Raw genomic sequence first — 166,750 nt, 5'->3', positions numbered from 1 at the left:
TCATGCTGCTTCAGAATCGCCAGTATCTGGCTTTCGGTGAATCGAGACTTTTTCATCTATCGCTCCTTCTGCGATCATTGTAGAAGTCTCTACTCAAAACCTCGATTATTTTTTGGGGGGATTACAGGCAAACCTCGTGTGCAATTAAGGTATTTCGACGTTCAGCTGTAAACGCCGCGCTTCGACAGTCGAATTGTTATCTAATACCGTACACTTGAAAAGAGGTGAGTGAGATGGGCAGAGCATTACAACAGATCCTAGCAACCGAAAAGCCGGACGTGGTAGCAACAGCAACTGAGCCAGCTTCTCTTGTGCTGCTGGATATCCATCTAGCCGAAATTCGTGCTCTCATGGATAAAATGCAGTCGGAAATCGCTGTGCCCCCTGGTGTAACGCAGCCAACAGATACTGGCCTGGAGCAGGACGGCAAAGATCTAACGCTCTATAACTTGAAGCAGTACATTGAGGCTGCTGGCGGTAAGATGCGGCTTGATGAGGGTGTAAATAATTCTGTGTAACCGCCGGGGTTAAACGTAATCGCTGATGCGATCCTCGAACTCGATCATAAACCGGTTCAGCGCAGCCTTCCAATTCCGGATCGGCATCGTCCATTTCTTCGACGCATCCATGATCGCCAGGTACACGACCTTACGGGCGGAGTCGTCAGTCGGGAACAGCTTCCGTTTCTTGATGGCTTTGCGGATGACGCTGTTCAGCGATTCGATGGCGTTGGTGGTGTAGATCGCCTTGCGGATGTCCTCGGGGTATCGGAACAGGGTGTTCAGGTTCGGCCAGTGGCTGCGCCAGGAGCGGCCAATATGGGGGTACTTCTCACCCCAGCGATTCTCGAACTCGTCCAGCGCCTGCAGAGCTTCTTCCTCGGTGGCTGACTGGTAGATGCGCTTGAGATCGGCCGTCACGGCCTTGTAATCCTTCCACGGCACGTACTTCATCGAGTTGCGCACCATGTGGACGATGCAGAGCTGGATTTGCGCCTGCGGGTAAGCTGCGCTGATGGCGTCAGGGAAGCCTTTGAGCCCATCCACGCAAGCGATGAGAATGTCCTTCACACCGCGATTCTGGAGCTCTGTCAGGACGCCCAGCCAGAATTTGGCGCCCTCGTTCTCGGAGAGCCACATGCCCAGCAGCTCCTTGTGGCCTTCGAGGTTGACGCCCAGGGCCAGGTAGATCGCCTTGTTGATGACCTGCTTGTCCTGCCGGATTTTGACCACGATGCAGTCCAGGTAGACGATCGGATATACCGGGTCCAGGGGGCGCGACTGCCATTCCACGACCTGGTCGATGACAGCCTCTGTCACCTTGGAAATCAGGGTAGGCGAGATGTCGGCATGGTACATCTCCTTGAAGGTGGAGACGATCTCCCGGGTCGTCATGCCCTTGGCGTACAGGCTCAGGATCTTGTCGTCCATTGAGGTGAAGCGGGTCTGCCCCTTCTTCACCAGCTGCGGCTGGAAGCTGCCTTCGCGGTCGCGAGGCGTGTTCAGCTCGAACTGACCGTCCTCGGTCTTCAGGGTCTTGCTGGTGTAGCCGTTGCGGCTGTTGGCGTTGTCAGAGGCCTGGTGGCGGTCATAGCCCAGATGCTCGTCGAGTTCGGCATTCAGCGCCGCCTCGACGGTGATCTTGGTCAGCATCTGGCTGAACTCGTTGAGGTCCTTCTCGGTCTTGAGGGTTTTGGCTGCCTCCCGTGCGAAGGCTTCCAGTTCTTTCTTGTTCATGTGGCCTATCCTTACCCTGTCAGGGTGCAATGATAGGCGGTTTACACAGTTTTATTTACAGGCTCGGCTTGATATTGAATTGCCAAATGGCAAGCATCATCAAATTGACTTGTAGGCTCTCAAAAGCTTACTCAGTTCCGAAGAATCAGTCCCCACTCCATTCATCCTTTACGCCTCAGAAAAATTTGTACGCGGCCAGCAGCGACTATGGTGGATTGTGGATCTAGATCGTCAACGCCAAGAGGCCACGCTGCCGAAAATGCCGAAAAATTAACCTAAAGCAATTATGACTCTTCTTTGCCTCAAATTTCTTCCGCCAGAAGCTTCACCTCTTGTACCGGCAATCCGCGAGAAAGCCATTCGACAATACTTAGTTTCTCTCCCTCAAACACCAGATCAATCGAAGGTGTCTCGAACAATACCGCAACATGCACCGGGCTGGCACTTTCGCGTATGTGCGGCGATACCTCTTCAAATCCAGGAAGTAATCCACCACCTTCGCGAAACTGGAATACAGGAAACCATCTTTGGGAACCCACTCCAAAGCAAATGATCTTTCGGGTAGCGAGCAGCTGCTGGAATTCTTTCTGAGTCAGGCAAAGCTGATCACGAACCTGATCAAAATTGAGGCTCTCATCTTGCAGCTTAGCCAACTCAAGATCATGCCGAATACGACTTCGCCGAAATGCCTCTTCAACCTTTGTCGGCGGGTAGTCAAGATTGGCTCCGATGGAAGCGAGTACCCTGCGCTCCTCCGTATCGAGAACTCTACTTTCAACTCGCTCACTTTCGGCCATAGCCTTCCGAACTGCTGCCGTCGCAGAAGCAACGATATCCAACACACGACGCTCGCCTAGTATGACTACGTAGGGCTGCCATTCCAATGGGATTTGACTAGCTGGATTGTCCATAAAGACCTTGCGCCATGACTTTGATAACGTTATGCACCTCCAGGATGGTCGCAGAGGTCAATCGCAATCTCTCATCCAGGAACAGATTCGCCTCATCGGGCATACTAGCTTGGCAATATGCCCCCATGGTATCTATATTGTGAAATGCTCATTCCCCGCCACGTCATATTCGATGGGAGTTTTATTGGCGTCCTGCCCACTCGAACCAATACGTCTTACTCTATTCTGAAGTTCATTGAACTTTATATTGTCCGCTTCCATCGCAGCGTCGGATTTGTCCACGAGCTCTAGAGAATCCACTTCAATAGCGACTATTTTTCCGTCTTTCACCTGAGGTCGGCCCGACATAATTACTTCACGCCGATTATAACTCGCATACTCGCGCACCTCATTGCAATCTGAATCACGCGTAACAATCGAATACTTTACATTGGTTGCGAAGTCTTGAAATTGAGACGATCCAACTTCACTTTGAAAGTCAAATCGTATGATCCCCCGTCGCTTCATCGTATCGCCTTCTCGCACCCTTCTCGTTTTCGCAGGAACTTCCATAGAAACAGGGTCGCGCTGCTCTCCGATCATGACTTCTAGCTTATGATGTCGCAGTTTACTCAGATCATTGGCGACAAATCCTTTGAATTTCGTAAATTCACTTTCTCCATACAGTGCCCGAAACTCTTCACATGCTTTCCCGTCAGCACCGGAGTCAACCAAGGTTTCTAGAGCCTGCATGGCGATGCCGACTTTTTTGCAAGCAGCATCAAGTGATCCGTCTCGTATGTCTAGCTCGCTCGCAGTTTCGTCCAGCGCAGCCCGAATCTCAAACCAGACCTCGCCATCCGACCCGATAATGTGATCACTTTCCAGTTTGAATTTCCCTCGCTGAGACATTTCGCTACTCAGTACGGATCTAGCGAGCTTTTCTAGACCTCTTTCCCGCGCCTTTCTGCTTATGGACTCTGTAGGAAACGACGGAACGTCTTCTCCGTTAATAAAACGAATATTGGCCTCTGGACACCGCTGGGACAGCAGCAGAATAGAGCTATTAGTCGACATGGTTCTCTCCTTCTACTATCAAGTAAATCGATCGGGAGAGACCTCAAAACAAAGGATGCCACCGGCCTATGCCATGTCAATCGGAATGTGCGCTTTCGCGATGGTTTTAGCACATTTCTCGGAAAATGCTGCCTTTACAAGACATTGAGAGGAGTTCTGTTACTCGGTATCTAGGGCTTTTATGTGCAAGGAACGTGGCAATGACAAACATATATCGCCGAAAATCCCCTCTATCAAGCGCCCGACCAATTGGGTTTTTGAGCCGAAGCCCAAGACGTGCCGCCTGATACACAGGGGATGCTCCGGGCAACTGACGAACCACATGATCCCGACGGATGTAATAGTTAAAAACGTCCGGACAGACGTCGGACCAGTCCTCGCGCAGACTTTCACACCCTTTCGGCACGAGCACCTCCCATGTGTAGTGTGGCACGCCAAAGATACTTAGCCCGTGCAGAAAGGCACCAAGCGAATGCGAGTCCTCAAATAGCAGGTAAGCCGCTCGGGGCTGATTGGCCTTAGTCCACTCACGGATGGTGACCTGAGCAATTTCTCGTTCCGCTTCTGACCAAATCTGCCACCGTTCTCCAAACACTGAGAGCATCCTTCGAACGCGCTCGCACTCGTTTTGATTCGGCGCTTTAAGCAGATCCTGTCTAGGCAAGGGTACAACTCGCTTGCCTTCTGTAAGCACATATAGATTGAAACCTGTGTATCCGGACTGCCTTTCTATTGACTGAGCCAGCTGGCACAGCTCAAACATCGGCCTGCTGATCAATCCAGCTTCGCCCGCAAGCAAACTTGATGTTTCTCGCGCAAACCCCTGCAAAAGGTCAAAGACTTCATGAATTGTATAAGTTCTGCTATCACCGGGTGGCACTTTCGCCAATCTGTCATTAACCGGTGGCTTTTTCTCATCAATCTGATCAAAGCCATTGGCCTTCTTAAAGTATGTTTTGATCGGGTCGAATGGGCGACCTTCTTGTGCCGCCCGGGATCGGGCCTGGCGGATTGCTGCACGTTTGACACCTAACATATAGCTCAGGGCTGTCGCTTCAACTTCAGCGCTCCCTCGCCGGCTACGATGGACATTTCTTAGAATGAGATCATGAACATGGACATAGCTCCCAACCGTGGTGGGTACAATACCCTTGTGGCCGATGACCTCAGCAATGCAGTTCAGCTTCTGCGTCAACGAGGCTTCCTGATGCCACAGGTTTTCCAGCGCCGTTTCACCGTAGTAATGATTGGGAGCCAGATGGTGCAGTACAGATACATACTCCTCTGAAGTTCGCTCAATCAATGCAACAGTCATCAGCCGCGAAGCAAAGGTGTGGCGGCCATGATGGTAGCGAAGGGTTCTATCGCCGCTGACACGTTTGAGTGTCGTGTTGATAACCTGCGCCGCCTCTCCTTCATCGATACGATCATCACAACCGCCTGAGCGTTGCATCAATAACGCAAGCGGATTCTCCTGGCGCCAGGTTTCAGCGTGTCCAAGTACTGTGCTGATACTCGAGGTCTCTCGATCAGACAGTGCTCCCACCAACGGAACCCGCCGTGTGGCGCTCAAGCTTTTCAGTTCTCGGAACCGGTTCTTTCTGATCTGTACAAACAACTCTACGAATTTTCGCGAGTACTGGAGATCCCTTACCTCAAGGAAAAATGCCTCTGACCACCTGAGACCAAATCTAAAGCCCAGGATTAGTAGAAAGCTGATCTGCGCACTATGTAGTTCACTACACTCTGGCAACCGAGCAATCGCATCGAGCGCAGCGGTGTATTCAGCTTCCGTAATGATGTTGGCGTCTATTCGCTGTTCGAGGCGGTCAGGATCGTTGGCGGTATTTGATATGATCGATGACCAATCCAGCCCCTCCTCCCGGCCCAGAAGCGCACCGATCTCCACATCAAAATCCATCAAGCGGCCCGCCAATTTCTGCCCGGCCTGCTGATGCCGCTCAACAGTATCCAGATAGAAATCTTCGAAGTCATTCGGCTGCCAGTGCTGTATGTCATCTATCTCCTGCGCTCTTCGCAGTACTCGAATGACCTGCTTCTGATAGGACACCACGGTGCTGAATTTAACGCTGGAGCCGAAAAGCGTCTTACCCTCACATAACCTGAGCCCCCAGTTTATCAATGCCGCAACGACCAATCCCTCGTCCGTCGCTGGATATTGTTTAAGGCGGTACGACAGCGAGGCTTTCTGCGCTTCACTTAGTTTATTGGCGCGATCAGTTTCACACCTAATAGACGCCACCTGTTCGCCCAACCATTTCCGATACTGCTCTAGTGCTTGCTTTTCCCCCTGTCTTATCGCCGGTGCCACTTGCTGTCGGGCAGTTATCAGTGGTGGAGGAGCGACAACCTCCGATTCCGCTATCGACATCGTCGTTTGAAGAATTAGTTGCCGAAAGCGCTTTTCCGGTAATGTACGACTAGGTACGGCTCTCGCTACAATCTCTCGATACACCCCTGGCAGTTCCAACAAGGCTGCTTCTCTGCTGAGCGCAGCCCAGCTTTCCCATATCTCATCAGGTTTTGCCAAATCTCCATGAAGTGTCTCCCAAAGTTCTTCAAGGTACTTTTTGATCGCCTCTATGCCGGGATACTCATTCCCGCTGTGAAGCCGGACCAGACCCGATACGAGCATGTGCGCCTTGCCATCCAGAAATACGCGATGGGGCACCAACGCTTGCTCCCCAAGGCTTTTGTTGGATAGGTGTAAATAGGGCAATCCGCCGACCTGAAATCGGTCACTAAACAGAGCCGCAGTAACAGCACACAGACGTCCCGCATGCCCACAGAGCCCCTCCAAGGCGATATGAACAACCAACTCGGCCGCACGCTTCGCAGCTGTTGGCAGACTATCTTTCTGGCCAGCTTGTTTCAGGTATGTATCAAATGCTGCACGTAATCGTGTAATCCGGAGGTATTTCTGCAGGCTATCCTGATGGAATGGACTGGGCTCAGGTTCTATCGGCATTCGAGCGCGAATGCCTCCAAAGTATCCTTGCTTTCTTCGTTGCTGCGCAGCGAAGGTGTAAAGAATTCGCAGCCCCCACGAGATGTTAACCCCTGCGCTCTCACAATCCCGGGAAATGCGATCTCTCAACGCGCCAACAGTCTTTGCGTCCCACTGGGTGCGACCAGATTTTACTTCGTGTTCCTCAAAGTAAGCCTGAAAACACTGCCGAACAATCCTGTTTACATGTCGCTTGGTTCGTGTACGCCTTGCCGCCCTGGCCTCATATCCGAAGGGCACTGTATCGTGCGGGCTGTTAGTGGGAGGAAGAAGGTCTAGCTTCCTACGACGCCTACCACCCTGCCGAATCAATGGGCTTTCGACCGATTGCCAACCCGGCCCTGGAAGATAGTTTCCTAATCGTGAGGCGAGTCGAGGCAGGTCCATCACGGGCGTTCGGAACGAGCGAGCCCCAAAGTCATCTTCAAGACCATTGGCATCATTGTGTCCGAGGCAAATGCTAATTACGGTACCGGAGACGCCTCGCTCACTAACTTCAGTCGAGAATATCGACCTGGCACAGTTGGAGGCCAGCCCGAATGCCTCGGCGTAATGGTCGTCCAGGTTACCTTTCTTGATCTCCAGCGTACTTTTCAGATCCTTCTGAAGGTAGAAGCAGAATGGAACCATCGGGTTTTCGTTCCCGCGGATATGATGGATGATCGATCTTCCGACCAGACTCTCTCGATCATGGGACAGTATTTTGGTTGCCAGTGCCTCCAGATGACGTATGTAATGGTGCCACTGCTGTACAGAAAAGCCGGGCATTGCCACCAGCCGAAAAGGGCGAACTTCAATCGTCACTTTGTCCTGAAGAAGGATCAATCCATTCTCAAGATCCAGGTCAGTGATATGGGGAAACATACCGTTTACCGGCCTTGCGAGTGTCGCAAATTGCTGAAGCACTAGGGTATAGGTGACATAGGCGTTGTGAATCTCCGCAAGACAACCATCCGCCAGCGCGCAGGCTTTCTCGTAGTGGGACAAAGCTATTACGGGGATTTCAGCGAGGAAATCACTTGTGGGATAGTTTTCCGAAAGCGGCTTATCCATTTATTCCGCTAACAAACGATCCACGGCATCGGCGTACAGTGTTTTCAGTGTTTGCTCAGAGGCTCGCCAATAGTGGAAAAGGACGGGATAAAGTTCATTGGATCGGCCTGCCAACGTATACGTCGCTGCCGTGTTGTCGCCTACTTGCTGCAGCGCGAACTGGAGCTGCTTATTTAGATTTGCGGGTTTGAACGGATAGCGGCCACCATCACTTAGATGCCTGAAGAATGTCTTCTTCGCCAGCACATAGCTGGCCTCATCTAGTGCAAAGCCCTCCGCAAAGCTGTTGATCGGTAATGCCTTCAGCCGCCCAATGATCGCGGTATATTGTTCCGGCATCGCCAGCACAACCATTTCGAGCAGCCCCCGCACCGGGCCGTTTGCATTCAGAGAATGTACTGCTTTCCGCTCCACCTGCACCGTATTGACACGGAATCTCCCATCATCGTCAAACACTCTCTTATAGATATCTGGGTCGAATAGGAAAGCCTTGGCGCTAACCGGCGTCAAATAAGCCACCAGATGTGCCAAAGCGCAGCCCTTCAGGCGGTCATTATCTCCGGCAAGATAGTCATGGATGAAGGCAAGGAATCTTTGACGCTCCAACCGGTTCCTGACAAGCCGGTTGCTGGGAGCAGAATGGGAAAGTGTACGCAACCAGTAGCGGGAAGCGGCGGATCGCGCAGCCAGTTCCGACAAATCCGAAGTGGAAGCGGCCTCCCGGTCAGATTCAGCCACATAGAAGGTCCAGCGGGGCTCTCCGTAACGATCTTCTTGAGGAAGGGCGATGACTTGATGGGCTGCGCCCTCCTCTAGTTCATTCTGGACAGCCACTCTTGAAGGAGGTCGTACCGGCCTGGTGTCTGTTGCGCCTCCCGCCCCCGATGCTCGCCCGGGAGATTCTCCCCGGGATTGCCTAGAGAGAGGAGCGGGCGGCGTACCCAAACCTTCGGTTAACTGCCGGGTTGGGTCGCCTGCATCATGAGCTCCTGACGCATCAATCCCCCCTTCAGATCGAACGATCTCGATCAACCGCTCTGTGAGTTTCGTCAACCCTTTTTTGACTGATTCGTCTACGCCTCGGAGACTTGGTGTTTCCAAGAGCTGTGAATGAAGCGTAATCAAAAATGCGGGATCACTAATCTCTCGCCTGATCAGCTCAAAAAGCGGCCTGTTGTTCTGCTTGGGGAAACTGAGCCGCAGCTCCCTCAGCAAGTTAGTGGACAACACCTCAGAGCTGTCCTTTGCCCGCACGACATAGACTAGAACCATGACGCGAACTGCTTTAATCACCTCACTCCATTCGGAATTGTCATGGCAGACAAGTGCGGCAAGCGGTTCCTCGGAGATATATCCGTGAACCGGGTTCCCCCGCATCGACGCCGGCAATATCGGTAACCGATTTTCAGAGCGGAGGTACTCGTTGATTGTTTCAAGCTCATTTGAGAGCTGACCAAAAAGGGCCGCGGGTACCCAGTGGTAGCGGTAGCGGTCGCGCTCGCTAAGGGATTTCAGAAGGCAGGAAATGACGTTGGGAATGAATGGCAGGTCAGAGCGCTGAATACGCAAAAGCGATACATATTGAGTGAGCAGATCCTGCGGCGATGTCCAATCGATCGGCCGCCCGGGTGAGACGCTATGGCGATCGGTCATGGGATAATCCCGAGGTAAGTGTCAATGTGCCTCCAGAAAGTTTAGACTACAAATGTGTGACATCTTCATGGAAGAAGCTTCTAATCTATACAGGATGCAAAGGCTTGTCACACCAAAACCACATAAATGCACACATAATTACATATTTAAAATCAATAGGTTACCACTTATCATGCACTTTACGGTAGGTTTATCGGTGATTTCGTGACAACTAGGATATTCAGATTTGATGTCCTCCGGAGGCAAGTCAGAGGTTCGAATCCTCTCGGGCGGGCCAATAAAATCAATAAGTTACAATAAAATCCCGCCTTGCTTTAACACCGGCTTTCACCAGTAAGTCCAGATTAAGTCCAAGAACCCTATCTAACATGCAGGCTTGTCTTGCCGTATACACAATTGGAATGGAAAATGCCGTATCAGAGGTCGGCATGCCGAGGCCTTTGTCGACATATTGATGCGCCAAGGAACGGACTCAGTCAGTTGGGAAATCAAGCGAGAAACTACACAGCGAAGACATTGAAACGTCTCTTCGCCTTATCTGGAAATCAGTGTGCGTTTCCTGGTTGCACCAAGGTCATGGTCAACCCGGCGAATGCAAAAGACTCCAACATCTGCCACATCGAAGCAGCCAACGAGGATGGAGAACGGTACAACCCAAACATGTCAGACCGAGAGCGGGCTGACTATGGGAACCTAATCCTACTTTGTGTGCAGCATCACGACGAAACCAATGACGTCGACAGGTTTCCTGTAGAGAAGCTGCTGGAGATGAAGCGCCAGCATGAATCTAATCAGATGACGCGCAGGTTAAATCAAAACCCATCCATGCTCGCCAACACAATTAGTGCTATTGCTGGAATAGATACGAATTCAAAGTTCGAGCAAGAGAGTCTCAATTCGTTCAGCGTCAGAGACAAGATAAAGCATAACTCCATCAAGCGAAACGTTTCGATGATCGATGAGTACAAGGTTTACCATCAAAGGCTCAATACACTCTATGACGAGCTCGAATCACAGGGGTCGATAAAGAAAGAGTCGCTATTGAACAATGTTAGAGGGACCTACACTCAAGTTATTGGAAACATTGTCATGGACTCACCGAACCGCCTAGAAATTATCCAGGAAAATTCAGACAAAATTATTGATGAGGTATTTGAAATACTCTACAGCAAGCTTGCCGAGTCAGAGTTCTGGGAGGAGGACATTATTTTCGGTCTCCGGCTAATACTCGTTGACGCATTTATGCGCTGCAAGATTCTGGAGGAACCCAGCTGAGATGATAGTAAGCAAGGATGTAAATCCAGAAAGGGATCTGTATTTTCTAGGTGCAAGGGTAATTGAGCTACTTGATCACTCAGGGAACGGTTCTGACTCATTTTTAGACATCTTTCAGCAATTAAATGCTGATAATGATATTTCCATGAATCTGTATGTGCTAACTCTCGACTGGCTATACCTACTTGGCGCGGTGAAAGAGATCAACGATGGGATAATTAAAAAGTGTTTCTAAGATCTCTAACGATCAAGAATGGCGAATCTCTAATCAGAGAAATTCGATTCAAGATGGGAATCAATCTGATTGTCGATGAGACCACAACTGATCAAAAAACTGCTTCTGGAAACAGTGTCGGAAAAACAACTGTTCTGCGGCTAATAGATTTCTGCCTTGATGGTGATGGAAAAAATATTTACGTCGATCCAGAATTCAAAACCACGAACACTCGAATCGAAAAATTCCTAACCGAAAACAATATTTTGATCTCTCTCGCACTGGCAGAAAGCCTGAAAGCAGATCAGACAAAGGACCTCGTAATAACTCGAAACTTCCTAAAATATGGCAAGAAGGTTCAGATGATAAATGGGGAGAATTATAGCAATAGCGAATTCTCAGAAACCCTAAAGAGCATCATATTCAAGTCCACAACAAAGCATCCGACCTTCAAACAGTTGAAGTCAAAGAACATCCGTGATGAGAAGTACAAGCTCATGAACACGATCCGTGTACTCTCACCCAACGTAGTAACAGATGCCGTTTATGAGGCACTACATCTGTTTTGGTTTGGAATAGATATCGGTGCTTCCAAGGATCAGCTTATTCGAGATAAGAATCTCGAAGAAAAACTTCAGACTAGACTTAGGAAGGAAAGCAACCTCTCCCAAGTTAACCAGGCACTAATAGTAGTAGGCAATGAAATCGACCGACTTGCAATGCTCAAGGACAATTTTAATCTTAATGAAGAATATGAAGATCAGTTCCTTAGGCTTAATAGTGTTAAATCGCAAATAAATCAGTTTTCGAGCGAGCTATCGAGAATGCAAATTCGACGAGAATTGATTATTGAGAGTACGGCGAGCCTTGATGACGCTTTGTCAAATATAGATGCAGCTCAGATTAGAAGATTGTATGAATCGGCCAATGCTCTAATCCCGAACTTACAACGGACCTTCGAAGAAACTCTGGAATTCCATAACTCTATGGTTAGACAGAAGATCGCATTCATTGAAGAAGAGCTCCCTTCACTTGAAAACACCATGCAACTGGCACGGCATGAGTTAGATTCGCTGCTAGTAACAGAGAGAGAACTCACTGAAGCCCTCAACAAATCCGGAGCGATTGAAGAGCTACAGGAAATCATAGCTTCACTTACAACTTTCCACGAAAGGAAAGGCGCGCTGGAGGAGCAGAAAGATCTGTGGGAAAGAACCAACAAAACTCTCGCAGAAATTGAGAGTAAATTGGAGATCGCAAACAAGGAAGTAGAATCCAGAGACGAACTTATCCAAGAAAGAATTGCACAGTTCAACGCTTACTTTTCGAGCATTTCAAGCAAGCTGGATGGCGTACACTCACTCCTAAGTGCGGACAATCCAGATGGCATTTACAAGTTTACTATTGGCAATATTGAAGGAAATCCTGGCACAGGAACAAAGAAGAGCCAAATGGCATCTTTCGATTTGGCGTATATAAAGTTCGCCGACAGCTTAGAAATCCCGTGCTTGCACTTTGTTCTACAAGATCAAATTGAGAATGTGCACTCGAATCAAATAACAAATTTACTCAAAGACATAGTAACTGATGTAAATTGTCAGTACGTACTTCCAGTACTGCGGGACAAACTGCCCGCCGAATTAGATATAGAATCACTTGAAGTGCTAACCTTGTCACAGGATGACAAGCTTTTCCGTATATAGCTCTTTCCGCATTTTCTTCAATACACCCGAAAAGTCCTTCAATGGAATCATGCCTTTTTAGCTCACACGAAATTCGTCATTACTTGAATGCTACCAGGCGAGGATGCCCGGGGCTCGGAGCGAGCGAGCCTGGTGTTCATGTCATAGGACAGTATCGATATTGGATTCACTAATTAATATATCCGGATTCAGATTTTGTACTAGTTTCTTTACTAAGCCCTTAGTTCGTCCTTTCATTTTTGAACCGAGCAGAATCGACTTTATAGACACATCGATGTAGCTTGAATCAGTCACAAATACTCGCTCTTCTTCTTCGTAAAACCACGGCTCTAGTTTACAAGACAGAATATTCTTGGCAGTTTCGTGACTGCCGTAATTGGTCGCGTTCTGAACGTAAGAGAGCCCCTCATATCTGACGGGTCTTATTTCATACGTCTCATTAACCACCAATCCAATAGCGACCCCCTTATGGCCATCTGCGTAATGAGACCACATTAGGGTACTGTCGGAACGACGCGAGAGCGAACATATTCTTAGTTTCGTCTTTTCTCCCTTAATTTTTTTTACCATCTCCAAGTTAATTGATCCTTCGTCGTAGGTGTAAAGCCCCTCCATAGGGTCATTTAGATCAAAATAGGAGGAAGCATAAACTCTGCTGTTCAAAATTATATCGACGAAATTCTGAAAATTATCTAATGATCTATACTTGAATAGCATAAAAAATATTTCTCTAAATAACCTTAGAGTAACTTAGTGGGTCAGAAGCCTTTATACTCTCCAGTCCCTTATCGACGCTGCCTTTTCTACCAGTCACAGTCAAGCGCGCATTCCTGAAATGGGTCACTTTTAATGATATCAGCGGCAGAAAAACATCCACCATTCTAGCCTCTGCTATACATTTCCAACTTAAGGCAACTTAAGGGGTCAGAGCCCTTTTTCTTTCTAGTAACAACAAATTGCCGAAAACATATGGAGCGTGATGTAACTTTCGGTTAAAAATTCGAGTTAAAGGGGTCAGAGCCCTTTTATAAGGCGAAGGAATCGCAGCCCTTTGATAGCGCGTCTAACTGCTCCGCTGGCTTCCGCTTTCACCTTACAGCAAAATGGGTCAGAGTCCTGTTTACCAACCACTTACAAACAGAACGCGCGGCGGCGCAGCGGCGGCTCGCCGCGGGAGCACCGCACCGACAGGCTGAGTGCCGCCTTCAACAACAACCTGCACGAGCAGGAGGCGCTGACCGCTCGTTACCCTGGGCTATGCCGCTATTCAATTCCTTTTTTTAAAAGGTGCTGGACTTATCTCGTCTTTCCTCAAATACAATTGCGCCGCCTTCTGATTTACGGAATATATCGTTATTTCATTATCTGAAATACTCTCAATAGAGATCTCATCACCCCATGGATCTCTAATAATACTAGCGTCTCCCCTGCGTACGCCGCACCGAGAATACAAGCTTGATAATTTCCGGATAAAATCACGATCCTCTGCATTAATAGAAAAACTTCCAGTTTCAATATATTTTTGGTTATAAATATCTGCAATGCCATTAACCTGACATACAACATCCTGAAAATTTTTAGATTTTCCTTCCACATATAGAGCATAGAAAATTACACTGACTACTGATAATAATAGTAATCCGGCAATCGCTACAGATACTTTCATACCAAGCCACCCATTATTCCTCGGACCTCCATGGTGCGTGATCGATATTTGGCTTTGGAAACCTATCGCCCCATCTTTCGCCGCGATTTAAAAAGCCAATATATTGCTGTTGGGCTGCTTCAATCCATGGATCATGATCGCTCCCATGTCGGTAAATTTGGGTAAAGGGGTCAGAGCCCTTTTTAGGGTGAAGGAATGGAGCAGCGTCTATTCTGGTGCATTGACATAAACCTTGCTATGGAGACCGTGTACCAAAAAATTCTCCGTGCAAAAAATTTATCACTTGCCCTGAGACCCACTACTCTCACCCCTCCAGCAAAATTTCCGTGCTTTAATGTCATATATTCTTATACTGTTTGTCAAAACGTAAGTAACTTCTATTTTTTCAACAGTTGCTTCAACCCTTACATATTTATTATTGCACGAATTTGACATCTCACCTTCAGAGCTTAGATCCACAAGCGATATTGCGGACGTCCAATCAGACATCTCTCTATGCTCTCTGGTCAGAAATAACTTTCCACCGCTATAGTAACCTTTAACAGACACCAGCTTGTGTAAATATGAATCCGTGTCTGATATTAACTTTATCATTGACACATGCTCTTGGCCCATTGTGTCGGCATATGTACTTGACACCGACGTAACTGCAAATAGGAATAAAAGTGCCGAGCACTTATTAGAGAGAAAATTAGCTGCCAATGCCATTCTATCGGCTCCTCTTCACCATCAATAAATATCCACAAACCTCCGCTCTTCGTTTATTCAGAGACAATTACAGGAATCCCAAAAGATGGGGTCATACAAATAAAAATTAGCTTTCTGATAAAGCTGAATTTAATCACGATACATGTCCAGGAGTTCATTCAGTCTATCGCCCCGCTCTTCATACAGAACAGGCACATTACCACGCGGTCTGTTCCGGTCGCATAGGTTACAGATCACGCCTTCCGCATTACGCCCCGTCTCTCGACTGCTGGCAGTACGCCTCATTTTCAGCCGGGTGTACGAACCCAGATCCAGCCTTCCTTGCGGGCGAGCTCAGTGTCCACTGGTGACTGGCATGCTCCGGCCATGAAATCGAATCCAGCCAGCACACACACCGCGGCATCGAGCGCATCCGCACTGGCCAGCATCGGCGCCACGTCTTCTGGCATCCCCAACACCGTTGCAAGTTGCCCCAGGATGCCTTGACGCTCGGCGACCTGCTCCCGTTTCTTGTAACCGGAAGCGGTGAAGCAGTGGGCTATGAGGGTAGCGGCCGGATAGACTTCAATCACACCTGCAGCCGCCAGAGGCAGGGCCGGTGACCACGCCATCGGCAGCTTTACCCCGCTAGCTGTTTGTACCTGGTCAAGGAACCCCAGAGCCGCGTGGGCGGTGCGGGCAATGCGGTCTGCACCAACGTCCAGCGACTGTTTGTTCAGCCGTCGCTTTACCTCCCGGTCGGTCTCCCGCCGGAACAGCTGGTTGGGCACCGTGGGAACGGGAGCACCAGCGGTGTGGGCCGCAAGATTCGGCCCGAGGGGCACAGGCCATCCCAGCGGGGCGTCCACACAGATCAACGATGGAATGCCATCTTCAAGCCACTGGGCTACCAGCCTGACATTGGCCGCGTGGTTCGTTCCTGGCGCCGCCGTCTCCAGCTGACAATTGCCACCGACCAGATGCCCACGGGCAAAACCCATGCCCCTCGGGTCGGTCGAGCAATCAATACCAATTATTTGCAAGGTCATTTGTACCAAGCTAACAGAAGCAATTCCGATCCACACGACCAGGCTGAATTTCAGTACCAGAAAGCCTGCCGGCAAGTCGTGACAACCTGATGCCGAACGCTTGTGCAAGTTGCGGGTTACACTCAAGGCATACCAATACCCAGCGACCAATAACAAGAGCCCTGCTGCAATGACAACCTGCCCCTTCCACCAACCCCTGCTCGACCTCGACAACTTCACCCACGGCACGCCCCGCGAGGCCATCGCCGACCTGCGCCGGCAGCACCGCATGCTGTGGCAGGACGACGCGCTGAACGGTGGCCACTGGCTGGTTCTGCACAAGGCGGATATCGAAACGCTGCTGCGCGACCCGGCGACGTTTTCCAGCAGCTTCGGCCCACTGCTGGAGGACTTCCCGCCCGAGTTGCTGGAAATGCAGCGCCAGGCGATGACCTTTATGGACCCGCCCCGGCACCGCTCGCGCCGCGCCCTGGTGGACTACGCCTTTCGCAAGGACGTGCTGGACGCGCGCAAGCCGATGATGCAGGCGAAGGTGGCGGAGATCATCGACGGCATTATCGACCGCGGTGAATGCGAGTTTGTCAGCGAGGTCGCCATGCACCTGCCGGTGCACGTGATATTTACCCTGCTGGGCATTCAGAAAAGCGACTACGACTTCCTGGTGCGGGCCATCAATACCATGACCCTGGCCAATGACCCGGACTACGCCGGCGACCGCGCGGAAGGATTCGCCGCCTCGGCCTCGCTGGTCGCCTGGGCGGCACAGTTTGCCGCCAAGCGCCGCAAGGCGCCCGGTGACGACCTGACCAGCGAATTACTGCGCGCAGAGGTCGATGGCCGCCAGCTCAGTGATGAGGAGTTCGCCGTGGTGTTCCAGGGCATTATCATCGGCGGCACGGAGACCACCCGCAACACCCTGAGCTGGCTGATCTACGAACTGATACAACACCCCGGGCAACTGGCCAGGCTGCAGGCCGACCCGGCCCTGGTACCCGCCGCGGTGGAGGAAATCCTGCGCTACCGTAACACTGTGGTGTACACGCGCCGCACCGCCATGCGGGATGTGGCGTTCGCCGGCGAGAACATCCGCCAGGGCGACAAAATGATTTGCCTGCTGGCCTCCGTCAACCGCGACCCGGAGGTGTTTGAACGCCCCGACGAGTTCGACATCAGCCGCGACCCGGACCTCACGCGACGCAACATGCGCACCTTTGGTTTTGGTGTGCACGCCTGCCTGGGCCAGCACCAGGCGCGACTGAACCTGGAGATGATGATGCAGGAGATCCTGTCCCGCATGGACAGCTTCCGGCTGCTGGCGGAGCCCGTTCACTTCCGCTCCAATTTCATGGACGGCTTCAAGCAGTTGCGCATTGGATTCGAACGGCGTTGACGGCTTGCAGTATCTATTCGTTGAAGGAGCCGTGCCGCCCGAAACCGCTGGCAAACCGCCCTGCGCCCTCGATCGCCTCGGCAAACACGATGGGGTAACCACCGGCGCCCTCGTCGATCAAGGCCTGTTCCAGGGTCTTGTCCCACTGCAGGTAGGCTGAACGGCGGTCGGCCCGCAGGCACTGCTGGGGAAAGGCGGCGATCTCCGCCGCCAGTGCCTGGGCTGTCGCCAGCGCTTCGCCGTCGGGTACAACGCGGTTGGCCAGCCCCATGTCCAGGGCCTCACTGGCCGCTACCGGGCGGCCGGTGAGTATCATGTCCATGGCGCGCCCCTGGCCGACAATGCGCGACAGGCGCACAGTGCCACCATCGATCAGCGGCACGCCCCAGCGCCGGCAGAACACCCCAAACACGGCAGACTCCTCCGCCACGCGCATATCGCACATCAAGGCCAGTTCCAGCCCGCCGGCCACGGCGTAGCCGGATACCGCGGCGATCACCGGTTTGGACAGCAGCATACGGCTGGGGCCCATCGGGCCCGGACCCGAGCCGCTCGGCTCTACCTCGTTGCGCAGTTCCGGGTCCGACATGGCGGTGAGGTCTGCGCCCGCGCAAAAGTTACCGCCGCTGCCGGCCAGCACCGCCACCTTCAACTGGTCGTCGCGCTCGAAGGCGACAAAGGCCTCGCACAGGGCGCTGGCGGTGGGCCGGTCCACCGCATTCCGCTTCTCGGGCCGGTTGATGGTAATGGTAAGAATCGGGCCGTTGGTTTCGCTTGTCACAGGGGAAGCAGGCATGGCGGCACCTCGCAGTTTATTAGAAAAATTGGGTGATTCCGGCACTGATGGACATGTTACATCGACTCCCACCCCGGCGGCACAGCAAAGTGCAAACCCCGAACCAGAACCCGAATCTTCAAAAAGTTTTATTTTTTTCTAAAGTTCGCATCGATCCGGCCGATGCGATTTATGTGCAGACAGACTAATTAAGCTAGTCATCGTAATAATTAAGTTCTGCTGGAGCCGGGTAAAACGGTCAGGAACAAAGATCGCCGGCAAGGTGCGTATCGACTCGGGGGAGTCATATGGGTATGTTCCGGAAGTTGGGTATTCCTGCGAAAGCGGGAGAGATCCAGGCGCTACACAAAGTGCAGGCCATCATCGAATTCGAGCCGGACGGCACCATTGTTCAGGCCAACGATAACTTTCTCAAGGTCATGGGCTATGACCTCGGCGATATCGTCGGGCGGCACCACAGCATCTTCGTCGACAGCGCCATCAGCGCCACCTCCCAGTACAGGGACTTCTGGAAACAGCTCGGTACCGGCCAGGCCCAGTCGGGCCTCTACCGTCGTGTCGCCAACGGCGGGCGGGAAGTCTGGATTCAGGGCAGCTACAGCCCGATCATGAACCGCCGAGGGCGCCCATACCGGGTGATCAAACACGCGATGGATGTCACCAGCGATCGCCTGAATATCGCCGACATGGAGGGGCGCCTGAAGGCGATCGATCGCGCCCAGGCGGTGATCAGCTTTGACCTGAACGGCACCATCCTCGATGCCAACGACAATTTTCTCTCAGCCCTGGGTTACAAACGGGAAGAGGTCATCGGCAAGCACCACCGCATTTTCGTGGACCGGGCGGAACGCGAATCCCCGGCCTATCGCCAGTTCTGGGACCGGCTGCAGTCCGGCGAGTACCATTCAGGGCAGTTCCGACGACTGCGCAAAAACGGGGACGACATCTGGATTCAGGCCACCTACAACCCGATCTTCGATATGGCCGGTCGCCCCTTCAAGATTGTCAAGTACGCCACGGATATCACCCGGCAGACACGCGCCAGCCAGGAACTGCAGCAATCGCTGGGTTCACTGGCCGAAACGGTCCCGCAGATCGCCAGCAAGGCCCAGAACGCGAATCAACTTGCCCTCGATGCAACACAATGCGCCGATCAGGGCGGAGCGGTGGTGCAAACACTGGTAGGCACCATCAACCAGCTGAACGACCGCGCGAAGAGCATGTCCGACATTATCAGCCTGATCGACTCGATCGCACTGCAAACCAAACTGCTCGCACTGAATGCCGCGGTGGAGGCAGCGCAGGCCGGTGAACAGGGCCGGGGTTTTGCCATCGTGGCCCATGAGGTTCGCGCGCTGGCCCAGCGCACGGCTGACTCGTCGAGGGACATTAATGAACTGGTGAAATCGACGATCGACAAGCTGTCCGAAAGCAGCGGCTGTGCACGGCAGGCCGGAGACGCGATGAAAACCATTGTGGGATCGATCACCGAGGTGACGGACCGCATCCGCGATATTGTCGATGTCGCTGATTCGCAGTCCCGGGATGTCGGCGAGGTGACCGAGGCAATTTCCAGGCTGCAGGCGTAATCCATCTCCGCTACCGTCACTGTGCTATAAAACACGGACACAGCCAGAGACCTCTGCTATGACCCACCACCTGGAAACACCCCGACTTCTATTGCGGCCACCACTGCCGGAGGACTTTCCCCGTTTCGCCGAATTCTGCGCCGACCCGGTCACCATGGAGCACCTGGGCGGCGTACAGGCGGAAGCGGACGCCTGGCGCTCCTTCGCCGGGCTGCTGGGCGCCTGGCAATTGCTGCCCGCCGCCATGTTCTCGGTAATTGAAAAATCCAGCAACCAGTGGATTGGCCGCATCGGGCCGTGGACGCCGCTGCACTGGCCGGTCCGTGAGGTGGGCTGGGGTCTGCTGCGTTCGGCCGAGGGCCAGGGCTATGCCTACGAAGCGGCAGTCGCCAGCGTGGACTACGCCTTCGATGTTCTGGGCTGGGACCGGGTGGACCACCTGATCGCCGATGCCAACACCCGCTCCCAGGCACTGGCCGAACGGCTCGGGTCAGAACCCGGCGAGGAAGTGCGCATGCCCGGGTCGCTGGCCAAGCACCAGGTGCGCGCCTGGGGGCAGGATCGCGCCAGCTGGAAAGCCAGAGCGTAGAGGGAAACGAGAGCGGCCGGGAACCGGCGTACCGGCCCCGGCGCCAGTTCAACGGGACTGGGCCTTACCCAGGAAAGCGGTTACCTCATTCGCATTCACCGGCCGCGAATAGAAAAAACCCTGCACTTCTGAACAGCCGCTGCTCAGCAGGAATTCAGCCTGAGCAGCAGACTCCACCCCCTCTGCCAGCACCTTGAGTCCCAGTTTGTGCGCCATGGAGATCACGGCCGCGGTGATCGCCACGTCGTTCTCATCCTCGGGGATGTCCTGGATAAAGGATTTGTCGATCTTCAGGCGGTGCACCGGCAGGCGTTTCAGGTAGCTGAGGGAGGAATATCCTGTACCGAAATCATCGATCGCAATGGACACACCGCTGCCAAACAGCCGGTCGAGTTGCCGGATGGCCAGGCTCTCCTTGGCCATGATGAAGCTTTCGGTCACCTCCAGTTCCAGGCGCTGCGCCGGCAGGCCAGTGCTCGCCAGTACCTGCTCTATCTCCTCGAACAGGCGCCCCCGCTGCAACTGGGCGCGGGACACATTCACCCCCATCCGGCCAAATTCCAGCCCCATGTCCAGCCACTGGCGGGCCTGGCGGCAGGCCTCATGCAGCACCCACTCGCCAATGTCATGTATCAGCCCGGTTTCCTCGGCCAGCGGAATGAATTTGCCGGGCAGCATCAAACCCTGCTCGGGGTGGTTCCAGCGCACCAGAGCCTCCACACCAACCACATCGCCGGAGACCAGGTCGATCTGCGGCTGGTAGTGCAGAACCAGTTCATCCTCCGCCAGCGCCCGCCTCAGGTTGCTTTCCATCAGCACGCGCTCAAAGGCATTGTGTGTCAGCTCTTCGGTGTAGAACTCGAAGGTGTTTCGGCCCCGCTCCTTGGCCCGGAACAACGCGGCATCGGCGTTGCGCAATAGCGTCTGGCTATCGTCACCGTCACCGGGGTAAAGGCAGATACCCATGCTTCCCAGAACGTGGATGTCACGGCCTTGAATCCTGAAAGGCTCGGCCAGCGCCTTCAACAGTTTTTCCACCAGGCGCGCCGCCACATTGGAATCGGGAATTTCTTCCAGGATCAGTACAAACTCGTCGCCCCCCATGCGGGCCACGGTATCCTCCTCACGCAGCGAACTCACCAGGCGCTTCGCCACAGCCTGCAGCAGTTCGTCCCCCGCCGGGTGCCCCATGCTGTCATTGACGTGCTTGAAGTGGTCGAGGTCGATAAACACTAGGGCGAAGGCGTGCTGGTTGCGACGGGCGTGCTGCATCGACCACTCCAGCCGCTCCACCAGCAGGGCGCGGTTGGCGAGCCCGGTCAGCGGGTCATGATGGGCGAGAAAATCGAGCCGTTCCTGGGACTGCTTTATCTGGCTGATATCAGTGGCGGCGCAGGCGTAGTGGGTCAGCTCCAGGTCTTCGTTCTTCACCGCGCTGACCGTCAGCAACACCGGGAATATTTCGCCGTCCTTGCGCCGGTACCAGACTTCACCACGCCACGAACCCTGTTCCCCCAGGGTGTTCTGCAATTCCAGGAAGAATGCATCGTCATGCCGGCCGGACTGCAAAAGACGCGTATCCTTGCCGATCACCTCGGCCTTTTCGTAGCCGGTGATATCCACAAAGGCCTGGTTGACATCGATGATGGTGTAATCCGCACTGGTAATAAAGATGCCGTCAGCGATGTTCTCGAAAACGCTCGCGGACAGGCGCAATCGCTGCTCGGCGGATTTCCGCTCGGTAATGTCAACCTGCGCGCCCCAGCCCCGCACCAGGCAGCCGTTCTCGATAATGCCCACGCAGTTGTTGGAAAACCACTTGGCGTTACCGTCGACATCGAACTCCATGGATTCCGCATTGATGATGCGGTAGTCGTTTTCTATCCACGCCTTGAGAAAGGCGATGTTCTGCGGCCGGTCGTCTCCACCGTGCAAATCCCTGACCCGAATGCCCACCATTTCCGCCGCATTGGCATAGCCATACATATGCGCCATGGCGTCATTGCAGGCGATGATGCGGCCGGCATAGACCTGCTGTATCTGTTCGCTCACAGGCATATCGCGGGGCACCGGCTGCCCCACTTCAAAGGAGTACACCCCTTCTGCCGTGTGTTCGATGAAACTGCGGTAGCGCGCTTCGCTGTCGTGGAGAATGTCTTCAATCCGCTGGCGATCGGATACATCAACCCCCAGGCCCGCCACGCACTGCCGACCGTCAATCTCCACACGCTGGGATGTGAAGCGAACCAGGACCGTCTCGCCGCCCTTGCACAACAGGCTGGCTTCCATTTCACTGACGCCGTCCGCGAACACTTCTTTACTGCGTTCGGCCATGTATTCCCGTTGTTCGAACAGGTCGAGGGGGTGCAGTCGCTCAATCTCTTGCGATGAGTAGCCGGTCAGATCGCAAAATCGCTGGTTCCACAGCAGCATCCGGCCAGCGGCGTCATAGACATAGAACATGCCGGGAAGGCCTTCGATAATCACCGAAAGCAGGGGATCTTCCCGCAGGGAGGCCAGATCAGGTATGCGGTCCGTACTGCTTCTCATGCCAGGTTTGCCCCTCCCCGGTCCAGACAGGCTCTTATCATTAAACTGGACGTCGGCCAATCTCAGCACAGTCAGGTTAACAATGGCAACCTGTGGGGAGTAGGGATTTACCCGGGCGCAGCAGCCCCGCCGGCAGGATTGACCCGGTGAGGCCGGCTCAGCGCCGGAAACAGATCAGGCCAGCAGCGGCATCAGGCCGGTAGCGAACTGCTCCATCGCCCGCAATTTGTCCGCCAGGGGCAGGGTGTAATCGGTCACGCCAAACACCGCCGAGGTCATCCCCAGTTCCTCCAGACGCTTCATGCGGTCGATGTCCTGCGGCTGGTTGACCGCGATTACAGTCTCGAAAGGTTCGCTAATGCGGCCATATTCAGCGCGGTATTCCGCCAGTTGCCCGAGTATGGCCGGCACCTCGTCGATATCGTTGCCGGCGCCAATCCAGCCCTGGCCCAGTCGCGCCGCGCGCCTGAGAGCAGCCTTGCTGGTGCCGCCGATGTAGACCGGTACCGGACGCTGCAGGGCCGGTGTGATCTGCAGCGGGGGGAAGGGGTACAGGGGGCCATCGTGGGCGACATAACCGCCCCGCCACAGCTTGCGCATCACTTCGATGGACTCATCCAGCAACTTGCCGCGCTGGTGGAAGTCCACGCCGTACACGTCAAACTCCTCCTTCATCCAGCCAGCGCCTGCCCCCAACACCACCCGGTCGTTGCTGATCTGCGCCAGGTTGGCCAGGGCCTTCGCCACTTCGATGGGATTGCGCAGCGGCAGGACATACACTGCGGTCGAAAACTTCAATCGCTCGGTGGCGCAGGCCATGGCGGCGATAGTGGTCCACACGTCCGGGTAGGGCATATCCCCGTCGATGGGCGGGCGGCCGTCGTCCGAATACAGGTAGCCCGGCGCCATCGACCGCGGCACAAAGGCGTGATCCGCCCCCATGATGCCCTCGAACCCCAGTGCTTCGGCATGGCGGGCCAGTTCGATCATGTCCTGCACCTCTGTCCAGGGCGCGATCAACCACACTTTCATCTCATCCCCTCCATTTCAAACCCACACCGCGGGCCGTGCATCGATCACTCCACCTGAGCTGCCGGCACCTGGTTCAGGGCCGGGTCATTCGGCGGATTTTGCACACACCAGGTTCCTGCCGGGTGGTAGATGTAGGCAACGCAACCGTTGCAGTTATCGCAGCCGGACTGGCTCACTTCACCGCTGCGGAATTTGTTCACCAGCGCCGGGTCGTGAATCAGGGCGCGGGCCATGACGATGCAATCGAAGCCCTCGGCCACCAGTTGCTCGGCATTGGCCAGCGACTTGCTGCCCCCCACATAGGCCAGCGGCAAAGTAACCGCTTCGCGAATGCGGCGGGAATTTTCCAGGAAGTAGAGCTCCCGGAAGGTCACCTTCGGTTCGCTGGAGGCGGCGGCCTTCATCATCAGCGATGTCATCCACTCGCCCTGCTGCTTGAGTACTTTGCTGATTTCCTCGCGGTGCATGTTACTGCCGAACATGTACCAGGTGGACTCCACGTTGCGGCCGCCCGACAGCACCAGCATGTCGGCCCCGGCCGCTTCCAGCGCCCGCGCGGTTACCACGGTGTCCTCCACCTGGGTGCCCCGGCGCACGCCGTCCGCCACGCTGAGCTTGGCGATCACCGCCACCTGTTCACCCACTGCCTGCTTGACTGCCGCCAGTACCCGGGCCGGGAAGCGCACCCGGTTCTCGGCACTGCCGCCGTATTCATCCTCACGCGTGTTGCTGAGGGGCGATATAAACTGGTTCAGCAGGTAGCCGTGGCCCATGTGCAGTTCCACCGCGTCAAAGCCGGCCTCGCGACACAATTGGGCGGCGCGCACAAACTCGCCGGTTACCCGCTGCATGTCACTCTCGTCCATCGCCCGGCTGAAGAAGTTGCCCTTCAGCATACCGGCCGGGTTGAAGCCCGACACCGAGCTGATGGTGCGCCCCTTCACTTTCATGCCGGTGACAAACGAGCCGCCGTGGGTCAGCTGGGCGGAGATGGCCGCGCCTTCATCGTGCACGGCGGCGGTCAGCACCTGCAGGTCCGGCAATACCGCTTCGCGCAGCCAGATCTGGTTCGGCAAGGTGCGCCCTTCCGGCGCTACCGCCATATAGGCCACCGTGGTCATGCCCACGCCACCCGCCGCCAGGTCGCGGTGGTGCTTTACCAGCGCCTTCGTGGGCTTGCCGTCGATGCACATGGCTTCATTGGCGCCGGATTTTACAAAGCGGTTGCGCAGGCTGAGGGGGCCGATGGTGACCGGGTCAAAGGGGGAGCGGGCTGTCGTCATGGCGGGCCTCTATCGGTATTTTGCAGGAGCAGCGTGCGCCAATCATATCAACGCCGCCGACACCCGCCGCCGCCTGCCCGGTCGCCGGTACGCAACGGTTTAACAATGCAGGCGGCCAGCGGGCAAAACAGGAGGACGCGACTTCCCCGGCGCGAGCGGTTCAGGCGGCGGACCGCTCCCGCCGCCGGAAGCGGTACAGGGACAGGAACAGACTCGACCCCACCACCAGGGCAGCGCCCAGCAGCTTCTGCGGGGTCAGTGCTTCGCCCAGGAACAGCACACTGCCGAGCATCGCCAGCGGCAGGTAGAGGTAGTAGATCACGCTGGAGTAAATCGCCGGCAGCTCGGTACTGCTCTTCACCCACAGTCCGTGGGAAACCACCGTACACAGCAGGCCGAGCACCAGCAGCTGGGAATAGTCGCTGGTCTCCAGCGCCCAATCGGAGCGCGGCCACAGCGGCAGGAAGAACAGCAGGGCGAAGAAGAACTGCCCCCAGGTGCGATCGAGGGTGCGTATGCTGCTGGCGCGCTGGTGCAGCAGCGGCAGCGCCGCGTACAGCAGGGCGCTGAACAGCCCCACCGCAATCCCCCGGCTGGTGGTGTCCTGCAGCGACAGCACCGGTGACACCACCACGCAACCGGCGAAACAGCAGGCGACAGCCAGGCACTCCACCGGACTGACCCGCTCGCCGTTGAACAACCAGGCCAGGAAGAGGTACTGCACGCCGTAGGTGGTGATGGTCAGCGCCGCCACCGAGGGCCCGGCGAGCTTGATGCTGATGAAATAGCTGAGCCAGTGCACGGCAAACACCATGCCGATCAACACCAGTCGCAACCACTGGCGAGGGCTCAAGCGCCACAAGCGTTGCTGCCAGAACACCAGGGGGCTGAACACCAGCACGGCAATACCCAGACGCACGAAGCCGATGGTGACCTCGTTGGCACTGGTGGCGCTCACCAGCACCGGCGCCGCCGACATGGTGGTAACGGCAACCAGTGCAATGAGGATCAAACGTGTAGCGACCATGGTGGCCCCCTGGACAGGTGAGGCGGGGAGGATAGTCAGGCGGCGCAGCGGTGGCAAACTACTCGATGGCGTCCACCAGCCGGTTCAGCTCGAAGACGTGTTCATCCCGCGCGCCCAGCCCCTGCAGCGCCCGGGCAAGCTGATTGAGGTAATCGCGATTGCTGCCACTGGGGCCGGCGCTGGCGGCGATATGGCGCGCCATGTCGGGCAGGGGTGCCTCCCCCAGGAAAGCCGGATTGCCCGGCGCGGCGTAGTACACAACCCCCTCAACCGTCGCGCCGCTGGCGGCCAGGGTAATGCTCACCGGAGCGCGCTGGTAGCCATTCTTCTCCCGGTGATCGAGGTGTGCGAAGACGCTGTTTTCCACCCGGTAGGCAACGCCCTGGCACAGCGCGCCGCGAGCCGGCGTAAGGGTGACCACCCGGCCCGGGCTGTCGGGCGTGCCGCGGTGATCGTGGGAACCCTGCCAGAAGCGCCGCTGCCAGCCGTCGATGCTGGCCACTTCTCGCTGCAGAAAGGGAAAATCCACCTTGTAGATCAGCGAGCCATAGCCAAATACCCAGGTCGCCTCGGGGGCTGTACAGTCTTTCACGGTGATAGTAACGATTAAGCGGTGACGAATGATGGGCCCAGACTGCCTCCGCCGGTGGCCTGAAGCAAGTCCGGCGGGAGTGGCTTTTTCCCGCCTGCCCTTACCAGCGCCGGGCACACTGGGTATGCTAGGCCGCTTTGATCCCGGCGGAACCCAAGTATGAAAAGCAGCCTGTTTTATGCACGCAGCACCGCACTCGTCCTGGCGATGCTTGTTCTCGGCGCCTGTGCCAGCAAGCCCAGCTACGATGTCGACCACAGCGACAGCTTCGACTTCGCCAGCCTGAAGAGCTACCACTGGTACGATGATGTGCATCCCTCCCAGGAGGCGGACTACCGCCAGTACAACAGCTCCGACAAGCGGGTGCGCACCTACGTCGACCGCGAGCTGAAAAGCAAAGGGTTCCGCGAGAGCGCGTCGTCACAGGCCGATTTCTGGGTGAACTACCACATCTCCAAGCAGGACCAGATGCGTATCGACAGCTTCAGCGGCTATCCGCAGGGCGTGCACGGCGGTGCCGGCGTAGGCACCTACGGTGCCGGGGTCAGTATCGGCTACAGCAGCGGCCCCAACGTGAAGCACTACCAGGATGGCACCGTGGTGCTGGACGTCATCGACACCCGCAGCCAGAAAATCGTCTGGCGCGGCATTGCCGAAGGCCGTCTGAAGGACTCTCTGGAGCAGAAGGACAAGAACCGCATCGCCGCGGAAGTGTCCCGGGAACTGCTGGGGCAGTTCCCGCCGGCGCCCGCTGCAACCCCGAATTAGGGCAGGTTGAGATAGACCGGGTTGGAGATCAGCAGCGGCTGCCCGTCGGCCGAGGTGATCTCCACCCGCAGCCAGCCGGGCTGGCCGTCACTCTCCACATTGTACCGGGCCTCCAGCTTTTCCCCGCGGCGCCGCTGGCGCCCGTCAACCTGCAGGCGCTGGCCCCGGTACCAGGCTTTTACCGCCGCATCAGGCATGCCGCCCACCACCACCCTGAATTCCACCTCTTCACCCGCAGCGACGGTCAATACCTGACCCATCTGCGCGCTCTGGCTGGCGGCGGATGCCGTCAATTCAAGGCTCGCCTGCGGGTAGCTCCCGTGCACATCGATAAACACCCTGCCACTGCGCAAGCCGTCGATGATGCCCCGCTGTGACAGCTCGTCGGCATAGACCACCGTGGTTGGCGTGGCCACGGCGCCGGGGCTCCCGGGGGCATCGTGCGGGTTGTGGTTGTCACTGCCGGCAATCCCGGTGATCCGCTGCCCCGCCGCCAGTTGCTTCTCCCACAGCGGAATGCCGGACACCGGGCTGTGTACCCAGCCCTTGGTCGCCCGCAGCGTACCGCCATTGACCACCTCCATGGCCGAAATGGCACTGTAGTCGGTCGCGGCCGTCCAGCCACAGCCCATGCAGTCCCGGTTGGAGGGCAGCCCGGGATGATTGATCGACAGGATGCCGCCACTCTGCGCCAGCTGCTCCAGCAGGGGTTGGGCATTCGCGTCGGCCAGCCGGAAATCGACAAAACCGGTGCTGCCGAACAGGTTGGCATGCCCGTAGAAGGTGGTGATTTCCTGTGCCGGCAACAGCAGCAAATCATCCAGGAAGGGCTGCAACTCGCGCTGCGACTGGAAGTGCGAGCGCGTGTTGTGTTCACTGATGGCGATAAAGTCCAGGCCATTGTTACGGGCCGCCCGGACGGTTTCCACTAACGGGCAGGCCACCTTCACCGCCGCATCGTTCACACAGCTGCCATCGCTGTGGCCGGTGTGGGCGTGGAGGTCACCGCGATACCAGCCCGCCTCGCGCTTCAGGGGCGCTTCGGCAAAGGCCTGGGTGTTTGCCGCAGCGCCGCTGAGCAGTTCGATACGGGCCTGGTATGCAACCCGGGCTCCGGCCTCCGCGTTGGGTACTCCCAGCAGCAGGCGCCATTCCCCCGGCACGATAGCACCCGCCAGATAGGAAGGCGTGGCGTCGACTTCTCCCAGGGTAAAGTGCGCCTTGTTGCCGCCGCTCCAGCCGCGCAACCCCGTAGGGCTCAACAGGCCGAGGTCGATGGTAACGCCCTGCCCGCGCGGATAATCGAACTCGACATTGATGCGCGACGTGCCCGCCGGCACGCTGAAGGGCAGCTCGACGTAGGAGGTGTGGTGGCTATCGTCGATCACGCCGCTCAGGCTGATCTCCCCGGCTTTGGCGGAGAGTGATGCGCCGAGCCAGAGGGCAAGACAGCAACGAAACAGTACAACTGGGTTCACTTGAGTTTCCTTTTGCGGTTGTCATCAAGCAAAAAAGCCGGGCGGGGCTGGGCCCACCCGGCAACACGCAACAAGCATTTGTCGTTAGAAGGCGTAGTAGATAGACGCGGTATAGGAGCGGCCGAGGATGGGCCGGGCCAGGTAGAACTCGCTGCCGGCGTCGCCGCTGATGAACTGACCGGCGCGGGGATTGCCCTCGGTGAGGCCGATTTCATTGGTGAGGTTCTTACCGTTGACCTGCAGCGACAGGTTGTCCGTCACCTGGTAGCGCAGCACCGCGCCCACGGTCAGGTAGTCGGGCAGCACCACACTGTTGGCCACATCCGCATAGCGGTCGTCGAAGTACTCCAGCTCCAGCTCGGCACGCAGGCGGCCCTGGATCAGGTTGACGCCCGGTACCGCGCGAATCGACAGCTCGGGCACGCGAATCAGCTGGTTGCCGCCAAAGTCGACCGTTACCGGTTCGCCATCCTGCAACTCGGTAAAGGCGAAGGTGTTGTAATCGGCATCCTGCCAGGTCACCACCAGGCTCATGTCCACGTAGTCATTAAAGTAACTGTAGGTTTCCAGTTCCAGGCCCACGGTCTGGGTGTCGCCGTAAGCGGTGCGGCTGGTGTACTGGTTGGTAGTGTTGTCGAACACGTTGTCGGTGAAGCGGATATTGTCGAACTCGGTGTAGAAGGCGGTCGCGTAGATCTCCACCATATCGGAGGCGAACTTGATGCCGGTCTCCGCCATGCTGATCGGCTCGACCTTGAGATCGGTGCGGGTAGCGTCGCCGTTGTAGTCCGAGGCATTGGGCGTGCGGAAGGAGTCGGTGTAGCGCGCAAAGGCGCCGAAGCTGTCGCTGAACTGATAGTTCAGGCCGATGGTCCAGGCCAGTTCGTCGTACTCCTCATCGATCGGCGTGTACACACCGTTGCCGGTGATGAACTGATCGTCCGCCAGCGCAGCCGTCTGCTCCAGGTCGACCACGGTTTTGCCTTCTACGGAGCCGCCGAGGTCAATCATCTCGTAGCGCAAACCGGCGTCCACGCGCAGGGCATCGGTAATCTGCCACTCGTCGGAAGCATACAGGGCGATGGTTTCGCCGGTGCCTTCCACGTTGTCGTACAGGGAGCCGTAGCGCAGGATGCCGTTCTCGGTGATGTCGAGCACATCCTGGCCGTTGTTCACCGCTACCACATCCAGCAGGCGCGCCTGGTCGTGCACCTCGAACATGGCGGTCGCCATATAGCGCACATACTCGTAGTCGTAGTCGGCATAATACAAACCGAAGGACACGTCGTGGGTCTGTGAGCCAAGCTCAAAGGCGCGACTCAGGCGGAAGTCGTTGATCACCTCGTCCAGCGGCACCTGCACCGACAGCAGGTTGCCGTTCAGCACCAGCCCGTTGCCGGCATTGTTGGCGACGTCAAAGGCCTGGTCGGGGTGGTTGGTAAAGCGTATCTCGAGATCGGAGCCGGCGGGCAGCTGGCCGGCCAGGGCCTGGCGGTAGCTGTCCAGGCGATCGGCGGCGCTCTCGATGCCGCCGGTGGGAAACAGTCCGTTGCGCAGGATGTCGCTCTGGCGATAGCGGAAGCTGTTGTGCACGTTCCAGTCGCCCAGGGCAAAATCCAGGCTGGCGGTGAACTGGGTCAGCTCGGTGTGAGTACCGTCGGACAGGTCGAAGTCGTAGCCATTGCCGAGGTTGCGGTAGGTGTTGTGCTCCACTTCGGGCCCCGCCAGGGTGCCGTAGTTGGGGTCGAAGCCGGGCACGCCGGCCACGTCGCCATCACCGTCGAAGGTCAGGGGAATCGGCAGCAGGAAGGCCACCTTGTCATCGATATGTTTCAGGTCCAGGAACAGTTCACCGTTGTCCCACTGCTTGCCAAAGCTGAAGCGAATCTGGCCGCCGTCGTTGGCGGTAAAGCCGGGATCGCGAATGCCGTCGTTCTTGCGGTAGAAGCCACCGACGCCGACGAACATATCCTCACCGAGCGGCAGGCCGTAGTAACCGTCGATACGGTTGTGGCCGTAGTCACCGGCTTCGTACTTCAACACGGCTTCCGGCGCATCGTAGGAGCGGCGGGTAATGAAGTTGGCGACACCGCCGGGGGCATTGGAGGCGAAAATGGCCGACGGTCCGCCGCGCACCACTTCCACCCGGGCGATGGTTTCGTCGAGGCGGAAACTCTGGTCGGCGTTCAGGTAGCCGAGGCCGCCGTCGTGCTGTATCGCCAGGCCGTTCTCCTGCAGGGAGATAGAGGAGTAACCGTCGCGCGGAATACCGCGGGTGCGGATGTTGTTACTACCCTCACCACCGGAGGACTCCACCCAGAAGCCGGGCACGGCCTTGAACACATCCGCCACACTCAGGGGGTTGTTCTTGCTCAGGTCATCCGCCGACAGGGAGGACACCGCGAAACTGGCCTCGGCGCGATTGAGCTGCCCTGCCCCGGCCCGACCGGTGACAATCACTTCCTCCAGGCGCGCGGACGTTGCACCGCCCTGCGCCAGCGCGGCGTCCGGCAGGAGCGCGCCAGCACAGAGAGCAGCACCGATGGCGATAGCGGGTGGATGGCGTCGCAGAGTGGCGTCGATCACGGAAATTCCCCTTGAAGTAATAGCTATAAAATGGCCGCGCAGCGCCAGCGCACTGCGCGAGGGGCAATCTACGCAGACGGCGTTACAGGAACATGACGGGGATCTGACACTTCGATGAACAGGCGCTGCCAGCGGTCATCGCCACGGGTGCCGCCTGCCGGACTTCTCCGGTGGCGCGCTCCCGCACGGTGCCGGTCACTGCCCATGGCGCAGACAGATGTGTATCCTTGCAGGCCATTAACCAAGCAACACAGGTAAGACCGTCTTGTCCCTACTACCCGCCTGGGCACGTCAGCGTGCCGCACACGCCGTCGCTGCACTTGCCCTGAGCCTGGCACCGCTGCCGGCCCTGGCCGACGCCAGCGCCGACTTCCAGCAGCTGCTGGAAGATCACTGGGCCCGCGCACAGCAGGAGAAGATTTTCTTCCGCACCGACCCCGACGCCTTCCGGCCCGACGGCACCCTGCCGGAGATGAGCGCCGCGGCGCGAGCCCGTCGCGAAGCCTTCAACGCACAGATACTGTCGCGACTCGAAGCAATCGATGGCACCCGGCTGAGCGGGCAGGAACGCATCAGCTACCAGCTGTTCCGCTACGAGCGGGAGACGGAGCGGGAGAGCTACCGCCAGTACGACCACCTGTTCCCGATTACCGCCCTGTTCGGCTTCCACATGTATTTCGCCGACGCCCCGGCCAATATGGCCTTCACCTCGGTGGCGGACTACGAGCAGCTGATCGTCAGCTTCCACGACTACCCGCGCTACAACAGCGAACAGATCGCCGCCCTGCGCGAAGGCATCGCCAGCGGCTTTACCCAGCCCTGCGTCTCCTTTCAGGACTACGGCGATACCATTAGCCGCTACATTGTGAGCAACCCCGCCGAGTCCGCCTTCTACGAGCCCTTCACCCGCTTCCCCGGCAATATTCCGGACGACGAGCGCCAGCGCCTCAGCGCCGAGGCCCGCGAAGCGATCGCCGAAGATGTCCTGCCGGCCTACGAGAGCTTCGCCAGCTTCTTCCGCAACGAATACCTGCCCGCCTGCCGCAAGCGGGAGGGCATCACCAGCGTGGCCGGAGGCGAAGCGTACTATCGCTACCTGATTCGCTACTTCACCACCACCGATCTCAGCCCGCGCGAAATCCACGATCTCGGCCTGCAGGAAAGCAAACGCATCCGCGGCGAGATGCAGGCCATCATCGAACAGCTGGAATTCGACGGCAGCTTCCGGGACTTTCTGGACTCACTGCGCGGCGACCCCAGGTTCTATGCCGAGGACAACCAGGACCTGCTGGAAAAGGTGTCCTATATCGCCAAGAAGATGGATGGCCTGATGCCGCTCTACTTCGGCACACTGCCGCGCATGCCCTATACCGTGCGACAGTCACAGGGACGCGGCGCCTACTACGCCAGCGGCACCGCCGATGGTCGTACTCCCGGCGTGTACTTCATCAACGCCGATGCCTTCCAGAACCAGCCGCTGTACAACCTGGAGGCCCTGACCCTGCACGAGGCCGTGCCGGGCCATCACCACCAGACTGCGCTGGCCATGGAACTCGACCTGCCGCCCTTCCGCCGCACGCTCTACCACTCGGCCTACGGCGAGGGCTGGGGCCTGTACAGCGAGAGCCTGGGCAAGGAAATGGGCTTCTACCAGGACCCCTACAGCGACTTTGGCCGCCTGACCTACGAAATGTGGCGCGCCAACCGGCTGGTGGTGGACACCGGCCTGCACGCCTTCGGCTGGACGCGACAGCAGGCCATCGACTACATGCTGGCCAACACCGCCCTCAGCGAGGCGGAAGTGATCGCCGAAGTGGATCGCTACATCACCTGGCCGGCCCAGGCTTTGTCCTACAAGGTTGGGGAACTTCGCATACAAGCCCTGCGCGACAAGGCGGAAGATGCCCTCGGTGACGACTTCGACCTGCGCGCCTTCCACGACGTGGTGGTGGGCAATGGCTCGCTGGCCATCGCCATTCTGGAACAGGTGGTGGACGCGTGGATTGAAAGCCGGCGGTAAGGTGATGCCCAGCTTGTGTAAAATGCGGGAGAGTACCGATATCGCACCGGAGAAGAACCGGGTATGAAAGAACACTTCATCGAAACGCGCCAGCTTCGCCATGTCATCATGCTGGCCAAGCACCGCAATTTCCGCAAGGCTGCGGACGCACTCTTCATAACGCAACCGGCACTCACCAAGAGCATCCGCAACCTGGAATCGCAGCTGGACCAGGCACTGTTTGACCGCAAGAGCCAGAGCGTCGACCCGACGCCCCACTGCGAAGTCCTGCTGCAACACGCACACAGGGTGCTGCAGGAACTGGAGGCAGCACGACACAGCCTGGACAGCATGTCGACAGTGCTGCAGGGCGTGCTGCATGTGGGGAGTGGTCCGGTTATCGCCGACGGTCCGGTCGCACTGGCGATTTCCGGGCTGATGGTCGAACACCCCCGGGTCAGCGTTAAAATCACTATAGAAAGCTGGTGGGAACTGGCCTCGCTGCTGCGACAGGGGCGCATACAGCTATTCGTTGCTGACGTTGCCGAGTTGCGCAATCAGGCCGATCTGGAAATAATCACTCTGAGGTCAGTGTCTTCCGTATTTGCATGCCGGATCGGGCACCCCCTGGCAAAGCGAGGCTACATCCTGCCGGAAGATCTGCTGCAATACCCGCTGGCCACACCGCGCCTGCCGGAGCGCTACCAGAAGTGGCTGTACGACCACGCGCCACAGGGAATGAACCCGGAAAGCTATGTCGAGCAGGTCTGCCGACTGACCTGTGAAAGCTTTCCCCTGCTGAAAACCCTGGTACATGCGACGGACCTGATCACCAGCGGGCACCACGGCATGTTTGCTGCCGAGTTCGCCAGCGGCGAACTGATAGAACTGACCTTCGAAGGCTTCTCTGATATCAAGATCGACGCCGGGGTGGTTTACCTCAAGGACACCACCCTGCCCCCAGTAGCGCGCGCACTAATCAGCCAGCTGGTGCCCGGTAAAGTGCCCTAGTCCCTCCCCTCAGCGGCATCTTCGGCACGCTTTTCCAGATAGTTGTAAATCGCCATGGCCTGCTCCATATCCAGGGAGTCGGCAAAACCCACCATGCCTTTCTGGTGGCGAAGGCCGCCCAGCACGATGGGCAGGAACTGCTCGCGCGTTTCAGCACTCATAAAGCGCAAATCGGGAATTACACTGGCCGAGACTGCGCGGTCACCGTGGCACATGTGGCAGCTGCTCATATACAAAGCGTGACCGCGTTCCACCAGGCTCTTTTCGTATTGGAACTCGCGCTGATCCGGGGCTTTGACTACCGGTGCAACCATTGCCGGCAACTCAGCGCCACCGTCTAGCCGGTAGACCAGCACCCGGGGGCTGGATACCACGCCTTTACTGCGCGAAGCGGTTTCGCCAGCACTCAGCGGAAAAGCGCCGCCCCAGCCGGCCGCGACAGCGACATACTGTACACCGTCCACCGCGTAGCTGATCGGTGCGGCCACCACTCCGGTCTGGGTCGGTGCCGACCACAACTCCTCCCCGGTATCCGCCCGGTAGGCTGCGAACTCCGCTTCAGCATTGCCCTGGAACAACAGGTTGCCAGCGGTGCTGAGCAGGCCGCCATTCCATATGTTGCTGTGTTGAATGCGCCAGCGTTCTTTGCCCGCGACCGGGTCCCAGGCGCTGACATGGCCTTTCACCAATTGCCCCATCTGCTCCCTGACAGCCTGATCATCGGGCATACCGGCCCTGGCCATTTCGATGCCGGTATTCCAGCCCTTGCGCTGATAACTGAACTGTTCGTCCGCGGAGTAAAGAAGCGGAATTTCCTGCGCCGGCACATAAACCAGGCCGGTCAGCGGACTGAAGCTCATGGGATGCCAGTTGTGACCACCCAGGGCATGGGGCCAGACCAGGGCAGGCTGCCCGGTGCTTTCATAGCGCGCCTCAGGGTTTTCTACAGGCCTGCCAGTGGCGAGATCGATCTTGCTGGCCCAGGTTACCCGGGTGTAAGGGTCGGCAGACAGCAGCTCACCGGTGGAGCGATCCAGCACATAGAAAAAGCCGTTCTTGGGCGCCTGCATGATGACTTTGCGCGCCTTGCCGCCAATTTCCAGCTCGGCCAAGATCATGTGCTGTGTTGCGGTGTAGTCCCAGCTTTCGCCCGGCGTTGTCTGGTAATGCCAGACATATTCGCCGGTATCCGGTTTCAATGCGACGATAGAGGACAGGTAGAGATTGTCGCCGCCCCCTGGGCTGCGAATAGCCCGATTCCAGGGTGAACCGTTGCCTACGCCGATATAGAGAATGTCGAGTTCCGGGTCATAGGCCATGGAATCCCAAACCGTGCCGCCGCCGCCAACTTCCCACCACTTGCCGCCCTTCCAGGTGGGCAGGGCCTGTTTCAGCGCGGTGTTTTCCAGCGGCCTGGACGGGTCACCTGGAACGGTATAGAAGCGCCACGCCATCTCGCCGTCGTCAGCGTCATAGGCAGACACATAACCGCGTACACCCAGTTCGGCTCCACCGTTGCCGATCATCACCTTGCCTTTGACAATACGGGGCGCACCGGTAATGGAATAGGGCCGGTCTTTCGGCGTAGTCTGCACCTCCCACACCAGGGAACCGTCCGTAGCATCCAGCGCCAGCAGGCGTCCATCGAGCGTACCGGCGTAGATCTTCCCCTCCCAGACAGCCACACCGCGATTCACGACATCGCAGCACAGGTTGACCGCCCACTGCGGCGGTACCTGCGGGTCATAGGACCACAACAGTTTTCCGTTGCTGGCATCCAGGGCAAAGATCTTGCTCCACGCCCCGGTCACATACATTACCCCGTCCACCACGATCGGCGTGGCCTCAATACCGCGCGGATCCGGCAGATCGAAATACCAGTCAAGGCCCAGCCTGGCCACATTCCCGTCGTTGACACTGTCCAGCGGGCTGAAACGCTGTTCACTGTAGGTGCGGCCATGGGTCAGCCAGTTCTGCGGTTCGCTGTCTGCGGCCTCGATGCGCGCTGCATTGACGGCGGGACCAGAGGCAGCGCTGGCGCCGAGTGACAGCGATGCCCCCAGCAACAGGCCGGTCAGGGAGACACGTGCAAGGCGGGTACTGCGGAGAATGGAAGCATCAGGCATGATAAATCCTCAAGGCGTCGCAGCCGGGCCCGTCAGGCCCGGCATTAATTATTATTCACCAACCCTCAGAATCGGTATTGAGCCTGCAGGGCAACCGTTGCCGGGCGCTCCACAAACGCAAAGTAGCTGGTCGCCGCACCGCTCAGGGGCACATCGTTGGCAAAGGTCAGGATTTCCTCGTCGGTAAGGTTCCGCCCTACCAGTGCCACTTCCCAGGTACCGTCCTGACTACCCAGCCCAAGGCGGGCGTTGACCTTGATATAATCATCCTGCACCGCATTTGGATCAAGGTCCGGTGCGGCGAAGTACTCGCCAGAATACATCAGGTCAAGCGCGGCCCGCAGCTCCAGGTTGCCACCCAGGGGAAAGTAGAATTCCGCGCCCAGGTTACCGCTCCACTCGGGCGTAAACTGGTTGGTATTCCCGTCCCAGTTGCAGAAGGGTACACCGTCGATGACCTGGCTGGGAACCTGTCCCTTGTAACAGGCGCCATTGGCATAATCGTCGAAGGCAAAGTCAGTGTAGGCCAGGGCGGCTGACAGCGTCAGATACTCCGTGGCCTGCCAACGACCGTCCAATTCAACGCCCTGGGTAGTCGCGCTGGCCGCATTCTGTACATCGAAGCCCAAAACACCGTCAAATACGCTCACCTGCAGATCGTCATACTCTGTATAAAACGCTGCGATGTTCAGTTCTGCGGCGCCATCCAGCAGACCCAGCTTGCCACCGACCTCAAAGGCCAGGGCCTGTTCTTCCTCAAACTCCAGGGCATCGCTGCCGTCGGGCAGCACACCACGGTTACTGCGAGCATCGAAACCACCCGCCTTGTAGCCCGTAGAGGCACTGGCATACAGCATGGTTTGGTCGCTCACATCCCACTGCAGGTTAAGCATGGGGGTCACGACTTCCTCGTCCCGCTCGCCATCCAGGTCGTGGGGATACAGCCCCAGCGGCGGTAGCGGCATGCCCAGTTCAGAAAATGCCGGCAAACCGAGCGGATTGAAGACGGTGCCATCCGGGTTGCGCAGCACCAGCTGCCGCCCCCCTTCCTTGGACTCTTCGGTGTACCGCAGGCCAACCGTTGCGCGCAGGCTGGCGCTCAAATTCCAGGTCAGCTGGCCAAAGGCCGCCCAGACATCGCTGTCTGAATAGTAGTCGCGATCCAGCATGACGTTGACCGTGGGCAGATCCAGGCGCACTGGCTCAACATATTCTGTTTCGCTGCCCTGGTAGAAAACGCCCACAATGTATTCAAAGGTCTCACCGACAGGGGAAGCCAGGCGGATCTCCTGGCTGATCTGTTCAAAATCTTCGCTTGCCGGTGACTGCAGGAAGCTGGCCATGCCAAAGTCAGTATCGATCTGCTCGTCGTAGTCATAGCCGGAATAGCCAGTAATGGCGGTCAGCTCGTAGTCGCCCAGTGCATAGCCGGCTGTCAGGGTGTAGGTTTCGTACTCGTTGTTGCTGTACTCCGGATCGATCGACCCTTTCTTCGTGTAGTCGTTGACCACCGGCGTCACCGCGGGTGATACCGCATCGCCAATAATGACCGAGTTGCGGCCGATGGAATCGAAGGTGCCGAGCTCGCCCTTCAGGGTCAGGGTCAGGTCCGCGGTCGGGTTCCACTCCAGAACAGCGCGACCAACCCATTCATCGGTTTCCATCTCGTCGCGATTTTCGCCGATGTTCTCGATGTAGCCGCCCATTTCACGCTTGCGCAATGCAAGGCGACCGGCGAGGGTGTCTGTCAGGGGGCCGGAAACGATAAGCGACGTATCAATTTCATCATGTCGCGGTTCATACAGTCCCGAGAGCTGGAGCTCGAACTCATCACTTGGGCGGTTGGTTACCAGGTTCAGGGCGCCGGCAATGGAGTTCTTGCCAAACAGGATGCCCTGCGGGCCGCGCAGCACCTCGATCCTGGCCAGGTCAAAGAAAGGCTGGCGCAGCTGGCGCGGGCGACCGTAGTAGATACCGTCGACATAAGTGCCGACAGATTGCTCAAAGCCCTGGTTCACCTGGGAGCCGACGCCGCGAATGTAGACATTACTGCCGATGCCCGCCTCACTCATGGTCAGGTTCGGCACCATTGTCTGCAGGTCCGCCATGCGGGTAATACCGGCGTCGTTGAGCTTTTCTCCACCGACCGCGCTAATTGAAATGGGAACATCCTGCAGACCTTCCACACGCTTCTGCGCGGTCACCACGACCTCTTCCAGCACCTGGGCGCTGGCGGTGCCTGAAAGAGCGGCCAGTAACGCTGCCGGGAGGGCTAGCGGCTTGAACTTAACGATTGCGGACATGAATGTCTCCGTTATATTAATTATGCTGATAAGGTTTCGAGCGGCTGCCGATGCTAGGCAAGTGTCAGCCGCCTGGGAAATGAGAAATTGTCATTGCAGCGATAACTGCGAGGCACGCATCAGCTCCAGTAACGCGCTCTCAACTGCTTCTTGTAAAGCTTGCCGTTGGGCAATCGGGGAAGGGCGTCGTCGAAATCGATGCTGCGTGGGCATTTAATGCCCGACAGTCGCTCGCGGCAAAAGGCCATCAGCGTGTCGCGCAACTCAGCCTCACTGGCGCAGCCCGGCGCAGGCTCTACAACCGCCTTCACCTCTTCGCCAAACTGTTCGCTGGGCACACCAAATACCGCGACATCGCTGACGCCCGGGTGGGTAATCAATACACTCTCGATTTCCTGGGGATAGATGTTCACACCACCGGAAATAATCATGAAAGATTGGCGGTCGGTGAGGTAGAGAAAACCCTCTTCATCCGTGTAGCCGATATCGCCAACGGTATACCAGCCCTCGGCATTGGTCGCCTCCGCTGTTTTTTCCTCGTCACCGAAATAGTGAAAGGCTGGGCCGCCGGCAAAGAATACCTGCCCGGGTTCGCCTACCGGCAGCGCGCCACCATCCTCGCCCACAATGCGTATTTCGCCCACTACGGCCCTTCCCACCGAGCCGGGATGCTGCAGCCACTGCCGGGAATCAATAGCAGTGAAGCCGATCCCTTCGGTCGAGCTGTAGTACTCGTTGAGTATCGGTCCCCACCAGTCGATCATCGCCTGCTTCACATCGGGCGGACAGGGGGCTGCCGCGTGTATCGCCACCCGGTGGCTTGCCAAATTGCAGGTGTTGCTTTCCCTCAACCCTGCTTTCAGCATCCGGCTGAACATGATCGGTACCCACTGACTGTGAGTAATGCGATGCTGCTCGATCAATGACAGCGCAGTCTCGCCATCAAAGCGGTCCATAATCACGCAGGTGCCGCCCATGGACATCACCAGCATATTGAAGCGCAGTGGAGCCGCGTGATACAGGGGAGCGGTGGATAAATAAACCGTGTCGCCGTCTATGCCATAAAGCTGGGCCAGCCCTTTCATGACCGGCAGCATTTCCTCGATACCTGCACCATCCAGCTGTACCGCCACCCCTTTGGGGCGGCCTGTAGTACCGGAGGAATACAACATATCAACGCCAGCCTGTTCGTCGGCAATCGGCTCTGCTGGATGCTGGTCCATGAGATAGCGCAGATCACTGCTACCCTGGTCATCAGCGTCGACCAGCAAGATCGTCGCCGATGTGTCACCCAGCCGCTTGGCGTAGGTGCTGGATGTTACCAGTGCACTGGCTTTGCAGTCATTGAGGATGTACTGAGCGTCATCGTCATTGAGATGGGTACTGATGCAGGTGAAGACAAGCCCGCTGCGCTGGGCGGCCCATACCACGGGCAGGTAGAGTGCTTCATTCGCCAGCATAACCGCAATATGGTCACCATTCTTCAGCCCCAGCGTCCGGTAAAGCTGGGCAATACGATTGGCCTGATCCTCAAGCTCTGCGTAGGTTACGACGTGACCGCTCGCAGCCATGATAAAGGCGGGCTTGTCGGGTTGCTGCTGCGCGTGATGTCTCGGATGCATTGCTATTTACTCTCGATGTCTGGGCGGATTCATTCCTGGAAGTAGCGTTCGACCAGCTGGTCAATAGAGAACGACGCCGGTCGCTGGCGTGGCGGGAATGTCTCCAGCGTCTTCAGGAACTTGCCAAGCTCCATTTTCGAGAGGCCAATGTAAGGGCCAACCCGCCGCGCCCACCACTCGTTGTAGGCATTGGAGTCGGTATCGGCACGTTCGAAAGGGTCACGCCGCAGGTTAAAGAGCTTGGGGATTCGCTGTTCAACGAAGGGATCGCGCCATACGTCAAAGCGCGAAGCGCGCTGCTCGTTGAACACCAGTTTCCAGTCCCCGACACGAATCGCCGTCAGCAACCCGTCGTCACTCCAGTAAGTGAACGCGTTTCTCGGCGCCTCCCCGTACTGGCCTGTGAGGTACGGCAAAAAGTTATAGCCATCCAAATGAACTTTAAAATTTTTGCCGTTAACGGTTTTTCCATTTTTCAGTTCAGTGGCCACATCGGGATTGCCCACCGCCGCCATCAGGGTAGGCACCCAGTCCATATGCGACATAATGTCATTGGAAACTCGACCCGCAGTGATACGCCCGGGCCACTTGACCATGGCCGGGACCCGATAGCCGCCTTCCCAGTTGGTGTTTTTTTCGCCCCGGAAAGGGGTGATTGCGGCATCCGGCCAGGCATTGAAGTGAGGGCCGTTATCGGTGGTGTAGAGGACGATGGTATTGTCGTCGACATTCAGTGCCTTGAGCTTCTGCAGCAACCTGCCGACCTGCTGATCGTGGGCCACCATGGCATCGTTGTAGAATCCCTGCCCCGACAACCCGCTTTCCTCATCCGTGATGTGGGTGTAGAAGTGCATGCGAGTTGCGTTGAACCACACGAAGAACGGTGCGTCCTGCTTCACGGATCGTTCCATAAAGTCCACCGCCGCCGCTTCGAACTCACTGTCTACGGTTTCCATGCGCTTCCCGGTGAGAGGACCACTGTCTTCCACCCGCCCGTCAGCGAAACTGCGAATCACGCCACGGGGAGAGTAGAGACGGCGAAATTCCGGGTCGGTAGGATAGTCGGGGTTTTCCGGCTCCTCTTCCGCGTTCAGGTGGTACAGGTTGCCAAAGAACTCATCGAAGCCATGTGCGGTGGGCAGGAATTCGTCGCGATCACCCAGATGGTTCTTGCCGAACTGGCCCGTTCGATAGCCCTTGTCCTTCAGCAGTTCCGCCAGTGTCACATCTTCTTTCTGCAAGCCGATGTCGGCCCCCGGCATCCCCACTTTGGTGAGTCCGGTGCGGATGGGACTCTGCCCGGTAATAAAGGCGGAGCGGCCGGCGGTACAGCTTTGCTCACCGTAGTAGTCGGTGAAGCGTGTACCGTCCCGGGCAATACTATCGATATTCGGCGTGCGGTAGCCCATCATACCGTCGTTGTGGACACTGAGATTCCAGTAGCCGATATCATCGCCAAAGATCACCAGAATATTGGGCCGCTCAACCCCGTGAGCGGCCATCGTCAGCAGTAGCAGGTTGAAAGCACACGCAAGACGGATTGTGGCGCGCGACAGTTGCAATCGGTTAAACATGGATATCTCCGGCGTGACGCTGGCTTATTATCGGGAGGCCGGAGTATATCGATGGGGTTTCTCGACTAGCAGTGGTTTATTTTCATCAAAGTAATAACCCCGGGTCATGCCCCTCCGACGCAGACACACATTGTCATTCGGGTCACGGGTTTGGCTATACAGACCACCAGCCTGGCGGACATGAATCGAGCGTCTATGCTGACTGGACGATTAAAATAACAAGGAGTAGCCAATGCCACGCCTCCCACGATTGACCTGCCTGGCAGTACTGCTTGGCAGCCTCACGCTAGCCGGCTGCAGTGACAGCAGCGATTCCGACCGCGACGGTGGCGGCGGCGAGCCCGGCCCCAGCGGCGAATTGATTCTGACGGTACTGTCCGGCGATCCGGCGCAGGTCAGCAATGGCGAGGCGCGCATCGCCATCGACATGCCGGAAGGGCTGGCCGCGGACGAGGTCAGTGTTGAGGTCGAGGGGCGCGATGTCAGCGACGCCTTCACCAGCGCCGGTGACAATCGACTCGAAGGCCGGGTGGATGGACTGGCGGAAGGCGACAACCAGGTCACCGCTACCAGCAGCAGCGACAACATTGAGCCTGCCACCCTCACCCTGACCAACCACCCCGCCAGCGGCCCCATCTTTTCCGGCCCCCAGCAGACGCCGTTCTTTTGCGCGGTGGACGACGACCTCGCCAACCTGGAACTGGGCCCGATCCTGGATGAGCAGTGCAGCGTGGAAACCGTGGTCAGCTACAAGTACCGCACCACGGGCGGCGCCTGGGCCGACTACAGCCCCGGCCAGGAGCGGCCCGAGGACATGGCCACCACAACCACCATCGATGGCGATGAAGTGGACTTTATCGTGCGCTGGGAGCGCGGCAGCCTGAACCGCTTCCTCTATTCGCTGGCGGTGCTGGTACCGGCCCCTGCCAGTACCGACGACGAACCGGATCTCGACGTGTGGAACGAACGCCTGATCTACTACTTCCAGGGCGGGGTGGCCATCGGCCACTACCAGGGCGACCCCAGCCTCAGCCGCGCCCTGTATGTCGACGGGCTGGCCGCCGGCTACGCCGTGGCCTACTCCACCGGCACCAAGACCGGCACCCACTACAACCTGGAACTGGGCGGGGAAACGGCGCTGATGGTGAAGTCCCGCTTTGTCGCCGGCTACGGCGTGCCTGACTACACCGTCGGCGTCGGCGGTTCCGGCGGCGGTATCCAGCAATACGTCTACGCCCAGAACCATCCCGGCCTGATCGACGCCGGCGTACCCCAGTACTCCTACCCCGACATGGTGACCCAGACCATCCACATCGGCGACTGTGAACTGCTCGAACGCTGGATGGATTTGCAGGTGCTGGACGACCCGGCCTCAAAGTGGGCCACCTGGGAGAACCGCACCTGGCTGATCGGCCTGAACGCCAACAGCGCGGTACCCAACGATGTGGTCGACTTCGGCCTCACCCCCTGGCTGCTGCCCGGCTCAACCGAGTGCACTGCCTCCTGGCGCGGTCTGTCACCGCTGGCCCTGAACCCCCACTTTGGCGAGGCCCCCGGCATCACAGCCGAGCAGCAGGCCGAGGTGGAGTGGACCCACTTCGCGGACCTGATCAATATCTACGGCCGCGCCGAAGACGGCTTCGCCACCACCACCTGGGATAACGTCGGCGTACAGTACGGCCTGCAGGCCCTGCGCGATGGCAACATCAGCCCGGAGGAATTTCTCGATTTGAACTGGGAAGTGGGCAGCTGGAAAAACGAACCGGAGATGGTGCAGGAGGGCTGCCCCTTCATCATCGACCTGTGCTTTGCCCTGGATGACAGCCAGCCGCTCTACCCCGACCAGATCGACCCCTGGAGCTGGCGCAACGCCACCACCGCAACGGACAGCGAACCGGCGCCACGCAAAGCCGCGGACCCGGGCGCTATCGCCGCGGCCTTCGACTCCGGCATGGTCAACCACGGCAATGTGGAGATTCCTCTGATCGACCTGCGTCACTACCTGGAGGAAGAACTGGACATGCACAACACCCACCAGTCCTTCGCCGCCCGCCAGCGCCTGCTGGACTTTGACGACGACGCCTCCAACCAGGTGATCTGGTTTGTCGACCGCAACCCCGACGGCGTCAACTTCGACAACACCATGGCGGCCTTCGCGGTACTGGATGAGTGGATTGCCAACATCCGCGCCGATCCGGAAGCCAGTGTCGGCGAGAACCGGCCAGAGGGCGCGGTGGACAGTTGCTTCGCCAGCGACGGCAGCCTGATCGCCAGCGGCGACGCTGTGTGGGACGGCATCCTCGACGACAATCCGCCCGGCGCCTGCACCCAGCGCTTCCCGCTCTACAGCACCTCGCGCATTGTGGCCGGGGCGCCGATTACCGGGGATGTGTTCAAGTGCCAGCTGCAGTCTGTGACGGAGGCCTTCCAGAAGGATCTCTACGGCAACTGGAACCCGACCAGGGAGCAGCTGGAACGGCTGGAGACGATTTTCCCGAACGGGGTGTGTGATTACAGTTTGCCGGGGGTAGTGGAGTAGCAATCCAGCGACAACGCAGGTAGCCAGTTCAACCTGCCATTGGAGCGTGTATGGAGCCTGACGTCCTTCCGGGACCGTCAGCGGCATGGATGCCGCTGAAGAGACTACATGGATGTATTCACGGCGTGTCCCGGAAGGACGTCAGGCACCATGCGCGCGGCGGTAGTGCACTAATGAGAACTCAGCGTTTTATGACTTCGGCAGGTTATCCCTCAGGAAACGCAGCATATTCCCACCCATCACCTTGCGTATTTCTTCCTCGCTGAATCCCGCGCGCAGCATCTCCTCGGTCAGCACCGCCAGCTCCGAGGTATCAAACATCGTGGTGACACTGCCGTCGAAGTCGGAGCCCAGGGCGATGTGGTCGACACCCACCAGATCGATGCCGTAGCGCATGGCGGCAACGATGCTGCGGGGGGTGATTTCGCAGACGGCGCCGTCCCAGTAGCCCACGCCGATGATGCCGCCGGCCGCGGCGATGCGTTGCATCAGGGCATCGGAAATATTGCGCGGGCCCGGGCAGTGGCCGTGGAACCCGGTGTGGCTGACCACCAGCGGCGCGGTGGAACGGTCCAGCACGTCTTCCACCACCTGCGGTGAGGAGTGGGCCACATCGACCATGATGCCCAGGCGCTGCATGGTATCCACCGCCTGCTCGCCGAAGGCCGTCAGGCCGGCGCCGCTCTGGCCGTGCAGGGAGCCGCCCAGTTTGTTGTCGAAGAAATGCTGCAGGCCCATCATGCGGAAGCCGGCGTCGTAGAGGCGCTGGATATTGGCCAGGTCGCCATCCAGCGCGTGCGAGCCTTCTGTGCCGAGCAGACCGCCCACCACCGGCTCGCCGGCCTGGCGGCGCTGCATGAGTTTGTCCAGGTCGGCGCGGTTCTGTACCAGCTGGAATGCCTCCGGTACGCGCTGCGCCAGGCTGTGCAGTTTCTGCCCCTGGTACAGGGCGCGCTCGGCGAGACTGCTCCAGGTGGCGGGCGGCCAGGCCTGGGCCAGTGCCAGGCGAGTGATGTTATCGGCGGCGTCGGTGGCATTCTCTTCGTAGTTCTGCCCGGCCGGCGACCTGGTTACCGAGGTGAACATCTGCAGCGCTACATTGCCGGCCTGCAGACGCGGCACATCCACCTGGCCGCGCTCGGCCCGCTCTGCGAGATCCCGCTTCCACAGGGTGCTGTCGGCGTGCCAGTCGCCAATCACCAGGGTTTTGTGCAGCGCCCGGGCTTCTTCAGAGATGGCGTAGGGCTCGTGCTCGAGCACGATGTTCATCGAGCGCTCCAGATAACCCGGCAGCCAGGCCAATCCGGCCAGGACGATACCAGTGACAAGACTGAGTGCCAGCAGTGTGCGACGCATGATTACGACCCTTCCGGGGCGGCCGCTGATGCCTGGCCACCCGCTGCATTGTGTGGCTGGCCACAGGGCACAGCACAGTGAATATTGTCCACCACTTTACCAGCGGTGAGATCGCGAACCCAGTCCAGGGCGCGTACGCCGCCGGTCTGGCGGCTGACCCGGGCGATACTGCCACCGGCTGGGCAAGCCCGGCAAAGAGTGCCATTATCAGGACAGATTCCGGTGAGGAGAGCGCGCCCATGACACAACAAACCGGCATTGCGGATCTTATTGGCAACACCCCGCTGCTGTACCTGCGGGAGGCCTCGGAACTCACCGGCTGCCAGATTTACGGCAAGGCCGAGTTCATGAACCCCGGCGGCTCGATCAAGGACCGCACCGCGCTCGGCATCGTCCGCGCCGCCCAGGCCTCCGGCGAGTTGCGCCCGGGCGGCGTGATCGTGGAGGGCACCGCGGGCAATACCGGCATCGGGCTGACGCTGGTGGCCAACGCCCTCGGCTACCAGTCCGTCATCGTCATGCCCCAGACCGCCAGCCCGGAGAAAATCAACCAGCTGGAGATGCTCGGGGCGGACCTGATTCTGGTGCCCAACGCCCCCTACAGCAGCAGCCAGCACTACATTCACACCGCGTGCAAGGTGGCCGAGGGGCGGGCTCACTCCGAACCCAACGGTGCCATCTGGGCACAGCAATTCGACAACCCCGCCAACCGGCAGGTCCACCGCGACACCACCGGCCAGGAAATCTGGCGCCAGACCAGCGGCGATGTCGATGGCTTTATCTGCGCCGTCGGCACCGGCGGCACACTGGCCGGCGTGGCGGACGCCCTGCGCGCCCATAAGCCCTCCGTAAAAATCGGCCTGGTGGACCCCGCCGGCTCCGCCCTGTTCAGCCATTTCAATGGCGGCCCTCTGCAAGGAGAGGGCCAGTCCATCGCGGAGGGCATCGGTGTGTCCTTCGTGCCGGGCAACCTCGAGGGCCTGGCCCTCGACTTCAGCTGCCAGATCGATGATGACACCGCCCTGCCCTTCGCCTTCAACCTGCTCAAGCGCGAGGGTATTTCCGTGGGCGGTTCCTCCGGCATCAACATCGCCGGCGCGGTCGCCCTGGCGCGAGAGCTCGGCCCCGGCCACACCATCGTGACCATCCTTTGCGATGCCGGCAGCCGCTACCACAGCAAGCTGTTCAACCCGGAGTTCCTGATGCGCCACAAACTGCCTTTCCCCGAATGGATGGCGAGCTAGGGACGATGACGTCACCCCCGCGCAGGCGGGGGTCCATTCTGTCCGGATAAAACAATGGATTCTGCGGTGGTTGAACATTGCAACACGCGGCTGGTCTTAACCGATTGAATACCCGAGACAATGCAGGATGCACAGTTATGACAATCCGGACCCTGGCGAGACGGGCGGGAAGCGCCCGCCTGACATTGACCTCTCTCGCGCTGATACCCGCTCTGACCCTGGCGGGCGAGAGCCTGAACAAGCGCGAACAGCAGGCGGTCGCCCCCTTCCTCGGGTTCTACCAGGGCGCCTTTGATACCGCCCTCAGCGCCAGCCCGCTGGACGACCTCAACATCAATCCCTGCCGCGACTGCGATACCCACGGCGACCCGCTCAAGGACATCTACCTGCAGGTGGCAACCGTGGATCACAGCCTGCATATCAGCTTTCACCGCAGCCCGGACAGCCCCGCCTTCGACCTGCTGGGCAAGTACTGCCGCAGCGGGGTGGGCAAGCTGAAGCAACTGGAAAGCCGCGACGGCAAGGGCAAGGACAGCGGCGAGGACTACCGTGTGACCACCGCCACCTTCGCTTTCGATCCCGGCCGCTGCCCGCGCAATATCGCCGAGAACAAGGCCCCCGAGCTGACCCTGTCCCTGCTGGAAAATCGCAGCCGTGGCATGCACTTCGCGAAGGTGGAGATCGACAAGGATCTGCGCCGCGTCACCACCCTGACCGCAGAGAACCGCGAGGGCGAGCGGGTCGCGGTCAAATCCAACCCCGCCGACTACGGCAAGGATCGCCGCGAGACCCGTTCCTACGTCTACGAAGATGAAATGGCCGAAAGCAGCTACCTGCGCAGCGACACCACCGAAACCCGCTACTTCGCCATTCCGGTGGCCCTGAACGGCTACGTGGGCGCCAACCTGACCTGGTGGCCGCATAAAATACTGGATGTGGAAGCGAACACCGAGGAAGTGCTGACCCGCCACACCGGCGTGTTCATGCCGGTCGAGCAGTAAATTTCGCCAGCGGGCCAAGGAAATGGCACGCCGCTCCGTCCAAGATAGAAACAGCCACAGGCCGGCCATGAGCAGCGAGCTGGAAGACAGGATCAGACGCGCCCAGCGCGGTGACCGGGAAGCGTTCTCGCGCCTGGTGGAGGATCACTATGCCTCGATGTACCGCTTTGCCCTGAAATACTGTGGCCAGCGCGCCGACGCCGAAGACATCACCCAGCAGGCCTGCATCAAACTCGCCCGCTCACTGGGGCAATTCCGCTTCCAGGCCGCCTTCACCACCTGGCTGTACCGGCTGGTGGTGAACTGCGCCCTGGACTGGCAGCGCGCCCGCAGGCCCGCGGAACCCATCGACAGCGCCGAGCCCGTCTACGAAGAAAGTCCCGACAGCGCACTGTTGCTGCGCCAGGTAATGGCCCGGGTGCAGGCCATGGGCGAGGGCTACTGCGAAACCCTGGTACTGGTTCTGGGAGAAGGCTTCAGCCATGCCGAGGCCGCGGCAGTGCTGGAGGTGAAGGAATCCACCGTGTCCTGGCGCCTGCATGAAATCCGCAAACGGCTGCAGCGCGAGCATCAGCCGGGAGTTGAGGTATGAACGACGAGGAACTCAAGCAACTGTTGTCCCGCCGCGAAGGCGCGCCGGCAGAAGAGGCACGGCAGCGCGCCGTCGCCGCGGCCATGGCGGCCTTCGACGAAGAACACGCACACGAAAAGACAGCCAGCCAGACCCAAGGAAATGCCGACAGCGAACGTCTTACTCCCGACCGAACATCCCAAGGGAGCAAGATCATGAACCTTTTCACCGCAAGCTCGTCCCCCCTCCAGCGCTGGGTCTACAGCGGCCTGGCCAGTGCCGCCGTGCTGGTGCTGGGTGTTTTTATCACCACGCAGGTGCCTTGGCAGGGCGGTATGGACACGCCGCCCGTCAACGAAACCGCTCTCAAGGGCGGCGACGCAACCAGGGCCGCAAGAGACAGCGCGCTGGAGGAGGCTGTCGCCAGCGCCGCGCCCCGCATTGAGCTGCAGGTTGAGGAGTCGTCACGCGCGTTTTCCGGATCGAGGGCCAATGTGGTCACCCCCGAATCCAGTGCGCCCCGTCCCAAGCTGAACAGCCGGGCTGCGGCGGATGCAGCCACCAGCCGGGCGGAGGAGGTTATCGTTACCGGAATGAAGCGCGCACCGGCGCCCGCGATGGCCGCTGCCGCTTCGCCACTGGAAGGCATCGTGGCCCCCGGCTACCAAGACAGCGGCCGCGACCGCTTCACCACTGCGGACGCCAACCCGGTCAAGCGGGTAGCCGATGAACCGGTCTCCACCTTCTCCATCGACGTGGATACCGCGGCCTACAGCTTCGTGCGGCGCATGCTGAATCAGGGCGTGCTGCCGCAAAAAGCGGCGGTGCGGGTGGAGGAGATGATCAACTACTTCCCCTACGACTACCCGCTGCCCACGGGGCGCGAGGCGCCCTTCAGCACTACGGTGTCGGTGCTGGACTCCCCGTGGAAGACGGGCAACAAGCTGGTGCATATCGGCATCCAGGGCTTTGAGTTGCAGGGCGCCCAGCCGCGCTCCAACCTGGTGTTCCTGCTGGATGTCTCCGGCTCCATGAACAGCCCGGACAAACTGCCGCTGGTGAAGCAGTCCATGGCCCTGCTGTTGTCCCGGCTGCAAGCGGAAGACACGGTGTCCATCGTGGTCTACGCCGGCGCCGCAGGCACGGTACTGGAACCCACGCCGGTGAAGGAGAAGCAGAAAATTCTCGACGCCCTGAACCGGCTGCAGGCCGGCGGTTCGACCGCGGGCGCCGCGGGCATCCAGCTCGCCTACCAGGTGGCCGAATCACAGTTTGTCGAGGACGGTGTGAACCGGGTGGTGCTGGCCACCGACGGCGACTTCAACGTCGGCATCCATAACCCCGAGGAACTCAAGGGCTTTGTCGAGCGCAAGCGCGATGCCGGGGTGTACCTCTCGGTGCTCGGCTTCGGCCAGGGCAACTACCACGATGCGCTGATGCAGCAACTGGCCCAGAACGGCAACGGCGTGGCCGCCTACATCGACACCCTCGGCGAAGCCCAGAAAGTGCTGGTGCACGAAGCCACCTCCGCCCTCTTCCCCATCGCCAACGACGTCAAAATCCAGGTGGAATTCAACCCGCAAACGGTGAGCGAATATCGCCTGCTGGGCTATGAAACCCGGCAATTGGCAGAAGAGGACTTCAACAACGATGCGGTGGATGCCGGCGATATCGGCGCCGGCCACAGCGTTACCGCTATCTATGAGATCACCCCGGCGGGCAGCGACAGCGCTGTCTACGAGCCCTCTCGCTACCGCGAGCAGGCCGCAGCAGGCAGTGGCAAAGGCAGTGAGTACGGCTTTCTGAAACTGCGCTACAAACTGCCCGGGGAACAGGACTCAAAGTTGATCAGTCGCCCCATTCGCATCGATGCAGACCCAGCAGACGCCGCGCAACTGCGGGAAGCCCGCTTTGCCAGCGCAGTCGCCGGCTTTGGAGAACTGTTGAGGGGCGGCAAGTACACGGCCGACTGGAATTACAGCGATGCGCTGCAACTGGCCCAGGCGAACCGGGGAGACGATCCCTACGGTTACCGGGCAGAGCTGGTGCAGTTGATTCGCAAGGCGGAAGTGGCGCAGGCGATGTGAGTCGCCATCTGTGCTGGCCGGACGCTTGCGCCCATCAGCTATACAACATTCCGGGATTCGCGAACATTTGCCCTAGCGGGAGGCTTTCAGTTCCTCGGCAAGCCCCAGCAGTGCGAGTACGGGTCCTTCCAGCTTGTCCACTGCACCTTCGGCAAGCGTCAGCGATTGCACCAGGCCCAGGCGCGAAGGCGACAGCCCCTCGCGCGCCTGGGCCACGTCCCAGCGCATCTGCGCGAGCAACCAGAACTCCGCCGGATAGGCGCCAGCGGTCACCCTTTCCAGCAACAGCGCCATTTTCGGGGTGATATTGCGCTTGCCCTTGATCAGCTCGTTGACTGGTTGCGGCTGATTGAAACCCAGCATCCGGGCCAGCTGCGACTGGGAGCACGCTCCCGGCTGCAGCACCAGGGCATCCAGCAGGGCGCCGGGATGGCCGCTGGAATTACTCACGGCCGCCCTCGACAGGGGGCGCGATGCCCGGCTTGCCATTCTCCAGCAGGTGTCGGTAGCCACCGATGAAGGAGGCAAGGTCGGTAGCGCTGTGCGGCATCCACACGACATTCTCGTTCTTGGCCATCTGGTCGAGGGTTTCCATGTAGCGCAGGCCAATCAGGTAGTCGGCAAAATCCGCCTGCATCACATCCTTGACCAGTTGCAGCTTGCGCTGCTCCGCCAGCGCCAGGCGCTCGATCGCGGCGGCCTCACCCTCGGCCTCCAGCACGAAGGCGCGCTGTTCGCCTTCCGCGGTGGCGATGCGCGCATCGCGCTCACCCTCCGCTCGCAGCACTTCCGCGCGCTTGAAGCCCTCGGCCTCTGTCACCCGGGCGCGGCGCTCGCGCTCGGCCTTCATCTGCTGCTCCATGGCGGAGAGCACATCGGCCGGCGGAATGATGTCCTGCACTTCCACCCGGTTGACCTTTATGCCCCAGGACTGGGCGGCGGAACCAATGGTTTCCACCAGGCTGGCGTTGATTTTTTCCCGCGACGTGAGGGTGTCATCCAGGTCCATCTCGCCGATCACGTTACGCAGGGTGGTCTGGGTCAGGGTTTCCAGCGCAATCGGCAGGTTCTCGATTTCGTACACCGCATCGCGGGCGACGGTGATCTGGAAATAGACCACCGCGTCCACCTGGATGCCCACGTTGTCCCGGGTAATCACCGACTGCGACGGAAAGTCATAGACCTGCTCGCGCAAATCGAGGTTGGTGATCGTGGTGACTTCGAAGAACTTGTGGCCCTCCACCTTCACCGTACGGCGCCAGGGGATCTGGCGCGGCTGGTCCACCACCGGGATGATAATGTTCAGGCCGGCCTCCAGCGTCTTGTGGTAACGCCCCAGGCGCTCGATCATCATCACCGACTGCTCCGGCACGATGCGAATGCCCTTCACCAGCAGAGTGACTACAAAAACGGCGATAAAGCCCAGAATTACCATTGCTGCAACAGTCATGTGCCCTCCTTAGCGCGGCAACCGCTTTACAATCAGGGTAGAGGTGCGCACACCGACCACTTCGGCGGTGTCCCCTTCCATTAAATCGTCCTCGCTTTCCAGCGCCCAGCGCGAGTCGCGAAAGACCGTGTAGTACTCGCCACCCACGTCGGGGCTGTCGAGCACCGTAACCTGCTTGCCGACCATGCCGTGAATACCGAAGCGTGGCCTGTCGTCAGGCTTCATGAAAGTACGCTGGGCCAGGGGCCGGATACCGACAAAAAACACCAGCGCGCCCAGCACATAGGCCGCCAGCGCCCAGCCAAGTTCGCCGCTGAGGAAATGACCCAGCGCCGCACACAGGGCAGCAAAACCAAGACCCGCCAGCACAAACCCCGGCACGAAGATTTCCGCGGTCAACAGCAGGACGCCAGCGATAATCCAGAGGTGCCAGGGACTGAAACCCAGTATGGTCATGCAGATATAATCCTTACATACGTAATATGCAAACAAAGAATAGTGGAACTTTCAGAAATGTCAAACTGTCCGCCTTTCAGACTGGCTGCATCCAGATCTAAGCTGCGCGCTAACCTTCGCGAAGCCGTCAAGAAGACGCTGCCAAAAGGACCTAACGTAGTTCCAGCCGCGTAAAGGGCCGCAGCAAGTAGCTGATAATATTGCGCTCGCCCGTTCGGATATCCACCACAGCAATCATGCCAGGCTTGATCGGTAGAGCCTCGTTCTTGCGGCGCAGGTAATTGGCCGTTGTCTTCACCAATACCCTGTAATACGTCTCTTCGCCGCGGGGCGTCTGCTCTTCCAGAGTATCTGAACTGATCTGTGCCACTTCACCCTCAAGTGCGCCGTAGATTGAATAGTCGTAAGCGCTAATACGCACGGTTGCCGGCATTCCCGGGGCTATAAAGGCAACATCCTGGGGCAAGATACGTGTTTCAATCAGGAGCTGGTCGTCCAGCGGCGTAATCTGCATGATCTCCTCGCCGGGCGGAACGACACCGCCGCGGGTGGTAATGCTGATATTGTTGACCACCCCCCTCACCGGCGACACCAGGCGAGTCCGCCGCAACTGGTCATTGCGCTGTACCATCACCTGTTCCAGCGCCGCCAGCTCGGCTCGCTTGTCGGCCAGCTCGGTGTAGGCATCCTGTACAAAGGCGTTGCCAAGCTCTGCAAGACGCCCTTCCAGCCCGGCCACTTCCCGCTGCAAGCGCAGGAGTTCCATTTCTCCCACCGCGGCCTTCGCCACCAGTGGCTGGACAACAGCTGCCTGGCGCCGGGCAGCGTTCAGTTCCCTGTGAATGGCGGCGGTCGCCTCTTCCTGGCGCTGGCGTCGGGCGGCAAAGAGACGCTGCTCCGTTTCCATTTCCGGCCATCCGGCCATCTCTGGCTCCCCCAGGGCGATCTGTTCGGCACCAAACACTTCCGCCTCCAGCCGTGCAATGGCTGCGCGCAGCCCCTGGGCCTTGCTGCGGCTTTCCAGGTAGGCGCTGCGAAACCGGGTTTGATCGAGTACGACCAGCACCTGGCCCGCTTCCACTACCTGCCCTTCCGTCACCGGAATTTCACTGACGATGCCACCTTCCAGGCTCTGGATCGATTGCTGCTGGGTACTGGGCACGACCCTTCCCTGCCCTCGCGTCACCTCGTCGACCGTCGCCCAGGTAGCCCACGCCACAAATGCCAGCAGCGCTGCCATACAGGCCCAGAGGAGGGGGCGCGTCCAGCGACCGGCGAGATCAGCCGTTGGATCGCCGAGTTCCAGCTTCAACTGATGTGCAGAGATGTTCAGCCCCATACTGACTTGCTCCGGCCGGGCACTGCGGCCCCGTTGCCAGTGATTTCCCGCGCGCTCAACGTGAAACACCGCGCACCGTAGTCGGTGCTGCAGATGCCCGGTGCGCTTGCTCCAGCCGTTCGTTAACGCTGTCGATGGTGCCCTGCAGCAAGGCTCCCCCCTGCCCTAGAACCAGCGCGTGGCTGACAAGCTCGAGCAGTGCCCGCTTGTGCGTGGCAATCACCAGAGTGCGATCCGCCAGCCAATCCTTCAGCTGCCCTATCACTGCGGCTTCGGCCTGCTGGTCAAGTGCGGCCGTGGGTTCGTCCATCAACACGATGGGCGCGTCCTGCAGGAAAAGACGGGCGAGCCCCACACACTGGCGCTGACCACCTGAAAGACTCTGGTTACCCGGCAGGAACAGGTCGAGGCCCAGCGGATGGGCTCGCACAAATCCCCCGAGCCCGGCCCGATCCAGAGCCTCCAGCAATTGATGGTCGTCGTAGGCCCCGCCATCGAGTGTCAGGTTGTCGCGCAGCGTACCGTGGAAAAGGGCGACATCCTGCGGCAGATAGCTGATCAACCGCCGCTTGTCAGCGGAATCGACCTGTGCCAGCTCCAGATTATCGAGCCGTACACTGCCAGCTGTAGGGTCGTAAAGGCCGGCGAGCAGACGCAGCAAGGTACTCTTGCCCGCCCCGTTGCTCCCCAGCAAGGCCCAGCGCTCGCCGCTGCCGATATCCCATTTTTCCAGCGTCAGCGCCGGTGACATGTCCGGCTGGTACTGCCAGCGCACCGCGCGCAGCATGAAGGCACCGCGGGTAGTGGACAGCGCGACGTACTGGCGCTGCGGCTCGCGCTCGATCGGCCGCTGCATCAGGTCCTCCAATCCCTCGAGAGCAACCCGGACCTGCTGCCAACGCCCCAGGAGGCGGCTCACCTGGGTCGCCGGCGACAGCGCGCGAGATGACAGGATGGAGCAGGCAATGAGCCCGCCGACGGTCAGGGTACCGTCAAATATCAGGTAGACCCCGGCAATGATGGTGCCCGCGTAGGCGCATTGCTGCATGGCCGCGGCCCATCCAGCCAGCCAGGTGTCGAGGTGGCGCCCGGAAACGGCACGGCCAGCCTGCTCTGCCGATATCTGCTGCCAAAGGCGCAGGCTACGGCCTTCCGCCCGGGTCGATTTAACCGTTTCCAGATGATCCACCGCCTCCAGCAGTACCGCATTGCGCACCGCCGCCTCGCGCATACCTTCGCGTGCGCGCCGTGCCACCACCGGCTGGGCGAGGATACTCGGGACGATGATCGCCACCATTGCCGCCACCGGCACCCAGACTACCGGCCCGCCGATCAGTGCGATCAGCCCCAGGAACAGCAGCGTAAACGGCAGGTCGCCAAAGGCGCCCAGGGTACCCGCGGTAAAAAACTCGCGCACGCTGTCAAAGTCACGCACCTGGCTGGCAAACGCCCCCGCAGATCCGGGCCTGGCAGACAGCTTCAGACTGACAGCCTGCTCAAACAGCTGCCGCGACAAAGCCAGATCCAGCCGCTTGCCGCTGGTTTCGATCAACTGCGCCCGCAAACCGCGCAAAATACACTCCAGCCCGATGGCCAGGAATACACCAATGGCCAGCGCCCACAGTGTTTCCTCCGCCTGGGTGGGCACCACCCGGTCATAGACCTGCATGGCGAACAGCGCCGTGCCCACCGCCAGCACCGCGGCAAACAGGGATGCCAATGCCACCTCGGCAAACTGCTTCCAGTGCGAGCGCACCCGGCTCCAGAACCAGTGACCGTGACTCTCCCTGCCGTAGCCATCGACCCGGCTCTGCTGCAGGGACCGGGCGTGGGCAAACAGCGAGCGGCCAGCGTAGAGCGCTGCCAGTTTTTCCGGCGCCAGGGTCTGGGTGCCGCCAGTCAATGGACAGACCACATCGTACTGCCCGTCGAGTTTGCCAATGAGCACAAAGGTATGGCCGTCATTGAGGAGCAATAGACAGGGCAGCAGCGAGGGACAGATATCCTCGAGCGACAGTTCGACCAGGCGTGCGGCAACATCCAGCCTGGCAAGCAGTTCCGGCAAACTTTCCGGCGCCAGCCGGCCATGGTCCAGCGGCGCACGGTAACGCAGCCCCTCCACCGTCAACTCCCTGCCCTGGCGGGCCAGCAGGCATTGCACGCCCTGCAGCAGGGGCTCCAGGGGGACGCCGCCCGCGGACAGCGCCGCGGCAATATCAGGCTCGCGACCCACGGCCACTCTCCTGCAGTAACAGACGAGTCAAAACTCCGAGATCGGCTGCCGTCTGGTACTGCAACTGCAGCAGATCCAGCTTCAGCTCCATACGCTGCCGGCGCGCGCTGAAATGTTCCCGCGTAACCGACAGTAACTCCTCGAAGTCGCGCAGCCCCGCCAGAAACTGTTCCTCGTAGGTTTCCACGATACTGGCAGAGCGGGCGATCTGGTCATCGAGCGCCACGATACGCGCCAGCAGACTCGGCTCCTGGGCCATCAGCTGTTGCATCCCACGGCGCAGGTCGCGCTTGCTGGCGTCGAGCTGAAAGCGGCTGGCGCTCACCCGGTTGCGCGCGGCCCGGGGCTGTCGCAACTGGCGGGCACCGAACAGCGAGTCGGAGCGCAGTCGCAGCGCCACACTGGTATCGGTGTCCACCAGACCGTTGAAGTCGCGGCGAAACCAGTCCGCCTCGAGATTGATCTGCGGCCAGCGGCGCGCTTCCGCCAGTTCAAGCTCTGCCTCCGCGCGTTCCAGCTCGGCCAGGTCGGCACCCACCAGGGGCGCGGCAAGAATCGCCGATTCAAGTGCCTGCGGATCGCCGTAGTCACGCAGTACGGGCAGCGTATGCGGTGTTTCCAAATCCAGCTGCTCCGGGTCTTCGCCGGCCAACACGAGAAAATCCCGCCTGGCGCTCCAGGCAAGTCCCTGGTAACGGGCCTGCTCTTCTATCGCCCGGGCGCGCTCAACACGGGCCCGGTCCACTTCAACAACACCACTGAACCGGCCCTGATGTCGCGCCTCGGCGATGCGCTCGAAACGCGCCAGGACTTCAGCGTACTCACGGTAGATGTCATCGCCGCTCTGTCCTCGCAAATAGCTGAGGTAGGTAACAGCGGCATCCAGTGAAGTGTCGCTTTCTGCAATTCGCAGTTCGGCCCGGCTAAGCTGCCCGGCGGCTTCGGAGCTTTGAACCTCCGACGATACTCGCCCCCAGTCGTACAGCATCTGCCTCACGTTGAGCTGGTACTGGGAGTGCGCCTCTGTACCGACAACCCCCACATCGGCAGTGACCTGTGGCAGGTAGCCACCGCGAGCCACCTCCACTTGATCCCATGCTGCAGTGACACTCATCATGGCGGCCTGCACCCGGGGATCGCGGGACAGCGTGTCCAGAACAGCGTCACTCACGGAATATGCTCCTGCCGTCGCAGGCGCGAGCGCGGTGGCGCAAAGACACCACAGAGCAAGGCGCCTGCACCTGCCATTGGCCGCGGTTGCCACCACCGCCCTCAGGCCACGTCTACCGCCAGGTCGTCTTCGATCAGCAGGCTACTGCCGGTAGCAAACTGCAGCGCCACATAGTCCTCATAGATCGCTACGCCGCTCAGCGACGCCCCGAGGTCGATATCCAGCTCGATTCGATCCCCTGCGTCGCCTTCCAGTCGCAGACTGCCGTCAGCACCGGCAAACCTGGCAATAGCATCCAGATCGAGAGTGAGAGTGTTGTTGCCATTGCCACTGAGGTCGATGCTCGCCAGCTCGCGCAAGTCCGGTTCAGCAGCGTTCGAATCGCCATCTGGCGACATGCCCGCGCCGGCCATGGCCAGCGCCTCTTCATCCACCAGCACACCGCCGTCGTCCAGCGCGCGGCCGGCGGCCTCCTCCGCGGCAAAGATGGTGACTTCGGAATCACTCAGCGCTGAAGGATCCTGATCGCTGGCAATGAATTCGGTGCGATCGACGGGCACTGCGGTGTCCTCACCCAGCAATGCCCCGAGTTCATCGCCCAGCGCCTGCAGCGGGTTCTCGAGAAGGTTGGCCGCATTGCCCAGGTGAACAAAAGCGGTATCACTCACCTCACCGCTGCTATCCACACCCCGCAGGGCCAATTCCACGCCGACATTTGAAAGTGTATCGACAACGCCATCCAGCACCTCGAGGAAATCGTTGAGGGGAATGGTGAAGCTGCCATCCGCAGATACGTTGACCACGATATCGGTAGCGCTGGTGAGAAAGTCATCCTGCACCACGAAGACCTGCATCTGACTGGCTCCGGGCAGGCTGCCGGTCAGGGTGGTGCCTTCGAGCAATTGCTCGATCAAACCGCCCAGTCCAAGGGGAGCCAGCAAGCCGTTGTCCAGGGCATCTGCCAGTCCGGTAATGGTAAGGTCGATGCCCGCGAGGCTCAGCACCGTTTCCACCGTATTGTCCAGCGGGGGAGTATGCAGGATCAGCCCACCCGCCGTGGGCAACACCGCGCCGATATCGAAGTCGTCGCTGTCGCTGGCCGGCAATCCGTCCGCGTCAACGCCGGTGGCCGTCACGGTATAGTCGCCCTCCGCCAGCGCTATCGGCCATTCGGTACTCCAGCTGCCATCGGCGCCGGGGGCCACATTGACCGTCTCGCCGTCGATTTCAACCACGATTGGCCCTGCCACATTGCTGCTGGTACCACTCAGAAGCGGGGTCGAATCACTGGTAGTTCCAATTCCGTCCACAGTCACAACGGCGTCGGTGATGGTGTCGAGGGTTACCGTGGCAGTGTCGCTGCCCGCGTTACCGACGATATCGGTTGCGGTTACGGTAACCTGGGTATCGCCTTCCACCAGCGCGGCGATAGCGTCGTCCGCCAGTGACCATGTACCATCGCCGTTATTCCGGGCCGCGTAATCCAGCCCGTCAATCGTCACCACCACGGAGGCTCCCGGATCATCCACCGAGCCCGCCAGGCCCGGAGTGCTGTCCTGGGTTTCAAAGTCCGCCAGCGATACCACTGGTGCGACCGTATCCACCGTTACATTGGCGGTCGCCGTGTCCGTGGTTCCCACCGTGTTCTCAGCCGTCACAGTGACTTCGGTAACTCCCTCGGGCAGCGCCGCCAGGGTGTTATCCGGCAGGCTCCAGGTTCCATCGCCGTTGTTGATTGCGCTGTAGTCCACTCCCGCCACCGTCACCACAATGCTTGCATCCGGACTGTCGATACTCCCCTGCAGCGGCGGTGTGGCGTCATTGGTTTGCAGGTTGTTCAGCATCACTGAGACCGCAGAGGCATCAATCGTAACCACGGCGCTACCGGAGCCGCTGTTACCCGCCGCATCCGTGGCCGTGACGGTCACGGTATTGTCGCCATCCGCCAGCGCGGCCAGCGTGTTGTCCGCCAGACTCCAGGTACCGTCGCCGTTATTGGTCGCGTTGTAGCTCACACCACCGACGCGAACCGTGACGGCCGCCGTGGGGTCATCAACCGTACCGTTCAGCGGCGGTGTGGCGTCCGCGGTGCTGAAGTCCGAGAGAGCAACTACGGGGGCCACAGAGTCCACTGTCACCGTCCCACTGGCGAAGGACGTATTGCCCTGTGCGTCAACGGCGGTGACGCCAATCGTGTTTGCACCCTCTGACAGCGGAGGCAGGGTGTTGTCGGCCAGTGTCCAGCTGCCATCGCCGTTATTGGTGGCGGAGTAGGTGGTGCCATCAACGGTAACCAGAACTTCGGCATCGGCCTCATCCACCGTACCGCTGAGCGCCGGAGTGGTATCGGTGGTACTCAAGTCATCCACCGTGACAAGCGGCCCCGTACTGTCAACGACCGTCGACGCCGGTTCACTGACGTTGCCGGCCGCATCGGTGGCGACGCCGACGATGACATCACCGTCCTCGAGGTCCGGCTCCAGGTCGACAGTCCAGGCACCGACGGCATCAGCCATCACCTGGCCCACCTGTTGACCGTCCACCGTCAACGTCACCATGCTTCCCGCCTCAGCCGAACCGCTGACGACGGTACCGTCGGTGGCCTCCAGTACCGGCGGGGGAGGCGGCGTGGTATCGACCAAGCTGATGTCGACGACTTCCGTGTCCGGCGGGCTCTGGTTGCCGGCAGCGTCCACTGCGACAGCGGTAATTTCGGTGCCATCGGCCAGGTCCGGAGACGGGTCAAAAGACCAGTTGCCGGCACTGTTCACCGGCACCTCTGCGCTGCTCTCCCCATCGAAGCTCAGCAGCACAGTAGTGCCCGGCTCTGCGCTACCGGTGACCACGGTGCCATTGGTCGCGTCGATTGACGGGGCATCTGGCGGCACTGTGTCCACTACCAGGCTCCCGGTATCCTCGGACTGGTTGCCCGCCTGATCGGTCGCCGTGACCACAATGTCATAACTGCCATCTTCCAGAGCCGGCAAGGTATTGTCCGGCAACGTCCAGGTGCCGTCCCCATTGTTGATCGCCGCGTAGCTTGCGCCATTCACGGTCACCTCTACCACGGATTCCGGATCGTCCACCTGACCGGAAAGTGCCGGCGTGGCGTCGTTGGTTAACAAGTCATCCAGGCTGACTTGGGGCGCCAGCGCATCGACCTCGACCTCAGTGGGGTCACTGACGTTGCCCGCGTCGTCTGTCGCTGTGACCGAGACGACAACGCCGTGCTCAAGATCGGGTTCGACATCGACCTGCCAGTTGCCATCTGCATCCGCCTGGGTCTCACCTATAACCTCCCCCTCTGCGACCAGGGTCACTGTCGAGCCTGATTCAGCCGAACCACTGACAACCGTGCCGTTGGTGGGAGCAACAACGGGTGCATCGGGCGCAGTATCGTCCGCTCCACCACTGCCAGTGCCGCCGTCACCATCGCCAGAGCGGCCTTCGCCTACACCGGTGCCGCCATCAGTCCCCGAGTTTGAACCGCCACCACCACCACCGCCCGCTGCGGCGGCGATACCGGCCAGTGCGAGTGCACCCAGGGCGATGCCCGTGCCGCCGGCGAAGAGTCCGGCACCGCCATCGTCATCGTCCTCTTTCGTGTCGGCGACCTGCTGTGCATTCAGCGCCAACGCTCCCTCTGGCGGGTCTGCTGGTAAATCGGCGAGAAATACAGCACCTGCGAATTCATCATCCTGAAAGTAAAGATGCGAACGCCCCTCTGCCGAGAAAAAGTCGTTGATCACCACCTGCTCTCCGCTGATCAGCTCGATCACCAGGGCATTCCCGCTGCGACTCACCGCCAGCACTTCATCCGGACTGACATCCAGCGAGACATCGCTGGGTTGCACAAGTGCGGCTGGTACGGATGAATCGACCACCGTACCGAGTTCAGCCAATTCACCGTGGGGGGCAATTTTTATTGAAACAGACATAGGTGGTTCTCCTTGCTAGGACAGGCCGTTATGAGAATTCTCGCTGGAACCAAACGGTCGACTGGAAAGACGCAGAACGGAAAGCTCTGCGTCGATAATAGAGGGAGAGGGGGCTGGTCGGACTGCACCTGCTCAGTACGCGGCGACGCGGTCAGCCACATTGCATCTAAAGGTAAAGACTTGATACTCCACCTCCGTAGCGCCCGTAGCAGCAAACCTCGATGCGGCGCTATCTGCCAGTTTTTATCCGCCGAATTACTAGATATTCCGCGCGGTATTTATAATTACAGTGCAGTCGAGTACTAAACAAGATATTAGCTATGATTATGAAGTTAGACGCTCGGCATATCCTGTTCAACTATTATTTTGCGTTTTTGTGAGGTTTCTGTGATTCGTTGACCACTTTTCGCTTGCATAAAAAGTCCGAGGCGAAAAAACCACGCAGCAGGACCAGGCGGCGCAGTATTCGCAGCGCCAGTCAGGCCACGTGGTCCGGGAAGATTCAGAATTGAGTCGTCACCGCGAGAACCGCGGTGACGGAAGGAAGAAATATCAACCGCAACTCACTGACCGCAACGATACACCCCGAACACCTGCTCGCCCTTGTCATTGATCCCGCTTTCCGCGGTGATCGTGTCTCCACCCATACGGGCGGCGGCATTGCGGGCAAGCGTGCTGAGTTCGACGCCAACCTTTTCTGAATCGCGCTCAATACTGGCCAGCGTTGAGCGGGTTGCCGAGGTAGTACTGCCCAGGCGCTTGCAGGAGGTGGGCACTTTGGAAACCTGGGTGACGGTTTTTCCCTCTTTGGTGAGGTCGACCCAGCTGCAGGCGGCCAGGGGTAGTAGAAGCAGTGCAATGTACAGTGAACGCATGGTATGACTCCTGATGGTATGGGTGCTTATGGACGGCCAGACCCGGCCCGCCATTCCCGGGGTGGCACAGGATTTCTGTCCACCCACAGTCCGCGGCGGGCATTGCGGGCGCCCTGTTCAATGCGGCCGAGCTCCATATCGTAGGGAGCCGTCTGCTGGTCCCACCAGGCACAGCCGCGCTGGATGAGCAGTTTACTGACCGGGGCGGTATCCAGGTAGACTTCGCTGACAAGTAGATGCTCGCGAGGACGCATATCCGCGCTCAGGCGCACACTGCGGCCACCCACCAGTTCCTCCAGGCAGCGGCGGGCGCCCTCGCCAAAGGGTTGATCCGGTTCCGGGGCATCGACCCCGCGCAGGCGCACGGTATGCGGCCTGCCCTCGCTGTCCACCACCTGCAGGGTGTCGCCCTCCACGACCCGGCTCACTCCCACCTGCAGCACTTTGGGCGGTTCCGGCACCGATACGTCCGGGCTGGAAGCACAGGCCGCCAGCAATCCAAGTGCGCCGGCGAGCAGCATTCGCTGTCGATTCATCCCTGAGCATTCCCCCGGATTCTTGCCGCCCCCATGACAGGGCCGCCCTGTTGCGTCAGTATCCAGTATTCCAAACGCCCTGCACAGGATACCCCCATGCCGCTGACTTCACGCTCGCTCGCCACGGTGCTCGCCATGCTGTTTTGCTACTGCGCGATGGGCCTGAGCCCGACTGTCGCCAGTGCAGGACAGGCGTCAAGGCCAACGCCGGTGGAAGGCGACTTCACGATACACGACTTCAATTACGACGACGGCAGCGTCGGCGACCTCAGCCAGCACTACACCACCCTCGGCCAGCCCCGGCGCAATGCCGATGGCAGAGTGACCAACGCCGTATTGATCATGCACGGCACCACCGGCAGCGGCTCTGGCTTTCTCGGCGACCGCTACGCCGGCGTACTGTTCGGCGAGGGCGCACTGCTGGACGCCTCCCGCTACTACATCATTCTCACCGACGCCATTGGCCACGGCCAGTCCAGCCGACCCAGCGCAGGCCAGGCGGCCGACTTCCCCAACTACACCTACGACGACATGGTGCGGGCCCAGTACCGCCTGCTGAATGAACACCTCCAGGTCGATCACCTGCGGCTGGTGACCGGCACTTCGATGGGCGGCATGTTGAGCTGGGTGTGGGGCTATACCTATCCGGACTTCATGGACGCCCTGCTGCCGCTGGCGAGCCTGCCGGTGGAAATCGCCGGCCGCAACCGCATGCAGCGCAAGATGATTATCGACGCGGTGAAGAACGACCCCGGCTACAAGGGAGGCTTCTATGACGAACAGCCCGCCGGCCTGCGCGAGGCCATGTACCCGCTGATCTTCATGGTCTCCAGCCCCTTGCAATACCAGCTGGAAGCACCGACCCGAGAGGAATCCGAAGCGATGCTGGAGGCGCTGGTGGAACGCTACAGCGCGCGCATGGACGCCAACGACCTGACCTACGCCTTCGACGCCTCGCGTTTCTACAATCCGGCGCCTCACCTCGACAACATCAGGGCGCCCCTGCTGGCCATCAACTCCGCCGACGACCAGGTCAATCCACCCGAGCTGGGTCTGCTGGAAACGTACATCGGGAATGTACCCAATGGCGAGGCGGTCACCCTGGATATCACGCCGCTGACCCGCGGCCACGGCACCCACTCCCTGCCGAGTATCTGGGGGCCCTACCTGGCGCGCTTCCTGGCCGCGACCGCCAGCGCCGAAGACCGAAGCAGCCGCGATTACAGCGCCCTGACCGACCTGGATTCACCAATATGGCAGGAGCAGGCGCCGGCGCAGTTCGTCGCCCGCTTCGAGACCACCGAGGGCCTGTTCCGCATCAAGGTGGAAAGGGCGCTGGCGCCGCGTGGCGCGGACCGCTTCTACCAGCTGGTGAAAAGCGGCTACTACGACGGCGTACATATCAACCGCGTGGTGCCGGGTTTCATCGCCCAGTTCGGCCTGCACGGCAATACGGAAGTGCAGGCACTGTGGAAGCACAACGCCATCGACGATGACCCGGTCAGCGCCAGCAACTCCCGTGGCACCGTGGCTTTTGCCATGACCGGCCCCGACACCCGCAGCACCCAGGTCTATATCAGCACCGGCGACAACACCCGCCTCGACAAAGACGGCTTCGCCCCCTTCGGACAGGTCATCGAGGGCATGGATGTGGTTGACCGACTCTACGGGCTGTACGGCGAAGAGGCCGGAGGCGGTTTGCGCGGTGGCCGGCAGGGCCCGCTGGAAGCCGGCGGCAGCGACTACATCAACCGCGAGTATCCGCTGCTGGACTTTATTGTGAGTGCCAGGCCTGAATAACCTGCTGGTTGTCGAAAATCAGCGACGTGGATCGACCAGGAAGTGAAATCACTGTCGATTTCAACTTTCTGCCTCTTCAAGGAGCCACATCTATGTCCAGAATGATCTTTGTAAACCTGCCCGTCGCCGATCTCAGTGCGTCCATGGATTTCTACTCGGCCCTCGGCTTTGTGAACAACCCACAGTTCACTGACGATACGGCCGCCTGTATGGTGTGGAGCGAAGCGATCAACGTGATGCTGCTTACTCACGCCAAATGGCGAACCTTTACTGACCGCCCCATTCCCCCGACCACCGCTAGCGAGGTCATGCTCGCTATTTCGTGTGACAATCGTGAAGCGGTCGACAGCATGAATGAGGCCGCCGCAGCCAATGGTGGAACGGCCGACATCAACCCGATCCAGGATCTTGGGTTTATGTACAACCGCAACCTGGCTGATCCTGACGGGCATGTCTGGGAGGCCATGTGGATGGATATGTCCGCGCTTTCCTCCGACACACAGCCGGGATGAGGAAGTGTCCATGCGGGCACTGATGTTGTAGGCCACAATTCACCGGCCACAGCAGCAGAAGGGCAGTAATGCAATCCGGCCCTGGTTCAACTTTTCAGTGGTATACACTTTGCTAATGGCGGCGTATTCCCGAAGATAGGACCATGGCCTAAAACCCTAATTCAACGAGGGCCGCCGAGCATGCTGATTCCCGATCTGGACTTCGATGTCGATACCCTCGCGCTGGAGAACTGCGCGCTGATGGCAACCAACCCCGCCCTGGAAATGGTGTACTGGAGCCCGGGCGCGGAGCAGCTGCTGGGCTTCACGCGGGCGGATGTCCTCGGGCGACTGCCCTTCGAGGTATTTATGTCGCCGGAGGATTTCGCGGTGGCCGCGGACTACTGCTCGCAGTTGATGAGTGCAGCGCCCGCAGACGTCGAATTGCAGGCCCGCTACAACGCGCACACCGCAGCGGGCGGGCGGCTGTCCTGCGACTGGTATCACCAGCGTGTTTACAGCGGCGAAAACGGCGCCCTGATGCTGGTATTGTGCCTGGTGGTGCCGGCGGCGGGTGATGGCTTTCAGGTGGCCTGCCAGGCCGCCGTCGACCGCTATGCCGAAACAGTGCAGTGCTGGCTCGAGGATCGCGAGCAACGCTGGCAGGGCTGGAGCCGCCTGTTCAATGAGCGCTGCAACGCCATGCGCTTTGAACACGGACCCTATGCCGAGCTCACGCCCCGTGAACGCGAGCTGGTGGAAGAGCTGGCACGCTCCACGCGCCTCAAGCTGGTAGCGCGGAATCTGGGCATCTCCCTCAACACCGCCCGCAACCATCTGAAATCCGTGTTCACCAAGCTGGAGATTCACTCCCAGGAACAATTGATCCGCGAAGTGCGCGCCATGGCACCGCCACAGCGCGGGAGCTACTAAGCCCGGAGATTGACTGCCGCAAGGCGGCAGTGTTGCCAGCGCGTCACCAGCGGCGCCATCAACGCGAAGTTGCGATGGGCCACTCCCCAGCAATGTGCAATCAACGTTTCCTCGTCGAGGGTTTCGGGCCTGGAATTCAGACAATCCAGCAGAGCCTGGCGCGCTTCGGGTAGCTGGCGCATGCCGGTCCCCAGCAGTGCATTGATGCCGGACAACTCCCGCTCATCCACCCCCGGGCCGTCCCTGTGGCGCCGCGCCAGGTAGTGCACGATGTCCGTCGCCCCCGCCGTCATCGCCGCGGCGAAATCGCCCTGCACCGCCGGCGCGACACCCCGCGCCAGTTGTTTCGCCAGCACCTCGTAGAGCTCGTCATCGGCCGTTACAGCAGCACCCGGAAGATCCTCCAGTTCCGGCGCCAGGTCGTGGTACAGGCCAAAGGCCTCGCACAGCAACAGGTCGCAAACCGCCTGGTAGCCCAGGTTCATCGCCACCGGGGTGTTCCAGGCGGGGCGGCGCACCAGCCCCGGCAGGGAGATGACCGACCGACCCAGCTGGTGGGCGAGGTAATAGACGATCTTGCGCCAGTCGAGCGACACGCCGGCCTGCTCGGCATAGCGGCGGAAATAGGGCGTCAGGTCGCCCCCGGCCGAGGGCGTGAAGAAATCCCGCAGCCAGACATTGCCCAGGTCCTCCAGCGGATCGCCGTAGTGGGCCCACTCCCAGTCGACAATGGCCGTGATCCGGCCGCGTTCGAACATGAAGTTGCCGGCGCCGGTATCGCCCTGCAGCAGGCAGGTGCGCTGCACGCTGTCCGGCACATGCCGGCGCAGCCAGTAGCGGCTGAAGGCGCCGAGTACCGTGGAACTGTCCGGCGGGCCGGGCAGATCACCAATCTGGTCCACCGCCTCCAGTTCCATCAGGGAGTGGGCCTGGGGCGTGGGGGGCAACTCGAAGTCGGGCAGCGCCAGCTGATCGACCTCGATGCGGTGCAGGTCCGCCAGGTACCCCATGAACTCGCTCAATACCGCCTCCTGTTCGCCGGCATCGGCGGCATCCAGGTCGGCGCGCCCCGGCTCGAAGGTCTGGAGGGCGATGCAGAATTCATCGTTCCAGTCGACGATGCCCTGGGTGGGAATCGACGTGTGCTCGCAGAGATAGCGAATGAGTCCGGTTTCGCGCTTGAGGCCGCGGCGACCGGGAGCATTCGCCAGCGCGGCGCGATCGATGCGCAGAAAGTAGCGCTCCGCGGCCCCCGCCCGGGTCACCACATCCACCTGCCAGGCCTCGCGCCGCACCACCAGGCGTTTCAGTTGCAGTTCGCGCGCATCCAGGCGCTGTCGCAACCAGTCTTCCGCCCCGGCGGGCAGGGCTGTGCCAGTCGAACTCATACCTGATTCCTCTCGCGGTAGGTGGTGGCTGCGGCTTCAGTATTCATAGATCACATCCACTCCCCAGGTCGCCAGGTCACCGTAGACATTGGTGGTGAAGCCGAGGGTACCGAAGTCGGTGCCGAACTCGCGATAGGGCTCGTTGGTGATGTTGCGGCCCCATACCGCCAGTGCCAGCGCGCCGCCGCCCAGGGGAATATCGGACCAGGCCAGGCGGGCATCCGCCAGGGTGCGCTCGTCCGCGGTACCGTTGCTGTACAGCGTCGGGCTGAAGTTGTACTCATCGGTGTAGGTCACATCCACCCGCAGGCGCAACTCGCCCGCGCTATGCAGTGGCCAGCGCCACTGGGCCCAGGTGTGGGCGGTGTGCTCCGGTGCAAAGGGCGCCCGCGCACTGTCTGCGATATCCTGGCCGCCCACCACAAACTCGTCGTAATCAAAGTCCAGGTAGCCGTAATCGAGCCCCAGCACCAGCGTATCGGTGACCTGCAGGGTGGATTCAAACTCCAGCCCCTGGATGGTCGCCTGGCCGGCATTCAGCAGCACCGTGGCGCCGGAGACAAAGTCATTGACCTGCAGATCGTCGTAGTCGTAGTGAAAGGCAGCCAGGTTGATGCGCAGGCGGCGATCCAGCAGCTCGCTCTTCAGGCCGATCTCGTAGTCTGTGAGAGTCTCCTCATCGGCGGTCAGGGCAAAGGCCTCTTCATTGCCGGCGCGCACCGGGTGGCTGCCGGCGTTGTAACCGGTGGCCACCTTGGCGTAGCCGTTGATGTCATCACTGAAGCGATAGGTCACCGTCGCGGTGGGATTCCAGTTGCTCCAGTCGGCCGTTTGCTCCCAGTTGGGCGTGGCGTCCAGGATGACCGCCTGCTTCTCATCCTCGGTGTAACGCAGCCCCAGCGTCAGGTCCAGGCGGTCACCCAGTACCGGTGGCGTCCAGGTTACCTGGGAATAGGCGGCCCAGGAGGTGTTGTCCACGCTGTATTCCTCCCCGAGGCCGGTGGGCGGTGGGCCCAGCAGCGCGTTCTGGTTCACCAGCACGCCGCTGTCAAAGCCCGGCAGTACGCCGCCGGGCAGGTAGATCAGCAGGTCCCAGCGGTTGTGCAACTCCTCGGCTTCTTCTTCGAAGTAGTAGAGGCCGCTGACATAGGACCAGCGCTCGTCGGCACTGCTGCCGATCAGCTGCAACTCCTGGGACCAGGCCGTGTGGGCCTTGCGGTTGCCCTGGTATTCGGCCAGCGCAAAGTGACCGAAGGGCACGCTCCAGCTGCCGCCATCCTGGTCATTGCCCACCAGCCCGCCATCGAGATCGTGATAGCCGGTGATGGAGCGCAGCTCCAGCGCGCCCAGCTGCCAGCTCAGGTGCAGTGCCGCGTCGACGATGTCATAGCGCTCGTAGCCCTGGTTGTCCAGGGCCAGCTTGCCCAGCCGGTCCTCGCTCACGGCACCGGACTCCAGCGCTTCCCGGAAGGGGTTGTCGGCCGGTGAAACAACGGTGAACGGCGAGAAAGAGGTCACCGTGGGCAGGTCGAGGTAGCTTGGCTCGATCGCCGTCAGCTGGCCGGCCGGCGGCACCGCCTCGGTGCTGGTCTCCTGGTAACTCAGGTCGGCGGTAAAGTCGTCGCTGGCCTGCCAGCGCAATGCCAGGCGCCAGGCGTCATTGTCGACCGCACCCAGGCGGTCGGGCCGGCTGCTGCCGGTATTCTCGATAAAGCCGTCATGCTGGATCACAACGTAACCCAGTTTGGCGGACAGCCCGTTCCACTCGGGCACATCCAGGGTTGTGGAACTGCGGAAGCGACCGCGGTCACCGCCGGTCAGCTGCTGCTTGAAGCCGAGTTCGCCGGAGGGCTTTTTGCTGATCAGGTTGATGGCACCGCCGGTGGTGTTTTTGCCGTACAGGGTACCCTGGGGACCGCGCAGCACCTCGACCCGCTCCAGGTCGACCACGTCAAACACCGAGCCGGTGTTTTTCGACAGGTAGACACCGTCCAGGTAGAAGCCCACCTTCGGGTCCTGGGCGAGGGAGGGCTCGGCGGACGCCATGCCGCGAATAGTCGCCGCCGCGGAAACCGCCGTGGAGTTCAGCGCCACCACGCGCACGTTCGGCACAATGTCGCCCACCCCCTTGAGATCGTGAATACCCAGGTCGAGCAGGGTCTGTTCATTGAAGGCGGTCACGGCGATAGGCGTTTCCTGCAGGTTCTCCTCGCGCCGTTCGGCGGTGACCACCACCTCTTCCAGCACCGCGGCGGCCACCGGCAGTGCAGGGCTGGCCGCCAGCAGGGCGGCCAGCGGCAGGGAAACAGCCTGGCGGGCGGCAAGACGTCGTTCGGACTTCATGGGCAGAGCTCCAGCGCGTTGTTATTGTCGCCGTATTCTGGGTCCGGCCGCCGGCGCCCCTCAATGGCCCAATTTGCACTATAGGGCCGCCGCAACCTGCTGACAGCGCGCGCCGGGAGTTCTAGTATTCGCGCCATGCACCAGGAACCCGGCGACAGAACCTCCCCGCGCAAGATCATCCACATCGATATGGATGCCTTCTTTGCCAGCGTGGAACAGCGCGACAACCCCGAGCTGCGCGGCAGGCCCGTGGCCGTGGGCGGCTCATCGGCCCGCGGGGTGGTGGCGGCGGCCAGCTACGAGGCGCGCCAGTTTGGGGTGCGTTCGGCCATGCCCTCGGTCACCGCCAAACGACGCTGCCCGGCGCTGGTCTTTGTCAAACCGCGCTTTGAGGTCTACCGCGCGGTGTCACAGCAGATACACGCCATCTTTCGCCGCTATACCGACCTGATCGAGCCGTTGTCGCTGGACGAGGCCTACCTGGACGTCAGTGAAGATCGCCTCAAGGTCGGCAGTGCCACCGGCATTGCGCTGCAAATCCGGCGCCAGATTCTCGAGGACACCGGGCTCACCGCCAGCGCCGGTATCAGCTACAACAAGTTCCTGGCCAAGATCGCCTCGGACCAGAACAAGCCCAACGGCCAGTGCGTGGTGCGCCCGGAGCAGGGAGAGGCCTTCGTCGCCGCCCTGCCCGCGCGCCGCTTCTACGGCGTTGGCCCGAAAACCGCGGAAAAAATGGCGGGGCTGGACATTCACTCCGGCGCCGACCTGCGCGCCTGCGAGATGGACTTCCTGCAGCAGCACTTCGGCAAATCCGCGGAGTATCTGTACCGCGCCAGCCGCGGCATCGATCACCGCCCGGTGAAACCGGACCGGGTGCGCAAATCCATCGGTGCCGAGCGCACTTACAGTGAAGATCTGGAAGAAGAGGCGAAACTGCGGGAGGCCCTGGAGGCCATCGCCAGCACGGTGTGGGAACGGGCGGAAAAGCACGGCAGCCGGGGGCGTACGGTCACCCTGAAACTGAAGTTCAATGACTTCCGCCAGATCACCCGGGCGCGCTCGCTGGAGCAGCCGGTGGCCAGCTGCAATGTCCTGGCAGAGGTCGGCCAGGCCCTGCTGGCTGCGCAGCTGCCGCTGCCGCGGGGAGCCCGCCTGCTGGGCCTGACCCTGTCCGGGCTGGAATCGGTAAAAGCGGAGAAGGCCCCCGCCGCCGGTATCGCCGAAGCGCACCCACGGCAGGGGCAGTTTGCGTTCTAGCCGGGAGTTAATCCAGCGTAAGCACAACCTTGACGCTGCCATCGACCGCCGCCGCATCGATGTAACCGATGGCTTTGGCATCACCGGCAACAGCCTGTTTGACACTGGCCGCGTCCGGCAGCTCTTCCGGGGGCTGGGCCTTGCCGGAGAACATCAGGCGCGACCACGTTGCCTTGACCTGTGACAGGCTGCGACCGGTCGCCTTCTGGTAAAAGTCCGCCCGGATTGCATCAGAGGCCGGCAGATCCAGAGGGCTGAAGCTCTTGTCCTTGCCGAGATAGATCGCCGCAACCTGGTCGCTGGTCAGGTCAGCCGCCGCCGGGTTCACCACCACGGCAATCCCGGCATGCGCGTTCGCCGCCAGCAGTGCGCTGGCAATCAACAGCATTATGCGTTTCATGGTTACCTCCTAGAATACAAAGTCGATGGCGACGCTGGCGACCACCACGTCGTCGAGCACAGGCGCCTTGTCCAGTACCGACAGCGGCTGTGCCAGCGGCGGCGTTGCGAAGCTGATGCCGGGCGTACCGTGCGTGTCCACGTAGTCGAGCTGGAACTTGATGGCCACGGCACTGAACGCGTCCCAGCGCAGGCCCGCTGCAATAGTGGACTGCTCGCCGGACATCTGGCCCGCGGGGCTTTTTTCCTCCGGCTCGGTGCGCGAGTAAATGGCGTAGGGAAGGACATCACCAATGCGGTAGCCACCCATCACGTACCAGCCATCGGCATCGGCAAACTGGCCGTAGTCCTCAGCGCGTCGCTGCACGTACTCGGCCTGTGCGACGAGATTGTCGCGATCGAAAATGACACCGACATTGCTGAAGCTGTAGTCATCCGTGGCGCCGCCGGGAATGCCGAAAGGCTCAAGCTCCACTTCGCTTTCCACGTGGCCGGCACGCAGGGTCAGTACCTGGCCTTCCCAGCGGGCGGTCAGTCCGCGCACGTCTTTGGCCTCGGCTTCGATACCAGAGGTGTTCATTTCACTTTCACCGGCAAGCGCGGTCAGGGTCAGCGATCCCGCACCCAGCGACCAGCGGTAGCTGAGGTCGATGCCATCGAGGCGGTGGAGCAGGGCCATGCCGTACACCTCGTCCGGGGGACGCACCCAGTTGTTGGCGTAACCGACATTGCGGGTGTCGGAAATCATGAACATCGGCAGCGCAGTCCGGCCCGCCCGCAGGCGCAGTCCGTCCAGCGGCTCCACCGCGAGGAAGGCCCATTCAACTTCGGTGTCCAGATTCATTTCGCTGCGCTGCTGGGTCAGCAGCTGTACGGTGCCGGACAGCCAGTCAGTCGCGTTCACATTGAGCTGTACGCCGAGGTTGGTATCGACCTTGAATTCAGGGTCGGTGGTCGCCCCGCTGGGCTGTCCATCGCGCACGTACTCGACATCGTCGTTATCGGTTACGACCAGCCCGGTGGTGCCAAAGGCACTCAGCATGGCGTGCTCGCCCAGTTCTACCGCGGCAAATGCCGGGGTCGCAGTGTGTATCAGTGCCGACGCAGCCAGCACCGCTTTAACGCAGTGGTTCATAAAGACTCCAGTTAAGTCCAGTCGCTAGAAAATTTGCTTGGGGATTTTTTGGGGGTGGAGGAAAGAGCCGCTCAGGCGGCCCTCCCCAGGGGTTCGTTGCCAGCGGACCTGTTCGCCGGCGCGCGCCGCATCTGGTCGACAACCGGTTGCGCTTCTGCGCTGGCCGCAGCTTCGATGCGGAAGGCGCTGACGGTACCGGCCAGGTCCCGCGACTCGCTGGTCAGGCGACTGGCCAGTTCGGTGACCTGCTCGACCATGGCCGCATTCTGCTGGGTCATCCGGTCCATCTGGGTCACCGCGTGGTTGACCTGTTCCAGGCCGGCGGCCTGCTCCTGGCTGGCCGTCGATATCTCGCCGATGATGTCCGTCACTTTCTTCACCGAGGCCACGATGGCGTTGAGGTAGTTGCCCGATTCGTTCACCAGGCCCCTGCCATCGCGGATTTTGCCGACACTGTCCTGAATCAGCGCCTTGATCTCGCCCGCCGCCGAACTGCTGCGCTGGGCGAGGCTGCCGACTTCGCTGGCAACCACGGCAAATCCACGCCCCTGCTCGCCGGCCCGCGCCGCTTCCACCGCGGCATTCAGGGCCAGCAGGTTGGTCTGGAAGGCGATCTCGTCGATCACACCGATGATGTCTGCGATCTTCTTGCTAGAGCTGTCGATTTCCGACATCGCATCGACGGCGCGATTGACGACTTCCAGGCCACCCTCCGCCTCAGTGCGCGCGGCCTGGGCCAGGTCATTGGCGTGGCGTGAGTGCTCGGCACTGTTGCGCAGGGTCGAGGTCATCTCCTCCATGCTCGCAGCGGTTTCCTGCAGGTTGGCAGCCTGCCCCGATGTGCGCTCACTCAACAGCCCCACCGCAGAACTCACTTCCGCGGCGGCGGAATCCACCGCATCGGAAGAACTGTGGACACCCTGCATCAACTCGCCCAGCTTCGCCTTGAGCACGGCAATGCCATACAGCAGGCTGCTCTGGTCGCCGGGGCGCGTCTGCACCTCGGTGGTGAAGTCGCCATCGGCGATACGGCGCACCACGGCGACAGCTGCCTCCGGCTCACCACCGAGTGCCGCCAGCACGCGATTGATCTGCAGCCAGGATCCGAGCCATATTACGATCAGCATGACCAGCGAGCTGAGCATGAACACCTGCAGCGTGCGCTGCAGGTCATCGGATGAACCGGCCAACAGAGCGCTGAACTGCACGAGTGCGGCTTCACTGCTGTCCTGAAGCAGGCTGTCAAAGGCCTGCAGGGTCTGCTGCATCTGTTCAATGGCAGCGCCCGGGTCGCCGTCGGCATTGCCCAGCAGGATGGTCGTGGCCTCGGTGGCAGCGCTGTAGTACTGCTCAAAGCGGCCGGATAACTCAGCGGCAAGCTGGGCCGTCACCTCATCCAGCGCGCCGAGGCGGGCCAGCGCTTCACGCGCCTCAGCGGCAGACTCGTCGGCCTGTGTCAGGCCGCCGGTATCACCTTCGGTGACCGTGCGGCTGAGGGCTTCCTGCACATTGGCGAAGTCCTCCTGCACCGTGCGCAGCGCCTCTACCGCAGGGAACTGTACGGCCTGAACCCGGGTGAGGGCATCCGAGGCACGCGCGGTAATGCGTGAATTGACCGTGATTCCCGCCGCGAGAATCACCATCATCAGAAGTGGAAGTAACCACATTCGGTGTTTGAATCGCATAGCTACCCATTACTCTCTCGTTACATTCCCGCCGGCGCCAGTGCAGGCACAGCGGAAAGCCCGACAGAATTATCAGGCGGGGTAACTATCGGCAGAGTTAAGGAAGAGTTTAGGCAGCAGCCACCGGTTGCGACTGCGCGAAGCGGACAGCCTAACGGTGGCGTCCGTCCTCCGGGCGCTGCCACAGCCAGATGGCGACCAGCAGCATGGCGCAGGGCGCCACCACCTGCACCCAGGGCATCAGTGGCAGGTAAAGAATCAGGCCGCTGCTCAGGGCCATCATCACCGTCGCCGACCATTTCGCCCGGCGCGGCACCGCACCCCGTTCGCGCCAGGCGCGGATACTGACGCCGTGACGCGGGTGTTCCAGCAGCCAGCGCTCCACCGCCGGCCAGCCCCTGCTGGCGCACCAGGCGGCCAGCAACCAGAAGGGCACAGTGGGTAGCCCCGGCACAACAATGCCAATCCCGCCCAGCAACAGGGTCAGCAGGGCCGCCGCCCGCCACAGAAGAGCGGCCAGCGGGCCCGGGGAAGGGGGCTCCGGAGGCCCGCACTGAGTAGTAGTATTCTTCACGGGGAGTCAGTATCCTTCGCTGCTCCTGAATTGCAACCGGCCGTCCGGCCCGCTTCCATCGATGACCTACTGCCTGGCCATTGCCCTCGACGAGGGCCTGGTGTTCTGCTCCGACTCCCGCACCAACGCCGGTGCCGACCGCGTCAGCACCTACAGCAAGATGCACCGCTTCTCGGTACCCTACGACCGCTCTCTGGTCCTGTTGAGCGCCGGCAACCTGGCCACCAGCCAGGCGGTGGTGTCCCAGATCCAGCGCGACCTGGAGGAAGACAACGGATTCAATATCCTGGAGGCGCGCTACGTTTCGGAAATCGCCGACTATGTCGGCAAGCTGAGCGTGCGCGAACAGGCCAAGCACAGTGGCGACAACGCCCCCCTGGCGGGCTTTGACGCCGGCGCCACCTTCATTCTCGGCGGCCAGATCAAGGGCCACGCGCCGGAACTGTACATGATCTACCCCGAGGGCAACCACATCACCGCCTCGGAGCAGCACCCCTACCTGCAGATTGGCGAGACCAAGTACGGCAAGCCCATCCTGGATCGCATTATCCGCCGCAACACCCCCTACGCCACGGCCATGCGCTGCGCCCTGGTGTCGATGGACTCCACCATCCGCTCCAATGCCACCGTGGGGCCGCCGCTGGAATGCCTGTTCTACAAGACCGACAGCCTGCAGCCCCAGGCCCAGTACTTCAAACTGGACGAGCACCACCCCTACCTGGCCCTGCTGCGCCAGTCCTGGGACGACAACATTCGCCAGGCCTTCGACAACCTGCCGTCCCTCAACGAGGTGTTTGCAAAAGAGCAATAACCCGGTCGACGAAGCTCAGCTTCATCTCCACCGCCGTGTTCAGGACAAAGGGATAGGCGTCCGCCAGCCCGGCACTGCGGTTCAGTTCATTCAGGGACACACTCAGCTCGCGCCAGCACTCGATGCGCCGCGGCATGCTCATCTGCGCCGGCGATTGATCAATCAGGTCATAGGCGGCGGCGGTTTCCAGGGCGTCGTAGATATGCAGGTAATGCCCCCAGCTCTCGGCCCAGTCCTCGCTGGGATGGGCACTTGCGTAGGCGCTGATATAGCGACTGCTCCAGTCCGGGGGCGGCCCCTGTTCATAGTGGGCCTGTAGTGCCCCGGCGTAATCCACCGATTCTTCCCCGAACAGCTCGCGAAATGCCCCCCGGATATCCCCGCCGGCCTGCAGGTACTGCCAGAAATAGTGCCCGCTCTCGTGGCGCAGGTGGCCGAGCACGGTGCGGTAATCCTCCTGCAGGGACTGGCGCTGGGCCTCCCGCGCGACATCGTCCGCTTCCAGCAGGTTGATGGTAATCACACCGGCGGCATAGCCGGTGTGGGCAAGGCCCTCGGTAAAACCGTGGCCACTGCGTTCATCTTCCACAAAATCGAAAGCCAGCCCCCGCTGCGGCGACTGCGCCAGGGTTTCCAGGGGCAGGCCCAGTTCCAGCAGGGTGAAAAGAAGCCGCTTCTTGGCCTGCTCCATGCGCGCCCAGCGCGCGGCGTTGTCCGCCACCCCGGTGTTGGGCACGGTGCGATTGAACTGGCAGGCCAGGCAGCGCGACTCTTCCCCGGCGGCAGCGACCAGCCAGTTGCACACGGCAAAGTCGCGGCCATTGCTGCACAGGCGCCAGCTTGCGCCGTCTTCTGACAACCACTGCTCGCCATCCAGTTGCAGGGCCAGCATGTCCATACTGCCGGGGTCAAAGCCCAGGGTTGCACCACAGGCCGAGCACAGGGCGTTGTCGAAGAACACCGCCTGGCCACAGCGACAGCGAAAGCGCTTCATCCGGGCTGGCCTTCCAGGCGGGTGACATCCACTTCCACCTCCAGGGTGTGGCCGGCGCCACCACCGAGAATGGTGCCCTTGAAGGGTGTGACATCGGCGTAGTCCCGGCCCCAGGCGGTGGTGATGTGCTGCTGGCTGGCCAGCAGGTTGTTGGTGGGATCGAAATCGCACCAGCCCTCCGCCGGCGAGAACACCGAGAACCAGGCGTGACTGGCATCCGAGCCCTGCAGCTTGGGCTGGCCGGGCGGCGGCAGGGTTTCCAGATAGCCGCTGACATAGCGCGCCGGGTAGCCGAGCGAGCGCAGGCAGCCGATGGCAAAGTGGGCGAAGTCCTGGCACACGCCGCGGCGGTGTTCAATCACCTCGGACAGGGGGGTGGCCACATCGGTGTGGTGGGGGTCGTAGGCGAAGTCGCTGAAAATACGCTCGGTCAGTTCCCGCACACAGGACAGGAAGGGGCGCTCATCGTCGAAACTCGGCGCCGCGTAGTCGGCCAGCTCCGGGCCGGCCTGCACCAGGGGCGAGTCGAGCTGGAACTCGCGCGCCAGCAGGGCACCCGGAGTCGCGTTCGGCACTTCGCTCGCTTGCTCGTCTTGGCTGTTAGTGCCGGCCAGTTGCCGGCGCACGTCGGCGCAGGTGGCGCCAAAATCCAGCGACAGGCTGGCCCGCTCGCGGGTGACCTCCACTTCGCTGGTGGCCGTAATTTCCAGCACCTCGTGGGGGAACTGTACGCTGAAGTGGTAACTGCGATTGCCGAAATAGTCGCGCCGGTCGCTGGCCAGGGCCGGCCGCGGCTGCAGGCTGATCTGCGCCTTGCGGCACAGCTGGTAGGGCGTGTCCCGGGGCAGCAGGTGGGCCACGCTGTGGCACTGGTTGACTGTCCCCTGGTAGCGATAGCGCGTGGTGTGGCGAATGCGGTATTTCACGGCTCAACCTCGCGCCTGTCCGGCCCCGGGCCCAGCGGACGCGGCCCGCCGGTGTGATCGAAGCAGTGGTCGCTGATCGCCGTGGCAATGCCACCCAGCAGGTGGTGGCTGCGGGCCAGCAACTGGTCCAGCCCGCTGCGCAGGACATCGCCGCCACCGCTGGCCAGTGCCTCCAGGTCGGCCAGCTGCAACTGGGTTCCCGCCTCCAGCAACAGGCGCTGGGGCCGCGGCAGGCGTCCATTCCCGGCGCTGACCGGAATCTGTTCCAGGTGGCCCTTCAGTTCCTCCAGCTGGAACAACACAGAACGCGGGTTGGCGGCGTTGAGCAGGAGGTGATCGAGGCCGCTGGCGACATCAAGCTGGCGCTGGTAGCGATGGCGGTAGGTGCTCAGGGAGTCCAGGCTCAGCAGCGCCGTCTCCAGCATCAGGTCCTGGTCCTCGCCGGCCGTCTTGCGCACCCAGAGCGAGCGCAGCAGGGACAGGATTTGCAGGCTCCGCTCAATGCGCCGCCCGGCCTGCAGAAAGTGCCAGCCCTGGCCGCGCACCATGGACTCCTGCACCAGTCCGGCCAGAGCCAGCAGGGCGGTGACCAGTGCGTTCAGCTCCTCCTGCTGGGCCGGGCCCACGCCGTGCTGCAGGCGCCGGGGTAACTGCTGCATGCGACCGCTGACATCGTTGAGGATGCGCTGGGTATCGGTGGACATGAAGTCTTTCACCTGCCCCACCGTACTCAGCATGGCGGCCAGAGAGTGGGCCACGCTGCCTGGGCGCTGGCTCTCCAGCACCACCGCCAGCAACTCCGGTTGCGGGTCCTTCTGCACCCCGGATTCCACCATAAAGCCCGGGTAGGTGCAGGTGAGCTGGGTGACCGCCCGCAACAGCAAACTGCGACTGTCGGCGCTGGGCGGATTGGCGCCGTCGAGACTGGCGAAGACGATGCGCAGCAGCCGCAGTGCCGACTCGGCGCGCTCGGTGTAGCGTCCCAGCCAGAACAGGTTCTCCACCACCCTGCTGGGTAACTCGGCACTGGCGCCGGGTTCGCGGGCGATTGCCTGGCTCGCGGCGGGCTCGAGCTTCTCCGGCTCCGAGGCCAGCACCCAGGTGTCCTTGCTGGGCGAACCGGCGCGATTGGAAATCTCGAAATTGCCGTCGGCGCGGGCCACCCGGGTCAGGCCGCCGGACATGACGATATAGGAGGACTCGCCCGCCACCGCAAAGGTGCGCAGGATGGCCGGTCGACCCGCCGCGCTGCCCGCTCCCGGCCCGTCCCACTCGCCGTCCCATACCGGCGTCAGCGACGGCTGCAGGAAGGGCTGGGCGGAGAAACTGCCCGGACGCTGCAGGATGCGCTGGCGCAGCGTCTCGCGCCCGGCCCGGGCGAGGCTCCCGGCATGGACGGTGCGACCATCGCTGCCGCTGTGGATGCTCTTGATCACCATGTCTTCGAACCGGTCCAGCACCAGGGCACGGTCTTCGGGGTCGCCGCACCAGTAGGTGGGGGCAGCTTCCAGGGCCGGTTCCCGCCCCAGCAGGTGGCGCGCGGCCGCGGGGAGGTATTTCAGCAAGGCGGTATTTTCCAGCACCCCGCAGCCGAGGGGGTTGGCCACCGCAACACGCCCTGCGCGCACGACTTCCAGCAGGCCGGGCACTCCCAGCTGGGAATCGGGGCGCAGCTCGACCGGGTCGCAGTAGTCATCATCGACACGGCGCAGGATGACGTCGATGCGGCTCAGGCCGCCCAGGGTTTTCAGCCACACATAGCCGTCGCGCACCGTCAGGTCGCTGCCCTGTACCAGGGAGTAGCCGAGGTAGTTGGCCAGGAACAGGTGCTCGAAGTAGGTCTCGTTGTAGGCCCCGGGTGTCAGCATCACCACCCGCGGCAGGCCGCCGTTGGGCGCCAGGGTGTTGAGTCGGGTACGCAGGCTGTTGAAGTAGTGGGACAGGCGGTGCACGTGGCTGTCCCGGAACAGGCTGGGAAAGACGCGCGCCATCACTCTGCGGTTTTCCAGCGCGTAGCCCGCGCCACTGGGTACCTGGGTGCGGTCTGCGATCACCCGCATGCGGCCGTCGGGCCCGCGCAGCATGTCCACCGCGTACTGGATGATGTGCTGCTCACCGGGCAGGGCGATGCCGTCGCAGGCGCGCAGGAACCCGGGGTGCCCGAACACCAGCTCGGCGGGAATGATGCCGAGCTTGATCAGGCTGCGCGGGCCGTAGATATCCCGCAGCACCAGGTTCAGCAACTCGGCCCGCTCGCGCACGCCGGATTCAATACGCTGCCACTCGCGGCTGTCCAGCAGCAGGGGCAGTGGGTCCAGGGACCACTCCCGGGCACCGCCGCTGCTGTAGTCGTTGTAGCTGGCGCCGTCGTCCTGCAGCAGGCGCTCCACCATCTGCAGCCGGTCGCTGCGCTCCTCGGCACTGAAGCCTGAGAGGCTGCCGAGCAGGTACTCCCAGTGCTGGCGCAGGTCGCCGTCTGGCGCATAGGCTTCGCTGAAGGCGGTGCCGGAGGCTGCCACACTCGCGCTGTCGGAGGGTTTCAACATTTGCGCGATGCACCGGTCCGCGACATGGCGAATCTATACATCAGCATGGCCAGACCGGGCGCCTCAGGTCCAGGGTATGGGGGTACTCGCCGGCGGGTTCTTCCGGCGGCGGCGCCATCGGCCGCGGCGGCTGCTGGTGGGGGAAGAACTCGCGGATACTGTCCAGCCCCCCCACCGGCGGCAGGATGCTCTGGCTGTGCCCGGCCTGCCAGAAGCGGCTGACCCGGCGCGACTCCGCCTCGAAGGCATTCACCGGCAAGGTGTCGTAGCTGCGCCCGCCCGGGTGGGAGACGTGATAGGTGCAGCCGCCGATGGAGCGGCCGTTCCAGGTATCGATGACATCGAACACCAGCGGCGCGTGAATGCCGATGCGCGGGTGCAGGGCCGAGGGCGGTTGCCAGGCGCGGTAGCGCACCGCCGCGACATATTCGCCCTGGCGACCGGTGCTGCGCAGGGGCACCCGGCGCCCGTTGCAGGCCAGCAGGTGGCGGCCCGGCGTCAGGCCGGAGAGCTTCACCTGCAGGCGCTCCACCGAGGAATCGACATAGCGCGAGGTGCCAAAGCTGCTGACCTCCTCGCCCAGTACATGCCAGGGTTCGATGGCCCAGCGCAGCTCCAGGTTGATATCGTCGATATCGAGGTTGCCGTAATGGGGGAAGCGAAATTCCTCGAAGGGCGCCAGCCAATCCAGCTGGAACGGGATGCCGTGATCGTTGAGATCCGCCACCACATCCTTCACATCCGCCCACACATAGTGGGGCATCATGAAGCGGTCGTGCAGCAGGGTGCCCCAGCGCACCAGCGGCGCGCGATAGGGCTGATCCCAGAATCGCGCCACCAGGCTGCGCAACAGCAGCATCTGCACCAGCGCCATCTGCGGGTGGGGCGGCATTTCAAAGCCGCGAAATTCCAGAATACCCTGGCGGCCACTGGCAGTGCCGGGGGAATAGAGCTTGTCAATACAGAACTCGGAGCGGTGGGTGTTGCCGGTAATGTCGATGAGCAGGTTGCGCATCACCCGGTCCACAATCCAGGGCGCGGTGGCCTCCCCCTCGGGCAGCTGGCTGAAGGCGATCTCCAGCTCGTAGAGCATTTCGTCGCGGCCCTCGTCCACCCGCGGCGCCTGGCTGGTGGGGCCGAGAAACAAGCCGGAAAACAGGTAGGACAGGCCCGGGTGGTGCTGCCAGTAGGTCACCAGGCTCTGCAAGAGGTGCGGGCGCCGCAGCAGGGGGCTGTCTTCCGGACGCTGGCCGCCCAGGGTGACGTGATTGCCGCCGCCGGTACCCGAGTGGCGCCCGTCGAGCATGAACTTCTCGGTGCCCAGTCGCGCCTTGCGCGCTTCCTCGTAGAGGATGTGGGTATTGTCGACCAGCGCCTGCCAGCTCGGGGCAGGGTGGATATTGACTTCAATAACGCCGGGGTCGGGAGTCACCAGCAGGCGGGTCAGGCGCGGGTCCCGGGGCGGCTCGTAGCCCTCGATGACCACCGGCAGTTGCAGCGCTGTCGCCACCGATTCAACCGCCTGCAGCAGGTCGACATAGTGTTCAAGGTACTCCAGCGGCGGCAGGAACACATGTATTTTGCCGTCGCGCGGCTCGACGCAGAGCGTGGTACGAATCACCCAGGGCACCGCTGCAGAGGCCGGTGGCGTCTCGTTTTCCGGCGCTTCCCCCGCGCCTTGCAGCCGCGTGATCGGCGCCAGCGGCTGGCGCGGCGCGAAGGGGTCGCGCTCCGGTACCAGCAGTTCGGCCTCGTCCTCGGGCAGGTCCAGCGAATCCAGTGGCAGGCGCAGCCCCATCGGGGAGTCGCCCGGAATCAGGTTGATGCGATCAGCTCGCAGCTTCCAGCGACCGGACAGCCAGGGGCCACCCTCCTGGCGCTCGACCGGCAGGATGAAACCGCTGGCTTCATTGAGGCCGCGGCTCAGCAGGCGCGCCAGGCGCCTCCGCTCCTGGCCGTCCTTGAGGTCGGCACTGGCGGGATCGAGATTGTCCGGCGTTTGCTGCTCACGCCACAGGTAGTAGAGGCTGTCTTCGTAGGCGGGCTGCACACAGTCGGCGGGAAGCGCCAGGCGCTTCGCCAGGGCGTGGATGAAGGCTTCCGCCTCGGGCAATTCGTGGCCGTACTTGCGGTCCACCCGCGCCAGCAGCTCCGGTTGCTGCCACAGGGGCTCGCCATCGGCGCGCCAGAAACAACCCAGCGCCCAGCGCGGGGTGGGCTCACCGGGATACCACTTGCCCTGGCCGTAGTGCAGCAGGCCGCCGGGCGCAAAGCGTTCGCGCAGGCGGATCAGCAGATCCTTGGCCAGCTTCAGTTTGTGCTCACCCAGCGCCGCCACATTCCACTGCGCCGAATCCATGTCATCGATGGAAACAAAAGTCGGCTCGCCGCCCATGGTCAGGCGCACATCGCCGGCCTCCAGTTGCGCGTCCACCGCCTGCCCCAGCGCCTGTATCGCCTGCCACTGACCCTCGCTGTAGGGCTTGGTGACCCGCGGGTCCTCGTGGATGCGCTCCACCACATTCTCGTAACTGAATTCCACTTCGCACTTGGAGGTGGCGCCGGTAATCGGCGCCGCGGAGATCGGCGATGGGGTACATGCCAGGGGAATATGGCTCTCGCCGGCGAACAGGCCGGAGGTGGGATCAAGGCCGACCCAGCCCGCCCCCGGCAGGAACACTTCGCACCAGGCGTGCAGATCGGTGAAATCCGCGGTCGGGCCGGAGGGACCGTCGAGGGATTTCATATCCGGCGCCAGCTGCACCAGGTAACCCGAGCAGAAGCGCGCCGCCAGGCCCAGGTGGCGCAGGACCTGTACCAGCAGCCAGCCGGTATCGCGGCAGGAGCCGCGGCCCAGTTCCAGGGTCTCCTCGCAGGTCTGCACCCCCGGTTCCATGCGCACGTTGTACTCGATGTCGCGCTCCAGGCGCTGGTTGAGCGCCACCAGGAAGTCATTGATGGGAGTTTTGTCCCGCGACACCTGCTGTAGCCAGGCCTTGAGCAGCGGGCCGTCGTCGGTGATTTCCAGGTAGGGAGCCAGTTCCTTGCGGCTGGCCGCGTCGTAACTGAAAGGATAGTGCCCGGCGTAATCCTCCACGAAGAAGTCGAAGGGGTTGATCACCGTCATGTCGGTGATCACCTCCACTTCCACACTGAGATGGTTCACCTTTTCCGGGAACACCAGGCGGGCCAGGAAGTTGCCGAAGGGGTCCTGCTGCCAGTTGATGAAGTGCGGCTGTGGCTGCACCTTCAGTGAATAGCTGTAGATGCGGTTGCGACAGTGAGGGGCGGGGCGCAGACGCAGAATATGCGGCGACAGCGATACCTGGCGATCGAAGCGGTAGTAGGTGTTGTGCCGCACGGCAACGCGAATACTCATGGTTGGCTTCCTGGGTTGCTGTCGTTCATATCACTTGTCGCTGGCGGACACTGCCGCTAGACGCTCCCGACTGCTCAATCGGCTGGCGGGCCAGGATTGTCGCCTCAGGTCTCCGGGTGGAACCAGGTATCGCCGATCAACACATGCAACTGGTTGATCAGCAACTGGAAATCATCGATGTAACGGTGAAACTCGGTCGGTTCGAGCTGCTCTGCCCGCAGCCGGCCCAGTTTGCGGCGCATGCGTTCGATATGCCGCATGACGTCGTCGTTGTTGCTCAGCGCCTTGACCGCGTCGCGCATGCCGCGCAGACAGTACAACACAGAACGGGGATGATCGCCCTGCTTGAGTACGAATTCCGCCACCGAGGTACCGTCCAGCAGCGGACCGACCGTGCGCCGGTAGGCACCAAGCGCCGACAGTGACTGCAGCAGCGAACTCCAGACCAGGGGGTCGATGGCCGCGAAGCGGCTGTCCCTCTCCAGCAGCTCCATCACTCCCACATCCACTACCCGCGTGGTCATGTCGCAGCGCTCGATCAGGTGCCCGAGGCGGGTGAAACGGTAGGCGTGATCGCGGCTGAGGGTGGTCTGCAGCATACCGTTGATCATCTGGCAGCGGCTCACCACTTCGTCGAGAAAGGCCTGGCGATTGCGGCGGCCAATGGACCTGTCCGCCGCTTCCTTCACAAACAGGTGGAGTTCGTTGACCTGCTCCCAGGTTTCTTCCGGCAGCACTTCCCGGGTGGTGCGCACGTTCTCCCGCGCACTGCGCACGGAGGAGACCACGCTGCCGGGATTGTCCGTATCCGACACAAGAAATTTGACAATGTTCTGCTCGCTCGCCGTGCGGTAGCGACTGTAGAACTGCGGCTCGGCATCGAGGATACGCAGCAGTACATCCCAGCCCAGTTCGGCGCCGCGGGGGATATCCATGATCAACAGGTGGTAGCTGCCCACCAGGCGGGCGATGTCCTCGGCCCGCTCCAGATAGCGCGCCTTCCAGTACAGGCGCTCTGCAACCCGGGACAGCATGGTCATGCCTTGCCCTCCACGATCCAGGTGTCCTTGCTGCCACCGCCCTGGGAGGAGTTCACCACCAGTGAGCCTTTCACCAGTGCCACCCGGGTCAGCCCCCCGGGCGTCACCCAGCTGTCCTTGCCCTGCAGGATAAACGGGCGCAGATCGAGGTGGCGGGGCTCGATGCCGCCGTCGCAGTAGGTGGGGGCGGTGGACAGGGACAGGGTCGGCTGGGCGATGTAATTGCGCGGGTTTTTCTCGATCAGCCCGGCAAACCGGCGACGGGTGGCGGCGCTGGCGTGGGGGCCCACCATGATGCCGTAACCGCCGGACTCATTGGCCGGCTTGACCACCAGCTTGTCGAGGTTGTTGAGAACGTAGGTGCGATCCTTCGGGTCCATGCACAGGTAAGTCGGCACACTGTCGATCAGCGGCTTCTCGCCCAGGTAGTAGCGGATCATCTCCGGCACATAGGCGTAGACCACCTTGTCGTCGGCCACGCCGCTGCCGGGGGCATTGGCGATGGCCACCTTGCCCGCCTTCCAGGCGCGCATCAGGCCAGGTACTCCCAGCACCGAATCCTCGCGGAACGCTTCCGGATCCATGAAATCCTCGTCGATGCGGCGGTAGACCACATCCACCCGCATGGGGCCGTCGACGGTGCGCATGTACACGCAGTCGTCGTCGCCCACAATAAGGTCCGGCCCCTCCACCAGTTCCGCGCCCATGCCGTGGGCCAGGAAGGCGTGCTCGAAATAGGCGGAGTTGTAGATGCCCGGCGTCAGCACCACGATGCAGGGCCGCTTGCGGTCCCGCGGCGAGAGCGAGGCGAGGGTGCGGTACAACTGGGACGGATAATCATCCACCGGCAGGATGCTGTAGTTTTCAAACAGTTCGGGCAGTACCCGCTTGGTGATCTCGCGGTTTTCCACCATGTAGGAGACGCCTGACGGCACCCGCAGGTTGTCCTCCAGTACGTAGAACCTGCCGTCGGCGTTGCGCACCAGGTCGGAACCGCAAATGTGGGCCCAGACGCCGTAGCGCGGTGACATGCCCTGGCACTGGGGTTTGTAATTGCTGGATTCGAGCACGATATCCGCCGGCACGATGCCCTCGGCGAGGATGCGCTGCTTGTTGTAGATGTCGTCGATAAAGCAATTCAGGGCGCGACTGCGTTGCATCAGGCCGCGGCTGACCTTCTTCCACTGCTTGGCGGAGATAACCCGGGGGATGATGTCGAAGGGCCAGGCGCGGTCGATGTTGCCGCCCTCGGTGTACACCGTGAAGGAAATGCCCATCTCGCGGATGGCCAGTTCCGCCGCCTCGCGCCGGGCGGCCATCTCGTCTGCGTCAAGCTGCTGAAACAGGTTGATGGCACCGCGCGCCGCGGTGCGGGGAGATCCACGGCCGGTAATCAGTTCGTCGTAAAACGACCCCGGCTGATACGAAGACCAGTGATTGTTCATCGCTTCTGCTTCGCCCCTCATTCCAATAAAGCGGAGGGGTGACCGCGGGCCACCGGAAACCGCAACTGTGGGAAGTTACTTTGAGAGTAGCGCAAAGCCGCAGGCATCGCTATAGAGCCAGACAAGATAGCGCCCTTCAAGACCGGCCGGGCAGGCGCTACACTGTGGCAAACGATAATCTCACTGACGGACTGCCGCCATGCCACTGAACAATGACGCTCCGGACACCGGCGAAAGCCGCCTGCACCACCGCGCCTGCCACCTCTGCGAAGCCATCTGTGGACTGCTGATTGAAACCCGTGGCGAGGAGATCATCAGCATCAAGGGCGACCCCGACGATCCTCTCAGTCGCGGCCACATCTGCCCCAAGGCCGTTGCCCTCAAGGACATCCATGAAGACCCGGACCGCCTGCGCGGCCCGGTAAAAAAAGTGGTTGGCGACGATGGCGGCCTGTCCTGGCAGGCCATCAGCTGGGAGGAAGCGCTCGATAGTGCAGCGCAGGGTCTGGTGCGCACCACCCGGGAACACGGGGTCAATGCCCTCGGCATCTACATGGGTAATCCCACCGTGCACAACTACGGCATGATGACCCACCAGGGTCAGCTGTTTCGCCACTTCCGCACCGACAACCGTTTCTCCGCCACCTCGGTAGACCAGCTTCCGCACCATCTCGTAGCCCTGTGGCTGTTCGGTCACAAGCTGATGTTCCCGATTCCCGACATCGACCGCAGCGACTACTTCCTGATGCTGGGCGCCAACCCGGTGGCCTCCAACGGCAGTATCTGGACAGTGCCGGACATCCGCCGCCGCATCACCGGGTTCAAAAAGCGCGGCGGCAAGCTGGTGGTAATCGACCCGCGCCGCACCGAGACGGCAGCGCTGGCCAGTGAACATCTTTTTATTACACCCGGCACGGATGCACTGTTTCTGGCCGCCCTCCTGCATACCCTGCTTGGCGAAGGGCTCGCGGACCCCGGCCACCTAAGCCCCTATACAAAGGGCCTGGATACGGTAGCGGAGGCGCTGGAAAACTTCACCCCCGAATTCGCCGCCGCCCACTGCGGCATCGACGCGGACACCATCAGAAGCATTGCCCGCGATTTCGCCGCCGCCGGCGCCGCCATCTGTTACGGCCGCATGGGCGTGTCCACCCAGCGTTTCGGCACCCTCTGCCAGTGGCTCATCCAGCTCATCAACATCGCCACCGGCAACCTCGACAAACCGGGCGGCTCCCTGTTCACCCTGCCGGCAGTGGACCAGATGCAGAGCGTCAGCCCCGGCGGCTTCGGGCGTCACAGCAGCCGGGTGCGCGGCCTGCCGGAATTCGACCGGGAACTGCCCGCCTCCACCCTGGCCGAGGAAATCACCACGCCTGGTGAGGGACAGATTCGCGCCCTATTTACCGGGGCCGGCAACCCGGTGCTGTCCACCCCCAACGGTCGCCAGCTCGACAGCGCACTGGAACAACTGGACTTCATGGTGTCGCTGGACCCCTACATCAACGAGACCACCCGCCACGCCGACATCATCCTGCCCCCTACCTCGCCGCTGGAACACGATCACTACGACCTCGCTTTCCACGTCAACGCCATGCGCAACACCGCGCGCTTCAGCGAGGCGGTGTTCGAGAAGCCTGAGGGCAGCCTGCACGACTGGGAGATTTTCAACGCCCTGGCCGGGCGCGTGGCAGCAGCTCTGGAGCAGGAGCACAAGGACGCTCCGCCGCCGCACCAGATCATCGACTTCGGCCTCAAGCTCGGGCCCTACGGCGATCAGCACGAACTGAAACTGGATATCGAGCGACTGCGCCAGCAACCCTCGGGCGTCGACCTGGGGCCACTGCAACCACAACTCCCGGAGCGCCTGCGCAGCGCGGAAAAAACCATCGACTGCGCGACACCACAGGCGCTCGCGGACCTGGCGCGACTGCGGTCGGATTTTGCCGGCGACAGCGGGGGCGAGCTGCGCCTGATCGGACGCCGGCACCTGCGTTCCAACAATTCCTGGATGCACAACTACCACCGCCTGGTGAAAGGGCCGGGACGCTGCACCCTGCTGATGCATCCCGCGGACATGGCTGAACGGGCGTTGAGCAACGGCATGGAGGTGACCCTGCGCTCCCGCGCCGGGGCAGTGCGAGTCGCGCTGGAGGAGAGCGAGGACATCATGCCCGGCGTGGTCAGCCTGCCCCACGGTTTCGGCCATCACCGGCCGCACACCCGCCTCGGCACCGCCAGCCAGCACGCCGGTGTCAGTTGCAACGATGTCACCGATGAACTGGCGCTGGACGAACTGTCCGGCAACGCCGCCGTGAACGGCGTCCCGGTTTCGGTCAGCGCCGCCTGACGCGCGCTTTGTAGCGACACCGGTCTCGGCTACACTCGGGGAAAACCCGGGGAGAGAACAACATGGAAATAGGCACAATCCTGTTCTGGCTGGTCCTGTTGGGGCTGGTGATCTACATCATCAGCATCTACAACCGGCTGGTCACGCTGAAGAACCGCTACCTCAACGCGTTCTCCCAGATCGAGGTGCAACTCAAGCGGCGCTACGACCTGATTCCCAACCTGGTGGAGACGGCAAAAGCCTACCTCGGTCACGAGCGCGAAACCCTGGAGGCCGTCACCACCGCGCGCAACGATGCCGCCGCCATACTCAAAGCCGTTAGCGACGGCAATGTGGGCGGCGAGGCCATGCACAAACTGGCCAGTGCGGAAAACGCCCTGCAGGGCGCGCTGGGCAAACTCAATGTGACCATGGAAGCCTACCCGGATCTCAAGGCCTCGGAGAACATGCAGCAGCTGTCCGAGGAACTGACCAACACGGAAAATCGCGTGTCCTTCGCCCGCCAGGGCTACAACGATGCCGTGATGGCCTACAACACCTATCGCCAGAGCTTCCCACCGGTGTTCTTCGCCGGCAAGTTCGGCCACCCCGCGGACGCCCAGTTGCTGGAATTCGACGACTCCGCCCAGATCCAGGCCGCGCCCAAAGTCAGCTTCTGAGCCCGCTCCGTCGGGCTCAGCACCCATAGACGCCAGGCATGGATTTCTTCCAGCAACAGGATAACGCCCGCCGCAATGCACGCCTGTTGCTGCTGCTGTTCCTGTTCGCCGTACTGCTGCTGGTGATGCTGACCAACGCCGTGGTCGCCGCATTCCTGTGGTTTTCCCAGGACTACAATGTCTACGCCGGCAGCCGCGGCGGCCTGGCGGGCTTCTGGTCCTATTTCAGCTGGGCCCGCTTTGGCGCTATCGGGCTCGCCATCACCGCCACCGTGGCCTTTGTGGTGATGCTGAAGTGGCTGCAGTTGTCCACCGGCGGCAAGGTGGTGGCTGAGGCCATGGGCGGCAGCCGCCTGCTGCCACAGACCCGCGACCGCCTGGAGCGACGCTGCCTCAACGTGGTGGAGGAGATGGCGCTGGCGGCCAATATGCCGGTGCCTGCGGTCTATGTGCTCAACGGCGAGCGCGGAATCAATGCCTTCGCCGCCGGCATTACACCGGCCGACGCGGTGATCGCGGTTACCCGCGGCACTCTCGAACACCTGAAACGCAACGAACTGCAAGGCGTCATCGCCCATGAATTCAGCCATATACTGAATGGCGACATGCGCCTCAATATCCGCCTGGCCGCCATGCTCAAGGGGATTACCTTCGTCGGCGATGTCGGCCACATGCTGCTGCGCTCCTCCAATCGTGTCCGCACCGGCCTCGGCGCCCGCCGCGGCGAGGGTGGCGCGGCACTGCCGGTGCTGGGGCTGGCCCTGCTGGTACTGGGCTGGATCGGGGGTCTGGCGGCCGGCTTTATCAAGGCCGCCATCAGCCGCCAGAAGGAATTTCTGGCGGACGCCTGCGCGGTGCAGTACACCCGCCACCCCGAGGGCATCGGCGACGCCCTCAAGGTGATCGGCGGCTACCTGCCCGGCACGCTGGTGCACGCCGCGCGAGCGGCGGAGATGTCGCATATTTTCTTCGGCCAGATCGAGCACTCCCTGTGGCAGCTGTTCGCCACGCATCCGCCACTGGAGCAGCGCATCCGCAGAATCGATCCGCACTGGGACGGGCGCTACATCGAGCGCCCTATCCAGCACTACCAGGGTGAACCCAGCCGCCCGGGCAGCGGCGAAGCCGGTGTCGGGCGCGCGGCACTGGTCGCCGCCGCGCTGGCCGGCGCCACCCTCGACGAGTCTGCCAGCGAAAGCGGCAGCGATGCCGACTTCGAACCCACACCGGAACAACAGGAGCAGTCGACCGCAGACCGCCACCAGTTACCGGTGGCCTTTTTACAGCAGGCCCACAACCCGGTGGGCGCCCAGGCCCTGACCCTGGCCCTGCTGGTGAGTGATGAAGCATCGATACGCCAGGCCCAGATGCAACAGGTGGCCGACACCGGCATCCAGGGCCTGCCGGAACTGGTGAACACCCTGGCACCCGGCGTGGCCGCCCTCGCCCCCTGCCAACGCCTGCCGCTGGTGGAATTGTGCCTGCCGGCCCTGAAAAGCATTTCTGCCGGCCAGTACCGGGCCTACAAACGCTGCCTGTTGGCGCTGATCCGGGCCGACCGCAGCACCGAGTTGTTTGAGTGGTGCCTGTTCCAGTTGTTGCGACACTACCTCGATCCGGAGTTCTTCCGCGTCAAACCGAGCCGGCCGCGCCACGCCCGCCTGTCGCGGGTGAAACGGGAACTGGCCATTGTACTTTCGGTGCTGGCCCGGGAGGCCGGCGGCGACCCGCAGCAGGCGGTGACAGACGCCGCCCGGGAGCTTGCCCTGCCCGGCCTGCGACTGCTACCACCGGCGCAGAGCACGGTTGCAGACTTCAGCCGGGCGGTCACCACCCTGGCGGACTGCTACCCGCTGCTGAAACCGCGGGTTCTCAAGGCCATGGCCAGGGTGGCCGGGGCTGACGGCGAGGTGAGTGGCGCCGAGCGGGAGATCGTCCACAGCGTGGCGGCGGTCATGGATTGCCCGGTGCCCGATGCCGGCGTCTGGCAAGTGACAACACGCTGAACAATCCACCAAATGCGGCCAGCGCCAGCGCCCCGGGTGGCGGCCCCGCCAGCCCCTGCTATGCTGACATCAGGCGCGCGGCCAGGGACGGTCGCCCGCCGGAACCATCGACTCTATAACCCGAACAAGGACGTTTGGCTATGGAACTCAAAACCGCAGATCACCGCGGCTGCCGGGATGTGGGGCCGGCCGCGGACAAACTCCCCTATTTCCCCCTGTCACGTACCACCGACCGGGTGCTGGATATTCTGCTGGATGGCGACCTGTCGCGCCTGCGGGCGGAGAGTGTCGCCCGGCAACTTGGCATGAGCTGTACCACCCTGCGACGGCGCCTGCGGGCGGATCACACCCACTACCAGTTCCTGCTGGACAGGGCGCGCCAGTACCGCTGTGAGCAGCGCCTGAAAACGATGTGGCTTCCGGGCAAGTGCCTGGCTGACGAACTGGGATACCTGGAAGTGAACTCTTTCTACCGCGCCTTCCGGCGCTGGACCGGCTTCAGCTACAGCGAGTACAAGTTGCGTCGCGAGCAGGGCCGGCACTGGCTGCACTGATCCGCGCCGGGTCAGGCTACCCCGGTTGCAAGGCCAAGCACTACCCGGTCGCGCCCCTCTCCCTTGCCCCGGTAGAGGGCGGCATCAGCCCGGGCAATACAGGATTCCAGGCTCTCGCCGCGCCGGAACTCGGACACGCCGAAGGTCATGGTGACTCCGAGGCGCTGGCCGTCGTATTCGAACAGGTTGCCGGCAATTCGCTCGCGCAGTTTGCCGGCCAGCACCGCCGCCCCCTCGGGCTCGGTTTCCGGCAGCAGCAGGATGAACTCCTCGCCGCCCCAGCGCGCCAGCTTGTCGACATCGCGAATCTCGTCACTCAGCAGTGACGCAACGCGCGACAGCACGTGATCACCAGTGGCATGGCCATAGCGGTCATTGACGGATTTGAAGTGGTCGATATCCGTGAGAACGACGGAAAAACTGCGGCGGGTGCGAAACACCCGGCGAATTTCGCTGCCGGCCTCGGCGATGAATCCGCGCCGATTGAGCAGCCCCGTCAGTGGGTCGATGCGCGCCGCCTCGGTCAGCAGGCGATTGGCGGCTTCCAGCTCGTCAGTGCGCTCCGCCACCCTCGCCTCGAGTCCCTGCAGTATGGCGGTAAACCGGTTGGCCAGCGATACCGCCATCGACATCAGAAAGGCAAAGAAACCCAGAGGGATCAGGCGGCCGGTGCCTTCGGTCTTGAGGTCGAGCAGAATATCGTGCAGGCAGGCGCCAATGAAAATGATCGCGCCCACCAGAATGGTGCGCGCCTCACGGTGCCCCCGCCGGGCGCGGGAAATGACCAGCCAACCGGTCAGTGCCAGGGCGGGCAGCAGCCACAGCTGCCAGAGAAGCAGGGTCTGCAGATGAATTTCCAGCCCGGGTATCACCAGCCAGATAAAGCCCATTACCAGGAAGCTAAGCTGATACAGGCGCAGACCCAGCCCCATCTCCTCGTCCAGCAGGCGCCAGACTGTCTGCAGCGACAGAGGGGGCACCAGATAGATGGCGCCGAACTCGAGTTTTTTGTAGACGAGAAATTCCCAGCCCAGATAGGTCCGCCACTGGTTCAGCATCAGGCTGTAGACACTGATGGCCAATGCCAGCAGGCCAAACCAGAGCAGGCTGTCCAGATGACGATTGCGCCAGTACAGGTAGAGGTGGTACAGCCCGAAGGCGGCGCAGAGTGTACTGAGCAGCAGGCCCGGCATTTCCGAGACCACCAGGCCAATCAATAGCCGGTCGTAGCGCCCCAACTGGAAATCGCCGTTGTAGGGGCCGACGCCCCAGTGCTCCCCGAGGACCTCGCTACCCGCCCACACCCTGATCGCCAGTACCAGCTCGCCCTCTTCTGAGAGCGCGCTGCGAGGCACCGGGAAAATCTGCTTGCGATCATAGTTGATGCCGGTAGCGGTAGAGGGTGGCAGCCGGCCCACACCGCCAATCCGCTTGCCGCCCAGGTACAACTCATAGGCATTGAGCACCTGACCCAGTTGCACCCCGAGTCCGGCCAGCCGGCCTTCGTTGGTTTCTCTGTCCCCGGTCAGTTGCAGGCGAAGTCGGTACCAGCCAAACAGCGAAGCGTTCTCCTGTGACGGGTACCAGCGGTGGGAAAGATCGACACGCTGCCACTGGCTGTCGTCGAAACCGGGATCGGCCCAGGCGGGATCGTCGCCCACATGAAAGCGCCAGCCGTCGTACAGCTTCCACCCCGCCAGCGCCTGATCGATGCTGACCAGGGGTATCGACTGCGCATCACGACTCTCCGCCGCCGGGGCCGGGAGTGCCAACAGCAGGAGCAGCAGTGCAGCCAGGCCAATGACGGCGCGGATCGGGGCGGCCTTGTTGAGAGGGATAAGATCGGGCATCGCGCGCATTATAGAGGCGGCGCTATAAACAACAGCCCGGCGATGACTAAAACTTGACCGGGTTCACAGGTCGGGATGCCGGCCGCAACGCAGGCCGGCATCTGCGAGGGGAAAGGCCGCCGGTCAGGCGTCGAAAGGGTGGCGCAGGACAATGGTTTCCACCCGGTCGGGGCCGGTGGAAATGATGTCGATGGGAGCGCCGACCACTTCCTCGATCTTGTGGATGTAATCCACCGCGGCCTGGGGCAGTTCATCCAGGGATTTGGCGCCGAGGGTCGACTCCTGCCAGCCGGGTACTACCTCATACACCGGCACCAGGCCTTCGTAGTCATCGGAATCGACGGGATTGGGTACCGGGTTGCCGTCCACGTCGGCGTAACCGACACAGATCTGGATGCTCTCCAGACCGTCCAGCACATCGAGCTTGGTCAGGCACAGGCCGGATACGGAATTGATGTTGACCGCGTTGCGCAGGGCCACGGCGTCGAACCAGCCGCAGCGGCGCGGGCGACCGGTAGTGGCGCCGAACTCGTGGCCGCGCTCGGCCAGGCGGGCACCGGTGGCGTCGAACAGCTCGGTGGGGAAGGGACCGGAACCCACCCGGGTGGTGTAGGCCTTGGTGATGCCCAGCACGTAGTCCAGGTAGAGCGGGCCGAAGCCAGAGCCGGTTGCGGTGCCGCCCGCGGTGGTGTTGGAGCTGGTCACGAAGGGATAGGTGCCGTGGTCGATGTCCAGCAGGGAGCCCTGGGCGCCCTCGAACATGATGCGCGCGCTGGTTTTGCGGTACTCGTGCAGGATGGCAGTGACATCGGCCATCATCGGCAGCAACTGGCCGCCCATGGCAAGGGTATCGGCCAGCACCTTGTCGACGTCCAGCGGTTCTACCTTGTAGTAGTGCTCCAGCTGGAAATTATGGAAATCCATCACCTCTCGCAGTTTGCGGGCGAAGCGCGCTTCGTCCTGCAAGTCGCCCAGGCGCAGGCCGCGGCGAGCGGCCTTGTCTTCGTAGGCGGGGCCGATGCCGCGACCGGTGGTGCCGATTTTCTCCTCGCCGCGCCGCGCCTCGCGGGCCTGGTCCAGGGCCACGTGGTAAGGCAGGATCAGGGGGCAGGCGGGGGAAATGCGCAGGCGCTCGCGTACCGGTACGCCGTTGGCCTCCAGTTCGCCGATTTCCTTCAGCAGCGCTTCCGGCGACAGCACCACACCGTTGCCGATCAGGCACTGCACGTGGTCGCGCAGGATGCCCGAAGGAATCAGGTGGAGGACGGTTTTCTTGCCGTCGATGACCAGGGTATGGCCGGCGTTATGGCCGCCCTGGAAGCGGACTACGGCGCTGGCCTGGTCGGTCAGCAGGTCGACGATCTTGCCCTTGCCCTCGTCACCCCACTGGGTGCCGAGAACCACTACGTTCTTGCTCATGCGGTATTAACTCGCTGCTTGGTCGGTATTCAGAGCCTGCACCTGCCACTGCCCGTCGCGCTCCGCCAGTTCGCGGTCGCAGCGGGGGTCGGGCACGCCGGCGAGGCAGTTGATCACCACCTCGCCCGCGCTGCGCAGAGCCGCCACCCGGTCCAGCAGGGCCGGGTCGTCACTGTCAGGCATACTGATGGCGCCCCGCCCGGTCTCCTCGGCGGGCAACAGCGCCATCAGCGCCTTCAAATCGGTGGCAAAACCGGTGGCCGGGCGGGCGCGCCCGAACACCTTGCCTACATCATTGTAGCGCCCGCCGTTGGCCAGCGCCTGGCCGTGGCCGGGCACATAGGCGGCGAACACCATGCCGGTGTGGTAGTGGTAACCGCGCAGTTCCGCCAGGTCGAAATAGATAGCGACATCGGGACGGTTGCGACAGATATCGGTGGCCACATCCTGCAGGGCATCGATGGCGGCCAGGGCCTGCGGCGCACGCGCGCTGAACAGCTCCCTGGCACGGGCCAGGACCGAGTCGTCGCCGTGCAGTTCCACCAGGCTGACGATCAGTTCGCGGGTGTCGGCATCGGCATCCACCAGCGCCAGTTCCAGATCCGGCAGCGACTTGCGCTGCAGGGCGTCGAACACCGCCTCTTCCTGCTCAGGTTCCAGCCCGGCAGCTTCCAGCACCGCGCCGTAGACACCGACGTGGCCGAGGTCGAGGGTAATCTCGGAAAGCCCCGCCGAGGCCAGGGTCGCCAGCATCAGGCGAATGATCTCCACATCCGCGGCCAGGCTGTCATCGCCGTAGAGCTCTGCGCCCAGCTGGATAGGCGAGCGCGAACCGGTCGGGGTGCGGGCGCGGGTGTGCAGGGTGGAACCGGCGTAGCACAGGCGCGTTACCCCGCTCTGGGCCAGGCTGTGGGCGTCGATACGGGCCACCTGGGGTGTCATGTCGGCGCGCACCCCGAGGGTGCGACCGCTGAGCTGGTCGGTCATCTTGAAGGTGAGCAGGTCCAGATCGGCGCCGAGGCCGATCAGCAGGGATTCGGTAAATTCCACCAGTGGCGGTATCACCAGCTGGTAGCCCCAGCTGCGGAAGAGGTCCAGCAACTGGCGGCGCAGGCGCTCGGCGGCGGCGGCCTGTTGCGGCAGCACCTCCTCCACGCCGTCGGGCAATTGCCAGCGATCCACGCTTGTCATCCGTTCACCCAATACAGTAACAGCAGCCCCGCCAGCATACTGCCGAGGCCGATCTTGCGAATTGTACGGTCTTCCAGGCGTCCCACCGCCGCCAGCATCTCACGCCAGCTGGCCGGGCTCAGGAAGGGCAATAACCCTTCGATGATCAGCACCAGCGCCAGGGCGACCGGAAATACTTGCCAGAAATCCATGGGGGGTGTCCTGGTCATAAAAAAACCGCGAGGTCCGGGGATTGGAAGAATCACCAGAACTCACGGTTGCGAGATGGTATCACAGGCGCCGGCAGGGGCACCCGTGATTATTTGGGATTTACTTCCCGCCCATCGGATCTTTCAGGTAACGGAAGAACTCACTGTCAGGCTGCAAAAGCAGCATATCGCCGCCGCCCTGGAAGGCTTCTCCGTAGGCCCGCAGGCTGCGGGTGAAGGCGTAGAACTCCGGGTCCTCGTTAAAGGCCTCGGCGTAGATCGCAGTGGCCAGGGCGTCGCCCTCACCGCGGATCAGCTCGGCATCGCGGTAGGCATTGGCCTCCAGCACCGTCACCTCGCGGTCGGCGGCGGCGCGGATACCCTCGGCCAGCTCCTGGCCCAGGGAGCGGTGCTCGCGTGCTTCCTTCTCACGCTCGGCGTTCATCCGCCGGTACACCGACTCCGACACATCCGGCGGCAGGTCGATCTGCTTGACCCGCACGTCGACGATCTCCACGCCCAGCTCGGTCAGGGCGACCTCGTTGAGCTTGTCGGTGATGTTGTCCATCAGCTGGTCGCGCTCGCCGGACACCACTTCCTGGATGGTGCGCACGGCCACCTGGTTGCGCAGGCCGTCGTTGATGCGCTGGGACAGCAGGCTCATCGCCCGCGCCTCCTCGCCGTTGGTGGCGGTGTAGAACTTGGCGGTATCCGCCACCCGGAATTTGGCGTAGGAATCCACGATCAGCGCTTTCTTCTCCTGGGTGAAGAAACGCTCCGGCTGGGAGTCCACCGTCAGTACCCGACCGTCGAACTTGCGTACATTGTTGACGAAGGGAATCTTCCAGTGCAGGCCGGGCTGGATGTCCGGGTTGACCACCTCGCCGAACTGCAGCATTACCGCGCGCTCGGTCTCGCGAATCACGAACACCGCGTTACTGACCACGAACAGCACGATCACGGCCAGCAGGATCAAGGTCATATTGCGTCCAGACATATCAGCGTCCTCCCCGACGGCTGGCGGTACTGGCCTCGTCCCGGGCCATCTGTTCAGCCACGGCATTGACCAGCTCGCGCATCGTATTGCTGTCTACCTGCAGGCGGCGCGCGGCGCCGCTCGCGGCGGATTTCTCCGTCATTTTGTCGAGGGGCAGGTACATGACGTTATTGCCGCCCTCCACGTCCACCATCACCTTGCTGGAATTGGCGTAGACACCCTGTACTGCATCCAGGTAAAGGCGCTCGCGCGTGACCTGTGGCGCTTTCTTGTACTCGGTCAGCAGCTTGCTGAAGCGCTGGGCTTCACCTTCGGCATTGGCAATTACCTGCTCCTTGTAGGCGCTGGCTTCCTCGATCTGGCGCTGGGCGCGACCGCGCGCCTCCGGCACGATGCCGTTGGCGTAGGCCTGGGCCTCGTTCTTCAGGCGCTCCTCGTCCTCGCGAGCCTTGATCACGTCGTCAAAGGCCGCCTGCACCTGGCTCGGCGGCTTGGATTCGTCCACGTTGACCTTGGACAGGCGAATGCCGGTCTCGTAGAGATCCAGGTAGCTCTGCAGGCGATCGCGCACATCGATGGCAACCTTGGCCCGGCCCTCGGTAAGCACCAGATCCATCTGGGTATCACCCACCACGTGGCGCACCGCGCTCTGGGCGGCGTGCTGCAGGGAATTCTCCGGCGCCCGGACCTTAAGTACAAATTTGTTGGGGTCGTCGATCACATACTGCACCGACATTTGCAATTCGACGATGTTCTCGTCCTTGGTCAGCATGATTTCGCGGAAGCTCACAGAGCGAACCTTGGTGGTATTGACCCTGACGACTTCGTCGATCAGCGGCGGATTCCAGCGCAAACCGGGCTGTGCCGTGACATGGTATTTCCCGAAGCGCAGCACCACGGCGCGCTCCTGCTCGTCCACCTGGTAAAAGCCCATCAGGGCCCACACCAGCAGCGCGCCGGCCGCCAGCACCAGCAGCAGGGAGCCGGACAGGCCGCCACCTGAACCGCCACCGGTATTGCCGCCGCGGCGACCACCAAAGATGCCGCCCAGCTTGTCCTGCAGCTTCTTCAGCGCCTCGTCCAGATCGGGAGGCCCCTGATCGCCCCCTCCCCAGGGGTCCCTGGGCTTGTTGTTGCCACCGCCCGGCTCGTTCCAGGACATACCTGTCTCCTAGTGTGAAAGTGCTCGCAGTCTAACATCATTCGCGGGGACAGGCAGTGGCCCGCCGCCATTGTATACAGCTCAAAACAGCGGCTCCGGCCCCTTCTTCATCAGCCGGTTCCAGTCCGCCCGGGGCAGGCGCACCTGCAGGTGTGCTACCCCGTCCTCACCGTAATCTTCCGACTGCACCGCACCCATGCGGTACAGGGCGGCACGCAGGCCACCCTGGTCCGGCGACAAATCCAGCGCTTCCTGCACCATGTCCTGGCCTACCAGCTCCGCCACCGCCTGCAGCAGCAGGTCGCAACCGGCACCGGTAACGGCGCTCAGCCAGACACGCTCCGGACGGCCGGTCTCGTCACGATCGATACGCGGAGGCTGTTCCAGCAGATCAAGTTTGTTGAATACCTGCAGGCGCGGAATATCGCCGGCGTCAATTTCGTCCAGCACTTCCAGCACCTGGTGAATATTGTCCTCGCGCTCTTCCGACGCGGCGTCGATCACATGCAGCAGCAGGTCGGCGCTGCGGGTCTCTTCCAGCGTGGCCTTGAATGCCTCCACCAGGTTGTGGGGCAGGTGGGAGATAAAACCCACCGTATCTGCCAGCACTACAGGCCCGACGTTCTCCAGTTGCAATCGGCGCAGGGTCGGGTCGAGCGTGGCGAAGAGCTGGTCGGCGGCGTAGACCTCGGACTCGGTCAGGCGATTGAACAGGGTGGACTTGCCGGCGTTGGTGTAGCCCACCAGCGACACCGTGGGGATCTCTGCCCGGCGCCGGGAACGGCGCCCCTGGTCGCGCTGGCGCTGCACTTTTTCCAGGCGGGCGGTGATGGACTTGATGCGTGCGCGCAGCAGACGGCGGTCGGTCTCGAGCTGGGTTTCACCCGGGCCGCGCAGGCCGATACCGCCCTTCTGCCGCTCCAGGTGGGTCCAGCCCCGCACCAGGCGGGTACTCATGTGCCGCAGCTGGGCGAGCTCCACCTGCAACTTGCCCTCGTGGGTGCGGGCCCGCTGGGCGAAGATGTCGAGAATCAGCCCGGTGCGATCGAGCACCCGGCATTTGAGTTCGCGCTCGAGGTTGCGCTCCTGGCTGGGACTCAGGGCGTGATTGAACATCACCACCTCGGCCTCACAGGCGGCCACCTCGGTGGCAATTTCCGCCAGTTTTCCCTTGCCCACGAAGGTGCGTGCGTGCGGCGCATCGCGCGCACCCATGACAAAAGCCGCCGGATCACCTCCGGCGGACAGCACCAGTTCCTCGAACTCGCGAGGGTCCTCCCGCTCGGCTTCGCTGGAGAGGTTCAGGTGAACGAGCACAGCCCGCTCTCCCGATTCGGGTCGATCAAAGAACAATGGGACCTCGGCTGGTCACTTCAGGGGAGCGGGTGGCACTGCCACCCGCGAGTGAAGATGATCAGTTACCACCCTCTTCCTCTGGTGGGTTCTGCATCGGCAGACGCACCACGCGGGAAGGGACAACCGTGGAAATGGCGTGCTTGTACACCATCTGGCTGACGGTGTTCTTGAGCAGAACCACAAACTGGTCGAAAGATTCGATCTGGCCCTGCAGCTTGATGCCGTTGACCAGGTAGATCGAAACCGGGACGCGTTCCTTACGCAGAATATTCAGGTAAGGGTCTTGTAGAGTGTGCCCTTTTGACATAACTCTTCTCCTAAGATGGCTCAACTCGAGCCCAAAAATGAACAACGGCCTCTTGTTCAATCCGGTGGTGTCAGTGGCCCCCCACCGGGGATGACATCGGGCCTTCCAGCGGCGCGCGCTGCCCAAAACGGGAGGCGGACGCCTTGTGGAACAGTATAGATCAGTCCAGCGTCACTGATGTGGAGCCGTGCCAATAAAATTCAAGGCCCGCTGTAACAAATCTTCTACACACTGTTCCACCGCAGAGTGTGACCGCGGCGGTGGCAGAACGTTCCCGGCGGCATCCGTTTCCAGCCAGTTGAGCCCCGGCCACTTGCGCAGCCAGGTGAGCTGGCGCTTGGCCAGTTGCCGGGTGGCGGCGATGCCCCGCTCCAGCGCCTCGTCCAGGCTGCAGTCGCCATCCAGGTAATGCCAGAGCTGGCGATAACCCACGGCGCGGATGGCCGGCAGTTCCGGGTGCAGCGCCGGCCGCCGGTGGAGGGCGCGCACTTCCTCGAGAAACCCGGCGGCCATCATCTGTTCAAAACGCAGCGCAATACGCCGGTGCAGTACCGCCCGCTCGCGCGGGCAGATGGCGAGCTGGCACAGGCGATAGCGCTGCGCAGCACCGCCATCGGCCTGGCGCCGCTGCCACTCGCTGATGGGCACACCGCTGGCGCGGTAGACTTCCAGTGCCCGGCACAGACGCTGGGAATGATTGGGATGAATGCGCGCGGCAGCCTCCGGGTCCACCGCCGCCAGTTCCCGGTGCACAGCGGGCCAGCCCTGTTCGGCGGCCTGCGCCTCGATAGCGGCGCGAGTGGCCGCATCGGCGGCCGGCATCGCCGCCAGCCCCTCCAGGAAGGCGCGAAAATAGAGCATGGTGCCACCCACCAGCAACGGTGTTTTTCCGCGCTCGACAATGTCCTTTACCACCCGCCCGGCATCCGCCGCGAAGTCCGCCGCCGAATAGGGCTGGTCCGGGTCGCGGATATCCACCAGGTGATGGGGGTAGTCGGGCTTGGCGCTGCCGATATCGAGGCCGCGGTAAACCAGGGCGGAGTCGACACTGACCAGCTCGCAATCCAGCACCCGCGCCAGATCGATGGCGAGGTCGGTCTTGCCCGAGGCGGTCGGCCCCATCAGGCAGATCAGCAGGGGGCGCGGCTCTTGCACGGGAGCGCTCACCGATTCACCGGCCGCGCAGGAACAGGCGATCCAGCTCGTCGAGGCCGAGCTGGGTCCAGGTGGGACGGCCGTGGTTGCACTGCCCGGCGCGCTCGGTTTCTTCCATATCGCGCAGCAGGGCATTCATTTCAGGCACGCTCAGGCGGCGGTTGGCACGCACCGAACCGTGGCAGGCCATGGTGGAGAGGATTTCGTCCATGTGGGCTTCGATACGATCAGAACTGCCGTACTCGGCCAGATCCGACAGCACATCGCGCAGCAATTGCTCCACATTGGAATCGCGCAGGGCAACCGGAATCTGGCGGATCAACAGGCTCTCTTCGCCGGCGCTGTCCACCTGCATGCCCAGGCGCTGGAACAGTTCGCCGTACTCCAGGGCCAGTGCCACTTCGCGACTGCTCACCGCCACCGCCTGGGGCACCAGCAGGGGCTGGCTGCGAATACCCTCGGCGCCCCGGGCCTGCTTCAGGCGCTCGTAGGTAATGCGCTCGTGGGCGGCGTGCATGTCCACCAGCACCAGCCCATGGGCATTCTCCGACAGAATGTAGATGCCCTTGAGCTGGGCCAGGGCGTAGCCCAGCGGCGGCACATCCTCTGCTTCCGTTTCGGCCAGCGATTCATGGGCGGGATGCAACTGGCCGTAGGCCCGCATCTGCCCGGCAGTGCGCGCCGGCGAGGTGGTCGGGCTGCTGTAACCGCCGGGCGGCATAGCCCGGCCCTCCCCCAGAAACGCCGGCGCCGGGGCGCCCCAGGCCAGCGCACTCTGGGCGCGAATCTCGCCGGTCTGCAGATCCACGGTTTCGCCGGCACCCAGCGCCGATACCGGATCGCTGCCTCCTTGCCCCGGGCGCACATCCGCCAGCGCCTTGTGCAGGCTGGAGAAGATGAAATTGTGCACCTCGCGGCCGTCGCGAAAGCGCACTTCGTGCTTGGTGGGGTGGACGTTGACATCCACCAGCGCCGGATCCAGCTCCAGGTAGAGCACGAAGGCCGGATGGCGCCCGTGGTAGAGCACATCGCGGTAGGCCTGCTTGACGGCGTGGGCCACCAGTTTGTCGCGAATCACCCGCCCGTTGACGAAGAAGTACTGCAGATCCGCCTGGCTGCGGGAGAAGGTCGGCAGGCCCACCCAGCCCCACAGGCGCAGGCCATTGCGTTCATGCTCCACATAGACAGCCTGCTCCATAAACGCGGGGCCACAGATGGAGGCCACCCGGCGCTGGCGCTCGGCGGTGGAATCCGCCGGGCGCAGGCTGTGGATACCGCGGCCGTTGTGGCGCAGGCTGAAGCCGACATCGAAGCGCGACAGGGCCAGCCGCTTGACCACCTCTTCCAGGTGATTGAATTCGGTTTTCTCGGTGCGCAGGAATTTGCGCCGGGCGGGCGTATTGAAAAACAGGTCACGCACTTCCACGGTAGTGCCGCGCGGGTGCGGGGCGGGTTTCAACGCCACCTCCATGTCGCGGCCCTCACACAGGGCGCTGCTGCCCTCGCTGGAATCATCCCGATGGTTGGAGGTGAGGGTCAGGCGCGACACCGAACCGATACTGGCCAGGGCCTCGCCGCGAAAACCGAGGCTGCCGACCCGCTCCAGATCCTCCAGCGAACTGATCTTGCTGGTAGCGTGGCGGGCCAGCGCCAGCGGCAGATCGTCGGGTTCCATACCCTGGCCATTGTCGCGGATGCGGATCAGTTTGACGCCGCCCTCCTCCACCTCCACTTCAATACGGGTGGCGCCGGCATCGACGGCGTTCTCCAGCACCTCCTTGACGACGGAAGCTGGGCGCTCCACCACCTCACCGGCGGCGATCTGGTTGGCGAGCCTCGCACTGAGGCGATGAATTCGGGACATGGGTCAGCTAGTCGGTATCTTCAGCGTCTGTCCGACCAGGATACGGGTGTCGGACATGCCATTGGCGCTCTTCAGGTCGGTGATCGACACATTAAAACGCTGGGCGATGTCCGACAGTGTATCACCCCGGGCAATGGTGTACTGCTGGCCGCCCTGCTGTTTCTGCCAGGCCAGCAGGGTGCCCGCCGGCGGGTGCTGGCTGAACCAGTCGCGAATACCGGCGTGAATCGCCCGGGCCATCTGCTGCTGGTAGCTGCGGGTGGCGAGACGCCGGGCCTCGGCGGGGTTGGAGATAAAGCCAGTCTCCACGAGAATTGAAGGGATATCCGGGGATTTCAGCACGGCAAAGCCGGCCTGCTCCACGCTGCGCTTGTGCAGGCGGGCGATGCTGTCCATGCGCCCCAGCACCGAACCGCCCATCTTCAGGCTGGTATCGAGGGTAGACGTCATCGACAGGTCGGCCAGCACCCCGGCCAACACATCGTCCTTGTCGGACAGGTTGACCCCGCCGATCAGGTCGGCGGCGTTCTCACGCTGGGCCAGGTACTGGGCCGCGGTACTGGTGGCGCCCTTGGTGGAGAGGGCGTAGACCGAGGCGCCGTTGGCCTGCGGCCTGGTGAAGGCGTCGGCGTGGATGGAGACGAACAGGTCCGCCTGGCGCTGGCGGGCGAGGTCGCGGCGCCCCTTGAGGCTGACATAGTAATCGCCGCCGCGGATCAGGGTAGGCTTGAAGCCGGGTTCGCGCTCGAACAGAGCGTAGAGTTCCTTCGAGATCGCCAGCACCACGTCTTTTTCGCGCAGGCGGTTGGGCCCCAGCGCCCCCGGGTCCTCCCCGCCGTGACCTGCGTCGATAGCGACAATCAGATCCCGGCGGCCGCCGGCATCCACCTTTTTGGTGACCGGAGGAGGCTGGCTGACTGTGGCCGCGGTCAAATCATAGAGATCGAGTACCAGGCGGTCCCCGGCCTGCGCATTGGCCTTGAGGGCGAAACTGCGGGGTTTTACCCCGGCGCTCATGTCGAACACGACCCGCAGATCGCTGCCCTCGCGGATGCCGGAGCGAATCTTGCCGATGGGTGTGTCGTCGAGTTTCAGGCCGGACAGGCTGGCCTTGAGACGGACGTCGCTGATGTCCAGTACGATACGGGAGGGATTGTCGAGGGTGATGAGCTTGTGCTCGGCCGGACCAGAGAGGTCAAACACCACCCGGGTGTGATCCGGCGCGCGCCACAGACGCACGTCCTGCACCTCCGCCGCCCAGGCCGAGGTGGCCGCCAGCCAACACAGGATCGCGAAGATCCGGCACGCCCTGCCCATATCACTCCCAGACTTTGTCGTTGTTGGACTCAGGCGGCCTGTTGCCAGCGCCCCAGCACGGCATTCCCCAATGCCGAGTGGGCACGCACTTCCAGCCGGCGGCCCGAACCCGCTGCGCTTATGGTAATCCCAATGTCGGCCGGGGGCAAAACACCGCGGCCCCGGGCGGGCCACTCCACCAGGCACAGGGCAGCGCCATTGAAATAATCCCTCACCCCCATGAACTCCAGCTCTTCTGCATCACCAAGGCGGTAGAGATCAAAGTGATACACCTCCAGGGTCTCCAGCTGATAGGGCTCCACCAGGGTGTAGGTGGGGCTTTTCACCGCACCGGAATGACCGAGGCCCTGTACCAGGCCGCGACTGAAGGTGGTTTTCCCCATACCGAGGTCGCCCTCGAGATAGATCACCAGGCCCGGCTGCACGGCACCCGCCAGCGCGGCTCCCAGCTTCACCATCGCCGCTTCATCACCGGCCTCTACCTGCCAGGTGGCATCGCTCATCCCAGCAACTCCCGCATCGGCGCCAGCAGATCGCTGGCCAGCAGGCCGCGCTGGCCGGCACCGGCGGCGCTATCCGCCGCAGCACCGTGCAGGCACACCCCCAGCGCCGCGGCATCCAGAGGCGCAAGCCCCTGGGCCAGCAGCGCGGCGATCACCCCGCTCAGCACATCGCCCATGCCACCACTGGCCATCCCGGGATTGCCGTAATCGCTGAGCAGCAAGTGGCGGCCATCACAGATCAGGCTGCCCTTGCCTTTCAGTACCACGACACCACCGTAGCGGGCCTGCAGGGCCTGTACGGCGGCAAAGCGATCCGCCTGGATCGCCGCGGTGTCCGTGCCCAGTAGCCGGGCCGCCTCGCCGGGATGCGGCGTCAGCACCCAGTCCTGCCGCGGGAAGCGGACGCCACCGGCCCCGCCAGCCAACAGATTGAGGCCATCGGCATCCACTACCAATGTCTTGTCCTGCGCTTCGCAGGCCGCCTGATCGCAGGCCGCCTGATCGCAGGCCGCCTGGAATAACTGCTCAGACCAGCTGGACTGCCCCAGCCCCGGTCCGAGGGCGATCGCATCAACCGCTGCCAGCATGGGAGCCAGATCCTGCCCGCCGCGCACGCCGCGCGCCATGGCTTCGGGACAACGCGCCAGCAGGGCGGATACATGGCGCTCGCGCGTCGCCGCGCTGACCAGACCGGCGCCGCAGCGCAATGCGGCTTCCGCTGCCAGCAAGATGGCGCCGCCCATACCGTCATCGCCACCGACGACCACCACCCGGCCGCAGTCGCCTTTATGGGCGTCCGGTTTGCGCGCGGGCCACTGCGCCAACAGGCTGTACAGATCCAGGCGCTGAACCGCGGCCGGATTGGCCGCGAGACTCGCTCGCGGCACGCCGATAGTTGCGAGATGGATATCGCCACAGCAGGCGGGGCCGGCGCCGGTGTACAGCCCGCGCTTGGCCACAATAAAAGTTGCGGTGGCGTCCGCCTTTACCGCCGCCCCCAGCACCCGGCCACTGTCAGCGCAGAGGCCAGAGGGAATATCCAGGGCCAGTAGTGGCAGGCCCGCCGCGTTCATCGCCACAATCGCCTCGTACTGGGCTGGCCGGACTTCGCCGCCGAGGCCGGTGCCGAGCAGTGCATCCACCAGGACTCCCTCCGCGGCCAGGCAATCGCGGGCAAAGGGCGCCACCACCACGCCGTTGGCCAGTGCCTGTTCGCGGGCACGCAGGGCGTCGCCGGCGATACGCCCGGCATCGCCCACCTGCCAAACAGTCACCGGAAAACCGCGCTTGTGGGCAATATCCGCCAACAGGTAGCCGTCACCGCCGTTATTGCCAGTGCCGCAAACCACCTGGATGCGGCGCGGTTCAGGCCAGCGCTGCAGGAGCAGTTCCCAGGCCGCGGCCGCGGCCCGGGCCATCAGGATGCCACCGGCAATACCGCCTTTCTCAATGGCGTGGCGGTCGAGCGCGCGGGTCTGCGCTGCGCTGTAAAGTCCCTGCTGGGTGCTGTAGTCGAACATGGCTCTCTATCGCACTATCGCCCTTTGCGCGAAACATCTCGCCGGGGCTGCTGGCTCCCCGGCGCATGACATCGCGCCCGGTCTGTTAGAATCGGGACTCTTTGGCCCGCGAGCCGCCAGTATAGGCGCCAGCCCCTGTCCGTCACAGCCCGATGAGTGAACCCAGCCAGCAAACACCGCCCCTGACAGCAAGCCAGCAGCAAAGCCTGCTGCGGCTTATCCGCGCCTGGGCGGAAGAGCTCGGTTTCCAGCAGGTGGGGATCACCGACGTGGACCTTGGCGAACACCGCGACTACCTGCAGAAATGGCTGGACGCCGGCTATCACGGCAGCATGGACTACATGGCGCGCCACGGCGACAAGCGCAGTCGCCCCGAGCAACTGGTGCCCGATACCTGCCGGGTAATCAGCGTGCGCATGGACTACCACCTCGGCGACACCCAGCCGCTGGCGGTATTGAACAATCCACGGAAGGCCTATATCTCCCGCTACACCCTCGGCCGGGACTACCACAAGCTGATCCGCAAGCGCCTGGCCCAACTGGCCAGACGTATCGAGGCCGAGGCCGGCGGCGGCCACTACCGGGCCTTTGTCGACAGCGCGCCGGTGCTGGAGAGAGCCATCGCCGAGCGCGCCGGTCTCGGCTGGATCGCCAAGAACACCATGCTGATCAACGACAGGGCGGGGTCCTGGTTTTTCCTCGGCGAGATCTACACCGACCTGCCGCTGGCCACCAGCGAGCCCCGCACCAGCAAACACTGCGGCAGCTGCACCGCCTGCCTGGACATCTGCCCCACCCAGGCCTTTGTCGGCCCCTACCAGCTTGATGCCCGGCGCTGCATTTCCTATCTCACCATCGAGCACGATGGCCCCATCGACGAGGAACTGCGACCGCTGATGGGCAATCGCATCTTCGGCTGCGATGACTGCCAGCTGGTCTGCCCCTGGAACAAATTCGCCCAGCCCACCGGCGAGGATGACTTTCGCCCGCGCCACGGGCTGGAAGCCGCGGATCTGGTCGACCTGTTCTTATGGGATGAAGACACCTACCTGGCGCGCACGGAAGGCTCAGCCCTGCGCCGCATCGGACACGAGCGCTGGCTGCGGAACCTGGCGGTGGCACTGGGCAATGCGCCGAGCAGTGCCGCCCTGCTGGCGGCGCTGGCGTTGCGCCGCGGACATCCATCGGCGCTGGTGCGGGAACATGTGGAGTGGGCTATCGCCCGACACGAACCGGGCCCCGACTAGCGATTCGGGCCCTTGCCACCCTCGGTGCCGGAGCGGGTGCTGTCGATAAAAGTGGTCATACTCAGGGCATCGTGCTCCGCCCTGTTGCCGGTGATCCGCTCTTCCACACGGAAGATAATGTCGTGGAAGCGCACCTCGTCCTCGTTGTGCAGGCGGTGGCGCCCCTGTACCACCTTGCCGTTCACCACGGTGCCGTTGGACGAGCCCAGGTCCTCGATAAACAGCAGGTCGGACTCGATGTCGAGGCGGGCGTGGGTGCGCGACACATGGGGGCTGACCACCGCCACATCGCAATCGAGCGCCCGTCCCATGGTGATCGGCCGCGTTACCCCGAAGCTCAGGCCCGCCAGCGGACCGGTCTCGGCGGACAGCACCCAGTGAAATTCCGGGTGATCCTCGCCACGGCGAAAATAGGTGGAAACCGCCTTGCTGCGGCGATCATTGATGGGCTTGATGTTGGAAAGTACCCGGCGCTCGACAAAGGACGGGGTTTTTACAATGCCCTGCGGCGTGATCTGGAAAAACCAGGCCAGGGCAAAGGTCAGGGGAAACCCGAGCACCGCGCCAACCAGCAGGTAGCGCGAGGCTAACTCATCGTCGATGCCGAGGGCGGGGAAGAGGATATCCCCCACCTGCAGGGCGCCCCAGCACAGCACCACATAGAGAACGCAGGTACGTAGTACCTTGCGCCGCTTGAGTTCCCTGAAAAATGAATTGAGGCCATTAGCCATGGCGCTTTATCCCGTGGACAGAGGCCACCAACGCCCAATCATTGTCGATAAGTCCACGTTCTTCAAGCCTCCGTGCGCAGAAAGTGTTGGCGATAATAGCGCAGCTCCTCGATAGATTCGCGAATGTCATCCAGGGCGAGATGGGCGCCGCTCTTCTGGAACCCCCCCGTCAGATCCGGGCGCCAGCGCTGGGCCAGTATCTTCAGGGTACTGACATCGAGATTGCGGTAGTGAAAATAGCGCTCCAGTTGCGGTATGTGCCGCGCGAGAAAACGCCGGTCCTGGCAAATACTGTTGCCGCACATGGGGGAAGCACCCGCGGGCACCCACTGTTGCAGGAACTCGATGGTCTGCCGGCTCGCCTCTTCTTCATCGACGTGGCTGGCGCGCACACGCGCCACCAGGCCCGAGGCATTGTGGTGGCTGGTATTCCATTCATCCATCGCCGCCAGGCGCTCTTCGCTCTGTTTCAGCGCCAGTACCGGGCCTTCGGCCAGGGTGTTGAGGTCGCTGTCGGTCACTATGGTGGCGATTTCAATCACTGCATCTCGATCCGGGTCGAGACCGGTCATTTCCAGGTCGATCCAGATCAGGTTGGAGGGATTCTGCATGCCTGACTCCCTTTGTTTTCGCGCCAGTTTAACAAAACCCGGAGCGAATACTATTTGCGCCGCCCCCTGCCGGACGCCAATAATGCCGCAATGAGCAAACGCAAACTCACCCGGCGCCAGGCCTGGCGGGTCAACAAAATTCAGCAGGAGCGCGCCGAGCGCGCCAAGCGGCGCGAAGACACTGCCTCGGAGAGCCTGCAGGGCGGCAGCCTGGGAGCTGAACAGGAAGGCCTGGTGGTAGCCCACTTCGGCACCCAGGTCGAAGTGGAGTCAGGTGCCGGCGAACGCCGCCGCTGCCACCTGCGAGCCAATCTCGGCAGCCTGGTCACTGGCGACCGGGTCATCTGGTGCGAGGGCGACCCCACCGGTGTCGTTGTTGCCCAGCTGGACCGTAAAAGCGCACTGCTGCGACCGGACAACTTCGGCCAGCTGAAGCCGGTAGCCGCCAATATTGACCGTATTTTCGTGGTCATCGCCGCCCGGCCCGAGCCCCACGCCAACCTGATCGACCGCTACCTGGTGGCCAGCGAAGCGGTGGGCATCGAGCCGGTGCTGGTGCTGAACAAAGTGGATTTGCTGGACGGCGACGACGCACTGGCAGCCCAGCTGGACAGCCTGCTCACCCCCTACGCCAACCTCGGCTACCAGTTGCTGCGGGTGTGCGCCCGCGCCGGCGGCAGCGTTGCACTGGAGACAGCGCTGAACCAGCGCATCAGTATTTTTGTCGGTCAATCCGGCGTCGGCAAGTCGTCGCTGGTGAACAGCCTGCTGCCGGGGCTCGACCTGCGGGTTGGCGCCCTCTCGGAGTTAACCCACAAAGGTACCCACACCACCACCACCGCCCAGCTGTTTCACCTGCCCTGCGGCGGCAGCCTGATCGACTCCCCGGGGATTCGTGAATTCGGCCTGTGGCACATGAGCCGGGACCAGGTGGAGCAGGGTTTTCGCGAGTTTCGCCCCCACCTCGGTCACTGCCGCTTCCGCGACTGCCAGCACCAGCAGGAGCCCGGCTGCGCCATCCTCGACGCCGGGCAGAGCGGCGCAATCAGTCCGGCCCGCCTCGAAAGCTACCGCCGCATCATCGCCAGCCTGGAGGCGGACAGGTAGAGCGGGCTATCCTGCCAGCGCCTCGCCCAGTCGGGTCGGGGAGCCCGCCATATAGTGTTCCAGCCAGGCCGGTGCACCCTCGGGCAACAACAGAATCACGGTAGAGCCCAGCTTGAAGCGCCCCATCTCCTGGCCTTTGGCCAGTTCCACCGCCACGGGGGCCGCGACGTGATCCGTCTGCACCATTTGCCGGGGCGGCGGAGCCACCTGGCCCGCCCACACCGTTTCGATGCCGGCCACAATCATTGCCCCCACCAGCACCATCGCCATGGGGCCAAACTCGGTGTCGAAGTAGCACACCAGGCGCTCGTTGCGGGCAAACAGGCGATCGACGTTTTCCGCCGTGGTGTTATTGACGGAATACAGGTCACCTGGAATGTAACAGCTGGCGGTAAGGCGCCCAGCCAGGGGCATGTGCACGCGGTGGTAGTCGCGCGGCGACAGGTAGATGGTGGCAAAACGGCCGTTGCGGAACTGGGCCACGCGCTCGGCGTCGCCCCCCAGCAGTGCCCAGGTGGAGTAGTGGCGCCCCTTGGCCTGGAAAATACTGTGTTCGTTGACCGCCCCTATCTGGCTGATCGCACCGTCCGCCGGGCACACCAGCGGCGCCTCCGCCAGGGGGCGCGCACCATCCCGCAGGGCACGGGTGAAGAAAGCATTGAAATTGCCGTAGCGCTCCGGATCGGGTTCGGCGGCCTCGCCCATATCCACGTCGAAATGGGCGATAAAACGGCGGATCACCCAGTTCTTGAGCCACCGGGGCGAACGGCGTTCCGCCAGCCAGCCGACAAAGCGGGACAGCAGGTGCTGGGGAATGAGGTGCTGGAAAGCGATAAACAGGAAATCCATGGCGCGAGAGGCGTCCTTCTATTATTGGTTTCGATCAGATTGCGGCGCGGCGACGATTATCGCCCGGTGCTCAATGGGTGTCACCCCCGCATGGGCGGGGATGATTTGGGGCGGGGGACTGGCTACCGGGCAGGGGCTGAAACCCTGGCGGGGTGCGTTTCAACAGCAGCTAGAGATTTTCCTCCGCAAAGGCCGCCAGCCGCGAGCGCACAATACCGTTGACATGCATGATTCCCGCGTGGGGATAGGCCTTGCTCTTCTCCACCAGGTAGGTGAGCCCGGAGGTCAGGGGCGAGATGTACTTGTTGTCGATCTGCGCCAGGTTGCCGAGCACCACGATCTTGGAGTCGGCCCCCACCCGGCTGATCACACTCTTCAGCTGGAACTGGGTCAGGCCCTGGCTCTCGTCGATGATGATGTAGGCGTTGTTGAATGAGCGCCCGCGCATGAAGTTGAGGGACTTGAACTGGATGTTGGCGCGCTCCTTCACGTACTCGATGCTGCCGTTGCAGGACTCATCGGCGCCGTGGAGGATCTCCAGGTTGTCGTCGAAGGCGGCCAGCCAGGGCGCCATTTTCTCCTCCTCGGTGCCGGGCAGGAAGCCGATGTCTTCGGCAATGGGTGGTGTCGAGCGCGCCACAATCAGCTTGTTATAGCGCTTCTGCTCGAGGATGGCGTGCAGGCCATAGGCCAGCGCCAGCAGTGTCTTACCGGAGCCCGCGGGGCCGGTCATCACCGTCATGTCGACGTTGTCGTCCTCCAGCAGGGCCATGGCCATGGCCTGTTCCAGGTTGCGCGGCGTCAGCCCCCAGAAGCGCCGGTGCATGAGATTGTCGCGACTGTCGCAGCGCAGGTAGACATAGTCGCTGTCGATGCGCTTCACAAAGGCCATGAAGTCGTTGTCGTCGAACAGAAACATGTTGGGATAGGCCTGGGGCAGCGACTTGCGCGGCACCCGGTGCAGGGTACAGTCCCCCTCGCGCAGGGTGTCCACCTCGGAAATACCGGACCAGAAATCTCCCTCGAGGTGCTCGTAACCCTTGGCCAGCAGATCGATGTCGTCCAGCACCCGGTCGCGGCGGTAGTCCTCCACATGCAGCAGGCCGGAACCCTTGGCCTTGATGCGCATGTTGATGTCCTTGGTCACCAGGCACACGAACTCGCTGGGCCGCTCCGCCTGCAGGCGCAGGGCAACGTTGATGATGCGATTGTCGTTGGCCTGGTCCTGGGTGGCGTCGAGGAAGGGAATCTCCGAGCTGTCCGTCAGCAGCTGGTCGGGATAGATAGCCAGGGTTCCCAGCGGGCCATCCATCGCGCTGCCGGGCACTTCCACCCCGGCCTGGATTTCCTGCGGGGTTGCGGCATCCACCACCTTGTCGATCATCTGGATGGCGATACGGGCCTCGCGGCTGACGGTTTTGTCGTGGCGATCCTTGATGTGGTCGAGTTCCTCCAGCACGGTCATCGGGATGACGACACGGTGTTCGTTAAAAGCGGCAATAGCAGTGGGGTCGTGCAGCAGGACGTTCGTATCCAGAACGTAGGTTTTCTTGATAACGGGTTTCAGGTTCGATTTTTCTACACGCAGGGTGGAGCCTGAGTCCATGAAGGATTCCTCATACAGAAAGAGCCGGGAGTGGGTGCTTCGTGAACCGGCGACCGGAGCCGGGGCTGGAGTTCAAGGGAGGGGTAAACAGGGCTGCCGGGGCGCCGGGAACGGCGGAATTTGCTGGCCTGGCCCTGGGCCGAGGGCCGCCCGAGCAGGGAAAACTCTGGTGGGAATGACTCGCGCTGTAGGGGCGACTCCGGGCCGGAACAGGTGCAGCGGCCGGCCGGGGTCCGGAAATTCTTCAAAAGGCGCTTCCCGGATACTGTGCAGCGACGTTACCCCGATTATTAAGCCGGCCGCGCGCAACTGTCAACGCCCGCTGGCGGCAATCGTCGTAAAGCGCTCGCAATCACTGACAGGGCCACCCTTTTCCGCTAGGATAGCGCGCTTGTGCACCCACTTTGTAAGACGCTTTATTCGCAATGCTCAATCAGGACTCGCTCGCCCAGCTGAAGGGCCTCAAAACGCAGATGGAGGCCGATAAAGAGCGGGCCGAGGCGGTGGTAAAGGGCACCCAGGCCCGCTACGGCTTTGCTGTCCTGGATGACGGCCGCGAAATTTTCATTCCGCCCGATGAAATGCTCAAGGCCTTCCCCGAGGATCGGGTGCAGGTCTGTATCCGCCCCGCCCGTGACAACAAAACCGTCGCCGACATCGAAAAACTCCTCGACAGCCCGCTGAGCGAGTTCACCGGTCGCTGCGTGCGCAAGGGCAAGGCCTTCTTCGTACAACCCGACCTGCCCCAGCTCAAGCGCTGGCTGTTCATCCCTCCCCACGCCCGCAACGGCGTCAAGGAGGGGGATTACGTGCGCTGCGCCATCCTGCGCCACCCGATCCGGGACGGCAAACCCCAGGCCAAGATTCTCACGGTACTGGGCAACGACGACACCCCCGGCATCGAGAACCTCTACTGCATGACCAAGTACGGCCTGGCAACCGATTGGGGCCAGAGCGCTAAGAAGGACCTGGAAAGCTGCCTGGCAGCCGAGAGCCCGCTGGCCAGCGAGCAGCGCCGGGACCTGACGGCACTGGAATTCATTTCCATCGATGCCGCCAAGACCCAGGATATCGACGACGCCCTCTATGCAGAGGTCAGCAACGACGGCTGGACGCTCTATGTGGCGATCGCCGATCCCACCGCCTACATCGTCCCGGACTCACAACTGCACCGGGATGTGGCCGCCCGTGGCACCTCCGTCTACTTCCACGGCGACATCGTGCCGATGCTGCCGGAAGCCCTGTCCCAGGATACCTGCGCCCTGTCCGAGGGCGTGGATCGCCCGGCCCTGGTGTGCCGTATCGCGGTCAGCGACAGCGGCGAGGTGGGCGAGGCCGAATTCATGGTCGCCACCATTCGCTCCCGGGCCAAGCTGTCCTACTACGCAGTGGACCGCTACCTCAACGGCCAGGCCGACGAACTGATGAGCCACGCCAGCCCGCTGGAGGCCCTGTACCAGGTATACCGCGCCCTGCGCGCGCGGCGGGAAACCCTGGAACTGGTGATGGAAGACCGCCAGGAGTTTCGCTGGGTGCTGGGCGACGACAAACAGATCGACCACATTGAGCCCTACGAGAAACTGCTGTCGCAGAAGCTGGTGGAAGAGTGCATGGTGGCCACCAACCGCTGCGCCGCCCATTTCCTGGCGGAGTGCGGCGCCCCCGGCCCCTTCGTGCGCCACGCCGGCTTCCGCAGTGACCGCCTGGACGAGACGCGTAAATTCCTCGCCATGCACGCCCCGGAAGTCGCGGATCTCGACCCCGCCACCAAGTCCGGCTACCGCACCATTATGCGCGCCCTCGGCGCCAGTGGCAGTGAACTGCCCCTGCGCGGCATGGTCAACCGCCTGCTGACCCGGGCAGAACTTGGCACCGAGCCGGGTCTGCACATGGGGATGGCGCTGGACGTCTACACCAACTGCACCTCGCCACTGCGCAAGTACATGGATTTCCTGGTACACCTGCAGATCAAGGCCATCCTCGGCGGAGAAGGCCCCGCCAGCACCGACCCGGAGGAGTTGGCTCGCCTGCGCGAGAAACTGCTCAATGCCCGCAGCGCCACCGCGGAAGCGGAACGCTGGCTGGCCAGCCGCTACCTACAGCGGCTGGTCGACGCAGAGCCGGGGCGCACCTTCCGCGCCACAGTGGCCCACATCAACAGCAGCGGCTTTACGGTACGTCTGGAGGACAACGGTCTGGAGGGCTTCGTTGACCTGCGCAAGGATCCGGAAAAGTTCAGCTACGACAAGTGGACCGCCAGCCTCACCAGCACTACCCGGCGCTTTCAGCTGGAGCAATCGGTGGAAGTGTGTTTCAGCGGCGCCGACCCGGAAGGTGGCTTTGTCAGCCTGTTCTCCCTGGCGGAGGGCTGCGGCCTGAAGCCGCCTAAGGAGAAGAAGGAACAGGAACAGGGGGCAGATTGACCCCCGCGGGGTGCGCAGGCGCACCCCGATAGCTAGCAGGCGCGCAGGTGCTGCGCTCTACGTCCACTCGACGGCGGGGACGGAAAAGGGGCGGCACACTGCTGCACCCGCCCCACCAGAGCGATCATTTCCCCCACTCCCAGCGACCGCAGAAATTCGCCCATCGCCTGCAGGTCGTCGCCGGCTACATCCGGCTCCACCCGGCGCAGGGCCTCAATCACACCCAGTTCTGCGCGGCTGAGGACGCTCGCATCATCGCCGAATATCAAGCGCGTGAAGGTGTCCACGATGACAATTTCACTGAGTTCGCCGGGCGCACTGTCACCCCGGCGCAGATTATCCTGTGCCATGCTAGCCTTTCCCCGCGCCCCGTAACGCGGGCCGCTCCCTATCCTTTATTGTTCAGTATGGTCCAGGAGAACCACCCGACCGGATAAATTTTAGGCAATATTCACAGGATTGCTTATTTTTTGTCCGCTTTTATCAGAACGCGGCATTGCCCGGCGTGCGCGGGAAGGGAATGGCGTCGCGCACGTTTTCCATGCCGGTCACGTAATTAAGCAGGCGCTCAAAGCCGAGGCCGAAACCCGCGTGGGGCACGGTGCCGTAGCGACGCAGATCGCGGTACCACCACAGTTCCTCCCGCAGGTGCTTATCCATGCGCGAATCCAGCACATCCAGGCGCTCCTCGCGCTGACTGCCACCGATGATCTCGCCGATGCCGGGAGCCAGTACATCCATCGCCGCCACCGTCTTTTCGTCGTCGTTGAGACGCATGTAGAAGGCCTTGATGTCGCGCGGATAGTTCATCAGCACCACCGGGCGGCCGACATGCTTCTCCGCCAGGTAGCGCTCGTGCTCCGAGGCCAGGTCGACACCCCAGCTCACCGGGAATTCAAACTTTTCGCCGCAATTCTCGAGGATGCGAATGGCCTCCGAGTACTCCATGCGCTCGAAGCGGTTGTCGATCACGCTGCGCAGGCGCTCCAGCACAGTATTGTCGATGCGCTGCTGGAAGAAGGCCATGTCGTCCTCGCGCTCCTCCAGGACCCGGGTGAACAGGTACTGGAGCAAATCCTCGGCGAGATCGGCGTTGTCGTTGAGGTCGGCGAAAGCGATCTCCGGCTCCACCATCCAGAACTCCGCAAGGTGGCGGCTGGTGTTGGAGTTCTCGGCGCGGAAAGTCGGGCCGAAGGTGTAGACCTTGCTCATCGCCAGGCAATAGGACTCCACTTCCAGCTGGCCGGATACGGTGAGGAAGGCATCGCCGCCAAAGAAGTCCTGGCTGTAGTCCGGCTGGCCATCGGCGCCCCGCGGCAGGTTGACCGCGTCCAGGGTGCTGACCCGGAACAGCTCGCCGGCGCCCTCGCAGTCGCTGCCGGTGATGATCGGGGTATTGATCCAGTGGAAGCCGCGCTCATAGAAATAATTGTGAATGGCATTGGCCAGCGTCGTGCGCACCCGGGTAATGGCGCCGAAGGTGTTGGTGCGCGGCCGCAGGTGGGCCTGGGTGCGCAGGTATTCAAAGGTATGGCGCTTTTTGGCGATGGGATAGGATTCGGCATCCTCGACCCAGCCCTGCACACTGACCACACTGGCCTGGATTTCCACACTCTGGCCCTTGCCCTGGGACTCCACCAGTTCCCCGGTCACGGTCACCGCGCAGCCGGTGGACAGCTTCAGTATCTCCGACTCGTAGTTGGCGAGTGAGTCGGGCACCACCGCCTGGATGGGGTCGAAACAGGAGCCGTCGTGGACCGCCAGGAAAGAGATGCCGGCCTTGGAGTCGCGCTTGCTGCGCAACCAGCCGCGCACCTCTACAGTGGCGCCGATGGCGGCCTCGCCGGTCAGGGCGGCGGCAACAGAAACAGTGTGTGTCATGGGGCTCTCCGGCGGGATGGTAACAGGCGCGGAGGATACCGAAACCGCGCCGGTGCCGCCAGCGAGAGCACCCGGTGCCGGGCCTCAGCGGGCGATGCGGTTGATGGTCGTGCCATTGAGATCCAGGTTGCCCAGCACGCCGGCGTCGTTATAGCTCAGCCCCAGCACCGGTGGTGCATTGCTGGTGGTTTCCAGGCGGCCACGCTCGTCCACCCGCACTTTGGTCACCCGCTCACTGACACCGATTTTCCAGTTGATGGTGTTGCGAAAATCCACCAGCGACTGCTGGTTCATAAACAGCAACACTTCCACCTTGCGGCCGCCCTCAGTGGTCATATCATGGGGAGCGCCGGCCGAGGCGTAGTAGGCCACCGGTTCCCCCTTGATCAGCAGGGCCCCCTCGCCGTAGCGCCCGCGCTCGCCGAAACCCATTTCCACCACATCCGGAAACACCAGCACACCGCTGGCCCGGCTGATCAGTTTGTCGATTTCCTTGGCGTGGTGGCGCAGCTTCTCCAGCGCTACCTGGCTCTTGCTGACAATTTCCGTGCGATCATCAGCCCGGGCCAGGCCCGCCACAAGCAGCATGCCAACGATCAGCGCACAGGCCGCGCGCCAGTGATATCTCCGTGCTTTCATCCCGAATCCCCGCTCGATTTATCTTTTATCCCGTTCAGCCAAAGCTGAAAGCTTCGCCGACCAGTTCTTCCGACAGACGCCACAGGCGCTCCGCCAGTTCCGGGTCAGTGGCATAGGATTCTACTCCGCCGGCACCGCCCTGGCTCGCGACTTCTGCCAATTGACAGTCCTCCAGGTAGCGCCCCCCCTGCCCGGCCAGAGCTGGCGCGGTAGCGGCATAGGCACTGGTGGCCGCCCCCTGGGGAATGGTCTTGAACAGGCTGCGGGGTTTTTCAGCGGCGGCGGGTTTGCCACCCGAGACGCTGGTAGCCCGGGCGCGAATCGCCTCCATATCGGCTGCATCCAGATGGCGGCCAAGCTCGGTCATGATCATGCCGGGATGCACCGCAAAAACGCGCACACCGTGGGGCGCCAGGCGCGTATCCAGGCCGACACTGAACAACACGTTGGCGGTCTTCGATTCGCCGTAGGCCTGCCATTTTTCGTAGTCGCGCTGCCGGTAATTCGGGTCGTCGAAGTCAAACGCGCCAAAGCGGTGACCCGCGGAGCTGAGATTGACCACCCGCGGCTCGCCGCCAGCGGCGGCAGAGGCCTGCAGCGCCGGCGCCATCAGGCAAGTGAACAGGAAGTGGCCGAGGTGATTGGTGCCGAACTGCATCTCGAAGCCCTGGGCAGTGCGCTGCAGGGGGCAGGCCATCACACCGGCGTTGTTGATCAACAGATCGACCCGCGGGTAGAGATCCAGCAGGGTGGCGGCGGAATTGCGTACCTTGTCGAGATCAGACAGGTCCAGCAGCGCACTGTCCAGTTGCCCCGGCAGGTCCTGCTGTTCCAGCCCCGCCAGCGCCGCGTCCAGCTTGGCGCGATCACGGGCCAACAGCACCACCGTCGCCCCGCGGGCGGCCAGCGCCCGGGCGGTCTCCATACCCAGGCCCGATGATGCACCGGTAACCATTGCCAGTTGGCCCGACAGGTCGATACCGGCGAGTACCTCGTCGGTGGTCGAGGCAAAACCAAAATCCGCCATTCCCTTTTCCTTATATTTGTCCGCTGTTCGATTGTGTCAGAGAATCAAGGTAGACGTTAATCCCGCAAGGGCCTATTCCCGATACAAATGACCGCACCAAAGGAACCGTTATGGGCGAATCCCGCGCCACTATCGAGGCCGGCAGCTACATCAGCTTTGCCACCCGCAAGCGCTCCGGCGAGTTTGTACCCACTCCGGTGTGGTTTGCCCCGGCGGGCGGCAGCTACTACCTGTTCTCCGCCGGCGAGGCCGGCAAGGTCAAGCGCCTGCGCAACTTCAGCACAGCGCGCATCGCCCCCTGCACCGTCACCGGCAAAGTCACCGGCGAGTGGCTGGACGTCGAGGCTTTTTTGCTGGAATCCCCCGCGGACTGCGCCACCGCGCTGGCGGCACTGCGGCGCAAGTATGGGCTGCAGATGCGCATTGGCGACCTGTTCGCGCGCCTGACTGGCCGCTTTGACCGCCGCGCCTATATCCGGGTGGACGTCAGCAGCACCGATTAGCGCGCCGCCAGGGCCTCGCGCCGGATAAGGTCGAGCTGCAGGCGATAGTCGTCGATGTCGCCGCGCAGGGTTGCCCCCTTGATGGCGCGACCAATATAGTCGGTGGCGGCATCGTAGTCGCCGCGACGGTACTCGATAATACCCAGTGCGTAGAACAGGCGGGCATCGTCGCCGCGCAGGTCCAGGGCGCGCTGGTAGTGCAACAGGGCGGCGTCCCAATCGCCCGCCTCCCCGGCCTGGTCCCCCAGCCAGGCGTGATAATAGGGGTTGGCCTCACGATAGCGCGCCACCCGTTCGGCCCAGTAGGCCTGCTCATCGCTGCGCCCCTGACGCTGGTAGAGCACCAGCAGGTTGTTCATCGCCGAACGATCTCCCCCGTCCAGCTGCAGGGCGCGGAAATAACTGCGTTCCGCCGGCCCATCCTGCCCCGCCGCACGATAGATTGCCCCCAGATTGACCCACAACTGGCCCATATCGGGGCTGATCTGCAGCGCCTTCACCCCCTGTTGCCAGGCCGCGGCCAGATCTCCCGTCGCCAGCGCCTCCATCGCCAGGTTGTTGTGGTGCAGAGCCCGCGCTTCGCCATCGGAAAGGGTGCGGCTGTCGGCGATATCGCGGGAGGGCAGCGGATCGATATCCACCATGTACTGCTCGCCACTGGGCAGACGCACCAGCACATTCACATGCAGGCGCAGGGCCACCCGCTCGCCAATGCGTGTCCATTGCGGACGGACTTCCAGCCACTGGTAGCGGGCGTCCAGCCCCGCCTCCCGCGCCAGGGCAACAAACAGGTGGGCGTAACTGAGGCAATTGGCGGTGCCCCGCTGGAAGACCTGCTGTGCGGTACCATCGGAAAACGCATCGTAGCGCATGCCCAGCGTACCGCTGCCCTTCACCGCCGAATGCAGGTTGATCAACCGCTGCCGCGGCTGGGCAGCACTGCGGGCGTAGCTCGCCACAAAGTCGCGCATCGCTTCATCCAGGTCCAGCAGGCCCGGGCTATCGAGGGACGCCGCCGCTTCCAGCGTCACCACCTGCCCCTCGAACTGCAGGGGCGGCAGCGCAGTCACCGCATCGCGAAAAGAGGGTTGGTGGGAACAGGCGGTCAGCAGGAAAACAGGAAACAGGAAAACGACAAAGCACCTGCGCCGGCTGCCGCACCAGCGCCAAAGCCCTGCGCCGCGCACAGGTCCTGCCATGGCGTCCTCCTGCGCGCCGCATCGTCTGACCACAGCGGCGCGTACCTTGGAGTATAGTCCCCCGGGGCAATCAGGGTGAGCGTCGCCCCTTCAGCGCGCCTTGCCGTACTGCAACTGGCAGAACAGCTTCGCCAGAGTCTCGACGTAAGTCACATCAGCAGCCGAGAAGCGGTCCGCCGTGGGGCTGTCTATATCCAGCACCCCGGTACAGACAGCCCCCTGCCAAAGCGGCACCACCACCTCCGAGCGCGAGCGCACATCACAGGCAATATGCCCGGGAAATGCATGCACATCCGGCACCACCTGCGTCGCACCCTGTGCCACCGCAGCACCGCAAACCCCCTTGCCCACCGGAATGCGCACGCAGGCGGGCCGCCCCTGGAAGGGCCCCAGCACCAGTTCCTCACCCTGCAGGAAATAGAAGCCGAGCCAGTTGATATCGTCGAGCTGTTCGTTGAGGAAGGCCGAGAAATTGGCGGCGTTGGCGATCAGGTCGCGTTCACCGGAGAGCAGGCCGGTGAGCTGTTGTTTGGCTTCGGAGAGTGGGAGCATGGAGTCAGGCCGCCGTATGCAGCCCGCACTCCCGCCCGTCCATCACCTTGGTCGGATCGAAATAGTGCTTGCAGGTCGGCAGCCCGTGTTCCGCCATGTAGGCCTCCACCTGCGCATCCGACCAGTAGAAAATCGGCGCCACCTTCACAATCCCGCGGGCATCAAGCGACACCGTGTCGAGCGTCTTGCGATGCTCCGTCTCCTCCCGGCGAATTCCGGTCAGCCAGAAATCCGGCTTGAACTCGGCCAGGGCGCGGTCGAAGGGTTCCAGCTTCACCTGGCGGGTGAACTCCGCGTGGCGCTCCTCTTCGTCCACCGTGGGAATGCCCCCCATAATCGCGTTGCGGCGCTCCGAGGTCATCTGCGGCGAGTAGACGTGAATGTTCAGGTCCAGGTCGCGAATCAGGCGCTCCGCCACCACATAGGTGTCGCGCAGGTTATAGCCCGTGTCCACCCAGATAGTCGGCACCGAGGGATCGACCTGGCTCACCAGGTGCAGCATTACCGCGGCGTTGCGGCCCATGCTGGTAGTGGCGATGGTGCGCCCGCCCTGGGCAAGGGCCCAGCGCACCGCCTCCTCGGGAGAGGCATTGCGCAATTCGGCGTTGGCGCTGTCGACGTTCAGTTGCAAAACGGAGTAAGCCTTGTAGCTTGTACTGGACGCGAAACTTTAATGAATCAAAACAGCCGAGACAAATAACGATCTGATATATGGATATAGCCGGCCAATCGCTCCGTTAGTGCCTCCGCGGGGGAATCACCGGGGTCGGCGCAAGCTGGCGATTGGCCAGTGCCGCGCCGGCGATCCTGACCTGTGGGCGAATTCTGGCATAGTCCAGGCGCACCTTGTTCAGGGCGCGGACCGCATCCACCTCGCTGCTGCCAATCTGCACGCTCGAGCCGGTGAGTGGATTGGTCACGAAAAGGTCAGGCGATGAAAAGTAAGGCAGGCTCACGCCGCTGCTCAGCATGATGGTATTGGCGCCGCGACGCGTCCAGGCCCGGCCAAAGGGAAAGGTCGCCAGGTTATCGCTGGCACTGGTCAGCTCGTGATCGAGGCCCAGGTTATGGCCCAGCTCGTGGGCCAGTGTGATCGCGTCCCAGTGACAGGCCGTCACGCCGATCTGATAGTTTTCGAGGGCATCCACTACGCCTATGTAGGCCTGCCCGCAGTACTCGGCTTCGGCAGACAGGTGAATAAACGAATGTACCAGATCCGCCTCGTAAACCGCCTTGTTACTGAGTAATGAACGATAAGCGCCGGAACCATCGCGCATGTCGTTCAGTACCCGATCCGTTGGCTCGACCCCGCCCATGGGTGACAGCGTTATCGGTATGACACCGGCAATGCCGAACTTCATGTGCACGCCCGACTGCGCCAGCATGCGATTCACCGCGGTGACCTGCCTGCGCACCAGCTCCTCCGGACTTAGCAGGCCGGCGGCGATCTCCTGGATACTGCGATCCACATAGAACAGAACCGACACCACGTGCACAACGTCAACCTCGCTGAGATCCGCAAATGACCAGAAGCTGTTCAGCTCGTCACCGTAGCAATCTATATAGGGGTGGGTCGCTCGCGAGTGGCCGGAGTAATCCGTGTTACAGATGGGCACGAACTGCGGGATCAACTGGAACTGGCCCTCGGGTAGATCCTCGCCGAGGGCCGCGCTATCCATGACTACCCTCGGCTCGCTGCTGCCGCCGAACAGATGCCTGTCGCCCCTGCGCCAGTGGCTGAACTGGAAGTCCCGCTGCGGGCGGGCGGCCACAGCGTGACGGTCGCCGGGGCGGAAATCGAGTGCCAGGTCGGCGCAATGCTGCACATTGTCCACCTCGACGCAGCCCCGCTCCTCATCCACGCCAATCTCTACCCGACAGCCCGCCAGTGCCAGCAACACCGCTATCACGACCTGAGCCCTTAATCCCCGAATCACGCGCACATCCTTTACCCACCAGCCGCTATTATGCCCTACAGCTCGGACCTGCAAAGCAAACACAGCATAGCCGCCAGCAACACCGCTACCACGGAAAAACCGCCACTTTCACTGGCACTCAGACGCCATTGCAGACCAACGACCGGCGCCAGATACTGCTATCTACCTATAACAGACAGCGAGTACCCGTATGAACCTCTCACTCTGCGACAAACTCGGCATCGACTACCCCATCTTCGCCTTCACCCACTGCCGCGACGTGGTGGTGGCGGTCAGCAAGGCCGGTGGCATCGGCGTACTGGGGGCGGTGGGCTTCAGTCCGGAGCAGCTGAAGGAAGAGCTCGACTGGATTGAGGAACATATCGGCGACAAGCCCTATGGGGTGGACATCGTGATCCCCCAGAAGTACGAGGGCATGGGCGACATGAGCGCCGAAGAGCTCGAGAAAAAACTGTGGGAGATGGTGCCCCAGGGGCACATCGACTTCGCCCAGAAACTGCTGGCCGACCACGGTGTGCCCGAATGGCCGGATGGCACCACCAGCATGGGCCTGATGGGCTGGACCGAGGCCACCGCCACACCGCTGCTGGAGGAGGCCCTCACCCGGCCCGGCTGCAAGCTGATTGCCAACGCGCTCGGAACTCCGCCGGCGGACAAGATCAAGCAGGTGCAGGACTCCGGCCGCCTGATCGGCGCCCTGTGCGGCAAGGTCAAGCAGGCCGTGGCCCACAAGGAGGCCGGGCTGGACTTTGTGGTGGCCCAGGGCGGCGAAGGGGGCGGACACACCGGCGATGTCGGCTCGGTGGTGCTGTGGCCGCAAATTGTCGATGCCATTGGCGATTTGCCCATGCTCGCCGCCGGCGGTATCGGCAACGGGCGCCAGATCGCCGCCGCCCTGGCCATGGGCGCCGCCGGGGTGTGGACGGGTTCGCTCTGGCTCACCGTGGAAGAAGCCCACACCCAGCCGGCGCAGAAGCAGTCCCTGCTGGATGCCACCAGTGAAGACACCGTGCGCTCCCGCTCCTGGACCGGCAAGTCCTGCCGCATGCTGAAAAACGAGTGGACAGAGGCCTGGGAGCGGGAAGATACCCCCGATCCTCTGGGCATGCCGCTACAGGGGCTGGTCACTTCCGACGGCATCCGCCGCACCTCCGTCTACGCCGACAGGGGCGAGTGCCAGAAGGTCGCCTTCAACCCCTGCGGCCAGGTAATCGGCCAGATCAACCAGGTGGAATCCTGCCGCCAGGTGATGCAGCGCCTGCTGGAAGAGTATGTGGATGCGGTGGCGATGGCGGGGCGCATGCTGCCCGATAGCTAACGCGTAGCGGATAACACAGCAAGGGCGGCACCGCACAGCGGGCCGCCCTTTTCAGTTTGAAGAACGCTGGAAGCGTTTGAGCGCTTCCGCTCAGAAAGACACCTGCAGGCTCAGCCAGTAATTGCGCCCCGCCGCCATCACGTTGTAGTGGTCGGTGAACTGCACCTCGTCGGAGTCCGCTTCGTAGAGGCCATCGCCATTGAGGTCGACAAAATCCGTGCTGTAGGTCGTAAAGTCTTCGTCCAGCAGGTTGTTGACGCGCCCGGTGAGAGCGATGTTGTCGGTAATGGCGTAGCGGATACCCAGGTTCCACAGGTCGTAGTTCTCGTAGTACTGGGCCCTGTCCAGCAGGTCGTTCCAGCCGCGGTAGCGGTCGGAGCGGAACTCGCCCTGCAGGGTCAGGGTCAGGCTGTCGAGCGCCTGCCAGTCGAGGGTGACGTTGGCCATGTGCTCTGCAGTGTTGGTCAGGGGTTCACCTTCCTGGGGGCCGCTCTTCTGCTCGCTGTCGGTCCAGGTGTAGTTGGCGTTCAGGCTCCAGCGCTCGCTGATCAGGTAGCGGCCGGCCACTTCCACACCCTGGATATCGACGTCGTCGATATTGATGTTCTGGCTGTAGGTGGTGTAACCGAGCTGGTCGTAGGCGCCGAGGTTCACGCAGGGGCGTACACCGCCGGTCACCTCACAGCTCATCACCGTGTCGCCGCGGGCGATCTTGTCCTCGAAGGTGGTGTTGAAGTAGGTGACGTTGAATTTGTGGCCGTCCTCGCCCTCCCAGTACAGGGCCACTTCGCTGTTCACGCTGGTTTCCGGCTCCAGTTCCGGGTTGCCGGCGAAGGGCGAGGTACCCTGGCCGCCAAAACCGGTGATGCCATCGTAGAGATCGGTCGTCTCGGGCGTCTTGTAGCCGGTGGCCACGCCGCCCTTGACCGTCCACGTCGGGGTCAGGGCGTACACACCGTAGAGGCGCGGGGACACCTGGCTGCCGAACACGTCGTGCTCGTCGTAACGCATGCCGGCGGTGACCGTCAGCGGGGTGATCGGGCTCCAGCTATCCTCCACGAACAGGGAGTACATCTTCTGTTCCTGCACGGCGCCGGGATTGTTGCTTTCCATGCCGAACACGCCGTCTTCCAGTTCGCCATCGATCACCTGGCCACCCACCACCAGCATGTGGCTGCCGAAAGCCTGCAGCGGAATATCGAGGCGGGCGTCCAGGGTGTACTGGCTGCTGTCCAGGGGACGGGCCGGGCGCGGCAGGAAGGTAGCCTCGGCCAGATCCTTGCGCGCCTGCTCGGCCATGCCGGCGTAGTCGCCGGTGCCGTAATACATTTCCGCCAGCAACAGGCGCTCGTCCACGGTCAGAGGCAGGGTGCGGCCCTCGTTTTTGGTGTCCACATAGGCCAGCGAAACCGTACTGGTACCGAAGTTCCAGTTGCCCTCGTGGCTCAGGGACCACCACTCGCGGCTGAACTCCTGGTCGGCGGCATAACCGGCGCGGGGATTGAGGTTGCCGCCACGCTCCTGCCACAGGGCCTCGATGTTGTCCCTGGTGCCCAGCGGATAGCTCAGCTCGCCGCTGTCAGGATTGATGAAAGGCGTGTTGTCGTAGACCTGGCTGGACCTGTCGTAGTCGAAGCGCACAGCGTTGCGATCGCCGGGCGTCCAGGTCAGGGTGAAACCGTATTCCCCGGTTTCGCTCTCCACCGTGCGGCCGCCGCCGCCAAAGCCGACACTGCGCACATGAACGTCGCCATTGGGGTCGAGGATGGGCTCCAGTTCCGGCGAGGACGCTTCTGTCTCGTAATAACTGCCGCGCACGCCAAGACCCAGAACGTCCTTGATCAGGGGCCCTGTTGCGGTGAAGTCCACCTGCATATCGTTGCCGAAATCGTCGTTCTCCTGCAGCGTGCCGCTGAGGCTGATGGAGCCGTACCACTCGTCGGTTACTTTTTTGGTGATGATGTTGATGACTCCGCCCAGAGCATCGGCGCCGTAGAGAGTGGAGGCCGGGCCGCGGATGACTTCGATACGCTCGATGGCCTCTGCCGGGGGCATGTGGCCAAAGGCGTTGCCGCCGAAGTTATTGGGGTAGATGTCGCCGTGATTGTTCTGGCGCTTGCCGTCGATCAGGTACAGGGTGTACTCGCCGGTCAGGCCGCGCATGCTGACACTGCCCTGGCCGGTCTTGTCCCGGGTGGTGCCGATATCGATACCCTCCTGGTACTTGAGCATGTCCAGCAGGTTGACGTGGGGGCGGGACAGAATCTCCTGCTGGGAAATCACGGAAATACTGGCAGGTGCGTCGGTCAGCTTCTGCTCGTAGCCAGCGGCGGTGACCACCATCTCTTCCATGGCGCGGGGTTTGCCGCCGCCCGATTCCGCGGCTATTGCCGTTTCGGCAAGCGCAACGGCAATAGCGGATGACAGGGCGGCGCGGCGGAAGACCGCGGTAAATTGGGCGGGTGTGTGCATCGTGTCTGTCCCCAGAAGAAAGTTCTAATGAAAATGTAGACGCGAATGATTCCCAATATTAAATAAAAGTTCTACAAGAGTTTCTGATTACTTTTTGTTATCAGCTGGTGAGATTGGCACCCGGGACAGCGAGCATTCGGCAGCCCCAGCCTGCTACAGAGGCCATACAGATAGGATACGCCGCCTCCGTCGCGAAGGCGGCAGGGCCGGTCAGGCGGCTGCGGACAGCGCGCTCTCCAGCTCGTCGTGCAGTTCCAGATACTGCTGCGTCAGTTTGTGGCTGGGCGCCAGGTCAATCAGCGGGCGGTGTTCGCGGTGCGATTCGCGCATTTTCACGGAACTGGACAGGTAGGTCGCCAGCACCGGGTAGCCCTCGTCCTCCAGTTCAGCCACCAGCTCTCCGGGCAACCGCGCCTGACTGTTGAACTGGTTGATGACAATGCCCTCCACCTCCAGGTCGGGATTGTGGTCCTCCTGCAGTTCGGCGATGTTTTCCATCAGGGCGTAGAGGCTCTGGCGGGCGAAGCTGTCGCAGTCGAAGGGCACCAGAACCGCGTTGGCGGCGATCAGGGCAGACTTGGAATAGAAGTTGAAACTGGGCGGTGTATCGATATAGATGCGGTCGTACTCCTCGTCCAGCTTGTCGAGGGCATCGCGCAGCTTGTAGATCTTGTAGCGCGATTCCAGCTCCTTTTCCATCTGGGTCAGCACCGGACTGGAAGGCATCAGGTAGAGGTTGTCCCAGGGCGTCTCCCAGACGAAGGAATCCGGGTTATTGCGCATCTTGCGCGGCCCGACCGTCTGCTTGAACAGCCCCGCCACACCCTGGGCCTCCGCCGGGAAGGACTCGGCGTCGATCTCACCGACCAGGTAGTGGGTGGTGTTGCCCTGGACGTCGAGGTCCAGGACCAGGGTGCGATAGCCCTGCCGGGCGGAGATAGCGGCGAGATTGCAGGTGATGCTGGTCTTGCCGACACCGCCCTTCTGATTGAATACAACGCGTCTCATACAGCGAATGAACCATTTTCGGCCTGGTGGGGGAAGCCCCCGAGTGTAATCAATGGCCGTTGGCAATGTAAGCGCGGGGGCAGATTTTGCCTCAGGTCGCCCACACCCGCTGGTAGAGATCGACAATATCCGCCACCTCTGGCAGGCGCGGATTGTTGCCCGGGGAGCCCGAGGCCAGGGCCTGTTCAGCCATCAGTGGCAGCAGCGCTTGCCAGCGCCCGGCGTCGATGCCCCAGGCTGCCGGGCCGGGCACTTCCAGGTCGGCGTTCAGTTGTCGCAGCCCCGCCACCAGCTTGTCCAGCGCAGCGTCTTCGCCGTCGCCGGCACCGGCCATTCCCATCACTTTGGCCGCCTCGGCATAGCGCGCCGGGTTGCCCGGCAGGGACCAGGCGGTCACCTCGGGCAGCAACATCGCGTTGGACAGGCCGTGGGGCACATGGAAGTGGGCACCGATGGGGCGACTCATGCCGTGAATCAGGGTCACCGAGGCGTTGGCGAAGGCCATACCGCCCTGGGTCGCCGCAAGCATCATCGCCTCGCGGGCGCGCCGGTTATCCGGCTCGCTGCAGGCGGTGCGGATATGCCGGCTGATGATGCGCATGGCCGACAGGGCCACACCATCGGTAAAGGGGTTGGCCTTGCGGCTGACCCAGGCCTCAAGCGCGTGGCAGAGGCTGTCGAGGCCGGTATCGGCGGTGAGGCGCTTTGGCATGGACAGGGTCAGCTCGAAGTCCACCAGCGCGGCTTCCGGCACCAGCCCCAGGCCCATGCAGAGCATTTTTTCCTCGCTCCCGGTATCGGTGATCACCGCCGCGCGGGTCACCTCCGAGCCGGTACCGGCAGTGGTCGGTACCGCAATGACCGGCGCTGCACTGTGGACCGCCGCGGGCACTTTGTAATCGCGCATGCGACCGCCGTGACGGGCCAGCACCGCCACGGCCTTGGCGGTGTCCAGGGAACTGCCGCCACCGAGGGCGATCAGGCAGTCGTAGTCACCTGCCTGCCAGGCGGCGAGGCCCGCATCTACGCTGTCCGTGGTGGGGTCGGGCACACAGTCACCGAACAGCCCCCAGGGAATGCCCGCGGCTGCCAGCGGCGCTGTCAGGCGTTCGCAGAAGCCCTGCGCCACCATGAAGGGATCGGTCACCAGCAAGGGCCGGCGATAGCCCAGTTCCGCCAGTACCGCCACCAGTTCACTACTGGCGCCGGCGCCGATGCGCAGGATGCGCGGAAGCGTGATATTGGCGCTCATGGAAACCTCCCCGGCGGGCGCTTGTGATTCAGTCCTTGACGGCGATCAGGTGCACGTCGAACACCAGTGCAGTGTTCGGTGGAATGGTACCGCCTGCACCCTGTTCACCGTAGGCCAGTGCCGGCGGGCAGGCAATGCGCCACTTGTCGCCCACATTCATCAGCTGCAGCGCCTCGGTCCAGCCGGGAATGACCTGGTTGACGCCAAACTCGGCGGGTTCGCCGCGCTCCACCGAGCTGTCAAACACCGTGCCATCGACAAAGGTGCCGTGGTAGTGCACCACCACCTGGTCAGCCGGGCCGGGGGAGCCTTCGCCACTGCCGGCTTCCAGCACTTCGTACTGCAGGCCGCTGGCGGTGGTGGAGACCTCCTCGCGCGCCGCGTTGGCGGTGAGAAACTGGCTGGCCAGCTCGGCGCGCTTCTGCGCCAGCTCCGCGGCGGCCGCCTTCTGCCTGTCCTGGATCGCCTGGTAGCTGGGGTTGAGCTCGGCGTCTGACAGCAGGGCCTGCTGCTCGCTGAACCAGTGCTGCATGCCGGCCATGACCGCCTGCAGGTCCAGCCCCTCGAACTGGTTGCGGCGCAGCTGGTCGCCAAACTGCAAACCGAAGCCATAGCTGACTTTCTGCTCGTCAGTGGACAGTTCCACCTCGGGTTGTAGTGCCATGAAAATATTCCACTATGCTGGAGTAAGAAAGGAAGGCGGCACCTTACCACAATCGCGACCGGCCACGGGCGGGAAGGAGGCGACCATGACCGAAGACATCGACGACGTTCTCGACTTCTGGTTCGGTGAATTGAACGACGAAGGTATGCCCAGGGAAGACCGTCACGGACTCTGGTTTCGCAAGGACGCCGACACCGATGAATTCATCCGCGCCCGCTACGGCACCCTGGTGGAACAGGCACTGGCCGGTGAGCTGGGCGCCTGGGCGGAAAACGACCGCGGCCTGGTGGCGCTGCTGCTGTTGCTGGACCAGTTCCCGCGCAATCTGTTCCGCGACGATGCCCGCGCCTTCAGCGGCGACCAGCGCGCCTTCGAACTGGCCCAGGCCTTCATTGCCGCCGGCCACCACCAGCGCCTGCCGGCCATTCACCAGGTGTTCGTTTTTATGCCGCTGGAGCATGCCGAAGACGCGGACGCCCAGGAGGAATGCGTGGCCCTGTTCCGGGAGCTGGAGGCCATAACCGGTCACCCCGACTTCGCCGGTTTTCGCCGCTACGCGCAGGCCCACCGCGACGTTATTGTCCGCTTCGGCCGCTTCCCGCACCGCAATGCGGCCCTGGGCCGGACCACCACTGCGGAAGAGCGGGCCCATCTGGAGGAACACGGCGGCTTCTGAAGCCGGTGCTCAGCGGGTTTCGACCGGCACCAGCGAGTAGCGCTTGCCGGTCATCTCGGCATGCCAGACTTCGAAACGGCCGGATTCCAGGTCGCGATAGGCCTGTTCCACCGCATTGTTCACTTCCGGGTAGGCCACGTCCCGCCACGGGCACTCTGCGCGGGAAAAGAAGGCGCAGTCCAGCGACTCTGCCCCGGGCAGGGTGAAGTCGCTGTCCACCGTGGCGCGAAAGCCGACGTAGATCTGGTTGATGAAGGTCAGGGTACCGGTCATGTAGAGCTGCAGGCGCTGCGGGTCGATCAGCACCCCGGTTTCTTCCCGCAACTCCCGTGCGGCGCCCTCGGCCAGGGTTTCGCCGCCCTCCAGGTAGCCGCCGGGGATGGCCCACAGGCCGGCCTTGGGTGGCAGCGCGCGGCGAATCCACAGCAGGCGCTTGCCGCTGGCGATAAAGCAGGTCACCACCACCATGGGCGATTCACAGCGCGGCTCGCCGCAGGCCGGGCAGAACTGGCGGTTGCGCACCTGCCCCGCCACGGTGTAGGGAACCAGCGCCCCGCCACATTCGGGGCAGTACTGCATGCTCATGGCACCCTCCCCTTTGCCCGCAGCCTTACTTCGACGGCAAGGTAGCACTTTGCATACACCGGCGCATTGTGGGATATGCTGTGCAGTCCATTTTTCCGGATGCGTGACTGCCATGGCAAACCCGACCCCCTCCGTGCAACTGCTGCTCACCGGCAACGAGATCATGAGCGGCGACACGGTGGATTCCAACTCTGCCCTGATCGCCCGCCGCCTGGGGGAACTCGGCATCCCGGTGCTGCGCAAGGTGACGGTGGGCGACGACCGCGCCCTGCTGGTACGCGAACTGGCGGCGATGGCGCAAGAGGCGGAGCTGGTCATCGTCAACGGCGGGCTCGGGCCCACGGTGGATGACCTCACCGCGGAAGTCCTGGCGGCGGTGGCCGGCGTGCCGCTGGCGGAGCACCCCGGCGCCATCACCCACCTCGAACAGTGGTGCGCCAGGCGCAATCTGCAGCTGAACGCCGCCAACCGCAAACAGGCCATGCTGCCAGCCGGCTGCCAGTTGGTGGACAACCCGGTGGGCAGCGCCGTGGGCTTCGAACTGGCCGTGGGTGCCTGCCGCATCATCTGTACCCCGGGGGTGCCCGGTGAGCTGAAAAAAATGCTGGACCTGATCGTGGCGGACCTGGCGCAGCGCTGGGGGACGGGCAGCGAGCACAGCGTACTGCGCCTGCAGACCTTTGGCCTGGGGGAGTCTTCGGCCCAGCAGATCATCGCCGATGCCTGCCCCGACTGGCCGGCGGACGTGGAACTCGGATTTCGCGCCGGTGCGCCGCAGATGGAGATCAAGCTGAGCGTCACCAGCCGCGCAGCCCTGCCGGCCCGCGAACGCTGCCGCGCGCAGCTGGAAGCCCTGTTTGGCGATCACATCATCGGCGAGGGGGATATCCAGCTGGCGGAGGCAGTGCTGGATCTGTTGCGCGCACAGGGCAGGACCCTGACCACCGCAGAGTCCTGCACCGGCGGTCTGATCGCCAGCATGCTGACCCGTATCGCGGGCTCCTCCGACGCCTTCCACGCCGGCTTTGTCACCTACGACAACGCCATCAAGGCCGCCGTGCTGGGGGTCAGCGAGGACACCCTGCGCGAGCACGGGGCGGTCAGCGAGGCAGTGGTGCGACAGATGGCCGCGGGGGCCCTGGCCAGAGCGGACGCCGACTACGCCATCGCCGTCAGCGGCATCGCCGGCCCCGGCGGTGGCAGCCCGGACAAACCGGTGGGAACGGTGTGGCTGGCCTGGGGCGATGCGGACAATATTGAAGCGCTGCAACTGTGCTGGCCGGTAGAACGCACCCTGTTCCAGACCATGCTCGCCGCCGCCGGCCTCGACATGATCCGCCGCCGTCTGCTCGGCCTCAACAGCCAGCCGCGCTACTTCGCCCAGCGCCGGGTCGGCTGACCCCTCGCCCTGTTCGCCCTACTCGCTGTCAATGGGCGGCAAATCAGGCTCCGTCCGGGGCACGCGGTGCCACACCAGGGAGTGGAAGCGGGTGACCTCGCCCACCTGATCCTTGCCGCTCAGTACCAGGGTCTGGCCGTCCAGCTCTGCGTGGCGCAGCTGTTCGCTGCCGGGAAAGTTGGGGTTCAGGCTCTGGCTGACGTAGTGGATGACATCGCCGCCCTGTACCCGGAAGCGGCCGGCGTAGTGAAAGTAGCTGGCGTAGGCCTCTGCCTTGGCCGCATCCGGCAGGGTGCGCGGACTCTCCCCCTCAGGCAGGGGGGAGCGATCGGGGCGACAGACAGAGGCGCTCATCCAGCCGTCCGCGGTGTAGAGCAGCAAGCCCTGCGGGTCTTCGCCAAAGGGGTTGCTGAGCTTGTCGCTGTTGGAATAGCCGATGGTCCAGGATTCCAGCTGCCAGGCGCCCACCAGGTCGCTCGTTTGAATCATCGTTGGCTCCTCATCTGTTCAGGGTTGTAACTGCTCAATGCGCCAGCCCTTGTCGCTCTCTCGAGTGTAGCGGAAGCGGTCGTGCAGGCGATGGGCGCCGCCCTGCCAGAACTCGATGCGCTCGGGCACCACGCGGTAGCCGCCCCAGAAGTCCGGCATGGGGATCTCGCCGCGACCAAATTTATCGCGCATTTTCTGTACCTGGGCTTCCAGCACGGCGCGCCTGGAGATGGGCCGGCTCTGCTCTGATGCCCAGGCCGCCAGCTGGCTCTCCCGCGGGCGACTGAAAAAGTAACGCGCCGACTCGGCCACACTCATTTTTTCCGCGCGCCCGCCGACAATGACCTGGCGGTCCAGTACGTTCCAGGGAAACAGCAGTGACACCTGCGGGTTGACCGCAATATCCCGGGCCTTGTTGCTGCCGAAATTGGTATAGAACACAAAGCCCGCGGTGGACACCCCTTTCATCAGCACGATGCGCTGCCAGGGCAGACCACTTTCATCAATGGTGGCCAGCACCATGGCGGTCGGGTCCTGCAACTCACTGCCCACGGTCTGCTCCAGCCAGAGCTCGAACTGGCGGATCGGGCAGTCGTCCAGCATCTCCCGGCTGAGGCCGCCGGCCAGGTACTCGCGCCTGAAGTCCTCGTATCGCATGGGGCCTCCTGTTAGGCTTGCGGGGCAGACATGGTAGAGGCGGGTCAATGGAAGGTAAAGCGGCAGTGGACGCCGGCATGCCGGTAATCGAAAGCGCATCCGAAGGGCAACTCGACGCCCTGGTCGCGACCCTGAGCGACGCCTTTGAGCACGACCCGATCCTCAACTGGATCTTCCCCGACCACCGCGTCTACCCCGATCTGTTCCGCTTGATCCTGCGCGACAGCGGCCTGCCCCGGGGCATGGTGCAACTGGAACGGGAAGGCCGCGGTGCCGCCCTGTGGCTGCCGCCGAATATTCCCTTCGAACTACCGCCCGGGATCGCCCTGCTGAAACTGGTGCTGCGCTGCCTGTGGCGCATGGGCCCCGGGCCGCTGCGACGCCTGCAACAGCAGGCCGGATTGTTCGCCCGCCACAAACCGGCAGAGCCCCACTTCCATTTACAGTTTATCGGTGCCCGCCAGCGCGACCAGGGACAGGGCGTGGGCGCGGCACTGCTGAAGGCAGGCCTGCGCGCCTGCGACATCCAGCACATGCCGGCCTATCTGGAGTGTTCCAATCCCCGCAACCTGCCGCTCTACCAGCGCCACGGCTTTGAAACGGGGGCGGAAGCCGATCTGCCAAACGGCGGCCCGCATGTATGGTTTATGTGGCGCGAGGCGCGCTGATCGCCCGCATCGTTACCACGGCAACAATGCATCTGGAACCGTAACTGGTCGGATATCAGGGCAGGGGCGGGAAGCTCGCGAGCACCGCGCGCGCCGCCTCGCGCCGCTCTTCTGCCGTCAGCGCGTCGACATCCGGCGCCATACGGGTATCCACTGTCGCCCGCCACAGCGGCCGCCCGTCACGCCTGTCCAGCACATCCACCACCAGAGTGCCCGGCTGCCACGACGGCATACCCACCTCCGCCACCGCCGGACCACAGCGCCAGCAGCTATAGAGGCTCATCCTGTCGTAGGCGGTATTGGCATTGGGATCGCTACCCGCCAGATACCAGCGCAGCAGCACATCGGCGTTGGCGGCCTGTTCCACCACGGTTATGCCCTTCGCCACCACCGCCGCGGCAAGGGCCCGGCTGATGGCGTCTACCCGCTCCCGGCCAAGCCCGGCAACCTGATCCTCGCCCGGCGGCTGCAGGGCCAGGCTGTGCACCCGGCTGAAATCGTAATCCTTACTGTAATCGACACGCGGTGCCGGAACCTCGGTGGCGCAGCCGGTGGCCAGCAGGCAAAGCGCCAGCCAGAGATGGCGCAGGGATTTTACTGTCACTGCATGTTCCTTGTTGCGTTGGGTATGGTTGGGAACGCCTCCGTTGGGAACGCCTCCGTTGGGGGCGCGTTCGCTGGGAGCGCCTTCGTTGGCGGCGCCATCGCTGGGTAGATCTTAACCCGGCCCGCTCTGATCCGCCGTGCTGGGCCAGACGGGAGCCCTCTGCATCACCGCCGGAATCTGTGGAAAGGCGTAAAAAGTCCGCCACTGGTCGCCAAAGTCCTGCCCCAGGGAGCGTCCGAACACCTGCTGGTACTGCGCGTCCATGGCGTCCTGCAGGGCGTCCTGGCAGCCCGGTTCGAGCAGCGCGATCGCCTCCATCAGTCCCTCCAGCCGCAGGCGTTGGCCCGGGGGCACATCCAGCCCGGCCTGCAGTGTTTCGAACATCGCCCGCCACCGCCGTCGCGCCTCGTTCCACAGTACTTCCATGGCGTGCCCATGCTCTGCCTGACAGCGCAAAAGTATGCGCTGCCGGGCAAAACAGTTAAAGTTCTGCCTGAAATTTCCGGGGGAGAACACAGTGATCCGCGCGCTTCGCACCACACTACTGGCCTTTATCGGCTTTACCGTCCTGCTACAACCCGTGGCCCAGGCCCGCCAGGCCGCCGATGCCCAACTGCCCATCATCGACTACCGCAGTCGCTTCCTGCCGGTAGTGGCCGAGCACGGCATGGTCGCCGGGCCCGAAGTGCTGGCCACCGAGATCGGCCGGCAGATACTGCAGCAGGGCGGCAACGCTGTCGACGCCGCCGTGGCCACCGGCTTTGCACTGGCCGTCAGCTACCCCCGGGCGGGCAACCTGGGCGGCGGAGGTTTCATGCTGATCCACCTGGCCGAGGGCGACCGCCAGACCCTGATCGACTACCGCGAAACCGCTCCCGCCGCTGCCGGCCGGGATCTCTACCTGGACGATGAAGGCCAGGTGGATCGCATGCGCATGTACTTCAGCCACCAGTCTGCCGGCGTGCCCGGCACGGTGGCGGGCCTGCTCTATGCCCTCGAAAAATACGGCACCATGAGCCGCCAGCAGGTGCTGGCACCGGCCATCGCCCTCGCCGAGCAGGGCCTGCAGGTGTCCTTTGCCCTCAACTTCGAGATCAACGCCCGCGCCGAGCGCCTGCGGGACAACCCCGAAGCCAGTCGCCTGTTCTTCAAGGCCGATGGCAGTGCCTACGGCATCGGTGAAACCTGGCGCCAGCCGGACCTGGCCTGGACCCTCAGGCAGATCGCCGAACATGGCAACAAGGGCTTTTACCGGGGCGAGGTCGCAGAGCGCATCGCAGCCGAGATGAAACGCGGCGACGGCCTGATCACCCTCGCGGACCTGGCTGCCTACAAGGCGGTCGAGCGCGAGCCGGTGCGCGGTACGTTCCACGATTTCGAAGTGGTTTCCACGCCGCCGCCCTCCTCTGGCGGTATCCACATTATCCAGATGCTGAACATGCTCGAAGGACTGCCGTTGGCGGAGGCCGGCCACAACAGTGCCGCCTACCTGCACTACCTGGCGGAAAGCATGAAGCGCGCCTACGCCGACCGCAGCCAGTACCTGGGGGATACCGACTTTGTCGACGTGCCGCTGCAGCTTCTCACCAGCAAGGACTACGCCGCGCGCCAGCGCGCCACCATCGATCCGCAGCGGGCCACCCCCGCCAGCGCCATTCGACCGGGGGCCGAGATGAAGGCCGAGAGCAAGGACACCACCCACTACAGCGTTGCCGACGCCGCCGGCAATGTGGTCAGCAACACCTATACCCTCAACTTCAGCTTTGGCTCCCACATCGCCGTGCCCGGCACCGGCATGCTGCTGAACAACGAAATGGCGGACTTCGCCGCCGCTCCCGGCAGCGCCAATGCCTACGGTCTGGTGGAGGGCGAGAGCAACCGTATCGAAGGCGGCAAGCGCCCGCTGTCCTCGATGAGCCCGACTCTGGTATTCCGCGACGGCAAGCCCTGGCTGGCCACCGGCAGCCCGGGCGGCAGCGTGATCATCACCACCGTGTTGCAGACCATTCTCAACGCCATGGTCTTCGACATGAACATCGCCGCCGCCGCGGCCGGTGCGCGGGTGCACCACCAGTGGCTGCCGGATGTGCTGCAGGTGGAACAGGGCGTGAGTCCCGACACGATCCGGCTGCTACAGGAGATGGGCCACACGGTGGAAGCCAGCGACCGCACGCTGGGACGCACGCAGTCGATCATGCTGGAAAACGGGCATCTGTACGGGGCTACCGATACGCGCAGACCGGGAGGGCATGTGGCGGGCTATTAGGAGGTAATTGGTACCCTGAAACCGCACGCGCAGCGCGTAGGGCACTTCCGAGACACACCGTAAATACTTCCTTGTAGGCTCGACAGCGGCCGTCCAGGCCGCTGACGGTCCCGGAAGTGCCCTACGCACCACACGTGCTCCGGTGGAGCTGACTCCAGTTTTTCCACTTCGAAAGCAAAACTATAGAATCTCGCACCAATGCAGGGCGTGAGCTGGAGATACGCCTCCACGGACCGTCAGCGCCCTGGAGAGCCTGCCCCTCTTTTCGGGCATGGCCGTTGAAGAGCGCGACATGGATGTCATGCTTGTAGCGTGTCCGGGGAGGCGTATCTTCAGATCGCGCCCGAGCTACGAGTCACCCCTACCAACACAAAGAACCACACAAAAAACTTCCAGAAGCTACTTCGGCAACCGCACCTTGGCCGTCTGCCGCGACAGGGCGACGAGATTGCCCAAGCTATCCCAGTATTCACCGTCCTCCTCGATCACCCCCTCGGTCAGGAAGCGCGAAGCGAGGCGGGCCTTGATCGGACCCGGCGCCGGTAGCGCCCGCAACTGCACCGTCAGTTCCACCGTGGGCACCCAGCCGACCAGCCCCACCAGGTCCAGGGCCGGGGGAGGAAAAGCGTCGGCGAACATCAGCAGGCCGATCGGGTCGGGGTCAGCGCCGTCGGCGTGCGCCACCCAGCCGCCAAACACGCCGCCACCGCCCGGCTGTTGGCTGAGGAAAACGTCCCCGCCCTCCGCGAGACGCAAATCCACCCGCTGGCGAAACTCCAGCTTCGGGCCGCCGCGCACCGGGCAGTCGGCAAAGGCCGGGTAGTCCGGCGCCGACGTCTGGCTCCAGTTGGGGCCGCTGAGACGCTCCAGGTCCGTGTAAGCGGCGGTGACCACCACTTTCAGCTCGCCCTCCTGGTAGAGACGCGCGCTGGCGTGGGAGGTATTGCCACCCCGCCTGAGGACATCCACCTCGCAATCAATCGGGCCCAGCGCAGTGGGTGCGAGATAGAAGGCATTGATGGCCAGCGGGTCCCGGTGCGGCAGCGCCTCCGACAGCGCGCGGCCCGCCAGTGCCAGTACGTAGCCGCCATTGGGCACGGCACCGATGCGCCAGCCTTCGAATAACTCTCCCCGCCAACGGCCTTCTGCCACCTTTTCCACAGCGGTTTCACGCGCAAACTGTCCCACAGGGCTTTCCTCATGCCAAAGTTGAAGTGGCGCACAGTCTAACAGGCGAAAAACATCCGGGTTGCGCGCATTTTTGTGTGTCTCTGGCTACAGTGTATATACTGAAAAACAGGCATGAGATGGAACTGCGCCGGTGAACAATAAGCAAACACCTCGCCCCGGCCTGCCCGGGACGCCCCTGCGCCGCCTGTTGCTGGCAGTGGGGCTGCTTTGTATCGCCAGTCCGGGCAGTCTTGCCGGCGACACCCCGGAGGAAGTTGCCGAGCAACTGCAGTCCAGTGCCGACAGCGCTGTCAGCGATCCCAATCAGCCCGTGGAACCCGGCAGTTCGCTGGACGAGCTGACCCGCGACCAGGATCGCCTCGACATACAGTCCTACCGGAACGTTATCGCCGACATCGAGAAAAACGAAGGCGCCTACAGCCCCAACGTGGCAGAACATCTGATGAGCCTCGGCAGCGCCCTGCAGCAGAGCGGCGAACACGGCGAAGCCATCGCGGTGTTCAAACGCGGCGTCCACCTGTCGCGCATCAACGATGGCCTCTACGGCGCGGAACAGATTCCCCTGCTGCAGTCGGAGATCCGCAGCCACATTGCCCTCGGCGACTTCGCCGCCGCCGACGAGCGCCAGGTCTACCTGTACCGCGTACAGTTGCGCAGTCTTTCCAGCGGCCCGCGCCGGGCCAACGCCCTGATGCAACAGGCCGGCTGGCAACAGCAGGCCTACGAGATGCGCCTGGGCGAGCACGGCTTCAACCGCCTGATGAACATGTGGGATCTGTATCGCCTGGCCCTGAATGACATCATCAAGCGGGAAGGCGAGAACTCGCCCTCCCTGCTGTCGCCCCTCTACGGTATGCTGCGGGCCCAGTACCTGATCTCCGACTACCAGAGCGAGAGCAGTTCCGGCTTCGGCTCCGAGTACGACTTCGCCGAGCGCCAGGGGCAAAACCGCTTCAACGCCTACCGCGCCCAGAGCTACAAGAAAGGGCTGTCGGTGATACGCGCCATCCAGGACATCGAAACCACCCTGCAGCCCGACAATGCCGCGGTGACCGCCAATACCTACCTGCGGCTGGCGGACTGGATGATGTGGCACGGCCAGGACGACGAAGCGCTGGACAATTATCGCAAGGCCTTTGCGGAACTTGCCGCCAGTGATGATGCCCAAACACTCGAGCGGGAACTCTTTGGCGTGCCCGTGGCGCTGCCCGCGCTGGAAGGCGTTGAGGCACTGCCACCCACCGTGGCAACGGAACAGGGCAACGCGCTGCTGGAATTCAGCGTGACCGAAAACGGCCGCCTGGTGGACCTGGAACGGATTGACGACAATGACGACAACGACGCCAAGGTCAATCGCCTGATGCGGCAATTGCGTAAAACCCAGTTCCGGCCGCGCTTTGAGGCCGGGGAACCCGTGGCGACTAACGATATCGTGTGGGCCTATGACAGCAACAACTGGTAAGCCGTCCGGACACTGGCGCCGCGGTGCGCTAACGGCAGCCGTGGCTTCGGCCTGCCTGCTGCTGGCCGGCTGCCCCAGCTCCAGCAACCCCACGATGCCCCAGCCGCCGTCGATGCCGAGCCCGAGTAGTTCCTCGAGCTCTTCCAGCTCTTCGTCCAGTTCGTCCTCGAGTTCCAGTTCCAGCGGTTCCCAGAGCTCTCGGAGTTCCGGCGCATCCTCGCCGGGCGGCGCCTCTTCGCCCCCCTCCGGCAGTAGTGGTTCCTCCTCTGGAGCCAGCTCACCCTCGGGCAGCCGCGGCAGCACCGCCTCCAGTGGCGGAAAATCCAGTAGCGGCGGCGCCAGCGGCCAGATGCCGGGGATGGAATTTCCCGGCGGCATGCCCGGCGACAGTGGCGGCAGCGATGCCACAGCCAGCACCGGCAGCGGCCAACAGGGCGGCATGGAAGGCGGCGAGGGCAGCGAGGCGGGCGAACCCGGCTTCGGTAACGGCGGCAGCGGCGGCCAGGCCCTGCCGGACCTGCGCGATGAACCTGTGTCGCAGGGCGGTCTGCCTGGCTTCGAGGATGTCATGGCCGAAGCAGGCCAGCAGCCGGGCGGTGGCCAGGCTGACAGCCGCGGCAATTCCGCTGGCAACAGCGATTCCCAGGGCGGGCAAACCGGCAGTGGCAGCGCTGGCGGCAGCCAGGGAACAGGATCTTTCCCGGGCATGCCGGGCGGCGCGGGCACGGGTGGCAGCGGCCCCCTCACCCCCGCCGAGCAAGTGGCCATTCTCGACGCCCGGCTGGAGCAGGGCACCGGCGAATTTGACGCCATGATCCTCGAGGAGCAGACCGCGCAGCGTCAAGCCCAGCGCGACAACCCGACACCGCCCCCAACCCAGCCGGAACCGAGTGGCGGTGGCGCCGGCGGCAATAGCCCCTACGGCGGCGATGTCGCCGATGCCGGCGGCTACAGCACCGGCGGTGGCATGGGTGGCGTCTCGCGCGGCGGCGGCCAGCCTCCCCAGAATACCGCCAAGTATCCACCCCCGGCAGACATACCCAGTGGCGACGATGACGATGTGGTCGCGCGCCAGTTGCGCGAGGCGGCCATGCGCGAACCGGATCCCAGGGTGCGCGAAGCGCTGTGGGATGAGTACCGCAAGTACAAGGGCATCTCCCCGTGACCCCCGTGCTGCGCGGCGTCGGCCTGCTGGTGCTGGCGGCAACGCTGGCCGGCTGCGTCAGCCAGACCGTCAAGAGCACGTCGGTACCCCCACTGCAAACCCCGGCAGAACCCCTGCCCGAAACCCTGCTGCTGGACGTGGGCATTGCCATCTTTGACCCGGGTCTCGACACCTACGAGGAGGACGAGCAGGTCTACCCCGAGGTGCGCAAGGCCGAGGCGCGCTACATGCCGCGCCTGCTGTCTGAGGCCATGCAGAACAGCGGTGCCTGGGGCGCGGTGCGGGTGGTGCCCGGCGCCGCCCAGATCACCGACCTGCGAGTCGAGGGCAAGATCCTCAAGTCCGACGGCGAGGAACTACAACTGCACATCGTCGCCCGAGACTCCCGCAATCGTGAATGGCTGGACAAGGTCTATACCGCCAACGCCAGCCGCTACGCCTATGACAGCGTCACCCGCGTCCAGTACGACCCCTTCCAGGCGATCTACCACACCATTGCCAACGACCTCCTGCAGCACCAACAGGCACTGAAACTGGCCGAACTGGAGCACATCCGGGTGGTCACCGAACTGCGTTTTGCCCGCAGATTTTCCCCGGAAGCCTTCGACGGCTACCTGGAGGAAACCGACAAGGGTTACTACAAAGTACTGCGCCTGCCAGCCCACGGTGACCCGATGCTGGAGCGCATCCACAGCATCCGCGAGCGCGACAATATGTTCGTGGATACCATGCAGGCCTACTACGGCAGCTTTTCCGGCCAGATGCAGGCGCCCTACCAGGAATGGCGCAAGCTGAGCTACGAAGAAGCCATCGCGATGCAGGAACTGAAGGCCGAGAGCACCCGCCGCCTGATCGCCGGCGCGATTTCGGTCGCCGCCGGTATCGCCGCGGCCGGCGGCGGTGACGGCTCCACCCGGGCCGCGGGCAATGTCGCCATCATCGGTGGCGGTTACCTGCTGAAAAGCGGGCTGGAAAAGCGCAACGAGGCGCAAATCCATGTCGAGGCGCTGGAGGAACTGGGCATGTCGCTGGAAGCGGAGATCACGCCACAGGTGATAGAACTGGAAGATCGCACTATCATGCTCAGCGGCAACGTGGAGGATCAGTACGCCCAGTGGCGCGAAATCCTGGCGGACATTTACCGCGCGGAGATGGGCGCCCTTGAGGCTCTCCCCGATGCCGCCAACTCGCAGGCTGCGCGTAGCGACACGCCCTGACCTGCCGGCAGTAACCCCAAAAGGCGACACCCAGCAGGTATGTCTTCAGATCAGGATCAACTCACCCCGACCCCCTTCGAGCCGGCCGCCCGGCAATCCAGCACCGAAAGCGCTGCGGTAGCACCGCAAGCGGCAGCCAGCCCGCGCTGGATCATGCCCGCCCTGCTGGTGCTGGTACTGGTAGCACTGGCGGTGGTCTTCCTGCTGCCCCAGCCACAACCGGACGGGCCCGCCACTGCAACATCCGGCGTCGAAGCGCCTGGTACCGAGAGTGCGCAAACGCCCAGAACCCAGGGCAAGCCTGCGCCTCCAGACAGCAGTCCCTGGGCCGATGCCCAGCAGGCGGAACTGCGCAAGCAGGCCCAGGATATTCTCGCCCGGCTGCTGGAACAGCAGCGCGCACTGCAGGAGCAGGGTGTGGAACAGTGGGCACCGGATGAGTTCAGCGCGGCCACCGCCCTGGCGAAGGAGGGAGACGACCTCTATCGCGAGCGCAACTTCAGCGCCGCCAGCGAGCGCTACCAGACAGCGCTGGATGCCCTGCTGGCCATCACCGAGAGCCTGCCGCAGCGCGTGGAAGAGCAATTCTCGCTGGCGCGCCAGGCCATTGAGGACGGCGACACTGACGCCCTGGCGACACACCTCGAGCGAGCCGCCCTGCTGGCACCGGACAGCCCCGAGCTGGCGGCTCTGCAGGCGCGCGCCGCAACGCTGCCGCAGGTACTGGAAGCGCTGGCAGCCGCAGAACAGGCAGAAGCCGACGGCGATCTGGCGGCGGCCAGCGAACAGCTGAAACAGGCCAGCGAACTGGATACACAGCACCAGCGTGTCGCCGCTGAACTGGCCCGGGTACAGTCCCTCCACACCGGGCAGCGCTTCAACCGCGCCATGAGCGAGGGCTACGCCGCCCTCGACGCGGGCCGCTACAGTGCCGCCCGGGAGGCCTTCAAACAGGCGCGGGCCCTGCGCCCCGATGCCGGCGAGGTGGACAGCGCACTGGCAGAGTTGCAGAGCAGCGAGACGGCGGGGCGCCTGGCGGGACTCCAGCGCAGCGGACAGAACCTGGAGCAGGCCGAGGACTGGCAGGCGGCCGTGGAAAGCTACCAGCAGGCACTGGAAATCGACGCCAGCGTAGTATTTGCCCAGGAGGGCCTGGCGCGCGCCAAACCCAGGGCAGAGCTGCAACAGGAACTGGAGACCATCGTCGACAAGCCAGAGCGGCTGTCCGACCCCACCGTGGCCAAAGCCACCGCCAAACTGCTCGACCAGGCCCGCGCGCAGTCGTCCCGGGGGCCGGTCCTGAGCCAGCAGATCGAAACCATTGAGCGCCTGCTGGCCACCGCCAACCAGCCGGTGCCGGTCACCCTGCGCTCGGACCAGCAAACCACGGTCACTGTGTACCGGGTAGCGCGCCTCGGGCAGTTCGCCGAACATGAACTGGAACTGCGGCCCGGTACCTATACCGCTGTCGGCACCCGCAACGGCTACCGCGACGTACGCCGCACTTTCACCATCAGCGCAGATACGCCACCGGCTCCGGTGCACATCGCCTGTACGGAACCGATCTGAATGTCTGACACCAGCGGCGCCCCTGATAACGCCATTACGCCAACCGCCTTCGAACCCCTGAATCCCGGCGCCCCCCGCCCCGGTCGCAAAGGCCATCCCCTGCGCTGGCTGTTGCTGGGCCTCGGGCTGTTGTTCGCCCTGCTGATGGCCTTTCTGCTGAGCGCCCGCTCGGTACTGATCAGTGTCGAAGCGGAGACGGACACCCGCGTCGACATTGACGGCCTGCACCTGCCCTTCGGTGAGCGGGTGCTGATCCGCCCCGGCAGTTACGATCTCACCGCCAGTGCCGAGGGCTACTTCCCCCTCGACACCCGGCTGGAGGTAACAGAAGAGAACAGCCAGCAGATCCTGCTGACCCTGACGCCATTGCCGGGGCGTCTGGAGATCATTGCCGAACCCGCCGGCGCCCGCGTGCTGCTGGACGGCGAGGAGCTGGGCACAGCCCCGCTGGAAGACCTGGCGATCGAGGCCGGGCCCCACACCCTGCGCCTGGAGGCGCCACGCTACCTGAGCTGGCAGCGCGACATCGACGTCACCGGCCGCGAACAACGTCAGCAGGTACAGGCGCAACTGTTACCCGCCTGGGCTGAAATCAGTATTACCAGCACTCCGGCCGGCGCCACCGTCCTGGTGGCCGGCGAAGCGGCCGCCACAACACCGGCGGTGGTCGAAGTCCTGCAGGGAGAGCAAACTGTCGGCCTCAGCCTTGCCGGCTTTGCCCCCTGGCAGCAGGCGCTGGAGGTGGTAGCCGGCGAGGCCCAGGATCTCGGCGACATCGCCCTCACCCCCGCCGCCGGCGTACTCAAGCTGACCAGCAAACCCAGCGGCGCCAATGTGACGCTCGAGGGAGAATACCAGGGGCAGACACCGCTGACGCTGGAACTGGCTCCCGGTGTCGCCCAGCGCATCCAGCTGTCGCGCCCCGGTTACCGCCGCCACAGCGAGAGCCTGACCCTGGCAGCCGGCGAGCAGGCCGAGCGCAATGTCAGCCTCAGCGCCCAGCTGGGGGAACTGCGCCTTGCCGTGAGCCCGCCCGAGGCCACGGTGAAGGTGAACGGCAAAGCCGTTGGCAAGGGCAGCCAGACCCTCAGCCTGCCGGCCTTCGAGCACCGCATCGAGGTCAGCCTGCCGGGCTACGCAAGTGTGACCCGGCGGGTGACGCCGCGCAGCGGCATCGAGCAGCAGCTGGATTTCACGCTGCAAACCCAGGAAGCCGCCAAACTGGCCAAACTGACGCCGGAGATCACCACCGCCCTCGGCCAGACCCTGAAACTGTTCATCCCCGATGATTCTCCACTGCGGGAATTCACCATGGGCGCCTCGCGGCGGGAGTCGGGCCGGCGCGCCAATGAAGTGCTGCGCCCGGTTGCCCTGCAACGCATGTTCTACCTACAGACCACCGAGGTTACCAACGCGCAGTTCCGCCAGTTTCAGGCCAACCACAATTCCGGCCAGGTGGAAGGTAACAGCCTGAACCGGGAGCACCAGCCGGTGGCCGCCGTCAGCTGGCAGCAGGCCGCCCAGTTCTGCAACTGGCTGAGCCGCAAGGAGGGTCTGGAGCCCTTCTACAAGCAGGAGCAGGGCATCGTCACCGGCTTCAACCCGGCGGCGCTGGGCTACCGCCTGCCGAGCGAAGCGGAGTGGGCCTGGGCGGCCCGTGCCGAGGGCGACAGCCTGTTGAAGTTTCCCTGGGGTGAAACCTTCCCCCCCACCGCGCCAGTGGAGAACTACGCCGACAATACCTCCGCCTACGTCACCGGCCGCATTCTCAACGGTTATACCGATGGTCATGTCGTCAGCGCGCCCGTCGCCTCTTTCAAGCCCAACGGTAAGGGGCTCTATGACCTCGGCGGCAACGTGGCGGAATGGGTGCACGATGTCTACACCATTCCGCCGGCCAACGCCGCCCTGGAAACCGACCCCCTCGGCGCCCAGAACGGGGACAACTACGTCATTCGCGGCGCCAGCTGGTCTCTCAGCAAACTGGCGGAACTGCGCCTGTCCTACCGCGATTATGGGCAAGCCGGGCGCGATGACGTAGGATTCCGCATTGCGCGCTACGCGGAGTAAGGGCATGAACGCACCCCGGGCAATGCTGTTTAGCCTGTTGCTGGCCAGCGGCCTGGCCCTGGGCCAGGAGCCGGCTGGCGAGGGCGATCCCAATCGCCCCGCGGCAACAGAGAACGACAGCGCGGCGCCGGCCGCAGCCACAGACAAAGCCGACAACCCGCCACCGCGGGACGACTCACCTTTCGACTACCAGGCATCGGAGCAGATTTCCGAGGATCTCTCGGTCTCCTTCCCGGTCGACATTTAGCGCAGTAAATGTAAATAGGACAGTGCATGAAAACCCGAATGTCATCCGAGTTTATTTTCCAGATCTTCGCCCTGCTGATTGCGATCATCGTGGTGCATGCGGTCTACGTAGGCGCCATCCGCCCCGCTGCCGACGCCCAGATTCGCGAGGAGATGGCCCTGCAGGCGGCGGGCGGGGACTTCGTGCCGGAGCGCAGTTTCGCCGTGGTGATTCGCGACTTTGAACAGGAGGCCTGTTTCATCCTGCTGATCTGGGCCCTGGCCATCATGGCCTACAAGGGCCGCCGCACCCTGAAGGAGCAGCAGATCATGGACCGCGCCCTGCTGGAGGTGCCCGAGGGCACCAGTGTGCTGCCCGAAGATGCCCGGGAGTACAGTCGCTCGCTGGAGGCCCTGCCGGACAGCGAGCAGGACTACCTGTTGCCGCGCACCCTGCTCGCCGCCCTGCAGCGCTTCGCCACCACCGGCAGCATCCAGGCGGTCTCCGACACCATCAAGGAGCAGTGCGAAGTGGAGTCGGACCGGCTCGACTCGGAGCTGTCCATGGTGCGTTACATCGCCTGGGCCATTCCCTCCATCGGCTTTATCGGCACGGTGCGGGGTATCGGCGACGCCCTCGGCCAGGCCTACAAGGCGGTGGAAGGTGACATCTCGGGTGTGACGGTAAGCCTCGGGGTGGCCTTCAACAGCACCTTTGTCGCCCTGGTGCTGTCCATCGTCATCATGTTCTGCCTGCACCAGCTGCAACTCTCGCAGGAGCGCCTGGTGCTGGATGCCCAGCGCTATGCCGACAAGCGTCTGCTGCGCCACCTGGTAGCCCACTGATGAGCACGGCGATTCTCGATATCAACGATGCCAATCTGCAGCTGTGGCACGGCGAGCAGCACATCCAGAGCCCGGGTTACGCCCTGCTGGAGGGGAGCGAATACCGCTTTGGCAACGCCGCCCGCGCCGCCGCGCGGCTGCGCCCGCGGGATGTATCCACCCGCTACTGGAGCCACCTCAACACCCAGCCCCTGCAACCGGCCCTGGGCCCGGCCCGCCACAGCGCCGACCTGGTACACGCCCACCTGCTGGCCCTGCACAGGGAAGCCGGAGAGCCCGATCAGGTAGTGCTGTCAGTGCCAGGCAACCTGGAGCGGGAGCAGCTGTCGCTGCTGCTCGGGATTATCCAGCAGTGCCCCTTCGAGGCGGTGGGACTGATCAACCGAAGCGTGGCGCTGACCCAGCCCGAGAGCGGCGGCGGGCGCCTGTTTCACCTGGAATTCCAGCTCCACCAGGCTCTGCTTAACGAAATGGAAGACCGGGATGGTACGCGTCGAGTCCTGCACAGCCAGCCCCTGCCCGGCTGCGGCCTGCTGCCACTGCAGGAGCGCCTGGTGGAGATCATCGCCGCCAGCTTTATCCGCCAGACCCGCTTCGACCCGCGCCGCAAGGCCGGCACCGAACAGGACCTTTACGACGCCCTGCCCTCCGCCCTGCAGGTCCTGCACGAGCGCGGCGAGGCCAGCCTCTCCATCGCTGGTTACAACACCCGGGTACAGTCCACAGCACTGGAAGAAGCCGGCCAGCGTCTCTACACCCGGGTGGCCGAGTTGACCGGCGCAGAGCCCCACACCCTGCTGGCCGACCCGCTGGCAGCCCTGTTGCCGGGGGCGGGCAAACACCTGCCGGGTTTGCGGGTACTGGAACGCACTCGCCTGCCCAGCGTGTGCCGCGAACAGGAAGCGGCCATCGTCCAGCGCCAGGGCCCACTGTCACTGGTGAGCGCACTGCCCTGCAGCACCGCGCCGCCGGCGCCAGCCCCTGCAACATCGGCAGCAACTTCGGCCGCAGCGCCAGCAGCGGCAAGTCGCAGCCCGGCACCCTCCCCGGCCAGCGGCCCCAGCCATCTGCTACAGGGCTTTCGCGCCCGCCCCCTGAACCCGGACGGAACGCCACTGGATAACGGCGGCGAACTCTACCTTGCCCGCGGCGAGTGGCAACTGCGCGGCGCGGGTGCCACCGTGAACGGGCTGCCCTACACCCCCGGCCAGTCCATCAAGTGTGGCGACACCCTGGCGGTTGCCGGCACGCTTGCCGGGGTGCTGATCGAGGTGACAGGCAACTAGCCCATGGCCCGGAAGAAGCGAGGCTTTACCACCTTCAGTCTGAGTTTCCTGGACATCATGTCCTGCGGCTTCGGGGCGGTGGTGCTGGTGTTCCTGATTATCGACCACTCCATCGAAGTACAGTCGAAAGAGTTGAACCAGGACCTGCTCTCCGAGGTCAATCTATTGGAGGAGGACATCACCGACGGTGAGGAGGGCCTGGTGCGCCTGCGCAATACCCTGTCCGATATCGACCTGCAGATGGTAGAGGCCCAGGGCCGGGCCAGCCGCATCAACGAGCAGATCGCCGAGTACGAGGCCCTGATCGCCGGGCTGCGGGACGAGGGCTTTACCGAGCGCGAGGATATTGAGCAGATCAAGGCGGAGATCCGTTCGCTGGAAGAAGAGGTGAAGAAACTGCAGGAAGCGGCGCGGGAAAACAGCGGGCGCAGTGCCCGCAGCTTTACCGGCGATGGCAACCGCCAGTACCTCACCGGCCTCAACCTCGGCGGCAAGTACATCGCCCTGCTGGTGGATGTATCCTCCAGCATGCTCGCCGACCGGCTGGTGAACATTATTCGCCTGCGCAATATGGACCCGTCCATCCAGCGCAAGGCAGACAAGTGGAGCCGCGCGCTGAACACCGTGGACTGGCTCAGCGCCCAGCTTCCCGCCAGCAGTTACTACCAGGTCATCACCTTTAACACCGAGGCCAGTGCCGCGTTGCCCGGAACCGACGGCAAGTGGCTGGAGGTCGCCAACCAGAAACAGCTGGAGTCGGTGACCGGCGAGTTGCGCAAGCTCACCCCCAGCGGCGGCACCAGCCTGTTCAACGCCTTCGCCGAGGTGAGCAAACTGTCGCCGGCACCCGACAATATCATCCTCATCACCGACGGCTTGCCAACCCAGGGCGCCACCGCCCCCCGGGGCAGCAAGGTCAGCGGCAAGCAGCGCCTGGAGCTATACCGCCAGGCCATCAAGCAGCTGCCGCGCAATGTGCCGGTCAATATCATTCTGGCGCCGATGGAGGGCGACCCCATGGCCGCCTCCGAGTTCTGGCAACTGGCCCAGGCCACCAAGGGCTCTTTCATGAGTCCTTCGAAGGACTGGCCGTGAAGGGAGGAAACTGAATGGCCAGGCGACGCCCGCCCGAGGAATTCTCCATGTCCTTCCTGGACGTGATCTGTTGCGGCTTTGGCGCGGTGATCCTGCTGCTGATGATTACCAAGACGGTACAGCCACAGATCATCGAAGCTTCTACCGTCAATCTCGAGGGCAAGGTGGCCGAGCTGCAGGAGCAGCTGTTCGACATTCGCGGCGAGACCACCGTGCTCAACCGCGATCTCAATGCCAAGCACGAACAGCTGTCCGAGTACGAGGAGAAGGTAGCCATCCTGCGCGGCCAACTGGCCAGCGCCAAGTCCCGCTACGACAGTATCCAGGTGCAGGACAACAGCAACTCAGTGATCGCCGGCGAGCTGGCCGATGCGCGGCAGTCCCTGAGCGCCGAAATGGAGCGCCTGCTGGGGCGTCAGCACCAGTCCCAGAATAACCTCATCGGCGGGATTCCGGTGGACAGCGAGTACATCATTTTCATCATCGACACCTCCGGTTCGATGTTCTCCTACAGCTGGGACCGCATGCTGGCGGAGCTGGAGGCGACCCTCAGCATCTATCCCGAAGTAAAGGGGATCCAGATTCTGAACGACATGGGCAACTACATGTTCAGCCGCTACCGCGGCCAGTGGATTCCCGACACGCCGGGGCGGCGCAAGGTCATCATGCAGAACCTGCGCAACTGGAACGTGTTCAGTAACTCCAGCCCGGTGGAGGGCATCACCCAGGCCATCCGCACCTTCTATGACCCGGGCAAGAAAATCAGCATCTACGTCTTCGGGGACGAGTTCACCGGCGAGTCCATCGCCCAGGTCGTGGGCACCGTGGACCGCCTGAACAGCGAGAACGCCGAGGGCCGGCGCCGGGTGCGCATCCACGCGGTGGGCTTCCCGGTACAGTTCATTCGCCCGCCCCATCTGCAAACGACCGGCATCCGCTTTGCTACACTTATGCGAGAACTGACCTACCGCAATGGAGGCACCTTTGTCGGGCTCAATGATTTCAGGCCTTGAGGGCCGCTACTTTATGCCCCGGCACATTGTGCTGCTGGCAATCTGCGCGCTGCTCGCGGCCTGCGGGCCCAACGAAGTAGCGGTGAAGGGTCAGTTCCCCAGCCCGCTGATGAACAAGTTGCCGCTGAATGTCGGTATCTGGTACGACGAGAGCTTTCGCACACACGAGTTCTTCGACGAGGCCAAGGGGCGCGCCGAGTCCGGCTGGATTGTAAAAACCGGCGAGGCCCAGACCCAGATGTGGGACACCCTCCTGCCCGGCATGTTCAGCAACGTGGTACACATGAGGGGCAAGCCCGAGCCCGGACAGATGAACCAGGCGGTGGACGCCGTGCTGATACCCCACGTCGACGAACTGCAGTACGCCATCCCCACCCACACCAACGTCAAGGTCTATGAGATCTGGATGCGCTACCGCTTTGAGCTGGTCACCCCCAGCGGCAAATCCCTGGCGGAGTGGACCATGACGGCCTACGGCAAGACACCCACCGCCTTCCTGCAAAGCGACGAGGCGGCGGTCAACCTGGCTGCAGTCGTCGCCCTGCGCGATGCCGGCGCCAACTTCGCCACCAACTTCACCCGGGTACCCCAGGTGCAGGACTGGCTGGCCCAGCGCCAGAAACGGCCAGCAGGCATCGCAGGCGGGACCGCCGGAAATGCGGAGGGCTCCCTGTGAAGTTCGCCACTGTACTGCGCAGCGCCCTGCTCACCCTCGCCCTGCCGCTCACCGGCTGCGTCACCGCCACAGTGGATGAGATGGTGTTCAATGCGCCGGTAGACGGCATCGGGGATGCCAGCGTGGTCATCCTCGGCCGGCGCCACGCCAGCGACTACGAAACCGAACCCGACTTCATCGAGTGCGTCGGCGATCACATCGCCGCCCGCGACAAGGCCATCACCGTCGTCAGTGAGCTGGACTTTATCAACGCCCTCTACCCCTGGTTCGAGCCGCGCACCGCGCCGCTGTACCCCGAGGACCTGGAAAAGCTGATGCAGCAGGCGCCGGTGGCGCAAAGGCTGGCGGAGATGCGCACACAGTACATGATCTGGATTGACGGCAGCACTATCCGCACCGACTCCGCCGGCTCCATGACCTGCGGTATCGGCCCCGGCGGCGCCGGTTGCTTCGGCTTCGGCACCTGGGGCAACGACTCCGATTACGAGGCGACCATCTGGGACTTTACCAACCGCGCCGAGGTCGGCCGCATCAACGCTACCGCATCGGGCCAGTCCTACATGCCGGCAGTCGTCGTGCCCATCCCCATTATCGCCCCGGTGCAGGGCACCGCCTGTGACAGCGTGGGCGACCAGTTGCTGAAATTCCTGTCCAGCGAGCACTAGGAGTGCCCATGCGATCAACCACCCTCCTCGTCCTTCTGCTCGGCATCGGCGCGACCGTGCTGCTGGCTGGCTGCGCCAGCAGTTCGTCTTCCAGCGGCGGTTCCGGGGTGGTGGTCACTGCCGGCGGCCGCCAGGTGACCATCGAGGACGAAAGCGATGAGCTCTACGTCAAGATGATGGAAGAGGGCGCCGCCTACGATGACCCGGAGATTCAGGCCTACGTCGAGCGCATCGGCCAGCGGCTGGTGGCCCACAGCGACCAGCCCGACGACACCTTTATTTTCACCGTCATCGACAGCCCGGACATCAACGCCTTCGCCACCCCCGGCGGCTATATCTATGTCAATCGCGGCCTGCTCGCCTACCTGGACAATGAGGCGGAGCTGGCCGGCGTCCTGTCCCACGAAATTGCCCACGTTACCGCCAACCACCACGGACGCCAGAAAACCGGGCGCATCACCAACCAGGTGGTCGCCGTAACCGCCGCCATCCTGACCGGGAGCAGGGACGTGGCAGACGCCTCCAGCATGTACGGTCAGGAGCTGCTCAGCGGCTATGGCCGCGAGCACGAACTGGAAGCCGATGGCCTCGGCGCCGAGTACATGCACAAGGCCGGCTATGACGCGCAGGAGCTGCTCGAAGTCATCGGTGTCCTCAAGGATCAGGAGCAGTACCAGCGGGTCAGGGCGCGCAGCGCCGGCAAGCCCTCCGGTACCTATCACGGCCTCTACGCCACCCACCCGCGCAACGACCAGCGCCTGCAAACCGTGATCCGTACCGCCGGCGAACTGGACGATGGCGAACGCTCACCGGACCCCATCGTTCCCGGCGAGTTCAAGCAGCACATGGATGGCCTGGTATTCGGCCCATCGATTCAGGGCCAGAAAGATGAGAACCGCTTTTACCACAACAAGCTGGCCTTCACCTTCGCCCATCCAGAGGGCTGGACAGTGAACGCGGGCTCCTCGGCCATCGTCGCCACCGCCCCCGGCGGCAGCGCCAACCTGACCATCACTATCGCCCGGCGGGATGCCAGCCAGAACCCGGAACAGGCCCTGCGCGCCAGCGCCAGCGGTGACCTCAGCGACGGCAAAGCACTGGAGCAGGCCGGGCTGACCGGCTATTCCGCCGTGGCATCCAGCGCGGGCACCTCGAAGCGTCTGGCGGTCATCGACTACAAGGGGCTGAACTACCAGTTCGAAGGTGCAGCGGGCGATTTCGCGGCCATGGACAAGACCCTGCTGGAGATGATCGAGAGTTTCCGTCCGCTGCTCGACCGGGAGCGCCAGACCGGCACACCGATGTACATTCGCTACATTCAGGTGCCCCGGGGCGCGACCTTTGCCAGCATCGCCAGCAGCATCCGCATACCCGACGCCGAGGCCCAGTTGCGTCTGCTGAACGGTTTCTATCCGCGGGGCGAACCGCGCACCGGGGACTGGATCAAGGTGATCCAGCCGGGTACGCCCTGAGGCAACAGGAGCGCCGCTGGCTCAGTGGCGGGTATGCTCTGGACTGTCGTCAGCCAGCCTGTCCTGCACCAGCACCCAGGGCGCGGCGACCACCGCCCAGAGTTGCGCATCGGATTCATACCAGGCCAGGGCCTCGGTATCGCTGACCGGCGCTACCTGGTCAGCTGCGATCCATGCCTCGAAACGGGCCGTGTTATCCAACCCAAGTTGTACCGCCACTTCCACCAGATCCAGCTCGCCGTTGACCCGGATTACGCTGCCATGAGCGTAGTAGGTCTGCAGGTCGTGCCAGCGGATACGGGCGGTCTGGCCGTGGTATTCCCGACGCAGCATCGCTTCCCGGTCGGAGGTCTCAAGCGGCGCGTCAGCCATAGCGGGAGTCAGCCACGAAGGGGTTGCTCTGGCGCTCCTGGCCAAACGTGGAGGTGGGCCCGTGGCCCGGGATAAAGGTGATATCGTCACCGAGGGGAAACAGCTTGCCGCGAATGGCGGACACCAGTTCCTCGTGATTGCCGCGGGGAAAGTCGGTGCGCCCGATGGAGCCCTGGAACAGCACATCCCCCACCCAGGCGAGGCGTTGGCCGTTGTGCAGGAACACCACGTGGCCCGGGGTGTGCCCGGGGCAATGGAACACCTGCAGGGTCTGCTCACCCACCGTGACGGTGTCACCATCTTCCAGCCAGCGGTCCGGCACAAAAGCGTCGGCGTGGGGGAAACCCGACATCTGGCACCACTCGGGCAGCTTGGCGATCCAGAAGTCATCTTCCTTCTGCGGCCCTTCGATCGGCACCTTCAGTTGCTGGCGTAGTACATCGGACGCCGCACAGTGATCCATGTGGCCGTGGGTCAGCAGGATCTTCTCCACCGTCGCATCCAGCGATGCCACCGCGGCGAGAATGCGCTCTACATCACCGCCAGGGTCGACAATAGCCGCCTTGCCGGTGCTCTCGCACTTGAGGATGGAGCAGTTCTGCTGATAGGCCGTGACCGGCACAATGGTAACCTTGATAGACATAAGCTTTGACTTTGACTCTGTTGCGGGGGCGGCCAGACCAGTGTCAGTCGCCCCGTGAATGCTCTTCCATGTCCGCCTTGGGATTCAGGTAGATACGCTCGTCGAGATGGTTCTCGCTCTTGCCGACGATCACCGCCACAGTGGCGTCCCCGGTCACGTTGACCGCGGTGCGCACCATGTCCAGCAGGCGATCGACACCAATGATCATGGCGATACCCTCCACCGGCAGCCCCGCCTGGTCCAGCACCATGGCCAGGGTGATCAGGCCCACTCCGGGCACAGCGGCGGTGCCAATGGAGGCCAGCGTGGCGGTGAGGATGACCGTCAGGTAGGCGGTCAGGGAAAGATCGACGCCGTATACCTGGGCGATAAACACCGTTGCCACCCCCTGCATGATGGCCGTGCCATCCATGTTGATGGTGGCTCCCAGCGGCACCGTAAAACCGGCCACCGAATTGTGCACCCCCAAACGGCGCTCAACGGTGCGCAGGGTGATCGGCAGGGTCGCTCCGGAGGAGGCGGTGCTGAAGGCGAAAGCCCACACCGAGCGCATCTTCTGCATCATGATACGCGGCGACAGGCCGGTGAGGGACTTGAGCAAAAAGCTGTAAACCACGGCGGCATGGAAAATCAGCACAACCAGTACAGTGAGGAAGTAGGCACCGAGATCCAGAATGGCGCTGAACCCCATATCGGAAAACAGGCTGGCCAGCAGCGCAAATACGCCGTAGGGCGCCAGCTCCATCAGGATAGCCACCATGCGCATCACCACTTCTTCCAGGTCGCGGAAGAAATCTGCCACCCGGCGCCCCGCCTCACCGGCGTGGGAGATGGCATAACCGAACAACAGGGCGAAGACGATGATCTGCAACATGTTGCCCTCGGCCATCGCCTCCACCGGGTTGGAGGGTACGATGTCAGCCAGCACATCAATCAGTGGCGGCGGCGCTGCAACCTCAAACTCGGCGCTACCCGGCAGGGAAACGTGAGTGCCCGGCCCAACCAGCACGGCAACCAGCAGCGCTGTGCTGATGGCGATGGCTGTGGTCACCAGATAGAAAACCATGGTCTTGCCAGCAATCGGCCCCATGCGGGCGCTGTCGCCGAGAGAACTAGAGCCGCAGATCAGCGACACCAGCACCAGCGGCACCACCAGCAGCTTGAGGGAGGCGATAAACACCCTACCCACCAGCTCCAGCACACCGTCAACGACGTAGGTCTGGATGATGTTATGGAAGCCGGCGGAAATACCGGAACTACCGAGAATCAGGTCCAGCAGGGAACCGAACAGAATCCCCGCCACCATGGCAATCAGAATGCGATTGGTCAGGCTCATAATACAGCTCTTCTTATGGTCAGCCGGATGCGGCGGACGTGGCCGCCTGCACCTGGCCGCAGGCGCCTTTCAGGTAGCTCACGACCTCGTCGTGGGCACAGGCATTACAGGGCGATGAGTAATCCGAACGGGAGCCGCTCTGCAGCTCGCCACACACCGGGTCGTACTCCATGGTACATACCTGGGGGCGGGGCTCGCTGCAGCGGCCCGCCAGGTCGTCGACAGGCGCTGCGGGTGGGGGCGGTGGAGCGGCACTACAGGCGGCAAAAAACAATAACAGGGGAAGCAGTGCTGCTCGCAGCATGAACGGGACTCCGATGGGACAGGGTTAACAGGCGCAAGCCTACCACTGTCCGGCCCGGAGCGCAGCCGCCGACGGCATCAGGCTGAGGCGAACTCACCGGCCTGGTAGTCGCGTATAGCCTGCTCAATCTCTGCCTGGGTGTTCATCACGAAGGGGCCGTAATGCGCCACCGGCTCTCCGATAGGGCGACCCGACAGCAGCAACAGTTCAGCACCCTCGGCTCCTGCCTGTAGATGCCAGCGGTCCCCGGAGCCGGTGACCAGAAGCTGCTGCGGCCCCACCGACTGGCCGCGGACCTCAAGGCTGCCGCTGTAAAGGTAGGCCAGCAGCGACTCCTCTGCTGCCGCCGTCACCGTCAGTCCAGCACCCGGGCGCAACTGCAGGTCCAGTATCCCGGCCCGCTCCGCCAGCTCGGCCAGCGGTCCGCGCACCGCACCATCGTCCAGCTGCCAGTCGCCGGATACCGCAGTTGCAGTGAAGTGTTCGCCGGCCAGTACAGCCAGCTCTCCGACGGGCACATCGCGATAGCGCGGTGACGCCATTTTTTCCGCTGCCGGCAGGTTTACCCAAAGCTGGAAGCCGTGCAGGCCGCGGCTATCCTGGGTGGGCATCTCCGAGTGGATAATGCCCCGGCCCGCGGACATCCACTGGGCACCCCCGCCCCGAATCTCGCCGCGGTTGCCCTGGCTGTCCTCGTGAATGAGGCCACCAGCCTTCATGTAAGTAAGTGTTTGCATACCTCGATGCGGGTGCGGCGGGAAGCCCCCGGCAAAGTCCTCGCGGTAGTTCGAACGCAATTCGTCGACCATGAGGATGGGGTCCATGCCGGCGTGGCCCATGCCGGTTATGCGCTGGATAGCCACTCCGTCGCCATCGCGACTGGCCCGGGCGGGGCGAACTTCAATAACCTGACGAGCTTGCATGATAATATCCTCCGTGGTGATAGGTGCAGATTAAGCTCGTTTTTGTAGAACAAAAATCGCATAATTTTGGCAATTCTTTTCGATTATTCCGAACATGGGCCCGACATGAATCGCACCACCCTGGAACAATGGCGCATGCTGCAGGCGGTGGTCGACCACGGCGGTTTCGCCCAGGCGGCCAGCGCCATCCACAAGAGCCAGTCCACCATCAATCACGCCGTGCATAAATTGCAGGATCAACTGGGCTTGCCACTACTGGAAGTGGTGGGCCGCAAGGCCCGACTCACCCCTGCCGGCGAGCTGATGCTGCGACGGGCCGGACAGTTGCTGGACCAGGCGGGGCAACTGGAAACGCTGGCCGGCAGCCTGGCCCAGGGGACCGAGGCGGAAATTCGCATCGCCGTGGACGAGATCTTCCCCTACGAGCAACTGGCCTGCGCCCTTCACAACCTGTCCCGCGAGTTTCCCAACACCCGGGTGCAACTGTTCGAAACCGTACTTTCCGGTGGCCCGGAAATGCTGCTTGCGGCACAGGTGGACCTGCTGATTGCCGGACGCGTACCCGAGGGCTTTCTGGGCGAGGCACTGATGCGTGTGGAGTTCGTCGCCGTGGCCGCCCACAACCACCCCCTGCTGCAGGTGAATCGCCCCCTCAACCTGCAGGATCTGGCGGGCCAGCGCCAGATTGTGGTTCGCGACTCGGCCCTCGGCCAGCGCGTGGACGCCGGCTGGCTGGGTGCGGAGCAGCGCTGGACGGTCAGTCATATCGCCACGTCGGTGGACATGATTCGCCGCGGAATGGGCTTTGCCTGGTTACCGCGTTCGCGGGTCGGCGATGCACTGGCATCGGGGGAACTGGCCGAACTCCCCCTGCAACAGGGCGCGCTCCGCTACGCGGAACTGTACCTCACCTACGCCGACCCGGAGAAAGTTGGCCCGGCCACCACCCACCTTGCTGAACTGCTACGCCATCCGCCCGCTACCTGACCCGGCGTTTCAACCGAGCGTCCGCGGGAACAATTGCGCCTCGACCACCGCCGGTGCCCGGGTCAGCTCGCTCCAGTCTTCTACCGGCAGGGTCAGGCGCAAATAGCCCGCGGTGGGCAGGTTGTCGAGCACTGGCTCCCCCGCGAGTTCGTTGACCAGGTCGGTGAACGCGGGATTGTGGCCGATGAGAAACAGGGCTTCCTGCTCTGCCGGCACCGCCAGCAGCCACTCCAGCAGATCGAGATGGTTGAAGGTGTACAGCGACTCGCAGATCTGGTGAGACTGGCCGGCCAGCGCGGGCCAGCCTGTACAAAGCCCCTCCAGTGTCAGCCGGGCACGCAGCGCCGGACTGCAGTACACCGGCTGGGCGCAGACGCTGCCGGCCAGTGCCGCCCCCATCCGCGGGGCATCTCGCTGACCACGGCGATTGAGCGGCCGCTCCCAGTCCTGCAGCTTCGAGTTGCTCCAGGAGGACTTTGCATGACGCAACAGGTGCAGGGTTTTCAAGGCGGCGCTCCGATGCCGACAGCTCTCTTTCAGTGTAGACGCCCGCAGGGTGCTAGCCGAGCGGAATCCACAATCTATACTGCAAAGACAGGCTCGCCATACTGGCGACTGCGTGCACGAGGAGATCGCAATGCTGCAATCCGTGAATCTGCGTGATTACATCCTGACCAATCCAGTGAAGGTGAGGGCCACTGACAATATCTTCGATGCCATGCAGGTCATCATCGACAACAAAATTTCCGGTGTCTGTGTGGTGGACGACCTGGGCAACCTGGTGGGCATACTCTCGGAACTGGACTGCCTGCGCGCGGCCCTGAGCGCCATCTACAACGAAGGCGGTATCGGCGAGGTGAGAGACTACATGGCCAGCGACAACCTGGTAGTGGCTCACCCTGACGAGGACATTGTCGACGTTGCACAGGACATGCTGATGAAAAACAAACGCCGCCGGCCAGTGGTGGAAAATGGCAAGCTGGTGGGCCAGATCACCTGCCGCCAGCTGCTGACGGCGGTGCGCAGCTTCCGCTCCTGAAGCGGGTCGCCCCGACGCAGCCATATCCAGCCTGAAATTTCCAGATCGTTTTCCCCCCGTCACTCGCGCATAATGCGGGCGTTGTCCGTTCACATAGTTTGTTCTAGCACTCCATGACTACATCCATTTCCCAGCGCATCGCGCAAGAGCTCGCCGTGCGCGAGCAACAGGTCTCCGCCGCCGTCACCCTGCTGGACGAGGGGGCCACTGTGCCTTTCATCTCCCGCTACCGCAAAGAGGTGACCGGCGGGCTGGACGATACCCAGATGCGACAACTGGAAGACCGGCTGCACTACCTGCGTGACATGGAGGACCGGCGCCAGGCCATCCTCAACTCCATCGAGGAACAGGGCAAGCTATCGCCGGAGCTGAAAAAGTCGCTCCTTGAAGCCGACACCAAGAACCGCCTTGAAGACCTCTATCTGCCCTACAAGCCCAAGCGTCGCACCAAGGCCCAGATTGCCAGGGAAGCGGGCCTTGAGCCTTTGGCCGACGCCCTGCTGGCAGACCCGAGCCTGAATCCGGAGACTGAAGCCGCCGCCTACCTGAACCCCGACGCCGCCATTGCCGATACCAAGGCGGCCCTGGACGGCGCGCGACAGATTCTGATGGAGCGCTTCGCCGAAGACGCCGACCTGCTGGCGCGGGTTCGCAGCTTCCTCACCGACAACGTGCAATTGGCCTCGCGCCTGGTGGACGGCAAAGAGCAGGAAGCGGCCAAGTTCCGCGACTACTTTGAGCACACCGAAGCCCTGTCCGGGGTACCTTCCCATCGCGCCCTGGCGATGTTCCGCGGCCGCAACGAAGGCTTCCTGCACCTGAGCCTGATCATGCACGCGGAGGAAAAACCCTCTGACGCCCACCCCTGCGAGGCGATGATCGCCGAGCACTGGCAAATCGCCGACCGGGGCCGCGCGGGAGACCGCTGGCTGCTGGATACCGTGCGCTGGGCCTGGCGGGTAAAACTGCTGACCCACCTGCAAACCGATCTGCTGGGACAGCTGCGCGAACGCGCCGAAGCCGAGGCCATCGAAGTTTTTGCCATGAACCTCAAGGATCTGCTATTGGCCGCGCCGGCAGGCGCCAAGGCCACCATCGGCCTCGACCCGGGGCTGCGCACCGGGGTCAAGGTGGCGGTTGTCGATGCCAATGGCAAGCTGCTGGATCACTGCGCCATCTTCCCCAACCCGCCACAGAACCGCACCACCGAGTCCGCCGCCAAGTTGCTGCAGCTGATTCAGAAATACGATGTGGAATTGATCGCTATCGGCAATGGCACCGCCAGCCGCGAAACGGACAAGTTCGTCGGTGACCTGCTGCGCCAGCACCCGGCGCTGAAAACCAGCAAGGTCATTGTGAATGAGTCCGGCGCCTCGATTTACTCGGCCTCGGAATTTGCCGCCCGGGAATTCCCCGATCTGGATGTGACCATCCGCGGTGCGGTCAGCATCGCCCGCCGCCTGCAGGATCCGCTGGCGGAGCTGGTGAAAATCGAACCCAAGTCCATTGGCGTGGGCCAGTACCAGCACGATGTCAGCCAGGTCCAGCTGGCGCGGCAACTGGACGCCGTCGTGGAGGACTGCGTCAATGCGGTCGGCGTCGACGTCAATACGGCATCGGTTCCGCTGCTGACGCGCGTTTCCGGCCTCAATCAGAGCATCGCCAGCAATATTGTGGCACTGCGCGATGAAACCGGCAGCTTCGCCAATCGCAAGGCGCTGTTGCAAGTCTCGCGCTTCGGTGACAAGACCTTCGAACAGGCCGCGGGCTTCCTTCGCATCAGTGGCGGTGACAACCCGCTGGACGCATCGGCAGTTCACCCGGAGTCTTACGCTGTGGTGGAAAGTATCGCTTTACAGCGCCAACGGGACGTGGCCAGCATCATCGGTGACAGCAGTTTCCTGCGCAGCCTCAAGGCAGAGGACTACACCAGCGACACCGTGGGCCTGCCCACCGTGGTCGACATTATCAGTGAACTGGACAAGCCGGGGCGCGACCCGCGCCCGGAATTCCGCATGGCGACCTTCCAGGACGGAGTGGAGAAAATCTCCGACCTGCGCCCCGACATGGTGCTCGAAGGAACCGTCACCAATGTCACCAACTTCGGCGCCTTCGTCGACATCGGCGTTCACCAGGACGGCCTGGTCCATATCTCCGCCCTGGCCGATAAATTCGTCAAAGATCCCCGCGATGTGGTGAAAGCCGGCGACATCGTCAAAGTGAAAGTGATGGAAATCGACGAGGCCCGCAAGCGTATTGGCCTCAGCATGCGCATGGGTGACAAGGCCGGTGAGCAGCCGGCCAGCCAGCGCGGCGAACAGCGTCGCAGTAGTGGTCGCGGCAATGCCCGTCCGCCGCGCGCCGACAAGCCTGCGGCCAACAATGCCTTTGCCGCTGCCTTCGCCAACGCTCGCAAGGAGCGCTGAACCCGCTAGCGGAGTGGCACCCCGTCACTCCGCTTTTGCAGCCAGTCGATGAATTCAGCCGCCGGCATCGGCCGCGCAAAATAGTAGCCCTGTACGCTGTCGCAGCCCAGTTCGGCCAGAGCTCCCAGGGTCTCGGCGTCCTCTACGCCTTCCGCCACCACATGGAAGTCAAAGAGGTGGGCGATCTCTATGATGATGCGCACCAGCTCCCGTTCCCGCGGCTGGACCTGCATACGGCTAACGAAGGAGCGGTCGATCTTCAGTTCATCGGCGGGGATATGCTGAAAGTAGGATAGTGACGAATAACCGGTGCCGAAGTCGTCGATGGACAGACCGACACCCAGCTCGCTCAGCTCATTCAGTACCTGAAAACCGGCGTCCTTGTCCTCGATCACCGCGTCTTCAGTGATTTCCAGTGTCAGTCGCGCCGGGGGAATTCCCCAGATACGCAGGGCATCGCGCAGGGTGTTGACCAGGTCCGGATGATTGACCATGCGCGCCGGGAGGTTCACGGAAATACCGTGACAATAGCGTTCGCCCCACTGGTTCAGCTGGCGCAGGGCACGGTGGATGACCCATTTGCTCACCTCGTACAGCTTTCCCTCCGCTTCAGCGAGCACGACCAGCTGATCTGGCGGGACAGCGCCTTTCCCCTCGATATCCCAGCGCAGCAGCGCCTCCGCCCCGCTGATCTGCCCACCAAGCAGCCCGACCTTCGGTTGAAAGTGCAGGTCAAAGGCATTGTTATGCAGCGCTTCGGCAAAATAGCGCTCCAGCGCAGGTATCGCAGGCACCTCTGCCGGCGCCTCCAGCAACTCCCCCATGACCACGGTTCCAACCAGTCGGGAGTGCTGCAGATTCTTCTCGGCAGTCGCCAGCAAGTCATCCCAGGCGTACTTCTCTGGCCCGGCTACGGCCATTCCAATTCGCAGTTGCACCGGATCGCGTGCGTCCTCGTCCTGCAAGGCGCCAAACAGCACCTGTTGAACACGGTGCACCGCAAGGGCCAGAAACCCCGGGTTCTGCAGTGCGGGGAGGATAAAGGCAAAGCCGTGACCGGCTACCCGGAACACCGTGTCGGGAAGTTTGCTGAGCCCCTTCAGTTCGTCGTGTGTGCGACAAAGCAGGCTGTCACCCTCGGCATAGCCGGCCAGGTGATTGATCCGCGCAAGGTTGTGTAAATCGACCAGCAGGAGTCCGAGAAACTCTCCGCGCTGGCGGGCACCGTCGACCTCGATGGCCAGCTTGTCGACAAAGGCTTCGCGCGCAACCGGCGGCGGGGTTCGCACGGCCCTAGAGCTGTATGCCGGTCATGTCGATGCCGTAGGCTTCCGGCTCCAGGCTGCCGACAATTTCCAGCGCTTCGCCGCTAGCGGTGTGACTCTGGCTGAGCAAATCGATTAACTGGGGGTTGGCGACCGGCTGTTTATCCTTGCCGAGGATCACCATCACCTGTGGTCGCAAGCGCCGGGAACGGTACTCCGATACCACCACGGCCACCTCGCCGGAGGACAGCTCCACCAGTGATCCCGCCGGATAGATGCCGACAGCCTGTATAAATTCTTCCACCAGTTCTGCCTGGAAGTCGATATCACGCCATTCATAGAGCATTTTTATCGCGGCAGCCGGCGAGGTAGCCCGGGCGTAGCTGCGATGGCTGGTAATGGCATCGTAGCAATCGACGATAGCCGCGATACGGGCAAAAATGGGGATATCGTTCCCACTCAAGCCCTTCGGGTAGCCCGAGCCATCGTGGCGTTCGTGGTGGTGGGCGACCATATCCAGTACATCGCGATTCATCAGCCCGGTTTCCTGGATCATTGCCAGGCCAAGCTCGACATGCCCTTTCACCTGCAGAAACTCGTCGTCGCTCAGGGGTCTGTCGGCTCGCAACAGCTCTGGATTGACGCGCAGTTTACCGACGTCAAACAGCAGGCCACCAATAGCCAGCGATCGCAAATCGGAGCGCGGCAGGCCCAGCTGACGCCCCAGGGCAACGGCCCAGATCGAAGCGCCGAGAGAGTGCTGGTAAGTATATTGGTCCTGCTGCTTGATACGGGCCAGCCAGATGCAGGCATCCGGATTGCGGGTGATGCTGTCGATCACCGGCTCGACTGATTTCCGGACACGGACGATATCGAGGGAACCGCCCTGGGTCACATTGGCAAAGACACTTTCGATGCCTTCGGACAATTCCCTGATCGCCGCGCGAGCCCTGGGGAATTCCTCATCCCAGGCGGCCTTGTCCTGATAGGGGCTTATACGCCGGTCGGAAAAAAGCGCCTGGACCGGCTTGCGGCTGCGTGCAACCAGGCTGCGCTGATGCAGCAACTGCCGGCTGCCATCGCTCTTCTTGTGATCGACATAGACGTACTGGCAGAGCTGGCCCAGCTGGCGGAGTTCGGCTTCCGAATCAATGCGGAAGCCCTGCAATGCAAACGGTGAATCCAGCCAGGGGCGATCCAGTGCAGAAACATACATCCCCAACTGGAGGTCGGATACATAGACTTTTTCTACACTGATCATTTATGAGGTCAGCCCTGAACATCGCGGTATCTGCTCATCCGACTCCCAGTGTCATATGAACCGCTCCGGCTGACAACCCCGCCTGACAATCTGGGTCAGCCCTGCTGAAGCGCGGCTCCAGCTTCTCGAATGCGACGCCAGGCGCGAAGCGCAGAGGCGAAGCCCGCCGCCCGCTCACGGATTATGGATGCTACCGTCTCGTCGGTCGCTCCCGCACCGACACCGGGCAGTTCCGCTAACTGCGCCGGGTGCTGCAAGGCCTGGATGCAGTCTCTGGCGTTCTTTTCGAGATAGGTCTTCCAGTCCGGATCAAGAGCACCGGTATCTGCGAGCCGGTCATTGAGAGTCTGCAGGGCGAAGCCCTGGGCACGCGAAAGGCTGGCTCGCAACTGGGCAACCAGGCTGGTGGTAGACAGCTGGGCCAGGGTATCCAGTCTGGCGGTCAGCAACTGCAGGCGGGTATCGTAGCCCACACCCGGGTCGCGAGGCTTGACCTCTGCCAGGTAGGAAGCCAGCAACTGCAGACCGCCGCGGGGAACGACGCTATCACCCGCTGCATTACCTGCGCGCTCTTCGATTGGGAGATGCGGCACAGCCCAGTCGAATTCCATGACCAGGGAATCGGGGATGAGGAAATCCAGCATCGCCCCGAACAGTTGGTCCTCGCCCCGCAGCGCCGGAAAATAGGGAGGAAGCTCAGCGCGGTTGTCGAGCCCCGTCACCTGCGACATTACCGCTCGCTTGGTCAGCGTGGCGCGGGCCTGCCCCAGCCAGCACTGCCGCGTTTCCAGTGCCGCGGGCAAGCCGCCCTGCCTTTGCAGCATCGCGCGCACGCTGCCCTCGCCCAGGTTGGACAGCCAGGCATTATTGGTCGTGCCCGGGTCTCCCACTGAGCCGGATTGCGTCATCAACACCGGCGCACTTGCATGGATATCGCGGAACAGTGCGAGGCTGGCACCCGCCAGCTGAGCCGGCTGCATATGTCCGCCTGACAATTGCATTACCTGTGCTGCGGAGAGCCCGAGGCAGCGGCCATGCCCCACCAGTGGGTCAAAATTCTGACGAATCCAGCGCTGCTGCCACTCCCCTTCACCAGCGTAGAATTCGGCCTCACGCATGCCGTCGGATAGGGCCAGGCCCTGCTCCCGTGCCGGGCGCGCCAACGCGGTGCATAGCACATCGTCATCCATCACAATGCAGCGCTCACCCATCGACAGCAACAGGCAAATGTTGCGTGCGCGCCCGTAGGTCTTCTGCCCAGCCCAGGGCCCGGATGAAAACAGAAAGCGCACTGCTTCCGTATCTTCAGGCAGCGATTCGCAGAGCCGCTCGATTAGAGCTTCCTGTTGCTCATGCCCGATATACTGCATGGACGCAGGGCTTCGCAGATTGAAGCGCTCTACCGCGTCGGCATTGGCGAGGGTGCTCTGTGGATGTCGAGAATCGTCTATCAGGTATAGCTGCTTCTGCGTCGCCAGCTTCGCGTTTTGCAGTAGCGATTCCAGCAGCCTCTCCACCGCTTCCGGCCTGTCGCAGGTAATAATAAATGCTTTGCAGCGATCAACTTCCCGCTTTGTTACCTCCTGGTTCAGTCGCCCACACAATTGGCTGGCGGAGACAAACAAGCCCGCGTCACGCACCTGAACCAGCACCCGGAGTGCGTCGTCGACATTGCCCCCTAACTGGGGAAAAGTAGCCACCAACTTCCTGGCGTGATCCTCCAGAGTGCGAAACACCATGCAGTGCTGCAGCACCATCGCCACCTCTGGCTGGCTCAACATCTGGGCGCCGGTGCTTCGGCCTACCAGCAAGGTTCCGCCTGCCACACCCAATGATTCGAATTCATCGACGGCGTACAGGTCCGCGTCACCGGTCGGGCCGGCAGATGGCGCTTGATCCCCCGATGCAGGTACTGGCTGCTGCGCAGTATTCATCTGGAAAGAGTAGGAAAACCCGGAATCGTCGCTCATAGTGCTCACTCACTGGCTGTACTGCAAAGGTTCGTGATTCTAGGGACTGGGCACTGCGCTGTAAACGCGCCACTTAGCCAGGCGGGGCGATACCATAGTCGGCCGCACGCAGTTCCAGCAATGGTGCCGGGCTGTCATTCACCGCGGCCCGCAACCATCCCGACAATCCCTGGAACAGGCTCCCGTTAGCCGCCAGTATCGGCAAGCGCAACAGCAGAACATCCCCGAGACTGTTCACCACCACGGTATGCCCGGGCTGGGCAACTCGCCGCTGGATCATCAATCGCGGCCAGTCAATTGGCACGCCGCGCCAGTGTTGCCAGCGCAATTCTTCCTCCAGCAATGCCACCTCTGAAAACAGTTGCTGGCAGATATCCCTGGCCAGGGGAGACGGAGCCTGCTCGGAAAAAAGCAGTGTAATCTCGCGATAACCACAGCGCATACCTTCCGGCGAAAAGCTCCAGTTAACCGTAACCGGTTGCGACTCTGCAGGCTGGGCCACACCCTCCGCGAGTAGCGGCAGCATTGCTTCGCAATGTTCGCGCTGGCAGAAATTGTTCAGCAATTGCTGTTCGTAGGCAGTCTGCTCAGCAGCACGGGGGTGGCTCAGCATCACTCTCTGCCCCTCAACGATCAGCATCGGTACTTCACCTGCTGAACCAGGCAGCACCTGCACTGCGCCGCCCGCAGCCAGTAAGGCATCTATCTCCAGCAGTTCTTCCGTGTATTGCTCGACCGAAAAAGCCCAGCCCCGACGGGCCTGTGCGTTAGCTTCCCCGATGGCTTCGCGCCGCGCAAGATCGGCTTCTGCGAAGTAGATCTCCACCAGCCCCTGAAGCGCCAGACTGGCGAAAAGACGCTGTTCGTCTTCGCCCGCATGGCGAAGTGCGTTGACCGTTTGCTGGTAGCGGCTCAGCCCTGCCGCTTCGTCTTCCTTCGCATTCGAGGACTCGCAAAAAAGAAACAGCAGCAAGCTAAGCAGGAGATAATGTAATTGCAGATTCAAGATCGGCTTCTCACCACTGTGCCTGTGCAACGGCTTTAATCGCAGGCAATAAAAAACCCCGTGGTACAGCGTACCACGGGGTTTGTATTAAAAGCCTGGCGATGACCTACTCTCACATGGGGAGACCCCACACTACCATCGGCGATGCATCGTTTCACTACTGAGTTCGGAATGGGGTCAGGTGGTTCCAATGCTCTATTGTCGCCA

The 166,750-nt window shown here is 62.4% G+C and carries 136 protein-coding genes and 1 rRNA gene; 49 read left to right on the top strand and 88 right to left on the bottom strand.

Annotated elements, in window-relative coordinates:
- Positions 1 to 233 precede the first annotated feature (233 nt).
- Positions 234 to 518 carry a transcriptional regulator gene (locus tag FVW59_RS19035; protein WP_148065967.1) on the top strand — a complete coding sequence of 95 codons (285 nt, stop codon included), beginning with the start codon at positions 234 to 236 and terminating at the stop codon, positions 516 to 518.
- Positions 519 to 527: 9 nt separating this feature from the next.
- On the opposite strand, the gene FVW59_RS19030 is transcribed toward FVW59_RS19035, so the two are convergent.
- The 5 genes from FVW59_RS19030 to FVW59_RS19010 form a co-directional block, all read right to left on the bottom strand.
- A complete protein-coding gene (locus FVW59_RS19030) occupies positions 528 to 1,736 on the bottom strand; it encodes an IS256 family transposase (RefSeq protein WP_148065966.1) in 1,209 nt (402 codons plus the stop codon).
- A gap of 302 nt (positions 1,737 to 2,038) precedes the next feature.
- Positions 2,039 to 2,578, bottom strand: coding sequence for a hypothetical protein (locus FVW59_RS19025; RefSeq protein ID WP_148065965.1), 540 nt, complete (start codon positions 2,576 to 2,578; stop codon positions 2,039 to 2,041).
- A 201-nt stretch (positions 2,579 to 2,779) separates the two neighbouring features.
- Positions 2,780 to 3,703 carry a hypothetical protein gene (locus FVW59_RS19020; protein WP_148065964.1) on the bottom strand — a complete coding sequence of 308 codons (924 nt, stop codon included), beginning with the start codon at positions 3,701 to 3,703 and terminating at the stop codon, positions 2,780 to 2,782.
- A gap of 106 nt (positions 3,704 to 3,809) precedes the next feature.
- The gene (locus tag FVW59_RS19015) at positions 3,810 to 7,784 is read right to left on the bottom strand and encodes a site-specific integrase (protein WP_148065963.1); all 3,975 of its coding nucleotides are present in this window, start codon (positions 7,782 to 7,784) and stop codon (positions 3,810 to 3,812) included.
- A complete protein-coding gene (locus tag FVW59_RS19010; protein ID WP_148065962.1) occupies positions 7,785 to 9,437 on the bottom strand; it encodes a hypothetical protein in 1,653 nt (550 codons plus the stop codon).
- Between the two features lie 516 nt (positions 9,438 to 9,953).
- On the opposite strand from FVW59_RS19010, the gene FVW59_RS19005 reads away from it, so the two are divergent.
- Genes FVW59_RS19005 through FVW59_RS19000 form a run of 3 tightly spaced genes read left to right on the top strand, consistent with a single transcriptional unit; the run spans position 9,954 to position 12,629 of the window.
- Positions 9,954 to 10,712 (top strand): ABC-three component system protein, encoded by a 759-nt coding sequence (locus FVW59_RS19005; protein ID WP_148065961.1) that lies wholly within the window; start codon positions 9,954 to 9,956, stop codon positions 10,710 to 10,712.
- Between the two features lies 1 nt (position 10,713).
- Positions 10,714 to 10,947, top strand: coding sequence for an ABC-three component system middle component 6 (locus FVW59_RS19865; protein WP_425468418.1), 234 nt, complete (start codon positions 10,714 to 10,716; stop codon positions 10,945 to 10,947).
- A gap of 53 nt (positions 10,948 to 11,000) precedes the next feature.
- The gene (locus tag FVW59_RS19000; protein ID WP_222711574.1) at positions 11,001 to 12,629 is read left to right on the top strand and encodes a DUF2326 domain-containing protein; all 1,629 of its coding nucleotides are present in this window, start codon (positions 11,001 to 11,003) and stop codon (positions 12,627 to 12,629) included.
- 141 nt (positions 12,630 to 12,770) lie between these two features.
- Here the strand turns inward: FVW59_RS19000 and FVW59_RS19860 are convergent, their stop codons facing one another.
- From FVW59_RS19860 to FVW59_RS18985, 3 genes are all read right to left on the bottom strand, one after another.
- Entirely contained in the window at positions 12,771 to 13,124 is a 354-nt protein-coding gene (locus FVW59_RS19860) for a DUF2971 domain-containing protein (protein ID WP_425468419.1), read from the bottom strand.
- 772 nt (positions 13,125 to 13,896) lie between these two features.
- Positions 13,897 to 14,295, bottom strand: a complete 399-nt coding sequence (locus FVW59_RS19645; RefSeq protein ID WP_187275979.1) for a hypothetical protein — start codon at positions 14,293 to 14,295, stop codon at positions 13,897 to 13,899.
- Positions 14,296 to 15,290: 995 nt separating this feature from the next.
- Positions 15,291 to 16,106 (bottom strand): DUF429 domain-containing protein, encoded by an 816-nt coding sequence (locus FVW59_RS18985; RefSeq protein ID WP_187275978.1) that lies wholly within the window; start codon positions 16,104 to 16,106, stop codon positions 15,291 to 15,293.
- Positions 16,107 to 16,200: 94 nt separating this feature from the next.
- Here FVW59_RS18985 and FVW59_RS18980 point away from each other — a divergent pair, with 94 nt between their 5' ends.
- Complete coding sequence (locus tag FVW59_RS18980; protein WP_148065957.1) at positions 16,201 to 17,421, top strand: cytochrome P450; 1,221 nt, start codon at positions 16,201 to 16,203, stop codon at positions 17,419 to 17,421.
- A gap of 13 nt (positions 17,422 to 17,434) precedes the next feature.
- Here FVW59_RS18980 and FVW59_RS18975 read toward each other — a convergent pair whose 3' ends face one another.
- Positions 17,435 to 18,217: a crotonase/enoyl-CoA hydratase family protein gene (locus FVW59_RS18975; protein WP_148065956.1), complete on the bottom strand. Its 783-nt coding sequence runs from the start codon at positions 18,215 to 18,217 to the stop codon at positions 17,435 to 17,437.
- Between the two features lie 293 nt (positions 18,218 to 18,510).
- Between FVW59_RS18975 and FVW59_RS19805 the strand changes: the two genes are divergently transcribed.
- Together FVW59_RS19805 and FVW59_RS18965 are read left to right on the top strand one after the other, a co-directional pair.
- Positions 18,511 to 19,806 (top strand): methyl-accepting chemotaxis protein, encoded by a 1,296-nt coding sequence (locus FVW59_RS19805; protein ID WP_187275977.1) that lies wholly within the window; start codon positions 18,511 to 18,513, stop codon positions 19,804 to 19,806.
- A gap of 58 nt (positions 19,807 to 19,864) precedes the next feature.
- On the top strand, positions 19,865 to 20,395 hold the full coding sequence (locus FVW59_RS18965; protein ID WP_148065954.1) for a GNAT family N-acetyltransferase: 531 nt from the start codon (positions 19,865 to 19,867) through the stop codon (positions 20,393 to 20,395).
- 48 nt (positions 20,396 to 20,443) lie between these two features.
- On the opposite strand, the gene FVW59_RS18960 is transcribed toward FVW59_RS18965, so the two are convergent.
- From FVW59_RS18960 to FVW59_RS19770, 5 genes are all read right to left on the bottom strand, one after another.
- Positions 20,444 to 22,945, bottom strand: a complete 2,502-nt coding sequence (locus FVW59_RS18960; protein ID WP_148065953.1) for a sensor domain-containing protein — start codon at positions 22,943 to 22,945, stop codon at positions 20,444 to 20,446.
- A 174-nt stretch (positions 22,946 to 23,119) separates the two neighbouring features.
- Complete coding sequence (locus FVW59_RS18955; RefSeq protein WP_148065952.1) at positions 23,120 to 23,977, bottom strand: TIGR03619 family F420-dependent LLM class oxidoreductase; 858 nt, start codon at positions 23,975 to 23,977, stop codon at positions 23,120 to 23,122.
- Positions 23,978 to 24,021: 44 nt separating this feature from the next.
- The gene (locus tag FVW59_RS18950; protein ID WP_148065951.1) at positions 24,022 to 25,260 is read right to left on the bottom strand and encodes an NADH:flavin oxidoreductase; all 1,239 of its coding nucleotides are present in this window, start codon (positions 25,258 to 25,260) and stop codon (positions 24,022 to 24,024) included.
- 160 nt (positions 25,261 to 25,420) lie between these two features.
- Positions 25,421 to 26,287, bottom strand: coding sequence for a DMT family transporter (locus tag FVW59_RS18945; RefSeq protein WP_148065950.1), 867 nt, complete (start codon positions 26,285 to 26,287; stop codon positions 25,421 to 25,423).
- A gap of 58 nt (positions 26,288 to 26,345) precedes the next feature.
- Positions 26,346 to 26,879 carry a gamma-glutamylcyclotransferase gene (locus tag FVW59_RS19770; RefSeq protein ID WP_246139796.1) on the bottom strand — a complete coding sequence of 178 codons (534 nt, stop codon included), beginning with the start codon at positions 26,877 to 26,879 and terminating at the stop codon, positions 26,346 to 26,348.
- A 159-nt stretch (positions 26,880 to 27,038) separates the two neighbouring features.
- Between FVW59_RS19770 and FVW59_RS18935 the strand changes: the two genes are divergently transcribed.
- The gene (locus FVW59_RS18935) at positions 27,039 to 27,647 is read left to right on the top strand and encodes a DUF4136 domain-containing protein (protein ID WP_148065948.1); all 609 of its coding nucleotides are present in this window, start codon (positions 27,039 to 27,041) and stop codon (positions 27,645 to 27,647) included.
- Here the strand turns inward: FVW59_RS18935 and FVW59_RS18930 are convergent.
- Together FVW59_RS18930 and FVW59_RS18925 are read right to left on the bottom strand one after the other, a co-directional pair.
- On the bottom strand, positions 27,644 to 29,125 hold the full coding sequence (locus FVW59_RS18930) for a CehA/McbA family metallohydrolase (protein ID WP_148065947.1): 1,482 nt from the start codon (positions 29,123 to 29,125) through the stop codon (positions 27,644 to 27,646). The two genes, FVW59_RS18935 and FVW59_RS18930, sit on opposite strands and share 4 nt — an antisense overlap.
- Before the next feature lie 84 nt (positions 29,126 to 29,209).
- Positions 29,210 to 31,711, bottom strand: a complete 2,502-nt coding sequence (locus tag FVW59_RS18925) for a TonB-dependent receptor (RefSeq protein WP_187275975.1) — start codon at positions 31,709 to 31,711, stop codon at positions 29,210 to 29,212.
- A 265-nt stretch (positions 31,712 to 31,976) separates the two neighbouring features.
- On the opposite strand from FVW59_RS18925, the gene FVW59_RS18920 reads away from it, so the two are divergent.
- Together FVW59_RS18920 and FVW59_RS18915 are read left to right on the top strand one after the other, a co-directional pair.
- Positions 31,977 to 33,731 carry a DUF885 domain-containing protein gene (locus tag FVW59_RS18920; RefSeq protein ID WP_187275974.1) on the top strand — a complete coding sequence of 585 codons (1,755 nt, stop codon included), beginning with the start codon at positions 31,977 to 31,979 and terminating at the stop codon, positions 33,729 to 33,731.
- A gap of 63 nt (positions 33,732 to 33,794) precedes the next feature.
- Complete coding sequence (locus FVW59_RS18915) at positions 33,795 to 34,721, top strand: LysR family transcriptional regulator (RefSeq protein ID WP_148065945.1); 927 nt, start codon at positions 33,795 to 33,797, stop codon at positions 34,719 to 34,721.
- Here FVW59_RS18915 and FVW59_RS18910 read toward each other — a convergent pair.
- From FVW59_RS18910 to FVW59_RS18895, 4 genes are all read right to left on the bottom strand, one after another.
- A complete protein-coding gene (locus FVW59_RS18910; RefSeq protein ID WP_148065944.1) occupies positions 34,718 to 36,847 on the bottom strand; it encodes a PQQ-dependent dehydrogenase, methanol/ethanol family in 2,130 nt (709 codons plus the stop codon). The genes FVW59_RS18915 and FVW59_RS18910 overlap by 4 nt on opposite strands.
- A gap of 65 nt (positions 36,848 to 36,912) precedes the next feature.
- Positions 36,913 to 39,150 (bottom strand): TonB-dependent receptor, encoded by a 2,238-nt coding sequence (locus FVW59_RS18905; protein ID WP_148065943.1) that lies wholly within the window; start codon positions 39,148 to 39,150, stop codon positions 36,913 to 36,915.
- A gap of 119 nt (positions 39,151 to 39,269) precedes the next feature.
- A complete protein-coding gene (locus FVW59_RS18900; RefSeq protein WP_148065942.1) occupies positions 39,270 to 40,772 on the bottom strand; it encodes an AMP-binding protein in 1,503 nt (500 codons plus the stop codon).
- Between the two features lie 29 nt (positions 40,773 to 40,801).
- Positions 40,802 to 42,346 (bottom strand): arylsulfatase, encoded by a 1,545-nt coding sequence (locus tag FVW59_RS18895; RefSeq protein WP_148065941.1) that lies wholly within the window; start codon positions 42,344 to 42,346, stop codon positions 40,802 to 40,804.
- 232 nt (positions 42,347 to 42,578) lie between these two features.
- Between FVW59_RS18895 and FVW59_RS18890 the strand changes: the two genes are divergently transcribed.
- On the top strand, positions 42,579 to 44,885 hold the full coding sequence (locus tag FVW59_RS18890; protein ID WP_148065940.1) for a DUF6351 family protein: 2,307 nt from the start codon (positions 42,579 to 42,581) through the stop codon (positions 44,883 to 44,885).
- A gap of 189 nt (positions 44,886 to 45,074) precedes the next feature.
- Here FVW59_RS18890 and FVW59_RS18885 read toward each other — a convergent pair whose 3' ends face one another.
- Complete coding sequence (locus tag FVW59_RS18885) at positions 45,075 to 46,241, bottom strand: dipeptidase (protein ID WP_148065939.1); 1,167 nt, start codon at positions 46,239 to 46,241, stop codon at positions 45,075 to 45,077.
- 239 nt (positions 46,242 to 46,480) lie between these two features.
- Here FVW59_RS18885 and FVW59_RS18880 point away from each other — a divergent pair, with 239 nt between their 5' ends.
- The 4 genes from FVW59_RS18880 to FVW59_RS18865 all read left to right on the top strand — a co-directional run bounded on the left by FVW59_RS18880 (position 46,481) and on the right by FVW59_RS18865 (position 51,144).
- Positions 46,481 to 47,485, top strand: coding sequence for a cysteine synthase A (locus FVW59_RS18880; protein ID WP_148065938.1), 1,005 nt, complete (start codon positions 46,481 to 46,483; stop codon positions 47,483 to 47,485).
- 137 nt (positions 47,486 to 47,622) lie between these two features.
- Positions 47,623 to 48,486 carry a hypothetical protein gene (locus FVW59_RS18875; protein WP_148065937.1) on the top strand — a complete coding sequence of 288 codons (864 nt, stop codon included), beginning with the start codon at positions 47,623 to 47,625 and terminating at the stop codon, positions 48,484 to 48,486.
- 67 nt (positions 48,487 to 48,553) lie between these two features.
- The gene (locus FVW59_RS18870) at positions 48,554 to 49,078 is read left to right on the top strand and encodes an RNA polymerase sigma factor (RefSeq protein ID WP_148065936.1); all 525 of its coding nucleotides are present in this window, start codon (positions 48,554 to 48,556) and stop codon (positions 49,076 to 49,078) included.
- On the top strand, positions 49,075 to 51,144 hold the full coding sequence (locus FVW59_RS18865) for a vWA domain-containing protein (protein WP_148065935.1): 2,070 nt from the start codon (positions 49,075 to 49,077) through the stop codon (positions 51,142 to 51,144). Before FVW59_RS18870 ends, FVW59_RS18865 begins: the two co-directional genes overlap by 4 nt.
- A gap of 72 nt (positions 51,145 to 51,216) precedes the next feature.
- On the opposite strand, the gene FVW59_RS18860 is transcribed toward FVW59_RS18865, so the two are convergent.
- The 9 genes from FVW59_RS18860 to FVW59_RS18820 all read right to left on the bottom strand — a co-directional run bounded on the left by FVW59_RS18860 (position 51,217) and on the right by FVW59_RS18820 (position 63,142).
- Positions 51,217 to 51,594, bottom strand: coding sequence for a helix-turn-helix transcriptional regulator (locus FVW59_RS18860; protein ID WP_148065934.1), 378 nt, complete (start codon positions 51,592 to 51,594; stop codon positions 51,217 to 51,219).
- Complete coding sequence (locus tag FVW59_RS18855; protein WP_148065933.1) at positions 51,587 to 52,594, bottom strand: SPFH domain-containing protein; 1,008 nt, start codon at positions 52,592 to 52,594, stop codon at positions 51,587 to 51,589. The genes FVW59_RS18860 and FVW59_RS18855 overlap by 8 nt, the downstream gene beginning before the upstream one ends.
- 9 nt (positions 52,595 to 52,603) lie before the next feature.
- A complete protein-coding gene (locus FVW59_RS18850; RefSeq protein WP_148065932.1) occupies positions 52,604 to 53,050 on the bottom strand; it encodes an NfeD family protein in 447 nt (148 codons plus the stop codon).
- Positions 53,051 to 53,201: 151 nt separating this feature from the next.
- Positions 53,202 to 54,389: a beta-barrel domain-containing protein gene (locus FVW59_RS18845; protein WP_148065931.1), complete on the bottom strand. Its 1,188-nt coding sequence runs from the start codon at positions 54,387 to 54,389 to the stop codon at positions 53,202 to 53,204.
- 55 nt (positions 54,390 to 54,444) lie between these two features.
- Positions 54,445 to 56,622 carry a type I secretion system permease/ATPase gene (locus FVW59_RS18840; RefSeq protein WP_187275973.1) on the bottom strand — a complete coding sequence of 726 codons (2,178 nt, stop codon included), beginning with the start codon at positions 56,620 to 56,622 and terminating at the stop codon, positions 54,445 to 54,447.
- A complete protein-coding gene (locus FVW59_RS18835; RefSeq protein ID WP_148065929.1) occupies positions 56,606 to 57,793 on the bottom strand; it encodes a TolC family protein in 1,188 nt (395 codons plus the stop codon). The genes FVW59_RS18840 and FVW59_RS18835 overlap by 17 nt, the downstream gene beginning before the upstream one ends.
- A gap of 101 nt (positions 57,794 to 57,894) precedes the next feature.
- Positions 57,895 to 61,731 (bottom strand): Ig-like domain-containing protein, encoded by a 3,837-nt coding sequence (locus tag FVW59_RS18830; protein WP_148065928.1) that lies wholly within the window; start codon positions 61,729 to 61,731, stop codon positions 57,895 to 57,897.
- 563 nt (positions 61,732 to 62,294) lie between these two features.
- The gene (locus FVW59_RS18825; protein WP_187275972.1) at positions 62,295 to 62,606 is read right to left on the bottom strand and encodes a DUF4156 domain-containing protein; all 312 of its coding nucleotides are present in this window, start codon (positions 62,604 to 62,606) and stop codon (positions 62,295 to 62,297) included.
- Positions 62,607 to 62,632: 26 nt separating this feature from the next.
- A complete protein-coding gene (locus tag FVW59_RS18820) occupies positions 62,633 to 63,142 on the bottom strand; it encodes a thermonuclease family protein (RefSeq protein ID WP_148065926.1) in 510 nt (169 codons plus the stop codon).
- 96 nt (positions 63,143 to 63,238) lie between these two features.
- On the opposite strand from FVW59_RS18820, the gene FVW59_RS18815 reads away from it, so the two are divergent.
- From FVW59_RS18815 to FVW59_RS18805, 3 genes are all read left to right on the top strand, one after another.
- Entirely contained in the window at positions 63,239 to 64,942 is a 1,704-nt protein-coding gene (locus FVW59_RS18815) for an alpha/beta fold hydrolase (protein WP_148065925.1), read from the top strand.
- A 92-nt stretch (positions 64,943 to 65,034) separates the two neighbouring features.
- Positions 65,035 to 65,454, top strand: coding sequence for a VOC family protein (locus FVW59_RS18810; RefSeq protein ID WP_148065924.1), 420 nt, complete (start codon positions 65,035 to 65,037; stop codon positions 65,452 to 65,454).
- A 180-nt stretch (positions 65,455 to 65,634) separates the two neighbouring features.
- Entirely contained in the window at positions 65,635 to 66,366 is a 732-nt protein-coding gene (locus FVW59_RS18805) for a LuxR C-terminal-related transcriptional regulator (RefSeq protein ID WP_148065923.1), read from the top strand.
- On the opposite strand, the gene FVW59_RS18800 is transcribed toward FVW59_RS18805, so the two are convergent.
- Both FVW59_RS18800 and FVW59_RS18795 read right to left on the bottom strand, forming a co-directional pair.
- Positions 66,363 to 67,754: a phosphotransferase gene (locus FVW59_RS18800; protein WP_148065922.1), complete on the bottom strand. Its 1,392-nt coding sequence runs from the start codon at positions 67,752 to 67,754 to the stop codon at positions 66,363 to 66,365. The two genes, FVW59_RS18805 and FVW59_RS18800, sit on opposite strands and share 4 nt — an antisense overlap.
- A 36-nt stretch (positions 67,755 to 67,790) precedes the next feature.
- Positions 67,791 to 70,097 (bottom strand): TonB-dependent receptor, encoded by a 2,307-nt coding sequence (locus FVW59_RS18795; RefSeq protein WP_148065921.1) that lies wholly within the window; start codon positions 70,095 to 70,097, stop codon positions 67,791 to 67,793.
- 135 nt (positions 70,098 to 70,232) lie between these two features.
- Between FVW59_RS18795 and dinB the strand changes: the two genes are divergently transcribed.
- Positions 70,233 to 71,357 (top strand): DNA polymerase IV, encoded by a 1,125-nt coding sequence (dinB, locus tag FVW59_RS18790; RefSeq protein ID WP_148065920.1) that lies wholly within the window; start codon positions 70,233 to 70,235, stop codon positions 71,355 to 71,357.
- Positions 71,358 to 71,364: 7 nt separating this feature from the next.
- On the opposite strand, the gene FVW59_RS18785 is transcribed toward dinB, so the two are convergent.
- The 4 genes from FVW59_RS18785 to FVW59_RS18770 form a co-directional block, all read right to left on the bottom strand.
- Positions 71,365 to 71,757, bottom strand: a complete 393-nt coding sequence (locus tag FVW59_RS18785) for a type 2 periplasmic-binding domain-containing protein (protein WP_148065919.1) — start codon at positions 71,755 to 71,757, stop codon at positions 71,365 to 71,367.
- A gap of 9 nt (positions 71,758 to 71,766) precedes the next feature.
- Entirely contained in the window at positions 71,767 to 72,891 is a 1,125-nt protein-coding gene (locus FVW59_RS18780) for a porin (RefSeq protein ID WP_148065918.1), read from the bottom strand.
- A gap of 71 nt (positions 72,892 to 72,962) precedes the next feature.
- The gene (locus FVW59_RS18775; RefSeq protein ID WP_187275971.1) at positions 72,963 to 74,537 is read right to left on the bottom strand and encodes a methyl-accepting chemotaxis protein; all 1,575 of its coding nucleotides are present in this window, start codon (positions 74,535 to 74,537) and stop codon (positions 72,963 to 72,965) included.
- 190 nt (positions 74,538 to 74,727) lie between these two features.
- Positions 74,728 to 75,150 carry a YbaN family protein gene (locus FVW59_RS18770; RefSeq protein WP_222711572.1) on the bottom strand — a complete coding sequence of 141 codons (423 nt, stop codon included), beginning with the start codon at positions 75,148 to 75,150 and terminating at the stop codon, positions 74,728 to 74,730.
- A gap of 61 nt (positions 75,151 to 75,211) precedes the next feature.
- Here FVW59_RS18770 and FVW59_RS18765 point away from each other — a divergent pair, with 61 nt between their 5' ends.
- The gene (locus FVW59_RS18765) at positions 75,212 to 75,961 is read left to right on the top strand and encodes a proteasome-type protease (protein WP_148065916.1); all 750 of its coding nucleotides are present in this window, start codon (positions 75,212 to 75,214) and stop codon (positions 75,959 to 75,961) included.
- Here FVW59_RS18765 and FVW59_RS18760 read toward each other — a convergent pair.
- The 6 genes from FVW59_RS18760 to FVW59_RS18735 form a co-directional block, all read right to left on the bottom strand.
- Positions 75,933 to 76,955 carry a zinc-binding metallopeptidase family protein gene (locus FVW59_RS18760; protein WP_148065915.1) on the bottom strand — a complete coding sequence of 341 codons (1,023 nt, stop codon included), beginning with the start codon at positions 76,953 to 76,955 and terminating at the stop codon, positions 75,933 to 75,935. The genes FVW59_RS18765 and FVW59_RS18760 overlap by 29 nt on opposite strands.
- Complete coding sequence (locus FVW59_RS18755) at positions 76,952 to 77,881, bottom strand: transglutaminase family protein (protein WP_148065914.1); 930 nt, start codon at positions 77,879 to 77,881, stop codon at positions 76,952 to 76,954. The genes FVW59_RS18760 and FVW59_RS18755 overlap by 4 nt, the downstream gene beginning before the upstream one ends.
- Positions 77,878 to 80,427 carry a circularly permuted type 2 ATP-grasp protein gene (locus FVW59_RS18750; RefSeq protein WP_148065913.1) on the bottom strand — a complete coding sequence of 850 codons (2,550 nt, stop codon included), beginning with the start codon at positions 80,425 to 80,427 and terminating at the stop codon, positions 77,878 to 77,880. The genes FVW59_RS18755 and FVW59_RS18750 overlap by 4 nt, the downstream gene beginning before the upstream one ends.
- Before the next feature lie 40 nt (positions 80,428 to 80,467).
- The gene (locus FVW59_RS18745) at positions 80,468 to 83,806 is read right to left on the bottom strand and encodes a transglutaminase family protein (RefSeq protein ID WP_148065912.1); all 3,339 of its coding nucleotides are present in this window, start codon (positions 83,804 to 83,806) and stop codon (positions 80,468 to 80,470) included.
- Between the two features lie 104 nt (positions 83,807 to 83,910).
- Positions 83,911 to 84,846 (bottom strand): alpha-E domain-containing protein, encoded by a 936-nt coding sequence (locus tag FVW59_RS18740; protein WP_148065911.1) that lies wholly within the window; start codon positions 84,844 to 84,846, stop codon positions 83,911 to 83,913.
- Positions 84,843 to 86,291, bottom strand: a complete 1,449-nt coding sequence (locus FVW59_RS18735) for a circularly permuted type 2 ATP-grasp protein (RefSeq protein WP_148065910.1) — start codon at positions 86,289 to 86,291, stop codon at positions 84,843 to 84,845. The genes FVW59_RS18740 and FVW59_RS18735 overlap by 4 nt, the downstream gene beginning before the upstream one ends.
- 199 nt (positions 86,292 to 86,490) lie before the next feature.
- Between FVW59_RS18735 and FVW59_RS18730 the strand changes: the two genes are divergently transcribed.
- The 4 genes from FVW59_RS18730 to FVW59_RS18715 all read left to right on the top strand — a co-directional run bounded on the left by FVW59_RS18730 (position 86,491) and on the right by FVW59_RS18715 (position 91,857).
- Positions 86,491 to 88,638: a molybdopterin-dependent oxidoreductase gene (locus tag FVW59_RS18730; RefSeq protein ID WP_148065909.1), complete on the top strand. Its 2,148-nt coding sequence runs from the start codon at positions 86,491 to 86,493 to the stop codon at positions 88,636 to 88,638.
- A gap of 62 nt (positions 88,639 to 88,700) precedes the next feature.
- Positions 88,701 to 89,297 (top strand): LemA family protein, encoded by a 597-nt coding sequence (locus tag FVW59_RS18725; RefSeq protein ID WP_148065908.1) that lies wholly within the window; start codon positions 88,701 to 88,703, stop codon positions 89,295 to 89,297.
- A gap of 38 nt (positions 89,298 to 89,335) precedes the next feature.
- Positions 89,336 to 91,303, top strand: coding sequence for a M48 family metallopeptidase (locus FVW59_RS18720; RefSeq protein WP_148065907.1), 1,968 nt, complete (start codon positions 89,336 to 89,338; stop codon positions 91,301 to 91,303).
- A 140-nt stretch (positions 91,304 to 91,443) separates the two neighbouring features.
- The gene (locus FVW59_RS18715) at positions 91,444 to 91,857 is read left to right on the top strand and encodes a helix-turn-helix domain-containing protein (protein ID WP_148065906.1); all 414 of its coding nucleotides are present in this window, start codon (positions 91,444 to 91,446) and stop codon (positions 91,855 to 91,857) included.
- 11 nt (positions 91,858 to 91,868) lie between these two features.
- Here the strand turns inward: FVW59_RS18715 and FVW59_RS18710 are convergent, their stop codons facing one another.
- The 13 genes from FVW59_RS18710 to FVW59_RS18650 all read right to left on the bottom strand — a co-directional run bounded on the left by FVW59_RS18710 (position 91,869) and on the right by FVW59_RS18650 (position 106,686).
- Positions 91,869 to 93,707, bottom strand: a complete 1,839-nt coding sequence (locus FVW59_RS18710; protein ID WP_187275970.1) for a sensor domain-containing diguanylate cyclase — start codon at positions 93,705 to 93,707, stop codon at positions 91,869 to 91,871.
- Positions 93,708 to 93,830: 123 nt separating this feature from the next.
- Positions 93,831 to 95,126 (bottom strand): adenylosuccinate synthase, encoded by a 1,296-nt coding sequence (locus tag FVW59_RS18705; protein ID WP_148065904.1) that lies wholly within the window; start codon positions 95,124 to 95,126, stop codon positions 93,831 to 93,833.
- A gap of 6 nt (positions 95,127 to 95,132) precedes the next feature.
- Positions 95,133 to 96,317, bottom strand: coding sequence for an ATP phosphoribosyltransferase regulatory subunit (locus FVW59_RS18700; RefSeq protein WP_148065903.1), 1,185 nt, complete (start codon positions 96,315 to 96,317; stop codon positions 95,133 to 95,135).
- Positions 96,314 to 96,508: a DUF2065 domain-containing protein gene (locus FVW59_RS18695; protein ID WP_148065902.1), complete on the bottom strand. Its 195-nt coding sequence runs from the start codon at positions 96,506 to 96,508 to the stop codon at positions 96,314 to 96,316. The genes FVW59_RS18700 and FVW59_RS18695 overlap by 4 nt, the downstream gene beginning before the upstream one ends.
- Positions 96,509 to 96,626: 118 nt before the next feature.
- Positions 96,627 to 97,502 (bottom strand): protease modulator HflC, encoded by an 876-nt coding sequence (gene hflC / locus FVW59_RS18690; RefSeq protein WP_148065901.1) that lies wholly within the window; start codon positions 97,500 to 97,502, stop codon positions 96,627 to 96,629.
- Between the two features lies 1 nt (position 97,503).
- Entirely contained in the window at positions 97,504 to 98,664 is a 1,161-nt protein-coding gene (gene hflK, locus FVW59_RS18685) for an FtsH protease activity modulator HflK (RefSeq protein ID WP_148065900.1), read from the bottom strand.
- An 81-nt stretch (positions 98,665 to 98,745) separates the two neighbouring features.
- Positions 98,746 to 100,017, bottom strand: coding sequence for a ribosome rescue GTPase HflX (gene hflX, locus FVW59_RS18680; protein WP_148065899.1), 1,272 nt, complete (start codon positions 100,015 to 100,017; stop codon positions 98,746 to 98,748).
- A gap of 61 nt (positions 100,018 to 100,078) precedes the next feature.
- Positions 100,079 to 100,327 carry an RNA chaperone Hfq gene (gene hfq, locus FVW59_RS18675; protein WP_116367153.1) on the bottom strand — a complete coding sequence of 83 codons (249 nt, stop codon included), beginning with the start codon at positions 100,325 to 100,327 and terminating at the stop codon, positions 100,079 to 100,081.
- A 171-nt stretch (positions 100,328 to 100,498) separates the two neighbouring features.
- Positions 100,499 to 101,449 carry a tRNA (adenosine(37)-N6)-dimethylallyltransferase MiaA gene (gene miaA / locus FVW59_RS18670; protein ID WP_222711575.1) on the bottom strand — a complete coding sequence of 317 codons (951 nt, stop codon included), beginning with the start codon at positions 101,447 to 101,449 and terminating at the stop codon, positions 100,499 to 100,501.
- A gap of 49 nt (positions 101,450 to 101,498) precedes the next feature.
- Entirely contained in the window at positions 101,499 to 103,346 is a 1,848-nt protein-coding gene (gene mutL / locus FVW59_RS18665) for a DNA mismatch repair endonuclease MutL (RefSeq protein WP_148065897.1), read from the bottom strand.
- A 3-nt stretch (positions 103,347 to 103,349) separates the two neighbouring features.
- Positions 103,350 to 104,663, bottom strand: a complete 1,314-nt coding sequence (locus tag FVW59_RS18660; protein WP_148065896.1) for an N-acetylmuramoyl-L-alanine amidase — start codon at positions 104,661 to 104,663, stop codon at positions 103,350 to 103,352.
- A gap of 29 nt (positions 104,664 to 104,692) precedes the next feature.
- Entirely contained in the window at positions 104,693 to 105,166 is a 474-nt protein-coding gene (gene tsaE / locus FVW59_RS18655) for a tRNA (adenosine(37)-N6)-threonylcarbamoyltransferase complex ATPase subunit type 1 TsaE (protein WP_148065895.1), read from the bottom strand.
- Complete coding sequence (locus FVW59_RS18650) at positions 105,163 to 106,686, bottom strand: NAD(P)H-hydrate dehydratase (protein WP_148065894.1); 1,524 nt, start codon at positions 106,684 to 106,686, stop codon at positions 105,163 to 105,165. Before FVW59_RS18650 ends, tsaE begins: the two co-directional genes overlap by 4 nt.
- A 152-nt stretch (positions 106,687 to 106,838) precedes the next feature.
- On the opposite strand from FVW59_RS18650, the gene queG reads away from it, so the two are divergent.
- Complete coding sequence (queG, locus tag FVW59_RS18645) at positions 106,839 to 107,933, top strand: tRNA epoxyqueuosine(34) reductase QueG (protein ID WP_148065893.1); 1,095 nt, start codon at positions 106,839 to 106,841, stop codon at positions 107,931 to 107,933.
- Here queG and FVW59_RS18640 read toward each other — a convergent pair.
- Together FVW59_RS18640 and orn are read right to left on the bottom strand one after the other, a co-directional pair.
- The gene (locus tag FVW59_RS18640; protein WP_148065892.1) at positions 107,930 to 108,664 is read right to left on the bottom strand and encodes an FHA domain-containing protein; all 735 of its coding nucleotides are present in this window, start codon (positions 108,662 to 108,664) and stop codon (positions 107,930 to 107,932) included. The genes queG and FVW59_RS18640 overlap by 4 nt on opposite strands.
- A 62-nt stretch (positions 108,665 to 108,726) precedes the next feature.
- Entirely contained in the window at positions 108,727 to 109,275 is a 549-nt protein-coding gene (gene orn / locus FVW59_RS18635; protein ID WP_148065891.1) for an oligoribonuclease, read from the bottom strand.
- A 90-nt stretch (positions 109,276 to 109,365) separates the two neighbouring features.
- On the opposite strand from orn, the gene rsgA reads away from it, so the two are divergent.
- Positions 109,366 to 110,382 carry a small ribosomal subunit biogenesis GTPase RsgA gene (rsgA, locus tag FVW59_RS18630; RefSeq protein WP_148065890.1) on the top strand — a complete coding sequence of 339 codons (1,017 nt, stop codon included), beginning with the start codon at positions 109,366 to 109,368 and terminating at the stop codon, positions 110,380 to 110,382.
- Between the two features lie 6 nt (positions 110,383 to 110,388).
- Here the strand turns inward: rsgA and asd are convergent, their stop codons facing one another.
- Positions 110,389 to 111,231: an archaetidylserine decarboxylase gene (gene asd, locus FVW59_RS18625; protein ID WP_148065889.1), complete on the bottom strand. Its 843-nt coding sequence runs from the start codon at positions 111,229 to 111,231 to the stop codon at positions 110,389 to 110,391.
- 169 nt (positions 111,232 to 111,400) lie between these two features.
- On the bottom strand, positions 111,401 to 112,837 hold the full coding sequence (locus FVW59_RS18620) for a PhoH family protein (protein ID WP_148065888.1): 1,437 nt from the start codon (positions 112,835 to 112,837) through the stop codon (positions 111,401 to 111,403).
- Positions 112,838 to 113,262: 425 nt separating this feature from the next.
- Between FVW59_RS18620 and FVW59_RS18615 the strand changes: the two genes are divergently transcribed.
- Entirely contained in the window at positions 113,263 to 115,260 is a 1,998-nt protein-coding gene (locus FVW59_RS18615) for a ribonuclease R family protein (protein ID WP_148065887.1), read from the top strand.
- A gap of 32 nt (positions 115,261 to 115,292) precedes the next feature.
- Here the strand turns inward: FVW59_RS18615 and FVW59_RS18610 are convergent, their stop codons facing one another.
- The 4 genes from FVW59_RS18610 to FVW59_RS18595 form a co-directional block, all read right to left on the bottom strand.
- Complete coding sequence (locus FVW59_RS18610; RefSeq protein ID WP_148065886.1) at positions 115,293 to 115,610, bottom strand: hypothetical protein; 318 nt, start codon at positions 115,608 to 115,610, stop codon at positions 115,293 to 115,295.
- A gap of 133 nt (positions 115,611 to 115,743) precedes the next feature.
- A complete protein-coding gene (gene asnS / locus FVW59_RS18605; RefSeq protein WP_148065885.1) occupies positions 115,744 to 117,141 on the bottom strand; it encodes an asparagine--tRNA ligase in 1,398 nt (465 codons plus the stop codon).
- An 84-nt stretch (positions 117,142 to 117,225) separates the two neighbouring features.
- Positions 117,226 to 117,780 carry a lipid-binding SYLF domain-containing protein gene (locus FVW59_RS18600; RefSeq protein WP_148065884.1) on the bottom strand — a complete coding sequence of 185 codons (555 nt, stop codon included), beginning with the start codon at positions 117,778 to 117,780 and terminating at the stop codon, positions 117,226 to 117,228.
- A gap of 34 nt (positions 117,781 to 117,814) precedes the next feature.
- Positions 117,815 to 118,807 carry an SDR family NAD(P)-dependent oxidoreductase gene (locus FVW59_RS18595; RefSeq protein WP_148065883.1) on the bottom strand — a complete coding sequence of 331 codons (993 nt, stop codon included), beginning with the start codon at positions 118,805 to 118,807 and terminating at the stop codon, positions 117,815 to 117,817.
- Between the two features lie 110 nt (positions 118,808 to 118,917).
- On the opposite strand from FVW59_RS18595, the gene FVW59_RS18590 reads away from it, so the two are divergent.
- Positions 118,918 to 119,310, top strand: coding sequence for a PPOX class F420-dependent oxidoreductase (locus FVW59_RS18590; RefSeq protein ID WP_148065882.1), 393 nt, complete (start codon positions 118,918 to 118,920; stop codon positions 119,308 to 119,310).
- Here FVW59_RS18590 and FVW59_RS18585 read toward each other — a convergent pair.
- The 4 genes from FVW59_RS18585 to FVW59_RS18570 form a co-directional block, all read right to left on the bottom strand.
- Complete coding sequence (locus tag FVW59_RS18585) at positions 119,307 to 120,509, bottom strand: transglutaminase domain-containing protein (protein ID WP_148065881.1); 1,203 nt, start codon at positions 120,507 to 120,509, stop codon at positions 119,307 to 119,309. The genes FVW59_RS18590 and FVW59_RS18585 overlap by 4 nt on opposite strands.
- 90 nt (positions 120,510 to 120,599) lie before the next feature.
- A complete protein-coding gene (locus FVW59_RS18580; RefSeq protein ID WP_148065880.1) occupies positions 120,600 to 121,061 on the bottom strand; it encodes a GAF domain-containing protein in 462 nt (153 codons plus the stop codon).
- A gap of 4 nt (positions 121,062 to 121,065) precedes the next feature.
- Positions 121,066 to 121,692, bottom strand: coding sequence for a phosphoadenylyl-sulfate reductase (locus FVW59_RS18575; RefSeq protein ID WP_148065879.1), 627 nt, complete (start codon positions 121,690 to 121,692; stop codon positions 121,066 to 121,068).
- Between the two features lie 106 nt (positions 121,693 to 121,798).
- On the bottom strand, positions 121,799 to 122,998 hold the full coding sequence (locus tag FVW59_RS18570; protein WP_148065878.1) for a zinc-dependent metalloprotease family protein: 1,200 nt from the start codon (positions 122,996 to 122,998) through the stop codon (positions 121,799 to 121,801).
- Positions 122,999 to 123,188: 190 nt separating this feature from the next.
- On the opposite strand from FVW59_RS18570, the gene FVW59_RS18565 reads away from it, so the two are divergent.
- Positions 123,189 to 124,316 carry an NAD(P)H-dependent flavin oxidoreductase gene (locus FVW59_RS18565; RefSeq protein WP_148065877.1) on the top strand — a complete coding sequence of 376 codons (1,128 nt, stop codon included), beginning with the start codon at positions 123,189 to 123,191 and terminating at the stop codon, positions 124,314 to 124,316.
- 90 nt (positions 124,317 to 124,406) lie between these two features.
- On the opposite strand, the gene FVW59_RS18560 is transcribed toward FVW59_RS18565, so the two are convergent.
- The 4 genes from FVW59_RS18560 to bamJ all read right to left on the bottom strand — a co-directional run bounded on the left by FVW59_RS18560 (position 124,407) and on the right by bamJ (position 129,712).
- The gene (locus FVW59_RS18560) at positions 124,407 to 126,788 is read right to left on the bottom strand and encodes a TonB-dependent receptor domain-containing protein (protein WP_148065876.1); all 2,382 of its coding nucleotides are present in this window, start codon (positions 126,786 to 126,788) and stop codon (positions 124,407 to 124,409) included.
- 210 nt (positions 126,789 to 126,998) lie between these two features.
- Complete coding sequence (locus FVW59_RS18555) at positions 126,999 to 127,796, bottom strand: ParA family protein (RefSeq protein WP_148065875.1); 798 nt, start codon at positions 127,794 to 127,796, stop codon at positions 126,999 to 127,001.
- Between the two features lie 91 nt (positions 127,797 to 127,887).
- A complete protein-coding gene (locus FVW59_RS18550; RefSeq protein WP_148065874.1) occupies positions 127,888 to 129,048 on the bottom strand; it encodes an iron-containing alcohol dehydrogenase in 1,161 nt (386 codons plus the stop codon).
- Positions 129,049 to 129,076: 28 nt separating this feature from the next.
- A complete protein-coding gene (gene bamJ, locus FVW59_RS18545; protein ID WP_148065873.1) occupies positions 129,077 to 129,712 on the bottom strand; it encodes a BamJ family beta-barrel-assembly machinery protein in 636 nt (211 codons plus the stop codon).
- Positions 129,713 to 129,797: 85 nt separating this feature from the next.
- Between bamJ and FVW59_RS18540 the strand changes: the two genes are divergently transcribed.
- On the top strand, positions 129,798 to 130,388 hold the full coding sequence (locus tag FVW59_RS18540; protein ID WP_148065872.1) for a DUF924 family protein: 591 nt from the start codon (positions 129,798 to 129,800) through the stop codon (positions 130,386 to 130,388).
- Between the two features lie 9 nt (positions 130,389 to 130,397).
- Here the strand turns inward: FVW59_RS18540 and FVW59_RS18535 are convergent, their stop codons facing one another.
- Positions 130,398 to 130,973 carry an NUDIX domain-containing protein gene (locus FVW59_RS18535; protein ID WP_281290188.1) on the bottom strand — a complete coding sequence of 192 codons (576 nt, stop codon included), beginning with the start codon at positions 130,971 to 130,973 and terminating at the stop codon, positions 130,398 to 130,400.
- A 112-nt stretch (positions 130,974 to 131,085) separates the two neighbouring features.
- Between FVW59_RS18535 and FVW59_RS18530 the strand changes: the two genes are divergently transcribed.
- Entirely contained in the window at positions 131,086 to 132,372 is a 1,287-nt protein-coding gene (locus FVW59_RS18530) for a CinA family nicotinamide mononucleotide deamidase-related protein (RefSeq protein ID WP_148065871.1), read from the top strand.
- An 18-nt stretch (positions 132,373 to 132,390) separates the two neighbouring features.
- On the opposite strand, the gene FVW59_RS18525 is transcribed toward FVW59_RS18530, so the two are convergent.
- Entirely contained in the window at positions 132,391 to 132,861 is a 471-nt protein-coding gene (locus FVW59_RS18525) for a lipocalin-like domain-containing protein (RefSeq protein ID WP_148065870.1), read from the bottom strand.
- 18 nt (positions 132,862 to 132,879) lie between these two features.
- The gene (gene pdxH, locus FVW59_RS18520) at positions 132,880 to 133,518 is read right to left on the bottom strand and encodes a pyridoxamine 5'-phosphate oxidase (protein WP_148065869.1); all 639 of its coding nucleotides are present in this window, start codon (positions 133,516 to 133,518) and stop codon (positions 132,880 to 132,882) included.
- Positions 133,519 to 133,565: 47 nt separating this feature from the next.
- On the opposite strand from pdxH, the gene FVW59_RS18515 reads away from it, so the two are divergent.
- The gene (locus FVW59_RS18515) at positions 133,566 to 134,186 is read left to right on the top strand and encodes a GNAT family N-acetyltransferase (RefSeq protein WP_148065868.1); all 621 of its coding nucleotides are present in this window, start codon (positions 133,566 to 133,568) and stop codon (positions 134,184 to 134,186) included.
- A 55-nt stretch (positions 134,187 to 134,241) separates the two neighbouring features.
- Here the strand turns inward: FVW59_RS18515 and FVW59_RS18510 are convergent, their stop codons facing one another.
- Both FVW59_RS18510 and FVW59_RS18505 read right to left on the bottom strand, forming a co-directional pair.
- Positions 134,242 to 134,790, bottom strand: a complete 549-nt coding sequence (locus FVW59_RS18510; protein WP_148065867.1) for a DUF4136 domain-containing protein — start codon at positions 134,788 to 134,790, stop codon at positions 134,242 to 134,244.
- Between the two features lie 114 nt (positions 134,791 to 134,904).
- Positions 134,905 to 135,219 carry a hypothetical protein gene (locus FVW59_RS18505; RefSeq protein WP_148065866.1) on the bottom strand — a complete coding sequence of 105 codons (315 nt, stop codon included), beginning with the start codon at positions 135,217 to 135,219 and terminating at the stop codon, positions 134,905 to 134,907.
- Positions 135,220 to 135,310: 91 nt separating this feature from the next.
- Between FVW59_RS18505 and ggt the strand changes: the two genes are divergently transcribed.
- The gene (gene ggt, locus FVW59_RS18500; protein ID WP_246139794.1) at positions 135,311 to 137,059 is read left to right on the top strand and encodes a gamma-glutamyltransferase; all 1,749 of its coding nucleotides are present in this window, start codon (positions 135,311 to 135,313) and stop codon (positions 137,057 to 137,059) included.
- Between the two features lie 399 nt (positions 137,060 to 137,458).
- Here the strand turns inward: ggt and FVW59_RS18495 are convergent, their stop codons facing one another.
- On the bottom strand, positions 137,459 to 138,247 hold the full coding sequence (locus FVW59_RS18495; protein WP_148065864.1) for a thioesterase family protein: 789 nt from the start codon (positions 138,245 to 138,247) through the stop codon (positions 137,459 to 137,461).
- A 133-nt stretch (positions 138,248 to 138,380) separates the two neighbouring features.
- Between FVW59_RS18495 and FVW59_RS18490 the strand changes: the two genes are divergently transcribed.
- From FVW59_RS18490 to FVW59_RS18430, 13 genes are all read left to right on the top strand, one after another.
- Positions 138,381 to 139,712 (top strand): energy transducer TonB, encoded by a 1,332-nt coding sequence (locus tag FVW59_RS18490; RefSeq protein WP_148065863.1) that lies wholly within the window; start codon positions 138,381 to 138,383, stop codon positions 139,710 to 139,712.
- A 358-nt stretch (positions 139,713 to 140,070) separates the two neighbouring features.
- Positions 140,071 to 140,877 (top strand): hypothetical protein, encoded by an 807-nt coding sequence (locus tag FVW59_RS18485; protein WP_148065862.1) that lies wholly within the window; start codon positions 140,071 to 140,073, stop codon positions 140,875 to 140,877.
- Positions 140,874 to 142,094, top strand: coding sequence for a hypothetical protein (locus tag FVW59_RS18480; RefSeq protein ID WP_148065861.1), 1,221 nt, complete (start codon positions 140,874 to 140,876; stop codon positions 142,092 to 142,094). Before FVW59_RS18485 ends, FVW59_RS18480 begins: the two co-directional genes overlap by 4 nt.
- A gap of 39 nt (positions 142,095 to 142,133) precedes the next feature.
- Positions 142,134 to 143,663 carry a tetratricopeptide repeat protein gene (locus FVW59_RS18475; RefSeq protein ID WP_148065860.1) on the top strand — a complete coding sequence of 510 codons (1,530 nt, stop codon included), beginning with the start codon at positions 142,134 to 142,136 and terminating at the stop codon, positions 143,661 to 143,663.
- A complete protein-coding gene (locus FVW59_RS18470; protein ID WP_148065859.1) occupies positions 143,664 to 145,733 on the top strand; it encodes a PEGA domain-containing protein in 2,070 nt (689 codons plus the stop codon).
- Positions 145,734 to 145,737: 4 nt separating this feature from the next.
- The gene (locus tag FVW59_RS18465) at positions 145,738 to 145,980 is read left to right on the top strand and encodes a hypothetical protein (RefSeq protein ID WP_148065858.1); all 243 of its coding nucleotides are present in this window, start codon (positions 145,738 to 145,740) and stop codon (positions 145,978 to 145,980) included.
- A gap of 38 nt (positions 145,981 to 146,018) precedes the next feature.
- Positions 146,019 to 146,804 carry a MotA/TolQ/ExbB proton channel family protein gene (locus tag FVW59_RS18460; protein WP_425468416.1) on the top strand — a complete coding sequence of 262 codons (786 nt, stop codon included), beginning with the start codon at positions 146,019 to 146,021 and terminating at the stop codon, positions 146,802 to 146,804.
- Positions 146,804 to 148,090 carry a hypothetical protein gene (locus FVW59_RS18455; RefSeq protein ID WP_148065856.1) on the top strand — a complete coding sequence of 429 codons (1,287 nt, stop codon included), beginning with the start codon at positions 146,804 to 146,806 and terminating at the stop codon, positions 148,088 to 148,090. Before FVW59_RS18460 ends, FVW59_RS18455 begins: the two co-directional genes overlap by 1 nt.
- Before the next feature lie 3 nt (positions 148,091 to 148,093).
- Positions 148,094 to 149,185 carry a vWA domain-containing protein gene (locus FVW59_RS18450; protein WP_148065855.1) on the top strand — a complete coding sequence of 364 codons (1,092 nt, stop codon included), beginning with the start codon at positions 148,094 to 148,096 and terminating at the stop codon, positions 149,183 to 149,185.
- 14 nt (positions 149,186 to 149,199) lie between these two features.
- Positions 149,200 to 150,198: a VWA domain-containing protein gene (locus tag FVW59_RS18445; protein ID WP_148065854.1), complete on the top strand. Its 999-nt coding sequence runs from the start codon at positions 149,200 to 149,202 to the stop codon at positions 150,196 to 150,198.
- A gap of 13 nt (positions 150,199 to 150,211) precedes the next feature.
- Positions 150,212 to 150,874, top strand: coding sequence for a hypothetical protein (locus FVW59_RS18440; RefSeq protein ID WP_187275969.1), 663 nt, complete (start codon positions 150,212 to 150,214; stop codon positions 150,872 to 150,874).
- Positions 150,875 to 150,954: 80 nt separating this feature from the next.
- Positions 150,955 to 151,539, top strand: a complete 585-nt coding sequence (locus tag FVW59_RS18435) for a hypothetical protein (RefSeq protein WP_246139797.1) — start codon at positions 150,955 to 150,957, stop codon at positions 151,537 to 151,539.
- 8 nt (positions 151,540 to 151,547) lie between these two features.
- The gene (locus FVW59_RS18430; RefSeq protein ID WP_148065853.1) at positions 151,548 to 153,011 is read left to right on the top strand and encodes a M48 family metalloprotease; all 1,464 of its coding nucleotides are present in this window, start codon (positions 151,548 to 151,550) and stop codon (positions 153,009 to 153,011) included.
- A gap of 21 nt (positions 153,012 to 153,032) precedes the next feature.
- Here the strand turns inward: FVW59_RS18430 and FVW59_RS18425 are convergent, their stop codons facing one another.
- From FVW59_RS18425 to FVW59_RS18405, 5 genes are all read right to left on the bottom strand, one after another.
- A complete protein-coding gene (locus tag FVW59_RS18425) occupies positions 153,033 to 153,383 on the bottom strand; it encodes a DUF2288 domain-containing protein (protein ID WP_187275968.1) in 351 nt (116 codons plus the stop codon).
- The gene (locus FVW59_RS18420; RefSeq protein ID WP_148065852.1) at positions 153,376 to 154,026 is read right to left on the bottom strand and encodes an MBL fold metallo-hydrolase; all 651 of its coding nucleotides are present in this window, start codon (positions 154,024 to 154,026) and stop codon (positions 153,376 to 153,378) included. The genes FVW59_RS18425 and FVW59_RS18420 overlap by 8 nt, the downstream gene beginning before the upstream one ends.
- Positions 154,027 to 154,069: 43 nt before the next feature.
- Positions 154,070 to 155,362, bottom strand: coding sequence for a dicarboxylate/amino acid:cation symporter (locus FVW59_RS18415; protein ID WP_148065851.1), 1,293 nt, complete (start codon positions 155,360 to 155,362; stop codon positions 154,070 to 154,072).
- A gap of 19 nt (positions 155,363 to 155,381) precedes the next feature.
- Positions 155,382 to 155,666 (bottom strand): Kazal-type serine protease inhibitor family protein, encoded by a 285-nt coding sequence (locus FVW59_RS18410; RefSeq protein WP_148065850.1) that lies wholly within the window; start codon positions 155,664 to 155,666, stop codon positions 155,382 to 155,384.
- 77 nt (positions 155,667 to 155,743) lie between these two features.
- Positions 155,744 to 156,589, bottom strand: coding sequence for a pirin family protein (locus FVW59_RS18405; RefSeq protein WP_148065849.1), 846 nt, complete (start codon positions 156,587 to 156,589; stop codon positions 155,744 to 155,746).
- A 105-nt stretch (positions 156,590 to 156,694) separates the two neighbouring features.
- On the opposite strand from FVW59_RS18405, the gene FVW59_RS18400 reads away from it, so the two are divergent.
- Positions 156,695 to 157,576 carry a LysR family transcriptional regulator gene (locus FVW59_RS18400; protein WP_148065848.1) on the top strand — a complete coding sequence of 294 codons (882 nt, stop codon included), beginning with the start codon at positions 156,695 to 156,697 and terminating at the stop codon, positions 157,574 to 157,576.
- 9 nt (positions 157,577 to 157,585) lie between these two features.
- Here FVW59_RS18400 and FVW59_RS18395 read toward each other — a convergent pair whose 3' ends face one another.
- Positions 157,586 to 158,083, bottom strand: coding sequence for a SixA phosphatase family protein (locus FVW59_RS18395; protein ID WP_148065847.1), 498 nt, complete (start codon positions 158,081 to 158,083; stop codon positions 157,586 to 157,588).
- Between the two features lie 130 nt (positions 158,084 to 158,213).
- Between FVW59_RS18395 and FVW59_RS18390 the strand changes: the two genes are divergently transcribed.
- The gene (locus FVW59_RS18390) at positions 158,214 to 158,615 is read left to right on the top strand and encodes a CBS domain-containing protein (protein ID WP_148065846.1); all 402 of its coding nucleotides are present in this window, start codon (positions 158,214 to 158,216) and stop codon (positions 158,613 to 158,615) included.
- A 113-nt stretch (positions 158,616 to 158,728) separates the two neighbouring features.
- Positions 158,729 to 161,041 (top strand): Tex family protein, encoded by a 2,313-nt coding sequence (locus FVW59_RS18385; protein ID WP_148065845.1) that lies wholly within the window; start codon positions 158,729 to 158,731, stop codon positions 161,039 to 161,041.
- Between the two features lie 5 nt (positions 161,042 to 161,046).
- Here FVW59_RS18385 and FVW59_RS18380 read toward each other — a convergent pair whose 3' ends face one another.
- The 5 genes from FVW59_RS18380 to rrf all read right to left on the bottom strand — a co-directional run.
- Entirely contained in the window at positions 161,047 to 162,330 is a 1,284-nt protein-coding gene (locus tag FVW59_RS18380) for a putative bifunctional diguanylate cyclase/phosphodiesterase (RefSeq protein WP_148065844.1), read from the bottom strand.
- 4 nt (positions 162,331 to 162,334) lie between these two features.
- A complete protein-coding gene (locus tag FVW59_RS18375) occupies positions 162,335 to 163,567 on the bottom strand; it encodes a cyclic di-GMP phosphodiesterase (protein ID WP_148065843.1) in 1,233 nt (410 codons plus the stop codon).
- A 95-nt stretch (positions 163,568 to 163,662) separates the two neighbouring features.
- Positions 163,663 to 165,537, bottom strand: coding sequence for a hypothetical protein (locus FVW59_RS19640; protein ID WP_187275967.1), 1,875 nt, complete (start codon positions 165,535 to 165,537; stop codon positions 163,663 to 163,665).
- Positions 165,538 to 165,610: 73 nt separating this feature from the next.
- Positions 165,611 to 166,543: a hypothetical protein gene (locus FVW59_RS18365; RefSeq protein WP_148065841.1), complete on the bottom strand. Its 933-nt coding sequence runs from the start codon at positions 166,541 to 166,543 to the stop codon at positions 165,611 to 165,613.
- Positions 166,544 to 166,636: 93 nt separating this feature from the next.
- Positions 166,637 to 166,750 (bottom strand): 5S ribosomal RNA (rrf, locus tag FVW59_RS18360); the annotation flags it as partial.

The organism is Parahaliea aestuarii (assembly GCF_008064635.1).
Classification (GTDB): domain Bacteria; phylum Pseudomonadota; class Gammaproteobacteria; order Pseudomonadales; family Halieaceae; genus Parahaliea; species Parahaliea aestuarii.
This window is presented reverse-complemented; position numbering and strand designations above follow the sequence as displayed.

Coding starts and splice junctions, on each gene's coding strand:
- FVW59_RS18425 (WP_187275968.1), bottom strand. CDS start 153,383: ATGGCTGACGCGCCGCTTGAGACCTCCGACCGGGAAGCGATGCTGCGT.
- FVW59_RS18590 (WP_148065882.1), top strand. CDS start 118,918: ATGGGCGAATCCCGCGCCACTATCGAGGCCGGCAGCTACATCAGCTTT.
- FVW59_RS18385 (WP_148065845.1), top strand. CDS start 158,729: ATGACTACATCCATTTCCCAGCGCATCGCGCAAGAGCTCGCCGTGCGC.
- hfq (WP_116367153.1), bottom strand. CDS start 100,327: ATGTCAAAAGGGCACACTCTACAAGACCCTTACCTGAATATTCTGCGT.
- FVW59_RS18965 (WP_148065954.1), top strand. CDS start 19,865: ATGACCCACCACCTGGAAACACCCCGACTTCTATTGCGGCCACCACTG.
- FVW59_RS18890 (WP_148065940.1), top strand. CDS start 42,579: ATGCCACGCCTCCCACGATTGACCTGCCTGGCAGTACTGCTTGGCAGC.
- FVW59_RS18420 (WP_148065852.1), bottom strand. CDS start 154,026: ATGTCTATCAAGGTTACCATTGTGCCGGTCACGGCCTATCAGCAGAAC.
- FVW59_RS18975 (WP_148065956.1), bottom strand. CDS start 18,217: ATGCCTGCTTCCCCTGTGACAAGCGAAACCAACGGCCCGATTCTTACC.
- FVW59_RS19645 (WP_187275979.1), bottom strand. CDS start 14,295: ATGAAAGTATCTGTAGCGATTGCCGGATTACTATTATTATCAGTAGTC.
- FVW59_RS18825 (WP_187275972.1), bottom strand. CDS start 62,606: ATGCGTTCACTGTACATTGCACTGCTTCTACTACCCCTGGCCGCCTGC.
- FVW59_RS18485 (WP_148065862.1), top strand. CDS start 140,071: ATGGAATTTCCCGGCGGCATGCCCGGCGACAGTGGCGGCAGCGATGCC.
- FVW59_RS18595 (WP_148065883.1), bottom strand. CDS start 118,807: ATGGCGGATTTTGGTTTTGCCTCGACCACCGACGAGGTACTCGCCGGT.
- FVW59_RS18800 (WP_148065922.1), bottom strand. CDS start 67,754: ATGAGTTCGACTGGCACAGCCCTGCCCGCCGGGGCGGAAGACTGGTTG.
- FVW59_RS18565 (WP_148065877.1), top strand. CDS start 123,189: ATGAACCTCTCACTCTGCGACAAACTCGGCATCGACTACCCCATCTTC.
- asd (WP_148065889.1), bottom strand. CDS start 111,231: ATGGATTTCCTGTTTATCGCTTTCCAGCACCTCATTCCCCAGCACCTG.
- FVW59_RS18505 (WP_148065866.1), bottom strand. CDS start 135,219: ATGGAAGTACTGTGGAACGAGGCGCGACGGCGGTGGCGGGCGATGTTC.
- FVW59_RS18855 (WP_148065933.1), bottom strand. CDS start 52,594: ATGACTGTTGCAGCAATGGTAATTCTGGGCTTTATCGCCGTTTTTGTA.
- FVW59_RS18540 (WP_148065872.1), top strand. CDS start 129,798: ATGACCGAAGACATCGACGACGTTCTCGACTTCTGGTTCGGTGAATTG.
- FVW59_RS18805 (WP_148065923.1), top strand. CDS start 65,635: ATGCTGATTCCCGATCTGGACTTCGATGTCGATACCCTCGCGCTGGAG.
- FVW59_RS18740 (WP_148065911.1), bottom strand. CDS start 84,846: ATGACCATGCTGTCCCGGGTTGCAGAGCGCCTGTACTGGAAGGCGCGC.
- FVW59_RS18830 (WP_148065928.1), bottom strand. CDS start 61,731: ATGTCTGTTTCAATAAAAATTGCCCCCCACGGTGAATTGGCTGAACTC.
- FVW59_RS18765 (WP_148065916.1), top strand. CDS start 75,212: ATGACCTACTGCCTGGCCATTGCCCTCGACGAGGGCCTGGTGTTCTGC.
- asnS (WP_148065885.1), bottom strand. CDS start 117,141: ATGACACACACTGTTTCTGTTGCCGCCGCCCTGACCGGCGAGGCCGCC.
- FVW59_RS19865 (WP_425468418.1), top strand. CDS start 10,714: ATGATAGTAAGCAAGGATGTAAATCCAGAAAGGGATCTGTATTTTCTA.
- FVW59_RS18950 (WP_148065951.1), bottom strand. CDS start 25,260: ATGACGACAGCCCGCTCCCCCTTTGACCCGGTCACCATCGGCCCCCTC.
- FVW59_RS18885 (WP_148065939.1), bottom strand. CDS start 46,241: ATGCGTCGCACACTGCTGGCACTCAGTCTTGTCACTGGTATCGTCCTG.
- FVW59_RS19860 (WP_425468419.1), bottom strand. CDS start 13,124: ATGTGGTCTCATTACGCAGATGGCCATAAGGGGGTCGCTATTGGATTG.
- FVW59_RS18960 (WP_148065953.1), bottom strand. CDS start 22,945: ATGAGAAGCAGTACGGACCGCATACCTGATCTGGCCTCCCTGCGGGAA.
- FVW59_RS18460 (WP_425468416.1), top strand. CDS start 146,019: ATGTCATCCGAGTTTATTTTCCAGATCTTCGCCCTGCTGATTGCGATC.
- FVW59_RS18405 (WP_148065849.1), bottom strand. CDS start 156,589: ATGCAAGCTCGTCAGGTTATTGAAGTTCGCCCCGCCCGGGCCAGTCGC.
- FVW59_RS19000 (WP_222711574.1), top strand. CDS start 11,001: ATGGGAATCAATCTGATTGTCGATGAGACCACAACTGATCAAAAAACT.
- FVW59_RS18415 (WP_148065851.1), bottom strand. CDS start 155,362: ATGAGCCTGACCAATCGCATTCTGATTGCCATGGTGGCGGGGATTCTG.
- hflC (WP_148065901.1), bottom strand. CDS start 97,502: ATGTCTGGACGCAATATGACCTTGATCCTGCTGGCCGTGATCGTGCTG.
- FVW59_RS18390 (WP_148065846.1), top strand. CDS start 158,214: ATGCTGCAATCCGTGAATCTGCGTGATTACATCCTGACCAATCCAGTG.
- FVW59_RS18515 (WP_148065868.1), top strand. CDS start 133,566: ATGGAAGGTAAAGCGGCAGTGGACGCCGGCATGCCGGTAATCGAAAGC.
- FVW59_RS18660 (WP_148065896.1), bottom strand. CDS start 104,663: ATGGGCAGGGCGTGCCGGATCTTCGCGATCCTGTGTTGGCTGGCGGCC.
- mutL (WP_148065897.1), bottom strand. CDS start 103,346: ATGTCCCGAATTCATCGCCTCAGTGCGAGGCTCGCCAACCAGATCGCC.
- FVW59_RS18530 (WP_148065871.1), top strand. CDS start 131,086: ATGGCAAACCCGACCCCCTCCGTGCAACTGCTGCTCACCGGCAACGAG.
- FVW59_RS18945 (WP_148065950.1), bottom strand. CDS start 26,287: ATGGTCGCTACACGTTTGATCCTCATTGCACTGGTTGCCGTTACCACC.
- FVW59_RS18600 (WP_148065884.1), bottom strand. CDS start 117,780: ATGAAAGCACGGAGATATCACTGGCGCGCGGCCTGTGCGCTGATCGTT.
- FVW59_RS18620 (WP_148065888.1), bottom strand. CDS start 112,837: ATGGACTCAGGCTCCACCCTGCGTGTAGAAAAATCGAACCTGAAACCC.
- FVW59_RS18745 (WP_148065912.1), bottom strand. CDS start 83,806: ATGAGTATTCGCGTTGCCGTGCGGCACAACACCTACTACCGCTTCGAT.
- FVW59_RS18910 (WP_148065944.1), bottom strand. CDS start 36,847: ATGCCTGATGCTTCCATTCTCCGCAGTACCCGCCTTGCACGTGTCTCC.
- FVW59_RS18780 (WP_148065918.1), bottom strand. CDS start 72,891: ATGAACCACTGCGTTAAAGCGGTGCTGGCTGCGTCGGCACTGATACAC.
- FVW59_RS18820 (WP_148065926.1), bottom strand. CDS start 63,142: ATGAATCGACAGCGAATGCTGCTCGCCGGCGCACTTGGATTGCTGGCG.
- FVW59_RS18935 (WP_148065948.1), top strand. CDS start 27,039: ATGAAAAGCAGCCTGTTTTATGCACGCAGCACCGCACTCGTCCTGGCG.
- FVW59_RS18870 (WP_148065936.1), top strand. CDS start 48,554: ATGAGCAGCGAGCTGGAAGACAGGATCAGACGCGCCCAGCGCGGTGAC.
- FVW59_RS18610 (WP_148065886.1), bottom strand. CDS start 115,610: ATGGCACAGGATAATCTGCGCCGGGGTGACAGTGCGCCCGGCGAACTC.
- FVW59_RS18475 (WP_148065860.1), top strand. CDS start 142,134: ATGTCTTCAGATCAGGATCAACTCACCCCGACCCCCTTCGAGCCGGCC.
- FVW59_RS18525 (WP_148065870.1), bottom strand. CDS start 132,861: ATGATTCAAACGAGCGACCTGGTGGGCGCCTGGCAGCTGGAATCCTGG.
- FVW59_RS18400 (WP_148065848.1), top strand. CDS start 156,695: ATGAATCGCACCACCCTGGAACAATGGCGCATGCTGCAGGCGGTGGTC.
- dinB (WP_148065920.1), top strand. CDS start 70,233: ATGCACCAGGAACCCGGCGACAGAACCTCCCCGCGCAAGATCATCCAC.
- FVW59_RS18895 (WP_148065941.1), bottom strand. CDS start 42,346: ATGTTTAACCGATTGCAACTGTCGCGCGCCACAATCCGTCTTGCGTGT.
- FVW59_RS18880 (WP_148065938.1), top strand. CDS start 46,481: ATGACACAACAAACCGGCATTGCGGATCTTATTGGCAACACCCCGCTG.
- FVW59_RS18550 (WP_148065874.1), bottom strand. CDS start 129,048: ATGAGCGCCAATATCACGCTTCCGCGCATCCTGCGCATCGGCGCCGGC.
- FVW59_RS18730 (WP_148065909.1), top strand. CDS start 86,491: ATGCCACTGAACAATGACGCTCCGGACACCGGCGAAAGCCGCCTGCAC.
- bamJ (WP_148065873.1), bottom strand. CDS start 129,712: ATGGCACTACAACCCGAGGTGGAACTGTCCACTGACGAGCAGAAAGTC.
- pdxH (WP_148065869.1), bottom strand. CDS start 133,518: ATGCGATACGAGGACTTCAGGCGCGAGTACCTGGCCGGCGGCCTCAGC.
- FVW59_RS18555 (WP_148065875.1), bottom strand. CDS start 127,796: ATGAGACGCGTTGTATTCAATCAGAAGGGCGGTGTCGGCAAGACCAGC.
- hflK (WP_148065900.1), bottom strand. CDS start 98,664: ATGTCCTGGAACGAGCCGGGCGGTGGCAACAACAAGCCCAGGGACCCC.
- FVW59_RS18440 (WP_187275969.1), top strand. CDS start 150,212: ATGCCCCGGCACATTGTGCTGCTGGCAATCTGCGCGCTGCTCGCGGCC.
- FVW59_RS18430 (WP_148065853.1), top strand. CDS start 151,548: ATGCGATCAACCACCCTCCTCGTCCTTCTGCTCGGCATCGGCGCGACC.
- FVW59_RS18750 (WP_148065913.1), bottom strand. CDS start 80,427: ATGTTGAAACCCTCCGACAGCGCGAGTGTGGCAGCCTCCGGCACCGCC.
- FVW59_RS19035 (WP_148065967.1), top strand. CDS start 234: ATGGGCAGAGCATTACAACAGATCCTAGCAACCGAAAAGCCGGACGTG.
- FVW59_RS18465 (WP_148065858.1), top strand. CDS start 145,738: ATGAACGCACCCCGGGCAATGCTGTTTAGCCTGTTGCTGGCCAGCGGC.
- FVW59_RS18375 (WP_148065843.1), bottom strand. CDS start 163,567: ATGATCAGTGTAGAAAAAGTCTATGTATCCGACCTCCAGTTGGGGATG.
- FVW59_RS18435 (WP_246139797.1), top strand. CDS start 150,955: ATGGTGTTCAATGCGCCGGTAGACGGCATCGGGGATGCCAGCGTGGTC.
- miaA (WP_222711575.1), bottom strand. CDS start 101,449: ATGGGGCCGACCGCCTCGGGCAAGACCGACCTCGCCATCGATCTGGCG.
- FVW59_RS18775 (WP_187275971.1), bottom strand. CDS start 74,537: ATGATGGTGATTCTCGCGGCGGGAATCACGGTCAATTCACGCATTACC.
- tsaE (WP_148065895.1), bottom strand. CDS start 105,166: ATGAGCGATGCCACCTGGCAGGTAGAGGCCGGTGATGAAGCGGCGATG.
- FVW59_RS19805 (WP_187275977.1), top strand. CDS start 18,511: ATGTTCCGGAAGTTGGGTATTCCTGCGAAAGCGGGAGAGATCCAGGCG.
- FVW59_RS18905 (WP_148065943.1), bottom strand. CDS start 39,150: ATGTCCGCAATCGTTAAGTTCAAGCCGCTAGCCCTCCCGGCAGCGTTA.
- FVW59_RS18650 (WP_148065894.1), bottom strand. CDS start 106,686: ATGTTCGACTACAGCACCCAGCAGGGACTTTACAGCGCAGCGCAGACC.
- FVW59_RS18720 (WP_148065907.1), top strand. CDS start 89,336: ATGGATTTCTTCCAGCAACAGGATAACGCCCGCCGCAATGCACGCCTG.
- FVW59_RS19640 (WP_187275967.1), bottom strand. CDS start 165,537: ATGAGCGACGATTCCGGGTTTTCCTACTCTTTCCAGATGAATACTGCG.
- FVW59_RS18640 (WP_148065892.1), bottom strand. CDS start 108,664: ATGGCTAATGGCCTCAATTCATTTTTCAGGGAACTCAAGCGGCGCAAG.
- FVW59_RS18560 (WP_148065876.1), bottom strand. CDS start 126,788: ATGCACACACCCGCCCAATTTACCGCGGTCTTCCGCCGCGCCGCCCTG.
- FVW59_RS18615 (WP_148065887.1), top strand. CDS start 113,263: ATGCTCAATCAGGACTCGCTCGCCCAGCTGAAGGGCCTCAAAACGCAG.
- FVW59_RS18445 (WP_148065854.1), top strand. CDS start 149,200: ATGGCCAGGCGACGCCCGCCCGAGGAATTCTCCATGTCCTTCCTGGAC.
- FVW59_RS19020 (WP_148065964.1), bottom strand. CDS start 3,703: ATGTCGACTAATAGCTCTATTCTGCTGCTGTCCCAGCGGTGTCCAGAG.
- FVW59_RS18705 (WP_148065904.1), bottom strand. CDS start 95,126: ATGAGCAAGAACGTAGTGGTTCTCGGCACCCAGTGGGGTGACGAGGGC.
- FVW59_RS19010 (WP_148065962.1), bottom strand. CDS start 9,437: ATGACCGATCGCCATAGCGTCTCACCCGGGCGGCCGATCGATTGGACA.
- FVW59_RS18715 (WP_148065906.1), top strand. CDS start 91,444: ATGGAACTCAAAACCGCAGATCACCGCGGCTGCCGGGATGTGGGGCCG.
- FVW59_RS18915 (WP_148065945.1), top strand. CDS start 33,795: ATGAAAGAACACTTCATCGAAACGCGCCAGCTTCGCCATGTCATCATG.
- FVW59_RS18810 (WP_148065924.1), top strand. CDS start 65,035: ATGTCCAGAATGATCTTTGTAAACCTGCCCGTCGCCGATCTCAGTGCG.
- rsgA (WP_148065890.1), top strand. CDS start 109,366: ATGAGCAAACGCAAACTCACCCGGCGCCAGGCCTGGCGGGTCAACAAA.
- FVW59_RS18795 (WP_148065921.1), bottom strand. CDS start 70,097: ATGAAGTCCGAACGACGTCTTGCCGCCCGCCAGGCTGTTTCCCTGCCG.
- FVW59_RS18735 (WP_148065910.1), bottom strand. CDS start 86,291: ATGAACAATCACTGGTCTTCGTATCAGCCGGGGTCGTTTTACGACGAA.
- FVW59_RS18815 (WP_148065925.1), top strand. CDS start 63,239: ATGCCGCTGACTTCACGCTCGCTCGCCACGGTGCTCGCCATGCTGTTT.
- FVW59_RS19015 (WP_148065963.1), bottom strand. CDS start 7,784: ATGGATAAGCCGCTTTCGGAAAACTATCCCACAAGTGATTTCCTCGCT.
- FVW59_RS18450 (WP_148065855.1), top strand. CDS start 148,094: ATGGCCCGGAAGAAGCGAGGCTTTACCACCTTCAGTCTGAGTTTCCTG.
- FVW59_RS18455 (WP_148065856.1), top strand. CDS start 146,804: ATGAGCACGGCGATTCTCGATATCAACGATGCCAATCTGCAGCTGTGG.
- FVW59_RS18875 (WP_148065937.1), top strand. CDS start 47,623: ATGACAATCCGGACCCTGGCGAGACGGGCGGGAAGCGCCCGCCTGACA.
- orn (WP_148065891.1), bottom strand. CDS start 109,275: ATGCAGAATCCCTCCAACCTGATCTGGATCGACCTGGAAATGACCGGT.
- FVW59_RS18980 (WP_148065957.1), top strand. CDS start 16,201: ATGACAACCTGCCCCTTCCACCAACCCCTGCTCGACCTCGACAACTTC.
- FVW59_RS18955 (WP_148065952.1), bottom strand. CDS start 23,977: ATGAAAGTGTGGTTGATCGCGCCCTGGACAGAGGTGCAGGACATGATC.
- FVW59_RS18410 (WP_148065850.1), bottom strand. CDS start 155,666: ATGCTGCGAGCAGCACTGCTTCCCCTGTTATTGTTTTTTGCCGCCTGT.
- FVW59_RS18535 (WP_281290188.1), bottom strand. CDS start 130,973: ATGAGCATGCAGTACTGCCCCGAATGTGGCGGGGCGCTGGTTCCCTAC.
- FVW59_RS18700 (WP_148065903.1), bottom strand. CDS start 96,317: ATGACAAGCGTGGATCGCTGGCAATTGCCCGACGGCGTGGAGGAGGTG.
- FVW59_RS18760 (WP_148065915.1), bottom strand. CDS start 76,955: ATGAAGCGCTTTCGCTGTCGCTGTGGCCAGGCGGTGTTCTTCGACAAC.
- FVW59_RS18850 (WP_148065932.1), bottom strand. CDS start 53,050: ATGACCATACTGGGTTTCAGTCCCTGGCACCTCTGGATTATCGCTGGC.
- FVW59_RS18585 (WP_148065881.1), bottom strand. CDS start 120,509: ATGGCAGGACCTGTGCGCGGCGCAGGGCTTTGGCGCTGGTGCGGCAGC.
- FVW59_RS18900 (WP_148065942.1), bottom strand. CDS start 40,772: ATGCATCCGAGACATCACGCGCAGCAGCAACCCGACAAGCCCGCCTTT.
- FVW59_RS18845 (WP_148065931.1), bottom strand. CDS start 54,389: ATGGGGCTGAACATCTCTGCACATCAGTTGAAGCTGGAACTCGGCGAT.
- FVW59_RS18580 (WP_148065880.1), bottom strand. CDS start 121,061: ATGCTCCCACTCTCCGAAGCCAAACAACAGCTCACCGGCCTGCTCTCC.
- FVW59_RS18695 (WP_148065902.1), bottom strand. CDS start 96,508: ATGGATTTCTGGCAAGTATTTCCGGTCGCCCTGGCGCTGGTGCTGATC.
- FVW59_RS18470 (WP_148065859.1), top strand. CDS start 143,664: ATGTCTGACACCAGCGGCGCCCCTGATAACGCCATTACGCCAACCGCC.
- FVW59_RS18785 (WP_148065919.1), bottom strand. CDS start 71,757: ATGAAACGCATAATGCTGTTGATTGCCAGCGCACTGCTGGCGGCGAAC.
- FVW59_RS18725 (WP_148065908.1), top strand. CDS start 88,701: ATGGAAATAGGCACAATCCTGTTCTGGCTGGTCCTGTTGGGGCTGGTG.
- FVW59_RS18865 (WP_148065935.1), top strand. CDS start 49,075: ATGAACGACGAGGAACTCAAGCAACTGTTGTCCCGCCGCGAAGGCGCG.
- FVW59_RS18710 (WP_187275970.1), bottom strand. CDS start 93,707: ATGCCCGATCTTATCCCTCTCAACAAGGCCGCCCCGATCCGCGCCGTC.
- FVW59_RS19030 (WP_148065966.1), bottom strand. CDS start 1,736: ATGAACAAGAAAGAACTGGAAGCCTTCGCACGGGAGGCAGCCAAAACC.
- queG (WP_148065893.1), top strand. CDS start 106,839: ATGAGTGAACCCAGCCAGCAAACACCGCCCCTGACAGCAAGCCAGCAG.